The 216,012-nt window shown below is 67.1% G+C and carries 194 protein-coding genes, 3 tRNA genes, 1 pseudogene and 1 riboswitch (1 of these 199 cut by a window edge); of the genes and pseudogenes, 82 read left to right on the plus strand and 116 right to left on the minus strand.

Features of this window, described 5'->3' with window-relative positions; genetic code table 11:
- The 4 genes in view from AC3WLE_RS05345 to AC3WLE_RS05360 are tightly spaced (at most 19 nt apart) and all read left to right on the plus strand, a layout consistent with a single transcriptional unit that may run on beyond the window.
- Window positions 1–538: the 3' portion of a glycosyltransferase family 4 protein gene (locus tag AC3WLE_RS05345; RefSeq protein WP_492356380.1), read on the plus strand. Its footprint begins 446 nt before the window's first position; 538 of the gene's 984 nt are visible here — the last part of the coding sequence; the start codon falls outside the window, past its left edge; the stop codon is at window positions 536–538.
- 1 nt (window position 539) lies between these two features.
- Complete coding sequence (locus AC3WLE_RS05350) at window positions 540–1,592, plus strand: glycosyltransferase family protein (RefSeq protein WP_492356381.1); 1,053 nt, start codon at window positions 540–542, stop codon at window positions 1,590–1,592.
- A 19-nt stretch (window positions 1,593–1,611) separates the two neighbouring features.
- Window positions 1,612–2,202, plus strand: a complete 591-nt coding sequence (locus AC3WLE_RS05355; RefSeq protein ID WP_492356382.1) for a histidine phosphatase family protein — start codon at window positions 1,612–1,614, stop codon at window positions 2,200–2,202.
- Complete coding sequence (locus AC3WLE_RS05360) at window positions 2,199–3,098, plus strand: hypothetical protein (RefSeq protein WP_492356383.1); 900 nt, start codon at window positions 2,199–2,201, stop codon at window positions 3,096–3,098. The genes AC3WLE_RS05355 and AC3WLE_RS05360 overlap by 4 nt, the downstream gene beginning before the upstream one ends.
- A gap of 807 nt (window positions 3,099–3,905) precedes the next feature.
- Here the strand turns inward: AC3WLE_RS05360 and AC3WLE_RS05365 are convergent.
- The 7 genes from AC3WLE_RS05365 to AC3WLE_RS05395 are packed head-to-tail and all read right to left on the minus strand — an operon-like array spanning window position 3,906 to window position 11,842.
- A complete protein-coding gene (locus tag AC3WLE_RS05365) occupies window positions 3,906–6,836 on the minus strand; it encodes a hypothetical protein (RefSeq protein ID WP_492356384.1) in 2,931 nt (976 codons plus the stop codon).
- Between the two features lie 9 nt (window positions 6,837–6,845).
- A complete protein-coding gene (locus tag AC3WLE_RS05370) occupies window positions 6,846–7,664 on the minus strand; it encodes a glycosyltransferase family 2 protein (protein WP_454751205.1) in 819 nt (272 codons plus the stop codon).
- 21 nt (window positions 7,665–7,685) lie between these two features.
- Entirely contained in the window at window positions 7,686–8,042 is a 357-nt protein-coding gene (locus tag AC3WLE_RS05375) for an EamA family transporter (protein ID WP_454751204.1), read from the minus strand.
- Window positions 8,039–8,875, minus strand: a complete 837-nt coding sequence (locus AC3WLE_RS05380; protein ID WP_492356385.1) for a sugar phosphate isomerase/epimerase family protein — start codon at window positions 8,873–8,875, stop codon at window positions 8,039–8,041. The genes AC3WLE_RS05375 and AC3WLE_RS05380 overlap by 4 nt, the downstream gene beginning before the upstream one ends.
- Window positions 8,872–9,660 (minus strand): NAD-dependent epimerase/dehydratase family protein, encoded by a 789-nt coding sequence (locus AC3WLE_RS05385; RefSeq protein ID WP_492356386.1) that lies wholly within the window; start codon window positions 9,658–9,660, stop codon window positions 8,872–8,874. Before AC3WLE_RS05385 ends, AC3WLE_RS05380 begins: the two co-directional genes overlap by 4 nt.
- Window positions 9,657–10,817: an FAD-dependent oxidoreductase gene (locus tag AC3WLE_RS05390; RefSeq protein WP_492351422.1), complete on the minus strand. Its 1,161-nt coding sequence runs from the start codon at window positions 10,815–10,817 to the stop codon at window positions 9,657–9,659. Before AC3WLE_RS05390 ends, AC3WLE_RS05385 begins: the two co-directional genes overlap by 4 nt.
- Complete coding sequence (locus AC3WLE_RS05395; RefSeq protein ID WP_492356387.1) at window positions 10,817–11,842, minus strand: glycosyltransferase; 1,026 nt, start codon at window positions 11,840–11,842, stop codon at window positions 10,817–10,819. Before AC3WLE_RS05395 ends, AC3WLE_RS05390 begins: the two co-directional genes overlap by 1 nt.
- Window positions 11,843–12,380: 538 nt before the next feature.
- Here AC3WLE_RS05395 and AC3WLE_RS05400 point away from each other — a divergent pair.
- Entirely contained in the window at window positions 12,381–13,466 is a 1,086-nt protein-coding gene (locus AC3WLE_RS05400) for an MraY family glycosyltransferase (protein WP_492351420.1), read from the plus strand.
- Window positions 13,467–13,696: 230 nt separating this feature from the next.
- Here AC3WLE_RS05400 and AC3WLE_RS05405 read toward each other — a convergent pair whose 3' ends face one another.
- Genes AC3WLE_RS05405 through AC3WLE_RS05420 form a run of 4 tightly spaced genes read right to left on the minus strand, consistent with a single transcriptional unit; the run spans window position 13,697 to window position 18,541 of the window.
- The gene (locus AC3WLE_RS05405; protein ID WP_492356388.1) at window positions 13,697–14,947 is read right to left on the minus strand and encodes an oligosaccharide flippase family protein; all 1,251 of its coding nucleotides are present in this window, start codon (window positions 14,945–14,947) and stop codon (window positions 13,697–13,699) included.
- A complete protein-coding gene (locus tag AC3WLE_RS05410) occupies window positions 14,947–16,080 on the minus strand; it encodes a glycosyltransferase (protein WP_492356389.1) in 1,134 nt (377 codons plus the stop codon). Before AC3WLE_RS05410 ends, AC3WLE_RS05405 begins: the two co-directional genes overlap by 1 nt.
- Complete coding sequence (locus AC3WLE_RS05415) at window positions 16,080–17,405, minus strand: sugar transferase (protein WP_492351417.1); 1,326 nt, start codon at window positions 17,403–17,405, stop codon at window positions 16,080–16,082. Before AC3WLE_RS05415 ends, AC3WLE_RS05410 begins: the two co-directional genes overlap by 1 nt.
- Window positions 17,402–18,541, minus strand: a complete 1,140-nt coding sequence (locus AC3WLE_RS05420; RefSeq protein WP_492351416.1) for a glycosyltransferase family 4 protein — start codon at window positions 18,539–18,541, stop codon at window positions 17,402–17,404. Before AC3WLE_RS05420 ends, AC3WLE_RS05415 begins: the two co-directional genes overlap by 4 nt.
- Before the next feature lie 309 nt (window positions 18,542–18,850).
- Between AC3WLE_RS05420 and AC3WLE_RS05425 the strand changes: the two genes are divergently transcribed.
- The 3 genes from AC3WLE_RS05425 to waaA are packed head-to-tail and all read left to right on the plus strand — an operon-like array spanning window position 18,851 to window position 22,612.
- Window positions 18,851–20,236, plus strand: a complete 1,386-nt coding sequence (locus AC3WLE_RS05425; protein WP_492356413.1) for a phosphomannomutase/phosphoglucomutase — start codon at window positions 18,851–18,853, stop codon at window positions 20,234–20,236.
- On the plus strand, window positions 20,217–21,323 hold the full coding sequence (waaC, locus tag AC3WLE_RS05430) for a lipopolysaccharide heptosyltransferase I (protein WP_492356390.1): 1,107 nt from the start codon (window positions 20,217–20,219) through the stop codon (window positions 21,321–21,323). The genes AC3WLE_RS05425 and waaC overlap by 20 nt, the downstream gene beginning before the upstream one ends.
- The gene (waaA, locus tag AC3WLE_RS05435; RefSeq protein ID WP_492356391.1) at window positions 21,323–22,612 is read left to right on the plus strand and encodes a lipid IV(A) 3-deoxy-D-manno-octulosonic acid transferase; all 1,290 of its coding nucleotides are present in this window, start codon (window positions 21,323–21,325) and stop codon (window positions 22,610–22,612) included. The genes waaC and waaA overlap by 1 nt, the downstream gene beginning before the upstream one ends.
- A gap of 8 nt (window positions 22,613–22,620) precedes the next feature.
- On the opposite strand, the gene AC3WLE_RS05440 is transcribed toward waaA, so the two are convergent.
- Entirely contained in the window at window positions 22,621–23,712 is a 1,092-nt protein-coding gene (locus AC3WLE_RS05440) for a glycosyltransferase family 4 protein (RefSeq protein ID WP_492356392.1), read from the minus strand.
- Entirely contained in the window at window positions 23,709–24,998 is a 1,290-nt protein-coding gene (locus AC3WLE_RS05445; protein WP_492351412.1) for an O-antigen ligase family protein, read from the minus strand. The genes AC3WLE_RS05440 and AC3WLE_RS05445 overlap by 4 nt, the downstream gene beginning before the upstream one ends.
- Before the next feature lie 356 nt (window positions 24,999–25,354).
- Here AC3WLE_RS05445 and AC3WLE_RS05450 point away from each other — a divergent pair, with 356 nt between their 5' ends.
- Window positions 25,355–26,179 (plus strand): DUF4377 domain-containing protein, encoded by an 825-nt coding sequence (locus tag AC3WLE_RS05450; protein WP_492356393.1) that lies wholly within the window; start codon window positions 25,355–25,357, stop codon window positions 26,177–26,179.
- A 69-nt stretch (window positions 26,180–26,248) separates the two neighbouring features.
- On the opposite strand, the gene AC3WLE_RS05455 is transcribed toward AC3WLE_RS05450, so the two are convergent.
- From AC3WLE_RS05455 to AC3WLE_RS05480, 6 genes are all read right to left on the minus strand, one after another.
- Window positions 26,249–27,766 carry a TolC family outer membrane protein gene (locus AC3WLE_RS05455; protein ID WP_492356394.1) on the minus strand — a complete coding sequence of 506 codons (1,518 nt, stop codon included), beginning with the start codon at window positions 27,764–27,766 and terminating at the stop codon, window positions 26,249–26,251.
- A gap of 75 nt (window positions 27,767–27,841) precedes the next feature.
- Window positions 27,842–28,165 (minus strand): rhodanese-like domain-containing protein, encoded by a 324-nt coding sequence (locus tag AC3WLE_RS05460; RefSeq protein ID WP_011615877.1) that lies wholly within the window; start codon window positions 28,163–28,165, stop codon window positions 27,842–27,844.
- A 13-nt stretch (window positions 28,166–28,178) separates the two neighbouring features.
- On the minus strand, window positions 28,179–28,832 hold the full coding sequence (locus AC3WLE_RS05465; protein WP_010813784.1) for a protein-L-isoaspartate O-methyltransferase family protein: 654 nt from the start codon (window positions 28,830–28,832) through the stop codon (window positions 28,179–28,181).
- 113 nt (window positions 28,833–28,945) lie between these two features.
- Window positions 28,946–32,182, minus strand: coding sequence for an efflux RND transporter permease subunit (locus tag AC3WLE_RS05470; protein WP_492318832.1), 3,237 nt, complete (start codon window positions 32,180–32,182; stop codon window positions 28,946–28,948).
- Window positions 32,183–32,193: 11 nt separating this feature from the next.
- A complete protein-coding gene (locus tag AC3WLE_RS05475) occupies window positions 32,194–33,306 on the minus strand; it encodes an efflux RND transporter periplasmic adaptor subunit (protein WP_492356395.1) in 1,113 nt (370 codons plus the stop codon).
- Between the two features lie 2 nt (window positions 33,307–33,308).
- The gene (locus tag AC3WLE_RS05480) at window positions 33,309–34,124 is read right to left on the minus strand and encodes a TetR/AcrR family transcriptional regulator (RefSeq protein ID WP_492356396.1); all 816 of its coding nucleotides are present in this window, start codon (window positions 34,122–34,124) and stop codon (window positions 33,309–33,311) included.
- A gap of 277 nt (window positions 34,125–34,401) precedes the next feature.
- Here AC3WLE_RS05480 and AC3WLE_RS05485 point away from each other — a divergent pair, with 277 nt between their 5' ends.
- The 3 genes from AC3WLE_RS05485 (at window position 34,402) to AC3WLE_RS05495 (ending at window position 36,269) form a co-directional block, all read left to right on the plus strand.
- Window positions 34,402–34,707, plus strand: coding sequence for a YkgJ family cysteine cluster protein (locus AC3WLE_RS05485; RefSeq protein WP_492318829.1), 306 nt, complete (start codon window positions 34,402–34,404; stop codon window positions 34,705–34,707).
- Between the two features lie 41 nt (window positions 34,708–34,748).
- A complete protein-coding gene (locus AC3WLE_RS05490) occupies window positions 34,749–35,309 on the plus strand; it encodes a DUF1439 domain-containing protein (protein WP_492318828.1) in 561 nt (186 codons plus the stop codon).
- 78 nt (window positions 35,310–35,387) lie between these two features.
- The gene (locus AC3WLE_RS05495) at window positions 35,388–36,269 is read left to right on the plus strand and encodes an undecaprenyl-diphosphate phosphatase (RefSeq protein WP_010813778.1); all 882 of its coding nucleotides are present in this window, start codon (window positions 35,388–35,390) and stop codon (window positions 36,267–36,269) included.
- A 69-nt stretch (window positions 36,270–36,338) separates the two neighbouring features.
- Here AC3WLE_RS05495 and trmB read toward each other — a convergent pair whose 3' ends face one another.
- The 4 genes from trmB to AC3WLE_RS05515 form a co-directional block, all read right to left on the minus strand.
- On the minus strand, window positions 36,339–37,127 hold the full coding sequence (trmB, locus tag AC3WLE_RS05500) for a tRNA (guanosine(46)-N7)-methyltransferase TrmB (RefSeq protein ID WP_492356397.1): 789 nt from the start codon (window positions 37,125–37,127) through the stop codon (window positions 36,339–36,341).
- A 66-nt stretch (window positions 37,128–37,193) separates the two neighbouring features.
- Window positions 37,194–37,268, minus strand: a tRNA-Gly gene (locus AC3WLE_RS05505).
- A gap of 98 nt (window positions 37,269–37,366) precedes the next feature.
- Entirely contained in the window at window positions 37,367–38,227 is an 861-nt protein-coding gene (locus AC3WLE_RS05510) for a transglutaminase-like domain-containing protein (protein ID WP_492356398.1), read from the minus strand.
- A gap of 107 nt (window positions 38,228–38,334) precedes the next feature.
- Window positions 38,335–39,333 (minus strand): LysR family transcriptional regulator, encoded by a 999-nt coding sequence (locus tag AC3WLE_RS05515; RefSeq protein WP_492356399.1) that lies wholly within the window; start codon window positions 39,331–39,333, stop codon window positions 38,335–38,337.
- Window positions 39,334–39,423: 90 nt separating this feature from the next.
- Here AC3WLE_RS05515 and AC3WLE_RS05520 point away from each other — a divergent pair, with 90 nt between their 5' ends.
- From AC3WLE_RS05520 to AC3WLE_RS05530, 3 genes are all read left to right on the plus strand, one after another.
- Window positions 39,424–40,413, plus strand: coding sequence for a tripartite tricarboxylate transporter substrate binding protein (locus AC3WLE_RS05520; RefSeq protein WP_492356400.1), 990 nt, complete (start codon window positions 39,424–39,426; stop codon window positions 40,411–40,413).
- Between the two features lie 8 nt (window positions 40,414–40,421).
- A complete protein-coding gene (locus AC3WLE_RS05525; protein ID WP_492356401.1) occupies window positions 40,422–41,534 on the plus strand; it encodes a CoA transferase in 1,113 nt (370 codons plus the stop codon).
- Window positions 41,535–41,620: 86 nt separating this feature from the next.
- Window positions 41,621–41,998 (plus strand): DUF5594 family protein, encoded by a 378-nt coding sequence (locus AC3WLE_RS05530; RefSeq protein WP_492318816.1) that lies wholly within the window; start codon window positions 41,621–41,623, stop codon window positions 41,996–41,998.
- 15 nt (window positions 41,999–42,013) lie between these two features.
- Here AC3WLE_RS05530 and AC3WLE_RS05535 read toward each other — a convergent pair whose 3' ends face one another.
- Complete coding sequence (locus AC3WLE_RS05535; RefSeq protein ID WP_492356402.1) at window positions 42,014–42,916, minus strand: aldose epimerase family protein; 903 nt, start codon at window positions 42,914–42,916, stop codon at window positions 42,014–42,016.
- 84 nt (window positions 42,917–43,000) lie between these two features.
- The gene (locus AC3WLE_RS05540; protein ID WP_492318814.1) at window positions 43,001–44,215 is read right to left on the minus strand and encodes a polyhydroxyalkanoate depolymerase; all 1,215 of its coding nucleotides are present in this window, start codon (window positions 44,213–44,215) and stop codon (window positions 43,001–43,003) included.
- A 250-nt stretch (window positions 44,216–44,465) separates the two neighbouring features.
- Between AC3WLE_RS05540 and AC3WLE_RS05545 the strand changes: the two genes are divergently transcribed.
- Complete coding sequence (locus AC3WLE_RS05545; RefSeq protein ID WP_018311213.1) at window positions 44,466–45,119, plus strand: glutathione S-transferase family protein; 654 nt, start codon at window positions 44,466–44,468, stop codon at window positions 45,117–45,119.
- Window positions 45,120–45,152: 33 nt separating this feature from the next.
- Here the strand turns inward: AC3WLE_RS05545 and AC3WLE_RS05550 are convergent, their stop codons facing one another.
- Together AC3WLE_RS05550 and ubiD are read right to left on the minus strand one after the other, a co-directional pair.
- A complete protein-coding gene (locus AC3WLE_RS05550) occupies window positions 45,153–47,177 on the minus strand; it encodes an acetoacetate--CoA ligase (RefSeq protein WP_492356403.1) in 2,025 nt (674 codons plus the stop codon).
- A 131-nt stretch (window positions 47,178–47,308) separates the two neighbouring features.
- Window positions 47,309–48,838, minus strand: a complete 1,530-nt coding sequence (gene ubiD / locus AC3WLE_RS05555; RefSeq protein ID WP_456804338.1) for a 4-hydroxy-3-polyprenylbenzoate decarboxylase — start codon at window positions 48,836–48,838, stop codon at window positions 47,309–47,311.
- A gap of 648 nt (window positions 48,839–49,486) precedes the next feature.
- Here ubiD and AC3WLE_RS05560 point away from each other — a divergent pair.
- On the plus strand, window positions 49,487–50,545 hold the full coding sequence (locus AC3WLE_RS05560) for a lytic transglycosylase domain-containing protein (RefSeq protein ID WP_492318812.1): 1,059 nt from the start codon (window positions 49,487–49,489) through the stop codon (window positions 50,543–50,545).
- An 80-nt stretch (window positions 50,546–50,625) separates the two neighbouring features.
- Here the strand turns inward: AC3WLE_RS05560 and AC3WLE_RS05565 are convergent, their stop codons facing one another.
- The 7 genes from AC3WLE_RS05565 to AC3WLE_RS05595 all read right to left on the minus strand — a co-directional run bounded on the left by AC3WLE_RS05565 (window position 50,626) and on the right by AC3WLE_RS05595 (window position 55,588).
- Window positions 50,626–51,807 (minus strand): pyridoxal phosphate-dependent aminotransferase, encoded by a 1,182-nt coding sequence (locus AC3WLE_RS05565; RefSeq protein WP_492318811.1) that lies wholly within the window; start codon window positions 51,805–51,807, stop codon window positions 50,626–50,628.
- Between the two features lie 146 nt (window positions 51,808–51,953).
- Entirely contained in the window at window positions 51,954–52,472 is a 519-nt protein-coding gene (gene nusB, locus AC3WLE_RS05570) for a transcription antitermination factor NusB (protein ID WP_492318810.1), read from the minus strand.
- Window positions 52,465–52,965, minus strand: coding sequence for a 6,7-dimethyl-8-ribityllumazine synthase (gene ribH / locus AC3WLE_RS05575; RefSeq protein ID WP_010813763.1), 501 nt, complete (start codon window positions 52,963–52,965; stop codon window positions 52,465–52,467). The genes nusB and ribH overlap by 8 nt, the downstream gene beginning before the upstream one ends.
- A 73-nt stretch (window positions 52,966–53,038) precedes the next feature.
- The gene (gene ribBA / locus AC3WLE_RS05580) at window positions 53,039–54,148 is read right to left on the minus strand and encodes a bifunctional 3,4-dihydroxy-2-butanone-4-phosphate synthase/GTP cyclohydrolase II (RefSeq protein ID WP_010813762.1); all 1,110 of its coding nucleotides are present in this window, start codon (window positions 54,146–54,148) and stop codon (window positions 53,039–53,041) included.
- Between the two features lie 294 nt (window positions 54,149–54,442).
- Window positions 54,443–54,688, minus strand: a complete 246-nt coding sequence (locus AC3WLE_RS05585; protein WP_010813761.1) for a hypothetical protein — start codon at window positions 54,686–54,688, stop codon at window positions 54,443–54,445.
- The gene (locus AC3WLE_RS05590) at window positions 54,685–55,278 is read right to left on the minus strand and encodes a hypothetical protein (protein WP_492356404.1); all 594 of its coding nucleotides are present in this window, start codon (window positions 55,276–55,278) and stop codon (window positions 54,685–54,687) included. Before AC3WLE_RS05590 ends, AC3WLE_RS05585 begins: the two co-directional genes overlap by 4 nt.
- Before the next feature lie 13 nt (window positions 55,279–55,291).
- Complete coding sequence (locus tag AC3WLE_RS05595) at window positions 55,292–55,588, minus strand: hypothetical protein (RefSeq protein ID WP_010813759.1); 297 nt, start codon at window positions 55,586–55,588, stop codon at window positions 55,292–55,294.
- Window positions 55,589–56,058: 470 nt separating this feature from the next.
- Here AC3WLE_RS05595 and AC3WLE_RS05600 point away from each other — a divergent pair, with 470 nt between their 5' ends.
- Window positions 56,059–56,301, plus strand: a complete 243-nt coding sequence (locus tag AC3WLE_RS05600) for a hypothetical protein (protein WP_492318807.1) — start codon at window positions 56,059–56,061, stop codon at window positions 56,299–56,301.
- Window positions 56,302–56,310: 9 nt separating this feature from the next.
- Here the strand turns inward: AC3WLE_RS05600 and AC3WLE_RS05605 are convergent, their stop codons facing one another.
- The 16 genes from AC3WLE_RS05605 to glyA all read right to left on the minus strand — a co-directional run bounded on the left by AC3WLE_RS05605 (window position 56,311) and on the right by glyA (window position 72,190).
- A complete protein-coding gene (locus AC3WLE_RS05605; protein ID WP_010813757.1) occupies window positions 56,311–56,931 on the minus strand; it encodes a riboflavin synthase in 621 nt (206 codons plus the stop codon).
- A gap of 60 nt (window positions 56,932–56,991) precedes the next feature.
- On the minus strand, window positions 56,992–58,107 hold the full coding sequence (gene ribD / locus AC3WLE_RS05610; RefSeq protein ID WP_492356405.1) for a bifunctional diaminohydroxyphosphoribosylaminopyrimidine deaminase/5-amino-6-(5-phosphoribosylamino)uracil reductase RibD: 1,116 nt from the start codon (window positions 58,105–58,107) through the stop codon (window positions 56,992–56,994).
- A gap of 52 nt (window positions 58,108–58,159) precedes the next feature.
- The gene (locus AC3WLE_RS05615; RefSeq protein ID WP_492318805.1) at window positions 58,160–58,708 is read right to left on the minus strand and encodes a GspH/FimT family pseudopilin; all 549 of its coding nucleotides are present in this window, start codon (window positions 58,706–58,708) and stop codon (window positions 58,160–58,162) included.
- Window positions 58,709–58,715: 7 nt separating this feature from the next.
- On the minus strand, window positions 58,716–59,174 hold the full coding sequence (locus AC3WLE_RS05620; RefSeq protein ID WP_492318804.1) for a type IV pilin protein: 459 nt from the start codon (window positions 59,172–59,174) through the stop codon (window positions 58,716–58,718).
- On the minus strand, window positions 59,171–60,694 hold the full coding sequence (locus AC3WLE_RS05625; protein ID WP_492356406.1) for a pilus assembly protein: 1,524 nt from the start codon (window positions 60,692–60,694) through the stop codon (window positions 59,171–59,173). The genes AC3WLE_RS05620 and AC3WLE_RS05625 overlap by 4 nt, the downstream gene beginning before the upstream one ends.
- Window positions 60,695–61,017: 323 nt before the next feature.
- A complete protein-coding gene (locus AC3WLE_RS05630; protein ID WP_492318802.1) occupies window positions 61,018–61,623 on the minus strand; it encodes a pilus assembly protein in 606 nt (201 codons plus the stop codon).
- The gene (locus tag AC3WLE_RS05635; RefSeq protein WP_492318801.1) at window positions 61,617–62,534 is read right to left on the minus strand and encodes a PilW family protein; all 918 of its coding nucleotides are present in this window, start codon (window positions 62,532–62,534) and stop codon (window positions 61,617–61,619) included. Before AC3WLE_RS05635 ends, AC3WLE_RS05630 begins: the two co-directional genes overlap by 7 nt.
- Entirely contained in the window at window positions 62,531–62,923 is a 393-nt protein-coding gene (locus AC3WLE_RS05640) for a type IV pilus modification PilV family protein (RefSeq protein ID WP_492318800.1), read from the minus strand. The genes AC3WLE_RS05635 and AC3WLE_RS05640 overlap by 4 nt, the downstream gene beginning before the upstream one ends.
- Before the next feature lie 128 nt (window positions 62,924–63,051).
- Window positions 63,052–63,585, minus strand: coding sequence for a GspH/FimT family pseudopilin (locus tag AC3WLE_RS05645; RefSeq protein ID WP_492318799.1), 534 nt, complete (start codon window positions 63,583–63,585; stop codon window positions 63,052–63,054).
- Window positions 63,585–64,040, minus strand: coding sequence for a type IV pilin protein (locus AC3WLE_RS05650; RefSeq protein WP_492356407.1), 456 nt, complete (start codon window positions 64,038–64,040; stop codon window positions 63,585–63,587). Before AC3WLE_RS05650 ends, AC3WLE_RS05645 begins: the two co-directional genes overlap by 1 nt.
- Window positions 64,037–67,879: a pilus assembly protein gene (locus AC3WLE_RS05655; RefSeq protein ID WP_492356408.1), complete on the minus strand. Its 3,843-nt coding sequence runs from the start codon at window positions 67,877–67,879 to the stop codon at window positions 64,037–64,039. Before AC3WLE_RS05655 ends, AC3WLE_RS05650 begins: the two co-directional genes overlap by 4 nt.
- A gap of 35 nt (window positions 67,880–67,914) precedes the next feature.
- Window positions 67,915–68,523 carry a pilus assembly PilX family protein gene (locus tag AC3WLE_RS05660; protein WP_492356409.1) on the minus strand — a complete coding sequence of 203 codons (609 nt, stop codon included), beginning with the start codon at window positions 68,521–68,523 and terminating at the stop codon, window positions 67,915–67,917.
- Window positions 68,520–69,554: a PilW family protein gene (locus AC3WLE_RS05665; protein ID WP_492356410.1), complete on the minus strand. Its 1,035-nt coding sequence runs from the start codon at window positions 69,552–69,554 to the stop codon at window positions 68,520–68,522. The genes AC3WLE_RS05660 and AC3WLE_RS05665 overlap by 4 nt, the downstream gene beginning before the upstream one ends.
- Before the next feature lies 1 nt (window position 69,555).
- Window positions 69,556–70,185 (minus strand): type IV pilus modification protein PilV, encoded by a 630-nt coding sequence (gene pilV, locus AC3WLE_RS05670; protein WP_492318794.1) that lies wholly within the window; start codon window positions 70,183–70,185, stop codon window positions 69,556–69,558.
- Between the two features lie 133 nt (window positions 70,186–70,318).
- Window positions 70,319–70,786 carry a transcriptional regulator NrdR gene (gene nrdR / locus AC3WLE_RS05675; protein ID WP_010813743.1) on the minus strand — a complete coding sequence of 156 codons (468 nt, stop codon included), beginning with the start codon at window positions 70,784–70,786 and terminating at the stop codon, window positions 70,319–70,321.
- A 156-nt stretch (window positions 70,787–70,942) separates the two neighbouring features.
- Window positions 70,943–72,190: a serine hydroxymethyltransferase gene (glyA, locus tag AC3WLE_RS05680; protein ID WP_010813742.1), complete on the minus strand. Its 1,248-nt coding sequence runs from the start codon at window positions 72,188–72,190 to the stop codon at window positions 70,943–70,945.
- A gap of 127 nt (window positions 72,191–72,317) precedes the next feature.
- Window positions 72,318–72,463: riboswitch (ZMP/ZTP riboswitch) on the minus strand.
- 155 nt (window positions 72,464–72,618) lie between these two features.
- Between glyA and ybgC the strand changes: the two genes are divergently transcribed.
- The 11 genes from ybgC (at window position 72,619) to AC3WLE_RS05735 (ending at window position 83,260) form a co-directional block, all read left to right on the plus strand.
- Window positions 72,619–73,023, plus strand: coding sequence for a tol-pal system-associated acyl-CoA thioesterase (ybgC, locus tag AC3WLE_RS05685; RefSeq protein WP_010813741.1), 405 nt, complete (start codon window positions 72,619–72,621; stop codon window positions 73,021–73,023).
- The gene (gene tolQ, locus AC3WLE_RS05690) at window positions 73,020–73,703 is read left to right on the plus strand and encodes a protein TolQ (protein ID WP_011615851.1); all 684 of its coding nucleotides are present in this window, start codon (window positions 73,020–73,022) and stop codon (window positions 73,701–73,703) included. The genes ybgC and tolQ overlap by 4 nt, the downstream gene beginning before the upstream one ends.
- A gap of 71 nt (window positions 73,704–73,774) precedes the next feature.
- Complete coding sequence (tolR, locus tag AC3WLE_RS05695) at window positions 73,775–74,218, plus strand: protein TolR (RefSeq protein ID WP_010813739.1); 444 nt, start codon at window positions 73,775–73,777, stop codon at window positions 74,216–74,218.
- A gap of 36 nt (window positions 74,219–74,254) precedes the next feature.
- Window positions 74,255–75,277, plus strand: a complete 1,023-nt coding sequence (gene tolA, locus AC3WLE_RS05700; RefSeq protein ID WP_492356411.1) for a cell envelope integrity protein TolA — start codon at window positions 74,255–74,257, stop codon at window positions 75,275–75,277.
- A gap of 207 nt (window positions 75,278–75,484) precedes the next feature.
- Window positions 75,485–76,858 carry a Tol-Pal system beta propeller repeat protein TolB gene (gene tolB, locus AC3WLE_RS05705; RefSeq protein ID WP_492318792.1) on the plus strand — a complete coding sequence of 458 codons (1,374 nt, stop codon included), beginning with the start codon at window positions 75,485–75,487 and terminating at the stop codon, window positions 76,856–76,858.
- Between the two features lie 15 nt (window positions 76,859–76,873).
- Window positions 76,874–77,380: a peptidoglycan-associated lipoprotein Pal gene (gene pal, locus AC3WLE_RS05710; protein WP_340521164.1), complete on the plus strand. Its 507-nt coding sequence runs from the start codon at window positions 76,874–76,876 to the stop codon at window positions 77,378–77,380.
- Between the two features lie 17 nt (window positions 77,381–77,397).
- Window positions 77,398–78,156: a tol-pal system protein YbgF gene (gene ybgF / locus AC3WLE_RS05715; RefSeq protein WP_010813735.1), complete on the plus strand. Its 759-nt coding sequence runs from the start codon at window positions 77,398–77,400 to the stop codon at window positions 78,154–78,156.
- A gap of 127 nt (window positions 78,157–78,283) precedes the next feature.
- Window positions 78,284–78,967: a 7-cyano-7-deazaguanine synthase QueC gene (queC, locus tag AC3WLE_RS05720; protein WP_492318791.1), complete on the plus strand. Its 684-nt coding sequence runs from the start codon at window positions 78,284–78,286 to the stop codon at window positions 78,965–78,967.
- A 26-nt stretch (window positions 78,968–78,993) separates the two neighbouring features.
- Complete coding sequence (locus AC3WLE_RS05725; RefSeq protein ID WP_492318790.1) at window positions 78,994–80,109, plus strand: YeeE/YedE family protein; 1,116 nt, start codon at window positions 78,994–78,996, stop codon at window positions 80,107–80,109.
- 56 nt (window positions 80,110–80,165) lie between these two features.
- Window positions 80,166–80,241 (plus strand) — tRNA-Lys (locus AC3WLE_RS05730).
- 118 nt (window positions 80,242–80,359) lie between these two features.
- Window positions 80,360–83,260, plus strand: coding sequence for an EAL domain-containing protein (locus AC3WLE_RS05735; RefSeq protein WP_492318789.1), 2,901 nt, complete (start codon window positions 80,360–80,362; stop codon window positions 83,258–83,260).
- 21 nt (window positions 83,261–83,281) lie between these two features.
- Here the strand turns inward: AC3WLE_RS05735 and AC3WLE_RS05740 are convergent, their stop codons facing one another.
- From AC3WLE_RS05740 to AC3WLE_RS05750, 3 genes are all read right to left on the minus strand, one after another.
- Window positions 83,282–83,788, minus strand: a complete 507-nt coding sequence (locus tag AC3WLE_RS05740; protein ID WP_492318788.1) for a DUF3318 domain-containing protein — start codon at window positions 83,786–83,788, stop codon at window positions 83,282–83,284.
- The gene (locus AC3WLE_RS05745; protein ID WP_492353328.1) at window positions 83,785–84,165 is read right to left on the minus strand and encodes a phage holin family protein; all 381 of its coding nucleotides are present in this window, start codon (window positions 84,163–84,165) and stop codon (window positions 83,785–83,787) included. Before AC3WLE_RS05745 ends, AC3WLE_RS05740 begins: the two co-directional genes overlap by 4 nt.
- Window positions 84,166–84,334: 169 nt before the next feature.
- The gene (locus AC3WLE_RS05750; RefSeq protein ID WP_010813729.1) at window positions 84,335–84,661 is read right to left on the minus strand and encodes an ElaB/YgaM/YqjD family protein; all 327 of its coding nucleotides are present in this window, start codon (window positions 84,659–84,661) and stop codon (window positions 84,335–84,337) included.
- 256 nt (window positions 84,662–84,917) lie between these two features.
- Here AC3WLE_RS05750 and AC3WLE_RS05755 point away from each other — a divergent pair, with 256 nt between their 5' ends.
- A complete protein-coding gene (locus AC3WLE_RS05755) occupies window positions 84,918–85,556 on the plus strand; it encodes a peroxiredoxin (RefSeq protein WP_492318786.1) in 639 nt (212 codons plus the stop codon).
- A 149-nt stretch (window positions 85,557–85,705) separates the two neighbouring features.
- On the opposite strand, the gene AC3WLE_RS05760 is transcribed toward AC3WLE_RS05755, so the two are convergent.
- Window positions 85,706–86,899, minus strand: a complete 1,194-nt coding sequence (locus AC3WLE_RS05760; RefSeq protein ID WP_010813727.1) for an acyl-CoA dehydrogenase — start codon at window positions 86,897–86,899, stop codon at window positions 85,706–85,708.
- 249 nt (window positions 86,900–87,148) lie between these two features.
- Between AC3WLE_RS05760 and AC3WLE_RS05765 the strand changes: the two genes are divergently transcribed.
- Window positions 87,149–87,958, plus strand: a complete 810-nt coding sequence (locus AC3WLE_RS05765; RefSeq protein WP_340526275.1) for an IclR family transcriptional regulator — start codon at window positions 87,149–87,151, stop codon at window positions 87,956–87,958.
- A 24-nt stretch (window positions 87,959–87,982) separates the two neighbouring features.
- Here the strand turns inward: AC3WLE_RS05765 and kynA are convergent, their stop codons facing one another.
- From kynA to kynB, 3 genes are read right to left on the minus strand one after another with little or no spacing between them, the layout of a single operon-like run.
- Window positions 87,983–88,867: a tryptophan 2,3-dioxygenase gene (kynA, locus tag AC3WLE_RS05770; RefSeq protein WP_492318785.1), complete on the minus strand. Its 885-nt coding sequence runs from the start codon at window positions 88,865–88,867 to the stop codon at window positions 87,983–87,985.
- A gap of 13 nt (window positions 88,868–88,880) precedes the next feature.
- Window positions 88,881–90,137, minus strand: a complete 1,257-nt coding sequence (gene kynU / locus AC3WLE_RS05775; protein WP_492318784.1) for a kynureninase — start codon at window positions 90,135–90,137, stop codon at window positions 88,881–88,883.
- Window positions 90,138–90,172: 35 nt separating this feature from the next.
- On the minus strand, window positions 90,173–90,823 hold the full coding sequence (gene kynB / locus AC3WLE_RS05780) for an arylformamidase (RefSeq protein ID WP_340525972.1): 651 nt from the start codon (window positions 90,821–90,823) through the stop codon (window positions 90,173–90,175).
- A 158-nt stretch (window positions 90,824–90,981) separates the two neighbouring features.
- Between kynB and AC3WLE_RS05785 the strand changes: the two genes are divergently transcribed.
- Complete coding sequence (locus AC3WLE_RS05785; RefSeq protein ID WP_010813722.1) at window positions 90,982–91,464, plus strand: Lrp/AsnC family transcriptional regulator; 483 nt, start codon at window positions 90,982–90,984, stop codon at window positions 91,462–91,464.
- On the opposite strand, the gene AC3WLE_RS05790 is transcribed toward AC3WLE_RS05785, so the two are convergent.
- Window positions 91,461–91,916, minus strand: a complete 456-nt coding sequence (locus tag AC3WLE_RS05790; protein ID WP_492318783.1) for a MarR family winged helix-turn-helix transcriptional regulator — start codon at window positions 91,914–91,916, stop codon at window positions 91,461–91,463. The two genes, AC3WLE_RS05785 and AC3WLE_RS05790, sit on opposite strands and share 4 nt — an antisense overlap.
- A gap of 16 nt (window positions 91,917–91,932) precedes the next feature.
- Entirely contained in the window at window positions 91,933–92,490 is a 558-nt protein-coding gene (locus AC3WLE_RS05795; protein WP_492318886.1) for a flavin reductase family protein, read from the minus strand.
- Between the two features lie 156 nt (window positions 92,491–92,646).
- On the opposite strand from AC3WLE_RS05795, the gene AC3WLE_RS05800 reads away from it, so the two are divergent.
- The 5 genes from AC3WLE_RS05800 to msrA all read left to right on the plus strand — a co-directional run bounded on the left by AC3WLE_RS05800 (window position 92,647) and on the right by msrA (window position 98,030).
- Window positions 92,647–93,717 (plus strand): 2,5-dihydroxypyridine 5,6-dioxygenase NicX family protein, encoded by a 1,071-nt coding sequence (locus tag AC3WLE_RS05800; protein ID WP_492318782.1) that lies wholly within the window; start codon window positions 92,647–92,649, stop codon window positions 93,715–93,717.
- A complete protein-coding gene (locus AC3WLE_RS05805; protein WP_492318781.1) occupies window positions 93,714–94,535 on the plus strand; it encodes an alpha/beta fold hydrolase in 822 nt (273 codons plus the stop codon). Before AC3WLE_RS05800 ends, AC3WLE_RS05805 begins: the two co-directional genes overlap by 4 nt.
- A gap of 88 nt (window positions 94,536–94,623) precedes the next feature.
- Window positions 94,624–95,877, plus strand: coding sequence for an acyl-CoA dehydrogenase family protein (locus AC3WLE_RS05810; RefSeq protein ID WP_492353242.1), 1,254 nt, complete (start codon window positions 94,624–94,626; stop codon window positions 95,875–95,877).
- Entirely contained in the window at window positions 95,874–97,409 is a 1,536-nt protein-coding gene (locus tag AC3WLE_RS05815; protein ID WP_492318779.1) for a class I adenylate-forming enzyme family protein, read from the plus strand. The genes AC3WLE_RS05810 and AC3WLE_RS05815 overlap by 4 nt, the downstream gene beginning before the upstream one ends.
- Before the next feature lie 78 nt (window positions 97,410–97,487).
- Window positions 97,488–98,030 (plus strand): peptide-methionine (S)-S-oxide reductase MsrA, encoded by a 543-nt coding sequence (msrA, locus tag AC3WLE_RS05820; protein WP_492318778.1) that lies wholly within the window; start codon window positions 97,488–97,490, stop codon window positions 98,028–98,030.
- Window positions 98,031–98,065: 35 nt separating this feature from the next.
- Here the strand turns inward: msrA and AC3WLE_RS05825 are convergent, their stop codons facing one another.
- On the minus strand, window positions 98,066–98,812 hold the full coding sequence (locus tag AC3WLE_RS05825) for an IclR family transcriptional regulator (RefSeq protein WP_492318777.1): 747 nt from the start codon (window positions 98,810–98,812) through the stop codon (window positions 98,066–98,068).
- Window positions 98,813–98,971: 159 nt separating this feature from the next.
- Here AC3WLE_RS05825 and AC3WLE_RS05830 point away from each other — a divergent pair, with 159 nt between their 5' ends.
- From AC3WLE_RS05830 to AC3WLE_RS05855, 6 genes are read left to right on the plus strand one after another with little or no spacing between them, the layout of a single operon-like run.
- The gene (locus AC3WLE_RS05830) at window positions 98,972–100,591 is read left to right on the plus strand and encodes an acyl-CoA carboxylase subunit beta (protein WP_492318776.1); all 1,620 of its coding nucleotides are present in this window, start codon (window positions 98,972–98,974) and stop codon (window positions 100,589–100,591) included.
- Between the two features lie 53 nt (window positions 100,592–100,644).
- Window positions 100,645–101,805 (plus strand): acyl-CoA dehydrogenase family protein, encoded by a 1,161-nt coding sequence (locus AC3WLE_RS05835; protein WP_492318775.1) that lies wholly within the window; start codon window positions 100,645–100,647, stop codon window positions 101,803–101,805.
- Between the two features lie 34 nt (window positions 101,806–101,839).
- Window positions 101,840–102,685, plus strand: coding sequence for an enoyl-CoA hydratase/isomerase family protein (locus tag AC3WLE_RS05840; RefSeq protein ID WP_492318774.1), 846 nt, complete (start codon window positions 101,840–101,842; stop codon window positions 102,683–102,685).
- A 41-nt stretch (window positions 102,686–102,726) separates the two neighbouring features.
- On the plus strand, window positions 102,727–104,730 hold the full coding sequence (locus tag AC3WLE_RS05845) for an acetyl/propionyl/methylcrotonyl-CoA carboxylase subunit alpha (RefSeq protein ID WP_492318773.1): 2,004 nt from the start codon (window positions 102,727–102,729) through the stop codon (window positions 104,728–104,730).
- Window positions 104,727–106,535, plus strand: a complete 1,809-nt coding sequence (locus AC3WLE_RS05850; protein ID WP_492318772.1) for an acyclic terpene utilization AtuA family protein — start codon at window positions 104,727–104,729, stop codon at window positions 106,533–106,535. The genes AC3WLE_RS05845 and AC3WLE_RS05850 overlap by 4 nt, the downstream gene beginning before the upstream one ends.
- Window positions 106,536–106,588: 53 nt before the next feature.
- Window positions 106,589–107,599 carry a tripartite tricarboxylate transporter substrate binding protein gene (locus AC3WLE_RS05855; protein WP_492318771.1) on the plus strand — a complete coding sequence of 337 codons (1,011 nt, stop codon included), beginning with the start codon at window positions 106,589–106,591 and terminating at the stop codon, window positions 107,597–107,599.
- 47 nt (window positions 107,600–107,646) lie between these two features.
- On the opposite strand, the pseudogene AC3WLE_RS05860 reads toward AC3WLE_RS05855, so the two are convergent.
- The 7 genes and pseudogenes from AC3WLE_RS05860 to AC3WLE_RS05890 all read right to left on the minus strand — a co-directional run.
- A pseudogene (locus AC3WLE_RS05860) lies at window positions 107,647–108,636 on the minus strand (acyl-CoA dehydrogenase family protein); the annotation flags it as partial.
- A 59-nt stretch (window positions 108,637–108,695) separates the two neighbouring features.
- Window positions 108,696–110,831, minus strand: a complete 2,136-nt coding sequence (locus AC3WLE_RS05865) for an acetate--CoA ligase family protein (protein ID WP_492357503.1) — start codon at window positions 110,829–110,831, stop codon at window positions 108,696–108,698.
- Window positions 110,832–111,001: 170 nt separating this feature from the next.
- Window positions 111,002–112,081, minus strand: a complete 1,080-nt coding sequence (locus AC3WLE_RS05870) for a DUF72 domain-containing protein (protein ID WP_492318769.1) — start codon at window positions 112,079–112,081, stop codon at window positions 111,002–111,004.
- Between the two features lie 15 nt (window positions 112,082–112,096).
- On the minus strand, window positions 112,097–113,338 hold the full coding sequence (locus tag AC3WLE_RS05875; protein ID WP_492351533.1) for a class I SAM-dependent methyltransferase: 1,242 nt from the start codon (window positions 113,336–113,338) through the stop codon (window positions 112,097–112,099).
- Window positions 113,339–113,570: 232 nt separating this feature from the next.
- Complete coding sequence (gene pdxH / locus AC3WLE_RS05880; protein ID WP_492318767.1) at window positions 113,571–114,209, minus strand: pyridoxamine 5'-phosphate oxidase; 639 nt, start codon at window positions 114,207–114,209, stop codon at window positions 113,571–113,573.
- Between the two features lie 143 nt (window positions 114,210–114,352).
- Window positions 114,353–115,546, minus strand: coding sequence for an MFS transporter (locus AC3WLE_RS05885; protein ID WP_492318766.1), 1,194 nt, complete (start codon window positions 115,544–115,546; stop codon window positions 114,353–114,355).
- Between the two features lie 312 nt (window positions 115,547–115,858).
- Entirely contained in the window at window positions 115,859–118,210 is a 2,352-nt protein-coding gene (locus AC3WLE_RS05890; RefSeq protein ID WP_492357485.1) for an AsmA family protein, read from the minus strand.
- A gap of 212 nt (window positions 118,211–118,422) precedes the next feature.
- On the opposite strand from AC3WLE_RS05890, the gene tcdA reads away from it, so the two are divergent.
- Both tcdA and AC3WLE_RS05900 read left to right on the plus strand, forming a co-directional pair.
- Complete coding sequence (tcdA, locus tag AC3WLE_RS05895; RefSeq protein WP_492357486.1) at window positions 118,423–119,292, plus strand: tRNA cyclic N6-threonylcarbamoyladenosine(37) synthase TcdA; 870 nt, start codon at window positions 118,423–118,425, stop codon at window positions 119,290–119,292.
- Window positions 119,293–119,511: 219 nt separating this feature from the next.
- A complete protein-coding gene (locus AC3WLE_RS05900) occupies window positions 119,512–120,471 on the plus strand; it encodes an IS110 family RNA-guided transposase (protein WP_492357491.1) in 960 nt (319 codons plus the stop codon).
- A gap of 16 nt (window positions 120,472–120,487) precedes the next feature.
- On the opposite strand, the gene AC3WLE_RS05905 is transcribed toward AC3WLE_RS05900, so the two are convergent.
- The gene (locus AC3WLE_RS05905; RefSeq protein WP_492318763.1) at window positions 120,488–121,066 is read right to left on the minus strand and encodes a P-loop nucleotide/nucleoside kinase family protein; all 579 of its coding nucleotides are present in this window, start codon (window positions 121,064–121,066) and stop codon (window positions 120,488–120,490) included.
- A gap of 123 nt (window positions 121,067–121,189) precedes the next feature.
- Here AC3WLE_RS05905 and AC3WLE_RS05910 point away from each other — a divergent pair, with 123 nt between their 5' ends.
- On the plus strand, window positions 121,190–121,630 hold the full coding sequence (locus tag AC3WLE_RS05910) for a bacteriohemerythrin (RefSeq protein ID WP_114131860.1): 441 nt from the start codon (window positions 121,190–121,192) through the stop codon (window positions 121,628–121,630).
- 6 nt (window positions 121,631–121,636) lie between these two features.
- Here AC3WLE_RS05910 and AC3WLE_RS05915 read toward each other — a convergent pair whose 3' ends face one another.
- Complete coding sequence (locus AC3WLE_RS05915) at window positions 121,637–122,014, minus strand: cupin domain-containing protein (RefSeq protein WP_492318762.1); 378 nt, start codon at window positions 122,012–122,014, stop codon at window positions 121,637–121,639.
- A gap of 69 nt (window positions 122,015–122,083) precedes the next feature.
- Complete coding sequence (gene trxA / locus AC3WLE_RS05920) at window positions 122,084–122,929, minus strand: thioredoxin (protein ID WP_492357487.1); 846 nt, start codon at window positions 122,927–122,929, stop codon at window positions 122,084–122,086.
- A 234-nt stretch (window positions 122,930–123,163) separates the two neighbouring features.
- On the opposite strand from trxA, the gene AC3WLE_RS05925 reads away from it, so the two are divergent.
- Window positions 123,164–124,879: a long-chain fatty acid--CoA ligase gene (locus AC3WLE_RS05925; RefSeq protein ID WP_492318760.1), complete on the plus strand. Its 1,716-nt coding sequence runs from the start codon at window positions 123,164–123,166 to the stop codon at window positions 124,877–124,879.
- A gap of 69 nt (window positions 124,880–124,948) precedes the next feature.
- On the opposite strand, the gene AC3WLE_RS05930 is transcribed toward AC3WLE_RS05925, so the two are convergent.
- Together AC3WLE_RS05930 and AC3WLE_RS05935 are read right to left on the minus strand one after the other, a co-directional pair.
- On the minus strand, window positions 124,949–125,749 hold the full coding sequence (locus tag AC3WLE_RS05930; protein WP_081050144.1) for an ankyrin repeat domain-containing protein: 801 nt from the start codon (window positions 125,747–125,749) through the stop codon (window positions 124,949–124,951).
- A 17-nt stretch (window positions 125,750–125,766) separates the two neighbouring features.
- Window positions 125,767–126,522, minus strand: coding sequence for a gamma-glutamylcyclotransferase (locus AC3WLE_RS05935; protein WP_492357488.1), 756 nt, complete (start codon window positions 126,520–126,522; stop codon window positions 125,767–125,769).
- 255 nt (window positions 126,523–126,777) lie between these two features.
- Here AC3WLE_RS05935 and AC3WLE_RS05940 point away from each other — a divergent pair, with 255 nt between their 5' ends.
- Window positions 126,778–127,098: a hypothetical protein gene (locus tag AC3WLE_RS05940; protein ID WP_013957577.1), complete on the plus strand. Its 321-nt coding sequence runs from the start codon at window positions 126,778–126,780 to the stop codon at window positions 127,096–127,098.
- An 80-nt stretch (window positions 127,099–127,178) separates the two neighbouring features.
- Here the strand turns inward: AC3WLE_RS05940 and AC3WLE_RS05945 are convergent, their stop codons facing one another.
- The 7 genes from AC3WLE_RS05945 to AC3WLE_RS05975 form a co-directional block, all read right to left on the minus strand.
- Window positions 127,179–127,526 (minus strand): FKBP-type peptidyl-prolyl cis-trans isomerase, encoded by a 348-nt coding sequence (locus AC3WLE_RS05945; protein WP_010813699.1) that lies wholly within the window; start codon window positions 127,524–127,526, stop codon window positions 127,179–127,181.
- Between the two features lie 59 nt (window positions 127,527–127,585).
- Window positions 127,586–128,134 (minus strand): YaeQ family protein, encoded by a 549-nt coding sequence (locus AC3WLE_RS05950; RefSeq protein ID WP_010813698.1) that lies wholly within the window; start codon window positions 128,132–128,134, stop codon window positions 127,586–127,588.
- A gap of 111 nt (window positions 128,135–128,245) precedes the next feature.
- On the minus strand, window positions 128,246–128,554 hold the full coding sequence (locus tag AC3WLE_RS05955; RefSeq protein WP_492318758.1) for a hypothetical protein: 309 nt from the start codon (window positions 128,552–128,554) through the stop codon (window positions 128,246–128,248).
- A gap of 108 nt (window positions 128,555–128,662) precedes the next feature.
- Entirely contained in the window at window positions 128,663–129,250 is a 588-nt protein-coding gene (locus AC3WLE_RS05960; RefSeq protein ID WP_492357489.1) for a YceI family protein, read from the minus strand.
- Between the two features lie 14 nt (window positions 129,251–129,264).
- A complete protein-coding gene (locus AC3WLE_RS05965) occupies window positions 129,265–129,648 on the minus strand; it encodes an MAPEG family protein (protein WP_492318756.1) in 384 nt (127 codons plus the stop codon).
- 66 nt (window positions 129,649–129,714) lie between these two features.
- Window positions 129,715–129,957, minus strand: a complete 243-nt coding sequence (locus tag AC3WLE_RS05970; protein ID WP_010813694.1) for an RNA-binding S4 domain-containing protein — start codon at window positions 129,955–129,957, stop codon at window positions 129,715–129,717.
- Window positions 129,957–131,714, minus strand: coding sequence for a glutamine--tRNA ligase/YqeY domain fusion protein (locus tag AC3WLE_RS05975; RefSeq protein WP_492318755.1), 1,758 nt, complete (start codon window positions 131,712–131,714; stop codon window positions 129,957–129,959). Before AC3WLE_RS05975 ends, AC3WLE_RS05970 begins: the two co-directional genes overlap by 1 nt.
- A gap of 255 nt (window positions 131,715–131,969) precedes the next feature.
- Between AC3WLE_RS05975 and AC3WLE_RS05980 the strand changes: the two genes are divergently transcribed.
- Window positions 131,970–133,409, plus strand: a complete 1,440-nt coding sequence (locus AC3WLE_RS05980; RefSeq protein WP_492357490.1) for a CoA transferase — start codon at window positions 131,970–131,972, stop codon at window positions 133,407–133,409.
- A gap of 1 nt (window position 133,410) precedes the next feature.
- On the opposite strand, the gene AC3WLE_RS05985 is transcribed toward AC3WLE_RS05980, so the two are convergent.
- From AC3WLE_RS05985 to AC3WLE_RS06000, 4 genes are all read right to left on the minus strand, one after another.
- Window positions 133,411–134,028: a pyridoxamine 5'-phosphate oxidase family protein gene (locus AC3WLE_RS05985; RefSeq protein WP_492351535.1), complete on the minus strand. Its 618-nt coding sequence runs from the start codon at window positions 134,026–134,028 to the stop codon at window positions 133,411–133,413.
- A 71-nt stretch (window positions 134,029–134,099) separates the two neighbouring features.
- On the minus strand, window positions 134,100–134,960 hold the full coding sequence (locus tag AC3WLE_RS05990) for a PhzF family phenazine biosynthesis protein (protein ID WP_492318752.1): 861 nt from the start codon (window positions 134,958–134,960) through the stop codon (window positions 134,100–134,102).
- A gap of 223 nt (window positions 134,961–135,183) precedes the next feature.
- Window positions 135,184–136,809 (minus strand): gamma-glutamyltransferase, encoded by a 1,626-nt coding sequence (ggt, locus tag AC3WLE_RS05995; protein WP_492318751.1) that lies wholly within the window; start codon window positions 136,807–136,809, stop codon window positions 135,184–135,186.
- Between the two features lie 52 nt (window positions 136,810–136,861).
- On the minus strand, window positions 136,862–137,839 hold the full coding sequence (locus tag AC3WLE_RS06000) for a Bug family tripartite tricarboxylate transporter substrate binding protein (RefSeq protein ID WP_492356983.1): 978 nt from the start codon (window positions 137,837–137,839) through the stop codon (window positions 136,862–136,864).
- A 163-nt stretch (window positions 137,840–138,002) separates the two neighbouring features.
- On the opposite strand from AC3WLE_RS06000, the gene AC3WLE_RS06005 reads away from it, so the two are divergent.
- Both AC3WLE_RS06005 and katG read left to right on the plus strand, forming a co-directional pair.
- Entirely contained in the window at window positions 138,003–138,887 is an 885-nt protein-coding gene (locus AC3WLE_RS06005) for a LysR substrate-binding domain-containing protein (RefSeq protein ID WP_492318749.1), read from the plus strand.
- Between the two features lie 308 nt (window positions 138,888–139,195).
- The gene (katG, locus tag AC3WLE_RS06010) at window positions 139,196–141,460 is read left to right on the plus strand and encodes a catalase/peroxidase HPI (RefSeq protein ID WP_492318748.1); all 2,265 of its coding nucleotides are present in this window, start codon (window positions 139,196–139,198) and stop codon (window positions 141,458–141,460) included.
- Between the two features lie 200 nt (window positions 141,461–141,660).
- On the opposite strand, the gene AC3WLE_RS06015 is transcribed toward katG, so the two are convergent.
- The 3 genes from AC3WLE_RS06015 to AC3WLE_RS06025 all read right to left on the minus strand — a co-directional run bounded on the left by AC3WLE_RS06015 (window position 141,661) and on the right by AC3WLE_RS06025 (window position 144,294).
- Window positions 141,661–142,134 carry an aminoacyl-tRNA deacylase gene (locus AC3WLE_RS06015; RefSeq protein WP_492351539.1) on the minus strand — a complete coding sequence of 158 codons (474 nt, stop codon included), beginning with the start codon at window positions 142,132–142,134 and terminating at the stop codon, window positions 141,661–141,663.
- A gap of 182 nt (window positions 142,135–142,316) precedes the next feature.
- Window positions 142,317–143,819, minus strand: coding sequence for a tripartite tricarboxylate transporter permease (locus AC3WLE_RS06020; RefSeq protein WP_492318746.1), 1,503 nt, complete (start codon window positions 143,817–143,819; stop codon window positions 142,317–142,319).
- A 13-nt stretch (window positions 143,820–143,832) separates the two neighbouring features.
- Window positions 143,833–144,294, minus strand: a complete 462-nt coding sequence (locus tag AC3WLE_RS06025) for a tripartite tricarboxylate transporter TctB family protein (RefSeq protein ID WP_010813683.1) — start codon at window positions 144,292–144,294, stop codon at window positions 143,833–143,835.
- Window positions 144,295–144,646: 352 nt separating this feature from the next.
- On the opposite strand from AC3WLE_RS06025, the gene AC3WLE_RS06030 reads away from it, so the two are divergent.
- Window positions 144,647–146,443, plus strand: coding sequence for a potassium/proton antiporter (locus AC3WLE_RS06030; RefSeq protein WP_492356984.1), 1,797 nt, complete (start codon window positions 144,647–144,649; stop codon window positions 146,441–146,443).
- Between the two features lie 32 nt (window positions 146,444–146,475).
- On the opposite strand, the gene AC3WLE_RS06035 is transcribed toward AC3WLE_RS06030, so the two are convergent.
- The 3 genes from AC3WLE_RS06035 to AC3WLE_RS06045 all read right to left on the minus strand — a co-directional run bounded on the left by AC3WLE_RS06035 (window position 146,476) and on the right by AC3WLE_RS06045 (window position 149,268).
- The gene (locus AC3WLE_RS06035) at window positions 146,476–147,471 is read right to left on the minus strand and encodes a Bug family tripartite tricarboxylate transporter substrate binding protein (protein ID WP_010813681.1); all 996 of its coding nucleotides are present in this window, start codon (window positions 147,469–147,471) and stop codon (window positions 146,476–146,478) included.
- A gap of 27 nt (window positions 147,472–147,498) precedes the next feature.
- Entirely contained in the window at window positions 147,499–147,954 is a 456-nt protein-coding gene (locus AC3WLE_RS06040; RefSeq protein ID WP_011615824.1) for a DUF2214 family protein, read from the minus strand.
- A 93-nt stretch (window positions 147,955–148,047) separates the two neighbouring features.
- A complete protein-coding gene (locus tag AC3WLE_RS06045; RefSeq protein ID WP_492318744.1) occupies window positions 148,048–149,268 on the minus strand; it encodes a CaiB/BaiF CoA transferase family protein in 1,221 nt (406 codons plus the stop codon).
- Between the two features lie 301 nt (window positions 149,269–149,569).
- Here AC3WLE_RS06045 and alaS point away from each other — a divergent pair, with 301 nt between their 5' ends.
- Window positions 149,570–152,194, plus strand: coding sequence for an alanine--tRNA ligase (gene alaS, locus AC3WLE_RS06050; RefSeq protein WP_492356985.1), 2,625 nt, complete (start codon window positions 149,570–149,572; stop codon window positions 152,192–152,194).
- 62 nt (window positions 152,195–152,256) lie between these two features.
- Here the strand turns inward: alaS and AC3WLE_RS06055 are convergent, their stop codons facing one another.
- The 3 genes from AC3WLE_RS06055 to AC3WLE_RS06065 form a co-directional block, all read right to left on the minus strand.
- Entirely contained in the window at window positions 152,257–153,024 is a 768-nt protein-coding gene (locus AC3WLE_RS06055; protein ID WP_492356986.1) for a slipin family protein, read from the minus strand.
- A 2-nt stretch (window positions 153,025–153,026) separates the two neighbouring features.
- Window positions 153,027–154,526 carry an NfeD family protein gene (locus AC3WLE_RS06060; protein WP_492356987.1) on the minus strand — a complete coding sequence of 500 codons (1,500 nt, stop codon included), beginning with the start codon at window positions 154,524–154,526 and terminating at the stop codon, window positions 153,027–153,029.
- Window positions 154,527–154,628: 102 nt separating this feature from the next.
- Window positions 154,629–155,522 (minus strand): LysR family transcriptional regulator, encoded by an 894-nt coding sequence (locus AC3WLE_RS06065; protein WP_492351543.1) that lies wholly within the window; start codon window positions 155,520–155,522, stop codon window positions 154,629–154,631.
- Window positions 155,523–155,650: 128 nt separating this feature from the next.
- On the opposite strand from AC3WLE_RS06065, the gene AC3WLE_RS06070 reads away from it, so the two are divergent.
- The 7 genes from AC3WLE_RS06070 (at window position 155,651) to AC3WLE_RS06100 (ending at window position 160,832) form a co-directional block, all read left to right on the plus strand.
- Entirely contained in the window at window positions 155,651–156,904 is a 1,254-nt protein-coding gene (locus AC3WLE_RS06070) for a YbfB/YjiJ family MFS transporter (protein ID WP_492356988.1), read from the plus strand.
- A gap of 143 nt (window positions 156,905–157,047) precedes the next feature.
- Window positions 157,048–157,824: a class II aldolase/adducin family protein gene (locus tag AC3WLE_RS06075; RefSeq protein ID WP_492318739.1), complete on the plus strand. Its 777-nt coding sequence runs from the start codon at window positions 157,048–157,050 to the stop codon at window positions 157,822–157,824.
- A gap of 52 nt (window positions 157,825–157,876) precedes the next feature.
- On the plus strand, window positions 157,877–158,065 hold the full coding sequence (locus AC3WLE_RS06080) for a 4-oxalocrotonate tautomerase (protein ID WP_010813672.1): 189 nt from the start codon (window positions 157,877–157,879) through the stop codon (window positions 158,063–158,065).
- A 28-nt stretch (window positions 158,066–158,093) separates the two neighbouring features.
- Window positions 158,094–159,125: a threonine aldolase family protein gene (locus tag AC3WLE_RS06085; protein WP_058696664.1), complete on the plus strand. Its 1,032-nt coding sequence runs from the start codon at window positions 158,094–158,096 to the stop codon at window positions 159,123–159,125.
- A gap of 45 nt (window positions 159,126–159,170) precedes the next feature.
- The gene (locus AC3WLE_RS06090) at window positions 159,171–159,755 is read left to right on the plus strand and encodes an NUDIX domain-containing protein (protein ID WP_010813670.1); all 585 of its coding nucleotides are present in this window, start codon (window positions 159,171–159,173) and stop codon (window positions 159,753–159,755) included.
- Between the two features lie 50 nt (window positions 159,756–159,805).
- Window positions 159,806–160,033, plus strand: a complete 228-nt coding sequence (locus AC3WLE_RS06095) for a sulfurtransferase TusA family protein (protein WP_010813669.1) — start codon at window positions 159,806–159,808, stop codon at window positions 160,031–160,033.
- Between the two features lie 355 nt (window positions 160,034–160,388).
- Window positions 160,389–160,832: a GNAT family N-acetyltransferase gene (locus AC3WLE_RS06100; protein ID WP_492318737.1), complete on the plus strand. Its 444-nt coding sequence runs from the start codon at window positions 160,389–160,391 to the stop codon at window positions 160,830–160,832.
- 66 nt (window positions 160,833–160,898) lie between these two features.
- On the opposite strand, the gene AC3WLE_RS06105 is transcribed toward AC3WLE_RS06100, so the two are convergent.
- The 5 genes from AC3WLE_RS06105 to AC3WLE_RS06125 form a co-directional block, all read right to left on the minus strand.
- Window positions 160,899–162,467, minus strand: coding sequence for a UxaA family hydrolase (locus AC3WLE_RS06105; protein WP_492318736.1), 1,569 nt, complete (start codon window positions 162,465–162,467; stop codon window positions 160,899–160,901).
- A 20-nt stretch (window positions 162,468–162,487) separates the two neighbouring features.
- Window positions 162,488–163,285 carry a transporter substrate-binding domain-containing protein gene (locus AC3WLE_RS06110; protein ID WP_492318735.1) on the minus strand — a complete coding sequence of 266 codons (798 nt, stop codon included), beginning with the start codon at window positions 163,283–163,285 and terminating at the stop codon, window positions 162,488–162,490.
- Between the two features lie 61 nt (window positions 163,286–163,346).
- Window positions 163,347–164,075: an amino acid ABC transporter ATP-binding protein gene (locus AC3WLE_RS06115; RefSeq protein ID WP_269446640.1), complete on the minus strand. Its 729-nt coding sequence runs from the start codon at window positions 164,073–164,075 to the stop codon at window positions 163,347–163,349.
- A 50-nt stretch (window positions 164,076–164,125) separates the two neighbouring features.
- Complete coding sequence (locus tag AC3WLE_RS06120; RefSeq protein ID WP_492356989.1) at window positions 164,126–164,776, minus strand: amino acid ABC transporter permease; 651 nt, start codon at window positions 164,774–164,776, stop codon at window positions 164,126–164,128.
- Window positions 164,777–164,791: 15 nt separating this feature from the next.
- Window positions 164,792–165,475 carry an amino acid ABC transporter permease gene (locus tag AC3WLE_RS06125; RefSeq protein ID WP_492356990.1) on the minus strand — a complete coding sequence of 228 codons (684 nt, stop codon included), beginning with the start codon at window positions 165,473–165,475 and terminating at the stop codon, window positions 164,792–164,794.
- A 248-nt stretch (window positions 165,476–165,723) separates the two neighbouring features.
- Here AC3WLE_RS06125 and AC3WLE_RS06130 point away from each other — a divergent pair, with 248 nt between their 5' ends.
- Window positions 165,724–166,755 carry a GntR family transcriptional regulator gene (locus tag AC3WLE_RS06130; RefSeq protein WP_492318731.1) on the plus strand — a complete coding sequence of 344 codons (1,032 nt, stop codon included), beginning with the start codon at window positions 165,724–165,726 and terminating at the stop codon, window positions 166,753–166,755.
- A 106-nt stretch (window positions 166,756–166,861) separates the two neighbouring features.
- Here the strand turns inward: AC3WLE_RS06130 and galU are convergent, their stop codons facing one another.
- Window positions 166,862–167,752, minus strand: coding sequence for a UTP--glucose-1-phosphate uridylyltransferase GalU (gene galU / locus AC3WLE_RS06135; RefSeq protein ID WP_011615814.1), 891 nt, complete (start codon window positions 167,750–167,752; stop codon window positions 166,862–166,864).
- Between the two features lie 129 nt (window positions 167,753–167,881).
- Window positions 167,882–170,749 (minus strand): valine--tRNA ligase, encoded by a 2,868-nt coding sequence (locus tag AC3WLE_RS06140; protein WP_058696660.1) that lies wholly within the window; start codon window positions 170,747–170,749, stop codon window positions 167,882–167,884.
- A gap of 220 nt (window positions 170,750–170,969) precedes the next feature.
- Here AC3WLE_RS06140 and AC3WLE_RS06145 point away from each other — a divergent pair, with 220 nt between their 5' ends.
- Window positions 170,970–173,318 carry a UvrD-helicase domain-containing protein gene (locus tag AC3WLE_RS06145; protein WP_492318729.1) on the plus strand — a complete coding sequence of 783 codons (2,349 nt, stop codon included), beginning with the start codon at window positions 170,970–170,972 and terminating at the stop codon, window positions 173,316–173,318.
- 44 nt (window positions 173,319–173,362) lie between these two features.
- On the opposite strand, the gene AC3WLE_RS06150 is transcribed toward AC3WLE_RS06145, so the two are convergent.
- The 3 genes from AC3WLE_RS06150 to sauS all read right to left on the minus strand — a co-directional run bounded on the left by AC3WLE_RS06150 (window position 173,363) and on the right by sauS (window position 177,876).
- Complete coding sequence (locus tag AC3WLE_RS06150) at window positions 173,363–174,655, minus strand: MFS transporter (protein ID WP_492318728.1); 1,293 nt, start codon at window positions 174,653–174,655, stop codon at window positions 173,363–173,365.
- A 213-nt stretch (window positions 174,656–174,868) separates the two neighbouring features.
- Window positions 174,869–176,398 carry an acyl--CoA ligase gene (locus AC3WLE_RS06155; RefSeq protein ID WP_492356991.1) on the minus strand — a complete coding sequence of 510 codons (1,530 nt, stop codon included), beginning with the start codon at window positions 176,396–176,398 and terminating at the stop codon, window positions 174,869–174,871.
- Window positions 176,395–177,876, minus strand: coding sequence for an acylating sulfoacetaldehyde dehydrogenase (sauS, locus tag AC3WLE_RS06160; protein ID WP_492356992.1), 1,482 nt, complete (start codon window positions 177,874–177,876; stop codon window positions 176,395–176,397). The genes AC3WLE_RS06155 and sauS overlap by 4 nt, the downstream gene beginning before the upstream one ends.
- Window positions 177,877–178,082: 206 nt before the next feature.
- Here sauS and AC3WLE_RS06165 point away from each other — a divergent pair, with 206 nt between their 5' ends.
- Window positions 178,083–178,841, plus strand: coding sequence for an IclR family transcriptional regulator (locus AC3WLE_RS06165; protein ID WP_492356993.1), 759 nt, complete (start codon window positions 178,083–178,085; stop codon window positions 178,839–178,841).
- A 74-nt stretch (window positions 178,842–178,915) separates the two neighbouring features.
- On the opposite strand, the gene AC3WLE_RS06170 is transcribed toward AC3WLE_RS06165, so the two are convergent.
- The 4 genes from AC3WLE_RS06170 to AC3WLE_RS06185 form a co-directional block, all read right to left on the minus strand.
- On the minus strand, window positions 178,916–179,722 hold the full coding sequence (locus tag AC3WLE_RS06170) for a BPSS1780 family membrane protein (RefSeq protein WP_492318725.1): 807 nt from the start codon (window positions 179,720–179,722) through the stop codon (window positions 178,916–178,918).
- Window positions 179,723–179,727: 5 nt separating this feature from the next.
- Window positions 179,728–180,723 carry a homoserine kinase gene (locus tag AC3WLE_RS06175; RefSeq protein WP_492318724.1) on the minus strand — a complete coding sequence of 332 codons (996 nt, stop codon included), beginning with the start codon at window positions 180,721–180,723 and terminating at the stop codon, window positions 179,728–179,730.
- A gap of 131 nt (window positions 180,724–180,854) precedes the next feature.
- Complete coding sequence (locus AC3WLE_RS06180; RefSeq protein WP_492356994.1) at window positions 180,855–181,289, minus strand: hypothetical protein; 435 nt, start codon at window positions 181,287–181,289, stop codon at window positions 180,855–180,857.
- Window positions 181,290–181,509: 220 nt separating this feature from the next.
- Window positions 181,510–182,457, minus strand: a complete 948-nt coding sequence (locus AC3WLE_RS06185) for an LOG family protein (RefSeq protein ID WP_011615808.1) — start codon at window positions 182,455–182,457, stop codon at window positions 181,510–181,512.
- Between the two features lie 4 nt (window positions 182,458–182,461).
- On the opposite strand from AC3WLE_RS06185, the gene polA reads away from it, so the two are divergent.
- From polA to AC3WLE_RS06205, 4 genes are all read left to right on the plus strand, one after another.
- The gene (gene polA / locus AC3WLE_RS06190) at window positions 182,462–185,278 is read left to right on the plus strand and encodes a DNA polymerase I (protein WP_492356995.1); all 2,817 of its coding nucleotides are present in this window, start codon (window positions 182,462–182,464) and stop codon (window positions 185,276–185,278) included.
- Between the two features lie 158 nt (window positions 185,279–185,436).
- The gene (locus AC3WLE_RS06195) at window positions 185,437–186,762 is read left to right on the plus strand and encodes an NAD(P)/FAD-dependent oxidoreductase (protein ID WP_492318721.1); all 1,326 of its coding nucleotides are present in this window, start codon (window positions 185,437–185,439) and stop codon (window positions 186,760–186,762) included.
- 158 nt (window positions 186,763–186,920) lie between these two features.
- Complete coding sequence (locus AC3WLE_RS06200) at window positions 186,921–187,799, plus strand: dienelactone hydrolase family protein (RefSeq protein WP_010813648.1); 879 nt, start codon at window positions 186,921–186,923, stop codon at window positions 187,797–187,799.
- A 121-nt stretch (window positions 187,800–187,920) separates the two neighbouring features.
- Window positions 187,921–188,811, plus strand: coding sequence for a ZIP family metal transporter (locus AC3WLE_RS06205; RefSeq protein ID WP_011615804.1), 891 nt, complete (start codon window positions 187,921–187,923; stop codon window positions 188,809–188,811).
- Window positions 188,812–188,813: 2 nt separating this feature from the next.
- On the opposite strand, the gene AC3WLE_RS06210 is transcribed toward AC3WLE_RS06205, so the two are convergent.
- The 3 genes from AC3WLE_RS06210 to AC3WLE_RS06220 form a co-directional block, all read right to left on the minus strand.
- Complete coding sequence (locus AC3WLE_RS06210; protein WP_492318720.1) at window positions 188,814–189,671, minus strand: sulfurtransferase; 858 nt, start codon at window positions 189,669–189,671, stop codon at window positions 188,814–188,816.
- Window positions 189,672–189,720: 49 nt separating this feature from the next.
- Window positions 189,721–190,644, minus strand: a complete 924-nt coding sequence (locus AC3WLE_RS06215) for a DMT family transporter (RefSeq protein ID WP_010813645.1) — start codon at window positions 190,642–190,644, stop codon at window positions 189,721–189,723.
- A 210-nt stretch (window positions 190,645–190,854) separates the two neighbouring features.
- Window positions 190,855–191,958 carry an aromatic ring-hydroxylating oxygenase subunit alpha gene (locus tag AC3WLE_RS06220; RefSeq protein WP_492356996.1) on the minus strand — a complete coding sequence of 368 codons (1,104 nt, stop codon included), beginning with the start codon at window positions 191,956–191,958 and terminating at the stop codon, window positions 190,855–190,857.
- A gap of 380 nt (window positions 191,959–192,338) precedes the next feature.
- Between AC3WLE_RS06220 and AC3WLE_RS06225 the strand changes: the two genes are divergently transcribed.
- The 4 genes from AC3WLE_RS06225 (at window position 192,339) to folE2 (ending at window position 196,491) form a co-directional block, all read left to right on the plus strand.
- On the plus strand, window positions 192,339–192,647 hold the full coding sequence (locus tag AC3WLE_RS06225; protein WP_492318718.1) for an exodeoxyribonuclease VII small subunit: 309 nt from the start codon (window positions 192,339–192,341) through the stop codon (window positions 192,645–192,647).
- Window positions 192,644–193,528, plus strand: a complete 885-nt coding sequence (locus AC3WLE_RS06230; protein ID WP_492318717.1) for a polyprenyl synthetase family protein — start codon at window positions 192,644–192,646, stop codon at window positions 193,526–193,528. Before AC3WLE_RS06225 ends, AC3WLE_RS06230 begins: the two co-directional genes overlap by 4 nt.
- 25 nt (window positions 193,529–193,553) lie before the next feature.
- Window positions 193,554–195,470 (plus strand): 1-deoxy-D-xylulose-5-phosphate synthase, encoded by a 1,917-nt coding sequence (dxs, locus tag AC3WLE_RS06235; RefSeq protein WP_492318716.1) that lies wholly within the window; start codon window positions 193,554–193,556, stop codon window positions 195,468–195,470.
- Between the two features lie 217 nt (window positions 195,471–195,687).
- A complete protein-coding gene (gene folE2 / locus AC3WLE_RS06240; protein ID WP_492318715.1) occupies window positions 195,688–196,491 on the plus strand; it encodes a GTP cyclohydrolase FolE2 in 804 nt (267 codons plus the stop codon).
- A gap of 60 nt (window positions 196,492–196,551) precedes the next feature.
- On the opposite strand, the gene tsaD is transcribed toward folE2, so the two are convergent.
- On the minus strand, window positions 196,552–197,586 hold the full coding sequence (gene tsaD / locus AC3WLE_RS06245; protein WP_010813639.1) for a tRNA (adenosine(37)-N6)-threonylcarbamoyltransferase complex transferase subunit TsaD: 1,035 nt from the start codon (window positions 197,584–197,586) through the stop codon (window positions 196,552–196,554).
- Between the two features lie 157 nt (window positions 197,587–197,743).
- Here tsaD and AC3WLE_RS06250 point away from each other — a divergent pair, with 157 nt between their 5' ends.
- From AC3WLE_RS06250 to dnaG, 4 genes are all read left to right on the plus strand, one after another.
- Window positions 197,744–199,009 (plus strand): BaiN/RdsA family NAD(P)/FAD-dependent oxidoreductase, encoded by a 1,266-nt coding sequence (locus AC3WLE_RS06250; protein ID WP_492318714.1) that lies wholly within the window; start codon window positions 197,744–197,746, stop codon window positions 199,007–199,009.
- A 137-nt stretch (window positions 199,010–199,146) separates the two neighbouring features.
- On the plus strand, window positions 199,147–199,359 hold the full coding sequence (rpsU, locus tag AC3WLE_RS06255; RefSeq protein WP_492318713.1) for a 30S ribosomal protein S21: 213 nt from the start codon (window positions 199,147–199,149) through the stop codon (window positions 199,357–199,359).
- A 128-nt stretch (window positions 199,360–199,487) separates the two neighbouring features.
- Window positions 199,488–199,937: a GatB/YqeY domain-containing protein gene (locus tag AC3WLE_RS06260; protein WP_492318712.1), complete on the plus strand. Its 450-nt coding sequence runs from the start codon at window positions 199,488–199,490 to the stop codon at window positions 199,935–199,937.
- Window positions 199,938–200,138: 201 nt separating this feature from the next.
- Window positions 200,139–201,950 carry a DNA primase gene (gene dnaG, locus AC3WLE_RS06265; RefSeq protein ID WP_492318711.1) on the plus strand — a complete coding sequence of 604 codons (1,812 nt, stop codon included), beginning with the start codon at window positions 200,139–200,141 and terminating at the stop codon, window positions 201,948–201,950.
- A gap of 95 nt (window positions 201,951–202,045) precedes the next feature.
- Here dnaG and AC3WLE_RS06270 read toward each other — a convergent pair whose 3' ends face one another.
- Entirely contained in the window at window positions 202,046–202,411 is a 366-nt protein-coding gene (locus AC3WLE_RS06270) for a hypothetical protein (protein ID WP_010813634.1), read from the minus strand.
- Window positions 202,412–202,430: 19 nt separating this feature from the next.
- Between AC3WLE_RS06270 and rpoD the strand changes: the two genes are divergently transcribed.
- Window positions 202,431–204,707: an RNA polymerase sigma factor RpoD gene (gene rpoD / locus AC3WLE_RS06275; RefSeq protein ID WP_492318710.1), complete on the plus strand. Its 2,277-nt coding sequence runs from the start codon at window positions 202,431–202,433 to the stop codon at window positions 204,705–204,707.
- Between the two features lie 10 nt (window positions 204,708–204,717).
- A tRNA-Ile gene (locus tag AC3WLE_RS06280) sits at window positions 204,718–204,796 on the plus strand.
- 61 nt (window positions 204,797–204,857) lie between these two features.
- Here AC3WLE_RS06280 and AC3WLE_RS06285 read toward each other — a convergent pair.
- From AC3WLE_RS06285 to AC3WLE_RS06295, 3 genes are all read right to left on the minus strand, one after another.
- The gene (locus tag AC3WLE_RS06285) at window positions 204,858–207,104 is read right to left on the minus strand and encodes a phosphocholine-specific phospholipase C (RefSeq protein WP_492351558.1); all 2,247 of its coding nucleotides are present in this window, start codon (window positions 207,102–207,104) and stop codon (window positions 204,858–204,860) included.
- Between the two features lie 32 nt (window positions 207,105–207,136).
- Window positions 207,137–207,328, minus strand: coding sequence for a hypothetical protein (locus AC3WLE_RS06290; protein ID WP_454751400.1), 192 nt, complete (start codon window positions 207,326–207,328; stop codon window positions 207,137–207,139).
- Between the two features lie 138 nt (window positions 207,329–207,466).
- Entirely contained in the window at window positions 207,467–207,976 is a 510-nt protein-coding gene (locus tag AC3WLE_RS06295; protein WP_492318708.1) for a nucleoside deaminase, read from the minus strand.
- A gap of 241 nt (window positions 207,977–208,217) precedes the next feature.
- Here AC3WLE_RS06295 and AC3WLE_RS06300 point away from each other — a divergent pair, with 241 nt between their 5' ends.
- Together AC3WLE_RS06300 and AC3WLE_RS06305 are read left to right on the plus strand one after the other, a co-directional pair.
- Window positions 208,218–209,135, plus strand: coding sequence for a LysR family transcriptional regulator (locus tag AC3WLE_RS06300; protein ID WP_492351560.1), 918 nt, complete (start codon window positions 208,218–208,220; stop codon window positions 209,133–209,135).
- Between the two features lie 85 nt (window positions 209,136–209,220).
- Window positions 209,221–209,574, plus strand: coding sequence for a DUF1428 domain-containing protein (locus tag AC3WLE_RS06305; RefSeq protein WP_010813628.1), 354 nt, complete (start codon window positions 209,221–209,223; stop codon window positions 209,572–209,574).
- Window positions 209,575–210,103: 529 nt separating this feature from the next.
- On the opposite strand, the gene AC3WLE_RS06310 is transcribed toward AC3WLE_RS06305, so the two are convergent.
- Complete coding sequence (locus AC3WLE_RS06310) at window positions 210,104–210,883, minus strand: IclR family transcriptional regulator domain-containing protein (protein ID WP_492356997.1); 780 nt, start codon at window positions 210,881–210,883, stop codon at window positions 210,104–210,106.
- Between the two features lie 180 nt (window positions 210,884–211,063).
- Here AC3WLE_RS06310 and AC3WLE_RS06315 point away from each other — a divergent pair, with 180 nt between their 5' ends.
- On the plus strand, window positions 211,064–212,692 hold the full coding sequence (locus AC3WLE_RS06315; protein WP_492356998.1) for an acyl CoA:acetate/3-ketoacid CoA transferase: 1,629 nt from the start codon (window positions 211,064–211,066) through the stop codon (window positions 212,690–212,692).
- Between the two features lie 193 nt (window positions 212,693–212,885).
- On the plus strand, window positions 212,886–213,896 hold the full coding sequence (locus AC3WLE_RS06320) for a Bug family tripartite tricarboxylate transporter substrate binding protein (RefSeq protein ID WP_492356999.1): 1,011 nt from the start codon (window positions 212,886–212,888) through the stop codon (window positions 213,894–213,896).
- Between the two features lie 36 nt (window positions 213,897–213,932).
- On the opposite strand, the gene AC3WLE_RS06325 is transcribed toward AC3WLE_RS06320, so the two are convergent.
- Window positions 213,933–214,079: a hypothetical protein gene (locus AC3WLE_RS06325; RefSeq protein ID WP_189374251.1), complete on the minus strand. Its 147-nt coding sequence runs from the start codon at window positions 214,077–214,079 to the stop codon at window positions 213,933–213,935.
- A gap of 318 nt (window positions 214,080–214,397) precedes the next feature.
- Between AC3WLE_RS06325 and AC3WLE_RS06330 the strand changes: the two genes are divergently transcribed.
- The gene (locus tag AC3WLE_RS06330) at window positions 214,398–215,900 is read left to right on the plus strand and encodes a DEAD/DEAH box helicase (protein WP_176844223.1); all 1,503 of its coding nucleotides are present in this window, start codon (window positions 214,398–214,400) and stop codon (window positions 215,898–215,900) included.
- Window positions 215,901–216,012 lie beyond the last annotated feature (112 nt).

Here is a 216,012-nt window from a genome sequence, read left to right on the forward strand (position 1 = left end):
GGCCTCTGCGGTCTGCGGTGCGAGCGACTACGCACTTTGTCTTGGTCTGATTGAACCAATCAAGAACCAGCTGCAACTTATTCGCGCCCTGAACATGCTGGGCATGGATGGCGTATTTGTCGGCGGTGCTCGCGATGACGAGTACTATCGGCAATGCGTGGAGGAAGCGCATGGTCGCATCGTATTCCTGCCATTTGTGCAGCCGTGCAGTGCGTTGCTTCGGTCGATAATCGACAACTGCAGCGTGATGGTGGAGGTCAGCAGCGACCCGCCCGGGCGGTCCAGCCTGGAGGCCGCGATCATGAAGAAGCCGATGATCATGGCAGATGGGCCCTGGCAGCGGGAACACTTTGGTGGCAATGTCTGGTATGCGCCGCCGGACTCCGCGGAGGCGCTGGCGACTACGATCAGGAAGAGCCTCGCGGATGCCGATTGGGAGCGCAAGATCCAGGCGACGTACGAACGCACAATGAGCCGGCACTCCGCAGAAGTGATCGGGCGCCAGCTTGCCGAGTTGCTGGAAAATGGGGATACCTGACATGGACAGGATTCCTCGCCTACTGGTTGTCCAGCGTATCTCCCTCTCTCACGACAAGCTGATGTCGCGATCGATAGCGGCACGTTTTGGTCCGTTGCTGACCTATATGGCCAACGCAGGACTGATCGAGTGGGAAGAGATAGTTGAAGGCGATGTGACGATCAGCCAGTTGCGGCGCTTCGATGCCGTGCTCTTCAACAAGCACACCTCGACGCGAGCAGTCGACATAATGAAGATGGCCAACGACCTCGGGTTGAAGACCATCTACGATATGGACGACTGGATCATCGACTTGCCGATGTACAGCGTCACCGACCTGAGCGATGACCTGCTCGCTAATATTATGTGGATGGTGCGGCATGCTTCTGTGGCGACCGTATCCAATCGAGTTCTCCAGGAGCGCCTCAGGCGCATTCGGCCGTCAGTGGTGATTATTCCTAACGGGTTCGATCATCAGTCGACCGCATGTGCCGATGGCGAATGGCTGGAGGCTAGCCCGCCGCGGATCCTTTTTTCGAATACAGACGGTATCAAGCTGGTCCATTTCAAGAAGGGCTTTCTTCAGGTCATCGCGGATTTCATGGAGCGCCATCCGGAAGCGGAGCTTGATTTCTGGGGAGACCGCTTTCCGGAAATGTCTCGCATTCCGCGTTTGCGCGCACGCGGTTTCCTCGACAATACCGGGTATAAGCATGCGATCCGCGATGCCGGCTATCTTTTCGCAATCGTTCCTCTGGGCGGACGTGAGGATCCGGATGCGTTGTTCTTCAATAGCTGCAAATCCTGTATCAAATACATCGACTATGGCAGTCTTGGCATCCCGGGAATCTACTCTCGCACGCCGGTCTACGAGGATGCGATCACGCACCGCCAGACTGCGATGCTGGTGGAGAACAACGTGGGCGAGTGGTCCGAGGCGATGGAGGAGTTGTATCGAGATGAAACTCTGCGCAACGCACTGCGACAGAATGCGCATGCGGATACGCGCGCCCGATTTGGACTTGAGCGTCCCGCGCGGACGTTCATGGAACTGCTGAAGTACGGTGCGCAATAACGGTGTAACTGAGGACTGCATGGACCTGTTGATCATTCGTCATGGCCAATCGAACGCAAATGCCAATGGCCTGCTGATTTCCAATGACCAGGACGAGTTGTCCGAGCTGGGGCGAAGCCAGTCGGAATGCTTGCGCAAAACGCTGGGGCAGTACGACTATGCGCCCTCGCGTGTTGTTAGTAGTCCCTGGCGCCGGGCGAGACAGACTGCCGAGACGGTGTTCGATACTGCGGAGATTGCATTCGACTCGCGCCTGGCCGAAACACATCCCGGCATTTTTGGAACGTGGCTCGAGCGCGACTTCAATTCCGCCTATCCCGATTTCCATCGCGATATCCGCAATACCTATGAGGGCGGCGAGTCGCATTGGGACATGACGGTGCGTGTTCGCGCGTGGACGGACGAGACCGTAATGGCCGGAATCGCAAACACCGGCCTGCTGGCCGTGGTCGCTCATGGCGGGCCGATCAGCGTCATCCTGCAGCACTTGCTAGGTGTGCCAATCGAGTCACATTATCCGACTTTCACCGTGCCCAATGCCTCTTTCACTTATTTGAGGTGGCGTGCGGACCTGAATCGCTTCTGCGTTGAGAGGCTTGGGCACGTATGAGCGCCGATATCGCGATCTTTGAACCGGTTTTCGCGGAAGGAGTGCAACTCATCGAACCCGCCTTTCTGCCACTCCGGTTCGAGAACGCACGACCCGAGTGGCGTGAATTCCAGCTCCTAATCGATCTCTACCGGAACGGCGCGCATCGGCACCACCGGTATATGGGGCTCTTCTCGCCCAAGTTCGGCTTGAAGGCTGGGATTTCCGGGGAGCGTTTCTTACGCTTCGTGCAAGAGAACGATTCGGTTGATGTCGTGTTCATCAATCCATTCCCGCAGATCGCCTACTGGTCCTACAACGTCTGGATGCAGGGCGAATACGCACATCCTGGGCTTGCCGATGCCGCGCAGGCCTTGCTGGATGCGAGCGGCGTGGCCATGGATGTGCATCATGCTCCTCGCAACAACTTCCGTACCCTAGCCTACTGCAATTTCTGGGTCGGTAGCCAAGCCTTCTGGGATCAATACGTGGGAGGCGTGCTGGAGCCGATCGCTCGCTTTCTAGAAGGTCAGCCCAACCATACCGCGGCACTTGGCGTAATGCAGGAAACGGCCCATACCGATAGGGCGTCGTATCTGCCTTTCGTAATTGAGCGGCTGCTTAGCACCTATTTGGCGATTCATCCTGAGCTCAGAACGCGTGCTTATGAGTTCAATCAGGAGCAGGTCGAGTCATATTGCGTCAATTCATTCGAGCGCTTGCTTCTTCATCGCATGCGCGACGACATAGATGCTTCCGACAGGAACGGCTCCTTCACGCCGGAGTTGAAGAGGCGTATGGATCTTGCCTGCTGCCTTTGGCAGCAACATTTCTTTGACTATTTTGCGACACGGCCGCATCCGCATACAGGGCGCGTGGTGGAGAGCTTCGGCACCATCGCGGACGGGCCGAGATAGCGGCACGACCAGCGGCAGGGCGCGCTAGGGAAATGCTTATGTGGACTCCTCCCGGTGTAAGCCGAGTTGGTCGACAGGTGAAGGCAGCACGCCTATTTCCGGCCTGTATGTGCAGGCCGCTCAGGTCTGCTGGCCCATATGGAATTCGTTGGCGAGGTCCCCATTTGATTGGCGAGCTTAGTGGCTCATGTTCCTATCGGGTTTTCCTCGCCCCGGTTCAACCTGTTAGTCATCATATGATCATTGCTTGCGCTGCCTTACGATTTTTTGACACTTTTGATTGTCTCGAAAGGCAATCTTGAGCCGTCGCTCCAGCGCAGCGATTTCTTTGTCGGTTGCCTGCATTCATGCCCGTTGCTCTCGTAGACTGTCGATCAACATGCCCGGCAAGCGATCCGCGGTAAGTGCCCGGTGAACCCGTGACGGCATCGGCATCTGGTTGGCGGCACGACGGCTCGATGATCCGGCAGTGCCCATCGACAACAACCATATCGAAGGACAAATCCGGCCTGTCGCTCTCGGGAGCGCTGATTTGTTATCAGCGGAACAGGACACTAGATCAGCGCGGTCAGAGTCACCAATGCCGCCACGATTCAGGCTGCAAGGACGATCAGGCCGGCGGTGTTGCACAGCGAAGGCCCATCGGAAGCTCGAAGATTCATTGTTCCCGTCTGTCATGATTGCCGTGTCGGCCTGGCATTCGGCGATGCATTTCAACCGGAGCGTTGGCGGGCGTCCGTGCTTCAGAACGCATGGCTGTAATCCGCACATGCGGCCTCGTGCTACCTCCGGGCTGACCGGCGGGCGTCAGGATTGTGGCAGGCGTGCCACGTCGTTGCGCTGATACAGTCCGGCTCCGTCGATCGAGACATCCTTGCAGGCTTCCGGGTTCTCCAGGTTGATTCGGATTTCCGTTATGTCCCGCGCGGTCAGCCAGCGGGGAGATACATCAAGCGGGACGATCAATATGCCGTCCTCTGCGGTGAACACGAGTCCGTTGGCAGCAGCGTCGGCCGCAAGTGTATCCGTCGACCAGCGCACGCGCATGCGTGGCGGTGCGCTGGTCCCAATGCACGCAAAGCGCATACGCAGAAGGCCCGCCGCCTTACCGTCCAGCGCGGGGGAGAGCGGTAACGCAAAGGTGTCCGATCCGTGGGCAACGGTTGGCGCGCCGCCTTGCGGCGGGTTGCCGGCGACCGTCGGGGCGAGTTTCCGGACCAATGTCATCTTGCGCTGCAAGCTGTGCTCGGATCGTCCCCAGGCGACGGGAATCTTCACCAGATCGGACGGGGCAAACGCCTTTTCCAGTAGTGCCACCTCGGCCGGCGTCGGCTCCGTGTTGTCGGTTGCCGCGCTGTCATTTCCCTTCCAAGTGCCGAAGATGAAGCGACCATCCTGGACTGGTGCGTAATGCGCGACGATGAAGCGATAGAGCAGAGGGTCGCGCAGCGCGAGTCCACCGCCGTCGTGGACGACGTTGTCTCCCTCGAACAGCGCCAGGCTGGGCGGATTGCTCATGATCATCCGGGCAGCGCGTAATTGCTGCGGGCCAGGCACCATATTGTAGGCCGCAGTGACGGGCAGGGGCGGCAGACGATTCAGGTAGAAGTACTGTGCATTGCGCGAGGTCAGGTCGAGATAGCGCTCGCCGGGCGCAATCCGCGCGTCGATACGCTCCCGCAGTTCGGTCAAGCGCTGCCATTGGTCGTCCTGGACAATCCCGGTACCGAGATTAGGCAGCCCCACCGATGCCCCGTCCCGAGGCGACCCTACCCAGATCCGCGACGGCGAGGCCGCGAACAGTGGCGTCACTGTGAGCGGGCCGAAGCCAAGGGCACTGCCAATGGCGGCTGCCAGCACAAGGACACCGCCCTGCAGACCGGGGCGACCTACGCGCCAGAGCAGGATCGGGAGCAGCACGGCGCAACTGAAAATGGCGACGCGGCCAGGCCGCGACAGATCGTTGGCGTCGATGCGTCCCATCGAGTAGGGAATAAGCAGCAGCACGAAGATCACCAGCACGATCGCGGGCGGGAGGATCTGCCAGCGCCGGGTGGCGTCGCTCCGGGCACTGAGCATTAGCCAGAGCCCGAACAAGGGTGTCAGCACCCAGGAGCCGCGCAGAAGCTCATACAATAGGCCAGAGCGCGGACCGCCGTTCCAGCTCGCCTGCCAGGGAATCCCATAGGCGACCTGGTTGATCGGGCCGTTCTCAAGGACATACCGGGCGGCGCCGAGCAGCATCGCCACCAGTGGCGTGGCGAGTGTCACGAGTCCGAGCAGGAGAAGTGCCGGTACCAGGTATTTCCATTCACGCTGCTCCGGAAGTTTCCAGCAGCGCCACATCGCAAATACCGCCAGTGGCGCCGATCCGGCAACTAGCAGACTGGCTTGCGGAGGGAGTCCAAGAATCGCAACCGGCACCGTCAGCAGCCAGCATGCCAGCCAGCGCGCCGGGCGGGCGAACAGCGTCGGGCTGCACCACAGGCAGATGAATGGCGTCAGAAACAACCATGGAAGGCGGTCGCCAATGATCAGCGTTGCAACAAACGCCAGCGGCAGGCTGCGCGAGAAACGCAGCATACACAGATAGGCGACGAGAGACAGCAAGGCGCAGGCCAGACGGCTGGCGTCGCCGATGGCTGCGGCGGTACCGTCGTAGAACAGCACCGCGACGATGCCGCGCAGATCGTCTTCCGCGATGCCGTGCGCCGGAATGTAATCGATATAGGGAACCGCGCCGCGAAGGTAGGACCACCATCCGAGCAGATACTCGCCGAAGTGATAGTCGTCGGCCGGCACAAACGGCGCTTGTGTCATGCCACTCTTGATCGCCACGAGCAATCCGAACAGAGCGACAGGTGACCAAAGCGCGCCGGGGTTTGCATCGAGGGACGTTCGCCACCGGACGGCGCGCACAACAGCATCCACCGCGCCCCATGCGACGAGCACGGCGACCAGGATATCGAGCCGGTGGTGCGTGTGGTAACCGCTCCCGGTTCCGTTTTCCGTGATCCAGCCTGCGGGAATCATCAGCACCATCAGCGTCGCCGTTCCCATCTGCGCGGCAAGCGCGGCAAACGGGAGGCACCGCTCCGCCCAACTGCGCCTGAGGCATGCGAGCGCGGCAGCTGCGACCAGACCTGCCCACATCAGCGCCTGGGAGAATTTCGTAAGCGAGGCAAGCCGGGCAGCGCTGGTTTCCGGTGTGAAGAATCGTCCATGGACGATCGCGCCGGCGAGCGGTAACGTAGCCAGCAGCATGGCCGCCAACAGCAGCGCACCGACAGTAGCCGGTGCAATTTGCGAAGTGCGTCCAGATCCGCAGCCGTATATTGTCGCAAGCGCGACCACGCCGCCGGCTGATATCCGTATCAGGTTGGGGTCTGCGGGAAAGCCGACGGCAAGGAGACCGACGGCAATGGCGAACGGAAGCGTCCACAGCAGGAACTGACCAGCGAGTGCTTCCGCGTGCGCCTGCCCGTGCCTGGATCCCTGGATGCGCAGCAGCGCGCCGGTGCTCCACAGCGTGGCGATGAATGCAAGGATCGCGATCGGGGGTGCCAACAGGTCCTGCAGCTTGGTGTTCGCGTGCCACGCGGTGTTGCCGACGATGAAGTCGGAGTAGACGGGCGCGTTCGTGAAGGTCAGGGCTGTTGACAGCGCCATGGCGGCGACGGCACAAGCCGACAGGATCGCCGCGGCCTTTTGTGGAAACGATGGCAGTGGGATCGACACGCTTGTCACTTACGAAACGGCCTTAGGGTTGTAGTGGCCCGTGCACGCACGGAACAGGACTTCGAGAAGCTTCAGATTGCCCCGCATGCCGCCGATCTTGGTCGGAACCTCCCCCTTGGGATAACGGCGCACCGTCGCGAGCTCCTGGCACCGATAGCCCAGTTTCGGTACGCGGTAAGAGAGGTAGGCGAGGAGCTCGTAGCCCGAAAAGACATCGCGAAACGGGGCCACGAGGGGATCGAGAAGCATACGGCTGCTGTAGGCCCGGAAGCCTTGCGTCGTGTCTGTCCAGTGAAAGCCTGAGCTCAGGCTGAGCGCGGGCGCGTGAATGAAGCGGATCGCCAGGTCTCGCGATTTCGGCGTGTTCTCGGCGAGGCCACCGACGAGGAAGCGCGACGCTTGCACGAAGTCGACACCGTTCTTCAACGCTTCCACGAAACGCGGAATTGCCTCGGGATCATCCTTGTCGTTGCCATCGATCGTCACAATGCCGTCATAGCCCTGATCGAGCGCGAACGCGTATGCGCAGCGCAGCTGGGCACTCAGCCTGCCGGCGCCGGTCTTGACGATAAGTCCCGCCACGTCCTGGCTGCGCAGGAATTCGTGCTGAAGCGAGCCATCTGTGCTTCCGCCGTCGACGATGACGATGTCCGCGATGTCCGCGATCCGCAGGGTCGACATCCGCGCGAGCAGGGTGCGGATGCGCTCGCCTTCGTTGATCACCGGAATGATCACGCACCAGGGGTGGTGTCGCCCCTCCCACATCGCGACGTTGTACGTCGGCACTTGCCAAGTTGCTCGCGTGTCGGAAGGGATTTCAGATTTCATCGTACGGGTCATGGTTAACAGTCAGGCCACCTTGGCGGTGATCAGGACGACGCCCGCGATGACAAGCAGGATGCCCGCGCCGGTAGTCCAGTGAAAAGGCTCGCGGAAGATGAGCACCGAAAGCGTGGCTACAGTCGCCACGGCTCCCGATGTCAGGACGGGGTGGGCGACGTTGAGCGGCAGCCGGGCAAGCGCCGCGGCATAGAGCAGAAAGGCTGCGCCATACAGGCCGAGGCCGACCCAGAATGGCCAGTTGGCGAAGGCGGCTAGCGGTTCACTTAGCGAGGGAAATCTGCGGGGCGGAATCATCGCCATCTTGACCAGTACGCTGGCCGATGCGTTGCTGGCGATGCCTAGAATCAGAATCAGCCATTTCATGCGAATTGGACTCCTGGTGCTTGCCGATACCACCGTTGGGCCGTCGCCAGCGCGCGCTGGATGGCTGGAAGGTGCGGCTCGTTCGCCGTCGCTACCATTTCAATGGAGACGACGTGTCCGGGCAGGTGCGTGGCCAGTTGTGCAGCCATGGCGGCGTGGTCGGTCCGGCCATCACCCAGCGGAACCAGCTCGGGCTCGCTGGCGTGGACATGACCGATCAGATCGGCGTTGTGCTCCAGCACGTCGGCGGGGTCTTCCCCATTGATGGCCAGCGATCCCGTGTCGAACTGCATGCGGATAGCCGGATGGGCGACCAGCCGCACCATGTTCGCGGTCTCTGCGCTGGTCGTCATAAAATTCGCGCCGTAGCACACCGGGTTGGGCTCGAGGCAGAATGTCACGCCGTTGCCATCTGCAATGTCGCCCAGCTCGCGAAAAAACGGCACGGCAATCTCTGCGACCTCACGATCGTCAAGGGCACCGCGATCCCGATTCTTTGGGGAGCCGAATACCAGTCGGGTCGCGCCCAGTTTGCCGCCGATCCGTGCTACAGCGGCGAGGCGATTCAGCATCGCCGAGCGCGCTGCCGACGAACCGAACATATTGAGTCCGGATGTGCCGAACAGCAGCGATTGCATGCCGGTCAGTTCAATCCCGTGTGCCTTCCACTGATCGCGCACCCGCGCGATGTCGGCATCGTGCGCATGTTCAGGATCCGGGAAGTATTTGCCAGGGGCTACGTCGATCGCGTCGACGCCAAACTTGTGCAGCAGCGCCGCCACAGACTCGTCTTCGGAGACATCCCAGGCGATGTTCGAGATAGCGATTCTCACGCTCCGCTCCCGGCCTTCAAGGTGCGCGGCTCGGACTGGGCGTATGCACGGACCGCCTGCAGCGTCGCACGCTGGTCATACTGGTATGCGCCCGAGGCGCCGAACACTGCCGCGTGGCGCGTGCGCAAGTCATAGCGGGCGGCATTGTCACCCACCACCTGCTCGAACGGCTTGCCGAAGCCCTGGGCCGACACGTCTGCGACACTGATTGGTGCGGCGGTCAGGTGAACTAGTTTCAGGCCCGCGCGCAACGCGACTTCAATGTCGTACCAGAGATTGACCATCGGGTAGAACTGGAAGATGCCGCGGCTGTCGATCGCGTGCAGGTTGTTGTCGTTCAAGAAGTCGAAGACAACGTTCTTGCGCAGGCTCGGACCGACCAGCCCAGGCAGGCGGACGATCAGATGGTTCGCGAAATGGCTGGCGACAAATTCCTCGAGCATTAGGCGGTTCAGGCCATAGGCATGCAATCCGCTTTTGTCCACCGGCGAGCTTTCGTCGACGCCGACCGGCGTCTTGAACACATCGACAGTGCTGATCAGGACAAACGTCTTGGATGAGACCGTGCGAAGGTGGGCGATGAGCGCTTCGATTTTCTCACGGTCTGCTGCCGGCTCGCGATTTGCGATCCATTTTTGAGCGGGCGCGCCGGCACAGACCACCGTGTCAAAGTCCTTGCCATCGATCTCGCCAATATTGGTCGAACGGTACAAGGCCTCGAAAGGGGCTTGCCTAAGAAGCGTCGTGCCAACGAAGCCCGTGAAGCCGATCAGTGCATTGTTCATATGTTGCTTTTGCTCAGTGAGGCGGGGGCCGGAGTGAGTGTTTCATCATCCAGTCTTTCAAGGACGTCGTAGATGTTGTCGATCTTGCCGCCGAGGATCGAATAACAGCCAGGCAGTTCCGCGTGCTTCTCGAAGAGGATGGGCCTGCCATCGTCCCCCTCGTTTTTACGCAGGACGGTTTTGATCTCGAACAGCGAATCGATATGACGCGCTTCGGCGACCAAAGGAACATAGCGCGAAACGTCGCGAATCATGCGGTCCACGCGTGAGGCCTTGTCATATGCCGCGAGTCGGTCGTAGGGACTGACACCACCACAGTCGTCCCAATGCAGATGCGGGGTATAGCGCACGTGCGAAAGTGTATGCAAGCCGCGCGCAGGAAAGGGCATCATCGAGAAGAATGGGCCGTCCATGACAGTGATGCCGATATCCTTCAGGCCGGCCGGCGCATCCACCAGCGCCATCTCCGTGATTTCCTGCTTCAGCTCCGTCCGGGTGCCCGGGAAGTCTCCGCCAAACTGGTTCAGTCCGCTGTACGTGCAATTGAAGACGTTGGCGCTCTTGACCACGCGTTCATTCCCCGCGCGGTCATGCATTTCAACGGCGCAGAGTCCGGGGTCGCTGCGCGAAATGGCGCTGACCACGGTCTCACAGCAGACTTCAACGTCGTGCTCCTCTAGTTCACGACGTGCCCATTCCGCGAGCCGTCTAGTGTCGAACGCGTACTCTTCGACAAGGAATACATCTTCGATCAGCCGCGGTGCGAACAGGTTGCGCAGCGTCGGACCGGCAGGCTCGATCCGGGCGCCGATTTCTTGGCAGAACCGCTGAAACTGGCGTGAGCTGACCTTGGAGTTGCGCCGGGCAATCGCATACAGTTTGGTGAAATCCTGCTTGACCGCCTGCGGCCAGTCACGGACGAAGCGTGGAAGGTTGATCCGGCTCCGGTAGGCCGTCGTGAAGCTGCGCGGATAGTGGTACCCGTTGTGGACGCGCGCCTGGTTGCTATAGGAGGCGCGAGATAGCAATGCCGGTTCGCGCTCGACGAGCAGGATCTGCTTCAGCCCGCGCTGCTGCGCGAGATAGACGGCAATGGCTGCGCCGTAAAACCCTCCGCCGATGATGACCGCATCGTAAATGGTGCGCACACTGGCCATCAGGTGATCTGCTGCGGCTTCGCAGTCCGGTTCTCGGACGGTACAGACGCTACCACCTCGATATTTAGCTTCTCGTTGCGCGTCATGCGCGCGCTCGTGAATTCCTGTCCCACGTGGTAGAGAGGTCCCTCGTTGGAGGCAGTCGCCATATCAAGGATGTACTCGCCAAGCACTAGCAGGACCAGCGAAATCAGGAAGAACATGCCTGACTGTTGCAGCGAAAGGCTGATCCATCCTGGCGCGACGTCGGGCTTGAAGAGCCAGATCACGACAACGTAGGCCGAATACAGAAGGTTGGCGACCGCGCCGAACAGCGACAAGACCGTCACCAGCCGCATCGGCGCGCGCGTCGTGGAGACCAGCAGTCGCATGCCCCGATCGATGCTGTTGCCCAGGCGCTTGCGAGGCGCTTGCCGGGGCGCGGCGCTGTACGCGAGGTTGGCGCGCGCAAAGCCTCCAGTGGCAGGCAGATGGCGATAGGTTAGCGCCGGCTGTCGGTGCTGAAGTATGAAGTTGATGACGCGCTTGCTAAGAAGTCGATATTGTGGTGCCTCACGAGCGAGGTCCACCCCGCTGAACCATCTGAACAGGCCGTTAAACACACCGAACGCCCCGCGGTACAGCAGGCCTTGCGCCGGTTTCTGCTTGTTCGTCGCGAAGACGACATCCGCGCCGCTTGCTGCTTTGTCGAGCATTTCGGGGAGGAAGGCAATGTCGTCCACAAACGGATCGACAACGGCGACGAAGTCCCCGAGGGCATTTTCCAGGCCCACCCATGCGGCCGTGTCTGTGTCGACCTCCTTGGTCAACGCGTAGATCTGCAGATTGGGAAGACCGCCTTCTCCCGAAAGGTTTTTCAGGGTCTGGACACTGTCATCGGTCGATGCGTTGTCGACGACGATCAGCTCATAGTCGCTCACAAGTGGCGCAATCGCCGCAGATGCTTCGGAGAGGATCTTTTCGTACTGCGCAGCTTCGTTGCGCACCACGAAGAGAACGGAAATAAATACGGGGAAATAGGGCAAAGTCCTGTTCTCTTGATCGCAGCGAGTCACGTGTCGACAGCCAAGGCCTGAAGAATCGCGATATTTTAATCGGTGTGCGGGGATATGGCTATCACCTCGGCGCCCCCAGGCCGCCGACTCCGCTACCAGTCTTGGAGTGGCTGCTGCTTGCAACAGCCTGTTAAGTGTATGTCGAACTGTAACCGGGCCCGTTGCCTTCACCTTTGGCCTGTGGGCACTTAATGGCCATGCAAAGCAGATATTGTGGGCGTTAATGCCATGGTTATGGGGAAGGCTCCGTGGCGGTTGTAGGCGATAGGAGGCCTAAGGCACGGCCGTGGAACACAGGATGCGGTGCGCATAGTATATAGTCCTGCACAATCGCGCCCAACTTCCGGCTAAGCTCGTGCCCTGCGACAATTCTTCACCTATCGCGGCAGCGAGCGAGGGTTGCAGTGAGCAGGGTAAGCTACAGGAAGAGCCTGCTGGAGGTATGCTCCGGGCGTGCTCTGCACGTGCCGGACAAACAGGCTGTGCAGGATCTATTCGGGTTTTCTAAATGTTTGATTTTTTTTGGGTTCCGCTATTCTCGCTGTTGGCCACGGTCATCGCTGTAGTCGCGTTGCGACCGGTGGCAATTGTAGGCGGGTTGGTCGATCGGCCCGACTCGCGCAAGCGTCACCATGGCGAAATACCCTTAGTGGGCGGAATTGCCATCACCATCGCTGTGTGGGCGGGTGCGATGCTGTTCATGCGCTCTCACGGGTACTATGTCGCCCTCTTGGGGGGCTTGACCCTCTTGGCAATTGTCGGGGTCATCGACGATATGAAGGGAATGTCGCCGGTGGCGAAGCTTGGAGCTCAGTTGCTGGCGGCCATTCTGATGACATCATGGGGTGGAATTTATCTTGGCACGCTTGGAGATATTTTTGGTCGCAGAGAAATTGAACTGGGTAATTGGGGAATTCCTCTGACACTCTTTGCAGCCGTCGCCGTAATTAATGCCATGAATATGTGTGACGGTCTGGACGGCTTGGCGGGAGGGCTAGCCGCCATTACATTTGCGTGGTTCGCATATTTGGCAGGGCAGATCGATAATGGTGCCGCTCAACGCATGTGCGTAATATTCTGCGGTGCCATTCTTGGTTTTCTCTTGTTCAATATGAAGAATCCGTTTCGGGGAGGAAAAAAGGTCTTCCTAGGGGATGCCGGTAGTTTGATGTTGGGGTTCAGTATAGTGTGGTTCGCGGTTCTTCTCTCGCAGCGTAGCTATAACGCGGATCGACAAATACCTCCTGTGGTGATGTTATGGGTACTTGGATTTGTCCTGATTGACCTCTTCACTGTGGTAGTGCGGCGGGTACTGAAGGGCAAGAACCCGCTGGCGGCGGATCGGACTCATCTTCATCACGTGCTGCTGAGACTAGGGTTAGGGCCTGACGCAATTGTCTGGGTCATCTTGGTCAGCAACGCTATATTTGGGTTTTGCGGCGTATATGGCTGGAAAGCAGGATATTCCGAACAAACACTATTTATTCTCTTTCTTGGGCTAGTCCTTGTTCACTTGATGATCATGCGCAATGCGTGGCGCTTAATACGGGTAGGCCGTCGTATTGTGGTTAGATTGACGCGCAAATCCTATTGATCCGACATTCCGCCGCCTATCCCTCCGTTCATTGCTGAATGGTGCTAGAGCGAGGCGGATGAGTTGTAGGGACCCCGCGCAAGTACGTGTTAGTTGCCGCTCCTTCAAGGAACCCAAGCAAATAGCGGGGGCGGCACAGGCCGGGCGGAGAATGAGATGACTCTAAGAGTCACTGGAGGCGACGCCAGGGGGCGCGCCACTTGCCAGCCAAGAAGCACTTCCGGACTGGCTTATGCCGATGCGATAGCAGTGGCAGGGCGCGTGCGAAGCACCAACGCTAACCCAAAAATCAATGCAACAGCATTAGCCATGGCATAACCCAGCACGGCCCCGCGTGCACCCAGACGCGGTACAGCAATCAGGTCGACAACTACCGTTGTTGCGAGCACCAGCGCCCACTTCACTGCCACCCACCGCGGCTTGCGCAGATACACCGGCAATAAACCCAATCCAACATCCGCAAAGATCAGCGTCGACGCCAGCGCCGCCAGCCGCAGCAGCACGACCGTCTCGCCGAACGCCTGCCCGTACAGCAACTGAACCACCCATTCAGCACAAAGTGCCAGGATGATTGCCCCGCAAAGCCCGATTGCGATCATGCCGCCAGTTACGCGCAGCACATTCCGTCGAGCCGCTCCCACCGATTGCTGACCGAACACATACATCGGCGCAACCCCGGCCGCCAGAATCGTAGCGATAGTCGAAAAATTATCCAGCACTTGCATCGTCGCTGCATATGCCCCCAGCTCAGCAAGTGGCACGAACGGCTTGAGAATCAGTTGGTCCGCGCGGCGAGCGCACACCATCAGCATGAAACTCACCCAGAACAGCGTCCCATCGCGTACCAGGTCTCGCGTCAGCGACGCGTCGCGGGTTGGTACGGTACGCGGCGCGCGTGACAGGTAGTACCAGGCTAGCAGCGCAGCGGCAATCAGCGGTTCGATGGCAAATGCTGTCGCATACGCCGGCACCAGACTGACGCCGGTAAAGAACAGTGCGCCGATCAGCCCCGCCTTCGCAGCCAGCGCAATGAGGTTGAAGACTACGTTCGGCCGATTATGCGTACGCGCCTGCATCCACGCGATGACTACGCCGAAGGGTTCGCGCAGCATGATGGCCGTGCCGAGGATGGCTGCGGGAATCCACGTGTCTGCCGGCTGTTGTGTGAATGCCAGGTAGGCGCACATCAGGGCATAGCCGGCAAGGCCTGCCGTCAGGCGGATCGCAAAGGCGTGGGCGAGCAGCGCGTGGCTGGCTTCCGGGGCCGGTCGGGCGACGAGCCGTGGTACCACGACTTCGGCAGAGCAGATCAATGGAATGGAAGCCGCGATAAACACCAGCGACTGCGCATACTGGAAATTCGCGAAGCCCTCAGTACCAAGCGCGCGCGCCAGCATGCCGACCACGGCGATCCCGACCGCGACCTGAAGCCCGCGGTCAGCGAGCATCCAAAGCAAGTTGCCGGCAACTTTGCGACGCATCAGCGGGCTTCCTTCAGTTGGTGGTATTGCGCCAGCCATTGCCGTGCGACGGCGGCCATGTCGAAGCTGTTGATCACCCGCTGTCGGCGTCGATGCTGTTGAGCTTGGGTGCCGGGCAGTTCCTCGATGGCGGCCGCGAGGCCCCTGGCCAGCGCGGCAGCGTCGCCAACCGGTGTGATCGTGGCGACATCGCCTGCCAGTTCGGCCACACCGGCCGCTGCGGTCGAGACTACCGGCAAACCGCTGGCCAAGGCTTCGCCAACGGCCAGCGGCATGCCCTCGATGCGCGATGACAGGACAAAGACATCGGCTGCGCGCAATAGCTCAGGGATGTCGTTCCTTGCGCCAGCCAGCAGCACGGCTTGATTCAACCCATAATCTGCGACCTGGCTTGCGAGTTTGGCGCGCAGCGGTCCGTCGCCGGCAATCATCAGCCTGGCCTTCGGAAGCCTGCGATACACCTCGCGGAATGCCTCGATCAACATGGCCTGGTCCTTCTCTGGCACCAGCCGGCCAACATTCAGCACCAGCACTTCTTCAGCATTGAGGCCAAGATCCTGGCGCATGCGCTCACGCGAGGCATCGTCCCGCCGGAAGCGATTGGTATCGATGCCGTTGGGCATCACGATCACGCGGCCGCTTGGCACAGCGCCACTCGCAATCATGGCCTGCCTGCCCGCTTCGCTGACATGGGTGGTGAGGTCGCACCAACGGTCCGTCGCGCGATAGGCGAGGGCGCTCAGCCTGCCGCCTTCGCGCGCGCTATGGGCGGAACAAATGACTGGCGGCATCGCGCATGTCCGTGCGAGCATCCGAGCAAACAGGTTGCCGTGGATCATGTGGGCGTGGATCACGTCCGGTTGCCACTGGCGAATAATGTGTCGTGCCTTGCGCAGCGCGGCGAGCATCGACGCCGGCATTTTGCGCATGCCAAGTTCGGTCACGGGGATGCCTGGCGGCAGGTCCACTTCCGTGCCGGCGGTCAGGTTCAGGATGGCAACGTCGTTTCCAAGGGCTATGAAGCTTCCGGCAAGCGCGGCGATTTGCTGCTCGGCCCCACCTAGCTTGAGCCCAGTGGTGATCACCAGGATGCGCAATGGCCGTTGTGAATCATGACTGCCTGCCTTCGCCATCAGCGGGCCCCGTAGCCTGTCAACAGCGTACGCATTGTCTTCACCGCGATCAGCATATCCAGTGCCAGCGAGCAGTGCTTGACGTAGTACAGGTCGTAGCTCAGCTTGGTCACGGTTTCTTCATGACTACCGGCGTATCCCTGTTGTACCTGCGCCCAGCCGGATAGCCCGGGACGAACCAGGTGACGGTAGGGGTAGTAAGCAATCGTTTCCGAGAACTGCTCGACCATCGGCACCTGCTCCGGCCGGGGTCCAATGAAACTCATTTGGCCGATCAGGACGTTCCAAAGTTGTGGAATCTCGTCGAGCCGGTATTTGCGGATGATGCGGCCCACACGCGTGACACGCGGATCGCGCCGCGCGGCGAACTGTGCCGGGGCGCTTTTGTCGACGCCCATGCTGCGGAACTTGAGCATGACAAACGGCTTGCCGAACAGACCCACGCGTGACTGGCGGAAGATGGCGCTGCCTGGCGTTTCCAGCCGGATCGCCAATGCCACGGCCAGGCCGACGGGCAGGGCGAATGGTGCCAGGCAAAGCACGCCAAGGATGTCGACGGCTCGCTTGAGATAACCGTAGAGGTAATGGGCCGCGTAGTCATCGAGGAAGTTCTCATCGATGTGGGACAGCCCAACTCTTCCGGTCAGCATTTCGCCAACGCGCTCCACCGAATACATCCGCACGTCGCTCATCTTGTACCGGGCGAGCTGCCGGGTGCGCTCCGGGTCTGCCGTGGCGCTTCGGTCGAGCATCAGCCCGTCACAATGCTCGGCGTCCTCCAGTGAGCGAATGAGTTCGAATCGCATGTGCGCAGCTCGTGCTGCACCGGGTATGGTCAGTATGGTGTCCAGTTGCTCTAGCGCATGGGGGTCCGTATAGCCGAACAGCGGAACGTAGTTCTGCACGAAACGGCGGTAGCCCAGCCACGTCCAACCCAGCGTGATGATGTAGGCGAGCAGCATCGCGCCGCGGGAGTATTCGATATGGAATGCAGCGAAGATGAATAGAAGCGCCACGAATGGCAGTGTGGCGGCCAGCCCGACAAGGCTGTTCCCTTCCATCGCCGGCAGGTGCAGTGAGCGATGCAGGAGCATGAAACCGGCCAGATACGGCACGATCGACCACAGCAGCGTGCGCGTGAACACGTGGGTCACGAACCCGGCCCGATGGGCCAGCTCCGCCAGCGCCGCGTTGACTGCAAACAAGGCCAGTCCCAGCGCCGCCCATGCCAGCATCCGGCTGATGCGGCGAATGGTTTCCGAGCCGGCGATGCGCCGGCGGACCGTATGGCGGGGCAGGGCGTCGGTCTTGGTCGAATGCATCATGTCGGCACTCGCGTCGCGCGCGGCAGGGTCGGGAGCGCGGCCTGGTAAATGGTCCATGTAGCGTCGGCCATCCTTTTCAGGCCGAAAAGTTGTTCCCAGCGTTGGCGGGCGGCGCGGCCAAGGCTGGCGCGGAGGGCGGGGTCGCCGGCAAGGCGCTCGAAGACTGCGGACAATGCGGATTCGTCATGGTGGTCGACCAGCAGGCCATGCTTGCCATCTTCCAGCTGTTCCCGGATTCCGGGCAGGTCAGAGGCGATGATCGGCAGCCCGGCTCGCATGGCTTCCAGCACGGAGAGGGGGAAGCCTTCATGGTCGGAGGCCAGCGTGAATGCCTGGGCCGTGGCCAATAGTCCGGCGATATCTGTAACGCTGCCTGGGAATGAGACCCGGCCGGGCGCGATGGCCTCGGCCAACTGCTGCATTGCCTCACGCTCCGGACCATCCCCTGCCAGAACGAGTTCGCAATCGGGCAGGCTGGATCTCGCAAACGCCCGGATCACCGCATCGGGCCGTTTCGGCGCCGCAAAGCGTGCCACCATTACGATCCGGCACATCGGATTCTCAAGCGTGGCCCGCTGAATGGTATCCGCTATCCCATTTGGAACGACAGCGATTCGATCAGCCGGCAAGGGCAGTGCCTGTGCCAGCCGCCGCTCCGCTTCCGCCACGCAGATTACGCGCGCCGTCAGCGGCGCCAACATCCACTCCGCCACGCGCGCAGCGATGCGCTGGCGCGCCGGAGCCTCGGGCTTGAACGCGAAGCCATGGACTGTGTAGATGACAGGTATGCCGAGCAGGAATCCGGCGATGCGGCCCAGCGCGCCGGCCTTGGCGCTATGCGCGTGGATCAGGTCGGGCGCGACCTGTTTCAGCGCCTTGACCATCTCGCGCAGGGCAGCGATCGCCCGCCACGGGGACAGCGCGTTGTCTAGCCGCTCCAGCCGGATGGACCGGGCGCCCGCCTGTTTTGCGATATCGAACAGGGGGCCGTCGCCGCCCGCCAGCAGGACGGTATCTGCCTTGCCCGCCATCGACTGCAACAGGTCGGCGACATGCGACTGCGCGCCGCCGATCTCCGAATTGGTGATCAGATAGGCGATGCGAGGGCGTGGCGAAGGCTGGGCAGTTGGTCTCAAGGTTCTGTAGTCTGTAGCCGGGTCGCGGCCGCCATATGTCACAGGGCAATGCAAGCTGTGAGGGAGGTTGCCGGGTGCCCGGGCAGATTGCTGCCGGCAACCATGGCGCCCCAAACGGGGAGCGGCCCAGGAGCGGCGGACAGGGCACCGCTCAATGTAGGACAGACTCCGAAAATTGTGTCCATCCGTGATAATGCGGCGATTATACCGCCCGGGGATGCCGCAATCCGGCAAAATAGCACCCTTTGGTGCGTCGCATTTTCTGTTTTTGGAAGTGCGGTGCGGCTGGAAAGCGATACAGGAAGCCACATGCAAATCGATCCCACCATTTTTAAAGCCTACGACATCCGCGGAATCGTGGGTAAGACTCTCACGCGCGACGTTGCGCGCCAGATCGGGCTGTCGTTCGGTTCGGCGGCTACGGAGATGGGCGAAAAAACCATCGCCGTAGGCCGCGACGGCCGCCTCTCTGGCCCCGACCTCATCTCCGGCCTGATCGAAGGCCTGCGCGCCGCCGGCCTGGACGTGATCGACATCGGCATGGTCGCCACCCCGATGGTCTACTTCGCCACCAACATCGAGATCGACGGCGTCCGCCCGACCTCCGGCATCATGGTCACCGGCAGCCACAACCCGCCGGACTACAACGGTTTCAAGATGGTGCTGGCCGGCAAGGCGATCTATGGCGAGCAGATCCAGGCGCTGCGCCAGAGGATCGAAGCCGGTCAGTTCAGCAGCGGTGCCGGCACCTACAAGCAAGTCGATGTGCGTCAAAAGTACCTCGACCGCATCATCAGCGACGTCAAGCTGGCCCGGCCGATGAAGATTGCCCTGGATGCCGGCAACGGCGTGGCCGGCGCTTTCGTGGGTGACTTATTCCGTGGCCTGGGCTGCGAAGTGACGGAGCTGTTCTGCGACGTGGACGGCAACTTCCCGAACCATCACCCTGATCCCGCACATATCGAGAATCTGCAGGATCTGATGAAGGCCCTGCGCGAGACGGACTGCGAGCTTGGCCTGGCTTTCGATGGCGATGGCGACCGCCTTGGCGTGGTGACCAAGGACGGTCAGGTGATTTTCCCGGACAGGCAGCTGATGCTGTTCGCTGAAGAGATCCTGTCGCGTAATCCGGGCGCCCAGGTTATTTACGACGTGAAATGCACCGGCAAGCTGGCCCCCTGGATTCGCGAGCATGGCGGTGAGCCACTGATGTGGAAGACCGGCCATTCGCTGGTGAAGGCGAAGCTGAAGGAAACGGGCGCGCCGATCGCGGGCGAGATGAGCGGCCACGTGTTCTTCAAGGACCGCTGGTATGGTTTTGACGATGGCCTGTACACGGGTGCGCGCCTGTTGGAGATCCTGTCGCGCCACGCGGATCCGAGCGCGGTGCTGAATGCGCTGCCGAATGCCAACAACACGCCGGAACTGCAGCTCAAGTGTGCCGAGGGTGAGCCGTTCACGCTGCTGGACCAGATCAAGGCGAACGCGAAGTTCGAAGGGGCGCGTGAGGTGATCACCATCGATGGCGTGCGCGTGGAGTATGCCGATGGCTTCGGCCTGGCGCGCCCGTCCAACACCACCCCGGTGGTGGTGATGCGTTTCGAGGCTGACAACGACGCCGCGCTGGCGCGCATCCAGGCGGAGTTCAAGCGCGTGATCCTGGCAGAGAAGCCGGATGCTCAGCTCCCGTTCTGAGCGCGCGACGGTGCCGGCGACATCGTCGGACGCGGCCGGTGTGGCGCAGCCCACGCCGGCCGCGGTGCCTTTCACACTGCCGGATCGGCCGCGCATCCTGCTGGTCAAGGTGTCGTCGCTCGGTGACGTGGTGCACAACATGCCGCTGGTGCATGATCTGCGCGCGCGCTGGCCGGGTGTCGAGATCGACTGGGTGGTGGAAGAGGGCTATGTCGAGCTTGTCCGGTTGTTGCCGGAGGTGCGCCGGGTGATCCCGTTTGCGCTGCGGCGCTGGCGCAAGCGCGTCCTGCAGGGCGGCACCTGGCGCGAGGTGGGCGAGGTGCGTGACGCGCTGCGGCAGGAGCGCTATGACGCGGTTATCGAGAGCCAGGGTTTGCTCAAGACCGCAGTGGTTGCGCGCGTGGCCGCGCGGGCGCCCGGTGCGCCGATTATCGGGCTGGGCAATGCCACGCAGGGCTCCGGCTATGAGCCGGCGGCGCGGCTGTTGTACACCGAGCCGGTGCGTGTGCCGCGCCAGACGCATTCGGTGCGGCGCTCACGCTTGCTCGGTGCTGCGCTGACCGGGCTTGCGCCGGCGGAGCCGCCGCAGTTTTTCGGGCCTGCCGCGCAGTCGCTGCATGTTGACGATCCGCTGTGGGGCGACCTGCCTGCGCGCTATGCCGTGTGCTTCCATGCGACCGCCGGCGCGCGCAAGAAATGGGCGGTGCAGAACTGGCATGTGCTGGGCAGGCGGCTGGCGGATGAGGGGCTGGTGATGTTGCTGCCGTGGGGCAATGACAAGGAACGCCAGGCTGCCGAAGAGATTGCTGCCGGTGTGCCGCAGGCGAGAGTGTTGCCGCGTTTCTCGGTGATGCAGGGCTTCGGGCTGATCAACCGGGCCGAGGTGGTGATCGGGGTCGATACGGGCCTGGTCCATATCGCCGCGGCATTGTGCCGGCCGACGGTAGAGATCTATACGGCCACGTGGCGCTGGAAGACTGAGGGCTACTGGTCCGGGCGCATCGCCAATGTCGGTGACGACGGCGTGGTGCCATCGGTCGATGAGGTCTACGACGCGGCTTGCCGCGTGCGCGGAGTGGCTGCCTGATGCTGCGTTTGCTCTATAGCATGTTGTGGGTGGTGGTGCTGCCGCTGGCGCTGCTGCGCCTGGCCTGGCGTGCGCGCAAGGAGCCGGGCTACTTGCAGCATGTTGGCGAACGCCTGGGTATATACGGCAGCCTGCCCCGGAAAGGTCCGTGGCTATGGGTCCACGCCGTGTCGGTGGGCGAGACCCGCGCCGCGCAGCCGCTGATCGAGGCGCTGCTCGGCGCCTATCCGCGCCACCGCCTGCTGCTGACGCACATGACGCCGACCGGCCGCCAGACCGGTGCGCAGCTGTTCGGCAAGGAGCCGCGCATCCTGCAGTGCTACCTGCCGTATGACCTGCCATGGCTGGTGGGGTGTTTCATGCGGTATTTCCGGCCGCAGGCGGGCATGCTGATGGAGACGGAGGTATGGCCCAACCTGGTGCGCGGCGCGCGCAAGGCCGGAGTGCCGCTGTTCCTGGTCAACGCGCGCCTGTCGCCGCGCAGCTTCCGGCGCACAGCGCGGTTTGGGCGTGCGGCGGCGGTCATGTATGGGGATTTTGCGGGCGTGCTGGCGCAGACGGCGGGTGATGCCGAGCGCTTTCAGGCGTTGGGCGTGCCGGCGGTGCAGATCACCGGCAACCTGAAGTTCGATATGCAGCCGGCGCCGGCAGGCGTTGCGCTGGGCGAGCAGTTGCGCAAGGTCTTTGGCACGCGTGCGGTGCTGGCCGCAGCCAGCACGCGTGAGGGAGAAGAGCCGATGTTGCTCGATGCCTTCTCCCGTTGGCAATCACTGGCGGGCAATGTCCCGCGTCCCGCTCTGCTGCTGATTCCCCGTCACCCGCAGCGCTTCGATGAAGTCGCCGCGATGGCGGCGCGTGCGGGGTTCTCGGTAGAGCGCCGGAGTGCACTGGATCTTGACGGCATCCAGTCGCCGCTGACTGCCGATATCGTGCTGGGCGATTCGATGGGCGAGATGGCAATGTACTTTGCTGCGTCGGATCTTGCCTTTATCGGTGGCAGCCTGTTGCCGTTGGGCGGGCAGAACCTGATCGAGGCCTGCGCGGTTGGCACGCCGGTACTGGTTGGCCCGCATACCTTCAACTTTGCGCAGGCGACGGAAGACGCGATTGCCGCGGGCGCTTGCCTGCGCGTCGACAATGCCGATGCGCTGATGCGCACCGCGGCAAGCGTGCTGGCCGATCCGGCCCGGCTGGCGGATATGCGCGCGCATGCGCAGACCTTTGCGGGCCTGCATCGGGGCGCCACCGTGCGTACCCTCGCTGCGCTGGCCCCGGCGCTGGAAGGCTGATCCGGCGCTTACCCTGGTGCCTTGACCAGGGCATCCCACTGCAGGGCAAGCCGCTCCAGCGTGAAATGGCTTGCCTTGTGGCGGCCACCGGCGCCAAGGCGGTTTGCCAGTTCCGGTTGGCGGATCACCGTCAGCAGCGCCTTGGCCAGCGCATCGGCATCGTCCGCGGCAACCACCAGCGCATCCTGCCCCGGGGTGAGCAGTTCGCGGGGTCCGGTCTCGCAATCGGTCGATACGATCGGCAGGCCAAAAGCCATCGCTTCGATCAGCACCAGCCCGAATCCCTCATAGCGCGAGCTCAGGCAGAAGACCGATGCACGCCCGTAGGCGTGCGCCGGATCCTGGCAGATACCCGGCAGGCTGGCCCGGCCTTGCAGTTGCAGCTGGCTGACCAGTGCAGTGAGGGCAGGGCGCGCTTCGCCTTCGCCGTGGATGACCAGATGCCATTCCGGTTCCGCTTGCGCCACCTTCTGCCAGGCGCGCAGCAAGACATCGAAACCTTTCGCCGGGACCAGCCGCCCCATGGCCAGCACGGTCTTCTGCATGCGTGGCGCGGGTTCGGCCGGCGTCGGAAATGGCAACGGATTCGGCAGGCAGACAACCTCGCTGCGCGGCCGCAGTGCCTCAAGCCAGCGGCGGCGGTCCCGTTCTGTCAGCACGACCACCTGCCGGCAGAACCGCGCGGCCAGTCGACGTGCCACCTTGCGTGCCGGCTTGCCGAGATCCTCGTCGAAGTGGCAATGCTCCCACGCGATATGGTGCAGGCCCAGGCCGAGGGTGGCAGGCAGCACGAAGAGTTCGAGCATGGTGTCGACCTGTACCAGCACATCGATGCGATGCGCGATGCAGTGCCTGCGGATGCCGGCGACCGTGGCGAAATAGGCGCGTTTGAAGGAGGGCCGTTGCGCGAACAGCGCTTCATGGCGCACGCGTGGATGCAACGGAAACTGGCTGGCAGCGTCCCAGAGGCTCAGGATCGTGACACGATGGCCAAGATCGGCCAGCGCATTGGCGATCGTTGCGGTCATCCGCTCCGCGCCGGCCATCGCATTCAAGGTACCGGTCAGGAAGCAGATATTGCGTCGTGAGTCCTGGCTCAACTGGCCGCCCGCGCGGGCAAGGCGTCCTTGCGCGCAACCACATAGGCAAAGCACACGGCCATGGTCAGGCTGTAGAAGGCATTGACCAGGGTCGTGGCGAACATGACCTCGGTCAGGCCGAACACCATGAAGCCGCAGCACAGGGCCAGGCCCATGGCGCTGGCGACCTGCGTGCCCCGGTCTGCATTGCCAAGATGGCGCAGGAAGAAGGCGGCCGGTACCAGATACAGGGCAAGGATTGCCAGTAGGCCCGGGATGCCGAGCGTGGCCGTAGCATGCAGGAGTTCATTGTGTGAATGCGGCATGGTGGCAGCCATTGGGGTGATTACATGCCGCGCCGCAAGCGTTTGCAGGGTCCACTCAAACTTCTCTGGCCCTACGCCGGTCCAGGGGTGAGCCTGTATCATTTCCAGTGAGGCCCGCCAGAGCTGTAGCCGTATCCCGGTTGGGGTGTCCAGGGTTACATGTTGAGCGAATTGAGACACTTCGGAAACAACGTCTGCCGTGCGCTGCTGCACGCGGGCGCTGCCGAGCCACGCGAGGCTCATGAGGCCAGCCAGCCCAAGCATGGCCGCCGCTTTGTGCATCCGCGTCAGCCTGTGTGATGCAGCTAGCGCAATGAGTGCCAGCACGGGGATGGCGATCCAGCCGCCGCGCGTGCCGCTCATGTATGAAGCGTACAGGCCGGCAAAGCCTGCCAGCAGCTTCAGGCCCGATTGCAGGTAGTCCCTGGGACGATCCCATCCAATTGAAATCAGGGCGAGTATTCCCATCAGCATGGAAAGATTGCTAAGGGGGATGATATTGGAGGACCCTACGTGAGCTGGGCGACCGGCAGCTGTCGCCTCGTGGATCCAGGCCGCGGAAAGGAGCGCACAGACCACGAAACCCCACTGCACATTCCGCATCCCACCCCTGCCAAGCCGTACCATCCCAAAAACCAACGGAATGAACAAAGCAAAGCGCAGGTAAAGGTAAGAAACATGCGGCTCCTCCGCCCCCGACAGCAGTTGCTGCAACAGCACTGCCAGCGGCAACGCCGCCATGGCCAGCATGAAGAACCAGTACCTGCGCAACAGCCCCCCACATTCCGCCCGGCCCTCGCGCCCGCCGGCAACGAGAGTGATGGCGCTCCAGCCGAGCAGGAGTCCGTAGCAGAGGTTGCTAACCGTCGGCTTGACAAACATCAGCGCAGGGAACGCTGCCAGAACGGCACAGGCGGCCAGGTACAGAGCTTTGTCGACCCCATACGATTGGGATCTCTGCAATCTCGTCATCAAGAGCATGGAGAGAGGTTTCCGGAGGAAGGGTTGTGCACTCGGGATGCGGGCCGATCCATCCTTCTTATTATTTTGTCGCCGCCTGTTGAGCAGCGGAGCCTGTCGGTCACATTGCTGCGCCGGGCGAGGCAATTATATCGGATGGTCAGGGTGGGATATCTTGATGTTCCGCATCCTAGCCCGCCGAACCCGTTGGGACGTTACAGAATGTATGTGATTTAATCGATGCTGGACCGGCGCTTTGGCGCAACCGCCTTGCTAAACTGATGTATCAGTGGGGTGCACTTTTCGGCATGCCCTTGGTCAGATCTGTCGATTGCACCATGCGGCCGTCTTGAGCGGCCCTGTTACAGGAGTCCTTCATGCACAGCCGTACCAGCCTGTTCCCCTTCTCCCTGGCTGCCCGCAGCGCGGCCGCCTTGCTGGTGGCAACCGCGCTAGGTGCCTGCACGACCGCGGCGGCGCCTGACCTCCCCTCCGCCGGTACCAACCTCAACCAGACCCAACCCTCCGGCCCCAGCCGCTGGGAACTGGTGCGCTGGCAGCAGCCCGACGGCGCGCTGCGCGATATCCCGCACGGCGACAACGGCCAGCCCATCATTTTTGAGTTCAATGAGGGCATCGATGCCGCGCAGGGCACGGTCAGCGGCACCAGTGGCTGCAACCGCTTTACCGGCAGCTATGGCAAGACCGACACCGGCATCCGCTTTGACCGCATCGCCGGCACGCGCATGGCTTGCCCGCCGCCGCGCATGGAACTGGAGTCGGCTTTGCTCAAGGCGATGCAGACGCCGTTTGCCACGGTCGGCACGCAGCCGTCGGCGGGCAGCACGGGCCGGCAGATCATCTGGAAGACTGCCGGCGGCGACTTGCTGCAGTTTGTAGAGCGCGAAGGCCTGGGCAAGCGCGGTGCGAGCGTGGAAGCCGGCGGCGTGGAGAAGGTGGTCTATATCGATTCGCAGCGCGTGGAGTGCTCGGGGGTGGGCAAGATGACGTGCTACCGCTGGCGCGAATCGCCGGAGGCGCCGTGGCAGCTCTGGTATGGCCCGATCGAGGGGCTGGATTTTGAGCCGGGCGTGGCCTACACGCTGCGCGTGCGCGAGTACCAGGTGCCGAATCCGCCGGCGGATGCGTCGTCGATCCGCTGGCAGCTGCTGAAGGTGGAGTCGCGTACGCGGGCGAAGTAAGGCGCGACGCCGTTCACGCAAACGGGCCGCAATTGCGGCCCGTTTTGCTTTGCGGCGTGCTGCGGAGGATCAGGTGCGCGGTGCGCCGGCGGGCGTGGCTTCGCGCCGCGTCCCGCGGCGTTCGACCGCGGCGCGCGGGTTTGCCGGCGCCTTGGCGCCGGCCTGTGCTGGCGCGGGCAGCTTGTACAGCGCGCCCGGCGACGTGGTCAGCAGGGTGTTGATCTGCACCACGTCGGCTTCCTGCAGCACGCCAGTGGAGGCCTTCAGCCGCAGGCCGTTCATGATGGTGTCGTAGCGGGCCTTGGCCAGGTCGCGCCGGGTGGAGAACAGTTGCGCTTCGGCGTTGAGCACGTCGATATTGATGCGCACGCCCACTTCATAGCCGAGCTGGTTGGATTCCACCGCGCTGGTGGCCGAGCGTTCGGCGGCTTCCAGGGCCTTGACCTGGGCCAGGCCGTTGGACACGCCGGAGTAGGTCTGCCGGGCCGTCTGCGCGGCGGTGCGGCGCGCGAATTCCAGGTCGCTGGCGGCCTTGTCGGCCAGGGCCAGGGTCTCGCGCACGCGCGACTGGATCTGGCCGCCGGCGAAGATCGGCATGGTCAGCTGCACGCCGATCTGCGAGGCGTTGTAATGGGTGGAGATGGCCTGCGTGGCGCTGCCGGTCTGGTTGGTGAAGCCGTACGAGGCCACCAGGTCGACCGAGGGCAGGTGGCCGGCCTTGGCCTTGTTGGTTTCGCGCTGGGCGGTTTCCAGGTTGTAGCTGGCCAGGTTCACCTGCAGGTTGCTGGTCTCTGCCTGCGCGGCCCAGGCGTTGACGTCGGGCGGCTGCGGGCCGGGGATGGGTGCTTCGGGGCGCAGGCCCAGCACTTCGTCGACCGGCTTGCCGGTGATCTGCTGCAGCGTGGCGCGCTTGATCTCAAGGTCGCTCTGCGCGGCGATTTCGGTCGAGGTGGCCAGGTCATAGCGGGCCTGGGCGTCGTTGGTGTCGGTGATGGTGGCGGTGCCGACTTCGAAATTGCGCTTGGCCTGCTCCAGCTGCTCGGAGATGGCCTTCTTCTGCGCGCGTGCCAGGTAGAGGTTGTCCTGTGCCGCCAGCACGTCGAAGTAGGCCTGCGCGCTGCGCGTGATCAGGTCGAGCTCGGCCTGGTGGAAGCTGACTTCACCAGCCAGCGACGCCAGTTCGCCCTGCTTGTAGGTTTCCCAGCGGTCCCAGCGGAACAGTGGCTGGCTCAGTTGCAGCTGCCAGTTGTTGTTGTTGAAGAAGCGCGTGCCGGAGGCACTGGCCCCGGCGCCGACCGGCAGCGAAGCGGTCTGGTCGAGCTTGGTGCGGTTGGCGCCCGCGGTGCCGACCACCTGCGGCAGTAGCCCGGCACGGCCCTGGGGCAGCCGCTCGCGCGTGGCCAGCAGCTGCGAGCGCGCGCTGGCAAACTGCGCGTCATTGGCTTGCGCATCGCGATAGACCTGCAGCAGGTCGGCCGCGCTTGCCGGTGCCGCCGGCATCATGGCCAGCAGCGGGGCAAGCAGGGAAACCGCGATCGCCAGGCGTGTCCGGATCACTCCGGCCAGGGCGTTGGGCGCAAACGTCATGAAAGCTCCAGGTTGCCGGGCGCGGGCCGCGGCTACAGTCGATTCTTCTTGGTGTTGCTGTGCTGGACTGCCGCTTCAGTACTTCGGCATGGCCGGGTCGACATCGCTGGCCCAGGCGTCGACGCCGCCGGTCAGGTTGTAGACCTTGCCATAGCCCTGGCGCTCCAGGTAGGCCGCCACCTGCATGCTGCGTGCGCCGTGGTGGCAGATGCAGACGATGTCGGCGTCTTCGTCGAGTTCGGCCGCGCGCGCGGGGATGTCCCGCATCGGGATGTGGGTGATGCCGGGCATGGCGCAGGTCTGCACCTCCCAGCCTTCACGCACGTCGAGCAGGACCGGTTTGGCGCGGCTGGCATCGGCCAGCCACTGGGCCAGTTCGGTCGCTTTGATGACCTGCATGGTGGATCCGTCCTCAGAACTGGAATTGCGACGGCCGGGCCGCGCCCTGCAGGGGCTTGACCGCGGTTTCGAACAGGTTGACGACCTGGTATTCGGTCTCGGACACGCGCGTGACCAGGCGCGCTTCCATCACCGGCAGCTCGCCGATGAAGGCGGCGATGCGGCCGCCCACCTTGACCTGCGACAGGATCGACTGCGGAATCGCCGGCAGCGAGCCCGAGATGCAGATCACGTCGTAGGGCGCGGCGGCGCTCCAGCCGTCGGCGGCGTTGCCTTCGGCCACGTCGACGTTGGTGACGCCGGCGTTGGCCAGGTTGGTGCGGGCCAGCTCGACCAGCTCGGGCACGATGTCCACGGTCAGCACGTGGCGCGCGCGGTTGGCCAGCAGGGCGGCCATGTAGCCGGAGCCGGCGCCGATTTCCAGCACGTTCTCATGCTTGCGCACGGCCAGGTCCTGCAGGATGCGGGCTTCCACGCGCGGCGCCAGCATGTTCTGCCCGGCGGGCAGCGGAATCTCCATGTCGACGAACGCCAGCGAGGCGTACGCGGCCGGGACGAACTGCTCCCGCTTGACCACCGCCAGCAGGTCCAGGATTTCCTGGTCCAGCACGTCCCACGGGCGGATTTGCTGTTCGATCATGTTGAATCGGGCTTTTTCGAGATCCATCTTGCCATTCCTTACCAATGCCAACCGCTGTCGGTCTGTGCGCCGGCCGCGCGGTGCCACGGCCGGACAGTCTTATCAAACCCTTTATTTTAACCTTGCAGACGCCGCCAGGCTCATTCCGCGCTGGCCTCCGCCGGTGCCGGCCGATCCGGTGCCGCTTGCCGGCCGGGCGCGGGCTGCGCGTGCGCTGCGGGCTCGCTGGCGGGCTTGCCTTGCCACAGCCGGCGCAGCCAGGCGCCGAAATCATCAAGATACGTATAGATCACCGGCACCACCACCAGCGTCAGGATCGACGAGGTAATGATTCCGCCGATCACGGTCTGGCCCATCGGCGCGCGCTGCTCGGCGCCTTCGCCCAGGCTGAAGGCCAGCGGCACCATGCCGAAGATCATCGCCAGCGTGGTCATCAGGATGGGGCGCAGCCGCACGCGCGCGGCCTCCACCAGCGCCGCCTCGCGTGACAGCGGCTGGCGGCCGTCGGCGCCGTCCACATGGCCCTGGCGTGCCTGGTTGGCGAAGTCCACCAGCAGGATCGCGTTCTTGGTCACCAGCCCCATCAGCATGATGAAGCCGATGATCGAGAACATGTTCAGCGTCGAGCGGAACAGCAGCAGCGCCGCGAACACGCCGACCAGCGTCAGCGGCAGCGAGGTCATGATGGCGATCGGCTGGAAGAAGCTGGCGAACTGCGAGGCCAGGATCATGTAGATGAAGATCACCGCCAGCGCCAGCGCTGACACGGCGTAGCCGAAGGACTCGTTCATCGACTTGGTCGAGCCGCCAAAGCGGTACTTGTAGCCGGCAGGCCAGCTCATGCCGTCCAGCGCGGCCTTGACATCGCGTGCGACTTCACCAGCCGAGCGCCCGGCCACGTTGGCGGTCAGCTCGACCTCGCGGTTCAAATCGCGCCGGCTGATCTGGTTGGCGCCGGTGGTCGGCACCAGCTCGGCGATTTGGCGCAGTGGCACCATTTTGGGCGAGCCGTCGGCGTTGGTCTGGCTGCTGGCAATCATCAGCGCGCTCAGGTCGGCCATGCCGGTGCGCGCGTCCCTGGGCAGGCGCACGCGCACGTCGTAGTTCTCGTCATCGGGCGCGCGCCATGAGCTGATGGCGTCGCCGGCCAGCAGCGGGCGCAGGGCATTGCCGATCTGCGCCACGCCCACGCCCAGGTCCGAGGCCAGCTCGCGCCGGATGCGCACCTCGATGGTGGGGCGGTCGTCCTTCATGCTCGAATCCAGGTCGGCCAGGCCGCGGATCGCCTTCATGCGCGTGCCGGCTTCCCTGGACAGGCGCCGCAGTTCGTCCAGGTCATCGCCCTGGATCGATACCTGGATCGCCTTCTGGCCGCCGGCGCCGTCGGGCATGCCCACCATGGTCAGCGTGATGCCGGCAATGCCCGCCAGGCGCTGCCGGATCAGCGGGTTGAGCTGCGCGGTGGACAGCTGGCGCGAGCGCCGCTCGGTCAGGCGCACCGACACCAGCGCATTGTTGCGGCCCGAGGCATTGCCCGAGTTGATGGTGGCGTAGGTGTAGGCCACTTCGGGGAACGATTTGAGCGCGGCTTCCACCTGCCTCACCTTGGCTTCGGTGACTTCGATCGAGGTGCCGACCGGCGTGGTGAAGCCGACCTGGGTCTCGCCCAGGTCGGCATTGGGCACGAATTCGGTGCCGATCAGCGGCACCAGCGCAAAGCTGCCGAAGAAGGTCACCGCGGCGATGATGGCGGTGGCCAGCCGGTGCTTCAGCGCCCAGCCCAGCATGCCGGCGTAGCCGTTGCCAAGCTTGTCCATCTTTGCCGAGAACCAGTCCAGCAACCGCCCCACCGTGCGCCCGTACCAGCTCTTCTTGTTGCCGGTGCCGTGCAGGTCCGGGTCGTGCCAGACCGACGACAGCATCGGGTCCAGCGTGAACGAGACGAACATCGAGATCAGCACCGCCGCGACCACGGTGATGCCGAACTGGTGGAAGAAGCGCCCGATGATGCCGCCCATGAAGCCCACCGGCAGGAACACCGCCACGATCGAGAAGGTGGTGGCCAGCACCGCCAGCCCGATCTCGTTGGTGCCGTCAAGCGCCGCACTGCGGTGGTCCTTGCCCATCAGGTTGTGGCGCACGATGTTCTCGCGCACCACGATGGCATCGTCGATCAGCAGGCCCACGCACAGCGACAGCGCCATCAGCGTGATCACGTTGAGCGTGAAGCCGCACATATACATCACGCCGAAGGTGCCGATCAGCGCGATCGGCAGCGTCAGGCCGGTGATCACCGTGCTGCGCCAGGAGCCCAGGAACAGGAATACGATTGCCACCGTCAGGAAGGCGCCTTCGAGCAGCGTCGATCGCACCTCCTTGACGCTGCTGCGGATGCCGCGCGCGGTGTCGTTGACCACGTTCAGCTGCACCCCGGCCGGCACCAGCTTGCGTGTTTCTTCGGTCATGCGCACCAGGCCGTCGACGGTATCGACGGTGTTCTGGCCCTGTGCCTTCACCACCGACAGGAACAGTGCGCGCTTGCCGTCCAGCAGCGCCAGGCTTTCCTGCTCTTCCTGGCCGTCGCGCACATCGGCAATCTCGCCCAGCGTGACCGGCTGGCCGGCGCGGCGCGCCACGATGATCTGGCGGAACGCGTCCGGGGTGGGCACGCGGCCCTTGATCTGCACCACCGTTTCCGTGGCCGAGGAACGCAGCTCGCCCGCGGGCAGTTCCTGGTTCTCGTTGCGGATGGCGCTCATCACCTGGTCCACGCCGATCCCCAGCGCCTCGAGCTGCGCCGGCCGGATGCGGATCTCGACCTCGCGCTTGGTGCCGCCCACGATATTGATGGCGCCCACACCGCGCACCGTCTCCAGCCGCTTGCGCACGATCTGGTCGGCGATGGTGGTCAGCTCGCGCTGGCTGCGGGTGGCGCCCGGTGCGTTGGAGACCGAGAGATAGAAGATCGGCGCGTCGGACGGGTCATAGCGCAGCACGCGCGGCTCTTTCACCTCGTCGCGGAACTGCGGGCGGATCAGCGCGATCTTGTCGCGCACGTCCTGCGCGGCCTGGCCGACGTCGACGCTCAGGTCGAACTTGATGACGACGACCGAAGTGCCCTGGTAGGAGTGCGAGAAGATCTCGTCGATGCCGGAGATGGTGTTGACGATCTCCTCGACCTTGCGCGTGACGTCGGACTCCACCGACTCCGGCGCGGCGCCGGGATATTCCGTCTGCACCACCACCACCGGGAAGGTGATGTCGGGGAACTGGTCGACCGGCAGCCGCTGGTAAGAGAACAGCCCCACCACGATGAAGGCCATCATCATCATGGTGGCCAGCACCGGGTTGCGGATCGACAGGCGGGTGAACCACATGGCGCGGGCCCTTACGCCTTGACGCGCTTGACCTGGCTGCCGCTGCGCAGCGTGCCGAGGTTGTTGCGGACGATCTCGGTGCCGGCGTCCAGCCCCGAGACGATTTCCACCATGCCGCTGGCCTCGTCGCGGATGCCAAGCTGCACCGGGCGCTCGGCCAGCGTGTCCTTGTCGATGGCATAGACGAAGGCGCGCTCGCCTTCGGTGCGCACCGCCGAGGCCGGCACCGCCACCACGCCGGCACGCTCGCCCAGCACCAGCGCGCCGCGCGCGAACATGCCGGCGCGCAGCGTCTGATCTGCATTCTCGACGCGGATATAGACCATGATGCTGCGCGTGCCCTGGCTGACTGCCGGGTTGATGCGCACCAGCTTGCCGGTGAAGCGGCCGGCGCCTTCCACGTCCAGTGCCACCGGCTGGCCGACCGCGGCGCGCGCCACGTCCGCCATCGGGATCGGCGCTTCCAGTTCCAGCACGCGCAGGTCGACCACGTCGACCAGGCGCGTATCCGGCGAGACCTTTTCGCCCGGCTGCACCGCGCGCGCGGCCACCATGCCATCGAGCGGTGCCTTGACCACGGTGTCGGCCAGCGCCTTCTGCGCCACGGCCAGGCCGCCCTGGGCCGCGTCTAGGTTGGCGCGGGCGACGTCCAGGTCGGCCTGGTACTTGTCGAACGCGGTCCTGGAGATAAAGCCCTTGCCGACCAGCTCGCGGTTGCGCTCCCAGGTCTGGCGCGAGTTCTCGAACTGCCCGCGCGTGGCCAGCATCTGGCCGCGCGCCTGCGCCACCTTGGCCTCGTACTCGGTGGCATCGATGCGAACGATCACCTGGCCGGCGCGCACCGGCTCGCCCTCACGTACCAGCACCGCCTTGACCTCGCCGGAGACCTTGGCCTTGACCGAGGCCTGGTTCAGCGCACGCAGGCTGCCCGACAGCGGCAGCGACACCCGCAGGTCCTGGCGCGCCACGCTGACCAGGTCGGTCTGCAGGAATTCCACCACGTTGACGGCGGCCTGGGCCGGCGCCTGCGGCTGGCGCGCACTAACGGCCTTGCGCACGGCGACCGTGGCGGTCAGCGCGATGGCGATGCAGGCGGCGGTGATCAGCAGGGTCTTGCGCTTCATGTTCAGGGGCCGGGTCGCGGCGCAGGGGGATCGGGCTCGGCGTCGGCGTCCATGGCGGCGGCGCGTTGCGCCAGCATGTCGTCGCGGATGCGTTCCCAGATATAGGGGCCGGTCTGCGGCGGCAGCGGGCGATTGCGGGCATCGCCGCTGGTGAGCCCGAACAGCAGCGTGTCCAGCAGGCCGTCCAGGAAGGCCTCGGGGTCGATGTCCTTCTCGGCGGTGGCGCGCAGCGCGCGCTGCCACAGCATCAGGAACACCAGCGGCGCACAGACCAGCGTCGTGGTGGGGTTGGCCGGCATCGCGCGGAATTCGCCGCGCGCCACGCCACGGGCCAGCACCTTGGCGAACAACTCGTCGCCCGGCATCATCACTTCCTGGTTATAGAAACGGGCGATGTCCGGGAAGTTGGCCGACTCGGCCATGATCAGCTTGGTCAGCCCCGCCACCGGCGTGGCGCCGATCAGGCCCCACCAGCCGCGCAGCAGCTCGCGCAACAGCTCGGGCGTGCTGCCGTCGTAGGCGTCGACCAGGTCCGAGCCGCGCGCCAGTGCCGGCACCAGGTTCTCGCGCACCACCGACTTGAACAGCTCTTCCTTGTTGGCGAAGTAAAGATAGACCGTGCCCTTGGACACGCCGGCCGCCGCGGCCACGTCTTCCAGCCGGGTGGCCGCATACCCGCGCTCAACGAAGAGGTCGAGCGCCGCGGCCACCAGCTCTTGCGGGCGGGCGGCCTTGCGCCGGCTCCAGCGCGGGGTGTCGGCGTCCTTGTGCGGATCGGCGGGCGTTTTCACGGATGTCTTGCGGGTACTGCGGGGCACGTGGGGGCGGGTCAGGAAGTTAATAACTTGTGGGTCAGTAATGTAGATGAGCGCCATGAGGGGGTCAAGCGCAGGCCGGGCGACCCTCGGGTACACACCGAGGCGGCACTGAGGCTGATTTGCTAAGTGTGGCTTGTTGTGCGCTTTTTCCGGCGACGCTCGGCCGCGGCTTACGGCGTTTTCCTTTTCTTACAGGACGACAGCGGCCCTTCGGGCACAATGTCCGTTTTGTGCCGGCCGCCTTGCGGCTGTCCATTGCCCATCCTGAACCATCGTCATGAGTTGCCGGTCAGACCTTTCCTGCCGCGCGGGCTGCGGCGCCTGCTGCATCGCCCCGTCGATCGCCTCGCCGCTGCCCGGCATGCCTGCCGGCAAGCCGGCGGGCGAGCCGTGCGCGCAGCTGCTGCCGGATATGCGCTGCGCGGTGTTCGGCAGGCCGGACCGGCCCGCGTTCTGCGGCGGCCTGAAGCCGTCGGCCGAGATGTGCGGCGATTCGCGCGAAGCCGCGCTGCACTGGCTGACCCGGCTGGAAATCCTGACCGCGCCGCAGGCCGGGCCCGGGCGGCCCGGTCCGCTCGCATGACGCCTGGTACGCGACCTGACTATCCCGCAATCGGAGGCAATATGATCCGGACTTCCCGACGGCGCTGGCTCGCCGCGGCTGCCGCGGCCACGCTGGCCGTGGGCCTGGCCGCCTGCGGCGCCTTCCGCAACGAATACACCTTCTCGCAAAGCCAGCTGCAGGCGGCGCTGGAGCGCAAGTTTCCGTTCAACAAGCGCTATATGGAGTTGTTCGACATCCAGCTGGCCAACCCGCAGCTGACGCTGGACCCGGCGCGCAACCGCGTCAACGTGCAGTTTGACGCCGTGGTCGACAACAAGCTGTTCTTCAGCCGGGCCCTGTCAGGGCGTTTTGCGCTGGACAGCGGCCTGCGCTATGACGAGCCCACGCGCTCGGTGGTGCTGCAGGACCCCGAGGTGCAGCGCTTCGACGTGCAGGGCATGCCCGCGCAGTTTTCGCGCCAGCTCAACGCGCTGGGTGGCATCCTGGCCGAGCAGCTGCTGCAGGACTATCCGCTCTATACCTTCCGCGAAGACCAGTTGCGCGTTGCCGGCATGAATGTGGCACCCGGTACAATCACCGTTTTGCCTGACGGCATCAACGTCAAGATCAACCGCCCCTGACCGGGGCGCTCATATAACAATCCAGGCGGTCCGGCGCGCATGCCGGGCAACGCCCATGACCACGTTTCTCCGTTCCGCATGGAAATCGCACTTGCCCTGAAAGCCGTGATACTCGGCATCGTCGAAGGACTGACCGAGTTTCTCCCCATCTCCAGCACCGGCCACCTGATCCTGGCCGGCCAGCTGCTCGACTTCAACGATGAGAAGGGCAAGATCTTCGAAATCGTGATCCAGTTCGGCGCGATCCTGGCAGTCTGCTGGGAATTCCGCGCGCGCATCGGCAACGTGGTGCGCGGCCTGCGCGCCGAGCCGCTGGCGCAACGCTTTGCCGCCAACGTGGTGATCGCCTCGGTGCCGGCCATCGTGCTGGCCTTTATTTTCGGCAAATGGATCAAGGCCCACCTGTTCAACCCGATCTCGGTGGCGCTGGCCTTTATCGTTGGCGGCGTGGTCATCCTGCTGGCCGAATGGCGCGACGCGCGCCGCGGCACGGTCTCGCATCCGCAGGGCAATGCGCTGCTGGAGGCCGCCAAGGCCGGCGCGCCGCGGATTGAATCGGTCGATGACCTGAACTGGCGCGATGCCCTCAAGGTCGGCCTGGCGCAATGCTTCGCGCTGGTGCCGGGCACCTCGCGCTCCGGTGCCACCATCATCGGCGGCATGCTGTTCGGGCTGTCGCGGCAGGTGGCCACCGAGTTCTCGTTCTTCCTGGCGATCCCGGTGATCTTCGGCGCCACCGTGTACGAGCTGTACAAGGCGCGCGCGCTGCTGAACGGGGACGACCTCGGCATCTTCGCGGTGGGCTTCGTCTTTGCCTTCCTGTCCGCCTTCCTGTGCGTGCGCTGGCTGCTGCGTTTCGTCGCCACGCATGATTTCAAGCCGTTTGCCTGGTACCGCATCGCCTTCGGCATCGTGGTGCTGTTGACCGCGTACTCCGGCCTGGTGTCCTGGCACGCCTGAGCGGGATTGCAGCAGGCAACAAAAAAGCGTGGCAGTTGCCACGCTTTTTTGTTTCTCCGTCGCCAGCGCTCAGGCGCGCTTGCGAAAGACCACGTCCCACACGCCATGCCCGAGGCGCACGCCGCGCCGCTCGAACTTGGTCACGGGCCGGTAATCGGGCCGCTCGGCAAATCCGTCCGCAGCGGTCGAGGTGTTCTCCAGCAACGGCTCGCCCGACAGCACTTCCACCATCTGGTGCGCATACTCTTCCCAGTCGGTCGCGCAGTGGATATAGCCGCCCGGCTTCAGCCGCGCGGCCAGCACCTTCACCAGCGGCGGCTGCACCAGCCGGCGCTTGTTGTGGCGCTTCTTGTGCCAGGGGTCCGGGAAGTAGATATGCACGCCGTCCAGGCAGTCATCGGTCAGCATATGCGCGATCACTTCCACCGCATCGTGCTGGAGGATCCGCACATTGGCCAGGCCGCGCTCGTCGATCAGCTTGAGCAGCGCGCCCACGCCGGGCTCATGCACCTCGCAGCCCAGGAAGTTGTCTTGCGGCCGCAGGCCGGCGATATGCGCGGTGGTCTCGCCCATGCCGAAGCCGATCTCAAGGATCGACGGCGCCTTGCGGCCAAATGTTGCCTCCCAGTCCAGTGGCTGCTGTGCGTACGGCACCATCATGCGCGGCCCGACTTCGTCGATGGCACGCTGCTGCCCGGTCGAGGTCCGCCCCGCGCGGCGCACGAACGAACGGATCCGGCGCGGATGCGCAACGCCTTCAGGATCGGCAGGAGAGGGAGCGGACGCTTGTCCGGCGCTGTCTACCGGCGCGGCGTCGTCAGCCGGCGTCGGTTCGGTGCTGGGGTCTTGGGGAAGCATGGCAACAAAAAAGCCGCCGGGCAGATCACCGTAATGGTGGCAAAGGCGGCTTGTCTCGACTGGAAGTGGAGCGGGCGATGGGAATCGAACCCACGTCTTTAGCTTGGGAAGCTAAGGTAATAGCCATTATACGACGCCCGCGAACCCGCGATTCTATGCGGATTTCTGGCGCGGACGCAAGCCGCCAGCTGCGGTGCGGGCAAAATAAGTGCCTGTGCCAGCACTAACGTCCTTATCCGCTACCACGTCGAAATCGCCTGCGGCGTAAACTCCGGCATCCCGATACCAGCCGCCGCATCCGTCAACGGCTCGATTTCCACCGCGGGCCGCTCCGACCTTACCTGGCCGAAGATGGCCGCAAACGGTATGTCCGCGGCATCCCGGCCGGTGCCGATGCGAAGCAGGCCGGTGGGGATCGAGATGCCCGAAGGGTCCAGCAGGTACCAGCGGTGCGACAGGTAGACCTCCACCACCGCGTGGAAATCCGGCGCGCCCGTGCCTGGGTCCGCGCCATAGTCGAGGCTGCTGGACATGCGTGCCGGGATGCTCAGCGCGCGGCACAGGGCGATCATCAGGTGGGCGAAATCCCTGCAGACGCCGGTGCGCTCCACGACGGTGTCGGCAGCCGAGGTGCGTTCGTTGGTGGAGCGCGACAGGAAGCGCACGTGATTGCGCACCCACTCGCGGATGGCGTAGACGCGCACATAGCCCCGCAGCATGCCGCCGAACTCGCGGCTGGCGAATTCCATCAGGCGGTCGGATTCGCAGTAGCGGCTTGGTGCCAGGTAGGGCAGGACATCGAAGGGCAGTTCGGCAACGGGCACTTCTGCCAGCCTGTCGCCGTCTTCCAGGTAGTGATCGATGTCGATGATCGCCTCATAGCGGATGCCGAGGCGGCCCCGGGGCGCGCGCAGCCTGAGCAGCCGGTTGGCCAGCACGGGATCGGTGTAGCGGGTGGTCTCGAGGCCGGGCGGCAGCGTCAGCTGCTCCGAGACGACGAACTGCCGGGGCGTGCGGGCGGCTTCGATATTGAGCAGGAAGTCCGCCATGGGATCCATGACCTCATAGGACAGGCTTACTGCGTACCTGAGGCGGTTCATCGGGTGATCAGCACTGGCTGGGGCCGGGGAAAGGCGGCCGGTTCCCTTGGGCCGGAAATGGCGGTGCATCCATTTCCAGTGTAGTGCGGCAGCCAGCCCGTGACCCGTCAGCGGCGCCGCGCGCGTGCCGGCGGTGCGCCGGTGTCCTGCCTTGTCACCGTTTCGAGGGCTTCGCGCAACCGGATCACGGCGGGCGGCGCCTCGATCTCCGCCGGGGTGATGAAGACCAGCCGGCCCGAGGCAAACGGTGTGCGCAGCCGCACTTCCCGCACCATCGACATGGCCTGGTAGTGGGCGAGCGCCGTGGCCGGCGCCACCGTCAGGAAGCCGCCGGCGGCGGTCATGGCCAGGTTGCTGTGGAACGAGGCCGATTCGATATGCGGAACGGGCGGCAGCTGGCCGGCGTCGAGGAAGGGCTGCTCGAACACGTCGCGCGTGTGGGTGCCGCGCGGCGGCAGGATCCAGGGGCCTTCATGCAGGTCCGCCAGCGCAACCTCGCGGCGCCGCGCCAACGCGTGGCCGGGGGCGCAGACCACGGCCAGGTATTCATCGCGCAGCGGGGTGATGTGGACTTTGGCCTTGAGCTGGTCGGTATCGTCTTTCTGCAGCCGGCCCACGATGCAGTCGAGTTCGCCTTCGCAAAGCATTGCGGTCAGGCCGCCGACGGTATGTTCGCGCACTGCCAGCCGCGGCAGCGCTTCCTGGGCCAGCAGCAGCGCGACCGCCTGCGGCAGCACGTCCACGCCCACCAGCGGCAGCATGCCCAGCCGGACCAGCGGTACCTCCGGGCGCGCCTGCAGCGCCTCGCCGGCGGCATCGATCGCGCCCAGCACCACGCGCAGCCGCTCCAGCGCGCGTTCGCCCGCGGGGCTCAGCCGCCCGCCGCGCGTGGAGCGTTCGATCAGCTTGCAGCCGAAGGCGTGCTCCAGCTCCTGCAGCATCTTGGTGACGGCGGGCTGGCTGATATGCAGCGCTTCGCCGGCCGCGGTCAGCGAGCCGCTGCGCGCCACCAGGTCGAGCAGGCGCAGGTGCCGGATGCGCAGCCGGTCGATCCGGTTGGGAGAAGGGGTGGCGGCGCTCGGGCGCGTAGGGGAGGCGGGACTCATAACAAAGCGTGATGGCTCCATCAAAACTGGATAATTGTTTCGAATGGCCCGGCGCCGGACAATCGGGGCAAACCATGGAGGAGACATGCGATGCATGCCAACGTCGGGCGCCGCTTGCTGCTGAAGTCCCTGCTGGCGCTGCCGGCCGCTGCCGCGCTGGGCAGGGCCGGTGCGGCCAGTCCCTATCCCAACCGGCCGATCCGGCTGGTGGTGCCCTACGCCGCCGGCGGCGGTCCGGATATCCAGACCCGCAAGCTGGCTGAGTTGCTTGCGCGCGCGCTCGGCCAGCCGGTGGTGGTCGAGAACAAGGTCGGTGCAGGCGGCATCCTGGCCGCGGAGTTTGTCGCGCAGCAGCCGGCGGATGGCTACACGCTGATGCTGGGTGCCTCGACCCATGTCACGCAGAAGCTGCTGCAGCCCGGCGCAAAGTTCGACCCGATGGCGTTCACCCACGTCATCCGCGTTGGCGTCAGCCCGGCGGTGCTGGTGGTCAGCGCCAGCTCGCCGTACCGGAACGTGGCCGACCTGGTCGCCGCGGCGCGCCGCGCGCCCGGCACGCTGAACTACGCCTCGGGCGGGATCGGCTCGGCCGCGCATGTGTCGGGTGCGGCGTTTGCGTCGGCCACCTGCATCGACGTGGTGCATGTGCCGTACAAGGGCTCGGTCGAGATCGTGCCAGCGCTGATCAAGGGCGACACGCAGTTCGGTTTCCCGGTGGCGGCGACGGCGATTCCGCAGATCGCCAGCGGCAAGGCGCGGGCCCTGGCGGTGACCTCGGCCAGCCGCGCCGCGGTGCTGCCGCAGGTGCCTACGCTGAATGAGGCGCTGGGCCGCAAGGATCTCGATCTCGATGCATGGAGCGGCATCTGGGCGCCGCCGCATCTGCCCGCGCCGATCGTGGCGCGGCTGCATGCCGCGGTGATGCAGGCGCTGGCTGATCCCGGCCTGCGCCGGCTCTATGCCGAGATGGGCGCGGTGCTTGCGCCGACGCCCACGCCTGAAGCCTTCTCGCGGCTGGTGGCCGACGAGACCACCCGCATCCGCCAGGTTATCGACAAGAACCGCATCACCATCGAATAGGCCATCCCATGACCCTCGCTCCACAACCGGACTTTGCCCCGCTGGCCGGCATCAGCGTGCTGGATTTCTCGCACGTGATCGCCGGGCCGTTTGCCACCTTCCTGCTGTCCCAGTTGGGCGCACAGGTCACCAAGGTCGAGAGCGCCGGCGGTGGCGACGTGATGCGCCGCGCGGGCAAGGGGCATGCCGCTTTTGTCGCTCTCAATGCGGGCAAGTCGTCGCTGGCGCTCGACCTGTCGGATGAGGCCGGGCGCGAACACGCGCTGGAACTGGCCGGCCGCTGCGACGTCTTCGTCGACAACCTGCGGCCGGGCGTGCTCGAGCGCTTCGGGCTGGGCTATGAAGCCGTGCGCGCGCGCAATCCGCGCGTGGTCTATTGCAGCATCTCGGGCTTTGGCCGCGGTGCGGCGCAGTGGCATGGCCGGCCTGCCTACGACCACGTGGTGCAGGCCGCCACCGGCATGGCCTGGATGGCCGGCACCGAGGGCGATCCGCCGATGAAGACCGGCTTCCCGGTGATCGACTCGGCCACCGGCATGCTGGCCGCCTTTGCCATCCTGGCCGGCGTGCGCGAGAGCGAACGCATGGGGCGGGGCATGCTGCTCGACGTATCGATGGCCACCGCCGGCCTGCAACTGATGTATCCGATGACATGCGATGCCATGACCACCGGCGGCGTGCCGGCGCGGCAGGGCAACCAGGGCTATTCGGGCAGCCCGTCGGCCGATTTCTTCCGCACGCAGGATGGCTGGCTGGCAATCGGCGCGAATACGCCGAAGCAGTTGCTGGCGCTGCTTGACGCACTCGGGCTGGGCGGGCTTGCGCAGGATCCAGCCTTGTTCGAGACGCCGCTGGATGCCGGCGCCTTGCCTGCCTTCGTGCGCTCGCTCGATCCGGCGGCGCTCAAGCGGGCGATTGCGGGCGCGGTGGCGGTGGGCACCGCGGAGCAGCTGGAATTGCGCCTCAGCGCGCTGGGGATCCCGGCGGCCCGCCTGCGCAATATTGCTGAGTTTGCGGGGGAGTCGATGGCCAATGGCAGCCTGCGGCCGGTGGCGCTGCAGGAAGGGGAGACCGCGGTGCTGTCGCCGGGGCTGGGCTTCCAGGTCTACCGCCCGGTATGACACCCGGCGGCGTATAGTTGCTGGCACGATGGCGCACGGTTGTGTGCCGCCATCGCTTCAACTCGCAACGTCAGGACGCCGCCACCTTGACCACCGATTTCTTCGCCCGCTTTGAAGCGGAATGCCTGCCGCGCATCGCCGCCGCGATTGGCCAGCATGACCGGCGCGTGCAACTCCAGTCCCTGCCCGCCGAAGCCCCCGGCCGGCCGCCGCGCCTGCGCGTGACCGGGGATGGCCCGCCGGACCTGCGGCGCCACCCTTATGCGCTGGATATCACGCTGGCGTGGGACGGGCTGGAGGTGCAACGGCTGTTTGCCGCAGGGGGCGAGACGCGCTTTGCCGGTTACCTGGCGGCGTTGCCGGCCAAGCTGCGCGCCTGGCAGGAGCCGCGCGGGATCGACTTCCGCTCGCTGTCGCAGGCTGACCCGGCGATCCTGATCGGCGGGCTGGATTTCGAGCACTGAGCCTGATGCACTGACTCAGCCAGCCACCCGCAGCCGGCATATCGCGCTTTCCGTTTGCCCCGGCTCGATCCAGCGCAGCCCCTGGCCGTGGTGGATCGCATCGGGCAGGCCTACCCACGGTTCCACGCAATAGAAGTCAGAGGTTTCGTTTTCGGCCCAGGTCGTCACGGCATGCCATGGCGCGCTGCCGGCGAGGTCGAGTTCGAACGTGACGCGGCGGTCCGGCATCGCCAGCGCGGCGGACGGGCTGTCGCGCAAGACGTGGAACGTGTCCTGCAGGCGTGCGTCGTCCAGCCGATAAGTCGTCTCGCCCGGCTCTGCGGGCCCGGGGCTGCCATCGGGTAGCTGGCGCATGCGTTCCGTGCCCGGCAATGCCAGCGACGCCGCGGCACGTTGCGCGTGCGGCAGCGCGAAATAGAAATGGTGGCCGGGATAGCAGGGCAGGCGTTGCGCGCCGGTATTGGTGGTGCGCAGCGTGACTTCGAGGCCGTCGGGCAGCAAGCGGTAGATGGCGTCGAAGACAAAGGCAAAGGGGTAGCCGGCGCGCGTTGCATCGCTGTCGCGCAGCGTCATCGTGATCGCGCCTTGCGTGTCGATGGCGCTGACGTCGAAGGGCAGGTCGCGCGCAAAGCCGTGCTGCGCCAGCGTGTGCACCGTCCCTTGTCCGTCACGCCACTGACCCGGATTGCCATCGGCAAAATGCCGGCCGATGAACGGAAACAGCAGCGGGTTGCCGCCGCGGACCTTGGCCGGGCGGGACCAGTCGGCAGCGTCCGGCCAGTAGAGGATGTCCTGGCCGCGGTGCACCCAGCGGACCAGCCGCCCGCCGTGTTGCGGGGCGAGCAGCAGGAACGTGTCGGCAGCGCCGACCCGGACCAGTGGCTGGCCCTGGAAGTCTTGTGTCGGAAGCAATGGCATGTTGATTGTTGGTGCCGCGCCGTTCGCGTGCCGCCTGGCGCAGCTGCCATGATAAGCCAGGCCAGCGCGCTGGCTGCGGCCGTCCTAACTGCTGGTGTAGATGGTGTTGCGCACCAGCGGGTACACCTGCGTTTCCCACCGCCTGCCATTGAACACCCCATAGTGCCCGACCCCGGTCTGCACATGATGCATGCGCATGTAGGGGCGCAGGCTGGCGCACAGGTCCTGCGCCGCCACGGTCTGGCCGATGGCGCAGATATCGTCGCGTTCGCCCTCCACGGTGAGCAGGGCGGTGCGGTGGATGGCGTGCGTGCGGACACGGCGTCCGCTCACGTCAAGCAGGCCCTGGGCCAGCAGGAAGCGCTGGAATACCAGGCTGACGGTTTCCAGGTAGAACTCCGCGGTCAGGTCCATGGTGGCGAAGTACTCGATGTAGAAGTCGCGGATGGCATCGGCCTTGTCGTGCTCGCCGCGCTCGCGCAGGGCGTAGAGCTCGCGCAGCGCCTGTTCGTGCCGCTCCGGGTTCATGCTCATGAAGGCCAGCAGCTGCACATGGCCCGGGTAGACGCGCCGCATCGCGCCGGCAAAGCGCAGCGGCACCATGCCGATCAGGGTGCGCTCGAACCATTCGAGGGATTGGCTCATGGCCAGCGCGTTGACCTTGGTCGGGTTGACGCGCGCGTCGATGGGGCCGGCCATCAGCGTCAGGCTGGGCGGCTGGGCGGGGTCCCCGTCCTCGGCCATGAGTGCCGCTGCCGCCAGCGCCGCCACGGTAGGCTGGCAAATCGCCACCAGATGCGTGCCGCCGCCCAGCGTCTGCAGGAAGCCGATCAGGTGCTGCACGAATTCGTCGAAACCGAAGCGCCCGGCCAGCAGCGGAATGTCGCGGGGGTTGTGCCAGTCGGTGAGATAGACGTCGTGGTCGGCCAGCATGGTCTGGACCGTGCCGCGCAGCAGCGTGGCGAAGTGGCCGGACATCGGCGCCACCAGCAGCACGCGCGGCTGGCCGACGATGCCGTGGCGGCGGAAGTGCAGCAGCGAGCAGAACGGCGTGCGCGCGACGACTTCCTCGGTGACCGGCACCGGCTGGCCGCCGACGGTAGCGTGGTCGATGCCGAAGGCCGGACGGTGGTGCGTGAGCCGCACCAGCGCGATGAGCTCGCAGGCGGCACGCAGGCGGGGCACCGCGTCGAAACCACCGGACCTGGGATTTGCCGCCAGCGTCGCGGCAGCCAGCTCCGCCAGCGTGCAGGCCGGCAGTATCATGTCCGCGTAGATCTGGTAGGCGTGGTACAGCATGGCTCGGTCCCCGCTATTCTGGCTCTTGCAAGCCGCAATATGCATGCCATCAGTTTATGCCTGGCACGCGCCTTGCGCTTTGTGCTGTGAGCGGGCGGACCATGCCGCGCAAGTAGCGAGGCATGCGCCTGGCGCATGGGCGTGGCGCCGCTTCGCGGGGCATTGCGCGCAGCGGCTTCAGACTGGTGCCTGCCGGATGCACTGCATAGGTGCGCGGCCACGGGCGGCAACAAGCAGTAAAGGAGGCGCGATGTCCAAGACCACACTCACCATCAGCAGCAAGACCTATTCCTCATGGTCGCTGCGCGGCTGGCTGCTGGCGCGCTTTGCCGGCCTGGAATTCGAAGAAGTGCTGGTGCCGCCGGACGACGCCGCGGCGCGAGCGGAAATCCTGCTGCTGTCCCCGTCGATCCTGGTGCCGTGCCTGCGCCACCACGGCGTGACGGTGTGGGACACGCTGGCGATCGCCGAATACCTGAATGAAATCCACCCCAAGGCCGGCCTGCTGCCGGAAGACCGCGCCGCGCGTGCCCACTGCCGCGCCATCTGCGGCGAGATGCATTCCGGGTTTGCCGCGATGCGTTCGGCGCTGCCGATGAACCTGAAGGGGCATTTCCCCGGGATGAAGGTATGGTCGCGTGCGCAGGCGGACATCGATCGCATCACGGCGATCTGGACCGAATGCCTGACGCGCTATGGCGGGCCGTACCTGTTCGGCACGCGCACCATGGCCGACGCCATGTACGCGCCGGTGGTGACGCGCTTTGTCACCTATGGCGTGATGCTCGATCCCGTGCCGGTTGCCTACTGCAAGCAGATCCTGTCGATGCCGGAACTGCAGGAGTGGATCGCGGCGGCGCGCGAGGAACCCGACGAAATCAGCGAGCTGGATGTGGAGTTCTGATGTCCTCGCTGGCAACCGCCGCGTCCGCCGGCGCTACGCCGTGGCGGAGTCGGCCTGCCGTGCTTTCAGGAAGCGTGCGGCGTAGTCGAAGTACCAGTCGAGCGTGTCCGGGTTGGCCATCGCATCGCGGTTGGCGATGCCCTGCGGCGCATGGCCGAGCAGCAGCTTCTTGATCGGCACTTCCATCTTCTTGCCCGACAGCGTGCGCGGCACGCCGGGCACCTGCACGATTTCGTTGGGCACGTGGCGCGAGGACAGCGCGTCGCGGATGCGCGCGCGCAGGGTGTCGCGCAGCGCATCATCCAGCACCAGGCCTTCGCGCAGCACCACGAACAGCGGCATATAGGATTCGCGGCCCAGGTATTCCAGGTCGACCACCATGCTGTCGAGCACCTCCGGCAGGTCTTCCACCACGCGGTACAGCTCGCTGGTGCCCATGCGGATGCCGTGGCGGTTGATGGTGGCGTCCGAGCGCCCGTAGATCACAGCGCCGCCGCGCTTTGTGATCTTGATCCAGTCGCCATGCCGCCAGACGCCGGGATAGGTGTCGAAATAGCTGTCGCGATAGCGCTTGCCGTCGGTGTCGCCCCACAGGTAGAGCGGCATCGACGGCATCGGCTCGGTGCACACCAGTTCGCCCACCGCGTCGAGCAGCGGCTGGCCGTGGTCGTCGAAGGCCTCCACCCTGGCGCCCAGGCAGCGGCACTGCATCTCGCCGGAATAGACCGGCAGCAGCGGGCAGCCGGCGACGAACGAGCCGGCAAAGTCGGTGCCGCCCGACATCGGCACCAGCCAGATGTCTTCGCGCACATGGCGGTAGATCCAGTCGTAGGCCTCGACCGGCAGCGGCGAGCCGGTCGAGCCGAGCCCGCGCAGGCGCGACACGTCGGCGATGCGCGCCGGCTCGATGCCGGCCTTCATGCAGTTGGTGAAGAAGGCCGCGCCGGCGCCGAACATGGTCACGCCGGCATCGTCGACGAAGCGCCACAGCACGCCGGCATCCGGAAAAGCCGGGTTGCCGTCATACAGCGCGATGGTGGTGCCCAGCAGCAGCCCGGCCACCTGCGCGTTCCACATGATCCAGCCGCTGCTGCTGTACCAGTGGAAGACATCGTCCGGGCCCAGGTTGTTATGGAAGGCCATCAGCTTGAGCTGCTCGATGACGATGCCGCCATGACCATGCACGATCGGCTTGGGCATGCCGGTGGTGCCGGACGAATAGACGATCCAGAGCGGGTGGTCGAACGGCACCGGCTCGATCGCCAGCGGCACGTCGTGCGCCAGCACCTCCTGCCAGGCATGGGTGCGCACGCCAGCGGGCGGCGCCGCATTGCTGCCGACCTGTGGCACGAGCACGAGATCGGTCAGCGAGGGCAGGGTGGCGACCAGGTCTGCCACCACCGGGGCCCGGTCGTAGACCTTGCCGCCATAGCGGTAGCCATCGACGGCTATCAGCACCTTGGGCTCGATCTGGCGGAAGCGGTCGATCACTGCCACCTGGCCCATGTCGGGCGCGCAGCCCGACCACACCGCGCCGAGGCTGGCGGTGGCGAGGAAGGCGACGATGGTGGCGGGGATATTGGGCAGGTAGCCGGCGACACGGTCACCGCGCTGCACACCCATCTGGCGCAGCGCATGCGCCAGCGACGCGACCTGGGCTTCGAGGGTGGCCCAGCTCACTTCGGCCAGCGGCTGCGCTTCGCCGGCATAACGGATCGCGGCGCGCTGGCGGGCGCTGCCGGTGCCGGCATGGCGGAATACCTGCTGCACGTAGTTCAGCGTCGCGCCTTCGAACCAGCGCGCGCCCGGCATAGTGTGGCGGTCCAGCACCTGCGTGGCGGGCGTGTCGAAATGCACGTCGAAATACGCGCGCACGGCATCCCAGAAGGCTTCCAGCTCGGTGACCGACCACTGCCACAGGCTGTCGTAGTCGTCAAAGGCCAGGCTGCGCTCGGCGCGCAGCCAGCCCATGAAGGCGGCGATCTGGCTGCTGTCGCGGAACGCCTCGGACGGCGTCCACATCAGGTTGCCTTCGGTGAGCGGGGCGGCGGTCGTCATGTCTCCTCCTTGCGCCCGTCTGTCGCGGGCATGGGATGGTCCGATGGTCGTTCCGGGGGCGCTTGGGGCGACACCCGGCATCAGCCTGACATGATAACGGGGGACGGGCGCGGTTGCCCGTCAGCGGTTCATCAGCGGTTGGCGGGGCGCTCGAACAGCGTTTCCCACATGGTGTCGACCTTTGCCTTGACGGCCGCATCCATTGAGATCGGCGTGCCCCATTCCCGCGTGGTCTCGCCCGGCCACTTGTCGGTCGCGTCGATGCCCATCTTGGAGCCCAGGCCCGACACCGGCGAGGCGAAGTCCAGGTAATCGATCGGCGTGTTGTCGACCAGCACCGTGTCGCGGCTGGGGTCGACCCGGGTGGTGATGGCCCAGATCACTTCCTTCCAGTCGCGCACGTCGACATCGTCATCGACCACCACGATGAACTTCGTATACATGAACTGCCGCAGGAAGCTCCACACGCCGAACATCACGCGCTTGGCATGGCCGGCGTACTGCTTCTTCATGCGCACCAGCGCCATGCGGTAGCTGCAGCCCTCGGGCGGCAGGTAGAAGTCGGTGATCTCCGGGAACTGCTTCTGCAGCAGCGGCACGAACACCTCGTTCAGCGCCACGCCCAGCACGGCGGGCTCGTCGGGCGGCTTGCCGGTGTAGGTGGAGTGGTAGATCGGGTCGCGCCGCATGGTGATGCGGTCGATGGTGAACACCGGGAACCAGTCCTGCTCGTTGTAATAGCCGGTGTGGTCGCCGAACGGGCCTTCCAGCGCATGCTGGTAGCCGGACGGGTGGTTCGGGTCGGGCTGGATATGGCCTTCGAGCACGATCTCGGCAGAAGCCGGCACGCTCAGCTCGGACAGCGTCGGCGTGAGGCAGCCGGCCAGCGCGGTGCGGCTGCCGCGCAGCAGGCCGGCGAACTGGTACTCGGACAGCGTATCGGGCACCGGCGTCACCGCGCCCAGGATGGTGGCGGGGTCGGCGCCCAGCGCCACCGCGATCGGGAAGGGCTTGCCGGGATTGGCCAGCGCATGCTCGCGGAAATCCAGCGCGCCGCCGCGGTGCGCGAGCCAGCGCATGATGACCTGGTTGCGGCCGATCACCTGCTGGCGGTAGATGCCCAGGTTCTGGCGCTTCTTGTGCGGGCCCTTGGTCACCACCAGGCCCCAGGTGATCAGCGGCGCGGCGTCGCCCGGCCAGCAGGTCTGGATCGGCAGGCGCGCCAGGTCGACGTCGTTGCCTTCCCACACCACCTCCTGGCAGGCCGGGCTGCTGACGCGCTTTGGTGCCATGTCCCACACAGATTTGGCCAGCGTGAACAGCTTGCCGGCCTCGCGCAGGCCGCGCGGCGGTTCCGGTTCCTTCAGTGCCGACAAGACCCGGCCGATGTCGCGCAGGTCCTCCATCGATTCGGCGCCCATGCCAAGTGCGACTCTGTGTGTCGTGCCGAACAGATTGGCCAGCACGGGGACGCTATAGATACCTCCATCGGTGCTGGCTCCGGAAGGTTTCTCAAAAAGGACCGCGGGGCCTCCGGCGCGCAGCAGCCGGTCGCAGACTTCGGTCATTTCCAGGTTGGGCGCGACCGGCCGGGCGATGCGCCGCAGCTCGCCCATGCCTTCGAGTTGGCCGATGAAGTCGCGCAAGTCTTTGTATTGCATAGTGAATTCTGTTGTGGTGCGGGGCTGGGGGAAAGCCTCTGCAAGGCGGCGTCGAAGTCGGTGACGATACACATTCACCGGCGCCGCGGCAAAAAAATCATCAAAATCAAGCCACGCAAATTGTAAGTTTTTTGTCGCTGACAGCGTACTTTTCCGGGCGACCAGCCAAGGCCACGCCTGCGTTTGCGGGCAATCGGGTGATCCGATGGCGACATGGCAACCATTGTTACAAATAACTGTAAGTAGTAGAAATCGAAATTATTATTCTTGACGGGATATAACACCGTTCCTACAATCCGGTCTTGCTCCATGGAGTGTTGCGTCGCAACATGGATTTTCCCCCTGTGTCAAGGGGTGCACATAAAGAAAATGTGCCAGAAAGTCCCTCCAGCAAGGACCGATGTATGGACCCGAAGCAAAGCGGGCCGACCGGTCGCCTCCGGCGACTTGCCGGAGCGTAGTGAGTTTAGTCGTGGCAGGGTGCGCTCCCCCAGAGCGTAGCCTGTTTCCAGTTGGGCGCACGGGGAGCGCCTGCCAACAGATGCTTGGTCGTCACTGCTGGACGGCGCGGCATCCTTACTTGAGTACGTTGAGATCGGGCGCGTGCCGCAGTCGGGCGCGCGAAGCGGGCAACGGATGGAGGTAAGCATGAGCGGTTGGAAAACCCTTCATCTTCCCGGCATCGGGCGGGCCTTGCAGGTCCGTCTCCGACAGCCGGTACCCGGAGTGAGTCGGGCATTGCAGGTCCGTCTTGCGCATCCGGTCGCGGGCCGCGCGTTGCGCGGTGGCCGCACAACGCTGAAGTACGCCCTGAACAGCCTGGGCGTGGTCGCGGTCGTTTCGGCCGTGTCGCTGTCGCTGAGCCAGGAATGGCGCACCACGCTGGCCGCGCTGCTGGCGGGTGACGAAGCGCCCGCGGTGCTGGTTGGCGCCGCCATGCCGGCCGCGCCTGCCGTGGCCAGCACTGCCGTGCCGCCGCATTCGGCGGACGTCGCCGCGGCCAAGCTTGCCTTTGGCAAGGCCGGCCTGCCGACGGTGTCGGGCGTGGACGAATGGAGCCTGGCGGCATCCGCCAAGGTGCCGTCGGTCGCGCACCTCGCCGCGCGGATCCCGGTCACGCGCGTGGCGCAAGACGCCCGCAGCACCGCCACGCTGGGCAGCGCGCGCGAGCAGGCGGCCGTGGCCGACTATATCGCCCGCAAGTACCGCGTGGCGGCGCAGGCCACCGCGCAGCTGGTGAAGGCGGCCTACCTGACCGGCCGCGAGGTCGGCATCGACCCGCTGCTGATCCTGGGCGTGATCGCGATCGAGTCCAGCTTCAACCCGTACGCTGAAAGCGGCGTGGGAGCGCAGGGCCTGATGCAGGTCATGACCAAGGTCCACCAGGACAAGTACGAGGCCGTAGGCGGCGTTGCCGCGGCACTGAACCCGTACGCCAATATCAAGATCGGCGCGCTGGTGCTCAAGGACTGCATCGCCCGCGCCGGCTCGATCGAAGGCGGCCTGAAGTATTACGTCGGTGCCACCACGGCTACCGATGGCGGCTACGGCGCCAAGGTGCTGGCCGAGCGTGCCCGCCTGCGCCAGCTGCTGGGCGTGCGCAACGCGCCCGCCAACGCCGACAAGCCGGTCGAGGTCAAGGCCCCGGCCGAGCAGCTGGCCCCGACCGAGAAGCTGGAAGCGAACAACGGTCCGCACAACGCCTGAGCTCGGAACGGTACCGCCAATCAGAAAAGCACCCCGCGGGGTGCTTTTCTTTTGCCTGCTTCAGCCGCGGCAGAGGCCGGTCAGCGGAACAGCTTGCCGAGGCGCGCCATCGCCTCCTCGATATTCTCGCGCGAGGTCGCGTACGAGATCCGGATGTAGTCCTTCGCCGTATGCGGGCCGAAATCCTGCCCCGGCACCATGACCACGCCCGCATCGTGCAGCATTGCCTGCGTCAGCCGGTCGGCATCGCCGGCGGCGGGGTGGTTGACGCCGCGGCAGTCCGCGTAGACATAGAAGGCGCCGTCCGGGCGCACCGGCACGCGCAGGCCAAGGGCCTCCAGCGCTGGCACGATCAGGTCGCGGCGGCGGCGGAACTCGGCCTTGCGTTCGTCGTAGATCGCCAGGGCCTCGGGGGTAAAGCAGGCCAGCGCAGCGTACTGCGCCACGGCCGACGCGCAGATGAACAGGTTCTGCGCGACCTTCTCGAAGGCTTCCACCAGCGCCTCCGGCACCACCAGCCAGCCCAGGCGCCAGCCCGTCATGTTGAAGTACTTGGAGAAGCTGTTCACCGTGACCACGTTCTCGTCCAGGCTCAGTGCCGAGACCGGCGGCGCGTCATAGGACAGGCCCTGGTAGATCTCGTCGAGGATGGCAAAGCCGTTGCGCGCGCGCACGGCCTGCAGGATGCGGGCGAGCTCGTCGGGCAGGATCGAGGTGCCGGTGGGGTTGGAGGGCGATGCCAGCAGCACGCCGCGGGTCTGCTCGCCCCAGTTGGCCTCGACCTGCGCGGCGGTCAGCTGGAAGCGCTCGGCCGGGCCGCTCGGGATCATGCGCGCGGCGCCGTCGAAGGCGGCGACGAAGTGCCGGTTACAGGGGTAGCTGGGGTCGGGCATCAGCACCTCGGCGCCGATCTCGACCAGCACCGCGCACGCCAGCAGCAGTGCGCCCGAGGCGCCGGCCGTGACGATCACGCGCCGGGCCGGGATATCCAGCCCGTAGGCCGTCTTGTAATAGCCCGCGATGGCCTCGCGCAGCGGATGGATGCCGAGCGCACCGGTGTACTGCGTCACGCCGCGGCGCATGGCGGCTTCGGCTGCGCGCACCACCGGCTCGGCGGCGGTGAAATCCGGCTCGCCGATGCCCATGTGCACAATGTGGCGTCCGGCGCGCTCCAGCGCGGCGGCCTGCTTGGCCAGCTCCATCACGTGGAAGGCGTCGATATTGGCGAGGCGGGAGGCGGTGGCCAGGCGCTGCATGTCCATGGTGGTCCGGGAAGGGCCTGGGGCCCGTTCAGCAAGAGGGTAGGTAGGAATGAAAACACCCGCCGGGGCGGGTGCCGTCCTCATCACTGCCGGCGCAAGCCAGCCGTGATGGCGTGGGCCGGCCCGCGGGCGGCTCAGTTGGCAACTCAGCGGCGCGCCGCGACCTCGGCCGCGCGCACCTGGGCGGCAAGCTTGTCCAGCACGCCGTTGACGTACTTGTAGCCTTCGACGCCGCCAAAGGTCTTGGTCAGCTCGACGGCTTCGTTGATCACGACCTTGTACGGGATGTCGAGGCAGTGCACCAGCTCATAGCTGCCGACCAGCAGGGCGGCACGCTCCACCGGCGACAGTTCTTCGACCTTGCGGTCCAGGAACGGCTCGAAGGCGGCGGTCAGGCGGGCTTCCTCGCGTACGGCGCCGTTGAGGAGCGCGTCGAAGTGCTCGCGGTCGGCCTTGTTGAAGCCTTGCGCATCATGCAGGTGAGCCTGGATCGCCCCGATGTCATTGCGGTTCAGCAGCCACTGGTACAGCCCTTGCAGCGCCAGTTCGCGCGAGCGGCGGCGCGCGCTCTTGGGCGGTGCCTTGGCCTCGGTGCGGGCTGCGGCGGGCTTGCCGCCGGCTGCCTTGACGCCGTCGTTGTCGGGGGTGTTCGACGTATCACTCATCGTCGTCCTCGTCTTCATCTTCCTGGCCGCGCAGCGAATCGAGCGCGGCGACCAGGTTGGCCATCTCCACCGCGGCGCGGGCGCAGTCGCGGCCCTTCTCGCGGGTGCGGGCGTGGGCCTGCTCGTCGGTATCCACGGTCAGGATGCCATTGGCGATCGGCACATTGAAGTCCAGGCCGACGCGGGTGATGCCGGCGCCCGACTCGTTCGAGACCAGCTCGAAGTGGTAGGTCTCGCCGCGCACCACGGCGCCCAGGGCGACCAGGGCGTCGAACTGGCCGCTCTCGCACATCTTCTGCAGCGCCAGCGGGATTTCCAGCGCGCCGGGGACGGTCACCACCAGGGTGTCTTCGCCCTCGACGCCGAGCTTTTCCAGCTCGGCCACGCAGGCTTCGAGCAGTTCGGCGCAGACCGGCTCGTTGAAGCGGGCCTGCACGATGCCGATACGCAGGCCTTCACCGTCGAGGTTGCTGGGGTAGAAGCCGTGATCCATTGTTCAGTTCTCCAGTTTTCGGGGGCGGCAACGGCGCTGGTGCGCGCTGCCGGGGTGTCCGGGTGGCGCAGGCTCAGTCGGCCTGGCCGTTCATGGGTTGGTAGCCGGTGACTTCAAGGTCGAACCCGGTCATGCTGGGCATGCGCTGCGGCGACGCCAGCACGCGCATCCTGCCCACGCCCACGTCCTTCAGGATCTGCGCGCCCATGCCGTAGGTGCGCAGGTCCGGCTTGCGGCGCGGGCGCGACTGCGGCGCGTCCAGCGCGCTGAACTGCGTGAACAGCTGGTCGGCCGAGTCGCCACAGTTAAGCAGCACGATCACGCCGCTGTCGGCCTCGGCGATGGCTTTCATTGCCGCCGGAATGCTCCAGGAATGCGTGGTGCACTTCACTTCCAGCAGGTCCAGCACCGAGAAGGGCTCATGCACGCGCACCAGCGTTTCCTGGTCCGGCGCGGGCGAACCCTTGACCAGCGCCAGGTGCGCCTGGCCGGTGGGCTTGTCGCGGTAGGCGATGCTGTGGAAGGTGCCGTAGGGGGTCTGCATGGCGCGCTCGCCCACACGCTCGATAATGCTCTCGGTGCGGCTGCGGTAGTGGATCAGGTCGGCAATGGTGCCGATCTTCAGGTCATGTTCCTGCGCGAACTCGATCAGGTCCGGCAGGCGCGCCATGGTGCCGTCGTCCTTCATGATCTCGCAGATCACAGCCGCCGGCGTCAGGCCTGCCAGCGCGCCCAGGTCGCAGCCGGCCTCGGTATGGCCGGCGCGGATCAGCACGCCGCCGGGCTGGGCCGTCAACGGGAAGATATGGCCGGGCTGGACCAGGTCGGCCGGCCTGGCGTCGCGGGCGACGGCTGCCTGCACGGTGCGTGCGCGGTCGGCGGCGGAAATGCCGGTGGTCACGCCCTCGGCAGCCTCGATCGACACGGTGAAGTTGGTGCCGTGCTGGGTGCCGTTGCGGCTGACCATCGGGTGCAGGTCCAGCTGGCGGCAGCGCTCGGCGGTCAGGGTCAGGCAGATCAGCCCGCGGCCGTGCTTGGCCATGAAGTTGATCGCTTCCGGTGTGACGAAATCGGCAGCCAGCACCAGGTCGCCTTCATTTTCGCGGTCTTCCTCATCGACGAGGATGACCATGCGGCCGGCGCGGATGTCGGCAATGATGTCTTCGGTACGGGCGATTTTCATGGCGTGCTGAACGGCAAATTGGGGCGAATCGAGCGAAAAACCGGCGAATAGCTGGGGCAGGAAACATGGCCGCGGTTGAAAGCGGCCGGACTGAGGCGGGGCGTCGGGCCGGGCCGGCCAGGCCATATACGCCCGGCAGGTTGCCCAGTCAAGCCGGGTATTGTACGCCAAGGCAGGCAAGGCGTGAGGCGACGGCGCCGGAAAGTACGGCGCCTGCCTGAAGCGGGTGGGGAGCGCGGTGCTGCATGGGCCGCCCCGTTGCCGGCAGGGTGCCGGCGCCTGGCCCGGCCGGGGCTATGCGGCGGCGGCCAGCGCGGTGCGGTCGTGGCCTGCGGCACGCAGCCGCGAGGTCCTGGCGATGCGCGCCCTGGCCGCGCGGGTCGCGTCAGCCAGCGCGAGCTCGCGCGTGAGGAAGCCGGCGTTGGGTTTGGTGAACCTGGCATGCGCATCCAGCGCATAGGTCCATTCCCACTTGCCGAAAGTGACCTCGGCCAGTGTCACGACAACGTGGCAATGCTGATAGAAAAAACTCTCGCTCATGCTTGTTTCCTGTGTGGGACAGCGCGCTGGCCATGGCCTGCAAGCCATGCGGGCCAGTGGCGGTCTGTCAGCCAGCCGCGCAGGGGCAGCCGGCCATCCTGTGGGTCGATGGCGGCGGCGCCGGCATCCTGGGCGATCTCGCAGAGCCGCCCCTTTGCGTGCGGGTCGCATGCGCAGATCATCATCAGCTGGCCTGCGGTCATTTGTCGCTTCTGCCGCCTCAGGCCGGCGCGCATGATGCCGGCGCCGATCACGCTGCCCAGCCACCGGCCGACCACGGCGCCCAGCGCCATGCCGCCGAGGTAGGCCATGAAGCCCGTGGCCGCGTTGACCGGCGTGCCGTAGCGGAACACGATCCAGGCCACCAGCAGCGCGCCGGCGGCCATGCCGGCCGCCGCGACTTCATTGCGATAGGTGATCTGCGCCGCGTCGGGCGCGGGCAGGCCTTCGGCCGGCTGGTTGTCGCGCTGGAAGAACCATGGCCCGTCGATGCGTGCGGGAGTCGCGGCCAGCTCGCCAAGCTGCGCGTGCGCGTGCCTTGCCGCGGCAATGTCGTTCAGCCGGAAATACAACAGGGTGAGCATGGTCATGCCTCGCTTGGTGTCAGGTCCATTTGCCGCTGGACCACGGAAAGCCTGCGAAGCGCCGGGCGCCTGGGCGCCGGAATGTCTTCGCCAGGGGGGAGGACGGCGGCTGCAGCCGCGGCCATCCGTTGCCCACGGCCTGGTCCCAGTCGATCAGCAGCGTGGCGGCACGGTGCAGGTGGGTCGCGGCCAGGCGCACAAAGCCCAGGCGCGCGCGCATCGGCGCAGTGGGATGCCGGTCACGCAGCAGGCGCGTGGCCGGAAGTCGCTGATACAGGATTCTGGCGGTGGGATCGGGCACAGTGAGTTCCTTCATGGGTGCCGGGCAGCAATCCGGCCGGCAGTTGAAAGCAACGGCGGGAGCGCCAGCTCGCGGACGAGCGCGCGGCGCGGCGGGCAGGGGAGCATGAAGGTCCAGGTGGTCCCCGTGAGTGACTTCAGCAGTCACCGGTGCTAGACGTTGTCGAGGGGGGAGGCCCGGGAACGAGTGGCGAGCGCCTGTGGGCATACATGGACTGCAAGCGCTGCTCAACCATTCTAGGCTTCGGGCGCTGCAGGCACCAGCTGACTTACAACAAAGCTGCCAGGCCCCGCGCGGCGCACCTCCCAGGGGGCCGGCGGTGCAAGCAAATTGCCACAGGAGGGGTTTGTCAGCGTATGCTCGCGACCAAAGGGGGGCACGCCCCGCCCTGAATGCCGCCGCGCTGGCAAGCGGCGGCCCGGACTTCAAATCAGGGCGCCGGCCCGATCGCGCCCGCGGACTTTGCACTACAAAGGGAGACAACCATGTCGAGGCAGATCAAGCACAAGGCCGAACTGCGTGCCCTGGTACGCGCCGAGCAATCGAAGTTCGCCGCTTGCGAGGGCGCCTGCTTTGGCGACGTGGTCTGGCACGCGCCGGACGCCGGCGGCTGCAACTGGAGCCTGTCCACGATGGAAGGCGGCAACAGCAGCGCCTGCGTGGAAGCGCTGCGCCCCTTCACCGACAAGCTGCGCGAGGCCTATAACGTGCCCGACGAGGGCAGGTAGCCCGCGCTATTACGCGGGGGCCTGCGCGGTCGACAGCATCCGCTCCACATAGCGGGCGATCAGGTCGATCTCCAGGTTCACGCGCGCGCCCGGCTTCAGTTCCTGCAGCGTGGTGACTTCCACGGTGTGGGGGATCAGGTTGATGGAGAACACGCAGCCGTCGGCTTCGTCATTGACGCGGTTGACGGTCAGCGACACGCCGTTGACCACGACCGAGCCCTTGTAGGCCAGGTAGCGCGCCAGCTCGCGCGGGGCGCGGATGCGCAGTTCATGCGATTCGCCCACCGGCGCGAAGTGCACGACTTCGCCCAGGCCGTCGACGTGCCCGGACACCAGGTGGCCGCCCAGGCGGTCGGCCAGGCGCAGTGCCTTTTCCAGGTTGACGCGGCCGGTGCTCTCCAGCCCCACGGTCTTGTCCAGCGACTCGCGCGAGACCTCGACGTCGAAACTGTCGGGCGCCATGGCGATCACGGTCATGCAGGCGCCCTGGATGGCAATGCTGTCGCCGATGATGACGTCCGACAGGTCCAGCCCGCCCGCGGCGATATGCAGGCGCACGCCGGCATCGGCGGCGCCCAGCGGGGTTACGGAATCAATGCGGCCGACTGCCGCGACAATGCCTGTAAACATGGTGGTGTCTTCTGCTTTGGGTATTTGGAATCTGGATACGCGGTGCCGGTGGGTGGCGCGCTACGCGTCGTTGCGCCGGGCAATCAGGCGCAGGTCGTCGCCGATCTGCCGGATCTCATGCCAGCGGAACTGCGCGGCGTCCTGCAGCCGCGCCAGCGGCGGCAGGTTGAACATGCCCTGGGCATCGCCCAGCAGCTTGGGTGCGAGGTAGATCAGCAGCTCGTCGGCGCAATGCTCGCGCACCAGCGAACCGTTGAGCTTGAAGCCGGCTTCCACGTGCAGCTCATTGATGCCGCGCCGGCCGAGTTCTTCCAGCATGCGGCGCAACTCGACCTTGCCGTGCGGGTTGGGCAGGACCACGACTTCGGCGCCGCGGCCTTCCAGTGCGCGCTGGCGTTCCCGGTCCTCCACCGCGCAGAACACCAGCACCGGCTTGGCGAACTCGCCGGTGTCCGGCGTCAGGATCTGCGCGTCCAGCGGGACCTCCAGCCGCGAATCGACCAGCACCCGCTGGGGCTGGCGCGGCGTGGCGATGGCCCGCACCGTCAGCGCGGGGTTGTCGTCGCGCACGGTGCCGATCCCGGTCAGGATCGCGCACGCACGTGCGCGCCAGGCATGGCCGTCGTCGCGCGCGGCCTGGCCGGTGATCCACTGGCTGGTGCCGTCATGCAGCGCGGTGCCGCCATCCATCGATGCCGCCACCTTGACGCGCACCCACGGCAGCCCGCGCGTCATGCGCGAGACGAAGCCGATATTCAGGTCGCGCGCTTCCTTCTCCAGCAGGCCGCAGCGCACGTCGACGCCGGCCTCGCGCAACCGCTGCAGGCCGCGCCCGGATACCGACGGGTTGGGATCTTCCATGGCCGCCACCACGCGCGCCACGCCCGCGCGCACCAGCGCTTCGGCGCACGGCGGCGTGCGTCCGAAATGGCTGCACGGCTCCAGCGTGACATAGGCGGTGGAGCCGGCCGGGTCCAGCCCGCGCGCCAGCGCGTCCTTCATCGCCTGGATCTCGGCATGGTCCTGCCCGGCCGGCTGGGTGAACCCCTGGCCGATGACCTGGCCATCCTTGACGAGCACGCAGCCGACGCGCGGGTTGGGCGTGGTGATGAACATGCCCCGCGCGGCGAGCGCGAGGGCCTGTTCCATGGCGGCGTGGTCGGTATCGGAAAACATTCGGCGGTTGCGTTTGCCTTGGCGCAGCGATCTGGAATACAGGGCTGCCGGGTTATGGTGGTCCGGAGGACTCCGTCGCATCGCAGTCAGCGTCGCGGCCGGGGGTGCAGAGTCGGATACGTCCCTGCGCGCCCAGCCTGACTTGCCGCTGCTCGCCACGGCAGCCGAGCGTGAAAGTGGCGGCCTGGAAACCGCCCTGCTCAGAACGAGAGTATCCCACAGGCAGGAATTTCAGCACATTCGTGCCGCGGGCGGTCTGGCGCAGCGTCACCCACAGGCAGGGCATGGCCGGTTCGACCACGGCCAGCACCGCGCGGCGCTCCGGGTCGCCGTCTGCCGCGACCAGTTGCCAGCCAGGGCCCAGCGTGGCCTCGCCCGGCAGCGGCTGCAGCGTCACCTCGAGGCGGCGCGCCAGTGCGGTGGCCCGCGCCAGCGCCAGCGATGCCGCCAGCCGGTCGGCCGCCAGTGTGACCTGCTGCCGGGCGAGCAGGCCGCTGAACACCGGATAGGATGCCGCCGCCAGCAGTGCCAGGATGGCCAGGCCGGCGAGCAGTTCGGCCAGGGTCAGGCCATGGTTGCGGCGGGGTGCGTGGCTGTTCATCGCGCCTTCAGCAATGGGACGGAAGCGGCCGTGGCACGGCTTCACCTTCGGGCAGCGTCAGCCACTGTCCGGTGCTGCGCAGGATCAGCACGCCGCACTCCGGATCGGGCCGCTGCGGCACGGCACGCAATTCAACACAGGTATCCAGGCCGGCCTGGGGGCATGCCGCAGCTGTCACGACATGACGCACGGTTCCGGTGTCCGGTACGGGAAGTGGCCATTCCCCGGCGGCCACTCCGGCACCGGGTTCGGCGGCAAACGTCATGGCGCCGACGGCATGGCGTTCCAGTTGCAGCATTCCCTCGGTCAGCGCGGTACGCGCCTGCGCCCGCCATCCCCGCATCAGGTGGCCGTGCCAAGCGGGCACGGCGACGGCCGCGAGGATGGCGAGGACGGCCAGCGCAACCGCAAGCTCGACCAGGCTGAACCCGGCCCGGGGCCGGGAGGCAGGCGCCGCGGCAGTCATGGCAAATCCTCCCGTGCCGGTCCGACGAGCTCGCGCCAGCGCAGGCGCCCGGTGCGCCGGCTGGCCATGGTTTGCGACACCCGCGTGACCGAGTTGCCATCGACAGCCCACAGCGACAGCTCATAAGCCTGGTGCGCGGTGCGGCCCGGCTGCACCGGTGCGGCGGGCAATTCGGCAGCGGTCACGAACACGCTGGCGCCTGGAGGCAGCAACTGGCCGGTGGCCACGTGCAGGCGTTCGCCGGTTCCGCTCTGGCTGACCGATTCCCCGGTTGCCGCCAGCACCAGGTAGCTGCGTTGCGCGCCATCGGGCGTGCGCGTCACGAACAGCAGATGGCCGGGGAAGACCGGCTGGACCTCCACCACCTGTTCGCCGGCATGGGGCAGGGTCAGATGCCAGCCGGCATCACCGGCGCCGGCAGGCTGCGCGCGCAGGATGTGCCCGCCATCTGCGGCCTGCGCCGCGACTTCCACCAACGGGCCCGCCGTGGCGGCGCGCGTGGACGACAGGTCGGGCACCGCTGCAAGTTCGTTGCCCGCGCCATAGACCACGACCGGCGCAGTCGGCGATCCGAGCAGCACGGGCGCTTCGGGCATGAGCGGTTGCGCCGACGCCTGCATCCGGTGGAGGCATGACACCGCGGGCGCACCGCCCGGCTGGGGCGCCTCCGTGAGGGGGAAGCGCCATAGCTGGCCGGCATCGTCCGTCGCATAGGCAGCGCGTGCCGTGCCTGTCATGTCAGACAGCACGCTGGCCGCCACCAGGTTGCCGGTTGCCGGCCGGCCCAGGCAGTCGTGCTCCGGCAATGGCAAGGTGCGGACGGCGTACTGCCCGGCCCATGCCGCGCCGGCAGGCTTGTCCAATGGCAGCAGCGCAAGGCCGGAGCGGGCTGCCTCCGACTTGTCATGGGTCGCGGCAGCCAGCGTCACGACTGCGTACCAGCGCAATCCGTCCTGGCCGGGAATGCCGGCGGCACGCACCGGGCCGCGCGCTGATAGTGGCAATGTGTCCGCGGCGGCGATCTCCCACAGCAATGCAAAGGGCATCGGACCGTCGGGATCCGAGATGTCTAGCGCGAATGCCGCAGCGGGGTTGCCGGTCCTGGCGCTGCCAGGGATGCCGCACAGCAAGACCGTGCGCCACTCGCCATGGATCGTCACATCCTGCGCTTCGGGGCGAGGGCAGGGCGCGGGCGCCAGCGGCGCGTCGTTCGCCGGCGTGGCGGCGGCATGGGGCAACAGCACGCCGGGCAGATAGGCGGCGCGCTCCTCGCCGGTCACGGCGTCGAACCCGTGCAGCAGGCCGTCGTTGGTGCCCAGCCAGACGACATGCGGGCGCAGGCTGTAGCGCGTGCGAAAGCCGGCGTGCCCGGGTTTGCCAGGCGCCCAGGCCGGAGGCGCCACCACCCGCACGCGCGCGCCTGCGGCATTGCCGAGTCGCGTGTCGCGCTGGCGCAGGGCCGCCTCGGTGCGGTCGCCGCGCAGCCATTCGAGGTGAGCGCGGTCAAGGCGGCCAAGCATGTCGGCGCTATCCGTATTCCGGAAGGCGGCATCGATGGCATCCCATTGCAGCGCGATGACGCGCTGCGGCGGCGCTGACGACGTGAATATGCGACGCGATCCGACAGGCCGATGGTCGAGGCTTGCGCCGGCCTCCCATAGATAAGGCGACAGCACTGGCGCCGGTCCTTGCCAGCCGACAGCGAGCAAGCGCCCGGTCCATGGATATGCGCCGGCCGCGGTCCGGTAAGCCAGGGGCAGCCGGCCTGTTTCGGATCCGGTGGCGGCGGACGCTGGTGCAATGGCGATGGCCAGGCAGGCGAGGGCAAAGGCAACGAGGCGATTCACGGCTGGATCACGCTCTGTACCACGGCACGTGTCGCACGGCTGCGGCCGAAGCCGATGGCCGTGATCCGGATCCGTGGTGCCGGTGTGGTAGCGGAAGGGACATCCGGAGCGCTGTAGCCGGACGGTGGCTCTTCCAGGATCTCGGCGACATACCGCGGCAGTTCGCGCGTACCGGCGGCACCCGCGGGCAGCACCGGCAGCGTCGCACCGGTGAAGCGGCCGAATGGCACGCCGACGGTGTCCGCGCTGGTGTCGGCCAGCAGCCAGGGCTGCCACACGGGCGGGCCGGTCACCGCTGGCCGGCACACGCCAGCCTGTTGGCCGCTGCCGCAGTGTCCCGGTGCCGGCCAGATGCCAAGCCGGCCCATCATGTCTTGCGATATGGCGGCCGCAAGCAGGTCCGACTCGGCATCAAGCAACGCGACCTCGGCGGCCCGGAATGCGATTTCGCGTTCGAGCTGCATGACGGCAAGTTGCCGCGCGGACAGCAGCATGTGCAGCGTGCCGGCAGCGGTCAGCACTATCAGCAGCAGCATCGTGGCGCAGAGCAGCAGCGTGACGGCGCCTGCATTGTGGCGACGTGGAAGGCGGCGGGCTAGCACAGCGTCTCCTGGCAGCGTGGCGCATTGCGCAGCCGCACCGTGGTGGCGAAGACGCGGCGGGCGGTGCTGGCCTGCGACGGCGGCACCGGCGCCAGATCGCCGGCGGCGGTGCCGGGTGCTGGCAACGGGTCGTCGCCTTTGCCCGGGCTTGCCGCCGCCGCCGAACCCGGGCGTTCGCCGCGCACGGCAATGGCAATCTGCACGGCCACCACGCGATGCCAGGCGGATTCATCCAGCGAGTGGATCGCGGATGCCGTCTCGAAGCGGTCGGCCCGGCCGTCGCGGTCCGTATCCAGGCCGTAGCGCACTTGCAGTGATTCAACGCCGCGGACCAGCGCGCCGGAGGTCCAGCCAGTGCCGTCGATCACGCCACCGCGGCGTGCCGGGTAGCGGCACAGCAGTTGCGGCACGCCATCGCTGCCCGCCGCGACATAGATCAGGTTGGCTGCGACGTAGCCACTGCGCGCGTCAGCACTGGCCACGCGCGCGGCGACGGCGTAGCCGCTGCAGTCGGTCATGGTTTCATCGGGCTGCGACGGCGCCGCCGGCAGGCCGCTGCCGCTGAAGCGGACCAGCAGCGCATCGCTGCGGCCGACGCCGGCCCTGCCGCAGGACGGCACCGCACCGATGGCAGGCTGGCCGCAGTCGTCGGCGCCGCTGACGGCCGATGGCGCAGGGTAGGAGGTGGCGGAAAGGGGCTCGCCCGGCCAGCCGGACTGGCGCAGCAGCGCGGCGATGATCGTCAGGGCGCGCTGGCCGCGTTCTTCGAGCAGGATGCGGTCGGTGGCGGTGAGGTAGGCGGTACGAGTGGCATGGAATGCCGCAACGGCTGCCGCGGTGACGATCAGGCCGAGTATCAGTCCGACCAGCAGCTCGACCAGCGAGAATGCCCTGGATGCGTCCCGCCTCATGGCTGCCTCCACAAGGCGATCGCGGGTATGCCGGCCTGCCCGCCAAGCCATCCTGCCATGATCAGTGGCGAATCTTCCGGGCACGGAAACGCCGGGTTGTTCCCGCACCGGCTCGACCAGAGGTCTGGTCGCCCGCTTTGCAGTGCCGGCTGCGCTGTATCCAGCTCAGCTATCTCCACGGCAAGGCGGGCGGACCGGGCCAGCGCGTCGAGTTCGCGCAGCTGGGCCAGCGCCTTCGGCGCCAGCCCCATCATTGGCATCAGCCCGGCACCAAGGACGATCAGCGCGCACAGCGTTTCATACAGCGCGAATCCCGCGGGGCGGCCGGCGCAGCGCGGTCTGCGGCGCGGGCGGGCAGGTTGATGTGCTGGCTTGCGAAGATCCGGCATGGGCGGTCACCGAGACTGGCAGGGACCGTCAGACTAGCTGTCGCGAGCAGGCGAATACGTGCCTAAGCGTGGAGGATTTGCAGAATGTTGTTTCGGTCTTCCTGGGAACAGCTACCAGGCAGCCTCGCTTACTGGCACACCGTGGCTTGTGTCGGCACGGGCGCGCATACGCGGACCCTGCCCAACTGGCTGATATCGATGAGTTTCTGGTTGCCGGTGCCCAGTCCCATCAGCACCTGGGCAGACTGCATCGCATCTGCCAGCGTGCGTGTATAGCCTACGGGCGAGTAGGAGAGGACCCCCGACTGCGGCGTGCTGGAGAATGCTACGGTCAATCCCTGGGCGGAGGGTACATGCTGAACCAGCACGGTTTGGCCCGTGCAGTCCGCGCTTCGATTTGGGTTCAGGCAGACAGTCCAGCCGTTGCGCCAGTCATTACTGACCGGCGCCACGGTAACCCAGCTATTGCGCGATAGCGCATTGGCCCGTGCCAGGGAAAGCGACGAAGCCAGCGCGTCTGCTTCAGTGGCAAGCGTGTTGCGCTGAATGAAGGAGGTGTAGGCGGGTGCCGCCATGCCGGCGAGGATGACCAGCACGACCAGCGTGACCAGCAGTTCGATCAGCGTGAACCCGGTCTGGGGTCGGGGGGCTTGGGCGCGCATCACCAGCACTCCTGGGGCAGGTTCGCGAAGGCGGCGACATTGTTGATCAGCACGCCGCGCTCGCCGGTGCTGCGCAGCAGCAGCGTGCCGCACCGGTTGTCGGCGATGGCGGGCGTGGCGCTGACCTGCACGCATTCGTTGAATGCCAGGCCTGCGCACGCGCCGGATGCGATCGTGTAGTTGCCGCTTTCCGAGGCTTGCGGGAAGCCGCGCCAGGCGCGCGTGCTGTCGGCGGGGTCGACATAGGAGTTGGCCTGTGCATAACGACGCTCCAGTGCCTGCATGGCCGTCATCAATGCGGCCTTGGCTTCGGCGCGGCGCCCGCGGGCAACATGTTCGGCGTAGCTGGGATAGGCAATGCCGGCGAGGATGCCAAGGATGGCGATGGCAATCAGCACCTCCATCAGCGTGAAGCCGCTGGCGTGGCGACGCCGGTCACGGTGGCAGAGCGTCATTTTGCGGCTCCGAAATTACGAATCTCGCGCCAGCCAAGGCGCCCGGTGGCGGGGTGCCCCCCGTCGGTGGCTGTGTTGCCGGACACAAGCGGCCTGCTGGACAACGACGCGCCTCCGCTGCGGCCGCCACCCGATGCACCGAACGAAAACACGTCGATGAACTTCAGCGTGGTGATCTGGCCGACTGCATTGCGCTGTGGATCCACCGTGGTCTTGGTCTGGATCAGCACCGGCGCTCCCAGGATGCCGAAGGTGGAGAGATCGCCGGTCGATGTCCCCGTGGCGGGCATGCCGGTCAGCGCATTGATCTGGTAGCGGCCGCTGTTGCTGGAGGCACCGCAAAGGTCATCGCCGGTCATCAGCGAGTTGAACCAGATCTTTCCGTAGGCTGGCACGAGCGCGGTGACCTGGCGTTCTCCGTTGCCCGGGAAATCAAAGTACCACCCCGCTTTCTGCCCAGTCTTTGAGCCGAGGCTATAGCTGCGTGACGAATATTCGTAAGCGCCCTTGCTGTTGCGGGTCAGGGTGACCGGGTTCAGCATGCTGCGGTCTGCGATCGACTGGGAGCCCCCCGCATCGTAGATGCCGTACATGGCGTTCCGGGTCAGCGTGCCGGTGGTGATGGTGTCGGCAGGCTCCAGGTACTTCCCGGTGCCGAACACCACCATGTAGCCGCCGGGCGCGTAGACCCACTTGGGCTGGACCGTGATCGGCTGCGGTTTTCCGCTGGCATCGCGAGCCTGGAACAGCGGCCGGCCGTAGTTGCCGCCGCCGTAGTAGGGCAGGGCCCCGGCAGCGTTCCAGGTGGATGGGCCGCCATTGAGGATGAACTTCCAGAGGCGGCCCTGGAGGTCGCCGGCGTAGGCGGCGACGGTCTGTCCGTCGGTAAGCCGCACCAGCGCCGGCGAGCTCAGCCCGTTGGCAATGCCTGCGGTGGCGTCCGCCGCCATCGAGATCTTCCAGTAATTGACGCCCAGTTGCCACGGCGTCCCGGCCGGCTTGTCCAGTGCCACGATGAACAGCACCGAAGGCGCGGCCGGATTGCTCGCGCCATCCGCATCGTTGGCATTCAGGCCGTTGCCCGTCATGGCAAACCACTTGTACACAGGCTTGTTGTCGGAGTCCTTGCCGGCAAACAGCTTGACGATCTGGGGCGGCGACATGACGTTGCCCATGTCGGCATCATCCTTGTCCGTGAACTCCCACAAGACATTGCCGCTTCCGACGCTGGCGGGATCGCTGACATTCAGCGCAAAGAGGCCTTGCGCGCCGCCACCCATGCCAGAAACCAGCACGGTCTGCCAGGCGTTGCCGACCCGGGCTTCCGCCACGGCAGGCGTGGCGTCCACGTACGGACGATGGATATAGCTCGGCGAGGTCAGCTGGGCCAGGCTGGCGAACACCGCGTTTGGCACGTAGGCAAACAGTTCAGAGCCATTGGCGGCATTGAATGCGTGGAGCATTCCATCGTTGGCGCCGATATAAACGGCGGCGGTACGCTGGCTGTGGGCCTTGTAGAAGGCGGTGTAGTCGCGTTCGGCGATGGTGCTGGACGGGGCCGCCATGTAGACGGGGCCCGAGTTGACGATGTCGCCCAGCAGTGAGTCGCGCAAGCGCATGGTCCCCGTGCTGCCGGTGGATTGCTCCTGGCTGCGTTCGCCGCGCAAATAGCTGAGCCGGCCCTGGGCCACGGTGTCAGTCTCTGTCGGCGCGAGCTTCAGTGCGGCCTTCTGCGCGGCGTTGAGGGATTTCCACTCGAAGGTGGCGCCCGCACCCGCGCCGGTTCCCGCATTGTCGGCCGTGCCCGACGGGACCCAGGTCAGCAGATTGCGGGCAGCGGTGCGGGCAGTCAGCACCTTGCCGGCCTCCCAGGTTTCGGTATTGGAGATCTGAACGCCGGTATTGGGATCATTGATCACCGCCAGTGCCGACAGGCGCCCGTTCCATCGCTGGTCGAATCCGGGAGTGAACAAGAGGGTGTCGCTCGCCACCTGGGAAGAGGTCAGTGCCACGCCAGACAATGTGCCGGCCGCGTTGACGATTTGCGCGAAGACCCTCTTGATGGAAGCGATCATGGCGGCCGGCTGCCCGGCCAGGAACCAGTTGGCGGGGACGTTGGATCCGCCCGACGATTCCCATTCGGCATTGCTGGTGACGGTGGCGCCGCTGGCCCCCTTGGTGCGGAACGGATTGCCATCACCGTTCTGGTCGTCAAAGCCGCCGTACTTTGCCGCCAGGTACATCTGGCTGCGGCGCTGTTCGTCGCCGACGCTGCCGTTCCCGTTCTCATTGACGTCGATGCTGAACGTGGTGACGCGCAATTCCGGCATATCCGGGCGGAAGCCGTAGGTATGCGCCCAATACGCGACGCCGGCCATATAGTAGGTGCCGTGGCCGCCGGAGCCGGTGTCGGCGCCAGCCAGGTTGGCGAGCGAGCTGTCGGGGCGGCTGTTGCCGGATGTTCCCGAACTCTCGAGATCGGCCACCGCCTGCGTCCAGGTCCTGACATCGAAGCTGTACTTGCTGTATTTCGATATCGCGTCCGCCGGCCGGGCCGAATCGTTGGCAGAGACCGGCTTGCCACCGGAGAGGTAGGTCGTCCTGATGTTGCCTGGGATGTATCGGTCCCAGTGCGTATTGATATCGGCAATGGCAAGGACGTAGTTCTTCTGGCAGCTGGCAAGGATGGGGTCTGTCCATTGCGTGTAGACCGGGAATCCATCCTTGTAGGCGCTGGCATTGTCGATGGCTTCGGGCGTTGGTTGCCGGCCTTGCAGGTAGCGGATGCTCTCGTAGTAGAGTTCGCCGACCGGATCCAATGACTTGTAGGCGCCGGAACGCCCGAACTGATTCAGGTAATTGATGACGCCGCTGATATTCTCTGACGCGCTCTCGGGGTTCTGGATGAATACGCCGTCGTCATCCCATTCCCGGCGCAGGTTGCTGGCTTGGTTGAAATTGCTGTCGACGGTGTTCGGCCCCACATACTTCAGGGGCGCCCGCAAGACACCGCCATAACGGGTATTGGCGCTGTCGTTCAGGTAGCCAAACGCGCCAAAGCGGACCTTGTCGGCATTGCGCTGCATTTCGCCAACCGGCTTGTACCCGGTGCGATACAGCTTGCAGAGATCGGTGCGGGACCTGGCTTCGCTTGCATCGCAGACTTGCACCCGTACCAGGTAGGTGCCCTGGTTCCTGTACTTGCCGGGGCTCGAGCAGCTGGCGCCGGATTCGGTGCTGTCCCCAAAGAACAGCTTGTTGCCACATGAGGTGATGTACAAGGTCCTGCTGCTGAAAGGCGTGACCGAGGACGCCTTGTCGTAGGTCTTGCGGGGGAAGTAGGAGTTGCTGTTGAAAAAACTCTCCTGCAGCACAGCACGTTGCAGGATGGTCTGCGTGGCGGTGTCAACGACGCGGTCGCCCCCGGTCAGCGCGTAGCGCAGCATATCGATGGCCGAGGCCGTGGCCCAGTTCATGAAGTTGCCGCTGAACTGGCCCGCGCATGTGTGATCGGCCGTGTTGGCGTCGCCGGCAATGACAAAATAGCCATTGCTGGCGCTTCCGCTGTAGTTGTAGCACTTGAGCGGATTGAAGTAGCCAATGTATTCGGTGGTCGGCGAATACGAGCCGGAGCGATAGGCTGCCCCAACCGTGGGGAACTCCACCGAGAGCGTCAGCAGCAGGTTGGGATGGATATTCTGGTTGCGGCCGTACAGCGGCGCCTGCGCGATCTTGACGGTCGCGAGGCTGCTCTGTTCCGTTGCGGCAAGCAGCGGGCCCGCGGGCAGGCTGAGAAGCGCAGCCATTGCCGCGAAAATGAATTTCCGGATGCGGCTCATTTGCCGTGCTCCGCGACAGGCATGGACGTTGCCATTCATTCCCCCTTCCGGTAGTACGACTGCAACATGACCCGGGTCGCCGGGTTAGCGCCAAAGCCGACGGCCGTGACGCGGAAGATGTATGCGCCCTCGCTCGCGCCTGGCGACATGTCGCTGATCGGCTCGATGATGTAGCGCGGCAAGGCCGCAGGCAGCAGCCCGCCTGTCGCGGTCGGGAACCTGCGGCCGGTGAAGGTGCCATAGGCGGTGGTGCGTGCGTTGGCGCCCGTCTGGCTGAAGTCAACGGCAAGCCAGTTCGGCGTGCCGTCGAGCACCGGGTCGCACAATCCCTGGAAGGGTGAGGCGCCGGTCACGCCCGTATTGCAGCCCGCCATGAACGGCAGCACATTCATCGTGGTGCCGGAGAAGATGGCCGACCGGCTGGTTGGGGCGGAAACACCCTGGATGTCGATTTCTGCGTCCAGCAAGGCTGCCTCGGCCGCTTGCTGAGCCAGGTCCCGGTCGCGCTGGTTCGATGCCATGCGCTTGCTGCCAATGGCCAGCCGGGCACCGGCGATGGCGATGACGCTGATGATCAGCAGCATCACCAGGGCGGTGATCAGCGCGATGCCACGTGGGCTGGGGTGCGCGGTGCGGACGTTCATGTCGGCGAGCAGGTGGTGCAGGTGGCCATGTTCCGGAGCTGTACGGTGACGGTGTACAGGCGCCGCATCCGCTGCAGTTGCGTGGCCGGCGTGAAGGACGTGTCGTTGCCCGGTGAGCCCGGGAACAAGCGCCCGAACAGGCGAAAGGTTGGTGGATCCCGAGGCGATGCGCTGGCGGTATCGCCCATCAGCACCATGGCCATCTTTATGGCGACGACGTTCTGCCAGGTGGTGGGCAGGGCCAGCACCTCGGTGGCCGACAGGAAGCGGTCCGGGGTCTGGTCGAAATTCGTATCCACGCCGTAGAGCACCTGGAAGACTTCGACGCCTGAGATCAGCGAAACAGCCTGATATGCCGTGCCGGCCGTGAGGATTTCCTTGTTGGCGGCGTCCCGTGGACGATAGCCACACATCAGCTGAGGCATGCCGCTGGCATCGTTGCTGACATAGAAGACCGCCATGCCGCGCGCGAGGTCTGCGTCTTCCCAGGCCTGCGGCTCGGCGACGCCATTGCCGGAGCAGTCGATCATGCTGTTGTCCGGAACGGTGCGGTCCTGCTGTGTGCCGGAGCCGAAGAAGCGGACCTGCAGCACGTCGCTCTTGTTCACGGCGCCCGCCTGGGCTGGACACGCGAGGTTTTGCGCCGGATTGCCGAGGTCTTGCGTGGGGGCGCCGCAGCTGTCGAGCCCACTGATGGTCGGCGACAGGCTCGTGGTGGTGAGCATGACGCCTCCAGGGCTGGGCGCCGGTGGCCCGCTGGCGCCGGGCGAGGCCGCGGCGTTGTTGCCCGCATAGTTGCTCCAGGCGGCCTGGCGCACGATCCGCACCACGGTATCCACCGCAAAGCGGCCTTTCTCATCCAGCGCAGTGGTGTCGTCGATGCTGTTGTAGTTGGCTCGCCCGGTCAGGTAGAGCGCCGCGGCAGCCATGATCAGGAGCAGGCTCAGCGTCATCGCCACCATCAGCTCCACCAGCGACAGCCCCAGTTGACGATGCCGACCGGCGTTGGGATACGTCCTGGCGTTGCGCATGTCAGTTCACCGTACCCTGCGTGGCCACGATGACCACCTGGGGGCGCGTGCCCATATCGGACATGTCGACCCGTGCCGCGACCGTTTTGGCTGCAAGCCGGGAGATCCAGCCGATCTTGATGACTATCGGGGCGTCGTCCGCGCGGCCAGTGGCCGAGGGCGTGCATCCCCATGAGAAGCCGGTGGCCTGGTCGTAGGCGACCATGTCCCGGCAAATCACGGCGCGTCCGCCAGGCAGGCCTGTGCTGACACGTTCCCAGAACTCGGCGACATCGAAATCCGCCAGTTGCTGCGCGCACCCGGCCGCCGTGCCCGGGCAGGCGACAGCGTACGGGCTGTTTGCCGCCGTGAGCGCAGGCGGCTGCCCGCTGGCCGTGTCGATGAAGTAGCGGTTCGGGGTGATGGCTTCCGCCGCCGCGCCGGTTTGCGAGACGGCCGGATTGGCACGCATGCGCTCGGCCATCTCGGTGGCCAGCTGCATGGCAGTGGTGTCGTAGGAAGCTTGTTGCGTGAAGCGGGATGAATTCAGCAGCAGGCTGGCGACGCCGAGCACGCCAACCGCCAGAACGACAATTGCCACCAATGCTTCGAGCATGGCAAAGCCGGCTGCCCCGCGGCAGCGTTGACCCATTCTGACCCCCGTCAAAAGACGTCCGACTTCGTTAACTTCTTTTTTTTGGTCTGCAATCCCGGGCCCTTTTAATATGCGACAGCGGGCCTTGCGGAAATGCAACGGGGATTAAACAACGATTTTGTTACTTTTGCTACCCCTTCCGAGGGGTGGACGCCGCAAACTCATCCAGCACGTCGCGGAATTCCGACACGTCCTCAAAGCTCCGGTACACCGAAGCAAAGCGGATATACGCGATCTTGTCGAGCTTGCGCAATTCGCGCATCACCAGTTCGCCGACCTGGCTGCTTGGGATTTCTTTCTCTCCCAGTGCCAGCAGCTTTTCTTCGATGCGGGTGATGGCTTCGTCGATGGCTTCGGCCGAGACCGGGCGCTTGCGCAGCGCCAGGCGCATGGAGTCCTTCAGCTTGGCGCGGGTGTAGTCCACGCGCGAGCCGTTTTTCTTGACGATGGCGGGGAAGAACAGCTCGATCCGCTCATAGGTGGTGAAGCGGCGGTCGCAGGCTTCGCAGCGGCGGCGCCGGCGCACGGCATCGCCGTCTTCCGACATGCGCGTGTCGAGTACCTGGGTATTGGAATGACCGCAAAAGGGGCATTTCATGCCGGACCACCTTCAGTTGAACCCCGTCGCCTTGTCCGTGTTGTCGTTCTGCGGAGGCGGGGCGGGTTGGCGAGGCCCGCAGGCCGGTGCCCGAGGACGCCGGCTTGCGGAGCTGCCGGCCGCTCATGCGAAATCCGCATGGGCGGCCTCGATGCATCAGCCGTAGACCGGGAAACGCTTGGTCAGGGCTGCCGCCTGCTCGCGCACGCTGGCGATATTGGCGGCGTCGTGCGGGTTGTCCAGCACGTCGGCGATCAGGTTGCCGACGATGCGGGCTTCTTCTTCCTTGAAGCCGCGCGTGGTCATGGCCGGCGAGCCCAGGCGGATGCCCGAGGTCACGAACGGCTTTTCCGGATCGTTGGGGATGGCGTTCTTGTTGACGGTGATATGCGCCTCGCCCAGGATGCGCTCGGCTTCCTTGCCGGTGATGTTCTTGGCGCGCAGGTCGACCAGCATCACGTGGCTTTCGGTGCGGCCCGAGACGATGCGCAGGCCGCGCGCGATCAGGGTCTCGGCCAGCACGGCGGCGTTCTTCACCACTTGCTGCTGGTATTCCTTGAACTCGGGCGTCAGCGCTTCCTTGAAGGCGACGGCTTTGCCGGCGATCACGTGCATCAGCGGGCCGCCCTGGATGCCGGGGAAGATGGCCGAGTTGATGGCCTTCTCGTGCTCGGCCTTCATCAGGATCACGCCGCCGCGCGGGCCGCGCAGGCTCTTGTGCGTGGTGGTGGTGACGAAGTCGGCGTGCGGCACCGGGTTCGGGTAGACGCCCGCGGCGATCAGGCCGGCGTAGTGGGCCATGTCGACCATGAAGTAAGCGCCGATCGACTTGGCAACCTTGCTGATGCGCTCGAAGTCGATGCGCAGCGCGAAGGCCGAGGCGCCGGCGATGATCAGCTTGGGCTTCTTCTCCTGGGCCAGCTTTTCCAGCGCGTCGTAGTCGATGTCTTCCTGGGCGTTCAGGCCGTAGCTGACCACGTTGAACCACTTGCCGCTCATGTTCAGGGCCATGCCGTGGGTCAGGTGGCCGCCTTCGGCCAGGCTCATGCCCATGATGGTGTCGCCCGGCTTGAGCACGGCGAAGTACACGCCCTGGTTGGCCTGCGAGCCCGAGTTGGGCTGCACGTTGGCGGCTTCGGCGCCGAACAGCTGCTTGACGCGGTCAATGGCCAGCTGCTCGACGACGTCGACGTACTCGCAACCGCCGTAGTAGCGCTTGCCGGGGTAGCCCTCGGCGTACTTGTTGGTCAGCTGCGAACCCTGGGCGGCCATCACGGCCGGCGAGGTGTAGTTCTCGGAGGCGATCAGCTCGATGTGGTCTTCCTGGCGCTGGTTCTCCTGCTGGATGGCGGCAAAGACCTCGGGGTCGATCTGGTCGATCGTAAAACGGCTGCGTTCGAACATGGCGAAACTCGTCTGAAAAATAGGGAATCCGATTCACGCATCGGGGATAGGGCGCGCGGGGAAGGCTAGCGGCGACCAGCACCGGCGGCTCGTTGTAACCGTCGGTGCAGGGCGCACCCTGCTTCCCATTCGCTGCCCAGGCGAGCGGCAGGCGCAAGCAACTTCACGCCTAGGCGTGCTGAACGTTACGCGAACGCGCAATGAACGTCACGCCAGAGAACTTGCGCTTCCTCGTGGTAGTGCCCACTGACTTCGCCAGTCGCGCAAGATGGAATGGTTGCGCGCAGTGTAGCGCGAGGCGGGCGCCCGCCGCAAGCCGTCGGCCCCGCCAGGCAAGCACTGGCAAGGGCTGGCCAGCAACTTGCTGTTGCAAAGTCGTCATGCGGGTTTACACGAAACCGCTATCGCTCTCCGTTACAATCGCGGCCATGACAAACTTTGTCTGGACCCTGCGGGTGTACTGGGAAGACACCGACGCGGGCGGCGTAGTGTTCTACGCCAACTACCTGAAGTTCTTCGAGCGCGCCCGCACCGAGTGGCTGCGTGCGCTCGGCATCGAGCAGCAATCGCTCGCCGACGAGGCGGGCGTGGTCTTTATCGTCCGCAGCACGGCGGTGGACTACAATGCGCCCGCCCGGCTGGATGACCAGCTCGAAATCCGCACGCGCATCGACCGGGTCGGCCCGGCGTCGGTCCAGTTCACCCAGGAAGCCTGGCGTGGCGAGCTGATGCTGGCCTCTGGCGCGATCCGTGTTGGGTGTGTCGATCGAAGCACTTTCCGTCCCGCCCCGATTCCCGACCCCGTTCTAGCTACCATCAAGTCCGCACGATGAATCCCGTGACCGTCACGCAAGACATGTCGATCGTAACGCTGGTGCTCCACGCCAGCCTGCTGGCACAGGCCGTCATGGCGCTGTTGCTCGTCATGTCGCTGTTTTCGTGGACCTATATCTTCCGCAAGCACCTGGCGCTGCGCTCGGCGCGCACCCAGACCGAGGGGTTCGAACGCGACTTCTGGGCCGGCGGCGACCTGCAGGCGCTATATAACAGTGCCGTCAACAACCGCCACAACACCGGCGCGCTGGAGCGGATCTTTGAATCCGGCATGGGCGAGTTCCTGAAGGCGCGCGAGCGCGGCAACGAAGCCGGCGCGCTGCTCGATGCGGCCCGGCGCGCGATGCGCGCGGCCTACCAGCGCGAGATGGATGTGCTGGAATCGCACCTGCCGTTCCTGGCGTCGGTGGGTTCGGTGAGCCCATATATCGGCCTGTTCGGCACGGTCTGGGGGATCATGAACGCTTTCCGCGGCCTGTCGAATGTGCAGCAGGCGACGCTCGCATCGGTGGCCCCCGGGATTGCCGAGGCGCTGGTGGCGACTGCGATCGGCCTGTTCGCTGCCATTCCTGCCGTGATCGCCTACAACCGCTATGCCACGGAGATCGACCGCCTGGCGATCCGGTTCGAGAGCTTCATGGAGGAGTTCCTGAACATCCTGCAACGGCAGGCGCGTTAACCGCACACGTATCGAATCTAATCCAGACGGTCCGGGCGCAAGCCCGGGCCGGCGTTTCCAGGAGTCCTGCAATGGCAGCCATTCAGCGCCGTGGCGGCTCGCGCCGCCGGGCCAGCGCCGACATCAATGTCGTGCCGTACATCGACGTCATGCTCGTGCTGCTGGTCATCTTCATGGTGGCGGCGCCGATCGTGAGCCCCGCCACCGTCGACCTGCCCACCGTGGCCAACGCCACGCCGCAGCAGAAGGCGCCGCCGATCGTGGTCACCGTGCACGAGAGCGGCCAGCTGACCGCGCGCGGCAAGGACAGCGCCGGCAATGCCTTCGAGCGCAAGCTCGACAAGCAGGGCCTGCTCGACTTCGTGCACCAGCGCCAGAACGAGAATCCCGACCAGCCGGTGGTGATTGCCGCCGACCGCGCGGTCAAGTACGAGGCGGTGCTGGACGTGATGTCGATCCTGAAAGCCGATGGCGTCAAGCGCGTCGGCCTGATGGTCAAGTCCAAGACCTCCTGACGCATTGAAGCGCCTATCTGATTGCCGTTGCGCCTGATGAAGACCGTCGCCGCCTATCCCTACCAGCCGGTCAAGGAGCGGGGAACCCTGCGTTCCTTCCTGTTCGCGCTCTTCATGCACATGCTGCTGGCTGTCGTGCTGTACTACGGCGTGCGCTTGCAGAGCAGCACCCCCGTCGGCGCCGAGGCCGAGCTGTGGGAAGAGATTCCGGCCGCCACCGCGCCCCCGCCGCCGCCGCCGGAGCCGGTGGTGCAGCCGCGCCCGGCCCCGCCGCTGCCCGAGGTGAAGAGCAAGGTCGAGGACGACGCCGACATCGCGCTGGAGCGCCAGAAGCGCCGCGCCGAGGCGGCGGCGCGCGAAGAGGCCGAGCGCAAGCAGGCGGCTGCCCGCAAGGAAGCCGAGCGTAAAGAAGCGGAACGCAAGGAAGCTGCGCGCAAGGAAGCGAAGCAGCGCGAGGCCGAGCGCAAGGAAGCCCAGCGCAAGGACGACGCGAAGAAGAAGGCAGCGCAGCAGGAACAGCAGCGCAAGGAACAGGTCGAGCGCAAGGAAGCAGAACGCAAGGAAGCGGACGCCAGGGCCAAGGCCCAGGCGGACGCCAAGGCCAAGGCTGACGCCGAGAACAAGGCCAAGGCCAAGGCGGATGCCGACGCCAAGGCCAAGCGCGAGGCTGCGGCCAATGCCCAGCGCAAGAGCGAGCTGGCGCGCCTGCAGGCGCTGGCCGGCGGCTCCGGCGCGGGCGGCGGCGGCGTGGGCAGTACGGCCGGCGCGGGTGCCGGCGGCGGTGGCAAGGCGTCGCCGGGCTATGCCGACCGCGTGCGCCGCCGCGTCAAGCCGAATATCGTCTTTGGCGAGGACGTGCCGGGCAACCCGACCGCGGTGGTGTCGGTGCAGCTGGCGCCGGATGGTTCGCTGCTGTCGGCGCGGCTGTCCAAGTCCAGCGGCAACTCGGGCTGGGATAATGCCGTGCTGCGCGCGGTGGAACGTTCCGACCCGCTGCCGCGTGATGAGAACGGCAAGGCGCCGGCCAGCTTCACCATTACCTTCCGGCCGAAGGACTGAGTGGCCTGGGCGGCATGATTTGCAACATAATGCAACCTTCATCGCCGGGTCTTGGTCCCAGCGCTAGCATGACAGGTTGCCTGACGCGGCCGGCAGTGTGCGATACGCACGCAGACGGGGCATGCGCCACGCGCTGCAATGCCCATTTGCCCGTGTTGCCGATTGCCTGCCGTGCCCGACGAAACTTGAAATCGACTGAGGAGCAGCATGCGAAAGCTTTGGGCCCCCAACTGGCTGTCCGCGAGGCGGCACAACGCAACCCAACCCGAATCCCAACGCGCCATCGGCCGGCATCCGCTGGCCGGCCGCCGCGCGCTGATGGCCTGGCTGGCCGCGGCGATGACGATGGCAGCCGGCGCCGCGCACGCGCAACTCAACGTTGAGATCTCCGGGGTCGGGTCCAGCCAGATCCCGGTTGCGACCGCCAACTTCCAGGGCGAGGCCCAGTCCCCGCAGAACCTGACCGCGATCATCCGCGCCGACCTGGCGCGCAGCGGGCGCTTGCGCAATGTCGATCCGGGCGGCGCCACGGTGGCGGAATCCGCCAATGTCGACCTGGGCAGCTGGAAGTCGCGCGGCGCCGATGCCTTCGTCGCCGGCAGCGTGACTCCGGCCGCCGGCGGCAAGTATGAGGTCCGCTTCCGCCTGTACGACACCGTCAAGGGCCAGAGCCTGGGCGGGCTGGCCTTTACCGTCAACCAGTCCCAGCTGCGCGTGACCGCGCACAAGATCGCCGACTACATCTATGAAAAGCTGCTCGGCGAGCGCGGCGTGTTTGCCACGCGCCTGTCCTACGTGTCGAAGGTCGGCGGCCGCTACCAGCTGCTGATTTCCGATTCCGATGGCCAGAACGCGCAGGTGGCCCTGACCAGCAACGAGCCGATCATTTCGCCGTCGTGGTCGCCGGACGGCGCGCGCGTGGCCTATGTCTCGTTCGAGGCCAAGAAGCCGGTGGTGTACGTGCACGACCTCGCCAGCGGCAAGCGCACCCTGGTATCGAACCAGAAGGGCAACAACAGCGCGCCGTCGTGGTCGCCTGATGGCCGGCACCTGGCGCTGGCGCTGTCGCGAGACGGCAATACCCAGGTCTACCAGGTCAATGCCGACGGCTCCGGCATCCGCCGCCTGTCGCGCAGCAGCGCCATCGACACCGAGCCGCAGTATTCTCCGGACGGCAAGAGCATCTACTTCACCAGCGACCGCGGCGGTGCGCCGCAGGTCTACCGCATGCCCGCTTCCGGCGAGGAAGGTGGCGGTGCGCAGCGTGTCACCTTCAAGGGCAGCTACAACGTCAGCCCGCGGGTTTCGCCAGACGGCAAGTACCTGGCGTACATCTCGCGCGCGGGCGGCTTCAAGCTGCAGCTGCAGGACCTGAGCAACGGCGACGTGACGTCGCTGACCGATACGGCCAACGACGAAGCGCCCAGCTTTGCCGCCAACGGCAAGTACATCCTCTATGCCACCCGCGTGGGCGGTCGCGCGGTGCTGGCGGCGGTTTCCACTGACGGGCGTACCCGGCAGGTTCTGTCCCTCCAGTCCGGCGATGTTCGCGAGCCGTCCTGGGGTCCTTTCATGCAATAACAGGAGTCATTCACCATGCCCCAACTGATGAGCAAAACCCTTGCCGTTGCCGCACTGCTGGCCCTTGGCGCCTGCAGCTCCGGCGTCAAGCTGGACGACACCGCCAAAGCCGGTGCCGGCGCGGGCACCGGTGCCGATCCGCGCGCAGTGACCCCGGTCACGGCCGCCGATCCGCTCAACGATCCGAACAGCCCGCTGGCCAAGCGCAGCGTGTACTTCGACTTCGACAGCTACTCGGTCAAGTCCGACTACCAGGGCATGCTGGGCGAGCACGCCAAGTACCTGGGCTCGAACAAGGGTCGCAAGATCCTGATCCAGGGCAACACCGACGAACGCGGCACCAGCGAGTACAACCTGGCGCTGGGCCAGAAGCGCGCCGAAGCCGTGCGCCGCTCGCTGGCTTCGATGGGCGTGCCCGACGGCCAGATGGAAGCCGTCAGCCTGGGCAAGGAAAAGCCCAAGGCCACCGGCCATGATGAAGCCTCGTGGGCCGAAAACCGCCGCGCGGACATCAACTACTGATCTCTGGACTGCCTTTCATGAAAGCACGCGTTTCCACCCTGTTGTGGCTCGCCGCCGTCGCCGGCGGCGGCATGCTGCCGCTGTCGCAGGCGCATGCCGGAGTGTTCGATGATGACGAGGCGCGCAAGGCGGTCATCAGCCTGCGCGACCAGTTCAACGGTTTCCAGGCAACCGCGACGCAGCGCATCGAGCAGAACAGCCGTACCACGCTCGACATGCAGAACCAGCTCGAGGGCCTGCGCCAGGAAGTGGCGCGGCTGCGCGGCCAGAACGAAGTGCTGCAGAACACGGTGGACACGCTGCAGAAGCAGCAGAAGGACTACTACGCCGACCTGGATGCGCGCCTGAAGAAATTCGAGCCGCAGCAGGTCACCGTCGAAGGCCGCGAAGGCCTGTCGCAGCCGGGCGAAAAGCCCGAATACGATGCCGCGCTCAAGCAGTTCCAGGCGGGCGACTTCAAGAGCGCCGGGAGTTCGTTCTCGGCGTTCGTCAAGAAGTACCCCCAGAGCCCGTACGTGCCGCTGGCGCAGTACTGGCTCGGCAACTCGCTGTATGCGCAGCGCGACTACAAGGGCTCCACCTCGGTGCTGCAGACCATGATCAATAACAACCCGACGCATCCCAAGGTGCCGGATGCGATGATCGCGGTCGCCAACAACCAGCTCGAGTCCGGCCAGAAGGCGGCCGCGCGCAAGACACTGGAGCAGGTGGTGGCCAAGTATCCGGGCACCGAAGGCGCGCAGGCGGCCAGCAACCGGCTGAAGACGTTGAAATAACACCGGAAGCGGCCGGTACGCCCGGTCCTGTCTGCAAGGCCCGCTTCGGCGGGCCTTTTTCTTGGGTCGCGCTAAAATACGCGATTCGCCTGAATCTTTTGCGCGCCGAGGCGGCGCGCTTCCCATCATGACCAAACGCGCCATCGTCCTGCTGTCCGGCGGACTAGACTCTGCCACCGTACTCGCCATGGCCCGCGCCCAGGGCTTCGAGACCTATGCGCTGTCGATGCGCTATGGCCAGCGCCACTCCTCTGAGCTGGAAGCTGCCAAGCGCGTGGCGGCCGCGCTGGGCGCCACCCGCCACGAGATCATCGACCTGGACCTGCGCCGCTTCGGCGGCTCGGCGCTGACCGACGACGCGCTGGCGGTGCCGACCGACGGCGCTTCCGACGGCATCCCGGTCACCTACGTGCCGGCGCGCAACACCATCATGCTGTCGCTGGCGCTCGGCTGGGCCGAGGCCGTCGGCGGGCGCGACCTGTTCTTCGGCGCCAATGCGGTCGACTACTCCGGTTACCCGGACTGCCGCCCGGAATACGTCGCGGCCTATGAAACGCTGGCCAACCTCGCCACCAAGGCCGGGGTCGAGGGCGACCGCTTCCGCGTGCATGCGCCCATCATCGACATGACCAAGGGCGAGATCATCCGCGCCGGCATCGCGCTGGGGGTGGACTACAGCCTGACGGTGTCGTGCTACCAGGCCGACGACGACGGCCGCGCCTGCGGCGTGTGCGATTCGTGCCGCATCCGCCGGGCCGGCTTTGAAGCCGCCGGTGTGCCCGATCCGACCCGCTACCAGGCCGCTGCCTGATCACAAGCCGACGTCCACGCCCCTACATGCCTGAAATCGACCTCGCCGCGCTCTCGCGCACCGTGCTGCTGAGCACGTTCGTCCTGACCTTCCTGTTTGGCGCCGTGCTGCAGCGCACGCACTTCTGCACCATGGGCGCGGTCTCCGACATCGTCAACATGGGCGACTGGAGCCGCATGCGCATGTGGGTGCTGGCGATCGGCGTGGCCATGATCGGCACCGGCGTGCTGGCCTGGACCGGCGCGATCGACCCTACCAAGACCATCTACACCGCCAGCAAGCTGGGCTGGCTGTCGGCGCTGGCCGGCGGGCTGATGTTCGGCTTCGGCATGGTGCTGGCGTCGGGCTGCGGCAGCAAGACGCTGGTGCGCATCGGCGCGGGCAACCTGAAGTCGCTGGTGGTCTTTGTCTTCCTGGGCCTGTCGGCCTACATGACGCTGCGCGGGCTGTTCGGCGTGGTGCGAGTGAATACCGTCGATGCGGTGGCGCTGACGCTGCCCACCACGCAAGACCTGCCGTCCATGCTGGCGCAGGGCACGGGGCTCGCGCGCGGCGCGCTGCAGCTGGGCCTGGGCCTGGCGCTGGGCGGCGTGCTGGTGGTGTGGGCGCTGGCGGGCCGCGGCTTCCGCTCGTTCGACAACCTGCTTGGCGGCATCGGCGTCGGGCTGATCATCGTGGCAATGTGGTATGTCTCGGGCCACCTCGGCTATGTAGCCGAAGACCCCAATACGCTTGAGGAACTGTTCGTCTCGACCAACAGCGGCCGCATGGAAAGCCTGAGCTTTGTCGCCCCCTATGCCTACACGCTCGACTGGCTGATGATGTTCAGCGACAAGAGCAAGGTGGTGACGGTCGGCATCGTCAGCGTGTTCGGCGTGATCGCCGGCGCGGCGGCCTATGCCCTGGCCACGCGCACATTCCGCTGGGAAGGCTTCGGCAATGCCGAGGACGTCGCCAACCATATGGTCGGCGGCATCCTGATGGGTGCGGGCGGCGTGACCGCGCTGGGCTGCACGGTCGGGCAGGGGCTGTCGGGCGTGTCGACCCTGGCGCTTGGCTCGTTTATCGCGCTGGCGGGTATCCTGGCCGGTGCAGTGCTGGCATTCCGCTACCAGATATGGCGTCTGGAGCGCATGGCCTGAGGAGCGTGCTTGACACATCGAGAACCGCATCCCTATAATCGCGGTTCTGTTTTTTCGGGTCGTTAGCTCAGTCGGTAGAGCAGCGGACTTTTAATCCGTTGGTCGCGTGTTCGAGTCACGCACGACCCACCAGTATTACGAAGGGCCTGTGGCGCAAGCCACAGGCCCTTTTTGCGTCTGGCATGCCCCGCTAACGGGGGGGTGCTTTAACTAGTTCGAGGTAGAGACTTAGGACTGCCTGCGCAGCACAATGGATCAGCCGCGGCGTGTTGACCGCGGTCCATCAGGATGGCCGCGAGACACGGCCCACCAACAAGACCCTATGCGGCAAGCAGGCGTTTCCTTGCCGGCCAGCGGGCACGTGCTGCGCATTATCTGGCCGTTCGTACCGGTGGTCGTTGCGCTGGCGTTGTTCTGCATCGCCAGCCTGGACCTGTTGTCGGCCGCGCGCGCCTTTGTCGCGGGCGAGAGCCAGTGGTCCAAAGGCCAGAAGAACGCCGTGCTGCACCTGCTGCGCTACGGCGAGGATCGTGATCCGGCGGATTTCGAGGCATACCTGGAGTCGATCGCGATCCCGCTGGGCGACCACCGCGCGCGCCTGGAGCTCGACCGCGACGAGCCTGACCTGGAGCGCATCCATGAAGGGCTGCTTGCCGGCGGCAACCATCCCGAAGACATTCCGCGGATGGTGCGGCTCTACCGGAATTTCCGCCATATCCAGGAGGTCGATGCCGCGATTCGCGTGTGGGCCGCGGGCGACATCGAGATCTTTGCGCTGCACGAACAGGCGCTGACCCTGCGCCGGCTGACCAGCCAGCCCGGCTGCGGCGATGAGTGCGTGGCGCCGGTGCTGCGCAACATTGCGCGGATCGACGCCAGGCTGACGCCGCTGGAGCGGGCCTTTTCGGGCCATCTGGGCCAGGCCTCGCGCCGCGTGACGCGGCTGCTGACCAACGGCAGCGCGGTGATGGCGGCCGCGCTGCTGATGTCGGCGATCCTGCTGTCGGTGGGGCCGCTGCGGCGCGAGCGCCGGCTGCGCGAGGCGCTGGCGCAGCGCGAAGAGCAGCTGCAGCTGGCGGTGGAGGGCAGCAACGACGGCCTGTGGGACTGGCATCTCGGCCGCGGCGAGCTGTACTTCTCGCCGCGCTGCGCGCAGATGCTGGGCTACCAGGACACCGAGCTGCCGCATGCGCGCGAAACCGTGCTGGGCCTGCTGCATCCTTCCGAGCTGGCTGCCTTCGAGGCCAAGCTGGCGCACCATCTGCGCAGCGGCGAGCCCTACGATGCCGAATTCCGCCTGCGCAACCGTGCCGGCGATTACCTGTGGGTGCGCGCCCGCGGCCGGCTGGTGCGCGGGGCGGGGCGTCGGCGCGCGCGCATGGCGGGGTCGCTCACGGATATTTCCGACCACAAGCGCTACGAGACCCAGCTCTTTGCCGAGAAGGAGCGCGCCCAGGTCACGCTGCAGGCCATCGGCGACGCGGTGGTGACGGCCGATGTGTGGGGGCGCGTGGAATCGCTCAACCCCGCGGCCGAGGCCCTGACCGGCTGGCGCGAAGCCGACGCCCGCGGCCTGCCGCTGAGCAGCGTGTGCGTGCTGCGCGACGAGGAAAGCCTGGCGCCGCTGCCCGATATTGTCACGCTGGCGTTGCGGCAGCGCTGGCGCAGCCGGTCGGCGCAGCTGGTGCAGCGCGATGTGTCCGGGCTGCCCGGACAGGCGCTGGCGGTCAAGCCATCGGTAGCGCTGATCCGCGACCGTGCCGCGCAGGCCATCGGCGTGGTGGTGGTGCTGCACGATATCAGCCAGGAACGCGCCCATGCGGCGCGGCTGGCGTACGAGGCCAGCCACGATGCGCTGACCGGCCTGGTCAACCGCGCCGAGTTCGAGCGCCGGCTGGACGCGGCGATCACGCGGGCACGGGTGCAGGGCACCACCCATACGCTGATGTACCTGGACCTGGATCAGTTCAAGGTGGTCAACGACACCTGCGGCCATGCCGCCGGCGACGAGCTGATCCGGCAGATGGCTGAGGTCATGCGCAGCCAGCTGCGCCGCAGCGACACGCTGGCCCGGTTGGGCGGCGACGAGTTCGGCGTGCTGCTGGAGCAATGCGGCCACGCCGACGGCGAACGCGTGGCCGAGGCCTTGCGCCACGCCATTGCCTGTTTCCGCTTTGCGCATCGCCAGCGCACCTTCACGCTGGGTGTCAGCATTGGCCTGGTGACGCTGGACCGCCAGACCGTCAACGTCGCCGAGGCGCTGAGCGCGGCCGACGCGGCCTGCTACGTGGCCAAGGAGGGCGGGCGCAACCGCGTGCAGGTCTACCATCCGCTGGACAGCGTGGTGCAGGCGCGCCACGGCGAGATGGAGTGGGTCAGCCGCGTGCATGCGGCGCTGGCGGCTGGCCGCTTCTGCCTGTACTCGCAGGAGATCGTGCCGGCGCACGATGGCGCGCTGCCGCAGACGGGCCGCCATGTGGAACTGCTGCTGCGCATGGTCGATGAACGTGGCCGGCTGGTGCCGCCGATGGCCTTCTTGCCGGCCTGCGAGCGCTACAACCTGATGCCGATGATCGACCGCTGGGTGGTCGAGACCGCGTTTCGCACCCTGGCGGGACGGCAGGCGGAGATTGCCACCTGCGCGATCAACCTGTCAGGCTCGTCGCTGGCGGACCTCCAGTTTCCCGACTTCGTGCGCGAGCAGGCGCAGCGCTTCGGCATTGCGCTGGACGGCATTTGCTTCGAGATCACGGAAACCGCAGCGATCTCCAACCTGGCGCAGGCCGGCGCGTTCATCCTGCAGCTGCAGCAGCTGGGCTGCAAGTTTGCGCTGGATGACTTCGGCGCGGGCATGTCTTCGTTCACCTACCTGAAGCACCTGCCGGCGGCCTACCTGAAGATCGACGGCAGCTTCGTGCGCGACATGCTGGCCGACCCGGTCAACCTGGTGATGGTGGAGGTGATCCAGCGCATCGGCCACGCCATGGGCAAGCAGACCATTGCGGAATTCGTTGAGAGCGAGGCCATGCTCGAACGGCTGCGCGAGCTGGGCGTAGACCTGGTGCAGGGCTACCACATTGCGCAGCCGGTGCCGTTTGCCCCGGCGGATCCCAACGCCGGCGACCGGGCGGCGCTGGCGCTGGCGGGCTGAGCCGCCAGGCCCGGCGGCGGGTCAGGGAACGAGCGGGTCGCGGAAGCCGGTATCGGCGCCGGGCGGGGTGCCGGCCGGCGCGGGCGTCGGCGCGGTTGCGGGCGGCACGGCCTGGTGCCTGGCTTCGCGCCAGGTGTTGTACACCCAGTAGGCGGCGCCGGCTGCCAGGCCGACCTTGGACAGCTTCCAGGTCCAGCGCAGCACCGGCGTGCGCTTGACCAGCGGCAGCGCCAGCGTCATTACGGTGCTCAGCAGCGGGTAGTCCTTGGTCATGCCGACCACTTTCATCCACGACCCCGGACGGGCGATGCGCGGCAGCCAGTGGCCGATAGTGCCCAGGCGGTGCGCGCCAGCCCGCACCTCATGCAGGGCCTGCAGGCAGTCGTAGCGTTCCAGCGCGGCGCGGGTCAGCAGCAGTTCCTTGCGCACCGCCAGCGGCAGGCGCACCTCTTGCGTGAACCGGGCCCGCCGCGGGTGTTCGCGGCGGTCGTGTCCGGCAGCGCTGTCGTCGGGTTCCAGGGGGCTCATCGGCGCAGGATCTCCCGGTCTTTGTCGATTTCGGCGAGCGTGGCCTCCAGCATCGGCGGGGCGTTGCGCACCAGGTTGCGTGCGTACGCCAGGCAAATCGCGCACAGCACCAGGTAAAGGACCGTCAGTGCGCCCAGTGCCTGCCAGCGGTAGGTGTCCCAGAACAGGATGGCGATCAGCCCGGTCAGCGTGACCAGCCCGATGCCAAAGAACACCAGGCCGAAGCAGGCCAGCAGCGCGACCTTCATCAGGCGCGTGCGTTCCTCGGCAAGCTCCACGCTGGCGAGTTCGAGGCGGGTCTGGACCATGGCCACCAGCGAGCCGGCCAGGTTGCGCACGGATTCGAGGAGCTTGGGGGAAGGGGGGGATTCGCTCATGCGGCTCCGGCGTGAAAGAGCGGCGCGACGGCGTGGGCCGTACGCGCCTTTCCAGCAGGCGGGCCGGGTGTGGCGGCTGTTGTGTCGCCAGCCCCGGCCACTGGCAACCCGATGACCGGGTTGCCGCTCAGGCGCGGCACACCAGCACGCCGCGCCGGGTTGGAATCGCTTACTTGCGGTTCAGCAGCAGACCGATCAGCAGGCCTACGCCGGCCGCCACGCCCACGGCGCGCCACGGGTGGTCATGCACGTAGTCGTCGGTGGCGCGTGCCGCGGCCTTGCTCTTGGTCACGACGGCGTCTTGCAGGTCCTGGGCCTTTTCCTTGGCTTGCTTGAGCAGGCCCATGCCACGCTCGCGCAGTTCGGCGGCCTTTTCCCCGGTGGTCGAGGCGGCTTGCTTCAGCAGTTCCTCGGCGTCGGACAGAACGGTCTTGACATCGCTCATCAGTTTCTCCTGTTTGCGGGCGGTTGGTTCGGTTTGTGCGGATTCTGACATTTTCTACGCTCCGAGGCTAACGGCAATTGTCGGTCTGATACTTAGCATATGTGGCGGGCGGCCGTGGTTTCAAGGCTGCAAGCCAGTGCGCGTGCCGCTTCGCTGCCTAGTATCGTCAGCATGCCGGAAAGCAAGCGTGATGAATGTCAGAAAATGTCTATATGACTTCGAGTGATTTTGTAGTGACTTTATATTCGTTTGGGTTGGATATCAATCCGGATACTCTGGTTCCACCCCGAAATCAGGAGAACAGAACATGGCTTTACGTCTTGGCGATATCGCCCCGGACTTCGAGCAGGATTCGAGCGAAGGCCGCATTGGCTTCCATGCGTGGCTTGGCGACAGTTGGGGCGTGCTGTTCTCGCACCCGGCCGACTACACCCCCGTGTGCACCACCGAGCTGGGCCTGACCGCGAAGCTGAAGGATGAATTCGCACGCCGCGGCGTCAGGGCGATCGCGTTGTCGGTGGACAACGTGGACTCGCACCGCGGCTGGATCCAGGATATCAACGAGACCCAGTCGACCACGGTCAACTTCCCGATCCTGGCCGATGGCGACCGCAAGGTGTCGCAACTCTACGACATGATCCACCCGAACGCGAACGAGACCCTGACGGTGCGCTCGCTGTTCATCATCGACCCGAAGAAGAAGGTGCGCCTGATCATCACCTATCCGGCCAGCACCGGGCGCAATTTCAACGAGATCCTGCGCGTGATCGACTCGCTGCAGCTGACCGACAACCACAGCGTGGCCACGCCGGGCAACTGGCAGGACGGCGACGACGTGGTGATCGTGCCCTCGCTGAAGGACGAGGCGGTGATCCGCGAGAAATTCCCCAAGGGCTACCAGGCGGTGCGGCCGTACCTGCGCCTGACGCCCCAACCCAACAAATGAACGCGGCCCCGCGTGAAGGCGGGGCCGGCGTGCAGGACAGGCGTTTTATCGACGGGGGCAGCCTCGTCGTCTCCTTGGTAGTGTGCTTGGCCCGGCTTTGCAGCCGGGCTTTTTTATTGCGGAGAGCTGTCCGTTGGTCGCGGATGCGATCAGAAGAAGGCCTGGAGGCCGGTCTGGGCACGGCCCAGGATCAGCGCGTGGATGTCGTGGGTGCCTTCATAGGTGTTGACCACCTCCAGGTTCACCACGTGGCGGATCACGCCGAACTCATCCGAGATGCCGTTGCCGCCCAGCATGTCGCGCGCCACGCGGGCGATGTCGAGCGACTTGCCGCACGAGTTGCGCTTCATGATCGAGGTGATTTCCACTGCGGCGGTGCCTTCGTCCTTCATGCGGCCCAGGCGCAGGCAGCCTTGCAGGCCGAGCGTGATCTCGGTCTGCATGTCGGCCAGCTTCTTCTGCACCAGCTGCGTGGCGGCCAGCGGGCGGCCGAACTGCTTGCGGTCCAGGGTGTACTGGCGCGCGGTGTGCCAGCAGAATTCGGCGGCGCCCAGCGCGCCCCAGGCGATGCCGTAGCGGGCCGAGTTCAGGCACGTGAACGGGCCCTTCAGGCCGCTCACGCCCGGCATGATGTTCTCTTCCGGCACGAACACCTGGTCCAGCACGATTTCGCCGGTGATCGAGGTGCGCAGGCCGACCTTGCCGTGGATGGCAGGTGCCGACAGGCCCTTCCAGCCTTTTTCGAGGATAAAGCCGCGGATCGCTTCCTTGCCGTCGTCGCCTTGCAGCTTGGCCCAGACCACGAACACGTCGGCGATCGGCGAGTTGGTGATCCACATCTTGGCGCCGGTCAGCTCATAGCCGCCGTCGACCTTCTTGGCGCGGGTGACCATCGAGCCCGGGTCGGAGCCGTGGTTCGGCTCGGTCAGGCCGAAGCAGCCGATCCATTCGCCGGTGGCCAGCTTGGGCAGGTACTTCTGCTTCTGCGCTTCGGTGCCGAATTCAAAGATCGGCACCATCACCAGCGACGACTGCACGCTCATCATCGAGCGGTAGCCCGAATCGACGCGCTCGACTTCACGGGCGATCAGGCCGTAGCTGACGTAGTTCAGGCCCGGGCCGCCGTATTGCTCCGGGATGGTGGGGCCGAGCAGGCCCAGTTCGCCCATCTCGCGGAAGATCTCCACGTCGGTCTTCTCGTTGCGGAACGACTGCAGCACGCGCGGCATCAGCTTGTCCTGGCAGTACGCCGCGGCGGCGTCGCGCACCATGCGTTCGTCGGCGGTCAGTTGCTGGTCCAGCAGCAGGGGGTCGGCCCAGTGGAATTCGGCGTTGGCAGCCATGCAGGTCTCCTTCGGTAGCGCGGGGGGAAGCGTCGGGGGCGGGGCGAATGGTCGCTTGCCGCACCGGCGCTTCCGGGAATCATGACGGGTTCGGTGATCTTCGCGGAGGGTTATTTGTTGTTCCGCATTGCGGAACTGTGTTCCGTTGAATTAGTATATCGCAATGGCTTTGCCGTGCAACAGGCAAAACCCCCGACACCCATGCCTTTGTGCGATGAGCGGACAACCGCCGACCTGAGAGGAGCCGCCTTGACCAGTCCGTCACTTTCTCCCGATGCCACGCCGCCCGCGCCGGTGCGCGACAGCGATCCCAACTTCGTTACCGCGCTGGCGCGCGGGCTGGAGCTGATGCGCTGCTTCCGCACCGGCGAGGCAATGCTCGGCAACCAGGACTTCGTGCGCCGCACTGGCTTCCCCAAGGCCACGGTGAGCCGGCTGGCCGGCACGCTGGTGCAGCTCGGTTACCTGCGCTATGACGAAAGCCTGGGCAAGTACGCGCTGGATGCCGGCGTGCTGGCGCTGGGCTATGCCTACCTGTCGGCGTCGGACGTGGTGTCGCTGGCGCGGCCGCATATGCTGGCGTTCGCGCAGTCGTACGGGGTCTCGGTCTCGCTGGGCAAGCGCGAGCGCATGGAAGTGATCTACCTGGAATCGATCCGCAACGATGCGGGCGTGATGCTGGGGCTGGGCGTGGGCTCGCGGCTGTCGCTGGTGTCCAGTTCGATGGGGCGGGCATACCTGGCCGCGCTGCCGGCGGCGCGGCGCGAGCGGGTCATGGCTGAGTTCAGCCAGGCGTTCCCGGAACAGTGGAAGCAGCAGGAGACGGCCACGCGCGCCGCCCTGGCCGAGGCGCAGCAGCGCGGCTATGCGGCGTCGTTCCGCGACTGGCATCCGGCCATCCATGCCTGTGCGGTGGCGTTCCGGCCGGTGGGGGAGAAGGAGCTGCACATGCTGAGTTGCAGTGCTTCCTATGGGGCGGTGGATGAATCGGTGTTCCACCAGACGCTGGCGCCGGCGTTGCGGGCGCTCGCGGCAAGGTTGTCGGACCCGGCGGGGTGACGGCCAGGTCCGACGCGCAAGGCGTTACAGGTCGGTGCGCAGCTTCCACAGTTCCGGGAACAGCACCACATCCAGCATCTTGCGCAGGTAGCTGACGCCCTCGGTGCCGCCGGTGCCGCGCTTGAAGCCGATCACGCGTTCGACCGTGGTCACATGGCGGAAGCGCCACTGGCGGAACGAATCCTCCAGGTCCACGAACTTCTCGCCCAGCTCGTACAGCTCCCAGTGCGCCGACGGATTGCGATAGACCTCCAGCCACGCCGCCTCGACCGAGGCGTTGTACGCAGTCGGCTGGGTCCAGTCCCGCTCCACGCAATCCGCATCGACCGCAAAACCACGTCGTGCCATCAGCCGGATCGCCTCGTCATAAAGCGACGGCGTCTTCAGCGCGGTCTCCACCAAGGCCAGGTGCTCCGGCCGGTGCGCATGCGGTTTCAGCATGGCCGCGTTCTTGTTGCCGAGAATGAACTCGATCTCGCGATACTGGAACGACTGGAAGCCCGACGACATCCCCAGGTAAGGCCGCATCGCGGAATACTCCGGCGGCGTCATCGTCGCCAGCACGTTCCACGCCTGCACCAGCTGGTCCATGATGCGCGACACCCGCGTCAGCATCTTGAACGCAGGCGGCAGGCTGTCGGCCTTGACCGACTCGCGCGCGGCGCGCAGCTCGTGCAGCATCAGCTTCATCCACAGCTCGGTGGTCTGGTGCTGCACGATAAACAGCATCTCGTTGTGGTCCGGCGACAGCGGGTGCTGCGCATTCAGGATCTGGTCCAGGCCGAGATAGTCGCCATAGCTCATGTCCTTGGCGAAATCCATCTGCGCGCCGTGCCAGCCGTCGCCCTGTGCTTTCGTGCCTGCCTCGCTGGCCGCGGCGGAGAAGGGGCATCCCTTGAATTCACTCATGATGCGCTCCCGATCAGGTCACCTGGCCGCGCGTCTGGAAGCGCGCGTCGCGATAGGCGCCGCTGTCCAGCACGTCGCGCAGGATTTCCACAGCATCCCACACCTCGGCGAAGCTGGTGTACAGCGGCGTGAAGCCGAAGCGGGCGATGCGCGGCTCGCGGTAGTCGCCGATCACGCCCCGCTCGATCAGGGCCTGCACCAGCGCATAGCCGTCCGGGTGCTCCAGGCTGACCTGGCTGCCGCGGCGCGCGTGCTCGCGCGGCGTGACCAGCGTCAGCGGGTGGTGGCCGCAACGCGCCTCCACCAGTTCGATGAACAGGTCGGTCAGCAGCAGTGACTTGGCGCGCAGCACCTGCATATTGGTCTGGGCGAAGATGTCCAGGCCGCATTCGACCATCGCCAGCGAGGTCACAGGCTGCGTGCCGCACAGGAAGCGGCGCACGCCTTCCACCGGGCGATACTGCGGATCCATCGCGAACGGCGCGGCATGGCCCCACCAGCCCGACAGCGGCTGCCAGAAGGCATCGCGCAGCGCCGGCGCGACCCACACGAAGGCGGGCGAACCCGGGCCGCCGTTCAGGTACTTGTAGGTGCAGCCGATGGCGTAGTCGGCCCCGGCCGCCTTCAGGTTGACCGGCACCGCGCCGGCGGAGTGGCACAGGTCCCACACCGTGAGCGCGCCGCGGGCGTGGGCGAGTTCGGTCAGCGAGGCCATGTCGAGCATCTCGCCGGTCTTGTAGTTGACGTGCGTGAGCATCAGCACGGCGGTGTCGGCGCCCACGGCGGCGTCGATCTCGGCCGGCGAATTGACCAGGCGCAGCGAATAGCCCTGCTGCAGCAGATCGGCCAGGCCTTGCGCGATGTACAGGTCAGTGGGGAAGTTGCTGGCCTCCGACACGATCACCTTGCGCGCCGGGTCACGCGACTGCTGCACGCGCAGCGCCGCGGCCAGCACCTTGAACAGGTTGATCGAAGTGGTGTCGGTCACCACCACCTCATCCTGGCCGGCGCCGACCAGCGGGGCCAGCTTGTTGCCCAGCCGCTGCGGCAGCTCGAACCAGCCGGCGGTGTTCCAGCTGCGGATCAGGCCCTCGCCCCATTCCTCGGCCACCACCTGGGCGGCGCGCGCGGCGGCGGCGCGCGGGCGCGCGCCCAGCGAGTTGCCGTCGAGGTAGATCACGCCCTCGGGCAGCGCGAACTGGTCGCGCAGCGGGCGCAGCGGGTCTTGCTGGTCGAGCCGGATACAGTGCTCGCGGTCAAATGTCGTCATGTCGTGGGATTGGCCAGGGGTTGTTCGGGAATGGTTCAGTCGAGGCTGCGCAGCACCGCGCGCACCGGGCTGGCATCGAGCCCGGCAAAGCGCAGCGGCAGCGCGATCAGTTCGTAGTCGCCGGCATCGACCTCATCCAGCACGATGCCTTCCAGGATGGCCAGCCCGTGCCGGCGCACGGCGTTGTGCGCATCCATGGTCTTGGATTCCTGCGGGTCCAGCGACGGTGTGTCGATGCCCACCAGTTGCACGCCGTGCGCGGCCAGCAGCGCGATGGTCTCGGCCGCGACCGCGCAGAAATGCGGGTCCCACTGCGCCAGCGGCGCCTGCCGGTAGGTGCGCAGCAGCACGCGCGGCGGCAGGCCGGCCAGCGCGTGTTCAATATGGCGCGGCTCGACCACGGGCGAGGCGCCGATGCAATGGATCACGCGGCAGGTGCCGAGGTAGGGCGTGAGCGGCACGGCGCCGATCGGCGCGCCGTCGGCAGCGTAGTGCAGCGGGGCGTCGGCGTGCGCGCCGGTATGCGGGGATAGCGTGATGCGGCCGACATTCACCGGGCAGTGCTCGTCTATCTGCCAGGCCGGCTGCTGCTGGAACGGCGTGTCGCCGGGCCAGACCGGGGTGGCGGGGGAGAGCGGCGGGCTGATGTCCCAGAGCCGGCGCGGGTCTTGATTGGGGGCGGTCATAAGGGTGCGCGGCGCCTTTGCAAGGCGCCGTCGTTGTCTGCCTCGATGACGGAAATCATAGTCAAAATTGCCGGCAAGAGGCTTGCTAAATGAACCGCCGATGCCATCATCTTTCGCATAAAATGCGAAGAATTGATGATTAGTCGAAGGAAATTCGAATGAACCTCGATCCCACCGACCTGCGCATCCTGACCTGCCTGCAGGAGAACGGCCGCATCAGCAACCAGGACCTGGCCGACCGCGTGGCGCTGTCGCCTTCGGCATGCCTGCGGCGGGTGCGGCTGCTGGAAGAATCAGGAGTGATCGGCGGCTACCGCGCCTGGTTCGACGCCGAGCAGCTCGGGCTGGAACTTGAGGCGATCGTGCAGGTGTCGATGCGCCATGACGTGGAAGGCTGGCACGACACCTTTATCGCCGCGGTTCAGTCATGGCCGGAAGTGCTGTCGGCGTACATCATCACTGGCGACAGCAACTACATCCTGCGGGTGCAGGCGCGCAACCTGAAGCACTACTCGGACTTCATCGTGAACCGGCTGTACCGCACCAAGGGCGTGATGGATATCCGCTCGAACATCGTGTTGCAGCGGATCAAGGTGGACAGTTCGCCGCTGGCGATCCTGAAGGCGGCGGAGGGCGCCTAGCGCTGCGTATGCAGCGCGATCAGCTGCCGCAGGGTTTCTTTCAGCAGCGCGCCCTGGCGCGGGCCAAAGTCGTCCAGCACTGCGCGCTCGTGCTGGGCGGCGCGCGCCAGCAGCGGCTGGGCCAGCGCGAGGCCGCGCGGGGTGATCGAGATCAGCGCCTGGCGGCGGTCGGCCTGGCCGGCGCGGCGCGTCACCAGCCCGTCGGCGGCCATGCGGTCGACCAGCTTGGTCAGCGTCGGCTGCTTGGTCAGCGTGATTTCGGCGAGCGTGCCGATGGTGCAGTCGGGGCGGTCGGCCAGCGTGGCCAGCACGCGCCATTCCTGCACGGACAGGCCGCTGGCCTCCACTTCGCGGTGGAATTCGCCCGAGATCAGGTGGCTCGCGCGGGCCAGCAGGTAGGCCAGGTAGCCATCGACAAAGGGCAGGGGGGAGTGCGCGGGCAGGTCCGCCATGATGGGCCCGGTGCGGTCAGGGGACGAGGGGGGCGGTGGTGGTGAACTGGCCGCCCTGGAATACCAGCGGGCCGTCGCTGCCATCGAGCACGCCGCAGCGCTCGACCTCGCCCACGAAGATGATGTGGTCGCCCTCGTCGTAGCGGCTGCGGTTGTGGCATTCGAACCAGGCCAGGGCATTGGACAGGATCGGCAGGCCGGTGGCCGAGAGCCGGTAGTCGACGCCGGCGAAGCGGTCGCCCTTGAGGGTGGCGAAGCGCTGGCACAGCTCCAGCTGCGAGGCCGACAGCACGTTGATGATGTAGTGGGTGCCGTCGCGGAACATCGGCAGGCTGTTGGCGCGCGTGGCCATGCTCCACAGCACCAGCGGCGGATCCAGCGACACCGAATTGAACGAACTGGCGGTGATGCCGATGAACGGCGCCGCGCCGGCGGCGACCGACGCGGCGCTGGCGCGCGTAGTGATCACCGTCACCCCGGTTGCGAACTGCGACAGGGTGCGGCGGAAGTGCTGCGCATCGAAATCTGGTGCGGCGGCGCTGGTGATCTGTGGCTGGGCCTCAGGCATGCCCATGGGGGCTCCGCTGGAGTTCATGAAATTTCATATATATTATTCGCGCCATGGGCATCGAGTACAAGCCCGGCGACCACCAATCCGCGATGCGGGCGTTGGCTGGCGCACAAAACCAGGCGAGCCCTGCCGCCAGACAAGAACAACCGGAGACAAGTCATGCTCATCGAGCAGATCGAACACCGCTGGCTGGCGGCGTTCCGGCGCACGCTGGAACTCTGTGCCCTGCAGGGTGCGGAAGTCGTTGGAATTGTAACGGAGTCGCAATCCCGCCCTGTCAACGTGGCCTTGGCCGAACTGGCCGTGCAGTCGCTGGGCGCCACCCCGGTGCGGATCCAGGTGTCGACACCGGCACTTAGCGCGCCCGCGCCGGTGCGCTCCACCGGCGCCAGCGATGCCTTGCAGGGTCTCGCGCCGGTGGTGGCGGCCTTGTCACGCTGTCACCTGGTGCTGGACTGCACGGTGGAGGGCCTGCTGCACGCGCCGGAACTGCCGCTGATCCTGCGCGGTGCCGACGGCATCGTGCCGCGCATGCTGATGGTCAGCAACGAACATCCCGAGATCCTGGAACGCTGCCAGCCCGACCCGGCGCTGGAAGGCACCGTGCGCGCCGCCATGAAGCGCCTGCGCGGCGCGCGCGAGATGCGCGTGCATTCGCCGGCCGGCACCGAGCTGCGCATCGGCCTGGCCGACGCCCGCGTCGGCGGGGTCTGGGGCTTCTGCAACAAGCCCGGCCAGGTCTCGCACTGGCCCGGCGGGCTGTGCCTGGCGTTCCCGGCCAGCCGCCAGGTCAACGGCACGCTGGTGCTGGCGCCGGGCGACGTCAACCTGACCTTCAAGACCTACCTGCGCGATACCGTGGTCTGCCATATCGAGGACGACTACATCGTCGGCGTCGAGGGGCAGGGCGTCGACGCCGACATGATGCGCGGCTACTACCAGGCCTGGGCCGACCGCGAGGGCACGCGCGATGCGTATGCCGTCTCGCACGTGGGCTGGGGTCTGAACCGGCTGGCACGCTGGGACGCGATGACTTTCTACGACAAGCGCGACTGCAACGGCACCGAGCTGCGCGCGTTTGCCGGCAACTTCCTGTTCTCGACCGGCGCCAACGAGGTCGCCGGACGGCATACGCTGGGCCATTTCGACCTGCCGCTGCGCAACTGCACGGTGTCGCTGGATGGCCGCAACGAGTTGGAAGCGGGCACGCTGGTGGAGGTGGCGGCATGAGCGCGAGCGCGACGATGCAACGCCACGCCAACGGCATCGCCACGCTGGCCTGGGGCGATGGCCCGGTGGCGGTGGTGATGCTGCACGGCATCGGCGGCGGCAAGGCCGCCTGGCCCGCGCAGGGCGAGGCGCTGGCGCAGGCCGGCTACCGCGCCGTGGCCTGGGACATGCCCGGCTACGGCGACAGCGCCCTGATCGATCCCTATGACTTCGACGGGCTGGCGCAAGCGCTGGCGCCGCTGCTGCAGGCCGAGCGCGACGCCGGCCGGCGCGTGGTGCTGCTGGGCCACAGCATGGGCGGGATGGTGGCGCAGCAGGCCTGCGCGGCCGCGCCCGCGCTGATCGACGGCATGGTGCTGTCCGGCACCTCGCCCGCCTTTGGCAAGGGCGACGGGCCCTGGCAGCGCGACTTCATCGCCGCGCGCACCGCGCCGCTGGACGCCGGCAGGACCATGGCCGAGATGGCCGCCGGGCTGGTGCGCACCATGGTCGCGCCCGATGCCGAGCCACAAGCCGTGGCCTTTGCCACGGCGGTGATGGCGGCAGTGCCGGCGCCCACCTACCGCGCGGCGCTGGGTGCGCTGGTGCGCTTCAACCAGCGCGACGCGCTGCCGCGCATCGCGGTGCCGGTGCTGGCGCTGGCCGGGCAGCACGACACCAATGCCGCGCCCGAGGTGATGGAGCGCATGGCGCAGCGCACTCCCGGCGCCGAGTACCGCTGCCTGCCGGATGTCGGCCACCTGGCCTGCATGGAGCGGCCGGCGCTGTTCAACGAGGCAGTGCTGGATTTCCTGCACCGGCACTTCCCCGTGCACTGAACCACGCCGCTTCCCGGCAACGCAACACAAGAACCGCCGCCGCGCCGCCACTGCATCCGGCGCGAGCAGGAAAACAGGAGACCGCGACATGCCATCCGGCCAGCTCGACTTCATTCCCGCCATCGGTACGGCGGACTTCACCCCGCAACAAGCGCGCCTGCTGGCGCTGGCCAACCGCCTCGGCCGCGAGCGCTTCGCGGCGCGCGCAGCCACCTGGGACCGCGAGGCCAGCTTCCCCTTCGCCAACTATGCCGACCTGCGCGAGGCCGGCCTGCTGGCCCTGTGCGTGCCGCAGGCGTTCGGCGGCGAGGGCGCGGACTTTGCCACCTACTGCATGGTTGGCGCCGAGATCGGCCGCTTCTGCGGAGCCACGGCGCTGACGTACAACATGCATATCTGCTCGACCATGTGGACCGGCGTGCTGTCCGACGGCATCGACATGACGCCTGAGCAGCGCGCCGAGCACGAAGCCCGGCGCGAGCTGCATTTCTCGCGCGTGGTGCGCGACGGCGCGGTCTATGCGCAGCCGTTCTCCGAAGGCTCCGCTGCTGCCGCGGGCAAGGCGCCGTTCGGCACCACCGCGCGCAAGGTCGAGGGCGGCTGGGTGCTGAACGGGCGCAAGATCTTCGCCTCGCTGTCGGGCGCGGCCGACTACTACGGCATCCTATGCACCGAGGCCCGCGGCGACCAGCATCCCGACATGCGCGACACGCTCTATATCGCCGTGCCCGGCAATGCGGAAGGGCTGACCGTGACCGGCGAGTGGGACCCGATGGGCATGCGCGGGACGGTATCGCGCACGCTGCTGCTCAAGGACGTGTTCGTGCCCGACCATGAGCAACTGATGCCGCGCGGCGTCTACTATCGTGCTGCGCAGACCTGGCCGGCAATGTTCTTCACGCTGTCGCCGACCTACCTGGGCGTAGCCCAGGCCGCCTACGACTTCACCGTGCAGTACCTGCGCGGCGAGGTGCCGGGCCAGCCGCCGGTCAGGCGCCGCATGTACCCGACCAAGCAGATCGCGGTGGCGCAGATGCGCATCCAGCTGGAAACCATGCGCTCGCTCTTCTGGCGCGTGATCCATGAGGCCAGGCCCAATCCAACCAAGGACGAGCGCCTGCGCCTGTACGCCGCGCACTACACCGTGATGGAAGGCGCCAACGACATCGCCCGGCTGGCGATCCGCACCTGCGGCGGGCAGTCGATGCTCAAGGACCTGCCGCTGGAGCGGCTCTACCGCGACTCGCGCTGCGGCGCGCTGATGCTGCCCTGGACCGCCGAGCTGATCCTGGACCGCATGGGGCGCGAGACCCTGTACGAATCCGGCGAGCGCGACGAATGAGCGCCGCCAGCCGCGCCATGCGCGCGGGCGCCGCCGGGCTGGGCGCGCTGCCGGCCATGCTGCATGGCCATGCCGCCGCGGCGCCGGGGCGGCCGGCGTTGCACTACCTGGGCCGCACCTTCACCTACGGCAAGCTGTGGCGGCGCGTCGAGCGTGCCAGCGCCCACCTGGCAGCGACGTGGGGCATCCGCGCGGGCGACCGCGTCGGCACGCTGTGCCTGAACCACGAGCTGCAGCTGGTGCTGCTGTTCGCCTGCGCGCGTATCGGGGCGATGTTCGTGCCGCTGAACTACCGGCTGGCGCCGGCGGAGCTGCGTACCATCGCCGCCCACGCGCAACTGGCCGCGCTGTTCCACGACGAGCGCCATGCAGGGCTGGCGCGGGAGGCTGGCGGCGGCTGCCAGGCCGCGCATCTCGACCGGCTGATCGACCATCCCGCGCCGTTCGGCTTGGCCCATGCGCCGGTGCCGGACGATGCGCCGCTGCTGCTCGCCTACACCTCCGGCACCACCGGCAAGCCCAAGGGCGCGGTGCATACGCAGGCCGGGCTGCTGGCCAATGCGCGCGCCAGCTGGTGGGCGCACGGCATGACCGCGGACGACCACGTGCTGTCGGTGCTGCCGATGTTCCATGTCGGCGGGCTGTGCATCCAGACGCTGCCGGCGCTGCTGGCCGGGGCGCAGGTCACGCTGCACGACCGCTTTGCGCCGGATGCCTGGCTCGGCGCGGTTGCGCAGGCGCGGCCGAGCCTGTCGCTGATGGTGCCGGCCACGCTGCGCGCGGTGCTTGAGCATCCCGGCTGGCCCGGGGCCGACCTGTCGGCGCTGCGCGGCGTGATGGCAGGTTCGTCGACCATCCCGCTGTCGTATATCGAGGCCTTCCATGCGCGCGGCGTGCCGCTGGGGCAGGTCTATGGCGCGACCGAGACCGGTCCGGTGTCGGTGGTGCTGAAGCTGCAGGATGCGGTGGCCCGGCCTGGCTATGCCGGCTGGCCGCAGCCGGAAGCGCAAGTCCGGCTGGCCGGCCCGGACGGTGCCGAGGTGGCGCAGGGCGCAGTCGGTGAACTGTGGGTGCGCGGCGCCAACGTGATGGCTGGCTACTGGAACCAGCCTGATAACGGCCTGGCCGACGGCTGGTTCCATTCCGGCGACCTCGCGCACCGCGATGCCGGCGGCTGCATCGAAGTCGTCGGCCGCAGCAAGGACATGATCATCTCGGGTGGCGAGAACATCTATCCCGCCGAGATCGAGAACGTGCTGGTCGGCCTGCCCGGGGTGCAGGAGTGCGCGGTGGTCGGCGTGGCCGATGCGCGCTGGGGCGAGGTGCCGGTGGCGGTGATCGTGCCCGCGCCGGGCGCGCCGCGCGACGCGCTGGGGGCGGAGCCGCTGCGCGAACTGCTGGCCACGCGCATTGCCCGCTTCAAGCTGCCGCGCGAGGTGGTGCTGCTGGACGACCTGCCGCGCAGCGCGCTGGGCAAGGTGCTCAAGCCGCAACTGCGCGCGATGCTGGAGGCGCGGCGCCAGCCTGGCTGAATCTGCTGCAAGGGCGCCAATCTGCGCTTATGCTTGAGGCCGTGACACCACAGACGACAACGCAAGGGGGCGGCGCAAATGGAACATGGACTTGAAACGGCCACGCTGGGGGGCGGGTGCTTCTGGTGCCTGGAAGCGGTCTACCAGCAGGTCGATGGCGTGGTGGCGGTGGAGTCCGGTTATACCGGCGGGCACGTGGATCACCCGACTTACCAGCAGGTTTGCGAGGGGGATACCGGGCACGTCGAGGTGGTCCGTGTCACCTTCGATCCGTCGGTGATCAACTTTCGCCAGATCCTGGAGATCTTCTTCGCCATCCATGACCCGACCACGCCGGACCGGCAGGGCAACGACGTGGGGCCGCAGTACCGGTCGGCGATCTTTACGCATTCGGAGGCGCAGCGGGCCACGGCGGAATACGTGATGCGGGAGTTGGCTGCCGCCAAGGTCTTTGATGCGCCGATTGTGACGCAGGTCGAGCCGGAGCAGCCGTACTGGCGCGCCGAGGCAAGTCACCAGAACTACTATCAGGACCATCCGAGCCAGGGGTACTGTGCCTTTGTGATCTCGCCGAAACTGGCCAAGTTTCGAAAGCAGTTTGGAGGGAAGTTGAGGAAGTAGGGACCGGGCGCCCGGGTCGGCGCCAAAAGCCGACCCTAGTTTCCCTGCGCAAACATCGCGCCGACAATCGCCCCCATCTCATGCCGCCGCGCCGCCGGCATCCGCGAGGCGGTCGACATGATGCTGATGGCGGCCTCGGCGCCCATTTCCAGGGGCAGTGCATAGCCCACGCCTGCCACCCCCTCCGCGCCGGCAAGCGCATAGCCCAGCTTGCGGGCGCGCTCTACGCCGCGCAACAGCCTGAGCAGGCTCAGGCCACCGGCCGCGTACTCGGCGCGGTGCCGCTCGTAATGCGCGCGCACCGCCTCGTTGTCCATCGTCGCCAGCAAGGCCATGCTGCCGGTGCCCTGGCCCAGCAGGCGGGAGGTGCCGGTCAGCAAGTGGAAGGTCTTGATGCGGTGGCTGCCTTCCTCGGTATGCAGGCAGTGCCCGTGGTCGCCGATGCGCACGGTCAGGAACACCGCATCGCCCGTGAGCCGGGCCAGCGCCTTCATCTTGCTCACCAGCACGCTGTTGGGCGGCGGCCGGTTCATCGCACGCAGGCCCAGCGCCATGGCGGCAGTGCCCAGGTGATAACGCTTGCCCGCCGACTCGCGCTCGATATACCCCGCGGATTCCAGGAAGCGCGCCATCCGGTGCGCGGTGGTACGGTCAATCTCCGCTATCGCGGCGAGTTCCGGCAGGGTCAGTCCCGCCTCGTGATGCTCGGCAAGCAGCCGGAGCAGGGCGAAGGCACGGGACAGGCTCTGCACGCCGCCGGGCGAGGGGGTCTTGGTTGGCATGGAAAGGTGCGTCGGGGAACGCTTTGGGGGTGGCGGATGCCGCGCCCCGCGTCCTGGGTTTCTGGCTTGTGCACATTATGCACAGACTGAGCGATTGCGGTTGTCCCGGGCGGCGTGGTGGTTTGCAATCCATGCATCACGGAACCTCACGCAAGCGCCATGATTCCCATCGACTCACGCATCGACTCATCTTCCGACGCCTTCGCCAGCCAGCGCGCCGGCATGCAGGCCCTGATCGACCGCCTCCATGGCCTCGAACAGCGTGCCGTGGCCGCCTCGGAGCGCGCCCGGCCCACCTTTGCCAAACGCGGGGCACTGCTGCCGCGCGAGCGCATCGGCCGCCTGCTGGACGCAGGCGCGCCGTTCCTGCCGATTGCCACGCTGGCCGGCTTCGGCATGGACGACCCCGACCCCGAGACCTCCATCCCCGGCGGTTCGCTGGTGGCCGGCATCGGTTTCGTCTGCGGCGTGCGCTGCATGGTGCTGGCCACGGATTCCGGCATCGACGCCGGTGCCATGACCGAGGCCGGCAACATGAAGCTGATGCGCTGCCAGGAAATCGCGCTGGAAAACCGGCTGCCATTCATCCACCTGGTGGAATCGGCCGGCGCCAACCTGCGCAAGTACCGCGTTGACAAGTTCGTGCGCGGCGGCGCGCTGTTCTACAACCTGGCTCGCCTGTCCGCGGCCGGGCTGCCGGTGATCACGGTCGTGCATGGCTCGTCCACGGCGGGCGGCGCCTACATGCCGGGGCTGTCCGACTACGTGGTGATGGTGCGCAATCGCGCGCGCGCCTTCCTGGCGGGGCCGCCGCTGCTGAAGGCCGCCACCGGCGAGATCGCCACGGACGAGGAACTGGGCGGCGCCGACCTGCACGCCACGCTCAGCGGCCTGGCCGAATACCTGGCCGAGGACGACGAGCACGCGCTTGCCACCGCGCGCGATATTGTCGCCAGCCTGGACTGGCCGACCGTCGCGGCAGGGCCCGCGCAGCCCGCGCGCCCGCCGCGGCTCGACCCGTCGGAGCTGGATGGCGTGATGACGCTCGACATGAAGCGCCCGGTGGACATGCGCGAGGTGATCGCGCGCATCGTCGACGACTCCGCCTGGCTGCCGTTCAAGCCCGACTATGGCCCCGGCACGGTGTGCGGCCACGCCCGCATCGAAGGCAATACGGTCGGCTTCATCACCAACAACGGTCCCATCGACCCGGCCGGCGCCACCAAGGCCGCGCAGTTCATCCAGCTATGCAACCAGTCGGACACGCCGATCGTGTTCCTGCAGAACACCACCGGCTTTATCGTCGGCCGCGCCTCGGAAGAGGCCGGCATGATCAAGCATGGCGCCAAGATGATCCAGGCGCTGTCGAACTCGACGGTGCCGCAGGTCACGCTGTACTGCGGGGCCTCGTTCGGGGCGGGCAACTTCGGCATGTGCGGGCGGGGCTTCCGGCCGCGCTTCTGCTTCTCGTGGCCGAACGCGCGCACCGCCGTGATGGGCGGCGAGCAGGCCGCCATGACGCTTGAGATCGTGGCGCGCCAGCAGGCCGCGCGCAAGGGCGTGCCGGTCGATGAGGCGCAGCTGGCCAGCCAGACCGCCGATATCGTTGCCAACTTCGAGCGCCAGGCCAGCGCCTTCATCACCAGCGGGCTGCTGCTGGACGACGGCGTGATCGACCCGCGCGACACGCGCGCCGTGCTGGCCTTCGTGCTGGCCACCGCGCGCGAGGCCAGCCTGCGCAAGCCGCATGCGATCCAGTTTGGCGTCGGGCGCTTCTGAGCGCCGGCGCCATCCAGACACGTCCCAAACGAACAAGACACCAGGAGACCACCATGCTTTACACGGAAGACCACCGCAACATCATGGACAGCATCCGCCGCTTCGTCTCGGCGGAGATCGATCCCTTCGTCGACGAGTGGGAAGCCGCCGAGATTTTCCCGGCGCATGCGCTGTTCAAGAAGATGGGCGACCTCGGCTTCCTCGGCATCACCAAGCCGATCGAATACGGCGGCATGGGACTCGACTTCTCCTACGCCGTTGCCGCCGCCGAGGCGCTGGGCTATGCCCGCGCACAGGGCGTGGGCATGGGCGTGGGGGTGCAGACCGACATGGCGACGCCGGCGCTGACCGCGTTCGGCTCGGACGAGCTCAAGCGCAACTACCTGGCCCCTGCCATCGCCGGCGACATGGTGTGCTCCATCGGCGTGTCCGAAGCCGGCGCCGGTTCCGACGTGGCCTCGCTCAAGACCCGTGCGGTGCGTGATGGCGACGACTATGTCATCTCCGGCTCCAAGATGTGGATCACCAACGGCACCCAGGCCGACTGGATCTGCCTGCTGTGCAATACTTCCGACGGTCCGGTCCACAAGAACAAGTCGCTGATCGTGGTGCCTCTCAGGGAAGACGGCAAGCGCGTGCGCGGCGTGGAAGTGCAGAAGATCAGGAAGTTCGGCATGTGGTCGTCCGACACTGCGCAGATCTTCTTTGACGAAGTGCGCGTGCCGGTGCGCAACCGCATCGGCGACGAGGGCATGGGCTTTATCTACCAGATGAAGCAGTTCCAGGAAGAGCGGCTGAACGGCGCGGCGCGCCGGCTGGCCTGCAACGCGCTGATCGAGGAGACCGCCGACTACCTGCGCCAGCGCGTCGCCTTCGGCAAGCCGCTGCTCGACAACCAGTTCATCCAGTTCAAGCTGGCCGAGCTCAAGACCGAGATGGAGGCGCTGCGCGCGCTGGTCTACATGGCCACGCAGACCTATATCGATGGGGGCGATGTGATTGAACTGGCGTCGATGGCCAAGCTCAAGGCCGGGCGGCTGTCGCGCGAGGTGGCCGACTGGTGCATGCAGTTCCAGGGCGGCATGGGCTACACCTGGGACAACCACGCGTCGCGCGCCTATCGCGATTTCCGGCTGGGCTCGATCGGCGGCGGGGCGGACGAGGTCATGCTCCAGGTCATTGCCAAGCAGATGGGCCTGATGTCGCGCGGCTGACGCGATCCTGAACCAACTACCAGCCAGGATCGCCATGCCTGACAGCTCATGCAACGATGCCGTGATCGTGCGCCGCGCCGGCGGCGTACTGTTCGCCACCCTCAACATTCCTGCCACCCGCAATGCGCTGGCGCCCGAAGTGGTGGCCGCGCTGGCCGCCGTCGTGGCGCAGGCCGAAGCCGACCCGGAAGTCCGCGCGCTGGTGCTGCGCGGCGCCGGCGGCAGCTTCAGCGCAGGCGGCAACGTGGGCAGCTTCCAGTCCCGGCTCGATGCCGACACCAGCCAGGAAGACCCGGTCGCCACGCGCAACCGCCAGTTCGGCTACTTCATGGAGCGGCTGAGCGTGCTGCCGGTGCCGGTGATCGCCGCGGTTGAGGGCGCGGCCATGGGCGGCGGCATGGGCCTGGCCTGCGCGGCCGACATCGTGCTGGCTACGCGCGATGCGCGCTTTGCGTTGTCGGAGACCACGCTGGGCATCGTCGCCGCGCAGATCGCCCCCTTTGTGGTGCAAAGGCTGGGCGCTGCCGCCACGCGCCGCCTGGGCCTGACCGGCGAGCGCGTCAGTGGCGAGGCAGCGGCAGCCATCGGCCTGGTCGACCAGCTCGCGGCCGACAGCGCGGAGCTGGACGCCCTGATTGCCGAGTGGCTGACGCGCATCGGCCGTTGCGCCCCCAACGCCAATCGCGTGTTCAAGGCACTGGTCGGCCGCTGCGGCCACGAGCCGCTGGGCCCGCTGCTGGATCAGGCCTCGCGCCAGTTTGCGCAATGCATGCGGCGCGAGGGCGCCGAAGGCGTGGCGGCATTCCGCGACAAGCGCGATGCCGCCTGGACCGTTCGCTTCGATGCCGACACGGTGCGCGCCGCGCAGTCGACCGGCTGACCGCGCCGGCCGCATCTTCCAAGAGATTCACAGGATTTCCCATGTCTGCTACCCGCCGATCCTTCCATACGCTGCTCGTCGCCAATCGCGGCGAGATCGCGGTGCGCATCATGCGCACCGCCCGCCGCCTCGGGCTGGCCACCGTGGCCGTATATTCCGAAGCCGACCGCCACAGCCCGCACCTTGCCTGCGCCGACCGTGCCGTGTGCATCGGCGCGGCCGCGCCGCGCGAGTCGTACCTGAACCTTGCCGCCATCATCGAAGCTGCCCGCGCCAGCGGTGCGGATGCGGTCCACCCCGGCTATGGCTTCCTGGCCGAGAACGCCGCCTTTGCCGAGGCGGTCAGCGCCGCCGGCCTGGTCTTCGTCGGCCCGCCCGCCGCGGCGATCCGCGCCATGGGCAACAAGGCCGAAGCCAAGCGGCTGATGCTGGCTGCCGACATGCCGTGCGTGCCCGGCTACCAGGGGGCCGCGCAGGATGACGCCACGCTGCTGGCCGAGGCCGGGTCCATCGGCTTCCCCCTGATGGTCAAGGCCGCGGCGGGCGGCGGCGGGCGCGGCATGCGGCTGGTGCGCGACGCGGCGGCGCTGCCCGCGGCGCTGTCGAGCGCACGCTCCGAGGCGGCGGCTGCCTTCGGCTGCGACGAGCTGATCCTCGAGCGCGCCGTGATCGCGCCGCGCCACGTCGAGATCCAGGTCTTTGCCGATACTCACGGCAATGTCATCCATCTCGGCGAGCGCGACTGCTCCGTGCAGCGCCGCCACCAGAAGGTCATCGAGGAAGCACCGTCGCCCGCGGTCGGCCCGGTGCTGCGCGCGCGCATGGGCGAGGCCGCCGTGCGCGCGGCCAAGGCCATCGGCTACGTCGGCGCCGGCACCATGGAGTTCCTGCTCGATGCCGAGGGCAGCTTCTACTTCATGGAGATGAACACCCGGCTGCAGGTCGAACACGCCGTGACCGAGGCCATCACCGGCTTCGACCTGGTCGAATGGCAACTGCGCGTGGCGGCAGGCGAGCCGCTGCCGGTCACGCAGGACCAGGTCCGGCTCAACGGCCATGCCATCGAAGTGCGACTCACCGCCGAGGACGTGCCGGCCGGCTTCCTGCCGCAGGGTGGGCCGCTGCTGCGCTGGCGCCCGCCTGCCGCCGGCCGCGACGTGCGTGTGGACCATGCGCTGGAAGAGGGCGGTGCCATCCCCACCCACTATGACTCGATGGTTGCCAAGCTGGTCGCGCATGGCGCCGACCGCGAAGAGGCGCGCCGCAAGCTGCTGCGCGCGGTGCAGGACTGCACGCTGCTGGGCGTGCCGACCAACCAGGGGTTCCTGGCCGCGTGCCTGGCGCACCCGGCATTCGCCGGCAATGACGTGCATACGGGCTTTGTCGACACCCATATGCAGGCGGCGCTGCAGGCCCCGGTGCCTCCGGTGCATGTGACGGCAAGCGCCGCGCTGGCCGCGTCGGGGCTGCTGGGCGGCAACGGCAAGCCGGCCACGCTTGCGCGTGCGGCCTCCAGCGTGGTGCTGAATGCGGCCGGCAAGGACTGGGAAGCGTTCCTGCGCGTGTGCGCCGACGGCTGGCGCGTGAGCCTGTGCCAGCGCGGTGAAGACCACCCGCCGGTGGAATGCAGGCTGCGCGTGCTGCGCGCCGATGCCGCCAGCGGCACGGCCCTGGTCGAATGCGACGGCGTGGCCTATCCGCTGGTGTTCGCCGCCGAAAAGCACGCCCTGCACCTGTTCCAGTCCGGCCGCGCCTGGCACTTCCCGCTGCACGATCCGCGCCGCCGCCGCGATGCCGGCGACGCCGACGGCGTGCTGCAGGCGCCGCTGACGGCCCGCATCGTCGCGGTCAATGTGGCCGAGGGCGACCACGTGCAAGCGGGCCAGGCGCTGGTGGTGCTGGAGGCCATGAAGATGGAGCACGCCATCGTGGCGCCGTTTGCCGGCGTGGTGGCGGAACTGCCGGCGCGCGCCGGCGGGCAGGCCAGTGCCGGGTCGTTGCTGGCACGGGTGGAGGCCGATGTGGCCGCAAAGGAGGAAGCATGAGCGAATCCGTGCAAGGCGAAGCGCGCGCCGGCAAGACTGTGCGCATCGGTGGCGCTTCCGGCTTCTGGGGCGATTCCGCCATCGCCACGCCGCAACTGCTGGCAGTGCCCGGCCTGCAATACCTGGTCTATGACTACCTGGCCGAGACCACCATGTCGATCCTGGCACGCGCCCGCGCCAAGGATCCGGCGCAGGGATACGCCACCGACTTCGTGCACGCGGCGATGGGGCCGAACCTCGGTGAAATCCTGCGGCGGGGCATCCGTGTCGTTGCCAATGCCGGCGGCCTCAATCCGCACGGCTGCCGCGACGCACTGCTCAAGGTGGCGGCGCAGCAGGGACTGTCGCCGCGCATCGCGGTGGTCAGCGGCGACGACGTGCAGCCGCGCTTCGCGCAGTGGTGCGCCGAGGGTCTGACTGACCTTGCCGGCAATCCGGTGCCAACCACCGAGCCCTGGTCGGCCAACGCCTACACCGGCGCGCAAGGCATTGCCCGCGCGCTGGCGCTGGGCGCGGATATCGTCATTGCCGGGCGCTGCGTCGATAGCGCCGTCGTGGTGGGCGCGCTGGCCCACGAGTTCGGCTGGAACTGGACCGACTGGGACCGCCTCGCCGCCGGCACGCTGGCGGGCCACGTGATCGAGTGCGGCGCCCAGGCCACGGGCGGGCTGTTTACCGACTGGCAGCGCGTGCCCGGGTGGGAGCGCATGGGGTATCCCGTGATCGACTGCGCGCACGACGGCAGCTTCGTGCTGAGCAAGCCAGAGGGCACTGGGGGACTGGTCGACCCGGCCGCGGTCGCGGAACAGGTGCTGTACGAGGTCGGCGATCCCGCCAACTACCTGATGCCGGACGTGACCTGCGACTTCCGCATGGTGCGCACCGAACTGGTCGAGGCCGGGCGCGTACGCGTGCATGGCGCGCGTGGCCGGGCACCTGGCACGCACTACAAGGGCAATGCCACCTGGCAGGACGGCTACCAGATCAGCCTGATGATGGCGATCCGCGGCATCGATGCCCCCGCCAAGGCGCGCCGCACTGCGGAGGCGCTGCTGGCGCGCACCCGTGCCATGCTGGCAGAACGCCAGATGCCGGACTACACCGAGACCGTGGTCGAGCTGCTCGGCTGCGAATCGCAATATGGCCCGCATGCGCGCGCATTGCCGACGCGGGAAGTGGTGCTGCGCATCGGCGCGCGCCATCCGCTCGCCAGGGGGCTGAGCTTCCTGCAGCGCGAATGCTCTTCTGCGGGGACGTCCATGGCGGCGGGCACGCGCTCTTCCTTCGCGGGTCGGGTCGACATCCAGCCCGTGGTGAAGGTGTTCTCCTTCCTGGTGCCCAAGCCGGAGGTGCCGATGCGCGTGGAGTTCGAGGCTGGCGAGATCCTGCTGCCCAACGCGGCAGTGAGCGCGCCGCAGGCGATGCCGCCGCTCGCGCTCGAGGCGCCGGCATCGCCTGCGCTTCCCCGCGAGCCGCGCGTCGAGCGGCCACTGGTCACGCTCGCCTATGCGCGCAGCGGCGACAAGGGCGATGACGAGAACATCGGCGTGATCGCCCGCAAGCCTGAGTACCTGGCACTGCTGCGCGAGCAGCTCACCCCGCAAGCCGTGCGCGCGTACTTTGCCCACCTGGTGCAGGGCGAGGTCGAGCGCTTCGACGTGCCTGGCCTGCACGCGCTGAACTTCCTGATGCACGGCGCGTTGGGCGGTGGCGGCGTGGCGAGCCTGCGCTCGGACCCGCTGGGCAAGAGCTACGCGCAGATGCTGCTGGACTTTCCGCTATCCGTACCCCGCAGCTGGGCATAGACCCGGCCAGAGACCTTGCGCGCCGGCACTGGCGCGCGCAACCAGGAGGAGACATGACCCGACCCAAGCCCGACACGCGCATCCGGCGCCAGCTATGCCTGGGCCTGTTCGCAGGACTGGCGGCAGGCAGCCTCGCCGGCCCCATGCCCGCCATGGCGCAGGGCGACGCCTATCCCAACCGCCCGATCCGCGTGGTCGTGCCGTACACGCCCGGTGGTGTGTCGGACGCCGTGACGCGGCTGGTGATGCAGAAGCTGGCGGAACGCATCGGCCAGCCGGTGGTGGTGGAGAACCGCCCCGGCGCCAACGGCATGATCGGCTCGGAGAACGTCGCCAGGTCCGCGCCGGACGGCTACTCGCTGCTGGTGGTGGTGGCCGGGCACGCCATCAACCCGAGCCTGTATCCGAAGATGAGCTATGACCCGCTCAAGGACCTCACCGGCGTCAGCATGATCGGGCGGATTCCGCTGCTGCTGGTCTCCAGCGCGCAGCTGCCGCCGACCACGGTGAAAGAGCTGGTGGGCTGGGGCAAGGCCAATCCCGCGAAGATGACCTTTGCCTCCAGCGGCAATGGCTCCGGCGCGCACCTGGCGGGCGAGCTGTTCGCGCAGTCGGTCGGCATGAAGATGACGCACGTGCCTTACAAGGGCATTGCGCCGGCGCTGCCTGATTTGTTCTCGGGGCAGGTCGCCATCATCTTCGATTCGGTGCAGACCATGATGCCGCAGGTGAAGGCGGGCAAGGTGCGCGCGCTGGCGATCTCCAGCCCGACGCGCTGGCCGGCCGCGCCGGAGGTGCCGACCATGGCCGAAGCCGGTTATCCGGGCGTCACGGCAGGCAGCTGGATCGGCCTGATCGCACCGGCGATGACGCCGCCGGCGGTGCAGGCAAGGCTGGCCCGGGAAATGGAAGCGGTGCTGCAGCAGCCTGACGTACGGTCAAGGCTGATCGACTATGGGATTGATCCGGTCGGCGGCAAGCCGGAGCAGTTCCAGGCGTTCATCAAGGCCGAAGCGGTGCGATGGGGTGAAGTGGTGAAGAAAAGCGGAGTGCGGCTGGAGTAAGAGGAAGGCGGCTGCGGACGGCACCTGGCGACGCCGTCCGCAGCCTGCTACAGGCTCAGTTGCTTCGCTGCCAGGTCCTTCATGATTTCCTCGGCGCCGCCGCCGATCATCATCACCTTGACCTCGCGATACAGGCGCTCCACCCGGCTGCCGCGCATATAGCCCATCCCGCCCAGCAACTGCACCGCGCGGTCCGCGCAGAACTGGAAAGTGCGCGTGGCCATGTTCTTGGCCATCGCGATCTGCGCCACCGGCGCGGCGCCGTCGTCCAGGCGCGCGGCCAGGTCGTCCAGCAGGGCGCGCGTGGATTCGATGCGCGTGGCCATGTCCACCAGCTGGTGGCGCACCACCTGGTGGTCGGCCAGCCGCTTGCCGAAGGTGCGCCGTCCGCGCGCCCACGCCAGCGCGTCATGGAAGCAGACCTGCGCATAGCCGCAAGCGGCTGCGGCCAGCGCCAGCCGCTCGTGGTTGAAATTCTTCGTGATGGCGGCAAAGCCCTTGCCTTCCTCGCCGATCAGGTTCTCCACCGGAACGCGGCACCCGTCGAAGAACAGCTGCGCGGTGTCGGATGCCCACCAGCCCATCTTCTTCAGCGGCGTGCGCGCCAGGCCCGGCGTATCGCCCTCGATCAGCAGCAGCGACACGCCGCCGGAACCCGGGCCGCCGGTGCGCACTGCCACGGTGAAGTAGTCGGCGCGCATGCCTGAGGTGCTGTAGAGCTTGGTGCCGTTGACCACGTAGTGGCCGCCCTCGCGCCGCGCGCTGGCGGAAAGCTGCGCCACGTCGGAGCCGGCGTCGGGCTCGGTGATGGCGAGCGCGGAGATCTTCTCGCCGGCAAGGATCTGCGGCAGCACGCGCGCCTTCAGCGCTTCGCTGCCCACCGCGGCGATCGGCGGCGCGCCGATGGTGTGCGAGAACAGCCCCGAGGCGATTCCGCCCGAGCCGCCCCAGGCGCGCTCTTCGAACAGGATCATGCGATAGAAGGCATCGCATGGGGCGCCACCGTATGCTTCCGGAAAGCCCGGCTGCAGCAGGCCGGAGACTTCGGCTTCGGTGCCGAGGCGCTGCAGCGCCACCTTGCGTGCCAGTTGGCGGATCATGGATTGGCCGTCAGGCCGAGGACCAGGGCATCGAGGGCGACGGCGCCGCGTCCGGCAGCGCGCACCAGCAGGGGATTCACTTCCATTTCGGCGAGGCTGTCGCCCAGCGACATGGTGGCGTCGGAGAGCGCGGCGATCGCGTCGGCCGCCGCGTCGATGTCGGCCGCGGGCTTGCCGCGGAAGCCGGTCATCAGCCGGTAGCCGCGCAGGCTGGCCAGCATGTCGCGCGCCATGGCGCGGTCCACCGGCAGCAGCCGGTGCGCGACGTCGTGGAAGATCTCGGTGAAGATCCCGCCCATGCCTACCGTCATGGCCGGGCCGAAGACCGGATCGCGCGTTACGCCGACGATCAGCTCGCACACGCCGCTCGCCATTTGCTGCACCAGCACGCCGCGCTGTCGTGCCTGCGGCAGGGCTTGCGCGGCGGCGGCAGCGACCTCGGCCGCCGCCTCGCGCACCTGTTGCGCGTTGGCCAGTCCCAGCCGGACGCCGCCGACCTCGGTCTTGTGCACGATGTCCGGGCTCAGCACTTTCACTGCGACCGGGAAGCCGATGGCTTCGGCGGCGCGCGCGGCGTCGTCGGGCGTGGCCGCGGCCGCCTCCGCGCCGACCGGCACGCCGAAGCCCGCCAGCCACTGCTTGGCCTGGTGCTCGTCCATGGCGGCGGAAGGCGCACGGGCGGCCGCGTCGGCGCCGGCCCGCGCGCGCAGCGTCATCCAGTGCGCGGTCGGCGCCGCCGTGCCGAGCCAGCCCACGTATGTGCCCAGGGCCCGCGCCGCGCGTGCGCAATCCGGGAACAGCGCCACACCGGCTTCGGCCAGCCGTGCGCGGCTGGCCGGCTCGCCCGTGGTGGCGACCACGATCAGGCGATCGGTCTTGCCCGCCACCTCGATCAGCTCGTCGGCCACGCGATCGAGCAGGTAGGCGGTGGCGTAGAGGAAGATGACGTCGATGCCGTCAGTGGCGGCAAGCTTGTCGAGCACGGCGTAGGCCAGGCCGCTGCGGTTGAACAGCTGGCCGGTCAGATCGACGGGGTTCGCCACTGCGCCGAGCTCCGGCACGCCCGCCAGCAGGCGCTGCTGGACCGCCTCGGGCAGGCGCGGCACGTCGAGTCCGGCCGCGCTGAGCAGGTCAGCCGACAGCGCACCCATCGCGCCCGACACGGAAGCCACCACCACCCGGCGCCCCGCGCTGCGCTGGCGGAAGCCGGCCAGGTATGCCAGGTCGGTCAGGTGGGTCGGATCACTCGCCTGCATCGCGCCGACCTGGGCGAAGGCGGCGCGGTAGATGGCCTGGTTGCCGGCCAGTACAGCGGTATGGGATTGCGTAGCCGCCGATCCCGCCTCGCTCTCGCCGGCCTTCAGCAGGATCAGCGGCTTGTCTGCCGCGCGCAGGCGCGCCGCGGCTTCGATGAAGCCACTGCCGTTGCGCAGGCCCTCAACGTAACCGACCACAGCCGCGGTTTGCGCATCGTCCGCGAGGTAGTCGAGGTAATCCGCATAGTCCAGGCAGGCTTCGTTGCCGGTATTGATGAACTGGTGGAAGCCCACGTCCATCTGCCTTCCGGTGGCGTAGACGATGGCGCAGACGTTGCCGCTCTGGGTCAGCAGGCTCACGGCACCCGGGCCGTCCTGCGGCGGGAACGCGCGGAAGGTGGTGGCAAATGCGGTGATGGCGCGCGTGGTCAGGTTGGCCAGCCCCATGCAGTTGGGTCCGGCGATCGCCATGCCGCTGTCGCGGGCGAAGGCCGCAAGTGCGGCCTGGCGCCCGGCACCCGCTGCGCCGGCCTCGGCAAAGCCCGAGGCGTAGACGATGGCGGCACGGATGCCGCGGGCATGGCAGCGCTGCAGCTGCGGCAGCACCTCGTCCGCGCCGAGCGCCAGCACCGCCACGTCAGGCACCTGCGGCACGGATTCGATATCGGGATAGCACGCCAGGCCGGCGATCTCGCCATAGCGAGGATTGACCGGATACACCTGGCCCTGGTATCCAAGGCGCTGCAGGTGGTCCAACGCCACGCCGCCGATGCGGCTGGTATCGCGCGAGGCGCCGATCACGGCTATCGAGGCAGGATCAAGCAGCTGCGGCAGGGCGGCGCGGCCCGGTGTGCGCGCCGTAGTGGGAAGGGGCATCGTCGTCTCCATCCTTCCTCGGTCGGAAGGTGCCCCGATTCAAGCCGATCGCGTGGGTGGCGACAAGCGCATGGCCTCCAGCTGTGCACATTATGCACAAGTCTTCAGGCAGTGATGGCCGTTGCCCGCGGGAGCGTCCTATCGGCCACTGTGCACCGGTCGCCAGCCATTCACCGCGCCAGCCTCGCAATGATCGCCTCGGCCAGGCGCACGCAACTCAGCGGCGCGCAGCCCTCAGCGTTGTTGCTGACAATGACGATGGCAGGCTGCCCCGCGCGCAGCGTGCGCGCCACTACATCGGCGATGGCATGGCGGGTGTCGGGGTCGTCGTCGACGATGCGGTCGAAGGGTGCGTAGAGCTTTTCCGCGTAGGCGTAGGGCCGGCCCCCATGCAGCATCCAGCGCAGCACCAGCGGGCCTGGCGCTTCCTCGTCCATCAGCGCCTGCGCCGCGGCCTGGCGCGGCACCGGCGGCAGGCGGTCGCGTGCCGACAGGCAGAAGCGCACCCCGTGGCGGCGCAGCAGCCGGATATAGCGTGGCGTCAGCAATGCCGGGTCGCGCAGCTCTACCGTGTAGCACGCATGCGGGGTGATCGACGGATCGAGTGCCGGCAGCGCGCCCAGGAAGGCATCGAGCCGTTCCAGGAACACGGCGCTGTCGGCCAGCGGACCCATCGGCGACAGCTGGAACAGCAGCGGCCCGCATTTGCTGCCCAGCCCGCTGGTGGCGGGCACGATGAAGTCGCGCACCGCGATCTCGGCATCGAGGAAGGCGGCGTTGGCCAGCCGGCCGGCGCCGTCGGAGCCGCGCAGCCAGGCATCGCAGACGCTGGCGGGCGCCTTGACCAGGAAGCGGAAGCCGTCGGGGACCTGCGCGGCATAGGACAGGTAGTCCGCCAGCGGGATCGGCCCGTAGAAGCCGCGGTCGATGCCGGCGGCGCGCAGCAGCGGATGGCGCGAATACGCGGAAAGGCCCTTGCGCGACAGCAGGCTGTCGCCGTACTCGCCGTCATAGACCAGCCCGTTCCAGCCGGGGTAGGCCCAGGAGGACGTGCCGAAGTACAGGTTCGATGGCAGCTGCGCAGCGAGCGCGCGCAGGGTTTCGTCCGCCTGTGCGGGTTGCACGCTCTTGCCACGCGCAGGTTTGCCGGAGGGGGCGGGCGGGACGGCCGCGCCCGGGTGGGAAGCGGGCCGTTCCGGAGGGGCAGTTGGGGCGGGCAGGGGCAGCCCGCCAAAGAGGTCTTCAGTCAAACGTCAGCGTTGCCTTCAGTCGTTGCGGCCAATTGGTTGGTCGTAGATATAGCGGCGGGACCACGGCAGCGTATCGGCCGGCAGCCCGGCCTTGTGGCAGAGCACCTGGTAGATCGACATCTTCTCGGTCTCGAAGGCATGTGCGCAGCCGGCCAGGTAGACCCGCCAGATGCGGTATTTCTTCTCGCCGACCAGGCTGCGGATGGTGTCGCCGCGGGCCTCGAAGTTGTCGGCCCAGTAGTGCAGCGTCTGCGCGTAGTGGCGGCGCAGCAGTTCGACGTCGAAGGCTTCCAGCCCGCCTTGCTGCAGCGTGCGCAGCACCAGCCCGATATGCGGCAGCTCGCCCTGCGGGAACACATAGCGGTCCATGAACTCGGCGCCGTCCATCGGCGTCGCGCCGTTGTCGGGGTCGGGCGAGGTGATGCCGTGGTTCATCACATAGCCGTCGTCGGCCAGCAGTTCGCGGATGCGGCTGAAGTAGCCGGGCAGGTTGTCCTTGCCCACATGCTCGAACATGCCGACGCTGGTGATGCGGTCGAAGGTGCCGGCGGTGTCGCGGTAGTCCTGCAGCCGGATCTCGATGCGGTCGGACAGGCCCGCGGCCCTGACGCGCTCGGTGGCCAGGTCGAACTGGTTCTGCGACAGCGTGATGCCCACGCAGCGCGCACCGAACTTCTGCGCGGCGCGCAGCACCAGTGCGCCCCAGCCGCAGCCGATGTCGAGCAGCGTCTGGTCCGGCTGCAGCCGGATCTTGGTCAGGATGTGGTCGATCTTCTTGATTTGCGCCGTGGCCAGGTCTTCGTCGCCGTGCTCGAAGTAGGCGCAGGAGTAGACCATGTTGGGGTCGAGCCAGAGCTGGTAGAAGTCGTTGGAGACGTCGTAGTGGTACTGGATCGAGTTCTTGTCTTCCTGCTTGGTATGCGTGAAGTGCTGCGCCACCTTGAACAGCGCGCCGCCGGCGCGGTGCGTGGCCGCGGCCGAGAAGCCGTAGGCGACCTTGATGATGTCCGTCAGCCTGCCCTCGAAGTCGATTTTCTCCTGCACATACGCTTCGCCCAGGTTGTCCAGGCTCGGCGTCAGCAGCAGCGGCAGGGCCGCGGCTTCGCGTACGGTCAGCGTGACAGCCGGCTTGTCGAAGTGCCCGAGCGGGTATTCGGTGCCATTCCACAGCCGCAAGCTGACCGGCAGATTGGCATTCTCTCGCAGGTCGGCGATCCAGTTGTCGAGTTGCTTTTCCAGGGCTTGCTTGAAGAACATGCGCTTTACCTCCCGATGGTTGCGGCACACACTGCGGCCGACGCATCAGACAAGGTTGGTACTGAGCTGGAACCTTGCCCAATCCGTCTCGAGCGCTGCAAGAAAAGAGTAACCAAGCGACGCCGGTCTCACTTTAGTCCAATTCCGCAGCTTGTGCAGCGCACCGTCCGGAAGACCCCACTACCGACCCGTTCGGCGCAGTTGGCGCATGTTCAGGCGCGTGCCAACCGTTTCAGGGCGACAGCCGCACGATCTGCCAGTCGCCGCCGGGTTGCAGGCGGAAGGCAATGCGGTCGTGCAGCCGCGACGGGCGGCCCTGCCAGAACTCGAGCGCGGTCGGCACCAGGCGGTAGCCGCCCCAGTGCGGCGGGCGCGGCGGGTTTTCGCCGAACTTGCTGCGGTATTCCTGCTCGCGCTGCTCCAGCACGTCGCGGCCGGGCACCTCGCGGCTTTGCGCAGAGGCCCAGGCGCCCACGCGCGAGCCCAGCGGGCGCGTGGCGAAATAGGCGTCGCTCTCGTCGTCCGAGACTTTTTCGACGTGCCCTTCGACGCGTACCTGGCGCTCCAGCTGCACCCAGTGGAACAGCAGCGCCGCGCGCGGGTTTGCCGCCAGGTCCAGGCCCTTGCGGCTTTCATAATTGGTGAAGAAGGTGAAGCCGCGGTCGTCGATGCCCTTGAGCAGCACGATGCGCGCGGATGGCTGGCCGTCGGCGTCGACCGTGGCCAGGGTCATGGCATTGGGTTCGGGCAGCTTGGCCGTGACCGCCTCGTCGAACCAGCGTTTGAACTGGCTCAACGGGTCGGGCGCCACGTCGGTTTCGGACAGAGAGCCCAGCACATAGGTACGGCGAAGGTCGGCAAGTTGAGTCATGTCGCAATCATCAGGATATCGGTCGGGATGCGCGGTGCGCCCGGGGGCGGGGCCGCAGGTCCGGCTGATTCGAGTATAGCGAATGCATCGGGGATCGCATTTGCGTGGCGACAAGCGTATCGGCAGCGCCACCTGCCGCGGGGCTAAACCGGCGGTGGCAGCACCTTGCGCCCCTGGCGCCGCGAGTAGTAACCGGCCGCGCCCATCGCGCCCGCCATCGACAGGAAGATCGGCAGCATGCCCAGCGCCGTGCCGACCACGCCAAACGTGAGCGGCCACACCACCTGGCTGGTATTGAGCACCGCCGAGCGCAGCCCCAGTGCCTCGCCGGCGCGCCCGTGCGGCGACGCCGTGTGCAGGATGTTCATGACATTGGGCTGGGCGCTGCCCAGCGCAAGGCCCAGCACGAAGGCCAGCCCGCACATCAGCCAGAACTGCGTGACGAAGGGGTAGGCCAGGTAGGCCAGCGCACCCACCAGCAGCGCGCTGCGGATGATCTTCCATTCCGAGAGCCGGCGCGACAGCGCCGGCATCGCCACGCGGATGGCAAAGGTGGCAATGGCGAAAGCGCCCAGCACCCAGCCGATCGACGACGGCGACAGGCCGATGCGCGAGCCCTGGATCGGGATCAGGAAGGCGTGCAGGTCCCATGCGGCGGACAGCACCGCGCTGGCGATGAAGACCGCGCGCAGCTCGGGTTGCTGCAGCAGGTCCAGCGTGGAGCGGCGGCTGCCGTCCTCGATGGCGATGCGCCCGGCATTGCCGCCGTGCGCCGGCAGGCGCGGACGCAGCCATTGCAGGCCGGCCTGGCCGACCAGTGCCACCGCCACCAGCACCATGAAGGCGGGGCGGAAGCCCGCATGCTCGATCACGTAGCCCATCGTCACCGGCCCGAGCGTGCCGGACACCGACAGCCCCAGCGCATGCCAGGTGTAGTTGCGCAGCCGGGTCTCATTGGTGGAGACCTGGCCGATCAGCAGCTGCATCGCCACCTGCACCAGCATGAAGCCCACGCCGATCAGCGCGCATGACAGGTACAGCGCGCCGAGGTCGTGCCAGAGCGCCGGCAGCAGCGTGCCCGCCACCACCATCAGCGAGCCCGCGGTCATCGGCTTGCGCGGCCCGATCTCGTCGATGCGCTTGCCGGCGCGGATTGCCAGCAGCATCGGCAGCAGCGCATACAGCGACATCAGCACGCCGAGCGTGACGGTGGAGGCTTTGAGGGAGATCGCGAACAGCGACACCACCACGCGGCTGGCGTTGAAGGCCACGTGGTTGCACACCGTCAGCGCGATCAGCCAGGTGATCGGCGGGACGGCGGCGTGCGGCAGCGACATGGGAACGGGGGCTCGCGGTGGCCGCGCTCATGGCGGCCGGCGGCCGTGCCGAGGCGGGAAACAAAGAGGAAACAAAGGGCGGCCGCAGCCGCGCCTTCAGAAGGATGCAGCGGGCGAACCCGCACCGCACCCGATGCTTGCCATGCTTAAACTTCTTGTAAATGGCCGTTTAATTATGCGCCCGGCGTGGGCGCGGCACAACGGCTGCGTGCGGCAGGATGTCGCAGCGTGGCAAAGTGTTGCGATTTTGCTTCAGACAATGGCGGACATGTGGCCGCCAGGCGACGCGCCAGTGCACTGGTTGCGCGCACCTCAACCGCCCTTGTGCAGGGCGTCGCTGTCCGGGCGCGCCGGCGCTGGCGCCGGCTTGCGCACCTCGCGCTCGCTGGGGCGTGCCGGCTCGCGGGTCTGGGCGTCAGCCTGCGCGGCGGTGCCCGGCGTTTCCTTCGGGATCGGCTTGCCGGCGGTCATGCCGGCAGTCTTGCCGGTGCTGGGATCCTTGTAGGTCTTGCCCGGCGGCGGCGCGACCGGGCGCTTGCGCAGGTCGGCCAGCAGCGTTGCGCACAGGTTGTCTTCGCCGCCCGGCGACAGGTCCACCAGCGGCAGCACCGCCGTCGCCACCGGTGCCAGCAGCGCCAGCGACAGCGCGCCGCCGGCGCGCAGCGCCAGCACCCCGATATCGGGGCTGACGGACGGCTTCTTCATGGTGCCGCCCACGTACAGCGGCGAGCGCAGCGAGAACACGCGCAGGCCCTTGGAGTCCGGGTGGATGGTCAGCGCCAGCCTTTCATTGCGCAGGTCGATGCCGCCGGTGGTCTCGATTACCGCATCTTCCGTATCGAGCACGAAGGTGCGCGCGCGCGCGATGCCGTCGGTGAAGGCAAAGTCGCTGACGCCGCAGTTGATCCGCACCGGCCTGTCGCCGAACAGCTTGCGGATCACCACGCTGCCCACGTTCAGCCCCATCGCTTCAAGCAGGAACTTGCTGACCGTGCCGTTCTCGACCAGCAGCTTGGCTTCGCCGTTGGAAGAGGCCATCAGCGCCGCCACTGAATTGCCTGTGGCCGAGAGCTTGGCGCTGCCGTTGAGTTCGCCGATGCTGGTGCGCATCAGGTCAAAGGTGGGGAACAGCTGCTTGAGCTTCATGTGCCGCGCGGTCATGTCGACCGTGGCCCCCATCGGCTCGCGCTTGCCGTCCAGGCGCATGGTCGACACCAGGTTGCCGCCAGCCACGCCGAAATTCAGCGGGTCCAGCAGCAGCACGCCGTCCTGCAGCTTCAGGTGCGTGACCAGGTCGGTGATCGGCAGGTCGGCATCGCGGATGATGCGCTTGCCGGTAAAGCGCACGTCGGCGTCGATCTCGTCCCAGCGCTCGGTGCGGAATGGCGCCACCGGCAGGGCCTTGTCGGTCGGCTGAGCCACCGGGCTGTCCTTGGCGGGGCGGCCGGGCTTGGCATCGGCGCCGATCAGCGGGGCCAGGTCGACGAAGCGCAGCTGGTTGGACACCAGGGTGCCGGCCAGCAGCGGACGCGGCTCGCGCTTGGTGAAGGTCAGCGTGCCAGACAGGTCGCTGCCACCGACACGGCCGGTGAACTTCTGGTATTCGTAGATCGAGCCTTGCTTGCGCAGCGTCGCCATCAGCCGGCCGCGGGTCTGGTAGGGGGGCGTGGACGGCAGCACCACCCCGGTCAGCGCATAGAGCTTGGCCATGCTGTCGCCGGTCAGGGTCAGGTGCACGTCCAGCGCGGCCAGGTGGGCCGGGTTGGTCACGGTGCCTTCGATCACGGCGCGGGTGGTGCCCACGCGCACATCGGCCAGGAGCGGGAACGGCACGTCGGTGTTGCGCAGGCTCAGCACCGTGCCGGCCTTGCCGCTGGCGTTGATGGTGGCCTCGTTGTAGCGGCCGGTGGCTTTCCAGCGCACGCCGTAGCGGTCGTCGGGACCCTTGGCCGTGGCCGGCGAGGCGGAAGCGCCCGGCGCCGAAGCCGCTGGCGCGGAGGCTGCCCTGGCCGCGCCGGGTGCACTGGCCGGGGGCCCTGGCGGCACCGCAGAGGCCTCGGGCGCCACCAGCGCGCCGTCGCGGGCCTTGTCATAGAGCGGGCTGCCGCCGATGGTGTCGAGCTCCGCCTGCAGCTCGATCTTCTTGAACTGGTCGGCCAGCGCCAGGTTGCCGCGCGCCAGCACCACCTCGCCGATATCCAGCTCCCATTCGGACGGGCCCTTCTTGGGGCCGAACTCGAGGGTCCAGTTGTTGCGGGCGTCCGGCAGGCGCTCCAGCCACACCGCCGGGCTGTCGACGACGATGGTCGGCACCGCGATCTGGTGCGCCAGCAGCGGTATCGGACGCAGCACGAAGATCAGTTCGCGCACGGTCGCCAGATGAGGCTGTTTGGCCCAGTCGGTATTGCCGATGGTGATGTCGCGCGCCGACAGGCGCGGCCATGGCACCAGCGTATGCCAGCCTTTCTCGCCCTCGCCGCGGCGCCAGGTCACGGTCAGGTCGCCGTTGATGGCAAAGGGGCGGCCGATGGCCTCGGTGACGCGGTCGTTGAGCCAGGGCTTGAGGCGGTTCCAGTCGAAGGTCAGGATCACGACCACCAGCAGCGCGATCAGCGCAACCGGTGTCAGCACACTCCACAGAACAACCTTGCGGCGCACGGGCATGAGGCGGGCTCTCCTGTCTGGCGGGGGGCAGGGCCGGGGCCGCCCACGCCAGCGCGGGGCGGCGAACGGACCACTGCATGTCTATTGTATAGTTGCGCGCTTCCTGTCTTTGTCGGGGATTGGCTGACATCGCCGCCGGAAAATGCCGGATTCTTGCCCCGGCGCAGCCAGGCGCCGACCCAGCCGCTCTCCATTGACCCGATTCCTCCAGCATGAACGATGCCGCACACGACCTGGCCGGCCTGCCCGAGCCGCTGACCCACGAAAGCCCGGCCGAGGATGACTACCACCGCCGCTTCGGCGGCGTGGCAAGGCTCTACGGCGCCGCCGGCCTGGCCCGCCTGGAGGCGGCCAGCGTGTGCGTGGTCGGCATTGGCGGCGTCGGCAGCTGGGCGGCCGAGGCGCTGGCGCGCAATGCGGTCGGGCGCATCACGCTGATCGACCTGGACCATATCGCGCTGTCCAACACCAACCGCCAGATCCATGCGCTGGGCGATGCCTACGGGCGCGCCAAGGTCGAGGCCATGGCCGAGCGCATCGTGGCCATCAACCCGCGCTGCCAGGTGACGCAGGTCGATGATTTCGTCACGCCGGACAACGTGCCCGGGCTGCTCGGCGCCGGCTATGACTACGTCATCGACGCCATCGATGCGGTGCGCGTCAAGACCGGGATGCTCGGCTGGGCCCGGCGCCAGGGCGTGCCGGTGATCACCTGCGGCGGCGCGGGCGGCCAGCTCGACCCCACGCGAGTGCGCATCGACGACCTGGCGCGTACGATCCAGGACCCGCTGCTGTCCAAGGTGCGCGCCGGCCTGCGCAAGCAATGGGGCTTTACGCGCGACCCGAAGAAGAAGTTCGGCATCGCCGCGGTCTATTCGGACGAGCCGCTGCAATACCCCGAGCCCGAGCAGCAGGCCTGCGAGATCGACGAGGCGCCGCCGCTGGACCGGCAGCCGGGCCAGCCAGCCATGCGCGGCCCGCAGGGGCTGGCGTGCGCGGGCTTTGGCTCGTCGGTGGCGGTGACGGCGGTATTCGGCTTTGTCGCGGCGTCGGCGGTGATCGGCGAGATCGCGCGCGGCTGAAGCCGCCCGGGCCGCTTGTATGTTCAAACCAGACCAGTGCGGTAAAGTCTGAGCGTCGTTTAGACGGCCAGACCGGCCCGTGTAGTTTGACAGCCGCTAGGGTGATCGAGCCCGCGCCTGAGTACAGAACGCACGGTCGCCGTGCTGGTCTTCCTGAAGCCCGAACGGTTACGCGCGCCGTTGGTGAGCGCGCATGCACAAGCAAGGGATCTGAAGACCATGTCTGTTATCTCAGTTGTTGGTATTGACGTTGCCAAGGCACACGTCGATGTCTGTGTACTGGGCGCCAGTCGCGATACCCAGCAGTTTGCCAACGATGCCGAGGGCCATTCGGCACTGGCCGCGACCTTGCAGCCGTTGGGGGTTGGCCTGGTGGTGATGGAGGCCACCGGCGGCTACGAGGCGGCCCTGGTCTGTGCGCTGCAGGCGGCAGGCCAACCTGTGGCGGTGATCAACCCGCGCCAGGCCCGCGATTTCGCTAAGTCCATGGGGCGCCTCGCAAAGACTGACACCATCGATGCGCGCATGCTCGCCGAACTGGCGTCGGTACTGGTGCAACGCGATGACCTGGCGCGCTTCCTGCGCCCGCTGGCCGACGCCCAGCAGCAGTGGCTGGCGGCCCTGGTTACGCGCCGGCGCCAGCTGCTGACCATGTTGCACGCCGAACGCCAGCGCCTGCAGATCACGCCGGCCGGGCTGCACCCGAGCATCGAGGCCATCGTGGCGGCCATCAAGGCCCAACTGGACGACGTGGAGGCGCAGATGGTGGGTCATATGCGTGAGCACTTTGGGGAACTGGATCGGCTGTTGCAGTCGGCCAGCGGCATCGGCCCGGTGGCCAGCGCCACGCTGGTTGCCGAGTTGCCTGAGCTCGGGCGGCTCAACCGGCGCGAGATCGCGGCCCTGGTAGGGGTGGCGCCCATGGCCAATGACTCGGGTAGCAGCAGGGGGCGGCGCCGGATTCTGGGAGGGCGCTTCGAGATCCGGCGAGTGCTGTACATGGCCACGCTCACCGCAACCCGGCACAACCCCGCCATCAAAGCCTTCTACCAGCGCCTGACAGCCGCCGGCAAGCTGCCCAAGGTAGCGTTAGTGGCCTGCATGCGCAAGTTGCTGACCGTGCTCAACGCCATGGTCAGAACCAGCACTCCTTGGGACAAATCGCTTCACCGAACTTGACTTTGAAGACGGTTACTCAGGCGCTCAGCGCGCGCAGCAGCCCGTCTACCTCGGCGTCGCCCGGTGCCTGGTTGTCGAAGAAGATCAGTTCCGGATAGTCCGCGGGCGCCGGCATGAAGCGCCGGGTGCGGTAGGCCTCCCAGTGGCTCAGCTTGTAGGCGTCGTTGGGATTGCCGCGCCGGATGATGCGCGCATGGGCCTCGTCTTCCGGCAGATGGACCCAGACCGTGCGCACCGTGGTGCCGGCGGGCACGTGCAGCCAGCCGGGGTCATGCAGCAGGTGGGCCTTGACCTCGCGCGACAGCGGGCCGATCACGATCACGCTGATGCCCAGGGCCAGGTTCTCTCGCGCGGTGTCGAGCAGGCCCTGGTATTCCGGGTCGCGCAGGTTGTCCAGGTAGGCCGGGCTGTCGCGGTCATTGGGGTCGCCGGTGATCGCGGCCATGGCCGCGGCGCTGTAGCGGCCGTACAGGGTGTCCTTGTCGAGCAGGCAGAAGGGCTCGCCGGTGGCCTGCATCAGCGGGCCGATCAGGCGGTGGGCGAGGGTGGTCTTGCCGGTGCCGGCATGGCCGCAGAAGAAGATCAGTCTTGGCATGAGGGATAGGTGTAGCGGACAGGGCGCATCGCCCACAGCATACCCCTGGCTTGCGCCAGATCAGGCCCGGGCCGCGCCGATTCGGTATCCTTGCCGTTTTCTCCCACGATTGCCGTCGATCCCATGGACGCCAAAGACCAGCTTTCCTCCGCCGGCCTGCCGGACCACCTCCATCTGGGCGAACCGGTCACCGACGCCACCCATGCCGAGTTCGTGCAGCTGCTGGCCGCGGTGGCCGGCGCCGACGATGCCGGCTTCCTGGCCGCGATGGACGCATGGATCGACCATACCCGCCATCATTTCGCCCAGGAAGAGCAGTGGATGGAGGCGATGGGCTTCGGCCCGCGCCATTGCCACGCGGGCGAGCACCAGCAGGTGCTGGCCGTGGCCGTCGCGGTGCGCGACAAGGTGCACACCGATGCCGAGTTCCAGCTTGGCCGCCGCCTGGTGGCCGAGCTCTCGGGCTGGTTCGACCATCACGTCAAGTCGATGGACGCGATGATGGTGGAGCATATGCGCGAGCACGGCTTCACGCTGGTCGAAGGCCCGGTCACGGCGGCCTGAGCGCAGTCAGGCCGGGTGGGCGGCGTCGCGGTCGATCACCACGAAATACTTGCGCACCGGTGCCAGCACCTCGAACAGCCCGGTAAAGCCGGCCGGGATCACGCAGGCGTCGCCGGGGCCGAAGTCGCTGGCCTGGCCGGCATCGTCGCTGATGCGGATGCGGCCGCTGATGATATGGAAGAACTCTTCCTTGCCGGCCGGAAAGGCGATGCGCCAGGCCCCGGGCTCGCATGCCCAGATGCCGCAGTCGAAATCGCCGTGCTGCGCGCTGTAGTGCGTCCAGGTGGTGCGGTCGGGGTTGCCTGACACCAGCCGGTCCGGGCGCGGGCGGTCGTGGCTGGGGGCGGGCTCGGTCTTGAAGTCGATCAGGCGGGGCGCTGGCATGGCGGATGGCAGGAAAAATGGCGGAACTGAGTCCGCCAGTTTACCGCGCCGGGGCCGCGGCCCGGCCGTTCAGTTCAGCGCGGTGCTCAGCTGGCGGCGCCAGTGCGACACCACTTCGGGCCGGTCGGCCAGCATCTCGAACACCGACAGCATGGTCTTGCGGCCGATATCGTCCTCGAAGGTGCGGTCGGCGCGCACGATTTCCAGCAACTGCTCCAGTGCCGGCTCGTACTGCTGGCGCGCGATCAGCAGCCTGGCCAGGTCCCGACGCGCCGCCAGGTCGCGCGGGTCGGCGGCAATGCGCGCGCTCAGGGTGGGCTCGTCCGGCAGGCCGGACAGGCCCTCCATCGCGTCCATGCGCGTGCGCAGCGCGGCATGGGCGTCCTGCTGCGCGGCCTGCGGCGACAGGGCCTCGAACTGCGACCTGGCCTCGGCGATGGCATTGCCGTCCAGCAGGAAACCGATATAGGCCAGCCGGGCGGCGTCGGTCTCGAGGTCGAGCGCAATGGCTTCGTCGAACTTCGCCTCGGCGCCGGCCCGGTCGCCCTCGGCGGCCAGTTGCAGCGCGTCATGCAGGGCCGTCTGCGCGGGCTTGGGCATCAGTCGCCCGAGGAATTCACGCAGGCCGGACTCGGGCAGCACGCCGATGAACTGGTCCACCGCCTGGCCGTCGGCAATCGCCACCACATGCGGGATGCTGCGCACGCCGAAGTGCGCGGCCAGGTCCTGGTTCTCGTCGACATTGACCTTGACCAGCTTCCACTGGCCGCCGGCCTCGGATTCCAGCCGTTCCAGCATCGGACCCAGCGTGCGGCAGGGGCCGCACCACGGCGCCCAGAAGTCGACCAGCACGGGCGCCTGGCGCGAGGCCTCGATCACTTCGGTTTCGAAATTCTGCAGGGTCACGTCGCTCATGGGAAATCCTGGATCGGGGAGAGGCGGGAGCGGCCAGCCCGGGCGGGCCGCCCGAAGGGGCAAGGCAATCTATACCCCTATTGTGAGGGCGAAGGCGCCGAATGCAACGCCCTGTGCCAATACCGTGCCCGCAGGGTTCGGGAAAGTCTGCGGTTGAAAATAGAACGATCGTTCGGTTATAGTCCTTGATCATACCAAAAGACCCGGTCCGCGAGACCGCACAGGAGACCTTGCATGCAGACCCCAGCTCGCCCGCATTTCCAGTTCTGGCCGAAGCGCCTGCCGACCGCCATCGTGCTGCCGGAGACCTCGCTCTGGGCCAACCTGGAAGTCTCGGCGCTCCGCTATGCCGACAAGGCCGCGATCCGCTACTTCGGCAATGCCATCACCTTCCGTGAGCTGGAGGCGCAGGCCACCGCGCTGGCCGGCTGGCTGCAGCAGAAGGCGGGCGTGAAGAAGGGCGACCGGGTGCTGCTGTACATGCAGAACTGCCCGCAGTTCATCGTCAGCTACTACGCCATCCTGCGCGCCGACGCGGTGGTGGTGCCGGTCAACCCGATGAACCGCGCCGAGGAATTCAAGCATTACGTGACCGACGCGCAGGCGCGCGTGGCGATCTTCACCGCCGACCTGGCCGCCGGGGTCGAGCAGGCGCAGGCGGAGCTGGCGCCGGCCGAGCGCCTGCAGCATATGCTGGTGACCCAGTATGCCGACGCGCTGCCGCCCGCGCACGAACATCCGGAAGACGCGCCGCCGGCCTGGCTGACCACGCCGCATCCGCTGCCCGCGGGCGCCACCGCGTGGCCCGAGGCATTGGGCGCCGGCCTGCAGCCCGGCCCGCACACCGCCGGCCCGGACGACATGGCGGTGATGCCCTACACCTCGGGCACCACCGGCTTCCCCAAGGGCTGCATCCATACGCACCGCTCGGTGATGCACAACATCGTCGGCGGCTCGACCTGGTCGGGCTCGGGCGCCGAATCGGTGATCCTGTCGGTGCTGCCGCTGTTCCACGTCACCGGCATGCAGTACGGCATGAACGGCCCGATCTACAGCGGTGCCACCGTGGTGATGCTGCCGCGCTGGGACCGCGAGGTGGCCGGCCGCCTGATCTCGCGCTACCAGGTCACGCACTGGACCAATATCCCGACCATGGTGATCGACTTCCTGGCCAGCCCCAACCTGGCCCAGTTCGACCTGGCCAGCCTGCGCTATATCGGCGGCGGCGGCGCGGCCATGCCGCAGGCCGTGGCCGAGCGCCTGCGCGAGCAGTTCGGGCTGAACTACCTGGAAGGCTACGGCCTGTCCGAGACCATGGCGCCGACGCACAGCAACCCGTCGGACCGGCCCAAGCTGCAGTGCCTGGGCGTGCCGACCTTCAACACCGACGCGCGCGTGGTCGACCCGGTCACGCTCAAGGAACTGCCGCCCAACGAGATCGGCGAGATCATCGTCAGCGGCCCGCAGGTGTTCAAGGGCTACTGGGGCAAGGAGGACGCCACCCGCGACGCCTTTATCGAGTTCGAGGGCAAGGCCTTCTTCCGCACCGGCGACCTGGGCCGCATGGACGAAGAGGGCTACTTCTTCATCACCGACCGCCTCAAGCGCATGATCAATGCGTCGGGCTTCAAGGTGTGGCCGGCCGAGGTGGAGAACCTGCTGTACAAGCATCCGGACGTGCAGGAGGCCTGCATCATCGGCACGCGCGACCCGTACCGCGGCGAGACCGTCAAGGCGGTGGTGGTGCTGCGCGCCCATGCCAGGGGCAAGACCACGCCGGAGCAGATCATCGAATGGGCCAAGGAGAACATGGCCGCCTACAAGTACCCGCGCGTGGTGGAGTTCGTTGAGGCGCTGCCGAAGTCGGGCACCGGCAAGGTGATGTGGCGCCATCTGCAGGAAAGCGAGAATGCGCGCAACACCGGCGCGGAGGAGAGGCCCGCGGCCTGAGGCAGCCGGGTAGCCAATGAAAAAGGCTGGTCGGCCGGCCAGCCTTTTTTATTTACGCGGTGCCGGCCCTCAATGCCCCCGCACCCGCATCAGCATCTTCACCATCGTCTTGTAGCCCCGCTCGCGCGCATGGCGCGTGGGGCTCACGCCTTCACGGTCGGCGAGGTTGGCGTCAGCGCCGGCATCCAGCAGCAGCTGCACCGTTTCCTCGTAGCGGGTGCTGCCATCGCCCAGGATCACCGCTTCCAGCAGCGCGGTCCAGCCGAGGTCGTTGACATGGTCCACGGCAACGCCGGCCTTCAGCAGCAGCTTCACCACCTCGACATGGCCATGCTGGCTGGCGGCGATCAGCGCGGTGCCGTCATAGCGGTCGGTGCTGGCCAGGTCGGCGCCGTGCGCCAGCGCCAGGCGCACCATGTCGGCCTGGCCGGTGGCGGCTGCCAGCAGGAAGGGGCTGTTGGCCTCGGTGTCCTTCAGGTTCACATCGGCGCCGGCCAGCAGCAGCGTGCGCGCGACTTCGGTGTGCCGGTTCTGCACCGCCGCCAGCAGGGCGCTGCGCCCGCGCTCGTCGGCCGCGCGCGCCGAGGCGCCGGCGGCCAGCAGGCGCGCCACCAGGTCCTGGTCGCCGGCGCTGGCGGCGGTGATCAGGTTGCGGTCGAGCGTGCCGATGGCGTCGCGGCGTGGCGGCGGCTGCATGGCCGCGCTGCGCGGCGCTCGGGCGGCTGGCTGGCTGGCCGCGCCGCCGGCGGGCCGTGCCGCCAGGGTCTGCCCGCCCTGGGCCGCCAGCAGGCCGCCCCCCATCAGCAATCCCATCAGGCCCAGCAGCTCGTTGAGTGCCTGTCTGCGGGTGCGTGCGGCGGGGCGCGTCATGGCGGCAGCTCCTTGGCTCAGACGGTTTCGTGGGGGCTGGCCGGCAGGGGCGCTGCGTCATCGCGGGCGGCGTGCGCAGCGCGCTCGGCGTCGGCGGCATCGTCGGCCTGCAGCTGGCGCCAGAGCCGGCCCAGGTAGGGATCGTCGACGCCGTTGGTGGCCAGGCCCAGCAAGGTCTGCTGCAGGTATTCGCGCGCGGGGCCGTACAGTCCGGCAGCGTGGCGCAGGCGCTCGACCACGCTGGGATCCGGCAGCCGGCCGGCGTAGGCCTCGTGCGAGCGGTTCATGACGAAGGCGAGGGCGCGCTGCTCAGGCGCGCCGGCATCCCCGGTGCGGATGCGCAGCCAGCGCGGATGGTAGGCCCCGGTCAGCATCTCGCGGCGCCACAGCACGCGGAATTCCTGCTCGACCACATGGCTGGGGATGCGGAACACCATGCCGTGGCAGCAGCCGCCCCGGTCCAGGCCCAGCACCAGGCCCGGGTTGTCCCAGGTGCCCCGGTTGATGCGGGAATAGAGGTAGAAGCCACGGTGGTAGCCGTGTACGGTGGCACGCTGGCGCTCGGTGTGCACCACCATCGGGTTCCAGATCAGCGAACCATAGCCGAACAGCCAGACATCGCCGCCAAGCGCGGGATCTTCCGGGCGGCGCGCCAGCGTGTCGGAAAGGGACTGCTCGAGCACGGCTTCCGGCAGCAGCGAGGACGCGACCGGAGTACTGCACAGCGAGGTGCGCAGACGGTCGGATTCGAGGTCCTGTCGCGTGATGGCCATGGTGGAAGCATAAATCAAAGCGGCGCCACGGGAAGGTGGGGGAAATGACATAAGTGCCAGTTTTTCTCAGAATTGCCTGAGCAACCGGCACGGGTGTGGGCGCCTGACAACGTTTGGCGCGGCGTGCCGCCGCTGTCACTCGCCGCGGACGCGTGCTGCCGCACCATTGTCCGCGATCAGGCGCACGTGAATTGCTGGCCGGCGCGGCTGCCATGTCCTTACAATGGTGGCCTCAATTCACAGGGGGAACCCGCGATGGCACGCACGCTTACGGTGGTGTTCGGCAGTGGCAAGGAATATGACTTCACGATCGGCACGGACGAGCTGGCCGCGGTCACCGAGGACGCCGCGTGGCGCTGGTTCGACCGGGAATATACCGAGCTGGACTGCCAGGCGTCGAGCCCGGTCGGCAAGGTGCTGGTGATCGACAAGATCCTGAATGTCGCCAAGTTTTCCGGAGAGGCGCGCTTCTCCGGCGATCCTGCCTGGGCGCAGGACTATGCCCGCCATGCGGCGCGGCTGCTGGACCGGGACAAGGTCCGCGTCGATGTCGGCAACGCCGCGATCGGGTTCTGAGGCGCGGGAGCGCCAGCAAGACGGGTAGTTGCCGCGGTTGTCGCCCCTGCCTGTGCAGGCGCGACAACCTTGCTGCCGGGTTAGACCGCCAGCAGTTCCACTTCAAACAGCAGGGTAGCGTTCGGCGGGATCACGCCGCCGGCGCCGCGGGCACCGTAGCCGAGGTCGGCCGGGATCACCAGGCGGCGCACGCCGCCCACCTTCATGCCCTGCACGCCTTCGTCCCAGCCGCGGATCACATGGCCGGCACCCAGCGGGAACACGAACGGGTCGTTGCGGTCCTTGCTCGAATCAAACTTGCGGCCAGCCTGGCCGTTCTCGTACAGCCAGCCGGTGTAGTGCACGGTGACGTGCTTGCCGGCGGTGGCTTCGGCGCCGGCGCCGACGGTGGTGTCTTCGTATTGCAGGCCAGAGGGCGTGGTTTGCATGGCGTATTTCCTTCCGATGGGAACAGACGTGGTGAGAGGAGAACGCAGCGCGGCTGCGTTCAGGCTTGGGCGCGCTGGAGCACATCCAGCGTCAGTTGCACATTGCGGTCGTCGTCGGCCACCCAGATGTCGCCGTCCTGGATCGTCACCGACAGGCGCATGGCGCGCTGCGCCAGCGCGGCCAGGGCTTCGACCGCTTCCGCCGGGACATTGTAGACGGTGACGTTGCGCAGCTTGCCGGCCTTGCCCGCCATGCCCTTCCACCATTCGCGCGCGCTGGCCGCATTGTAGGTATAGACGGTCACGCGCTCGGCCCGCGCGGCGGCGCGCTTCAGGCGCGCTTCGTCGGGCTGGCCCAGTTCGACCCAGTGGGCGATGTCGCCGGTCAGGCGCTTGTCCCACAGGTCGGGTTCGTCGGGTTCGTCCAGGCCGCGCGTGAAGGCCAGCGTTTCGGTGGCTTCGCAGGCAAAGGCCAGCAGGCGCACCATCATGCGCGCGTCATTCTCGGACGGGTGCTGGGCGATGGTCAGGCTGTGGCTGCCGTAGTAGGGCCGGTCCATGTCGGAGACCGACAGGTCAGCTTTGAAGATGGTGGATTTGAGCGCCATGAGGTGAAGTGAGCGGCAGGCGCCCCGGCTGGGGTGCGGGAGACGCAAAAGGCCGCATCATACGCCATTTGCCGGACACCGCCTGCGGGCACGGCATACTGGCGCAGTGGCTCAGCGCTTGCGGTATTCCTTGAGGTAGAAGCGCAGCAGCGCCGACAGCAGCAGCGTGCCCAGGAAGCCGGCGGCAACGATCAGCGCCTGCCCGGCGGTGGTGTCGATCTGGCCGGCCACCCCGAGCCGGAACAGCCAGGTGCCGACCATCATCGCCAGGAACGGCATCAGCAGCGCGCCGCGGCCGTAGGTTTGCACTGCCCACAGCGGGAAGCGGCGCAGGAAGTCGCCCGGAATGCTGCAGGCCAGGCAAGCACCGGCAGCTGCCAGTGCGGCGGCCACGATGTCGCCGGAATGGATATCGAACATGGTCTCGGTCTCGCGCGCCCCCATCAGGCACATGCAGGCGAGCGTGCCGGGAATTGGGCAAAGCGCTGATTCTACAAGAGAAATTTGCGCCGGAGGTGACGAATAGGGTTAGCGCGGGGTGCTGCCCGCGGGCGATGCCTCGACCGCTACTTGCAGCGTCACGGTGTCGCCTACCTCGGGCAGGAAGCGGGTCATGCCAAAGGCACTGCGCGGCACCTCGGCACGGAAGTCCCCGCCGCAGACCTGCCGGCTCACGCCGAACAGGGTGACCTCGCCGCAGCGGAAGCGCTCGGCCTGCAGGCGCAGCGGCTGCGTGACGCCGTGCAGCGTCAGCTCGCCTTCGACCGCCGCCAGCCGGCCGCCTTCCATCAGGAAGCGGTCCGCACGCAGCCGCGCCACCGGGTGCTGGGCGGCATCGAAGAATTGTGCCGAGCGCAGCACGCCGTCCAGGGTGCGGTTGCCGGTATCGACCGAGGCCAGGTCCACGATCATGTCGAGTGCGCCGGCGCCGCTGTCCGCGTCATAGACCAGGCGCCCGTCGATCTTGCCAAAGCGCCCGCGCACCGAACTGCGCTCGAAATGGCTGGCGGAGAAATAGACGGTGGTGTGCGCCGGATCGATGGTGTATTCAAGCGGCGCCGCCTGCGCGGCGGCGATGCCCAGGGCGGCAGCAAGTGCCAGCGCGCGTGCGGCCATGGCTCAGTCGGCGTTCAGTGGACGAACACGGGCAGCAGGAACATCCCCACCACCGACAGGTAGCCGACGGTCCAGCACAGCGTGCGCAGCGTGGCGCGGTCGGTCACGTAGCACACGGTGTAGAGCACGCGGGCCACGATGAAGACCACGGCCAGCTCGTCGATGCGGGCCTGCGGCGCCTGCAGGTGGCTGGCGGCCAGCACGGCGGCGGCAAAGAAGGGGAAGGCCTCGAAGTGGTTGCGGTGCGCCATGTCGGCGCGGCGCGCGCGGCCGGACTGCTGCTCCAGCCAGCCGCGCGGGTCATGGTTGTCATAGCCAGGCGCGCTGGCCTTGGCGATGGCCACCGTCACCAGCGGCAGGATGCCGGCCAGCAGCACGCACCAGAAAGCGATCGGCATAGTCCAGTCCTTTCGGTTGCAATGCCGGCGCCGCCGTCACTGGCGCCGCCGGCCTGGCCCGCGCGGTCAGGCGGCGACCACGCGGATCTCGATGCCCGCCAGGCCCACCACCTGCCCGGCGCGGATCTTGGCAGTCTTGCGCGATTCGGGCGCGCCGTCCACCGAGACTTCGCCGGCGGCGACCAGCGCCTTGCCGGCGCCGCCGCTGTCGCACACGCCCGCCAGCTTGAGCAGGTCATTGAGCGCGATGAACTCGCCCTCGAGCGGGAAGGTGATGGTTTGCACGGCTGCCTTGCCAGGTTTGGCCATCACTTGCCCCAGCTGTCTTTCAGACCGACGATGCGGTTGAAGACCGGCTTGCCCGGCTGCGAATCGGTGCGGTCGGCGACGAAGTAGCCATGGCGCTCGAACTGGAAGCGGTCTTCGGGCTGGGCCTCGCGCAGGCCCGGCTCCAGGTAGGCGGTGATCACCTGCTTGGAATCCGGGTTGAGCGCATCCAGGAAGTTCTTGCCGCCGGCATCCGGGTTGGGGTCGTTGAACAGGCGGTCGTACAGGCGCACTTCGGCCTCGTACGCGTGCGCCGCGCTGACCCAGTGGATCACGCCCTTGACCTTGACGCTGTCGGCGCCCGGCGTGCCGCTCTTGGTTTCGGGCAGGTAGCTGGCGTGCACGGCGATCACGTTGCCGTCGGCATCCTTGTCCACGCCGGTGCACTCGATCACGTAGCCGTACTTCAGCCGCACCTTGTTGCCCGGGAACAGGCGGAAGTAGCCCTTGGGCGGGGTCTCGTTGAAGTCCTCGCGCTCGATCCACAGCTCGCGCGACAGCGGGAACACGCGGCGGCCCAGTTCGGGCTTTTTCGGGTGCACCGGTGCCGAGCATTCTTCGCTCTGGCCTTCGGGGTAGTTGTCGATCACCAGGCGCAGCGGGTCCAGCACGGCCACGCCGCGCGCGGCACGGCCGTCCAGGTCGTCGCGCACCGCGCCTTCGAGGGTGCTCATGTCGATCCAGCTGTCGGCCTTGGCCACGCCCACGCGGTCGCAGAACAGCTGGATCGATTCCGGGGTGTAACCGCGCCGGCGCACGCCCACCAGCGTGGGCATGCGCGGATCGTCCCAGCCGTCCACGCGCTTTTCATCGACCAGCTGCTTGAGCTTGCGCTTGCTGGTGATGGCGTAGGTCAGGTTCAGGCGCGCGAACTCATACTGGTGCGGCAGCGGGTCGCGGAACACGCCGCTGTCGCGCAGGTGCTCAAGCACCCAGTCGTACAGCGGGCGGTTGTTCTCGAACTCCAGCGTGCACAGCGAATGCGTGATGTTCTCGAGCGCGTCCGAGATGCAATGCGTGAAGTCGTACATCGGGTAGATGCACCACTTGTCGCCCGTGCGGTGGTGATGGGCATGGCGGATGCGGTAGAGCACCGGGTCGCGCATCACGATATTGGGCGCGCTCATGTCGATCTTCGCGCGCAGCACGTGCTCGCCGTCGCCGTACTTGCCGGCGCGCATGTCGCGGAACAGCTGCAGGTTCTCTTCGACGCTGCGCTCGCGGTAGGGCGAGGGCTTGCCCGGCTCGGAGAAATTGCCGCGGCTGGCGGCGATCTGCTCGGCGGTCTGGCTGTCGATATAGGCGGCGCCGCGCTCGATCAGGGTCTCGGCAAAGGCGTAGAGCTGGTCGAAGTAGTCGCTGGCGTAGTACAGGTGCGGCTGTCTGGTGCCGTCCTTGCCCTCGCTGTCCCAGGAAAAGCCGAGCCAGTGCACCGCGTCGATGATCGAATCGACGTATTCGGTGTCTTCCTTGACCGGGTTGGTGTCGTCAAAGCGCAGGTGGCAGCGGCCGCCATAGTCGCGCGCCAGCCCGAAGTTCAGGCAGATGCTCTTGGCGTGGCCGATATGCAGGTAGCCGTTGGGCTCCGGCGGGAAGCGGGTGATGACGGTCGGCAGCGGTTCGCCGGCCTTGTCCTGGCGGCCGGCATAGGTGCTGGCGGCGAGATCCTGGTCGATGATGCTGCGCAGGAAGTTGGAGGCGGCGGGGGTGCTGTCGGTAGGCTTGTTGTCGTGGCTCATGATGGCGCCGGTTGGCCGGCCTGATGCGTCTGGGTGCTTGGGGCCGGGTCGTCAGATTGCGTGGCGGAATGCCAATAACGGGATTTTACCGTGCCGGAGCCGCCGCACGCCGCGAGCCGCCGCGGATTTCCGCCCTTGTCCCGGATTTGCGTCCGCGCGGATGCGCCTGGCTGCGACGAAAGTGATGTGTCGGAGTAGCATGGGAGCGTGCCGGCCCGTGGTGGCCGGCTTTGGTCCATCGCTGCAGGAATGCCCATGAACGCCCAACCCGATGCGGCGCCAGTGCCGCTTGAGCCCTCTGAAGTCGTTGCCGCGCTGTGGCGCGATGCCGGCCTGCCCGCCGAGGCGCTGGCGCACCTGAAGCTGGACGGCGCCGAGCCGGTGCTGCCGTCGAGCTTTGCTGTGGGCACCGCCGCCCAGGCCAGCCTTGGCGCGGCGGCGCTGGCAGCCGCCGCGCTGTGGCACAGCCGCACCGGCCGCTGGCAGGACGTCAGCGTCGACATGCGCCACGCCATCACCGAATTCCGCAGCGAACGCTACCTGCGCGTCGATGGTGGCCCCGCGCCCGAGCTGTGGGACAGGCTGGCCGGCATCTACCGCTGCGGCGACGGCCGCTGGGTGCGCCTGCATACCAATTTCCCGCACCACCGCGACGGCGTGGTGCGCTTGCTGGGCTGCGCCAATGACAAGGCGGCCGTGCAGGCCGCACTGGAAAAGCGGGACGCCGAAGCCTTCGAGACCGCGGCGTCCGACGCGGGCCTGGTGGTTGCGGCATTGCGCAGCTTCGAGGAATGGGACCGCCATCCGCAGGCGGCCGCCTTGTGCGGCCTGCCGCCGGTGACGCTGGAGCGCATCGGCGACGCCCCGCCGCAACCGTTGCCGGCGCCCGCATCCGCGGACGCGCAGCCGCTGTCGGGCGTGCGCGTGCTCGATTTCACCCGCATCATCGCCGGCCCGGTGGCGGGCCGCACGCTGGCCGCGCATGGCGCCGACGTGCTGCTGGTCACCGCCTCGCACCTGCCGTCGATCCCGCCGCTGGTGATCGACACCGGCCGCGGCAAGCGCAGCTGCCAGCTGGACCTGCGCGATCCCGATGACAAGCGCACGCTGCACAAGCTGCTGCACGGTGCCGACGTGATGGTGCAGGGCTACCGCCCCGGCGGCCTGGCCGAGCTGGGCGTGGGGCCGGAGGCCGCGGCGCGCGCGCGTCCGGGCATCGTCTATGTGTCGCTGAGCGCCTATGGCCATGTGGGGCCGTGGTCGCACAAGCGCGGCTTCGATTCGCTGGTGCAGAGCGCCACCGGCTTCAACGATGCCGAAGCGCAGGCGGCCGGCAGCGACACGCCGCGCCCGTTGCCGGCGCAGGTGCTGGACCACGCCGCGGGCTACCTGCTGGCCTTCGGCGCGATGGCCGCGCTGCACCGGCGCGCGCTGGAGGGCGGCAGCTGGCATGTGCGGGTGTCGCTGGCGCAGGTGGGGCAGTGGCTGCGCGGCCTGGGGCGCGTGCCGGGCGGGCTCAAGGCGCCCGAGCAGAAGATCGACGACGTGGCCGACCTGCTCGAGGCGGTGCCGTCGGGCTTCGGCATGCTGACGGTGGTGCGCCATGCGGCGCATCTGTCGGAAACGCCGGCGCGCTGGACCTTGCCGTCCGAGCCGCTCGGCACGCACGCGCCGCAGTGGCTGCCGCGCGGTTAGGCTAATAGAGCGTGGTGCGCTGCCGCTCGGGCAGTTCGCGGTCGTAGGCGGCGCCGTCGATGGCGTTGTCGGTCAGCGTGGCCAGGATCTCGCCGTTGCTCGGCAGCGACTGGCGCGCCACCTGCGCATCCGCTGCCCACAGCCGCGAGCGGATCAGCGCGCGGGCGCACTGGAAGAACACTGACTGCACCGTGACTACCAGCACCGTGGTCGGGGCCTTGCCGTCGACCACGCAGCGCGCGACCAGCGCCGGGTCGACGCTGATCTGCGCGCTGCCGTTGACGCGGATGGTCTCGTTGATGCCGGGGATCACGAACAGCAGCCCCACGCGCGGATCGGCAACGATATTGCGCAGGCTGTCGATGCGGTTGTTGCCGCGCCGGTCGGGCAGCAGCAGCGTGCGTTCGTCCAGCACCTGCACAAAGCCCGGCGCATCGCCGCGCGGCGAGCATTCGGCCCAGTCCTCGCCCACCGTCGACAGCAGGCAGAAGGGCGCTGCCTCGATAAAGGCGCGGTAGTGCGGGTGCAGGTAGTCGACTTCCTTGGACAGCGACGGGGCCGCCGGTTGCGCGTAGAGCGCTTCCAGTTCGGCCAGCGTGGTGATGGCGTGCGAGGTCATGGCAGGCGGGGCGTGGGTCGGCGGGGCGTGGGTCGGCGGGGGGCGAAACCGTCAATGTAGCGCAGATGCCGTTACACGGTCACGGTACCCCGGCCGATCTCCAGCACGCGGCCGCCCACGCGGATGGCGCCTTCGGCATCGGCCTTCAGGCGCAGCCGGCAGGGGCGGCCAACGGCCTCGCCCTGGTCGATCGCATACTCGGCCGGCAGCGCGTGGCCGGTGGCCAGCAGCCAGCCGCCCAGGTTGGCGCAGGCCGAGCCCGTGCCCGGGTCCTCGGCCACGCCGCCGCCCTGCTTGGTGAAGAAGTAGCGCGACCGCACGCGGCCGGGCTGCTCCGGGTCGAAGGCAAAGACGTAGGCGGTCTTGCGGCCCAGGCTGCTCTGCGGCCAGATCTGCAGTCGCGCGCTGTCGGGGTTGGCGCGGCGCACGGCATCGGTGCTGCGCACTGCCACCAGCAGCTGGTCGGCGCCGGTGTCGACCCACATCGGCGACACCAGCAGGTCGTGTTCCCGCAGGCCGAGCAGGCTGGCGATGTCGGCATCGGACAGGCCCACCGGCGCAGTCTTCGGCTTGCCGCTGTGGGGGGCGGTGAAGGTCCAGACATCGCCCTGCGCGGTCACCGGCACCACGCCCGCCGCGAACTCCAGCGTCAGCGCGTCGCCGGTTCCGGCCAGGTTGCGCACAACGTGCGCGGTGCCCAGCGTCGGATGGCCGGCGAAGCGCATCTCATAGCCCGGCGTGAAGATGCGCACCCGCGCGCTGGCACGTTCCGACGGCAGGATAAAGGTGGTTTCCGACAGGTTGAACTGCAGCGCCAGCGCCTGCATGGTGGCCTCGTCCATGCCGCGCGCATCGTCGAACACGCATAGCGGATTGCCACCGAAGGTGGCTTCGGCAAAGACGTTGAGCAGGCGGAAGGCGTAGGTGGTCATGGCGCGGGGGCTCCGGGTATCTTCCGTCAAAGTGTACGTAGACCGGGCCAGCGGGCCATGGACAGTTGGCGGGTTTGTGGGCGGGCCAGTTCGGAAGGCGGAGTTGTTCGCGGCGCCGCTTGCAGGAGGCTCCCCTCGCCCGCTTGCGGGAGAGGGCGAACACCTTGCTTAGGCTAGTTCCGGCGGCTTTGGTGCACCCAAAACCGCGCTCCCTTCTTGCGCTTCAGAACCCCACCGCCTGCCCATCGCGCCGGCTGTCGCTGGCGGCGACATAGCCGTGCTCGGCATCTTCCGACAGGCGCCAGATGAACTGGCCCGAGCCGAAGTCCATGTACGGATCGTCCACTGACTTGAGCTGGTGGCCGCGCGCCTTCAGGCCCTCGACCGTGGCCGGGTCCATGGTGCTTTCCACGTCCAGCGTGAAGTCGCGGTTGACCTTCCAGCGCGGCGCGCAGCACGCGGCCTGCGGCTGCTGGTTGTAGTCCAGCATGCGCACCACGGTCTGCAGGTGGCCCTGCGGCTGCATGTCGCCGCCCATCACGCCGAAGCTCATCACCGGCTGGCCGTCCTTGGTCAGGAAGGCCGGGATGATGGTGTGGAACGGACGCTTGCCGCCCGCGACCACGTTGGCCGACTTCGGGTCCATCGAGAAGCCCACGCCGCGGTTCTGCAGGCTGATGCCGGTGCCCGGCACCACCACGCCCGAGCCGAAGCCCATGTAGTTGGACTGGATGAACGAGATCATCATGCCGTTCTCGTCGGCGGCGGTCAGGTAGATGGTGCCGCCCACCTTCGGCATGCCGAAGTCGAAATGCGTGGCGCGCTGCATGTCGATCAGCTTCGCGCGCGACTTCAGGTACGCGTCATCGAGCATTGCCTCCGGCGTGACTTCCATGCTGCGCGGGTCGGCTACGTAGCGGTAGAGGTCGGCAAAGGCCAGCTTCATTGCCTCGATCTGCAGGTGCTGAGAATCGACCGAGTCCACCGGGATCGAAGCCATGTCGAACTGGTCCAGGATGCCCAGCGCGATCAGCGCGGCGATGCCCTGGCCGTTGGGCGGGATCTCGTGCAGCTCGTAGCCGCGGTAGGACTTGCTGATCGGCTTGACCCAGTCGGGGCGGTAGTTGCGCAGGTCATCGAGCGTCATGGCGCCGCCGCACTGCTGGCTGAAGGCGGCAATCTGCTCGGCGATCTCGCCTTCATAGTAGGCGCGGCCACGGGTCGCGCCGATCTTGCGCAGGGTTTCGGCGGCAGCCTTCATGGTGAACTTCTCGCCCACCGCGGGGGCGCGGCCATTGGGCATGAAGGTCTCGGCATAGCCGGGCTGGTCCTTCAGTTCAGGCACCGCGGCGGCCCACTTGTGCGCCACCACCGGCGGCACGGCATAGCCGCGCTCGGCGATCTCGATTGCCGGCTCCATCAGGTCGGCGAACGGCAGCTTGCCGAAGCGCTCATGCAGCGCGGCCCAGCCGGCGACCACGCCGGGCACGGTGACCGAGTCCCAGCCGCGGATCGGGCGGTTGGCCAGGCCGTTGGCATCGGTGCCGTACTTGTTCTTGAAGTATTCCGGGCTCCAGGCCGCCGGGGCCACGCCCGACGAGTTCAGGCCGTGCAGTTCCTTGCCGTCCCACAGGATGGCAAAGGCATCGCTGCCCAGGCCGCACGACACCGGCTCGACGATGGTGATGGCGGCGGCCGCGGCGATGGCGGCATCGACCGCATTGCCCCCCTTGAGCAGCATGCGCAGGCCGGCCTGCGCAGCCAGCGGGTGCGAGGTGGAAACCACGTTGCGCGCAAACAGCGGGATGCGCACGGAGGGGTAGGGGTTGGTCCAGTTGAAGTTCTGCATGCTTGTCTGTGTCCTTGTGCTCGGTGCGCCTGTAGCGCAAATTCTGCGGCCCTTATTCTGCCGTGATCTTGCGATCCCTGATCAGCTTGCCCCAGCGCGCGCTGTCCTTCTTCACCATCGCGGCGAACTGCGCCGGCGTGCCGCCGACCGGCTCGGCGCCCAGCTTGCCCAGGCGTTCCTTGACCTCGGGCGACTGGATGGCCTTGTTGAACTCGGCATTCAGGCGGTTGACGATATCGGCCGGCAGGCCCTTGGGGCCATAGATGCCGAACCAGGTATCGGACTCGAAGCCGGGCAGGCCCGACTCACTCGCGGTGGGGATTTCCGGTGCCAGCGGCGAGCGCTTGGCGCTGGTCACTGCCAGTGCCTTGAGCTTGCCGTCCTTCACATGCGGCAGGCCCGACACGATGCTGTCGAACAGCACCTGCACCTTGCCCGAGATCAGGTCCGGCACGGCCAGCGCGGTGCCGCGGTAGGGGATGTGGGTGATGAACACGCCCGCCTGCGCCTTGAAGGCCTCGGCGGTCAGGTGCACCACGGTGCCGTTGCCGCTGGAGGCGTAGTTCAGCTCGCCGGGATGCTTCTTAGCGTAGTCGATCAGCTCGCGCACGTTCTTCGCCGGCAGGCCGTTCGGCACCACCAGCAGGTTGGTGGCGATCGCCACCTGGCTGACCGGGGTGAAGTCGGTCTCGGTGTTGTATGGCAGGCGGGTGTTGATATACGGCCCGATCGAATGCGTGCTGGTGGTGGCGATCAGCAGCGTATAGCCGTCGGGCGCTGCCTTGGCGGCCATGTCCGAGCCGATCGCGCCGCCGGCGCCGGGGCGGTTGTCGACCACGATCTGCTGGCCCAGGTTGGCGCCCACCTTCTGCGCGATGGCGCGTGCCAGCAGGTCGGTTGCGCCGCTGGCCGGGAAGGGCACGATCAGGCGGATCGGCTTGCTGGGATAGGTATCGGCCAGTGCGGGCGTGGCGGCCAGGCAAAGCCCGCAGCCAAGGCCGATGCCGAAGCGGCGCAGCCAGGATTTCATTCTTGTCTCCGGTGTCAGGCGATTGGCCCCGATTCATGAGCCTGCCTTCATTATTCCGTGCTGTCGGTCACAAAGAAAGCTAATATTTCTTTCCAATGTCACAAGGAAATCTTAAGGATCGCGCCTTGCCGGCATATGCCTGACTCTTCCCTTGCGTGCACCGATGAGCACTGTCCGCTTCCTCCGTACCTTCGTTGCCGTGGCCGAGCACGGCTCCTTTGCCGCCGCTGCCGGCCAGGTGGCGCTGACCCAGGCCGCCGTCAGCCTGCAGATGCGCGCGCTTGAGACCGAGTTGCGCCGCGAGCTGTTCGACCGCAACGGCCGCGTGGCCGTGCTCAATGCCGACGGCCGCGCGCTGCTGCCGCTGGCGCGACGCATGCTGGCGCTGTATGAAGAGATGCGCCTGCCGCTGGCCTCGGACGAAGCCATGGCGGGTGCGGTGGCAGTGGGTGCGGTAGTGTCGGTGATGGGCGGGCTGTCACATGCGGTGGCGCATATGAAGCGCACTTATCCTGCGCTCGACGTGCGCCTGGTCGGCGCCAAGTCGATCGAACTGGCGGCACAGGTCGAGGCCGGCGAGCTGGATGCCGCCATCCTGGTGGAGGGCGCCGCGCGCGTGCCCGGCACGCTGCGCTGGACGCCGCTGTACCAGGAGCCGCTGGTGGCGATCGCGGCACGCGGCAGCCCGGGCCGCGACGCGCGCGAGGCGCTCGCCACCAATCCCTACCTGCGCTTCGACCGCAGCCAGCGCACCGGCGTGCTGGTCGAGCGCGCGCTGCGCCGCGCGCACCTGAAGGTCAACGAGTTCCTGGAGCTGAACGCGATCGAGGCGCTGGTGGAACTGGTGCGGCAGGAGGTCGGCGTGACCGTGGTGCCGCTGCTGCGCCGCGCGCGCTGGCGCGACGACGAGGCGCTGCGCATCCTGCCGCTGCTGGTCAACGGCGAGCCGGTGATGCGTCACATCGGCATGCTGGAACGGCGCGACCACGGGCGCGGGCAGGTGACCGCGGCGGTGCGGGCGGCCTGCAGCGAGCTGTTTGGCGCCTAGCGCGGGTTGCGTCCACGCCATAACCAGGGTCTATCGGGAGGATAGTCAGAAACGCATTCTCCTGGCGCTCAGCTGTGCATATATTGGGGTTGCGGACTGCCGCTGACGCGGCCGCATTGCCATGGGGCGGCGCCCGACCTACCGCGTCGGAGCATGCCCAGCGCACCGGCAGAAGTCAGCCGGCATGCTTTTGAAGGAGATTCCCGGCGTGGATTCGCAAGCTCCGCCGGAACGGGATCGCTGATGCAACAGCGACCCCCAAGCCATCGCTGCAGGCGTGTTCAGTACGTCCCACAAGGAGAGAACGCATGTCTAACGAAGCAAAGTGTCCCGTCACTCATGCCGCCGGCGGCGGTACCACGAATCGCGACTGGTGGCCAAAGCAATTGCGCCTGGACCTGCTCAGCCAGCATTCCAGCAAGTCCAACCCGCTCGGCGCGGACTTCAACTACGCGGAAGCCTTCAAGAGCCTCGACCTGGCGGCGGTGAAGAAGGACCTGGCGGCGCTGATGACGCAATCGCAGGACTGGTGGCCGGCGGACTTCGGCCACTATGGTCCGCTGCTCATCCGCATGGCCTGGCACAGTGCCGGCACGTACCGCATTGGCGATGGCCGCGGGGGCGGTGGGCGCGGCCAGCAGCGTTTCGCGCCGATCAACAGCTGGCCGGACAACGTCAGCCTGGACAAGGCGCGCCGCCTGCTATGGCCGATCAAGCAAAAGTACGGCCAGAAGATCTCCTGGGCCGACCTGATGATCCTGAGCGGCAACGTCGCGCTCGAGACCATGGGCTTCAAGACCTTCGGCTTCGGCGGTGGCCGCGAAGATACCTGGGAGCCGGACCTGGATGTGTACTGGGGCAATGAAAAGACCTGGCTGGGCGGTGACTTTCGCTACGGCAAGGGTGCCGCCGGCAAGTACGACGACGAGGGCGTGATCATCGCCGACGAGGAATTGCATGGCGCCGAGGCCAGCCGCACCGACCAGGAACGCAACCTGGAGAACCCGCTGGCCGCCGTGCAGATGGGCCTGATCTATGTGAACCCGGAAGGCCCGGAAGGCAACCCGGACCCGCTCGCGGCGGCACACGACATCCGTGAAACGTTCGCGCGCATGGCCATGGACGACGAGGAGACCGTCGCGCTGATTGCCGGCGGGCATGCCTTCGGCAAGACGCACGGTGCCGGTCCCGCCGGGGACAACATCGGGGCCGAGCCCGAGGGCGCCGACCTTGAACTCCAGGGCCTGGGATGGTCAAGCGCCTTTGGCACCGGCAAGGGCGCCGACACCATCACCAGCGGGCTGGAGGTGACCTGGAGCAATACGCCGACGAAGTGGGGCAACAGCTATCTGGAGAACCTGTTCGGCCACGAATGGGAACCGACCAAGAGTCCCGCTGGTGCCAACCAGTGGGTGGCCAAGGATGGCGGGGAAACCATCCCGCACGCTTACGATCCCTCGAAGAAGCTGCGGCCAATGATGCTGACCACGGACCTGTCGCTGCGTTTCGATCCGGTCTACGAGAAGATCTCGCGGCGCTTCCTGGAGAATCCTGACCAGCTCGCCGATGCCTTTGCCCGCGCCTGGTTCAAGCTGACCCACCGCGACATGGGCCCGCGCGCGCGCTACCTCGGCCCGGAAGTGCCGGCCGAAGAGCTGATCTGGCAGGATCCCATTCCGGCGGTCGACCATCCGCTGGTCAACGAGCAGGACGTCGCCGCGCTCAAGCAGAAGATCCTGGCGTCGGGGCTGCCGGTCTCGCAACTGGTGCAGACCGCCTGGGCCTCGGCCTCCACCTTCCGCGGTTCGGACAAGCGTGGTGGCGCCAATGGGGCGCGCATCCGACTGGCGCCGCAGAAGGACTGGGCAGCCAACGAACCCGAGCGGCTGGCCAAGGTGCTGAAGGTGCTCGAAGGAATCCAGGCTGAGTTCAACGGCGCGCAGTCCGGCGGCAAGAAGATTTCGCTCGCCGACCTGATCGTGCTGGCCGGTAGTGCCGGGATCGAGCAGGCCGCGCAGAAGGCCGGACATCAAGTGACCGTGCCGTTCACGCCGGGCCGCATGGATGCCTCGCAGGAACAGACCGACGTGCAGTCGGTCGGCGCGCTCGAGCCGAAGGCGGACGGCTTCCGCAACTTCCTCAAGCAGAAGTACAGCATCCCGGCGGAGGCGCTGCTGATCGACAAGGCGCAATTGCTGACCCTGACCGCGCCCGAGATGACGGTGCTGATCGGCGGGCTGCGCGTGCTGAACGTCCATACCGGGCAGGATGCGCACGGCGTCTTCACCGACCGGCCGGAAACGCTGACCAATGACTTCTTCCGCAACCTGCTCGACATGAGCACGGAATGGAAGCCGCTGTCGGAAGCCCGGGAAGTGTTCGAGGGGCTTGACCGCAAGACCGGTGCGAAGAAGTGGACCGGTACCCGGGTCGACCTGGTGTTCGGTTCGCATGCCCAGTTGCGGGCGCTTTGCGAGGTCTATGCAAGCGAGGACGCGCAGGAGAAATTCGTCCGGGACTTCGTCGCCGCCTGGGTCAAGGTGATGAACCTCGACCGGTTCGACGTCGCCTGAGCGGTCGCCGGGTCCCGTCAGGGCTGTCATTCCCCTGACGGGGCCGGGTCCGTGAGGTGAAAGAAGATCCTTCGCCGGTCACCGTGGCCGGCGACGGCAGCTTTTTGCCATGCGCGCGCGAGCGGCCTGGTGAAGCGATCGCCAACGCGAAAGAAAAGCGGCCGGCAAGCGCCGGCCGCGTGGCCTGCCAGGGCAGGACCCTACATCATCCTGTGCGCAAAATGCCCGCGCCGCGCATCGGCCATCAGGTCGAGGAACTGCCCGGTGCTCATGTGCACCAGTTCCTGGTGGTCGCCCGCCTCGAAGTAGACGTCGGGGTGCGTCAGCAGGCTGTCGTCGAGCCAGGTCTGCGTGCCGTAGGCCATGCCGACCGGCGGGAGCGCGCCGTGGTCGCAGTCGCGGAACACTTCGCGCACGCCATCCTCATGCGCCAGCGACAGCTTGCGGCCGGTCTGCTCGCAGAGCTCCGACAGTTTCAGGTGGTGAGTCGAAGGAATCACGGCAGTGACGTAGCCGCTGCCGTCTTCCAGCAGGACGGTCTTGGCCAGGCGGTCTCCGGGAATGTGTGCGGCCTGCGCAGTGGCCATGCTGCCGAGGCTGTAGGGGTGCCGGACGGTGTCGAACTGGCTCTGCTTCTTGCTCAGGCATCTCGCCAGCGTGGTAGACATGGTCATGATTTCAACCTCCGACGCGCGCAGCGCGACCGTTGTCCGAGTCCTACCAATATAGGTCGTCGGGGGTCGGGTGGCGGTGGGGCCGAGCCAAAACGTAGCCGGCAAGCGCAAAAAAAAAAGGGCACCTTGCGGTGCCCTTAGTGTGTTGTGCCGCCGGCCCCGGGGCCGGCGATATTCCCTGCTTATTCTTCCTGGAACGCTTCCTCGCGCTTGGCCTTGATCGACGGCATCGCCACGATCAGCACCAGCACGGCAGCGGCGATCAGCAGGCCCAGCGACAGCGGGCGCGTCACGAACACGCTGAAGTCACCACGCGACAGCAGCAGCGAGCGGCGGAAGTTCTCTTCCATCATCGGCCCCAGCACGAAGCCGAGCAGCAGCGGCGCGGGTTCGCACTTGAGCTTGATGAACAGGTAGCCCACCACGCCGAAGGCCGCGGTCTGGAACACGTCGAAGGTGGTGTTCTGGACCGAGTACACGCCGATGCAGCAGAACGTCAGGATGGCCGGGTACAGGTAGCGGTAAGGCACCTTCAGCAGCTTCACCCAGATACCGATCAGCGGCAGGTTCAGCACGATCAGCATCAGGTTGCCGATCCACATCGAGGCGATCAGGCCCCAGAACAGCGCCGGGTTGCTGGTCATCACCTGCGGGCCGGGCTGGATGTTGTGGATGGTCATCGCACCCACCATCAGCGCCATCACCGCGTTGGGCGGAATGCCCAGCGTCAGCAGCGGGATGAAGGAGGTCTGCGAAGCCGCGTTGTTGGCCGATTCCGGTCCCGCCACGCCTTCGATCGCACCCTTGCCGAATTCCTGCGGATACTTGGAGGTCTTCTTCTCCAGCGAGTAGGCAGCAAACGAAGCCAGCGATGCACCGCCGCCCGGCAGGATGCCCAGTGCCGAGCCCAGCAGGGTGCCACGCAGCACCGCCGGGATCATGCGCTTGAAGTCTTCCTTGGTCGGGAACAGGTTGGTGATGTGGTCGGTGAAGGTCTCGCGGTGTTCCTTCTGCTCCAGGTTGGCGATGATTTCAGCAAAGCCGAAGATACCCATTGCCACCGAGACGAAGTTCAGGCCGTCGGTCAGTTCCGGCACGTCGAACGAGAAGCGCGCCGCGCCCGAGTTCACGTCGGTGCCGACCAGGCCCAGCAGCAGGCCCAGCACGATCATGGCGATGGCCTTGACCAGCGAACCCGAAGCCAGCACCACGGCGCCGATCAGGCCCAGCACCATCAGCGAGAAGTATTCGGCGGGGCCGAACTTGAACGCCAGTTCCGACAGCGGCGCGGCAAAGGCGGCCAGGATCATGGTGGCGACGCAGCCGGCGAAGAACGAGCCCAGCCCGGCTGTGGCCAGCGCCACCCCCGCTCGTCCTCGCCTTGCCATCTGGTAGCCGTCGATGGTTGTTACCACCGAGGACGATTCACCAGGCAGGTTCACCAGGATGGCGGTGGTCGAGCCGCCGTACTGGGCGCCGTAGTAGATACCGGCCAGCATGATCAGCGCGGCCACCGGGGGCAGCGTGTAGGTCACCGGCAGCAGCATGGCGATGGTGGCCAGCGGCCCCAGGCCCGGCAGCACGCCGATCAGGGTGCCCAGCACGCAGCCCAGGAAGGCGTACGCGAGGTTCTGGAAGGTCAGGGCGGTGGAGAAGCCCAGACCCAGGTTGGTTAGAAGTTCCATGTTGGCGGCCTCCTTAGCTTGCCAGGAAAGCCGGCCACACCGGCATCTGCAGGTTGATGCCGTAGACGAACGCGCCCAGGCTGATCAGCACCAGGATGATGGCGTTGAGGATGGCACCCTTCCAGCTGAATTCATGGCTGGCCATCGACGACACCAGCACCAGCACCAGCACCGACAGCACCATGCCCAGCGGCTTGAGCAGCAGGCCGAACAGCACCACCGAACCGAGGATCCACAAGAGCGTCTTGATGTCCCAGCGGGCCAAGTTGTCTTCTTCCGACTTGGAAGACAACGAGCCCCACAGCACCAGCACGCCCAGCAGGGCGAGCACGATGCCGAGCCAGAACGGGAAGTATCCCGGTCCCATTTTTGCGGCGGTTCCCATGGAATAACCGCGCGCGACCCAGGAAAAGCCGAATCCGACCAGGATGAACATCAGGCCGGAGGCGAAGTCCTTTTGGCTACGTATGCGCAAAGTGAATCTCCTCGATAAGACTGCTTGAAATCTCAGGAGGGTTCCCTTCCGCTGCCTTTGTTGCATTGCATCAATGCGGCAGTTTGCGGGCGCCCTCCTACGGGCAGGGTGGAAGTTAAGGGGGCGACCTTTCAGCTACCTTTCAGATGTCTGCAAACAGGGTCATGCTGAGGGTATCCCCTAGTGAAAGAGCGCTTAAAAGTGCCGCCAAGCCAAGCTGGGAGCGGCCTGGCGGGCAGAAGCCCCAGTCGCTGCGCTATTATCCGGGGCGGTCTTGCGCCGCGCGGCGCTACCCGCCGCTGAAAGGTTTGAAAGGTTCCGCAAGGAACCACTACGCAACGCGAGGAGCGGTTTGGAGAGCATTGACCACATCATTCTGATCGGCGCCGTCGTGATGTCGCTGGGCATCGTGCTGGGGGCTTTCTCGGCACGCCTGGGCGTGCCGTTCCTGCTGGTCTTCCTGGCCGTGGGCATGCTGGCCGGCGTGGACGGGCCGGGCGGCATCCGTTTCTCCGATACCTGGCTCAGCTTCCTGGTCGGCAACCTGGCGCTGGCGGTGATCCTGCTCGATGGCGGGCTGCGCACGCGCTTTGCCACCTTCCGGGTGGCGCTGAAACCTTCGCTGTCGCTGGCGACCGTGGGGGTGCTGGTGACGGCAGCGCTGGTCGGCGTGTTCGCCGCGTGGCTGCTGGGCATCGACTGGCGGCTCGGGCTGCTGCTTGGCGCCATCGTCGGCTCGACCGACGCCGCCGCGGTGTTCTCGATGCTCAATAGCAGCGGCATCCGGCTGAAGGAGCGGGTGGCGAGCGTGCTCGAGATCGAGTCCGGCATCAACGACCCGATGGCGATCTTCCTGACCCTGACGCTGATCGAATGGCTGACCGCGCCTGACGGCCTGACGCCGCTGGGCCTGGTCACGCGGCTGCTGGTGCAGTTCGGCGTGGGCGGCGTGCTCGGCCTGGCGCTCGGCTATTGCCTGGCCCGCGTGCTGGAGCGCATCCGCGTGGCCGAAGGGCTGCAGGCGATCCTGCTGTGCTCGGGCGGCGCCATGGTGTTCGCGCTGGTGCAGAGCGCCGGCGGCAGCGGTTTCCTGGCGGTGTACCTGACCGGCATGCTGATCGGTAACCGCGAGCGCGCGGTGACGTCGGACACCATGCGCGCCATGGACGGCATGGCCTGGCTGGCGCAGTCGGCCATGTTCCTGCTGCTGGGCCTGCTGGTGTCGCCGCACCGGATCTGGGAGGTGGCCGGCCCGGCGGTGGCGGTGGCGGCCTTCCTGATGCTGGTGGCGCGGCCGGTGGCGGTGTGGCTGGCGCTGCTGCCGTTCCGCTTCAATGCGCGCGAGACTGGCTTTATCGCCTGGATGGGCCTGCGCGGTGCGGTGCCGATCGTGCTGGCGCTGTTTCCGCTGCTGCGCGAGGTGCCGCAAGCGGGGCTGCTGTTCCGCATCGCCTTTGCCGTGGTGCTGGCCAGCCTGCTGTTCCAGGGCACCACGGTGTCGGTGGCCGCGCGCCTGGCGCGTGTGCGGCGCCCCGGCTACCCCGAGCCGCTGGCGCGGTCGCGCCTGCGCGGCACGCGCGCGCCGATCCTGGAGGTGATGCAGTTCGAAGTAGGACCCAACGCGCCAGTGGAGAACGTGCGCGCCGACCAGCTGGAGCTGCCGCCGCGCTGCCGGCTGCTGACGGTGGCGCGCGACGATGCGCTGGCGGCGCTGGAACAGACCGTGCTGCGCGCCGGCGACAGCGTCTCGGTGCTGGCGCCGGTGACGACCCTGCCGATGCTGTCCGCGCTGTTCCAGGCGCTGGGCCGCGCGCCCACCTGGGAGCAGGCCTCGCATGATTTCCTGTTGTCGGGCGATGCGCTGCTGCGCGACGTCGCGGCGCTGTACGGCACGCGCGCGCTGACCCCGGAAGAGGAGCCGCTGACGCTGGAAACTGCGATGCAGCGTGCCTTCACCTCGCCGCCGGTGGAGGGCGACAGCGTCGCGATCGCTGGCCTGCCGCTGACGGTGACGCGCATGGAAGGCGCGCAGATCCTGCAGGTGGGGTTGCTGCTGCCGCGGCTGGACGGGGATTCGGGCGGGCGGCTATGGCCGCGCCGGCGCAAGGACGGGGCAGAGCGGAGCGGGGAGGGTGCCGAGGCGGAGTAATGACAAAAAAGGCGGCCATGGCCGCCTTGTCTTCAATCCACCTTCGCCCCGGATACCTTCACGATCTGCGCGTATTTCTTCAGCTCGCGCTGGATCAGCGCCGCGAACTGCTCGGGCGTGGTCGGTGCCGGCTGTGCGCCGATGCGGGCCAGGCGTGCCTTCATCTCGTCGGTCTTCAGGATTGCCACGATCTCATGGTTAAGCCGCTCGACGATCTCGCGCGGGGTGTTGGCCGGCGCGAACACGCCGAACCACGTCGAGATGTCGAAGCCTTCCAGGCCCAGCCCCTTGCCGGCTTCCGCAATGGTCGGCAGTTCCGGGAAGGCCGCGGCGCGGCTGGCGGTGGTGACCGCAAAGGCCTTCAGCTTGCCCGCCTTGATATTGGCCGAGGCCGAAGCCAGGTTGTCGAAGATCAGGTCGGTCTGGCCCGACAGCACCGACAGCTGCGCCGGTGCGGCGCCGTTGTAGGGGATATGGACCATGCTGACCTTCGCCATGCTCTTGAACAGCTCGCCCGACAGGTGGCCGGCGCTGCCGTTGCCGCCCGAGGCGTAGTCCAGCTTGCCCGGATTCTTGCGCGCGTACGCGACCAGGTCGCGCACGTTGTTGATGTGCAGGTCGGCGGCCTTGCCCGGGTGCATCACCAGCACGTTGGGGACGTCGGCCACCAGCGTGATCGGCGCGAAGTCTTTCACCGGGTCGTACGGCATCTTGCTGAACAGCGTCGGGTTGATGGCGTGCGTGGCCACCGCGCCCATGACGATGGTGTAGCCGTCGGCCGGCTGCTTGGCGACGTAGTCCGCGCCCAGGTTGCCGCCGGCGCCGGGCTTGTTCTCGACCACCACCGGCTGGCCCAGGCTGTCGCGCAGCTTCTCGCCGATGGCGCGCGCGACGGTGTCGAGCGGGCCGCCGGCGGGGTAGGGCACCACGAAGCGGACCGGCTTGGTCGGGTAGGCATTGGTGGCCGCCACGGCGGCGGCGGGCAGCAGGGCCGCGGTCAGCGCGGCGGCAAGCAGTTTCTTCAGCATGTCTCGGACTTCAGGGGATTGGGATTCTTATCTGGCGCCGATGCCCCGCGCCATCATGACCGCGCACAGCGGCAGCAGGATCACCAGGTGGGCTTCGATCATCACCCAGCGGCGGGCGGCTTTCAACTCGGACGGCGGCGGCACGTAATCCGGCAGCCGGCGCGCCTGCTTGCGCCAGCGCGCAATGGCGAAGGTCGGCGGCAGCGAGCACAGCGCGATCAGCACGAACACGCCCACCTTGGCATGGAACCACGGGTTGTGCAGGTAGAAGTCGGCGCCCTTGGCACCGTAGAACAGGCGCAGCAGGCCGGTGCCCAGCACCACCATCGCCGACAGGAAATAGAACAGGTCGTACAGCGACAGGCGCCGCACCGCGGCCGGCGTGATTTCCGGGCGCAGCACCACGGCCTCGGCGGCCATCAGGGTGATCAGGACGAAGATCGCAAGGAAATGCAGGAAGGACAGTATGGCGTCGGTCAGCATGGATTCTCCTTTGCCTTTGCTTCAGTGGGACTGAATTGCTTCGGGAAGGCACCGGCGGGGGCACCAGGGCCGCCCGCCGGCAGGAGGAGAATCTTACAGCACACCCTTTGCACGCAGTGCTTCGATCTGCTCAGGGCTGTAGCCCAGCGTGTCAGCCAGCACCGTGTCGGTGTGCTCGCCCAGCAGCGGCGGGTGGCGCAGCGCCTGCGGCGGCGTGGCGCTCATCTTGATCGGGCTGCCCACCAGCTTGACCTCGCCGGCGCTGGGGTGGGGCAGGTCCACGCGCAGGCCGCGCGCCTTGACCTGGTCGTCCTCGAACACGTCGTCGAGGGTGTTGATCGGGCCGCACGGCACGCCGGCGGCCTCCAGGTCGCGGATCCACTGGGCGCGGGTGCGCGGGCGCACCATCTCGGCCAGGATCGGCACCAGCACGTCGCGGTTGGCCACGCGCTGCGGGTTGGTGGCAAAGCGCGGGTCGTCGGCCAACTCGGGCTTGCCGCCGTCGGTGACGAACTTGCGGAACTGCCCGTCGTTGCCCACCGCCACGATGATCCAGCCATCGGCGGCCTGGAAGGTCTGGTAGGGGACGATATTGGGGTGCGCATTGCCCCAGCGGCGCGGCGCCTGGCCGCTGGCCAGGTAGTTGGTGTTCATGTTGGCCAGCATCGCCACCTGCACGTCCAGCAGTGCCATGTCGATGTACTGGCCCTCGCCGGTGCGGTCGCGGTGCGCCAGCGCCGCCAGCACGGCGATGGTGGCGTACTGGCCGGTCATCAGGTCGGAAATGGCCACGCCGGCCTTCTGCGGGCCGCCGCCGGGCAGGTCGTCGCGCTCGCCGGTCAGGCTCATGAAGCCGCCCATGCCCTGGATGATGAAGTCATAGCCCGGGCGCGCGGCGTACGGGCCGGTCTGGCCGAAGCCGGTGACCGAGCAGTAGATCAGGTCGGGCTTGACCTGCCTGAGCGACTCATAGTCCAGGCCGTACTTCCTGAGCTGGCCGACCTTGTAGTTCTCCAGCACCACGTCGCTCTGCGCCGCCAGCTCGCGCACGATCTGCTGGCCTTGCGGCGTGCTGATGTCGCACGTCACCGAGCGCTTGTTGCGGTTGGCGGCCAGGTAGTAGGCGGCCTCGGCGGTGTCGCGGCCGTCCTCGTCCTTGAGCCAGGGCGGGCCCCAGGTGCGGGTATCGTCGCCGGCGCCGGGGCGCTCGATCTTGATCACGTCGGCGCCGAAATCGGCAAGGTTCTGGGCGCACCATGGCCCGGCAAGGACGCGGGTCAGGTCGAGGACGCGGAGATGGCTTAAAGCTCCCATGGCGGTAGTCAATGCAGTGGGTAAGGCGGGGGATCGGTCGCAACGGCGAGGGGGGGCGGGCGCGCCCCTGGAAACAGGGGCCGGCACGGGTTGCCTGCAATGTACCACCGGCAAATCGCCGGTGTGGCTTCGAGTGCCTTATAAGGCGCTTGTGGCGATGGGATTTGGGCGATAGCCGGCCGGCTCCCCGGCGCCATGCCTGACGTGCCCGGCAAGCTGCCTTGCCCGTATAATCAACGGTTTGCAAATCCAATACTGATTCGTCGCGCCCGGCCACGCCAGGGTAAGCGTCCGCCATCCCATGAAAGTCTCAGACATTCGCAGCAAGTTCCTGCAGTTCTTCGAATCGAAGGGCCATACCGTGGTCCGCTCGTCCAGCCTGGTGCCGGCGAACGACCCGACGCTGCTGTTCACCAACTCCGGCATGGTGCAGTTCAAGGACGTGTTCCTGGGCACCGACAAGCGCCCGTACACCCGCGCCACCTCGGCGCAGCGCTCGGTGCGCGCCGGCGGCAAGCACAATGACCTCGAGAACGTGGGCTACACCGCGCGCCACCATACGTTCTTCGAGATGCTGGGCAACTTCTCGTTTGGCGACTACTTCAAGCGCGATGCCATCCTGTACGCGTGGGAACTGCTGACCAAGACCTACCAGCTGCCGGCCGAGAAGCTGTGGGTGACGGTCTACGCGGAAGATGACGAGGCCTACGACATCTGGGCCAAGGAAGTGGGCGTGCCGGCCGAGCGCATCGTGCGCATCGGCGACAACAAGGGCGCGCGCTATGCGTCGGACAACTTCTGGCAGATGGCCGACACCGGCCCGTGCGGCCCGTGCTCGGAGATCTTCTACGACCACGGCCCGGACGTTTGGGGCGGCCCCCCGGGATCGCCCGAGGAAGACGGCGACCGCTACATCGAGGTGTGGAACCTGGTGTTCATGCAGTTCAACCGCGACGAGCAGGGCAATATGACGCCGCTGCCCAAGCCGTGCGTGGACACCGGCATGGGCCTGGAGCGCATTGCCGCGGTGCTGCAGCACGTGCACAGCAACTATGAGATCGACCTGTTCCAGGCGCTGATCAAGGCCGCCGCGCGTGAAACCCATATCGACAACCTGAACCAGAACTCGCTGAAGGTCATCGCCGACCATATCCGCGCGTGCTCGTTTCTGATCGTCGACGGCGTGATCCCCGGCAACGAAGGCCGCGGCTACGTGCTGCGCCGGATCATCCGCCGCGCCATCCGCCACGGCTACAAGCTGGGCCAGAAGACCCCGTTCTTCCACAAGATGGTGGCCGATCTGGTCGAGCAGATGGGCCAGGCTTATCCCGAACTGGCCGAAGCCCAGTCGCGCGTGACCGAAGTGCTGAAGGCCGAGGAAGAGCGCTTCTTCGAGACCATCGAGAACGGCATGTCGATCCTTGACGCCGCGCTGGCCGACCTGAAGCTCAAGGGCGGCAAGACGCTGGACGGCGAACTGGCGTTCAAGCTGCACGACACTTTCGGCTTCCCGCTGGACCTGACGCAGGACGTGTGCCGCGAGCAGGAAATCGGCGTGGACGAGGCCGCCTTCGACGCGGCCATGAACCGCCAGCGCGAGCAGGCCCGCGCCGCGGGCAAGTTCAAGATGGCCGCCGGCCTGGAGTACACCGGCGACAAGACCGTGTTCCACGGCTACGACAAGCTGGAACTGCCGCAGGCCAAGGTTACCGCCTTGTACGTGGACGGTGCCGCGGTCGACACCATGCAGCCGGGCCAGACTGGCGTGGTGGTGCTCGACAACACCCCGTTCTACGCCGAATCCGGCGGCCAGGCCGGCGACCAGGGCGTGCTGAAGGCAGGCAATGCCGTCTTCGCCGTGGCTGACACCACCAAGATCCAGGCCGACGTGTTCGGCCACCAGGGCACGCTGGAAGGCGGCGCGCTGAAGGTGGGCGATGCCGTGTCGGCCCAGGTCGACGCGCAGCGCCGTGCGCGCACCGTGCGCAACCACTCGGCCACCCACCTGATGCACAAGGCCCTGCGTGAAGTGCTGGGCAGCCACGTGCAGCAGAAGGGCTCGCTGGTGGATGCGGACAAGACCCGCTTCGACTTCTCGCACAACGCGGCGCTGACCGACGAGCAGATCCGCCGCGTGGAAGAGATCGTCAACGCCGAGATCCTGCGCAACGACGACACGCATGCCGAAATCATGCCGTTCGACGACGCCGTCAAGAGCGGCGCGATGGCACTGTTCGGCGAGAAGTACGCCGACGACGTGCGCGTGCTGTCGATCGGTACCTCGAAGGAACTGTGCGGCGGCACCCACGTGCACCGCACCGGCGACATCGGCCTGTTCAAGATCGTGGTGGAAGGCGGCGTTGCCGCCGGCATCCGCCGCGTGGAAGCCATTACCGGCGACAACGCGCTGCACTACCTCCAGGGCCTGGACGCCAGGCTGAACGAAGCCGCTGCCGTGCTGAAGGCCCAGCCGTCGGAGCTGGTGCCGCGCATCGGCCAGGTGCAGGACCAGGTGCGCGCGCTGGAGAAGGAGCTGGAACGCCTGAAGAGCAAGCTGGCCGCCTCGCAGGGCGACGAGCTGGCCGCGCAGGCGGTCGACATCAAGGGCCTGAAGGTGCTGGCCGCGCAACTGGACGGCGCCGACGTCAAGACCCTGCGCGAGACCATGGACAAGCTCAAGGACAAGCTGAAGAGCGCGGCCATCGTGCTGGGTGCGGTGTCCGACGGCAAGGTCAGCCTGATCGCCGGTGTCACCGCCGATGCCACGGGCAAGGTCAAGGCCGGCGAGCTGGTCAACTTTGTCGCGCAGCAGGTGGGCGGCAAGGGTGGTGGCCGTCCCGACATGGCCCAGGCTGGCGGCACCGAGCCGGCCAAGCTGCCGCAGGCGCTGGCTGGTGTCAGCGAGTGGGTGGCGGGCAAGGTGTGAGCGGCTGAGGGGGGCAACCCCCTCAGGCCCGGCAACTGCTAATGGCGCTTCCGCGCCATTTTCTATGGGCGCTCGTCGCCGGGCGGCTTGCCGGCGAGCCGGTTGAGAATGTCGATCGGCAGCGGGAAGACGATGGTGGAACTCTTGTCCCCTGCAATCTGTGTCAGCGTCTGCAGGTAGCGCAGTTGCATGGCCTGCGGCTCGCGCGCCAGCATCTGGGCCGCTTCCAGCAGCTTCACCGAAGCCTGCAGTTCGCCCTCGGCATGGATCACCTTGGCGCGCCGCTCGCGTTCGGCCTCGGCCTGCCGCGCAATCGCGCGGATCATGGTTTCGTTCAGGTCGACATGCTTGATCTCGACGTTCGACACCTTGATGCCCCAGCCGTCGGTCTGGGCGTCCAGCGCCTGCTGGATGTCGAGGTTGAGCTTCTCGCGCTCGGCCAGCATCTCGTCCAGCTCGTGCTTGCCCAGCACCGAGCGCAGCGTGGTCTGCGCCAGCTGGCTGGTGGCTTCCAGGAAGTTCGCCACCTGGATGATGGCGCGTTCCGGATCGACCACGCGGAAGTACACCACCGCATTGACCTTCACCGAGACGTTGTCGCGCGAAATCACGTCCTGCGGCGGCACGTCCATCACCACCGTGCGCAGGTCTACCCTGACCATCTGCTGCACGGCGGGGATCAGCAGCACCAGGCCCGGGCCCTTGACCCGCCAGAAGCGTCCGAGCATGAACACCACGCCGCGTTCGTATTCGCGCAGCACGCGGAACGAGGTGATCACCAGCAGTGCCAGCAGGAAGATCAAACCGCCGAAGCTGAATCCGTAGGCCATGGTCAGGCTCCCTTGTCTGGCGTCGGTTGGGGTGGAGTGGTCGGGACAAGCGGGGCGTTGCCGGCGGCGATCACCTCAAGCACCAGGCCCTTGCGCGCGGTGACGACCACCGGCGTGCCGCGCGGCAAGGAGCTGGCGCTGTGCACGCGCCAGGTCTCGCCGCGCACCGTGGCCCAGCCTTCCTCGCGCAGGTCGTCCAGCATTTCGCCGCGGGCGCCGACCAGGGTGTCGGCACCGCTGACCACCGGGCGCTTGCGCGAGCGCACCAGCATCGCCGACATGCCGAACACGAAAATCGCTGACAGCGCCGACATCGCCGCCACCATCGGCAGCGGCACGCCGAAGCCCGGCACGTCGGTGTCGATCAGCATCACCGCGCCAAAGGCGAAGGCGATGATGCCGCCCACGCCCAGCGCGCCGAAGGTCGGCAGGAACAGCTCCGCCACCATGCAGCCGATGCCCAGCGCCACCAGCGCCAGCCCGGCGTAGTTCACGGGCAGCATGTGCAGCGCGAACAGCGCCACCAGCAGGCAGATCGCGCCGGCAATGCCGGGCACCACCATGCCCGGCGTGGAGAATTCGAAGATCAGGCCGTAGATGCCGATCATCAGCAGCAGCAGCGCCACGCTGGGCTCGGTGATCACGGCCAGGAAGCGGTTGCGCCAGTCGGGTTCCAGCGTCACCACCGGCGCATTGGCGGTGTGCAGCACGCCGGCCTTGCCGCCGGCAGCGGTGATCGTGCGGCCTTCAACCTGGCGCAACAGCGCGGGCAGGTCGGGGGCGACCAGGTCGACCACGCGCTGGGCCAGCGCCTCGTCGGCCGACAGGCTGACCGACTCGCGCACCGCGCGTTCGGCCCACTCGGCATTGCGTCCGCGCAGTTGGGCCAGGCCGCGGATATAGGCCGAGGCATCGTGCATTTGCTTGCGTTCCATCGCGTCGGCCCGCGCTGGCTCGCTGGCGGGGGCGGAGGCGGGCTTGGCGCCGGGCAGGGCCTCTGGCTTCTGCGGCCCGCCGATGCCGACCTGCACCGGGGTGGCCGCGCCCAGGTTGGTGCCCGGCGCCATCGCCGCGATATGGCTGGCGTAGAGGATGTAGGTGCCGGCACTGGCCGCGCGCGCGCCGCCAGGATAGACGTAGCTGGCCACCGGTATCGGCGAGGCCAGGATGGCCTGGATGATCTCGCGCATCGACGCGTCCAGCCCGCCCGGGGTGTCCATTTCCAGCACCACCAGCTGGGCGCCGCCCTCGCGCGCGCGTTCCATGCTGCGCAGGATAAAGCTGGCGCTGGCGGGGCTGACCGCACCCTTGAGCGGAATCACGTAGACCGGCGCGGTTGCCGTGGTCGTGACGGTGGCGGCGGGCGCCGAGGCGCCGGAGGGCGGCGCCGCACGGGCAGCTGGGCCGGCGAGGGCAACGGCGCCGCACGCCAGCGCCAGGCCGGCCAGCAGCCGGCCGGACATCGGCCGAAGGGCCCGCAGCAGCGCGGTGGCAGGTTTCATGAGAGGGGCGGGGCACGCAAGGTGCCGTGATGGCGCCACTTCAAGTGTAGGCCACCGGGCACATCTTGCACGCGGGCTGCCTCGGGCCCGCGCGCCGGGCGCTCAGGCCGCCGCCAGGTCAGGCCTGGCCGAGGGGCCGGGTGAGTGGGCGGTGAGGGTGTCGATCAGCGCATGCAAGGCCGCGCTGGCCATGGACGGATGCCAGGCCAGCAGCGTGCGCACGCGGCCGGCCGCGCCCAGGCTGTGCTGGCGGATGGCGGGCAGGTCGCGGTACAGCCCCAGCACCGAGCGCGGCACGATCGCCGCACCGATGCCGGCCGCGACGCAGGCGACGATGGCATGGTACGAGCTCAGTTGCAGCACGCGCGGCGTCGGCGCATCGCCGATCACATACCAGTTCTCGAGCCGGGCGCGGTAGTTGCAGCCGGGCTCGAATGCCAGCAGCGTCGGCACCTCCAGGTCGGCCGCGGTGCGCACCGGGCGATGGCGCGCGCGCGTGATCACCACCAGCTCTTCCTCGAACACCGGGACGGCGCTCAGTGCCGGGTCGGTCAGCGGCTCGGCGACAAAGGCGCATTCGACTTCGAAGCGCGCCAGCGCATCCAGCGCCTGGCGCGTGGCCAGCGTCACCAGCTCCAGCTGCACAGAGGGCCAGGCCTGGTGGTACGCGGCCAGCACATTGGGCAGGCGGCTGGCGGCGGTGCTCTCCATCGAGGCAATGCGCAGCCGGCCGTGCGGCCGCGCCGGCAGCACCGCCTGGCGTGCCTCTTCGGTCATGCTGAGGATGCGGCAGGCATAGTCGAACAGGGTCTGACCGGATGGTGTCAGCACCATGCGCCGGCCGTCGCGCACGAACAGGTCGACCCCGAGCGACTGCTCCAGCTGGCGGATGCGCGTGGTGACATTGGACTGCACCCGGTGCAGCCGCTCGGCCGCACGGGTGATGCCGCCGGCTTCGACGACGGCGCGGAAGATCTCGAGGGCGGCAAGGTCCATGCGGAACTCCTGAGGCTATCCATCTCTTATCAAGATGCATGGCATCTTGATAATTCATTTTTGGGGATGCTGAAGCCAGCGTAGCATACAGGCATCGCAATGCAACCGCTGCTCCGCCAGCCCCAGCCATGCCGAACCCCCACAGCCTCGACCCTGAACACCCCGCCGCTGCGCGCGTGGCCACCCGGGCGTCGGCACGGCGCGAAACCGGCGCGGTGGCGGTGGCCATGGCCGGCCTGGTGTCGCTGGCGGTGGTGATGGGCATCGGCCGCTTTGCCTTTACGCCGCTGCTGCCGATGATGCTGCATGACGGCACCGTCACGCTGGATCAGGGCGGCTGGCTGGCCACGGTCAACTACATCGGCTACTTCGCCGGCGCCGCAGTGTGCATGTTCATCCGGCCCGACGCGGTGCGCATGGTGCGCTGGGGCCTGACCGCAACCGTGCTGCTGACGCTGGGCATGGCCCTGCCGGGCGGCATGCCGGCATGGTCGCTGTGGCGCGCCGCCGCGGGCGTGGCCAGCGCGGTGGTGATGGTCTACACCGCGGGCTGGTGCCTGCAGCGGCTGGCGGAACTGGGCAAGCCGGAACTCGCCGGGCTGATCTTCTGCGGGCCGGGGCTGGGCATCGTGGTCACCGGGCTGGGTGCATCCGGCATGGTCGGCGCGGGCTGGCATGCGGACTATGGCTGGCTCGCGTTCACGGCGCTGGCGGTGGCGCTGGTGGCGGCGGTCTGGCGGATCTTCGTCGCGCAGCCTGCCGTGCCGATGACGGCGACAGCATCCCCGGCGGCAGCCGACACCGGCGCCGCGCGGCTCGATGCCCAGACCTGGGCGCTGACCTTTGCCTACGGCCTGGCCGGCTTCGGCTACATCATCACCGCGACCTTCCTGCCGGTGATTGCGCGCGAGGCGCTGCCCGGCACGGTCTGGGCCGACCTGTTCTGGCCGATCTTCGGCGCGGGCGTGACGGTGGGCGCGTTCCTGGTCACGCGGGTCGGCATGGCGCACGACAACCGCAAGCTGCTGACGCTGCTGTACGGCATGCAGGCGCTGGGCGTGGCGATCGCGGTGGTGTTCCCGACCGTGGCCGGCTTTGCCCTCAGCAGCCTGCTGGCGGGGCTGCCGTTCACCGCGCTGGTAGCGTTTGCGATGCGCGAGGCGCGGCGTCTGTGGGGACCGCAAGCGGCGCGGCTGATGGGCCTGATGACGGCATCCTACGGCCTGGGCCAGATCGCCGGGCCGCCGCTGGCGACCGCGCTGGTCGCGCGCACCGGCGGCTTTGCCGGCTCGCTTGCGTGCGCGGCGGCGGCGCTGCTGCTCGGCGCGCTGGTGTTCGCCTGGATGTGCCGCGCCTGGCCGCTCGCGGCTGCCCGGAGCTGATCGGCAAGGTGCGCTAAAGTATTGCCTTTGCCGCCTGGCGCGCCACGCGAGCGGCTGCCGCGCCTTCTGTGCAGCCCGTGGCGCGGCACAGAAGGCCGGGGCTGTACCCGGCACGCGAGACCGGGCGGCGCAGGAGCGACCCCATGTCTTTTGCCTTGCAGCCCGCGCGCGCCGCGGGTGCCCCCATCCAGCCCGTTTCCGCCGAAGAACAGCGCGTGCGCGTCGACCTGGCCGCCGCCTACCGCCTGGCCGCGCGCGAGGGCTGGGACGACCTGATCTACACCCATATCTCCGCCACGGTGCCGGGCGAGCCCGATCACTTCCTGATCAACCCCTTCGGCTTTGCCTTCGACGAGATCCGCGCCAGCGACCTGGTCAAGATCAACGGCCGCGGCGAGGTCGTCGGCGCGACCGTGCATCCGGTCAATGTGACCGGCTTTGCGCTGCACGCCGCGGTGCATGCGGCGCGCGCCGACGCGATGTGCGTGATGCACCTGCATAACACCGCCGGCATTGCCGTATCGGCGCAGGCCGAGGGGCTGCTGCCGCTGTCGCAGCATGCGATGCGCTTCCACGGCCGCATGGCCTACCACGACTACGAAGGCCTGGCCTTCACCCCGGCCGAGGGCGCGCGGCTGACCGCATCGCTGGGTGCGCATCCGGCCATGCTGTTGCGCAACCACGGCACGCTGACGGTGGGCCGCACCGTGGCCGAGGCCTATGTGCTGATGGCGACGCTGATCAAGGCCTGCGAGATCCAGATTGCCGCGCAGGCGGGCGGTGCGCTGGTGCAGCCCGGCGCGGCCGTGGCGGACAAGACCTCGGAGCAGCTCTACGACAATGGCGCCGTCGAAGGCGTGATGGAGTGGCCCGCGCTGCTGCGCAAACTGGATAGAATCGATCCTTCATACCGGGACTGAGCGGGATCGATTTCCCGCCGCGACTCAACCACATACATCAAAGGAGCATTGCATGCCGACTTTCCACGTCGAAATGTTTGAAGGCCGTACCATCGAGCAGAAGCGCAAGTTTGTCGAAGAAGTGACCCGCGTCAGCTGCGAGACCCTGGGCTGCTCGGCCTCGGCCGTCGACATCATCATCACCGACATCAAGCGCGAGAACTGGGCCACCGGCGGCGAGCTGTGGGCCGACAAGAAGTAAGGCTCCATTCAGCCCCACACTGACCACCATGCAGCACTTCGCCTCTGACAACTACGCCGGCTTCTGCCCGGAATCGCTCAAGTATTTCCTGGAAGCCAACGCCAGCGGCCATGAGCAGGCCTACGGCGACGATACCTGGACGCAGAAGGTCTGCGACCGTATCCGCGACCTGTTCCAGACCGACTGCGAAGTGTTCTTCGTGTTCAACGGCACGGCGGCCAACTCGCTGGCGCTGTCGGCGCTGTGCCAGTCGTACCACTCGGTGATCTGCCACGAGCTGGCGCATATCGAGACCGACGAATGCGGCGGCCCGGAGTTCTTCTCCAACGGCTCCAAGCTGCTGACCGCGCCCGGCGCCGACGGCAAGCTCACGCCCGACGCGGTCGAGGCGCTGGTGACGCGCCGCTCCGATATCCATTACCCCAAGCCCAAGGTGGTGTCGCTGACGCAGTCGACCGAAGTCGGCACCGTCTACAGCGTGGAAGAGGTGCGCGCGATCGCTGCCATCGCCAAGCGCCGCCAGCTGCGCGTGCACATGGACGGCGCGCGCTTTGCCAACGCGGTGGCGTCGCTGGGCGTGCATCCGTCCGAGATCACCTGGCGCGCCGGCGTCGACGTGCTGTGCTTCGGCGGCACCAAGAACGGCCTGCCGGTGGGCGAGGCGGTGGTGTTCTTCGACCGCCGCCTGGCCGAGGACTTTGCCTACCGCGTCAAGCAGGCCGGGCAGCTGGCGTCGAAGATGCGCTTTATCTCCGCGCCGTGGCTGGGTTTGCTCGAGAACGACGTATGGCTCGCCAACGCGCGCCATGCCAATGCGATGGCGCAACTGCTGCAGCAGCGCATCAGCGATATTCCGGGCGTTCGCATCATGTTCCCGACGCAGTCCAACGCCGTGTTCGCCGAGCTGCCGCTGCCCGCGATCGAGGCGCTGCGCGCCAGGGGCTGGCGCTTCTATACCTTTATCGGCGCCGGCGGCTGCCGTTTCATGTGTTCATGGGACCTGCAGCCGCAGACGGTCGAGGCGCTGGCCGCCGACATGCGGGCGGCTTGCGGCGCCTGACCGGCACCCATACCTATAACGACGAGACCCTTCAGGAGCCCCCAAATGCAATACCGATTCTGCCCGCAGTGCGGCGCGCCGCTTGAGGTGCTGCCGCTGTCCGGGCGCGAACGCCACGCCTGCGTGCAGCAGGAATGCGGCTTCGTGCACTGGAACAACCCGCTGCCGGTGCTGGCGGCGGTGGTGGAGTACCAGGACAAGCTGCTGCTGGCGCGCAATGCCGCCTGGCCGGAGACCATGTTCGCGCTGGTGACGGGCTTCCTGGAGCGCGACGAGCCGCCCGAGCTGGGCGTGGCGCGCGAACTGAAGGAAGAGACCAACCTCGATACCGAGTCGGTGTCGCTGATCGGCGTCTACGAGTTCATGCGCAAGAACGAGCTGATCATCGCCTACCACGTCAAGGCGACCGGCACCGTGGCGCTGTCCGAGGAGCTGGCCGACTACAAGCTGGTGGCGCCGGAGGATGTGCGTGTCTGGTCGGCCGGCACCGGCTTCGCGGTGGCCGACTGGCTGGCCGCGCGCGGCTATCCGGTGCGCTTCTTCGACCGCCAGACCGGCGCCGACATTCCGGACCCGCGCCGCCCGCACGACTTCAGCCTGGTCGGGGGTTCGCTACAATACCGTTGGTGAGGCTGGCCTCCGGCCAGCCGCCCAGCCCCCAGAATCGAAGGAAGAGACGAATGGAGTTCCAGAAAGAAGTGGATGCGCGCGGCCTGAACTGCCCGCTGCCGATCCTGCGCACCAAGAAGGCCCTGGCCGACATGGCCAGCGGCGATGTGCTCAAGGTGCTGGCCACCGATCCCGGCGCCACGCGCGATTTCCAGGCCTTTGCCAAGCAGACCGGCAATGAGCTGCTGTCGCACTCGGAAGTGGACAAGGTGTTTGTGTTCTACATGCGCCGCCGCTGAAGCGCTCCCGCTCCCAAAGAAAAAAGCCGCGTAATTCTGATTACGCGGCTTTTTTCTTTGGGGATTCTGCATCGATGAATATCGCCACGATTTTCCAGGCGCGCGGCAATGCGAGATTGGCGCAAATCGCAAGTTGTGCATTATTCCTGGCGGGACCTCTCGCGAGGATTATCCCATTGCGTTTTCTGCCGGTTTGGGGCTGCATTATCGTCCCCATAATGCCGGCGCCGCGGCACGTGTGTTTACCCGGATTGGGCTGTCTTTTATGTATGCGCTAAATTACTACTGCGCCCTTGCCTGGTGCCGTGATGGTCACTGTGGGGGCGGAAGCTGATCAAGTGATTCAGGAGAGGCGATGCCAAGGGACGTCCGTATCCGAGCCGCTGGAATTGCCGATATTCAAGCTATTTCGGAAGTGCTGCAGCAATGTGGGTTGCCAGTTGAAAATGTGAAGCCGGCCGCATGTCTGTGCCATGTCGCTGAATTCGGGGAAATCGTAGCTGGTTGTGCCTGCGGGGAAATATTCGACCAGACCTTTGTCGTCAGGACCGTTGGCGTGCTTCCCGATTTTCGGGACCGAAGAATTGCCACCCATCTGGTTGCCGCCCTGTTGATGCGCGCCCGCGCTAATGGTTGCACCAAGGCCGTCCTGCTGACGACGGAGCATCCGGCCTTTTTTGCGCGCTATGGCTTCTCGCTGACATCCGTGGACGAGTTGCCGACCGAGCTGGAATTGTCCAGGGAATTTCAACGCCGCTTCGGCGCCTGGACGCACTGCATGTGCCGCCGCCTGGACTGAGGCGGGGCAAGACGGAGCGCGGCGGCCCGATGGGCCGCCGCGTCGCCGGCTGCGCGCCGGCGGGCTTCAGGTGATCGCGCTCAGCTGCCAGGGTACGAACTCGTTCTGCCCGTAGCCGTGCAGCTCGCTGCGTGAACGCTTGCCGGAGGCCGTGTCCAGCATCAGCCGGAACAGTTCCTCACCGAGCCCGCCAATGGTGGCGCTGCCGTCCAGCACGGCGCCGCAGTTCAGGTCCATGTCATCGGACTGGCGTTGCCACAGCGCGGTATTGGTCGCCAGCTTGACCGAGGGCGAGGGCGCACAGCCGTAGGCCGAGCCGCGCCCCGTGGTGAAGCAGATCAGGTTGGCACCCCCCGCGACCTGGCCAGTCGCGGAGATCGGGTCGTAGCCCGGCGTGTCCATGAACACCAGGCCGCGCGCGCGCACCGGCTGCGCGTACTCATAGACCTCGGCCAGGTTGGCCGAGCCGCCCTTGGCGATGCCGCCCAGGGATTTTTCCAGCACGGTGGTCAGCCCGCCCGCCTTGTTGCCTGCCGACGGGTTGTTGTCCATGCTGGCACCGTGGCGCGCGCAATAGTCCTCCCACCAGCGGATGCGCGCCACCAGCTTGCGGCCGATTTCCGGTGTCTGTGCGCGGCGCGTGAGCAGGTGCTCGGCGCCGTAGATTTCGGGCGTTTCGGAGAGGATGGCGGTGCCGCCGTGGCGCACGAGCAGGTCTACCGCCGCGCCCAGCACCGGGTTCGCCGAGATGCCCGAGTAGCCGTCGGAGCCGCCGCACTGCAGGCCCACCACCAGGTGGCTGGCAGGCACCGGCTGGCGCTGCACGGCATTCGCGGCGGGCAGCATCTCCTGGATCATGGCGATGCCGCGTGCGATGGTCCTGGTGGTGCCGCCGCTGTCCTGGATGGTGAAGGTCTGCAGGCGGTCGTCGTGGGCCAGCCCCTGGGTGGCAAGCAGCGCCGAAATCTGGTTGGTCTCGCAGCCCAGCCCGATCACCAGCACGCTGGCGAAGTTGGGATGGCAGGCATAGCCGCCCAGCGTGCGCTGCAGCAGCGCCAGCCCTTCCCCCTGCGGGTCCACCGCGCAACCGACGCCGTGCGTGAGCGCCACCACGCCGTCGACGTTGGGATAGGCGGCCAGCGCCTCGGGATGGATGTCGCGGCGGAAGTGGTCGGCAATGGCGCGCGCCACCGTGGCCGAGCAGTTCACCGAGGTCAGGATGCCGATGTAGTTGCGCGTGGCCACGCGGCCATCGGCCCGCACGATGCCCGCGAAGGTGGCCGGCGCTGCCACCGGCTCCGGCGCGCGCGCATCGGCGCCATAGGCATAGTCGCGCGTGAAGTCGCCCATGGCCAGGTTGTGGGTGTGCACGTGCTGGCCGGGACGGATGTCCTGGCTGGCGAAGCCGATGATCTGCCCGTAGCGGCGCACCGCCTCGCCGGCGCCGATGGCGCGCGTTGCCACCTTGTGGCCGGGCGGGACCAGGCCGAGCACAGTCACGTCTTCTGCGTCGAGCGTGGTGCCTGCCACGAGCTGGTCGCGGGCAATGACGACGTCGTCTTCCGGGTGCAGCCGGATCACGCGCAAGGCGGCGTGCGGCTGTGCTGCCTTGCCGGGGTTGGCAGGTGCGTTCATGCGATGGGCTCCCTCGTTCCTTATTTCAGCATCTCGGCCGGCAGCGACAGGCCGAAATGGCGCTTGTAGATGTCATTGATCCTGCCGTTCTTCAGGTTGGTCCTGACCCAGCCGTCCAGCCAGTCCTTGAGGGCGGTATCGCCCTTGCGCAGGCCGATCGCATAGGGAAAGGTCTGCATCACGAACTTGATCTCCAGGTCGCGCGACGGATTGCTGCGCCTGACCTCCGGGATCACGCTGATGGCCGCGGCCAGGTAGTCCTGCTGGCCGGTGGAGACCGCGGTATTGGTGGTCGCGTCATCCTCGTAGCGCACGATATTCACCGCGGCCACGGCCTCCTTGGCGCCCCGGCTCAGTTCCTGGTCGCTGGTGGTGCCGCGCGTGACCGCGACGGTCTTGCCCGACAGGTCGGCGAAGGACTTGACCTGGGCCTTGGTCGGGCCGCCCACCACCACGGGGATCACGCCATACGGCTCGGAGAAATCGATGACCTTCTTGCGCGCGTCCGTCACGGAAAAGGAGGCCAGCACCACGTCCGCCTTGCGGGTGAGGAGGAAGGGCACGCGGTTGGGGCCCGTGACCGGAACGATCTCAAGTTCGACGCCCAGGTCCTTGGCGAGCAGGCGCGCGGTCTCGATGTCGGAGCCGCTCTGCCTGGCTTGCGCATCCAGCATGCCGTAGGGCGGCGCGCTGATATCGACCGCCACCAGGATCTTCTTGCGCTGCTTGATGGTGTCGAGCGTGTCGGCCGAGGCGGCGGAGGTGCCGGCCAGCAGCAGGGCGGCGAGTGGGGCAAAGAGATAGCGGCGATAGTTCATGAGGTTGCCTCCGTATTGTTGGATATCGAATCGGGTTCTTGCTGCGCGGGCGCCGCCGCGCTTACAGGCCGTTGCTGACGAACTGGCGCAGTTCCGGCGTGGCAGGTTCGTCAAGCAGCCTGCCGCTGCCGCATTCCCAGACGATGCCCTGGTGCATGAACATGATCTGGTCTGCCACCGAGCGCGCGAACGACATCTCGTGCGTGACCAGCACCATGGTCATGCCGTCTTCGGCCAGTTTTTCAATGACCCGCAGCACCTCGCCGGTAAGCTCGGGATCGAGCGCGGAAGTGACTTCGTCGAACAGCATCAGGCGCGGCTGCATGGCCAGCGAGCGCGCGATGGCGACGCGCTGCTGCTGGCCGCCGGAGAGCTGTTCCGGGTAGTAGTCGGCGCGCTCTTCCATGCCGACTTGCCGCAGCACGTGGCGGGCCAGTTCGCCCGCTTCCTTGCGCCCCATGCCCTTGACCTTGCGCGGTGCCAGCATGACGTTCTCGGCCACGGTCAGGTGCGGGAACAGGTTGTAGCTCTGGAACACGATGCCGACTTCCTTGCGCAGCGCGCCCAGGTCAACAGCGTCCTCGTGCATGGCATGGCCGCACACATGCAGGGCCCCGCCGCTCACGCGCTCCAGTCCGTTGATGCAGCGCAGGGCCGTGCTCTTGCCCGAGCCGCTGCGGCCGATCAGGGCCACCACCTCGCCGCGGCGCACCGAGAAGCTCACGCCCTTGAGGATTTCCACTTGTCCGAAGGACTTGCTTACCTTGTCGAAGCGGACCACTTCGTCCACGCTTGTCTCCATGACGTTCCTTTGTTGTCGGGTTTTGGACGCTGTCAGGCTCAGGCGCGTGCCTTGTTGAAGCGGCGCTCCAGGCGGTACGAGAGCGTTGAGAGCGGATAGCAGATGGCGAAATACAGCGCCGCGGCGATGGTGAACACCAGGAAGGGCTTGAAGGTGGAGTTGTTGACCACGCGCGCCGAATAGGTCAGGTCGAAGAAGCCGATCACCACCGCGTACGACGAGTTCTTCACGATCTGCACCAGGAAGCTCACCGTGGGCGCAATGGCAATGCGGGCGGCCTGCGGCAGGATCACGTACACCGCCCGCTGCAGCGGCGTGAGCGCCAGGCATTCGGCGGCCTCCCACTGCGTGCGCGGCACGGCCTGGATGCAGCCCTTCCAGATCTCGCCGAGGTAGGCGCTGGAATACGCCGTCATCGCGATCCCCGCGGCGACCAGCGCCGGCAGCTCGAAGCCGCCCACGCTGATGCCGAAATACACCACGAACATGATCACCGGCAGCGGCACGCCCTGTACCAGCTGGACGTAGGCGCCCGTGAGCATGCGCAGCGCGCGCCCGCCGCGGCTGCGCGCCAGCGCCAGCGGTACGCCCACCAGCGCGCCGCCGGCAAAGCCCATGCCTGCCAGCAGCAAGGTCCAGCCGGCGCCGCGCAGGATGAACAACACTTGATCGAAAGAGATTCCGTGCATGAGGCGCGCTCCGGTTCAGAGAGGGGTTTGCAGGCGCCGGCGGCGCGTAAAGGCCAGGGCGCCGATGCCTGCCATCGACAGGCGCAGCAGCCAGGACAGCAGCAGGTAGACGAGCGCGATCACCAAGTAGATCTCGAAGCCGCGGAAGGTCTCCGACTGGATGCGGTAGCCCACCGCGGTGAGTTCCTCGGCCGAGATCTGCGACATGATCGAAGTGGCCAGCATCATCAGCACGAACTGGCTGATCAGCGCCGGATACATGCGCTCCACCGCTTGCGGCAACACCACCAGGCGCAGCATCTGCCAGCGCGACAGCCCCAGGCAGGAAGCGGCCTCGAGCTGGCCGCGCGGCACCGACTCGATGCCGGCGCGCACGATTTCGGTGGTATAGGCCGACACGTTCACGACCAGCGCCACCACCGCCGCCGCCATGGCCGGCACCCGCACCTGCACCGCCGCCAGCCCGAAGAAGAGCCAGAAGGCCTGGATCACCAGCGGCGTATTGCGGATCACGTCCACATACACCGTGACGCAGCGGCGCGCCCACGCGGGGCCTTGCGTGTGCACCACGGCCAGCGCCGTGCCCAGCACGAAGCCGAACACGATGGTGGCGACCGACATGCGCAAGGTCAGCCACACGCCGTCGAGCAAGTCCCGCCACCCCGTGGACAGGAAACTGAAATCAAACTGGTAGTCCATCGGCGCGGGTTTCTCCTTCTCGTGGCGCCGCCGCGGCCGGCGCGCGCCCTGTCTCTTGTTGTGGCTTCGTTGTCGTGCTTGCGGCGTGCGACACGCGCCGTGGTGGGACGAAATATATGACCATTGCCGGCAATGGTCAATATCAGTGGATACCCGTGTATGATGGAATGCGATGAGATGCCCTGGCGTGCCGCCATGGCTACACTGACCGACCGCCACGTTCTGGAGACAAAGTGCCGAGCCCATCGATGACGACACGAGACCAAAATCGCGTCGCCCCCCTTGCTGCCAGCCTGGAAGCGGAGGAAGCCAGCCGCCATGCGCCGATCTACGCGTTGATCCACCAGGTGCTGCGCAAGGCGATGCTGGACGGGACGCTGGAGCAGGGCACCGTGCTGCTGGAAGGGCCGGTCGCGGAGATCCTGCGCGCCACCCGCTCGCCGGTGCGGCAGGCCTTGCGCGAGCTGGAGGCCGAAGGCCTGGTCAGCCGCTTCGACGGGCGCGGCTATGTCGCCGGCCCGGCCGGCACCGAGCCCAGGCGCGTGCCGCTGGACGCGGCCATGCTGGGCGTGGACAGCGCGCCGGACGTGGCACGCAAGACGCTGGGCTGGGAGGTCATCTACGACGAGGTGGAGCGCAACCTGGTCCACCTGTCGGTGTTCGGGCGCTACCGTGTCAACGAAGTCGAACTGGCGCGCTATTTCAACGTGGGGCGCACCGTGGTGCGCGATGTGCTGCTGCGCCTGGAAAGCCTGGGCATCCTGGAGAAGGACGAGCGCCAGCGCTGGGTCATCATCCCGCTGGATGCGCAGCGCATCCACGATCTCTACGAGCTGCGCTCACTGGTGGAGCCGGCCGCGCTGCGCGGCGCCATCGTCAATGCGGACGCGGCCGAGCTGGCTGCCATGATGGAAGACCTGCACAAGGTGCAGCGTGTCTACCCGAAGGTGTCGCGCACCGCCATGGACAAGCTGGAGCATGACCTGCACGTGCGCCTGCTGTCGCTGTGCCCGAACAAGGAGCTGCTGGGCAGCCTGCAGCGCACGCGCTGCATCCTGACCCTGAGCAAGCATGTACTGGGAGCGTCGGCGCCGATGCCGCAGGAAGATCCCTTCCTCTCCGAGCACATGGCCGTGCTGCAGGCCGCCGCCGCAGGCGCGCCGCGCAAGGCCGCTGAGCTGTTGCGGGAACACCTGGAGCTGTCGTGCGCGAAGGTCACGCAGCGGGCGGTGCAGGTGCGCGAAACGTTCGCGCTGCCGACGGTGTCCTACATCGCCTGAGCGCAAATAAGGAGAGGCCGCAGGCCTCCCGGCATTTGCCGGAATGGTTGCGGCCTCTCACGGCTGCAGACGTCCAGGAACTTCCTTTCCGCAGGGCAGGGCGCGATCAGCTGCCGATGCCGGTCAGGTGCTCGCGCGATTCCAGGTAGGCGCTGAATTCAGTCCCGACTTCCGGGTGCTTCAAGGCAAATTCAACGGTTGCCTTCAGGTAGCCCAGCTTGCTGCCGCAGTCATAGCGGCGGCCCTGGTAGCGGTAGGCCAGCACCTGCTCCTGGCCCAGCAGCGACTGGATCGCGTCGGTCAGCTGCAGCTCGCCGCCGGCGCCCGGCTTCAGGTCGCGCAGGTGTTCGAAGATGCGCGGGGTCAGGATATAGCGGCCGACCACGCCCAGGTTGGACGGCGCGTCTTCCGGCGCCGGCTTCTCGATGATGCCCGAGACCTTGATCACGTCCGCATCCCATTCGCGGCCGTCGATCACGCCATAGGAGCGGCTTTGCTCCGGCGTGATCTCCTCGACCCCCAGCACCGAGCAATTGTAGTGGTTGAAGGTATCCACCATCTGCTTCATCACCGGCGGGTTGCCGTCGATCAGGTCATCGGCCAGCATCACCGCGAACGGCGTGTCGCCGACCAGCTTGGCCGCGCACAGCACCGCATGGCCCAAGCCCAGCGCTTCGGGCTGGCGCACGTAGAAGCACTCCACGTTGGCGGGCTTGATCGAGCGCACCACGTCCAGCAGCGCCTGCTTGTTCTTGGCCTCAAGCTCCACTTCCAGCTCGAAGGCCTTGTCGAAATGGTCCTCGATGGCGCGCTTGGAGCGGCCGGTGACAAAGATCATCTCGGTAATGCCGGCGGCCATGGCTTCTTCCACGGCGTACTGGATCAGCGGCTTGTCCACCACCGGAAGCATTTCCTTGGGGCTGGCCTTGGTGGCCGGCAGGAAGCGAGTGCCCAGGCCCGCAACCGGGAACACAGCCTTGGTGACGCGATTTTCCATATCAGGTGTACCTCTCAGATTCCAGTCCATAACCCTGCCAGCCATTGCGGGCGCCGTCTGTCCGATTCTGTCCGACGAAGCCGGACAGAACCCCCGGCAGGCAGGGGCGTGAATGCGGCCGCCGTGCCGTCAGGCCGGCAGCCGCTGCAGCTGGCCCTGCAGCTTGGCCAGCGTCTGCTCGAAATCGGCCAGGCGCTGCGTCTCTTGCGCCACCACGGCTGGCGGTGCCTTGGCGACAAAGCTCTCGTTGGAGAGCTTGGCGCGGCACTTGCCGATTTCGCCACCGATGCGCTCGACTTCCTTCGACAGGCGCGCGCGCTCGGCGCCGACATCGATCTCGATCTTCAGCAGCAGGTGGTTGCCCCCGGCAATGGCGACCGGCGCGCCGGCGCCTTCAGCCTGCAGGGCAGCTTCATCTTCGAAGACGCGTACCTCGGAAAGTTTCGCAAGTGCCTGGATATGTGCGCTCGCCGCCTTCAGGAAGGTGCTGTCACCCTCAGCATAGAGCGGGATGCGCTGGGCCGGCGAGATGTTCATCTCGCCGCGCAGGTTGCGGCAGGCATCGATCACTTCCTTCAGGCGCGCAACCCATTGCTCGGCTTGCTCGTCGATCTTGGCGACCGCCGGCAGCGGGTAGGGCTGCAGCGCGATGGTCTCGGAGCCGTCACCCTTGGCGCGGCCGGCCAGCGGGGCCACCTTCTGCCACAGCTCTTCGGTGATGAAGGGGATGATCGGATGCGCCAGGCGCAGCACGGTCTCGAGCACGCGCAGCAGCGTGCGCCGCGTGGCGCGCTGCTGGGCCTCGGTGCCGTTCTGGATCTGCACCTTGGCCAGTTCCAGGTACCAGTCGCAGTATTCGTCCCAGACGAACTTGTAGATGGCGTTGGCGATATTGTCGAAGCGGTATTCGGCAAAGCCCTTCTCGACCTCGGCTTCCACGCGCTGCAGCAGCGACACGATCCAGCGGTCGGCCTGCGAGAAATCCAGGTAGCCGTCCGGGCCGCAGTCGTTGTTGCACGGGCCCATGCCGCAGTCATGGCCTTCGGTGTTCATCAGCACGAAGCGGGTCGCGTTCCACAGCTTGTTGCAGAAGTTGCGGTAGCCCTCGCAGCGGCCGGTATCGAAGTTGACGTTGCGGCCCAGCGTGGCCAGCGACGCGAAGGTGAAGCGCAGCGCGTCGGCGCCGAAGGCGGGAATGCCCTCGGGGAATTCCTTTTTCGTCTTCTTTTCGATCTTGGGCGCGTCCTTGGGGCGGCGCAGGCCGGTGGTGCGCTTCTGCAGCAGCGTGTCGAGGTCGATGCCGTCGATCAGGTCCACCGGGTCCAGCGTGTTGCCCTCGGACTTGCTCATCTTCTTGCCTTCCGAATCGCGCACCAGGCCGTGCACGTAGACGGTATGGAAGGGCACCTTGCCGATGAAGTGCTTGGTCATCATGACCATGCGCGCCACCCAGAAGAAGATGATGTCGTAGCCGGTCACCAGCACCGACGACGGCAGGAAGTGATGCATCTCGGGCGTTTCTCCCGGCCAGCCCAGCGAGGAGAAGGGCACCAGCGCCGACGAGAACCAGGTGTCGAGCACGTCTTCCTCGCGGCGCAGGCTGCCGGTGCTGCCGGCGGCCTTTGCCTTGGCCAGCGCTTCTTCTTCGGTGCGGCCGACAAAGCAGTTGCCGGCATCGTCGTACCACGCCGGGATCTGGTGGCCCCACCACAGCTGGCGCGAGATGCACCAGTCCTGGATATTGCCCAGCCACTGGTTGTAGGTGCTGATCCAGTTTTCCGGCACCAGCTTGATCTCGCCGCTCTGCACGGCTTCCAGCGCCACCTCGGCGATCGAGCGGCCCGGGTAGAAGGTGCCTTCCGGCGCCGGCTTGCTCATGGCGACGAACCACTGGTCGGTCAGCATCGGCTCGATCGCGCTGCCGGTGCGCTCGCTGCGCGGGGTCATCAGCTTGTGCTTCTTGACCTCGGCCAGCAGGCCGCGCTTGTCCAGGTCCTCGACGATGGCGCGGCGCGCGTCGAAGCGGTCGAGGCCGGCGTAGGCGGCGGGGGCGTCGGCAACGATCTTCGCGTCCAGCGTCAGGATCGACAGCTGCGGCAGGTTGTGGCGCTGGCCCACCGCATAGTCGTTGAAGTCATGGCCCGGGGTCACCTTGACCACGCCGGTGCCGAACTCGCGGTCGACGTACTCGTCGGCAATCACCGGGATCTGGCGCTCGGTCAGCGGCAGCTGCACGAACTTGCCGATCAGGTGCGCATAGCGCTCGTCTTCCGGGTGGACCATCACGGCCACGTCGCCCAGCATGGTTTCGGGGCGGGTGGTGGCCACGGTCAGGTGGGTCAGGCCGCCCTTGGCGTCAGCCTCGACCAGCGGATAGTGGATATGCCACAGCGAGCCTTCTTCCTCGACGCTGTCGACTTCCAGGTCCGACACCGCGGTGCCCAGCACCGGGTCCCAGTTGACCAGGCGCTTGCCGCGATAGATCAGGCCCTGTTCGTGCAGGCGCACGAAAGCTTCGGTGACCGCCTTCGACATCTCGGGCGACATCGTGAAGTACTCGCGGCTCCAGTCGATCGAAGCGCCCATGCGCCGCACCTGGCGGGTGATGGTCGAGCCCGACTCTTCCTTCCAGGCCCACACCTTCTCGGTGAACTTCTCGCGGCCCAGGTCATGGCGCGACACGCCCTGCGACTCGAGCTGGCGCTCCACCACGATCTGGGTGGCGATGCCGGCGTGGTCGGTGCCCGGCACCCACAGCGTATTGGCGCCGCTCATGCGCGCATGGCGCGCCAAGCCGTCCATGATGGTCTGGTTGAACGCGTGGCCCATATGCAGCGTGCCGGTCACATTGGGCGGCGGCAGCTGGATCGCAAAGTCCGGGCGGGCAGGGTCGAAGGTCGGCTTGGCGATGCCGCGCTTCTCCCACTCTGGGCCCCATTTCGCCTCGATGGCGGTGGGTTCGAAGCTTTTGGCGAGGGACTGGTCTTGGGCGGTCATGCTGGGATGTCGATATTGGCGTCGGGGGTCGTCGCAGGGTGCTTCGGCCTGCGCCTGGCGAGGCGGCGGCCGTCGGCGGCCGGCATTGCGCCAGTAAAACGTTAAATTATACGGGGGGTGGCAGGCTGGTGCCTATTTCCCGGCCATCCGGCCCCGCCGGATGTGACTTGCAGGACAGGGCCCGCCGGTATAATCGCCGTCAATCCACAAGGCTCATCCGATGTCCGACCTGCTTGCCAACCTGAACGCCGAACAACTAGCCGCCGTCACCCTGCCTGACGAACCGGCGCTGATCCTGGCGGGCGCGGGCAGCGGCAAGACCCGCGTGCTGACCACGCGCATCGCCTGGCTGATCCAGAACGGCCGGGTCTCGCCGGCGGGCATCCTGGCGGTGACCTTTACCAACAAGGCCGCCAAGGAAATGCAGACGCGGCTGTCGTCGATGCTGCCGATCAACACCCGCGGCATGTGGATCGGCACCTTCCACGGCCTGTGCAACCGCATGCTGCGCGCGCATTTCCGCGACGCCGGGCTGCCCCAGACCTTTGCCATCCTGGACAGCCAGGACCAGCTCTCGGCGCTCAAGCGGCTGCTCAAGTCGCTCAACGTCGACGATGAGAAGTACCCGGCCAAGAACCTGCAGTACTTCATCAACAACGCCAAGGAGCAGGGCCTGCGCCCGGCCGACGTCGAGGCCAACGACGACTTCAACAAGCGCTTTGTCGACCTCTACGCCGCCTACGACCTGCAGTGCCAGCGCGAAGGCGTGGTCGACTTTGCCGAGCTGCTGCTGCGCTGCTACGAGCTGCTGCGCTACAACGACGCCATCCGCCAGCACTACCAGCACCGCTTCCGCCACGTGCTGGTCGACGAGTTCCAGGACACCAACGTGCTGCAGTACCAGTGGCTCAAGCTGCTGGCCGGCTACGGCACGCAGAACCCGGCCGCGGTCTTTGCCGTAGGCGACGACGACCAGAGCATCTATGCGTTCCGCGGCGCCAACGTCGGCAATATGCGCGACTTCGAGCACGAGTTCCGTGTGCGCCGGCTGATCAAGCTGGAGCAGAACTACCGCTCGCACGGGCATATCCTGGATTCGGCCAACCACCTGATCTCGCACAACGCGCGCCGCCTGGGCAAGAACCTGCGCACCGACGCCGGCCACGGCGAGCCGGTGCGGGTGTTCCAGGGCGGCTCGGACGGCCAGGAAGCCGCCTGGATCATCGAGGAGATCCGCGACCAGATCGCGCAGGGCGCCAGCCGCGCCGAGATTGCCATCCTGTACCGCAGCAACGCGCAGTCGCGCGTGATCGAGCATGCGCTGTTCTCGGCCGGCATCGCGTACCGCGTCTATGGCGGCCTGCGCTTCTTCGAGCGCGCCGAAATCAAGCACGCGCTGGCCTATATGCAGCTGCTGGAGAACCCGCGCAACGATGCCGCCTTTGGCCGCGTGGTCAACTTCCCGGCGCGCGGCATCGGCGCGCGCTCGCTGGAAGTGCTGCAGGACATGGCGCGCCAGTATGACTGCGCGCTGGCCGAGGCGGTGGCCTACGTGCCCGGCGCGGCCGGCAGCAAGCTGGCAGCGTTTGCGCGCCTGGTAGAGAAGATGCGCGAGGACACGCGCCGCATGACGCTGGCCGAGACCGTCGAGTACGTGATCAACCACAGCGGCCTGATCACCCACTACCAGGGCGAGAAGGAAGGCCAGGACCGCATCGAGAACTTGCAGGAACTGGTGACCGCAGCGCAGGCCTTCGTGGTCGAGGAAGGCTACGGCCTGGAGGCGCTGGCCGCGGTGATCCCGGTTGACCGCAGCCCCGCCGCCCCGGCACTGGCCGACGGCGACCAGGCCCAGCAGGTGCTGGATCCGGAAGCGCTGCCGGTGGTGATGACGCCGCTGGTCGCGTTCCTGACCCATGCTTCGCTGGAAGCCGGCGACAACCAGGCCCAGGCCGGCCAGGACGCGGTGCAGATGATGACCGTGCATGCGGCCAAGGGGCTGGAGTTCGACGTGGTCTTCATCACCGGGATGGAAGAGGGCCTGTTCCCGCACGAGAACAGCATGATGGACCCGGACGGCGTGGAGGAAGAGCGCCGCCTGATGTACGTGGCGATCACGCGCGCGCGCAAGCGGCTCTACATGTCGTTCGCGCAAAGCCGCATGCTGCACGGCCAGACCCGCTACCACGTGCGCTCACGCTTCTTCGAGGAACTGCCCGAGGCCTCGCTCAAGTGGCTGACGCCGCCGGCGCAGGGCTACGGCGGCGTGCGCCGCCAGGAGCGCGACAGCGCCTGGGGCCGCGACTGGTTCCGCAAGCCCGAGGACGTGCCTTATACCGGCACGCGCCCCACCGGCGGCATGGACAACGGCAACGGCTATGCCGATGCCAAGCGCGAGGCCGGCACCGGCTTCCGGGTGGGGCAGTCGGTGTTCCACAACAAGTTTGGCGAAGGCGTGATCACCGCGCTGGAAGGCGAGGGCACCGACGCACGCGCCAATATCAACTTCAAGCGCAACGGCGCCAAGTGGCTGGCGCTGTCGGTGGCGAAGCTGGACGCGATCGACTGAACGGGTCCGGCTTCGCTGCGCGCCATGCCGCGCCCCCGGGAGGCTCAGGGCAGGGCGTGGCGGACCTCGCCAGCCTTTTCGTCGGGGCTGTCCACCGTCAGCAGCGGATTGATGAACAGCGACGCCAGCGCGCCAACCCCGAGCAGCGCCCCCGAGATCATGAACGGCAGGTCATAGCTGCCGGTGCGCTCGATCAGGTAGCCGAACACCACCGGCGACACCATGCCGGCCACGCCGAAGCCGGTGTTCATCATGCCGCCCGCGGTGCCGGCGTACTTGCCGGCGATGTCCAGCGGCAGGCTCCACAGCACCGCGTTGGTCAGCTCCAGGAAGAAGAACGACAGCGACAGCAGGATCACCGCGTTGACGGCATCGGCCGTGAAGGTCATCGGCGCGATGAACATCAGCGAGCCGGCCAGCCCCACGAACAGGACCGCGCCGCGCGCCAGGCGCAGGTTGCCGGTGCGCTTGTAGATCCGGTCCGACAGCACGCCGCCGAGCGTATCGCCGACCACGCCGGCCATCAGCGGCAGCGCGGTGAACAGCGCCAGCTGCTTCAGGTCGAAGCCGCGTGCCTCCTTCAGGTACGAAGGCAGCCACGTCAGGTAGACCCACAGCGACCAGCCGTAGCAGAAGTCGACGAAGGTCACCAGCCACATGCGCCGGAACAGGCGCCGCCACGGCGTGGCCGCCTTGGCGGCCTGCCGGCTGTCGCCCTGCCGGTAGCCGATCTCCTGCAGTTCCTGCGCGGTCACGCGGCTGTGCTTGTCGGGCGAATCCTTGAAAAAGAAGGCGTACAGCAAGGTCCAGCCGAGGCTGACAGCGCCCAGCACGATAAAGGCTTCGCGCCAGCCGGCGGCGGCCACGATGACCAGCACGACCGGCGGCGTGATCGCGCCGCCCAGCCGCGCGAAGCTGTGGGTGATGCCCTGCGCGAAGCCGCGCTCCGCCACCGGCATCCAGTAGGTGAAGGCGCGCGTCGCGGTCGGGAACGCGCCGCCTTCGCCGATGCCCAGCACGAAGCGCAGCACCACCAGCATCAGCACGCTGCCCGCGAAGCCGGTCAGCACGGTGGCCACACCCCAGATCAGCGACAGCACGATCAGCACCTTCTTGGGCCCGAACTTGTCGGCCATCCAGCCGCCGAGGATCTGCATGGCGGCATAGGGGTAGGCAAAGGCCGAGAACACCAGCCCCAGCTGCGATGTGGTCAGCCCCATTTCCTCGCGGATCAGGGGGGCGGCGACCGAGATGTTGACGCGGTCGATATAGGCGATGAAATACATCAGGCACATGACGCCCAGGATCATGTGCCGGGTCTTGATACGTTGCTTCATAACCACCTCCTATGCGCGGCGCGCGCGTGGTGTTGACGGGGCGGCGGCCGGCGCACGGTCCGTAGCCATGCGCTTGCGGCGCGCCGGGGGCGCGGCGCCGGCCGCGCTGCCCCGTCCTTGAGCAATCTGTCTGCAGTCTTGAGTCGTGTCTCCTGGTCTGGTGGATTCCGGTCGGGCAGGCTCCTTGGCGAGGGTTGTGGAAGGGGGGAAGGTTCAGGCGTGGTCGAGCAGCTTCAGCCGCTGCACCTTGCCGGACGGGCCGCGCGGCAGCTCGGCGATAAAGCGGAACTCCTTCGGCGTCTTGTAGCGGCCCAGCTCGCGCAGGCAATGCGCGCGCAGCGCCGCGTCATCACAGCGCGCGGCCTCGCGCATGACCACGTAGGCAACGATCTCCTGCCCGTAGGCCGGGTCCGGCACGCCGACCGCCGCGGCTTCGAGCACGGCCGGATGGCGCAGCAGGGCCTCGTCGATCTCGCGCGGGGCGATGTTCTCGCCGCCCTTGATGATCAGTTCCTTGGCGCGCCCGCTGATGTAGAAGTAGCCGTCGGCGTCGCGGTAGCCGAGGTCGCCCGTGCGCAGCCAGCCATCGTGCGTAAAGGCCTCGCGCGTGATATCCGGCGCCTTGTAGTAGCCCGCCATCACGCTCTCGCCCTGCAGCACGATCTCGCCGACCTGTCCGTCAGGCACCGGCTTGCCGTCGCGCCCGAGTACGCGTGCGCGCGTGCCAGATGGCCTGCCGATGCTGCCGATGCGCCGCTGGCCCGGGTCGAGCGGATTGCTGAACGCCGGTGCGGCAGTCTCGGTCATGCCCATGGTCTCGATCACGCCGATGCCGAAGCGCGCCTCGAAGGCGCGGTGATGCTCGGGCGGCAGCGCGGCCGAGGCCGAGCGGCAGAAGCGCACGTCGGCCGGAGCCTGGCCGTGCGGATCGTTCAGCAGGTAGGCGATGATGGTCGGCACCACGTTCAGCCAGGTGCAGCCGTGGCGCGCGCTGTCCTGCCAGAACGCGCTGGCGGAAAAGCGCATCGGCATCACCACCGAGCCGCCGTGCACCAGCGGCGCGATCGCGGTCACGACCAGGCCGTTGATGTGATACAGCGGCAGCGTCGCCAGCACCCGGTCGGCCGGCCCGAGGCAGTGCTCGCGGCTGACGCTGGCGCCGTTGGCCATGAGGTTGCGCTGCGTCAGCAGCACGCCTTTGGGCGTGCCGGTGGTGCCGGACGTGTACATGAGCAGCGCGGGCGCGTCCGGCCGCGGCGGGGGCAGTGGCGACGCGGTTTTCTGCATGGCGGGCAGTGCCGGCAGGCTGCTGGCATCGGGCGCGGTGACGATCACCGGCAGGTCCAGCCCGGCCTCGCGCAGTGCCTCGCGGATGGCGCCTTCTCCGTCCGCCCAGGTGAAGACCAGCCGCGTATCCGAATGCGCGAGGATGTAGCGCAGCTGCGCCGGCTGGCACAGCAGGTTGATCGGGTTGACGACCAGCCCGCAGGCCATGGTGCCGAGCAGGAGCCGCGCGGTCTGCTCGCCGTTGGGCAGGTACACCGACACCGTCTGGCCGCTGCCCAGGCCGGCTGCCGCATAGCGGCGGCCGAGCGTGCCGGCGTCCGTCGCCAGCGCGCCGAACGTCAGCGCATGGCCGCTGTCCGGGGACACCAGGTAGGGCTTGTCGGGCCACTGCGCGGCGCGCACGGCTATCAGCGCTGCAAGCGTGTCGAACACCTCGGGTTCCGTGCGCGCGTTCATTTGCCGACCCTCGCGAAGTAATCGCCCAGCAGGTCCGCTTCATCGGGCACGTGCTCGGCGATGGGCACGGCGATGCGGGTGATGTTCAGGTATTGGCGCCAGCCGAGGTTGTCCGAGAAGTTGTTGCCGCCCCAGGTGCCGCAGCCCATCGACAACGAGAACGGCAGGCCGTTGTCGAAATTCCCGCCGGTGGCGAAGCAGTGCGCCTGGTTCACGATCACGCGCGCCACCGGCAGTTCCTGTCCGAGCTGCAGCGCATGGCGTGGGTTGGACGAATGCAGGCTGACCGAATGCCCGGCGCCCATATAGGCGTACAGGCTCGCCACGCGCTCGACCGCCGCCGCGAAGTCGGCCGCGCGGTAGAGCGTCAGCACGGGCGAGAGCTTCTCGCCGGAGAAGGGGTAGTCGCTGCCGACACCGGCTTCCTCCACCAGCAGCATCGCGGGCTGCAGCGCGCGCACGCGTTCCAGCCCGGCGAGCTCGGCAATGCGGGTCGCGCTCTGTCCCGTGAAGGTGCCGGCGAGCTTGCCGTCGCGCCACATCAGCGCCTGCAGCCGCGCTTTCTCCGAAGCCGTGAGCAGCACGCCGCCGACCGCCGCCAGGGCGTCGAGCATGGGTGTGTAGACCGCGTCGAGCACGACCAGGCTGTTCTCCGAAGAGCAACTGGTGGCATTGTCGAAGGTCTTGGAGCGCACCACCTTGGCCGCCGCGTCATCCAGCGTGGCGCTGGCGTCGATGATCGATGCCACATTGCCGGCGCCCACGCCGAAGGCCGGTGTGCCGCAGGTGTAGGCCATGCGCACGTTGGCCTGCGAGCCGGTCGCGACCACCAGGTCGGCCTGCCGCATGAGCTCCGCCGTCGCGGCCTTCGAGACCGGCGCGGGCAGCATCTGGACCAGGTCGGCGGGCAGGCCGGCGCGCGCAAACTCGGCGTGGATGAACGACAGCAGCAGCGCGCAGGTGTCCTGCCCCTTCGGCGACGGCGCCACGATCACGCTGTTGCCGCACTTGAGCGCGTTGATGATCTTGTTGGCCGGCGTGGCCGCGGGATTGGTCGAAGGCGTAATGGCCGCCACCACGCCCACGGGCCGCGCGATCTCTGTGATGCCGGCTGCCGCATCCTGCGCGATCACGCCCACCGTCCTGCGGCCATGCAGGTCGCGCAGCAGGCCCAGCGTCTTGCGGTGGTTCTTGCGGATCTTGTCGTCGACATTGCCCAGCCCGGTGTCGGCGACGGCACGCTCGGCCAGCTGGCGGTTGCGCGCGGGCTCCATGATGGCCCACGCGGCTGCGGCGACTGCCGTGTCGATGGTGGCCTGGTCGGCACGCGCGAACTCGCGCTGCGCCTGCCTGGCCCGGGCCACGACCGCAGCGACGGCTTCAGCCGCGGCTTGCGCTGGCTGCACGGGCAGCGATGCCGTCGCTAGGGGCAAATCGGAATTGTTGGACTGCCGGCAATGCAGTATTTGCACACTCATGGATTCGACTCCGCGGTTTGGACGGTTAGGCCGCCGCGCTTTGTCGTGCACTTCGCGGCACCGTCGGCGGCCCTGGATCGAATCTAGTGAAGCGGGGCAGACAGGCCGTCCCAATTTGTGCGCTTTCGCGAGCGGGCAGCCGGGGTGCGATCGAGAATTCAGTTTTCGGGACGGCCATGCGTCCCGGAATCCTTTAAATTTGATCCATGAGCAATCATTCGAATGCCGCCGCCGTGCGCGCCTTCCGCATTCTCGAGATCCTGTCCGCGGCCGACGGACCGCTGTCGCTGGCGGCCATCGTGCAGGCGATCGAGCTGCCGAAGCAGACCGTCCACCGCATCCTCAAGCAGCTGGAAAGCACGTGGCTGGTGTCGCGCACGGCCGGCAACCGCCACTACGAGTGCTCATCGCGCGTGCGGCAGCTGGCCGTCAATGTGCTGATGCAGGCAGGTCCGGCGGCGGCGCGCCATGCGATCCTGCAGCAGCTGGTCGACAAGATCGGTGAGACCTGCAACCTGACCATGCTGTCCGGCGACGACGTGGTCTACCTGGACCGCGTGGAAACGCAATGGCCGCTGCGCATGCACCTGCAGCCGGGCTCGCGGGTGCCGCTGCACTGCACCGCCAGCGGCAAGCTGTTGCTGGCGTTCCTGCCGAGCGCGCAGCGCCAGCGCCTGGTTGCCAGCCTGCCGCTGCGCGCGCACTCGGCGCACACCATTACCAATGCCGAGGCCTTGCACGCGGAACTGGCCGAGACACGGCAGCGTCGCCTGGGGGTCAACAATCAGGAAAACCTGGAAGGCATGATCGCGGTCGCGGTGCCGGTGATGCGCAACCGGAGCCGCGCCTGCGCGGCGATTGCCGTGCAGGTGCCGATGGCACGCATGACGATGGACCAGCTGATGGGATTCGTGCCGGACCTGCGCCTGGCAGCGGACGAGATGGTGAAGACGTTCTGCGATTAGCCCGTGAGGGCGGTGTGCTCCCTCTCCCGCAAGCGGGAGAGGGAGCACACAATCGCGTAGCGAGCGCCCGTTGTTCAGGCCCCGGGAGTTGCCGGCGCGGCCGGATCCACCCCCGGCGGCGTCACGTTGAAGCAGCCGCGGTACGTGGCATAGAACGAGCAGTACAGGATCGCCAGCATCAGCAGCGAATACGGCGTGACCAGGAACGACAGCACCGTTTCCGCGCCGAAGGCGCTGAACACCGCCTCCAGGAAGAACGGGATCGCCACCAGCAGCATCGCGAACAGCACCGCGTAGGTGAGGAATGCGCCGCGGTTGCGCCAGCACGCGGTCCAGCTGAAGAACAGTGCCTTGACCGGCGGCACGCCGTGCCAGGCTGCCAGCAGCGGCGCGAACCAGAACATCATCGCGATCGGCGTGTACAGCAGCGCGCCGATCAGCATGGCGTAGTACAGCTGGCGCACCGCTTCGGCGGTCGGCGCTTCTTCCTTCAGCACGATCGGCACCAGCGCGCTCATGTCGACCACCGAGCCGGCGATCAGCCCCAGCATGAACACCAGCCCGGCGTAGATGCCGCCCAGCACCAGCAGGTTGCGCGTGGCTTCCTTGCCGTTGGCGCGGAAGCCCGCCAGCAGCACGGTGGGCATCACCCGCTTGTTCTGGATCACGTCGCGGCATGCGGTCATCACGCCGACCGACAGGCCGGGGGTGACCACCAGCAGCGCGATAATGCCGATCAGCGGCACCACGATGGCCAGCTGCGCGGCGATCAGGTAGACGAACAGCAGCATCAGGAAGGTCAGCGGGTTCTTGCGGAACAGCCAGATGCCCTGGCGGAACCAGGTGTAGCCTTCCTTGGCAGGGACTTCCAGTAGTTGCATACGGATCAGATCCAGGGGAGCGGGGCGCTTGCAGGGTCCGCGCCGATGCGCCGGCGCAGGATGCGTTCGAAATGGGTCGGGTCGTGCGGTTGCAGCATGTCGGCCTCGCGCGGCAGGTAGAAGTCCCACAGTCGCGATACCCAGAAGCGCAGCGCACCCGCGCGCAGCATGTCCTGCCAGTGCGCGGCCTCGGTGGCGGTCAGCGGCCTCACGGCATGATAAGCCCGCAGCAAGGCCTGCGTGCGCGCGGGGTCGAGTTCGCCGCTGGCCAGGTCGATGCACCAGTCGTTGACGGTGACCGCCACATCGAACAGCCACTTGTCGTTGCCGGCGAAGTAGAAGTCGAAGAATCCGCCCAGGCGGTGGCGTCCGCTGCCGTCTTCCTCGAACAGCGCGTTGTCGCGGAACAGGTCGCAGTGGCACGGGCCCGAGCCCAGGCCGGCGTAGTCCGCGCTGGCGAAGAAGGCGGCCTGGTGGGCGATCTCCTGCTGCAGCAGCGCGCGCTGGCCGGCATCCAGGAAGGGCAGGATCTCAGGCTCGGTCTGCCGCCACCAGGGCAGGCTGCGCAGGTTGGGCTGCTGGCGCGGATAGTCCTGGCCGGCCAGGTGCATGCGTGCCAGCATGTCGCCCACTTCAGCGCAGTGCTGCGCGTCGGGCGCCAGTTGCGATGCTCCGGGCAGGCGCGTGACGATGGTGGCGGGCTTGCCCTTGAGCGGGCGCAGGATCTCGCCGTCGCGCGCCGGGATCGGCGCGGGCACGCGGATGCCGCGCTCGGCCAGGTGCGCCATCAGGTGCAGGTAGTACGGCAGCTGCGCGAACGTGAGCCGCTCGAAAATGGTCAGCACATACTGGCGCGTCTGGCCATCGTGCTCCGTGGTAAGGAAGAAATTGCTGTTCTCGATGCCCGAGGCGATGCCGCGCAGCTCGCGCACTTCGCCAAGGTTGAAATCCAGCAGCCAGCGGGCGATCTCGTCCTGCGAGACCGTGGTGAATACGGCCATACTCGTTGTGTGAAGCGAATCGGAAAGCGGCGGGCACCGGTTCCGGACAAAGTCCGGACCGCCGCCGCGGCATGACACTGCCGGAGGGCCGGCGCGGCCTGGGGCTTACGCCAGGCCGTGGGCAAGCGAACTCAGAACTTCAGGTTGACCGAAGGCACGCGGTTGACATCGTGCTCGCGGATCTTGGGCGAGCTGTCTTCCGGCTTGCTCATCTCGTATTTAGTGCCGAAACCCGACCTGACCTGGATATCGGTGGCCCGTCCCTTGTCGCGGTACTCGCGCACCTGGGTGCCATCGCGTTCATTGAGCTGGAAGCTCGGCTGGCGCGGCTGGTTCAGTTGCGACTTGGCCGCCGGGGCGATCGGCTGGTTGTTGATCTGGTTCAGCTCCTGCTGCGTCAGCGCATTGCTTTCCTGCGCGACGGCCCAGCCGGAAGCCAGCGCCAGCGCGGCGGCGGCCACGGCGGCGAGGCTGGACACGGACCGCCTGGCAGGCGATTCAGGCTCGCCGGCCACGGCGGAAGACCGCGTGGGCCGGACCGAGCGGGCGGTGGAGGGGGAGGTCATCAGGTGCTCCTGTGCGGGGCTGCGGCGCAGCTTGCGCGCAACCCCGCGGCATGCGGCGGTTGGACTGCAACCCGGCGGCGCCGGGCTTGGCAGACGGACAGGTTCCATTCTAGCAATTCCTGCCGTGCGCAGGCCGCTGCCGTGCCCCGGGGGGCACCTGCGCAACGGGCGCCGGGTGGCGGGTACGTGGCTTGGCGCCGCGCGCCCCGGCGTCCATGCCTTACAGGTAGAACATCTCTTCCTTGGGCGGAATCGGCTTGTCGCCGCCGCGCTGCTCGTAGTAGTCGTAGACCGCTTCCAGCACTTCGTGCGGTTCGTCGACGATCTTCATCAGGTCCAGGTCGTGCTCGGCGATCAGGCCCATCGGCAGCAGCGTGAAGCGGAACCAGTCCAGCAGGCCCTTCCAGAAACGGCTGCCGAACATGATCACCGGCACCGAGCGCGACTTGCCGGTCTGCACCAGCGTCAGCACCTCGGCCAGCTCGTCGAGCGTGCCGAAGCCGCCCGGCATCACGATGAAGGCGTCCGAATTCTTGACGAAGGTGACCTTGCGCGTGAAGAAGTGGCGAAAGCGCATGGCAATGTCCTGGTACGGATTGCCCTGCTGCTCGTGCGGCAGTTCGATGTTCAGGCCGACGCTGGCGGACTTGCCGGCATGCGCGCCCTTGTTGGCCGCTTCCATGATGCCGGGGCCGCCGCCGGAGATCACGGCAAAGCCGGCGTCCGAAAACAGCCGGGCGATCTCGATGGTGCGCTGGTAGTACGGCGAGTCCTCGCGCAGGCGCGCGCTGCCGTAGATCGACACGGCCGGGCGGATCTCGGAGAGGTACTCGGTGGCCTCGATGAACTCTGCCATAATCGTGAACATTTGCCACGAGGCGCGCGCCTTCTTTGCGGTAGCGCGGTCTTCGTCGGCCAGCGCACGCAGGCTGGGGATCATCTTGCGCGGATTGGCGCGCGCGGCCGCAGCAGCGGCCTTTTCAGCAGCAACTTCGGGCGGATTGCCCGCGGCAGCAGCATCGGCCGCCGCGGCGATGGCCGCGGCGTGCTCGGAAGCAGCCTCCGGCGGGGGTTGCACGGTATCGCCGGAAATGTCGGAAACATCCGGGTCAGCAAGGGGGGCGGTCGAGGCACCGCCTGCAGCGGCACCAGTCAATTTTGAGTCCATGGGAATGTCGGATAGTCCAAAAACACTCTTGCTCGTCGATGGATCGAGCTATCTGTATCGCGCTTATCACGCTCTGCCGGACCTGAGGAATGGGGAGGGTCTGCCCACAGGGGCAATCTACGGCATGATCAACATGCTGCGCAAGTTGCGCAACGACTACCCGGCAGAGTATAGCGCCTGCGTGTTCGACGCCAAGGGCAAGACCTTCCGCGACGACATGTATCCGGCCTACAAGGAACATCGCCCGTCGATGCCGGAAGACCTGGCGCGCCAGATCGAGCCGATCCATGAGGCCGTGCGCGCCATGGGCTGGCCGATCGTGGTGGTTGACGGCGTGGAGGCCGACGACGTGATCGGCACGCTGTCGCGCCAGGCCACGGAGCAGGGCGTGCGCACGGTGGTGTCCACCGGCGACAAGGACCTGGCGCAGCTGGTCAACGACCAGGTCACGCTGGTCAACACCATGAGCGGCGAGGTGCTCGATCCCCCTGGCGTGGTGGCCAAGTTCGGCGTGCCGCCCGAGCGCATCATCGACTACCTGTCGCTGATCGGTGATGCGGTCGACAACGTGCCGGGCGTGCCCAAGGTCGGCCCCAAGACCGCGGTCAAATGGCTGGCCGAGCATGGCTCGCTCGACGGCGTGATCGCCGCCGCCCCCGGCATCAAGGGCGTGGTGGGCGAGAACCTGCGCAATACGCTGGACTGGCTGCCGATGGCGCGCCAGCTGGTCACGGTCAAGACCGACTGCGACCTCTCCGCCGCGGTGGCGGACTTCCACGCGCTGCGCGAAATCGGCGAGGACAAGGACAAGCTGGTGGCGTTTTTCTCGCGCTACGGCTTCAAGACCTGGCTGCGCGAAGCGACCGGCGAAAGCCTGCCCGATGCCCGCGCCCAGGCCCGCGCCCGCGCGGCCCCCGCGCCGGCGCAAGGCGGCCTGTTCGATGTGCCGGCCGCGGCCGGCGCAGCCGAGGCACCGGCAGCGGACCAGGCCGCGCCGACCGAGATCAGCTACCAGACGGTCAGCACGGAAGCCCAGCTGGATGACTGGATGCGGCGCATCGAGGCCGCACCGCTGGTGGCGATCGACACCGAGACTACTTCGCTGGACCCGATGCAGGCGCAGCTGGTCGGCATCTCGCTGTCGGTCGAGCCGGGCGTGGCCTGCTATATCCCGGTGGCGCACCGTGGCCCGGACGTGGCCGGGCTGCCCGACCACGGCCAGCTGTCGCGCGAGTTCGTGCTGGGGCGCATGCGTGCATGGCTGGAAGATGCCGGCCGCCCGAAGCTGGGCCAGAACCTCAAGTACGACGTCCATGTCTTTGCCAACCATGGTGTGAAGCTGCGCGGCGTGGCGCACGACACCATGCTGCAGAGCTACGTGCTGGCCTCGCACCGCAACCATGGCATGGACAGCCTGGCCGAGCGCCTGCTGAGCCTGAAGACCATCACCTATGAAGAGGTGTGCGGCAAGGGCGCCAGCCAGATCGGCTTCGACCAGATCGACCTGGCGCGCGCCACCGAATACGCTGCCGAAGACGCCGACGTGACCCTGCGCCTGCACCGCAAGATGTTCCCGCAGGTGGAAGCCGCGGCGGGCCTGCGCCGCGTGTATGAAGAGATCGAGATGCCGGTCTCGGTGGTGCTGCAGAAGGTCGAGCGCAACGGCGTGCTGATCGATGCCAAACGCCTGGCCGCGCAGAGCGCCGAGCTGGGCCAGCGCATGCTGGCGCTGGAGCAGGCCGCCTACGAGGCCGCCGGCCAGCCCTTCAACCTGGGCTCGCCCAAGCAGATCGGCGAGATCCTGTTCAACCAGATGAAGCTGCCGGTGGTGAAGAAAACCGCCAGCGGCGCGCCCTCGACCGACGAAGAGGTGCTGCAGAAGCTGGCCGAGGACTACCCGCTGCCCAAGCTGCTGCTGGACTACCGCGGCCTGGCCAAGCTCAAGTCCACCTATACCGACAAGCTGCCCAAGATGGTCAACCCGCGGACCGGCCGCGTGCACACCAGCTACGGCCAGGCCACCGCGGTGACCGGCCGGCTGGCGTCGACCGAGCCCAACCTGCAGAACATCCCGGTGCGCACCGAGGAGGGCCGCCGCATCCGCGAAGCCTTTATCGCCGAGCCCGGCAGCGTGATCGTGTCGGCCGACTACTCGCAGATCGAGCTGCGCATCATGGCCCATATCTCGGGCGACGAGAACCTGCTGCGCGCCTTTGCCAACGGCGAGGACATCCACCGCGCCACCGCCGGCGAGATCTTCGGCGTGGAGCGCGAGGCCGTCAGCAGCGAGCAGCGCCGCTACGCCAAGGTGATCAACTTCGGCCTGATCTACGGCATGAGCGCGTTCGGCCTGGCCGGCAACCTGGGTATCGAGCGCGAGGCCGCCAAGCACTACATCGACCGTTATTTCATGCGCTACCCGGGCGTGGCCCACTACATGGAAGAGACCCGGCAGACCGCGCGCGAGCAAGGCTATGTCGAGACCGTGTTCGGCCGCCGGCTGTGGCTGCCCGACATCAACGGCGGCAGCGGCCCGCGCCGGCAGGCCGCCGAGCGCGCCGCCATCAACGCGCCGATGCAGGGCACCGCCGCCGACCTGATCAAGCTGTCGATGATCGCGGTGCAGGGCTGGCTGGAGCGCGACGGGCTGCAGACGCGCCAGATCATGCAGGTGCACGATGAACTGGTGCTGGAGGTGCCGGAGCATGAGCTGGAGCTGGTCAAGGTGCGGCTGCCGGAGCTGATGTGCTCGGTGGCGCAGCTGCGCGTGCCGCTGGTGGCCGAAGTGGGCAGCGGCGCCAACTGGGAAGAAGCGCACTGACGAGGCCGCCTGTCAGCCAGCCTGCGCCGCCCATGCGTTGTGGTATCGAATGAAGCGACTGCTGAGTCAGGCCCACCGGCTTGCCAGCCATGCTGCAATGCAGCAGACTGTGGCAAACGCCTCAGGCAAGAATTTACAAAAAACGCATCAGGTAGACCATGACAGAAACAAGGACGCCCCGCATCGTTGTCGTCGGTGGGGGAGCAGGGGGGCTGGAACTGGTAACGAAGCTGGGCGACAAGCTCGGCCGCAAGGGGCAGGCGCAGGTGGTGCTGGTGGACCGCCTGCCCACCCACATCTGGAAGCCGCTGCTGCATGAAGTGGCAGCCGGCAGCATGGACCCCAACACGCACCAGCTGGAATACGCGGCGCAGGCGCGCTGGCATCACTTCGAGTTCCAGCTGGGCGAGCTGACCGGCATCGACCGCACCCGCAAGACCATCTCGGTATCGGCCAGCTTCGACGAGGACGGCGCCGAACTGCTGCCGGCGCGCGAGCTGCCCTATGACACGCTGGTGCTGGCGATCGGCTGCGTCACGCATTTCTTCGGCGTGCCCGGCGCGGCCGAGAATGCCATCGCACTGGACGTCGTGGCGCAGGCCGAGCGCTTCCGCAAGCGGCTGATCGCGGCCTGCGTGCGGGCCCAGAACGGGCGCGGGCGCGTGGGCGAGGACGGCCGGCCGCGCGTTGACGTGGCCATCATCGGCGCGGGCGCCACCGGCGTTGAGCTGTCGGCCGAACTGCGTAACACCGCGCACGTGCTCAGCGCCTACGGCCTGCACCAGCTTGACCCGCGCCGCGACGTGCATATCCACGTGATCGAGGCCGGCCCGCGCATCCTGCCGGCGCTGTCCGAACGGGTCTCGGTCGAGACCGCCAAGCTGCTCAAGAAGCTCGACGTCGGTGTCCTGACCAGCGAGCGCGTGACCGAGGTCACGCCGCAGGCGGTGCTGACCGCCAGCGGCAAGCATATCGATGCCGACCTGACGGTATGGGCGGCGGGCATCACCGCGCCGCCGGTGCTGGCCACGCTGGGGCTGCCGGTCAGCCGCCAGGGCCAGATCGTGGTCGGCCCGACGCTGCAGAGCGAGGGCGACCCGGACATCTTCGCCTTCGGCGACTGCGCCAGCTGCCCGTGGGCCGAGAAGCAGACCACGGTGCCGCCGCGCGCACAGGCCGCGCACCAGCAGGCCACCTTCCTCTACAACGCCCTGCGCGCCCGGCTGGACGGGCGTCCGCTGCCGTCGTTCGCCTTCAAGGACCTCGGCTCGCTGGTGTCGCTGGGGCATTTCAGCGCGGTGGGCAGCCTGATGGGCGGGCTGATCGGCGGCTCGATGTTCATCGAAGGGCTGATGGCGCGCGTCATGTACACGTCGCTGTACCGGATGCATGTAATGGCGCTGCACGGCGCCGTGGGCATGGCGCTGGACACGGTCTCGCACTGGCTGCGCCGCAAGACCAGCCCGCGCGTCAAGCTGCACTGACGCGCGCCGGGCCGGGGCTTCCCGCGCTGCACCATGCCGCGCGGGCGGCTGGCGTGCGGGGGTGGCTGCAAAGCCGCCCCATGTTTTCTCCATGTCTGCTTAAAATCTGCCGCTGGCGCCGCATCCCGGCCCAGCCACCAACGATCCTGGAGACACGCATGCTCAAACCGGAAGTGGATAGCCTCGTCCCCGGCCAGACGTTCGACCGCCGCGGCTTTGTCAAGACGGCGCTGGGTTCCGCCTTTGCGGCGGCCGCGCTGCCGGTGATGGCCCAGCAGGCCATCAAGACCGACTTTGCCGGCCTGAGCGCCGGCGAGGTCACCATCCCCTCGGGCGGCTTCAGCATGCCGGCCTACCGCGCCCAGCCCGAAGGCAAGAAGAACCTGCCGGTGGTGCTGGTGGTCAGCGAGATCTTCGGCGTGCACGAGCATATCGCCGACGTGTGCCGGCGCTTTGCCAAGCTGGGCTACCTGGCGATCGGGCCGGAACTGTTCGCGCGCCAGGGCGATCCGCAGAGCTTCGGCACCATCCAGGAGCTGCAGCGCGAGGTGATTGCCAAGGTGCCTGACGCGCAGGTGATGGGCGACCTGGACGCCGCGGTGGCCTGGGCCGGTGCCAACGGCGGCGACGTGTCGCGCCTGGCCATCACCGGCTTCTGCTGGGGCGGGCGCATGACCTGGCTCTATGCAGCGCACAGCAAGCGCCTGAAGGCCGGCGTGGCCTGGTATGGCCAGCTGGCGCCCGAGCCGACTCCGCTCAAGCCGAAGAATCCCATCGACCTGGTCGGCCAGCTCCATGCCCCGGTACTCGGCCTGTATGGCGGCAAGGACACCGGCATCCCGCAGGAGCAGGTGGAGAGGATGAAGTCCGCGCTGGCGGCGTCGTCCGACCCGGACGCCAAGGCCTCGCGCTTTATCGTCTATCCCGAGTCCGGCCATGCCTTCCATGCCGATTACCGGCCCAGCTACCGTGAAGCCGATGCCAGGGATGGCTGGCAGAAGTGCCTGGACTGGTTCAGGCAGCACGGCGTGGCCTGATCCGGCCGTCCCGGCGCCGCGAGGCGCCTCTCGCCCGACAGCAGGATTGCAAAGTCCCGGCGGATACGTACAATGCGGCCTTTGAGTTATTGCAACATTGTTGCGTTAGCCGCCCGGCGCGATGCGGGCGGAACGGCGGGGCCGCCCGGTACCGCCACCCCGGGAGCCCATCATCCATTCGACGCTTTTGTATATCCTGCTCGCCGCCACGATCTCGGGGGTGGGCAGCATCTTCGGGGCGGCGCTGCTGTCGCTGACGGTGGCGTCCCGCGTGGTCGAGCGCATGGTGAGCTTTTCGGTGGGCGTGCTGCTGGCCACCGCGCTGCTGCATTCGCTGCCCGAGGCGTTCGAGTCCGGCGCCGACCCGCGCGCGCTGTTCGGCACGCTGCTGGCGGGGCTGCTCGGTTTCTTCCTGCTGGAAAAGATCTCGCTACTGCGCCACTCGCACCACCACGAGGGCGACGGGCACCACCATCACCACGGCCATGACCGCGAGGAAGCGGGGCGCAGCGGCCTGACCATCCTGGTCGGCGACACCTTCCACAATTTTGCCGACGGCATTGTGATCGCGGCGGCCTTCCTGGCCGATCCGCATATCGGCGTGGTCACCGCGCTGGCGATCGCGGCGCACGAGATCCCGCAGGAAGTCGGCGACTTCATCGTGCTGCTCAATGCCGGCTTCTCCAAGGCCCGTGCCTTTGCCTTCAACTTGCTGTCGAGCCTGGCGGCCATCGCCGGCGGCGTGGTCGGGTATTTCCTGCTCGACCAGCTGAGCGGCTGGATTCCGTACGTGCTGGTGATTGCCGCCAGCAGCTTCCTCTATATCGCGGTCAGCGACCTGATGCCCCAGATGCAGCGCAAGCCGCGCTGGCGCGAGTCGGCGATCCAGGTGGTGCTGGTGGCCGCGGGCATCTCGGCGATCGTCTTCATCACCAACGGCGTGCACGAGAGCCACAGCCACGGCGGGCACGGCCATATTGCGCCCGCCGCGCCCATTGCCTCGTCACGCTGACCTCAGGCGGCCCCGGTCGCGACCGGGCGCGCCGGATCGGCGCACCATTCGCTCCATGATCCCGGGTACAGCGCCGCGCCGCCCAGGCCGGCCGCTTCCAGCGCCAGCAGGTTGTGGCAAGCCGTGACACCGGAGCCGCACTGCATCACTGCCTGCGCCGGGGCGCGCGCACCCAGCACTGCGCCGAATTCCGCGCGCAGGGTCTCGGCCGGCTTGAAGCGGCCGTCCGCGCCCAGGTTGTCCTTGAAGAAGCGGTTGACCGCGCCGGGGATATGGCCGCCAACCGGGTCCAGCGTCTCGTTCTCGCCGCGGAAGCGGTCGGGCGCGCGCGCATCCACCACCAGCAGCGAGGCGCGCTCGAGGTTGTCCACCAGCGCGGCGGCGTCGACGGTCGGCGCCAGCGACTTGCGGCGTTGGAACTTGCCGGGGAATTCCGGCTCTTCTGTGGCATCGTGTTCCAGCGGCAGGCCGGCCTTGACCCAGGCGTCCTTGCCGCCGTCGAGCACGGCCACGGCATCGTGGCCGAGCCAGCGCAACAGCCACCACAGCCGCGCGGCGAACATGCCGCCCTGCGCATCGTAGGCCACTACCGGGGTGTCGTCGTCCACGCCCAGCGCCTGCAGGCGCGCCACCAGGTCGTCGGCGTCGGGCAGGGGGTGGCGGCCGTTGCTGCCGGTCTTGGGGCCGGACAGCTCGTTGTCCAGGTGCAGGTAGAAGGCGCCGGGCAGGTGGCCGGTGCGGTAGGCCTCGCGGCCGGCGGCCGGGTCGGCCAGGTCGAAGCTGCAGTCGATCACGACGCAGCCGCCGGGGGTGGCCAGCAGCGATTGCAGCGCGGTGACGGAAATCAGCGGTTTCTGCATGGGAATCCTGTTGCGATCGATGGAAATGGGTCTAGTTCACCAGGGGATGCTACACCTCGGGGTGGACTTCCGCCTCCGGCGACTTGACCGGCGTGGCCGGCGTGGGCTTGGCATCGGTGCCCTGGCGCGCGCGCATCAGCGTGGTGGCGATGCCGCTGGCGATGATCAGCCCCATGCCCAGCCACGACAGCCAGTTCAGCCGGTCGGACCAGATCAGCATGCCCCACACGCTGGAAAAGACGATGCCGGCGTATTGCAGGTTGGCGGTCAGCAGCGTGTTGCCGCGCTTGTAGGCGCGCGTCATCGCGGTCTGTCCCAGCGTGGCCAGGATGCCGATGGCCAGCAGCAGGCCGGCGCCGTACCAGGTATGCGCGCTGACGCCGCCCAGCAGCATCCACACCAGCCCGGCGATCATGCCGACCAGCGAGAAATAGAACACGATGCGGCCCTCGGGCTCGCCCAGCTGGCCGAGCTGGCGCACCTCGACATAGGCCAGCGCCGTGAACATGCCCGAGATCAGTCCGACCAGGCCGCCGGTCAGCTGGTCCTTGCCGACCGAAGGCTGCAGCAGGCAGATCACGCCGGCAAAGGACAGCAGGATCGCCAGCACCAGGCGCCGGTCGGCATTGCCGCCGGTGCCGGCCAGCGCCGCGCCGGCGCCCAGGATCAGCGCGATCCACACCGGCGACATGTAGTTCAGCGTCATCGCGGTGGCCAGCGGCAGCAGCGAGATCGAGGTGAACCACAGCATCAGCGCGGTCACGCCGAACACGCTGCGCTTGATGTGCGACAGCATGTAGGGCGTGCGCACCGGGATCCCGCGCGAGGACAGCAGCACCCACATGATGACCACGCTGATCAGGCCGCGGTAGAAGACGATCTCGCCGGTGGTGTAGAGATCGGATGCCAGCTTGACGCCAACCCCCATCAACGAGAAGGCGAAGGCGGCGAACAGCATCCAGAGCGATTGCATGGCGAGGGCGCGGTGAAGCGAAACGAAGCGGGAAGGAGAGGCGTCCGGCGCGCGGGCGGGCTTCGTGTCTGGCCTCGCGTCGCGCAAGCGGTGTGGCTGCCGGCACCGGACAATGATTCTAGCAGCGCACTTCGCGTCCCAAAGGAAAACGGACCGCCGGGGCGGTCCGTTCTTGCGTGCGTTGTGCGGTTATCGCACTAGTCCGCCGGACTAGCCCGCGTAAGCCATGGCGCGGCGATACCACTCATGGAAATGCTGCATGCCGTCTTCCATCGGCGACTGGTACGGCCCGACTTCGCTGGTGCCGCGCTTGAGCAGCGCCAGCCGGCCGGCATCCATGCGCTCGGCGATCTCGTCGTCCTCGATGCAGGTTTCCATGTAGGCGGCGCGCTCGGCCTCTACGAACTCGCGCTCGAACAGCGCGATTTCCTCGGGGTAGTAGAACTCCACCACATTGCGCGTCTTGCGCGGGCCGAGCGGGTGCAGCGTCGAGATCACCAGCACGTTGGGGTACCACTCCACCATGATGTTGGGGTAGTAGGTCAGCCAGATCGCACCGTGCTTGGGCAGCACGCCGTCGTTGAAGCGCAGCACCGCGTCGTGCCACTTCTGGTACGTCGGGCTGCCGGGGCGCTTCAGGCCGGCATGCAGGCCCACGGTCTGCACGCTGTGCCACTCGCCGAACTCCCACTTGAGGTCGTCGCACGAGACGAAGCTGCCCAGCCCCGGGTGGAACGGCACGACGTGGTAGTCCTCCAGGTAGACCTCGATAAAGGTCTTCCAGTTGTAGTCGCACTCGTGCACCTCGACGTGGTCCAGCATGTAGCCGTCGAAGTTCAGGTCCTGCGCCACACCCAGCCTGGCCAGGTCGGCGCGCACGTCGCGCTTGCCGTCGAACAGCAGGCCGTTCCAGTTCTGCAGCGGCGAGCGCTTCAGGTGCAGGCAGGGTTGCTTGTCGAAATGCGGCGCGCCGAGCAGCTCGCCCTTCAGGTCGTAGGTCCAGCGGTGCAGGGGGCAGACGATGTTCTGCGCATTGCCACGGCCGTTGAGCATGATGGCCTGGCGGTGGCGGCAGACGTTGGACATCAGTTCGATGCCGGCGGCGTTGCGTACCAGCATGCGGCCTTCGTCCTCGGCCCTGAGCGTGTGGTAGTCGCCGACTTCCGGAACCATCAGCTCGTGGCCGATATAGCCCGGGCCATTCCTGAACAGCAGTTCGAGTTCTTGTTGATGCAGCGCTTCGTCGAAATAGGCGCCGACGGGCAGTTGCGAATCAGCCGGCGCCAGGTTGAGCGCGGTGCTGAGATTGGACATTATCCCCACTCCCAGATGAACAGGTGAAAGCAGTGAACAACCCAACCATCGAAAATTGAATCGATTTGGGAAAGACTTCCGCCAGGTCGGCAAGGTCCGGTAGCCCCCTGGCGGCGAGGGGGAGATTGTACCCGACCCAAAAAGTTAAGGGACTGATTTTTTTGCCTTTTTAGCGAAAAAGTCGACCCGGGTCGTCATCGGGGTGCCGTACCGGGCGCATTCGGAAAGACGACCCGAGCGCACAAGTCACTTCTGTGGTTTGTGCACCCCGATAGGTCCACGCCGACCGTGCGCAAGGATGGGGCAAGCTCCCGCTTTGGCGTAAAATCCGGGCTTCCCCATCCGGGTTTCCCCCGGGGTCCTTGATTCCAGGTCCTGATATGCCAAAAACGACGACCGCTCCGGTCCAGACCGACAACACCGCCGACACCAGCGCATCGGCGCCGCCCGCTTCCTACGAAGCGGCGATGGCCGAGCTGGAAACGCTGGTGGCCAGCATGGAAAGCGGCGAACTGCCGCTGGAGGCATCGCTGGCGGCCTACCGCCGCGGCGCCGAGCTGGTGCGCTACTGCCAGCAGAAGCTGGAACGGGTCGAGCAGCAGGTCCGCGTGCTGGATGGCGATGTGCTCAAGCCGCTGGCCGGCGAGGGCAATGGCGCCAACGGTGCACTGGGGGCGGACGAGGCATGAGTGATTTTGCCCAATGGATGCAGGCCCAGGGCGCCCGCACCGAGGCCGCCCTGCAGGCGGCGCTGCCCGCTGCCGGGACCGTCCCGCATACGCTGCACGAAGCCATGCGCTATGCTGCACTGAGCGGCGGCAAGCGCGTGCGGCCGCTGCTGGTGCATGCCGCCGGCGAGGTCAGCGGGGCGGCTCCGGCCGCCTGCGACGCGGCGGCCTGCGCGGTGGAGATGATCCACGCCTATTCGCTGGTGCACGACGACATGCCCTGCATGGACGACGACGACCTGCGCCGCGGCCGGCCCACAGTGCACAAGGCCTATGACGAGGCCACCGCATTGCTGGTTGGCGACGCGCTGCAGACCCAGGCCTTTATCGTGCTGGCCGGTGCCGGGGCGATCGCGCCCGCGGCGCGGCTGCAGCTGGTGGCCGAGCTGGCGCTGGCGTCGGGCTCGACCGGCATGGCCGGCGGCCAGGCGATCGACCTGCAGAACGTGGGCCGCGCCATGACGCGCGAGGCGCTCGAGGCCATGCATCGCATGAAGACCGGCGCGCTGTTGCGCGCCAGTGTACGCATGGGTGCGCTATGTGGTGAAATCGACGCCGAGGGCCTGGCCGCGCTGGACCGCTATGCGGCGGCAGTGGGATTGGCGTTCCAGGTGGTTGACGATATTCTGGACGTCACTGCCGATACCGCCACGCTGGGCAAGACCGCCGGCAAGGACGCCGCCCATGACAAGCCGACCTATGTGTCGCTGATGGGGCTTGACCCGGCACGCGCACTGGCCGGGACGCTGCGCGCCGACGCTCACGAGGCGCTGGCCGGCTTTGGCGAGCGCGCGGACCGCCTGCGGGACCTGGCGGACCTGATCGTGCTGCGCACACACTAAACAGAGAGCCGGCCGAACGGACATCATGACCTACGCACTCCTCAACAAGATTGACGCCCCCGCAGACCTGCGCAAGCTCGACCGGCGCGAGCTCCAGACCCTGGCGGACGAACTGCGCGCCTATGTGCTGGAGTCGGTCTCGCAGACCGGCGGCCACCTGTCGTCCAACCTGGGCACGGTCGAGCTGACCATCGCGCTGCACTACGTCTTCAACACCCCCGATGACCGGCTGGTGTGGGACGTGGGCCACCAGAGCTATCCGCACAAGATCCTGACCGGGCGCCGCGAGCGCATGGGCACGCTGCGCCAGTGGGGCGGCATCTCGGGCTTCCCGCGTCGCAGCGAGAGCGAATACGACACCTTCGGCACGGCGCATTCGTCGACCTCGATCTCGGCCGCGCTGGGCATGGCGCTGGGTGCGCGCACGCTGGGCGAGAAGCGCGTCTCGGTGGCGGTGATCGGCGACGGCGCCATGACCGCGGGCATGGCCTTCGAGGCCCTGAACAACGCCGGCGTCTACAAGGACCTGCCGCTGGTGGTGGTGCTCAACGACAACGACATGTCGATCTCGCCGCCGGTGGGCGCGCTCAACCGCCACCTGGCGCGGCTCTTGAGCGGCCAGTTCTACGCGGCCACCAAGAAGGGCATCGAGAAAGTCCTGTCGGTGGCGCCGCCGGTGCTGGAGTTCGCCAAGCGCTTCGAGGAACATGCCAAGGGCATGATGGTGCCGGCCACGCTGTTCGAGGAATTCGGCTTCAACTACATCGGCCCGATCGACGGCCACGACCTGAACTCGCTGGTGCCGACGCTGCTGAATATCCGCGAGCGCGCGCTCGAGGGCGCGGGCCCGCAGTTCCTGCACGTGGTGACCAAGAAGGGCCAGGGCTACAAGCTGGCCGAGGCCGACCCGATCCTCTACCACGGCCCGGGCAAGTTCAACCCGGCCGAGGGCATCCGCCCGGCGGCCAAGCCGGCGCGCAAGACCTACACGCAGGTGTTCGGCGACTGGCTGTGCGACATGGCCGCGGCCGACAAGCGCCTGGTCGGCATTACCCCGGCGATGCGCGAGGGCTCGGGCATGGTCGAGTTCGAGCGGCGCTTCCCGGACCGCTACTACGACGTGGGCATCGCCGAGCAGCACGCCGTGACCTTCGCCGGCGGCCTGGCCTGCGAGGGTCTCAAGCCGGTGGTGGCGATCTACTCGACCTTCCTGCAGCGCGGCTACGACCAGCTGATCCACGACGTGGCGCTGCAGAACCTGCCGGTGGTGTTCGCGCTGGACCGTGCCGGCCTGGTCGGCGCCGACGGTGCCACGCACGCGGGTGCCTACGATATCGCCTACCTGCGCTGCATCCCCAACATGATGGTGATGACGCCGTCCGACGAGAACGAGTGCCGTCAGCTGCTGACCACTGCGTTCCACCAGGCGTGCCCGAGCGCCGTGCGCTATCCGCGCGGCTCCGGCCCGGGCGCGGCCATTGCCGCAGAGCTCGCCACCGTGCCAGTCGGCAAGGGCGTGATGCGCCGCGAGGGCGGTGCGCGCGCGGGGCATCGCGTGGGCTTCCTGGCGTTCGGCTCGATGGTGCACCCGGCCCTGGGTGCCGCCGAGGCGCTGGACGCCGCGGTCGCCGACATGCGCTTCGTCAAGCCGCTCGACGTGGAGCTGGTCAAGCGCCTGGCCGCGGAGAACGACTACCTGGTGACGGTGGAAGAGGGCAGCGTGATGGGCGGCGCCGGCAGCGCCGTGCTGGAGGCACTGGCCGAGGCCGGCATCGACAAGCCGGTGCTGACGCTGGGCCTGCCCGACCGCTTCGTCGACCACGGCGACCCGGCCTATCTGCTGCAGCAATGCGGCCTGGATGCGGCCGGCATCGAGCGCTCGGTGCGCGAGCGCTTCGGGCTGGACCAGCCCAAGGTCACGGTCGCCTCGCGCGTGGCCTGATCACCTGCTGTCCCGAAGGGGATTCGGCCCTCGCACCACGAGTGCGTCCGAATTCCCTTAAACTCCCCTTTTTTGTGTTCGCAGCTGCGGGCCGGCGTGCCACTTGCCGGATCCCGTGGTTTCACACTCGTTGCGCGGCATGGATGGACTGCGAAATTGCCGCGACCGTAAGGGCTCGTGCTGTCCCACCTGGGCGCGACCCTGGAGGAAACCGTAGATGAATGACATCAATCCCGCCTTCGTCATGCCCGACGTCCAGTCGAGCCCCGACACCCGCCAGATCCCCATCCAGCGTGTCGGTGTCAAGGGCGTGCGTTACCCCGTGACCCTTAAGACCCCGACCGGCATCGTGCCGAGCGTGGGCACCTTCAATCTCGACGTGCACCTGCCGGCGGACCAGAAGGGCACGCATATGTCGCGCTTCGTCGCGCTGCTGGAAGAAGAGCGCGCGCCGCTGGAGCTGTCCAGCTTCCGGCTGATGCTGGACAAGATGCTGGAAAAGCTGGAAGCCGAGGCCGGCCGCATCGAGGTCACCTTCCCGTACTTCATCAGCAAGACCGCGCCGGTGTCGGGCGTGGAGTCGCTGCTGGACTACGAGGTCACGCTGACCGGCGAAGTGCGCAACGGCGCCACGCGCGTGTTCCTGAAGGCGCTGGTACCGGTGACCAGCCTGTGCCCGTGCTCGAAGAAGATCTCGCAATACGGCGCGCACAACCAGCGTTCGCATATCACCATGGACGTGGAACTGGCCGGCGAGCTGCCGGTGGAAGCGCTGGTGCGCATGGCCGAGGAAGAGGCCTCGTGCGAGCTGTGGGGCCTGCTCAAGCGCCCGGACGAGAAGTTCGTCACCGAGCGCGCCTATGAGAACCCCAAGTTCGTCGAGGACCTGGTGCGCGATATCGCCATGCGGCTGAATGCGGATGACCGCATCGTGGCCTATGTGCTGGAGGCGGAGAACTTTGAGTCGATCCACAACCACAGCGCGTATGCGGTGATCGAGCGGGACAAGCGCGTCGACTGACCGCGTTGTCGCTGCAATGGAAAGAGCCACCGCATGCGGTGGCTCTTTTTTCGGTCCGGTTCAGGCCGCCGAAGGCAGGCGGATATCCGCCAGGTCCCAGCGCGGCGTCACGCCGTAGCCATACTCGTGCCGCGCCAGTTCGGGCGCGGCCTGCAGGCGCATGGCGCCGGCAAACGCGATCATCGCGCCGTTGTCGGTGCAGAACGCCAAATCCGGGTAATACACGTCGATCTTGCGCTGCTTGCCCATCTGGTCCAGCCGCTCGCGCAACTGGCGGTTGGCACCCACGCCTCCCGCCACCACCAGCCGCTTGTGGCCGGTCTGCTTGAGCGCCGCCATCGACTTGGCGGCCAGCACGTCGACAATGGCATCGACAAAGGCGCGCGCCAGGTTGGCGCGGTCCTGCTCGCAGGTGTTGGCGAGCTTGCGGGTTTGCGTCAGCACCGCGGTCTTCAGTCCGGCGAACGAGAAATCCAGGTTGCCCGAATGCAGCATCGGTCGCGGCAGCGCAAAGGCGCCGGGGATGCCGAATTCGGCCAGCCGCGACACTTCGGGGCCGCCCGGATAGCCCAGGCCCAGCAGCTTGGCGGTCTTGTCGAAGGCTTCGCCGGCGGCGTCGTCCAGGGTTTCGCCCAGCAGCGTGTAGTCGCCGATGCCGCGCACTTCCATCAACTGCGTATGCCCGCCCGACACCAGCAGCGCCACGAACGGGAAGGGCGGCGGCTCGCGCGTCAGCAGCGGCGACAGCAGGTGGCCTTCCAGGTGGTGCACGCCCACCATCGGCACGTTCAGCGCAAAGCCCAGTGCATTGGCCACCGAGGCGCCCACCAGCAGTGCGCCGGCCAGCCCGGGGCCCTGGGTGAAGGCGATGGCGTCGATGTCCTGGCGGGTACGGCCGGCATCGGCCAGCACCTGCTCCAGCAGCGGCAGCACGCGGCGGATATGGTCGCGCGACGCCAGTTCCGGCACCACGCCGCCGTAGTCGCGGTGCATGGCGATCTGCGAGTGCAGCGCGTGCGCGAGCAGGCCGGCGCCGGTGTCATAGAGGGCGAGGCCGGTTTCGTCGCAGGAGGATTCGATGCCGAGGACAAGCATGGGAAGCGCATAGGGCCGTCTCCGGTCAGGGAAACGGCTGTCGAAACAACAGGTTGCAGGAAGCGCGCAGGGTAGCACAGCGGCGCGCGGCGTGCTTTTCGCTACAATCTGCCCTTTCTCTGGCGGTGGCAATACACATGGATGCGCGAGGCGTGCAATGAGCGGGGCAACATCGGCCCGGACGGGCCGGTATGACGTGGCCGTGCTGGGTGCGGGCGCGGCCGGCATGATGTGTGCCGCCGTGGCCGGCCAGAACGGCGCGCGCGTGGTGCTGATCGACCATGCCACCAAGCTTGCCGAGAAGATCCGCATCTCGGGCGGCGGGCGCTGCAATTTCACCAACCTGCAGGCCGGGCCCGCCAACTACCTGTCGTCCAATCCGCACTTCTGCCGCTCGGCGCTGGCGCGCTACACGCCGCAGGATTTCCTTGGCCTGATGCGCCGCTACGGCATCGACTGGCACGAGAAGCATCGCGGCCAGCTGTTCTGCAACGACAGCGCCGAAGACGTGATCGCCATGCTGCGCGCCGAATGCGACACCGGCCATGTGCGCTGGCAGACCGGCTGCAGCGTGGCCGAGGTCCGGCGCGAGGGCGACGACTTCCTGCTGCTCACCGCCACCGGCACGGTGCGGGCCGGGGCGCTGGTGGTGGCCACCGGCGGCCTGTCGATCCCCAAGATCGGCGCCACCGACTTTGGCTATCGCATCGCCCGGCAGTTCGGGCTGGGCATCGTCGAAACCCGGCCGGCGCTGGTGCCGCTGACCTTCGATGGCAAGGACTGGGTGCCGTTCGCGCCGCTGGCCGGCGTGTCGCTGGAAGTGGATATCGCCACCGGCAATGGCAAGACGGCCGGAGCCTTCCGCGAAGACCTGCTGTGGACCCATCGCGGCCTGTCCGGTCCCGCCGTGCTGCAGATCTCCAGCTACTGGCGTCCCGGCACGCCGATCGCCATCGACCTGTTTGATGGCGAGGATGCCGCCGCGTGGCTGCTGGAGCAGAAGGCCGGCAGCCGCAAGCACCTGGGCAACCTGCTGGCGCAACGGTTGCCGGCGCGGCTGGCCGATGCCTGGTGCGCGGCCTCGGGCGTGGATGCCGCCATGCCGCTGCATGATGTGACCGACAAGGCCCTGCGCAAGCTTGGCGCCACGCTCAACGGCTGGCGCATCGTGCCGTCGGGCACGGAGGGCTACCGCAAGGCCGAGGTCACGCTGGGCGGGGTCGACACGCGGGCGCTGTCGTCAACCACCATGATGGCGCGCGAGGTGCCGGGCCTGTATTTCATCGGCGAGGTGGTGGACGTGACCGGCTGGCTGGGCGGCTACAACTTCCAGTGGGCGTGGGCGTCCGCGGTGGCGGCGGGGCAGGCCGCGGCTGAGGCATCGCGCACCGCTTCGGCAGGGCAATCGGTAGCCCAAGGGTAGTCTGGCGAAGGCTGGAAGGGCAGTGGGCGGCACTTGGCAAGTGTCCGTTGCACGCCACTTCCGCGCTCGATTGTTGGTGCTACAATCCAGCTCTTCGTAGAGCCGCTTATCCCGAAAATTCTTCATTTTCTGGCCAAATGACCACGATCCATCTCAAGGAAAACGAGCCTTTTGAAGTTGCCATGCGCCGTTTCAAGCGCACCATCGAGAAGAACGGGCTGCTCCCGGAACTGCGGGCGCGCGAGTTTTACGAAAAGCCCACCGCCGCGCGCAAACGCAGGAAGGCAGCCGCCGAAAAGCGCCATTACAAGCGCATCCGCAGCCAGATGCTGCCGAAGAAACTGTACTGACCCCGGCGCTCCCGCTTGTATCCGACCCGCTGTGGCCTACGCTTCGGCGGGTTTTTGCATTCTGGGCCTTGCAGCGGGCGGTCACCGCCGCCACCTGTGAGTGTCCACCCACTTTCTGGAAGATCACGATGTCCCTCAAAGCCCGTATCAGCGAAGACATGAAGACCGCCATGCGCGCGCGCGAAACGGAGCGCCTCGGCACCATCCGCCTGCTGCTGGCCGCCATCAAGCAGCGCGAGGTCGATGAGCGCGTGGAACTGGACGATACCGCCGTTCTGGCCGTGGTCGAGAAGCTGATCAAGCAGCGCAAGGATTCGATCTCCCAGTTCCAGCAGGCAGGTCGCAATGACCTGGCAGACAAGGAGTCGGCGGAAGTCGAGGTGCTGAAGGCCTACATGCCCGCTGCGCTGTCGGACGAGGACGTCGCCGCCGAAGTCCAGCAGGCCGTTGCCGCCACTGGCGCCGCCGGTCCGCAGGACATGGGCAAGGTCATGGGCGTGCTCAAGAGCAAGCTGGCCGGCCGTGCCGACATGACCGCCGTATCGGCCCTGGTCAAGGCGGCACTTGCAGCAAAGTAAATACTGATTTAATCGGTTGCTGGCAAGATAAGCACCGGATCTGCGTCGTTCGGTGCAGTTGCACGGAGATGTCAGACAGTCCCGGCGGCCCTATCACGCTGCACTACAATATTCCGATAGCAGCCGGGCGCCGCACCGGTCACGCATTCCTAAAAGAAGCCGCCCGCCGCGGGACGGCTATGCCTCAGGACGGTCAGTCGGGTGATTCCGCAATCCTTTATTCAGGACCTGCTCAACCGTGTCGACATTGTCGATGTGGTGGGCAAGTATGTGCAGCTGAAGAAGGGCGGCGCCAATTTCATGGGGCTGTGCCCCTTCCATAACGAGAAATCGCCGTCATTCACGGTGTCGCCGACCAAGCAGTTCTACCACTGCTTCGGATGTGGCGCCCACGGCTCGGCCATCGGCTTCCTGATGGAGTTTTCCGGCCAGTCCTACCCGGAAGCGGTGCGCGAACTGGCCCAGTCGGTCGGCATGAGCGTGCCGGAAGAGCGCGACCGGCTGCCGCCCGGGCAGCGCGCGGAGCAGCAGGCCCGTTCGGTGGCGCTGTCCGACGCCATGACCCGCGCCACCGATTTCTACCGCCGCCAGCTGCGCGGCGCGCCGCAGGCGATCCAGTACCTGAAGGGCCGCGGCCTGACCGGCGAGATCGCCGCGAACTTTGGCCTGGGCTACGCGCCGGATGACTGGCAGGGCCTGGAGGCCGTGTTCGGCAGCTATCGTGATGACAACGTGTCGGCGCCGCTGGTCGAGTGCGGCCTGCTGATCGAAAGCGACAAGCGCGATGCGGACGGCAAGCCGCGCCGCTATGACCGCTTCCGCGACCGCATCATGTTCCCTATCCGCAACACCAAGGGGGCCGTGATCGGCTTCGGCGGGCGCGTGATGGGGCAGGGCGAGCCCAAGTACCTGAACTCTCCCGAAACCCCGCTGTTCAGCAAGGGCACGGAGCTGTACGGGCTGTTCGAGGCCCGTCACGCGATCCGGGAAACCGGCTACGTGCTGGTGGTCGAAGGGTATATGGACGTCGTGGCGCTGGCCCAGCTCGGTTTTGCCAATGCCGTTGCCACCCTGGGCACGGCGTGCACCCCTGTGCACGTGCAGAAGCTGCTGCGCCAGACCGACGCCGTGGTGTTCTCGTTCGACGGCGACTCTGCCGGGCGCCGCGCGGCCCGGCGCGCGCTGGAAGCCTGCCTGCCGCATGTGGCGGACAACAAGACCATCCGCTTCCTGTTCCTGCCGGCGGAGCACGATCCGGACAGCTATGTGCGCGAAGAGGGCACTGAGGCCTTTGCCACCCAGGTGCGCAACGCCATGCCGCTGTCGCGCTTCCTGCTGCAGTCCGTCACCGAAGACCTGGACCTGCGCCAGCCCGAAGGCCGCGCCCGCGCCCAGTACGAGGCCAAGCCGCTACTGCAGGCCATGCCCGCCGGCGGCCTGAGGCTACAGATTGTGCGCGAACTTGCCGATGCCACGGCAACGACACCCGCGGAGATCGAGGCCATCTGCGGCCTGCGCAGCGACCCGGCCCGCGTCGGCCGCTTCGCCCAGCCGCGCCCGCGCACGCGCCGTCAGGCCCCGACTGGGCTGGAGCAGCGGGTGATCCAGCTGCTGATGTGCTATCCGGCGCTGTCGGCGAGGCTGGACGAGGATGCACGCGCGCTGCTGCTGGGCGGCGAGAGCAGTGACAGTGAAGTGCTGGCGCACCTGGTGGAGGCGTGCGACAGCGTGCAGGGCGAGGTCAATTTTGCGGCCTTCAGCGAACACCTGGCCCAGTCGCCGTATGCCGAGGTGTATGCCGTGGCGCGTGCCGCGGTGCTGCGAGAAGAGATCGAGGAAGCACCTGCAATACAGGATTTCGATGCGGCCATTACCAAGCTGCTGGCCGAGCCGCTGCGGCGCGAACTCGACGGACTGCAGGCGGAGGTAGTGGCCGGCACGGCCGATGAAGCGGCCAAGCAGCGCATGCGCTGGCTGGTGGGCGAAATCCACCGGCGGCGCCAACTTGGCTGAGGCGCCTGCGGGTGCCCTGGTCATCAACCAGGAGGCAGCGGTAAGCGTTGGATAAGGGACTGGGCCCGGCCCCGCCGAGCTTAAGCCTTGATTTTTCAGGTGAAAACCTCACCTGACAGGGAGCCGGCTATGCGTGGCGTGCTACAATAGCCGGTTTGGATTGCGAAATCTTTCTCTCCAGTTCTGGTGAAAGTGAGCGTGCCAATGGCAAAGGCCAAAGCAACCGAAAGGGTTACCTCTAAAGCTCCCCAATCAGGGAGCGGCAAGGCGTCTGTGAAAACAACGGCGGCGAAGACATCGACCGCGTCAGTCAAGACACCAGCCCGGTCTGCGCCATCAAAGTCCGTGCGTAGCGCGCAAGCGCCCGCCGTGACGACTCCCGCCAGGACTCGCACATCCGAAAAGACAAAGGCCTCGACTTCGGCACGCGAGAGCGGCAAGAGCGCCAGTACGAGCGGCAAGGTCGCCGCATCTGCACCAGTGAAAGGTAAGAGTATCACCGTGGCGAAACAGCAGAATACCGAAGTCGAGAGCAAGCGAGCGGCAGCCGCCGGCGCCAAGAGTGGGGAGGCCAAGGCCGGCACCACCACTACGGCAACCAAGGCGCGTGCCGCGACACCTGCATCCGTTGCATCCGAGCGTCCCGCTGCGCCGGCAATCAAGCCGGAGCCGAAAAAGCGTGGCCGCAAGCCCAAGGCCGAGATGCAGCACGACGACAGCACAACAGACGACGTGACTGAAGAGTTTTACGAGAACGATGCGCGCCCGGCGGCAACCCCGGCCGCGGCGCCGAAGACCGAAAAGCAGAAAGCCAAGGACCGCAAGGCCAAGGAAAAGGCCCTGCTCAAGGAGTTCGCCTCGACCCAGCAGGGCACCGAGGAAGAGCTTGAGCTGCGTCGCCAGAAACTCAAGGCGCTGATCAAGCTGGGCAAGTCGCGCGGCTACCTGACCTACGCGGAAATCAACGATCACCTGCCGGACGACATGGTCGATTCGGAAACGATCGACACGCTGGTCGCCACGCTGAACGACATCGGCATCGCTGTCTATGAACAGGCGCCGGATGCCGAGACGCTGCTGCTCAACGACAACGCACCGTCCGCCACCAGCGAGGAAGAAGCCGAGGAAGAGGCCGAAGCGGCCCTGTCCACGGTTGACTCCGAGTTCGGCCGCACCACCGACCCGGTGCGCATGTACATGCGTGAGATGGGCACGGTCGAGCTGCTGACGCGCGAAGGCGAAATCGAGATCGCCAAGCGCATCGAGGCCGGCCTGAAGGACATGGTGATGGCGATCTCGGCTTGCCCGGTCACCATCTCCGAGATCCTGGCCCATGCCGAGCGCGTGGCCAACGACGAGATCAAGATCGACGAATTCGTCGACGGCCTGATCGACCCGAACGCCGAGGAAGTGGCCGAGTCCCCGGCCGCCGCCGCTGCGCCTGCCGCTGAAGAGGACCTCGAGTCCGACGACGAGGAAGACGCCGACGAGGACGAGGACGATGAAGGCGGCGCCGGTGCCGGCGCCTCCGCGCGCCAGCTTGAAGAACTGAAGCAGAACGCGCTGGAGAAATTCCGCGTGATCGCCGAGCAGTTCGACAAGATGCGCCGCGCGTTCGAAAAGGAAGGCTACAACTCCAAGCCCTACGTCAAGGCGCAGGAAGCCATCCAGGCCGAGCTGATGGGCATCCGCTTCACCGCCCGCAATGTCGAGCGCCTGTGCGACACGCTGCGCGGCCAGGTGGACGAAGTGCGCAAGCTCGAGCGTGCCATCCTGAACACCATTGTGGACAAGTGCGGCATGCCGCGCGCGGAGTTCGTCGCCCGCTTCCCGGGCAACGAGACCAACCTCGAGTGGGTCCACACCATCGTCGCCGACGGCAAGCCCTACAGCACCATTGTCGAGCGCAATGTGCCGGCCGTGCACGAGCTGCAGCAGAAGCTGATCGACCTGCAGTCGCGCGTGGTGCTGCCGCTGAAGGAACTGAAGGGCGTCAACCGCAAGATGGCCGAGGGCGAGCGTCGTGCCCGCGAAGCCAAGCGCGAGATGACCGAGGCCAACCTGCGCCTGGTGATCTCGATCGCCAAGAAGTACACCAACCGCGGCCTGCAGTTCCTCGACCTGATCCAGGAAGGCAACATCGGCCTGATGAAGGCGGTGGACAAGTTCGAATACCGTCGCGGCTACAAGTTCTCGACCTACGCCACGTGGTGGATCCGCCAGGCCATCACGCGCTCGATCGCCGACCAGGCGCGCACCATCCGCATTCCGGTGCACATGATCGAGACCATCAACAAGATGAACCGCATCTCGCGCCAGATCCTGCAGGAAACCGGCAACGAGCCGGATCCGGCAACGCTGGCCGAGAAGATGGAGATGCCGGAAGACAAGATCCGCAAGATCATGAAGATCGCCAAAGAGCCGATCTCCATGGAAACGCCGATCGGTGACGACGACGACTCCCATCTGGGCGACTTCATCGAGGACACCAACACGCTGGCCCCGGCCGAAGCGGCACTGCACGGCTCCATGCGCGACGTCGTCAAGGACGTGCTGGACTCGCTCACGCCGCGCGAAGCCAAGGTGCTGCGCATGCGCTTCGGCATCGAAATGAGCACCGACCACACGCTGGAAGAGGTCGGCAAGCAGTTCGACGTCACGCGTGAACGGATTCGCCAGATCGAGGCCAAGGCACTGCGCAAGCTGCGCCACCCGAGCCGCTCGGACAAGCTGAAGAGCTTCCTGGAAGGCAACTAATCGCTTCCAAGGGCCTCTAGCTCATGCCTGGTTAGAGCAGCGGACTCATAATCCGTTGGTGCCGTGTTCGACTCACGGGAGGCCCACCAATGTGAAAAGGGACTGCAGGTTGATACCTGCAGTCCCTTTTTTCTTGCCTCGAACTACCGCTCAATCCTGCGCTGTCACCACCCCCATCGCCGGATCGCTCACCGTATGCCTGCCGGTCTCCACCCGCCCCGCGAAGCGTCGATAGAAGGCCGGGTCGCTGTCGCACGTCACCGCGAAGTCATACCACTGCCCGCTTTCCTCCAGCGACCAGTGCACGGATTTGTCGCCGTTGGCGCCGACGGTGACCGGCCACGGGCCATCGGTCCGGTACGCGAGCGCCTGGATGCTGAAGTGGCAGGCTTTGCGGGCGGCGTTGATCAGGTCGACATAGACATCGCCGTTGGCAATGTCGTAGCAGACGCGGATCTCCGGTGCGATGCCGGTGTCGCCGATGCGGTTGGTATCGCCGCGGAAATGTCGGTGGAAGCCGTTGGGGCCCAGCACCCACAGGTCGTATTGCCCGGCGTTGTCCTGGAACACGTTCCAGGTGTCGCTCAGGGACTTGCCGGCTTCCACGACATAGCGGCGCGGAATGCGGCCCAGCTGGTAGCGGTCGTAGACGTGGAACACCGCGGCTTGCGTGCCGGTGTTGGCGAACACCAGTTCGACCTGCCCCACGGCGCTGCAGCGCGCGCTGGTGTGCAGCTCATACGGCAGCGCGCGTGACGGGCGGGTGCCGGTGGCTTGCAGCGGCAATTGCATGTCGACTGGCAGCGGCACCGCGGGCAGGGCCTGCTGGGCCTGGCGCAGCTGGTCGGCACCGCTGCGCGTGGTGCGCCCGCCCAGCGTGGGCAGGGTTTCCGAGTTGGGCGTCTTGAAGTTGAACGCGCTGGTCAGGTCGCCGCAGACGGCGCGGCGGAAGGGGCTGATGTTGGGTTCTGCCACGCCGAACCGCGCTTCCAGGAAGCGCAGCACGGAGGTGTGGTCGAACACCTGGGAATTGACCCAGCCGCCACGGCTCCATGGCGAGATCGCGTAAAGCGGCACGCGCGGCCCGGGCCCGTACACGCGGCCGTCGGCAGCAGGCTGGGTCCTGCTGCCCGGTGGCGCCGGATGGTTGAAGTATTCGGCCTGCATCTCGGCATTGCTCAGCGTCGCCTTGCCGGCCAGCGTCTTGTCGGGGTTCACCGACGGCGCCGAGGGGGAGGGGACGTGGTCGAAGTAGCCGTCGTTCTCGTCGAAGTTGACCAGCAGCACGGTCTTGCTCCAGACCTCGGGCACGGCGGTCAGCGAGTCCAGCACTTCCTGCAGGAACCACGCGCCCTGGACCGGGCTGGACGGGCCGGGATGCTCGCAGTAGATCGACGGCGCGTTGATCCACGATACCTGCGGCAGCCTGCCTTCCTTGATGTCGCGGCGGAAGGCGTCGAGGTATTCCTCGGGTCTGGTGCCGGGCAGAGTGTTGGCCACGCCCTTGTATAGCGGATTGGCGGCATTGTCGGTGGCCGCATCGTAGGCGTGGTAAGGCAGCGGCTGGCCGGTGTTGGCGTAGGGCGCGCCCGGCGCGCCGCCGCTGGATACCGGAAAGCCCGACGCCAGGTTGGCCTTGCGGAACTGCTGGAACGCGCCCAGCATGTTGTCGCCCCATTCGTCCGGCATGTTCTGGTAGCAGATCCAGCTGATGCCGGCTGCTTCCAGCCGCTCGGCGTAGGTCTTCCAGGTGTAGCCGGTGTTGGCCGACGCGGGCAGGCCGTCGATCGCATCCCACTCATTGTTGACGAAGGCCACGTTGGCAGCCGTCGGGCCGTTGGTGCCGGTCAGGTGGAATGAACGGTTCGCGTCAGTGCCCGTATGCATCGAGCAGTGGTACGCGTCGCACAGCGTAAATGCATTGGCCAGTGCGAACTGGAACGGGATCTCCTTCTCCTTGAAGTAGCCCATCGAGGTATTGGTCTTGTACGTCGGCCAGTTCGCCATGCGGCCGTGGTCCCAGGCTTGCTGGCTGTCCACCCAGGCATGCGGCGTGCCGGCCGCGCGCTGCGCGTTGTTGTTGGTGCCATCCAGGTGATACGGGGTCAGCACGGCGCCGTTGGCGCGCTGTTGCTGCCATACCTTGCGCGCATTGGGCAGCGGGATGGTGAAGCGGTCGCCGAACCCGCGCACACCCTTGAGCGTGCCGAAGTAGTGGTCGAAGGAACGGTTCTCCTGCATCAGGATCACCACATGCTCGACATCCTTGATGGTGCCGGTGGCATTGTTGGCCGGGATGGCCAGGGCCTTGCGGATGCTGGGCGGGAACGCGGCCAGCGCGGCGGCGGCGAAGCCGGTGCCGGCTGCGGCTTGCAGGAAGTTGCGGCGAGAGACCATGGTCTTGTCGGATGGCGTCGGGACTTGCGTTGTCAGGGGGCGCAGCGGATCACGGGGTCGGGCCGCTGGTCCGGCTTCTTGCCGGGCTGTTCCGGTTGTGCGTTCGGCGTGACAGTCGCACTCGGCGACAGGTTGCCGCCGCCGTCATCGCCACCGCATGCGGTGAGCAATGCCGCCGCGATCAGGGTCGCGGCCAGGGTTCTTGGGAGTTTGCAGGGGAGCATCGGGTTCGCCTGGCTGGGTGGGTGTGGCGGCTGCTGGGAGCCGGAGCCAGGCGAGTGTAGGAAGGCGGGGTGACGTGCCGATGACAGAATGTCCAACGCCGATCCTGCCGTCCGCCGGGCGGACGGCAGGCACGATGGCTACTTCCAGAAGCCCGCGTGCGGTGCCGCGGCTTCGTCCTCGAGCACTGGCCCGACCACGTCCACCCGGCGCTGCCCGCGCGCGAACACTTCGCGGCAAGGCAGCGAGAAGGTCGGGTTCTCCGGATGGTCGCCGGTCAGGCCCAGCAGCTTGTGCTCTGACAGCGCATAGACCACGCGCCCGATGCCGGTCCAGTAGATCGCGCCGGCGCACATGCAGCACGGCTCCGCGCTGGTGTAGAGGGTGCAGTCGGCCAGTTGCTCCGGCGGCAGCGCACGCGCGGCCTGCGCGGCGGCGACCAGTTCGGCGTGCTGGGTCGGGTCGCCCTCCGGAGGCATCGAGTTGTTGCCGGCGCTGGCGATGATATTGCCGGCCTGGTCGGCCACCAGCGCGGCGAACGGATGGCGGCCGCGGGCCCTGGATGCATCGGACAGTGCGATCGACTGGTGCAGCAGTTCCAGGTCGAGCGGCGAGAGTTCGGCGCCGGACGGGTCTGTGATTCGGGTCATGTTTGGGGGTCTCCGGTTTGGGGGAAAGGGATCAGGATTGGGTGGGTTCTTCGGCTTGCGCCGGCAGCAGCGGCGCTTCCGTGCCGGCCTGTGCGGCGCTGCCGTTGAGCGGATTGGGCAACGCCGGCCGGGTTTGCCGGGATTTGTGATCCCTCGGTTGTTGCAGCATCATCTCCGCAACTTCTTCGGTACAACAAATCAATACCTATCGATCCAGTCGATGGGTCGCGGGAGGATGGCCATGCGTTTTTCGCTGGACCAGTTGCAGGTATTCGCCCTGGTGGTTGAGACAGGCTCCTTTTCCGCCGCCGCGCGGCGCCTGGGCAAGACCCAGTCCACGGTCAGTGCGGCGGTGTCCAACCTGGAGATCGACCTCGGCGTGCCGCTGTTCGACCGCAGCAGCCGCAATCCGGCGCTGACCGGGGCCGGCCGCAAGCTGCTGACCGAGGCCGAAGCCGTGCTGGAGCGCTGCCTCTCGCTGCAGGCCCATGCCGCCAGCCTGGCCGATGCCAACCCGCCCGGGCTGACGCTGGCGATCGAAATCCCGTACCACGCGGTGATGCCGGTGCTGGCCGAATTCGAGCGGGAGTTTCCGTATGTCGACCTGACCATCCGCAATCCGGTCTACGGCGATGTCAGCGAACTGGTGCTGCAGGGCGAGGCCGAGCTCGGCATCGCCTTCGCGCAGCCGCACTACGCGCCGGAACTGGCCTTCGTGCAGTTGGGCAAGCTGATCATGGTGCATGTGGTGCACCCGGGACACCCGCTGGCCGGGCGCGAGCAGGTCTCGTTTGCCGACCTGCACGCCTATCGGCGCCTGGCCTTCAGCGCGCATGCCGACAAGCTGCCCACCAGCGAATACCTGCGCGCAGCGCGGGTGTGGCGCGCCGAAAGCTACCTGGCGCTGGTCGAAATGGTGAAAAGCGGGCTGGGCTGGGCCACGCTGCCGCGGCAACTGGTGCGCGCGGCGCTGGAGCGCGGCGAACTGGTGGAACTGGACCTGGCGGCCTATCCGTACACGGACTGGCTGGTCAGCGTCGACCTGATCTGGGCGAAGTCGGGCCGGCCGCAGGGCCGGACCGAGCAGTGGCTGCGGCAGCGCTTCCGGGAAAACATGGTGTTCGAGGTCGACCGGCGCGGGCAGCGGACCACCCGCTGAGGGCGTGGCGATGGACTATGGTAGTCAGACGCAATCGCGCGTTTGATCCGATTCGCCCGATTCAATCTGACCAGGAGTGAAGTCCATGTCCTATATCGACGGATTTGTACTGGCCGTTCCCCAGGCCACTCGCGAGACCTACCGCCAGGTGGCGCAGAAGGCAGCCGCGGTGTTCAAGGAGCACGGCGCGCTGAAGGTGGTGGAATGCTGGGGTGACGATGTACCGGAAGGCAAGGTCACGTCCTTTACGATGGCGGTGCAGCGCAAGGAGGATGAAGCGGTGGTGTTCTCGTGGATCCTGTGGCCATCGCGCGAGAAGCGCGACACCGGCATGAAGGCGGCGATGGCAGACCCGCGCCTGAAGGAAGGCATGGATCCGATGCCGTTCGACGGCCAGCGGATGATCTTTGGCGGCTTCGAGGTGATTGTCGACGAATGAGCGCGCCGGGCGCCGGCGTGGCAGCGCCGGCGCGCAGGCAAGCGGGTTCAGATCAGGTGGAAGACCATGCCCAGGGCAATCGCGCCGCCCAGGGTTTCCACTGCTGCGAGGGCGAGAAGGTTCTTCAGTACGAAAGCGTCTTCTTTCTTCGTCACCATGGTCTGTCTCCCGGTCATTGGACTTGTTCTGAGGCACCATCGGCTGCGGCGATCCGGCGTTTGCGGTGCCAGGCCGTCGATGTGAGTCCAGTAGACCGCATCCGGCCGCTGGCCGGAAGCTGGCGAAAACCCGCTCGGCGAAAACCCGGATTCCTTCAGGAATGTGACAGGGCCATGATTGACAGGCTTCGCAGGGCGCGTTTGCGGCCTGCCGGCAACGCGGCATGGCAATGGCCCACATTTGGGGGATGCCCGCAGTAGCGCGATGCGCCAAGATCAAGGCGTGGGTGGTCGAGCAGATTGCCCCGCTACCATTTGAGCCCCGCTGCCTCCCCGGCACGCGGGGCTTTTCTACATGGGCCGCAGGCGCCTCAGCGCGCCTGCAGGATGGTTTCGATGCGGGCGGCGGCCTCGCGCAGCGGCTCCAGGAAGCGCGTCTCCAGCTGGGCCTGGTCACGGCTGCCCAGCACCATGCTGAAGCCCAGCCCGGCCACCGCCTTGCCGGCCTGGTCGCGCAACGGCACCGAGATCCCGGCATAGCCGTCCACCAGCTCGCTCACCAGCACACAGTAGCCGTCGGTGCGCACCTGCCGCAGCGTGCGCGCCAGCGCCGTGCGCGAGCTGACCGTGAACGGCGTCAGCTTGCGCAGCGTGGCGCCTGCCAGGTAGGCCTCGAGCGCGTCATCGTCCAGGCCGGCAAGCAGCACGCGGCCAAGCGAATGCGCATAGGCCGGCATGCGCCGCCCCAGCGCCATGTCCACGCGCAGCAGCTGGCGCGGCTCCTCGCGCGCCACCAGCACCACGGATTCCGCATCGAGCACGCCCACCGAGCAGCTTTCGCCCAGGGACTCGCACAGCCCCTGCAGGTAGGGCCGTGCCATCTGCGGCAGGCTCATCGAGGCAAAGTAGGCATAGCCGAGCTCCATCACCCGCGGCGTCAGCGCAAAGTGGCGGCCGTCCTGCGCCACGTAGCCGTTGTGCTCCAGGGTCAGCAGCAGCCGGCGCGCGGCGGCGCGGGTCACGTCGAGCTGCTCGGCGACGTCCTGCATGGTCAGGCGTTCCGCGCCGGCGGCGAACAGGCGCAGCAGCGCCAGGCCCTTGCTCAGCGATTCCAGCAGTTCGTCTTTCTTGGCGGCTTCTGCTTGCGGCATTTCGGCTCAATACGGGGAAATGGAGGGGGAATCACATGATTCTCCATGCCGATCCGGACTTGCGCCAGCGGCCGGCATGTCCGTATGATAGCGTTTTCCGAACAAATGTTCGCAAAACAAGATTCACGGAAAAACGTGCCGTCACTGATGCGGGACGGCACAACGAAACCGGAGACAGCGATGAAGGTGATCACCGCACGCGAAGCGGCGGCACTGGTGCAGGATGGCTGGACCGTGGCCAGCGCTGGCTTTGTCGGCGCCGGCCATGCCGAGGCCGTGACCGAGGCGCTGGAGCAGCGCTTCCTGCAGAGCGGGCTGCCGCGCGACCTGACGCTGGTGTACTCGGCCGGGCAGGGCGACCGCGGCGCGCGCGGCGTGAACCACTTCGGCAATGCCGGCATGACCGCCAGCATCGTCGGCGGCCACTGGCGCTCGGCCACGCGGCTGGCCACGCTGGCCATGGCCGAGCAGTGCGAGGGCTACAACCTGCCGCAGGGCGTGCTGACGCACCTGTACCGCGCCATCGCCGGCGGCAAGCCCGGCGTGATGACCAAGATCGGCCTGCACACCTTCGTCGACCCGCGCACCGCGCAGGATGCGCGCTACCACGGCGGCGCCGTCAACCAGCGCGCGCGCCAGGCCATTGCCGAGGGCAAGACATGCTGGGTCGATGCGGTCGACTTCCGCGGCGAAGAATACCTGTTCTACCCGAGCTTCCCGATCCACTGCGCGCTGATCCGCTGCACCGCGGCCGACACCCGCGGCAACCTCAGCACGCATCGCGAAGCCTTCCACCATGAGCTGCTGGCGATGGCGCAGGCGGCCCACAACTCGGGCGGCATCGTGATCGCGCAGGTGGAAAGCCTGGTCGACCACCACGAGATCCTGCAGGCCATCCACGTGCCCGGCATCCTGGTCGATTACGTGGTGGTCTGCGACAACCCCGCCAACCACCAGATGACGTTTGCCGAGTCCTACAACCCGGCCTACGTGACGCCGTGGCAGGGCGAGGCAGCGGTGGCCGAAGCGGAAGCGGCGCCGGTGGCTGCCGCCCCGCTCGACGCGCGCACCATCGTGCAGCGCCGTGCGGTGATGGAGCTGGCGCGCCGAGCGCCGCGCGTGGTCAACCTGGGCGTGGGCATGCCGGCAGCGGTCGGCATGCTGGCGCACCAGGCCGGGCTGGACGGTTTCACGCTGACCGTCGAGGCCGGCCCCATCGGCGGCACGCCCGCGGATGGCCTCAGCTTCGGTGCCTCGGCCTACCCGGAGGCGGTGGTGGACCAGCCCGCGCAGTTCGATTTCTACGAGGGCGGCGGCATCGACCTGGCCATCCTGGGCCTGGCCGAGCTCGATGGCCACGGCAACGTCAACGTCAGCAAGTTCGGCGCAGGCGAGGGCGCATCGATTGCCGGTGTCGGCGGCTTTATCAACATCACGCAGAGCGCGCGCGCGGTGGTGTTCATGGGCACGCTGACGGCGGGCGGGCTGGAAGTCCGCGCCGGCGACGGCGGCCTGCAGATCGTGCGCGAAGGCCGCGTGAAGAAGATCGTGCCGGAGGTGTCGCACCTGAGCTTCAACGGGCCCTATGTGGCGTCGCTTGGCATCCCGGTGCTGTACATCACCGAGCGCGCGGTGTTCGAGATGCGCGCTGGCGCAGATGGCGATGCCCGCCTCACGCTGGTCGAGATCGCCCCGGGCGTTGACCTGCAGCGCGATGTGCTGGACCAGTGCGCAACGCCCGTGGCCGTGGCGCCGGACCTGCGCCAGATGGATGCGCGGCTGTTCCAGGCCGGGCCCCTGCACCTGTAATCATTCGTGGCCGGCGGCGCAAGCACCGCCGCCATTGGCATCAAGCAGACGGGCCGGCCAAGACCGGTTCGCGAGGAGGCACGCCAGGATCTGTCATGACGTTACTGAACCGCTGTCGCTTCATCCCGGCGCGGCCCTGAGCCGCGCATCGGTTTTCGATCTATCGCGATCTACCGCAGGACTTAGCCATACCATGCAGAGCACTAGCCGCCGTACCTTCCACCGTCACTTCGCGCGCCGCCTGGGCACCGCCTTCCTGACCACCGCGCTGCCGCTCGCCGCCGCGCCGGCCTTTGCCGAGGCCTATCCCGGCAAGGCGATCCGCCTGGTGGTGCCGTTCCCGCCGGGCGGCCCGACCGACACCGCCGCGCGCATCATCGGCCAGAAGATGAGCGAATCCCTCAAGCAGCCGGTGGTGGTGGACAACCGTCCCGGCGCCTCCGGCACCATCGGCGCCGAGAACGTCGCCAAGAGTCCCGCCGACGGCTACACGCTGCTGGTGCTGGCCACGCCCACGCTGCTGGCGCCGCACCTGATCAACCGCAAGGGCTACGACCTCTTCAAGGACTTCACGCCGATCGGCGCGGCCTATGACCTGCCCATCGTGATGGTGGTCAACCCGCAGGCGATGCCGGACGTGACCAGCCTGCAGCAGTACATCGCCAAGGCCAAGGCCAAGCCCGGCGCGCTGAACTACACCAGCGCCGGCAATGGCAGCTTCGGCCACCTGTCGACCGAGCTGCTGAAGAACCTGGGCCACTTCGACGTGCAGCACGTGCCGTACAAGGGCAGCGCGCCCGCCATCTCCGACCTGCTGGCGGGCCAGGTGCCGATGATGTTCTCGGACATGATCGCCGCGCTGCCGCACATCAAGGCCGGCAAGCTGCGCCCGATCGCGGTGGGCTCCGCCAAGCGCGTGAGCTTCACGCCCGACGTCAAGACGGTGGCCGAGCAGGGCTTCCCGGGCTTCGACGCCACTGCCTGGGGCGGGCTGCTGGCGCCGGCCGGCACGCCCAAGGAGGTGGTGGCCACGCTGTCGGCCGAGCTGAAGAAGGCGCTGGCCGATCCGGCCGTGCAGCAGAAGATGCTGGGCGCCGGCACGGTGGCCGCCTATATGCCGCCCGAGCAGCTGGCCGCGCGCATGAAGGCCGACTACAGCAAATGGGGCAAGGTGATCCAGGACAATGGCATCCGTGGCGACTGAGTGATTCGGATGCCGCTCCGGTGGCCCGGCTGAAGCTCAGGCGGGCTGCTGCCCTTGCGGCTGGCTGGCCGGCAGCGCCGGCAAGGGCAGCGCCGGCTGGCAGGCGGCCGCGGCCAGGCCAAGGAACTGGCTGGAGGTGCGCAGGAACTGCTGGCAGGTCTGGCGGAAAAGCTCGAAGTCCATGTAGGTCTCGGTGAGGTGGGGTGGCGCGGTCCGGCCGTGGCCGCCGCGCCGCCGGCATCTTGCGTGGCGGATATGACAGTTTCTTGAAATCCCGCCAGCCTGCGCCGCCATCTGTCGCACCAGTCGCACGGCGCTGCCAGAATGCCCACTGTGCTGGCAGAGGTGCTAAAATCTAAGTCTTTGATTCTCTTGGCCAAATGCTGCAGCCAGCTTGGCCGTGCCGGAACCCTCCCGGCGCCAGGCGAGAGTCAGGGCGAGATGAGTTCCAGACGCGTATCCGTTTGTGCCGGGTTCGCCTCCCGCCAGACACCGATACCCATGACCACTACGAACGCACCAGAAGCCACTACCGCGGGGCAGACCGCCGTGCAGACATTCGACAGCTTCGGCCTGGACGCGCGCATCCTGCGCGCCTTGTCCGAACAGGGCTACACCACGCCCACCCCGATCCAGGCACAGGCCATCCCGGTCGTGCTGATAGGCAAGGACATGATGGGCGCCGCGCAGACCGGCACCGGCAAGACCGCGGGCTTCGCGCTGCCGATCATCCAGCGCCTGCTGCCGCTGGCCAATGCCAGCGCCTCGCCGGCGCGCCACCCGGTGCGCGCGCTGATGCTGACCCCCACGCGCGAACTGGCCGACCAGGTCTATGACAACGTCGCGCGCTACGCCAAGCACACCGACCTGCGCAGCACCGTGGTGTTCGGCGGCGTCGACATGAACCCGCAGACCGATGCCCTGCGCCGCGGCGTGGAGATCCTGGTGGCAACGCCCGGCCGCCTGCTGGACCACGTGCAGCAGAAGTCGGTCAACCTGTCGCAGGTGCAGATGCTGGTGCTGGACGAAGCCGACCGCATGCTCGACATGGGCTTCCTGCCGGACCTGCAGCGCATCATCAACCTGCTGCCGGCACATCGCCAGACGCTGCTGTTCTCGGCTACGTTCTCGCCGGAAATCAAGCGGCTGGCCTCCAGCTACCTGAAGCACCCGGTCACCATCGAAGTGGCGCGCAGCAACTCGACCAACGAGAACGTGCGCCAGATGGTGTACCTGGTCGAAGACGGCCACAAGCAGGCGGCGGTCGTGCACCTGCTCAAGCAGCGCGCCGAGCAGGGGCTGTCGCGCCAGTGCATCGTCTTCGTCAACAGCAAGATCGGCTGCTCGCGCCTGGCGCGCCATTTGGAGCGCGAGGGCATCAACGCCGCCGCCATCCACGGCGACAAGACCCAGACCGAGCGCATGCAGACGCTGGAAGGGTTCAAGAGCGGCACCATCGACGCGCTGGTCGCCACCGACGTGGCCGCGCGCGGGCTGGATATTCCCGACATGCCGTGCGTGGTCAACTTCGACGTGCCATACAGCGCCGAAGACTATGTGCACCGCATCGGCCGTACCGGCCGTGCCGGCGCCAGCGGCGATGCGCTGTCGATCTACGTGCCGGGCAATGACGAGCGCCTGCTGTCCGATATCGAGAAGCTGATCAAGCGCAGCATCCCGCGCGGCAAGCTGGAAGGCTTCGACCCGACCGGCGAGCGCGCCCGCCAGGGCGACACCGAGCGCCGCCGCGAGCGTAGCGACGTGCGTCGCGCGCGCGGCAACGGCGAGGGCGAAGAGCGTCCGCGCCGCCACGAGCACAGCGCCAACCGCCAGGTGTTCCGTGCCTCGGATGATCCGTTCTTCTCGCGCCCGTACGAGCCCAGCGCAGCCAGCGTCGCCCAGGCCAAGGCGGCCGATGAAGTGGCCGCCGCGCTGAGCCGCGGCCGCCAGGCGCCCAAGCGGCCGGTAGCTGCCCTGCTGGGCGGCGTGCCGCGCAAGTCCTGATCTGATCCTGCCGTAGCTGAAAATGGCCCGCCTGCTGAACTGACCCCGTAAAGTTGGACGGGTAAGTTAGGCCGCCAAGGGCTGAGTCCTGTATTGCACGGGGCTCAGCCCT

Source organism: Cupriavidus sp. FW306-1B-F12B, assembly GCF_058781795.1.

Bases quoted from the DNA above. Each gene is read 5' to 3' on its own strand.
- AC3WLE_RS05350 (WP_492356381.1), top strand. From the start codon at position 540: ATGGACAGGATTCCTCGCCTACTGGTTGTCCAGCGTATCTCCCTCTCT.
- AC3WLE_RS05355 (WP_492356382.1), top strand. From the start codon at position 1,612: ATGGACCTGTTGATCATTCGTCATGGCCAATCGAACGCAAATGCCAAT.
- AC3WLE_RS05360 (WP_492356383.1), top strand. From the start codon at position 2,199: ATGAGCGCCGATATCGCGATCTTTGAACCGGTTTTCGCGGAAGGAGTG.
- AC3WLE_RS05370 (WP_454751205.1), bottom strand. From the start codon at position 7,664: ATGAAATCTGAAATCCCTTCCGACACGCGAGCAACTTGGCAAGTGCCG.
- AC3WLE_RS05375 (WP_454751204.1), bottom strand. From the start codon at position 8,042: ATGAAATGGCTGATTCTGATTCTAGGCATCGCCAGCAACGCATCGGCC.
- AC3WLE_RS05385 (WP_492356386.1), bottom strand. From the start codon at position 9,660: ATGAACAATGCACTGATCGGCTTCACGGGCTTCGTTGGCACGACGCTT.
- AC3WLE_RS05390 (WP_492351422.1), bottom strand. From the start codon at position 10,817: ATGGCCAGTGTGCGCACCATTTACGATGCGGTCATCATCGGCGGAGGG.
- AC3WLE_RS05400 (WP_492351420.1), top strand. From the start codon at position 12,381: ATGTTTGATTTTTTTTGGGTTCCGCTATTCTCGCTGTTGGCCACGGTC.
- AC3WLE_RS05405 (WP_492356388.1), bottom strand. From the start codon at position 14,947: ATGCGTCGCAAAGTTGCCGGCAACTTGCTTTGGATGCTCGCTGACCGC.
- AC3WLE_RS05410 (WP_492356389.1), bottom strand. From the start codon at position 16,080: ATGGCGAAGGCAGGCAGTCATGATTCACAACGGCCATTGCGCATCCTG.
- AC3WLE_RS05415 (WP_492351417.1), bottom strand. From the start codon at position 17,405: ATGATGCATTCGACCAAGACCGACGCCCTGCCCCGCCATACGGTCCGC.
- AC3WLE_RS05425 (WP_492356413.1), top strand. From the start codon at position 18,851: ATGCAAATCGATCCCACCATTTTTAAAGCCTACGACATCCGCGGAATC.
- waaC (WP_492356390.1), top strand. From the start codon at position 20,217: ATGCTCAGCTCCCGTTCTGAGCGCGCGACGGTGCCGGCGACATCGTCG.
- waaA (WP_492356391.1), top strand. From the start codon at position 21,323: ATGCTGCGTTTGCTCTATAGCATGTTGTGGGTGGTGGTGCTGCCGCTG.
- AC3WLE_RS05445 (WP_492351412.1), bottom strand. From the start codon at position 24,998: ATGCTCTTGATGACGAGATTGCAGAGATCCCAATCGTATGGGGTCGAC.
- AC3WLE_RS05450 (WP_492356393.1), top strand. From the start codon at position 25,355: ATGCACAGCCGTACCAGCCTGTTCCCCTTCTCCCTGGCTGCCCGCAGC.
- AC3WLE_RS05455 (WP_492356394.1), bottom strand. From the start codon at position 27,766: ATGACGTTTGCGCCCAACGCCCTGGCCGGAGTGATCCGGACACGCCTG.
- AC3WLE_RS05460 (WP_011615877.1), bottom strand. From the start codon at position 28,165: ATGCAGGTCATCAAAGCGACCGAACTGGCCCAGTGGCTGGCCGATGCC.
- AC3WLE_RS05465 (WP_010813784.1), bottom strand. From the start codon at position 28,832: ATGGATCTCGAAAAAGCCCGATTCAACATGATCGAACAGCAAATCCGC.
- AC3WLE_RS05470 (WP_492318832.1), bottom strand. From the start codon at position 32,182: ATGTGGTTCACCCGCCTGTCGATCCGCAACCCGGTGCTGGCCACCATG.
- AC3WLE_RS05475 (WP_492356395.1), bottom strand. From the start codon at position 33,306: ATGAAGCGCAAGACCCTGCTGATCACCGCCGCCTGCATCGCCATCGCG.
- AC3WLE_RS05485 (WP_492318829.1), top strand. From the start codon at position 34,402: ATGAGTTGCCGGTCAGACCTTTCCTGCCGCGCGGGCTGCGGCGCCTGC.
- AC3WLE_RS05490 (WP_492318828.1), top strand. From the start codon at position 34,749: ATGATCCGGACTTCCCGACGGCGCTGGCTCGCCGCGGCTGCCGCGGCC.
- AC3WLE_RS05495 (WP_010813778.1), top strand. From the start codon at position 35,388: ATGGAAATCGCACTTGCCCTGAAAGCCGTGATACTCGGCATCGTCGAA.
- trmB (WP_492356397.1), bottom strand. From the start codon at position 37,127: ATGCTTCCCCAAGACCCCAGCACCGAACCGACGCCGGCTGACGACGCC.
- AC3WLE_RS05510 (WP_492356398.1), bottom strand. From the start codon at position 38,227: ATGAACCGCCTCAGGTACGCAGTAAGCCTGTCCTATGAGGTCATGGAT.
- AC3WLE_RS05515 (WP_492356399.1), bottom strand. From the start codon at position 39,333: ATGAGTCCCGCCTCCCCTACGCGCCCGAGCGCCGCCACCCCTTCTCCC.
- AC3WLE_RS05520 (WP_492356400.1), top strand. From the start codon at position 39,424: ATGCATGCCAACGTCGGGCGCCGCTTGCTGCTGAAGTCCCTGCTGGCG.
- AC3WLE_RS05525 (WP_492356401.1), top strand. From the start codon at position 40,422: ATGACCCTCGCTCCACAACCGGACTTTGCCCCGCTGGCCGGCATCAGC.
- AC3WLE_RS05535 (WP_492356402.1), bottom strand. From the start codon at position 42,916: ATGCCATTGCTTCCGACACAAGACTTCCAGGGCCAGCCACTGGTCCGG.
- AC3WLE_RS05540 (WP_492318814.1), bottom strand. From the start codon at position 44,215: ATGCTGTACCACGCCTACCAGATCTACGCGGACATGATACTGCCGGCC.
- AC3WLE_RS05545 (WP_018311213.1), top strand. From the start codon at position 44,466: ATGTCCAAGACCACACTCACCATCAGCAGCAAGACCTATTCCTCATGG.
- AC3WLE_RS05550 (WP_492356403.1), bottom strand. From the start codon at position 47,177: ATGACGACCGCCGCCCCGCTCACCGAAGGCAACCTGATGTGGACGCCG.
- ubiD (WP_456804338.1), bottom strand. From the start codon at position 48,838: ATGCAATACAAAGACTTGCGCGACTTCATCGGCCAACTCGAAGGCATG.
- AC3WLE_RS05560 (WP_492318812.1), top strand. From the start codon at position 49,487: ATGAGCGGTTGGAAAACCCTTCATCTTCCCGGCATCGGGCGGGCCTTG.
- AC3WLE_RS05565 (WP_492318811.1), bottom strand. From the start codon at position 51,807: ATGGACATGCAGCGCCTGGCCACCGCCTCCCGCCTCGCCAATATCGAC.
- nusB (WP_492318810.1), bottom strand. From the start codon at position 52,472: ATGAGTGATACGTCGAACACCCCCGACAACGACGGCGTCAAGGCAGCC.
- ribH (WP_010813763.1), bottom strand. From the start codon at position 52,965: ATGGATCACGGCTTCTACCCCAGCAACCTCGACGGTGAAGGCCTGCGT.
- ribBA (WP_010813762.1), bottom strand. From the start codon at position 54,148: ATGAAAATCGCCCGTACCGAAGACATCATTGCCGACATCCGCGCCGGC.
- AC3WLE_RS05585 (WP_010813761.1), bottom strand. From the start codon at position 54,688: ATGAGCGAGAGTTTTTTCTATCAGCATTGCCACGTTGTCGTGACACTG.
- AC3WLE_RS05590 (WP_492356404.1), bottom strand. From the start codon at position 55,278: ATGACCATGCTCACCCTGTTGTATTTCCGGCTGAACGACATTGCCGCG.
- AC3WLE_RS05595 (WP_010813759.1), bottom strand. From the start codon at position 55,588: ATGAAGGAACTCACTGTGCCCGATCCCACCGCCAGAATCCTGTATCAG.
- AC3WLE_RS05600 (WP_492318807.1), top strand. From the start codon at position 56,059: ATGTCGAGGCAGATCAAGCACAAGGCCGAACTGCGTGCCCTGGTACGC.
- AC3WLE_RS05605 (WP_010813757.1), bottom strand. From the start codon at position 56,931: ATGTTTACAGGCATTGTCGCGGCAGTCGGCCGCATTGATTCCGTAACC.
- ribD (WP_492356405.1), bottom strand. From the start codon at position 58,107: ATGTTTTCCGATACCGACCACGCCGCCATGGAACAGGCCCTCGCGCTC.
- AC3WLE_RS05615 (WP_492318805.1), bottom strand. From the start codon at position 58,708: ATGAACAGCCACGCACCCCGCCGCAACCATGGCCTGACCCTGGCCGAA.
- AC3WLE_RS05620 (WP_492318804.1), bottom strand. From the start codon at position 59,174: ATGACTGCCGCGGCGCCTGCCTCCCGGCCCCGGGCCGGGTTCAGCCTG.
- AC3WLE_RS05625 (WP_492356406.1), bottom strand. From the start codon at position 60,694: ATGCTTGGCCGCCTTGACCGCGCTCACCTCGAATGGCTGCGCGGCGAC.
- AC3WLE_RS05635 (WP_492318801.1), bottom strand. From the start codon at position 62,534: ATGAGGCGGGACGCATCCAGGGCATTCTCGCTGGTCGAGCTGCTGGTC.
- AC3WLE_RS05640 (WP_492318800.1), bottom strand. From the start codon at position 62,923: ATGCCGGATCTTCGCAAGCCAGCACATCAACCTGCCCGCCCGCGCCGC.
- AC3WLE_RS05645 (WP_492318799.1), bottom strand. From the start codon at position 63,585: ATGCGCGCCCAAGCCCCCCGACCCCAGACCGGGTTCACGCTGATCGAA.
- AC3WLE_RS05650 (WP_492356407.1), bottom strand. From the start codon at position 64,040: ATGACGCTCTGCCACCGTGACCGGCGTCGCCACGCCAGCGGCTTCACG.
- AC3WLE_RS05655 (WP_492356408.1), bottom strand. From the start codon at position 67,879: ATGAGCCGCATCCGGAAATTCATTTTCGCGGCAATGGCTGCGCTTCTC.
- AC3WLE_RS05660 (WP_492356409.1), bottom strand. From the start codon at position 68,523: ATGAACGTCCGCACCGCGCACCCCAGCCCACGTGGCATCGCGCTGATC.
- AC3WLE_RS05665 (WP_492356410.1), bottom strand. From the start codon at position 69,554: ATGCGCAACGCCAGGACGTATCCCAACGCCGGTCGGCATCGTCAACTG.
- pilV (WP_492318794.1), bottom strand. From the start codon at position 70,185: ATGGGTCAACGCTGCCGCGGGGCAGCCGGCTTTGCCATGCTCGAAGCA.
- nrdR (WP_010813743.1), bottom strand. From the start codon at position 70,786: ATGAAATGCCCCTTTTGCGGTCATTCCAATACCCAGGTACTCGACACG.
- glyA (WP_010813742.1), bottom strand. From the start codon at position 72,190: ATGTTCGAACGCAGCCGTTTTACGATCGACCAGATCGACCCCGAGGTC.
- ybgC (WP_010813741.1), top strand. From the start codon at position 72,619: ATGACAAACTTTGTCTGGACCCTGCGGGTGTACTGGGAAGACACCGAC.
- tolQ (WP_011615851.1), top strand. From the start codon at position 73,020: ATGAATCCCGTGACCGTCACGCAAGACATGTCGATCGTAACGCTGGTG.
- tolR (WP_010813739.1), top strand. From the start codon at position 73,775: ATGGCAGCCATTCAGCGCCGTGGCGGCTCGCGCCGCCGGGCCAGCGCC.
- tolA (WP_492356411.1), top strand. From the start codon at position 74,255: ATGAAGACCGTCGCCGCCTATCCCTACCAGCCGGTCAAGGAGCGGGGA.
- tolB (WP_492318792.1), top strand. From the start codon at position 75,485: ATGCGAAAGCTTTGGGCCCCCAACTGGCTGTCCGCGAGGCGGCACAAC.
- pal (WP_340521164.1), top strand. From the start codon at position 76,874: ATGCCCCAACTGATGAGCAAAACCCTTGCCGTTGCCGCACTGCTGGCC.
- ybgF (WP_010813735.1), top strand. From the start codon at position 77,398: ATGAAAGCACGCGTTTCCACCCTGTTGTGGCTCGCCGCCGTCGCCGGC.
- queC (WP_492318791.1), top strand. From the start codon at position 78,284: ATGACCAAACGCGCCATCGTCCTGCTGTCCGGCGGACTAGACTCTGCC.
- AC3WLE_RS05725 (WP_492318790.1), top strand. From the start codon at position 78,994: ATGCCTGAAATCGACCTCGCCGCGCTCTCGCGCACCGTGCTGCTGAGC.
- AC3WLE_RS05735 (WP_492318789.1), top strand. From the start codon at position 80,360: ATGGATCAGCCGCGGCGTGTTGACCGCGGTCCATCAGGATGGCCGCGA.
- AC3WLE_RS05740 (WP_492318788.1), bottom strand. From the start codon at position 83,788: ATGAGCCCCCTGGAACCCGACGACAGCGCTGCCGGACACGACCGCCGC.
- AC3WLE_RS05745 (WP_492353328.1), bottom strand. From the start codon at position 84,165: ATGAGCGAATCCCCCCCTTCCCCCAAGCTCCTCGAATCCGTGCGCAAC.
- AC3WLE_RS05750 (WP_010813729.1), bottom strand. From the start codon at position 84,661: ATGTCAGAATCCGCACAAACCGAACCAACCGCCCGCAAACAGGAGAAA.
- AC3WLE_RS05755 (WP_492318786.1), top strand. From the start codon at position 84,918: ATGGCTTTACGTCTTGGCGATATCGCCCCGGACTTCGAGCAGGATTCG.
- AC3WLE_RS05760 (WP_010813727.1), bottom strand. From the start codon at position 86,899: ATGGCTGCCAACGCCGAATTCCACTGGGCCGACCCCCTGCTGCTGGAC.
- kynA (WP_492318785.1), bottom strand. From the start codon at position 88,867: ATGAGTGAATTCAAGGGATGCCCCTTCTCCGCCGCGGCCAGCGAGGCA.
- kynU (WP_492318784.1), bottom strand. From the start codon at position 90,137: ATGACGACATTTGACCGCGAGCACTGTATCCGGCTCGACCAGCAAGAC.
- kynB (WP_340525972.1), bottom strand. From the start codon at position 90,823: ATGACCGCCCCCAATCAAGACCCGCGCCGGCTCTGGGACATCAGCCCG.
- AC3WLE_RS05785 (WP_010813722.1), top strand. From the start codon at position 90,982: ATGAACCTCGATCCCACCGACCTGCGCATCCTGACCTGCCTGCAGGAG.
- AC3WLE_RS05790 (WP_492318783.1), bottom strand. From the start codon at position 91,916: ATGGCGGACCTGCCCGCGCACTCCCCCCTGCCCTTTGTCGATGGCTAC.
- AC3WLE_RS05795 (WP_492318886.1), bottom strand. From the start codon at position 92,490: ATGGGCATGCCTGAGGCCCAGCCACAGATCACCAGCGCCGCCGCACCA.
- AC3WLE_RS05800 (WP_492318782.1), top strand. From the start codon at position 92,647: ATGCTCATCGAGCAGATCGAACACCGCTGGCTGGCGGCGTTCCGGCGC.
- AC3WLE_RS05805 (WP_492318781.1), top strand. From the start codon at position 93,714: ATGAGCGCGAGCGCGACGATGCAACGCCACGCCAACGGCATCGCCACG.
- AC3WLE_RS05810 (WP_492353242.1), top strand. From the start codon at position 94,624: ATGCCATCCGGCCAGCTCGACTTCATTCCCGCCATCGGTACGGCGGAC.
- AC3WLE_RS05815 (WP_492318779.1), top strand. From the start codon at position 95,874: ATGAGCGCCGCCAGCCGCGCCATGCGCGCGGGCGCCGCCGGGCTGGGC.
- msrA (WP_492318778.1), top strand. From the start codon at position 97,488: ATGGAACATGGACTTGAAACGGCCACGCTGGGGGGCGGGTGCTTCTGG.
- AC3WLE_RS05825 (WP_492318777.1), bottom strand. From the start codon at position 98,812: ATGCCAACCAAGACCCCCTCGCCCGGCGGCGTGCAGAGCCTGTCCCGT.
- AC3WLE_RS05830 (WP_492318776.1), top strand. From the start codon at position 98,972: ATGATTCCCATCGACTCACGCATCGACTCATCTTCCGACGCCTTCGCC.
- AC3WLE_RS05835 (WP_492318775.1), top strand. From the start codon at position 100,645: ATGCTTTACACGGAAGACCACCGCAACATCATGGACAGCATCCGCCGC.
- AC3WLE_RS05840 (WP_492318774.1), top strand. From the start codon at position 101,840: ATGCCTGACAGCTCATGCAACGATGCCGTGATCGTGCGCCGCGCCGGC.
- AC3WLE_RS05845 (WP_492318773.1), top strand. From the start codon at position 102,727: ATGTCTGCTACCCGCCGATCCTTCCATACGCTGCTCGTCGCCAATCGC.
- AC3WLE_RS05850 (WP_492318772.1), top strand. From the start codon at position 104,727: ATGAGCGAATCCGTGCAAGGCGAAGCGCGCGCCGGCAAGACTGTGCGC.
- AC3WLE_RS05855 (WP_492318771.1), top strand. From the start codon at position 106,589: ATGACCCGACCCAAGCCCGACACGCGCATCCGGCGCCAGCTATGCCTG.
- AC3WLE_RS05865 (WP_492357503.1), bottom strand. From the start codon at position 110,831: ATGCCCCTTCCCACTACGGCGCGCACACCGGGCCGCGCCGCCCTGCCG.
- AC3WLE_RS05875 (WP_492351533.1), bottom strand. From the start codon at position 113,338: ATGTTCTTCAAGCAAGCCCTGGAAAAGCAACTCGACAACTGGATCGCC.
- pdxH (WP_492318767.1), bottom strand. From the start codon at position 114,209: ATGACTCAACTTGCCGACCTTCGCCGTACCTATGTGCTGGGCTCTCTG.
- AC3WLE_RS05885 (WP_492318766.1), bottom strand. From the start codon at position 115,546: ATGTCGCTGCCGCACGCCGCCGTCCCGCCGATCACCTGGCTGATCGCG.
- AC3WLE_RS05890 (WP_492357485.1), bottom strand. From the start codon at position 118,210: ATGCCCGTGCGCCGCAAGGTTGTTCTGTGGAGTGTGCTGACACCGGTT.
- tcdA (WP_492357486.1), top strand. From the start codon at position 118,423: ATGAACGATGCCGCACACGACCTGGCCGGCCTGCCCGAGCCGCTGACC.
- AC3WLE_RS05900 (WP_492357491.1), top strand. From the start codon at position 119,512: ATGTCTGTTATCTCAGTTGTTGGTATTGACGTTGCCAAGGCACACGTC.
- AC3WLE_RS05905 (WP_492318763.1), bottom strand. From the start codon at position 121,066: ATGCCAAGACTGATCTTCTTCTGCGGCCATGCCGGCACCGGCAAGACC.
- AC3WLE_RS05910 (WP_114131860.1), top strand. From the start codon at position 121,190: ATGGACGCCAAAGACCAGCTTTCCTCCGCCGGCCTGCCGGACCACCTC.
- AC3WLE_RS05915 (WP_492318762.1), bottom strand. From the start codon at position 122,014: ATGCCAGCGCCCCGCCTGATCGACTTCAAGACCGAGCCCGCCCCCAGC.
- trxA (WP_492357487.1), bottom strand. From the start codon at position 122,929: ATGAGCGACGTGACCCTGCAGAATTTCGAAACCGAAGTGATCGAGGCC.
- AC3WLE_RS05925 (WP_492318760.1), top strand. From the start codon at position 123,164: ATGCAGACCCCAGCTCGCCCGCATTTCCAGTTCTGGCCGAAGCGCCTG.
- AC3WLE_RS05930 (WP_081050144.1), bottom strand. From the start codon at position 125,749: ATGACGCGCCCCGCCGCACGCACCCGCAGACAGGCACTCAACGAGCTG.
- AC3WLE_RS05935 (WP_492357488.1), bottom strand. From the start codon at position 126,522: ATGGCCATCACGCGACAGGACCTCGAATCCGACCGTCTGCGCACCTCG.
- AC3WLE_RS05940 (WP_013957577.1), top strand. From the start codon at position 126,778: ATGGCACGCACGCTTACGGTGGTGTTCGGCAGTGGCAAGGAATATGAC.
- AC3WLE_RS05945 (WP_010813699.1), bottom strand. From the start codon at position 127,526: ATGCAAACCACGCCCTCTGGCCTGCAATACGAAGACACCACCGTCGGC.
- AC3WLE_RS05950 (WP_010813698.1), bottom strand. From the start codon at position 128,134: ATGGCGCTCAAATCCACCATCTTCAAAGCTGACCTGTCGGTCTCCGAC.
- AC3WLE_RS05955 (WP_492318758.1), bottom strand. From the start codon at position 128,554: ATGTTCGATATCCATTCCGGCGACATCGTGGCCGCCGCACTGGCAGCT.
- AC3WLE_RS05960 (WP_492357489.1), bottom strand. From the start codon at position 129,250: ATGGCCGCACGCGCGCTGGCACTTGCTGCCGCCCTGGGCATCGCCGCC.
- AC3WLE_RS05965 (WP_492318756.1), bottom strand. From the start codon at position 129,648: ATGCCGATCGCTTTCTGGTGCGTGCTGCTGGCCGGCATCCTGCCGCTG.
- AC3WLE_RS05970 (WP_010813694.1), bottom strand. From the start codon at position 129,957: ATGGCCAAACCTGGCAAGGCAGCCGTGCAAACCATCACCTTCCCGCTC.
- AC3WLE_RS05975 (WP_492318755.1), bottom strand. From the start codon at position 131,714: ATGAGCCACGACAACAAGCCTACCGACAGCACCCCCGCCGCCTCCAAC.
- AC3WLE_RS05980 (WP_492357490.1), top strand. From the start codon at position 131,970: ATGAACGCCCAACCCGATGCGGCGCCAGTGCCGCTTGAGCCCTCTGAA.
- AC3WLE_RS05985 (WP_492351535.1), bottom strand. From the start codon at position 134,028: ATGACCTCGCACGCCATCACCACGCTGGCCGAACTGGAAGCGCTCTAC.
- AC3WLE_RS05990 (WP_492318752.1), bottom strand. From the start codon at position 134,960: ATGACCACCTACGCCTTCCGCCTGCTCAACGTCTTTGCCGAAGCCACC.
- ggt (WP_492318751.1), bottom strand. From the start codon at position 136,809: ATGCAGAACTTCAACTGGACCAACCCCTACCCCTCCGTGCGCATCCCG.
- AC3WLE_RS06000 (WP_492356983.1), bottom strand. From the start codon at position 137,839: ATGAAATCCTGGCTGCGCCGCTTCGGCATCGGCCTTGGCTGCGGGCTT.
- AC3WLE_RS06005 (WP_492318749.1), top strand. From the start codon at position 138,003: ATGAGCACTGTCCGCTTCCTCCGTACCTTCGTTGCCGTGGCCGAGCAC.
- katG (WP_492318748.1), top strand. From the start codon at position 139,196: ATGTCTAACGAAGCAAAGTGTCCCGTCACTCATGCCGCCGGCGGCGGT.
- AC3WLE_RS06015 (WP_492351539.1), bottom strand. From the start codon at position 142,134: ATGACCATGTCTACCACGCTGGCGAGATGCCTGAGCAAGAAGCAGAGC.
- AC3WLE_RS06020 (WP_492318746.1), bottom strand. From the start codon at position 143,819: ATGGAACTTCTAACCAACCTGGGTCTGGGCTTCTCCACCGCCCTGACC.
- AC3WLE_RS06035 (WP_010813681.1), bottom strand. From the start codon at position 147,471: ATGCTGAAGAAACTGCTTGCCGCCGCGCTGACCGCGGCCCTGCTGCCC.
- AC3WLE_RS06040 (WP_011615824.1), bottom strand. From the start codon at position 147,954: ATGCTGACCGACGCCATACTGTCCTTCCTGCATTTCCTTGCGATCTTC.
- AC3WLE_RS06045 (WP_492318744.1), bottom strand. From the start codon at position 149,268: ATGGGAGCTTTAAGCCATCTCCGCGTCCTCGACCTGACCCGCGTCCTT.
- alaS (WP_492356985.1), top strand. From the start codon at position 149,570: ATGAAAGTCTCAGACATTCGCAGCAAGTTCCTGCAGTTCTTCGAATCG.
- AC3WLE_RS06055 (WP_492356986.1), bottom strand. From the start codon at position 153,024: ATGGCCTACGGATTCAGCTTCGGCGGTTTGATCTTCCTGCTGGCACTG.
- AC3WLE_RS06060 (WP_492356987.1), bottom strand. From the start codon at position 154,526: ATGAAACCTGCCACCGCGCTGCTGCGGGCCCTTCGGCCGATGTCCGGC.
- AC3WLE_RS06065 (WP_492351543.1), bottom strand. From the start codon at position 155,522: ATGGACCTTGCCGCCCTCGAGATCTTCCGCGCCGTCGTCGAAGCCGGC.
- AC3WLE_RS06070 (WP_492356988.1), top strand. From the start codon at position 155,651: ATGCCGAACCCCCACAGCCTCGACCCTGAACACCCCGCCGCTGCGCGC.
- AC3WLE_RS06075 (WP_492318739.1), top strand. From the start codon at position 157,048: ATGTCTTTTGCCTTGCAGCCCGCGCGCGCCGCGGGTGCCCCCATCCAG.
- AC3WLE_RS06080 (WP_010813672.1), top strand. From the start codon at position 157,877: ATGCCGACTTTCCACGTCGAAATGTTTGAAGGCCGTACCATCGAGCAG.
- AC3WLE_RS06085 (WP_058696664.1), top strand. From the start codon at position 158,094: ATGCAGCACTTCGCCTCTGACAACTACGCCGGCTTCTGCCCGGAATCG.
- AC3WLE_RS06090 (WP_010813670.1), top strand. From the start codon at position 159,171: ATGCAATACCGATTCTGCCCGCAGTGCGGCGCGCCGCTTGAGGTGCTG.
- AC3WLE_RS06095 (WP_010813669.1), top strand. From the start codon at position 159,806: ATGGAGTTCCAGAAAGAAGTGGATGCGCGCGGCCTGAACTGCCCGCTG.
- AC3WLE_RS06100 (WP_492318737.1), top strand. From the start codon at position 160,389: ATGCCAAGGGACGTCCGTATCCGAGCCGCTGGAATTGCCGATATTCAA.
- AC3WLE_RS06105 (WP_492318736.1), bottom strand. From the start codon at position 162,467: ATGAACGCACCTGCCAACCCCGGCAAGGCAGCACAGCCGCACGCCGCC.
- AC3WLE_RS06110 (WP_492318735.1), bottom strand. From the start codon at position 163,285: ATGAACTATCGCCGCTATCTCTTTGCCCCACTCGCCGCCCTGCTGCTG.
- AC3WLE_RS06120 (WP_492356989.1), bottom strand. From the start codon at position 164,776: ATGCACGGAATCTCTTTCGATCAAGTGTTGTTCATCCTGCGCGGCGCC.
- AC3WLE_RS06125 (WP_492356990.1), bottom strand. From the start codon at position 165,475: ATGGACTACCAGTTTGATTTCAGTTTCCTGTCCACGGGGTGGCGGGAC.
- AC3WLE_RS06130 (WP_492318731.1), top strand. From the start codon at position 165,724: ATGACGACACGAGACCAAAATCGCGTCGCCCCCCTTGCTGCCAGCCTG.
- galU (WP_011615814.1), bottom strand. From the start codon at position 167,752: ATGGAAAATCGCGTCACCAAGGCTGTGTTCCCGGTTGCGGGCCTGGGC.
- AC3WLE_RS06140 (WP_058696660.1), bottom strand. From the start codon at position 170,749: ATGACCGCCCAAGACCAGTCCCTCGCCAAAAGCTTCGAACCCACCGCC.
- AC3WLE_RS06145 (WP_492318729.1), top strand. From the start codon at position 170,970: ATGTCCGACCTGCTTGCCAACCTGAACGCCGAACAACTAGCCGCCGTC.
- AC3WLE_RS06150 (WP_492318728.1), bottom strand. From the start codon at position 174,655: ATGAAGCAACGTATCAAGACCCGGCACATGATCCTGGGCGTCATGTGC.
- AC3WLE_RS06155 (WP_492356991.1), bottom strand. From the start codon at position 176,398: ATGAACGCGCGCACGGAACCCGAGGTGTTCGACACGCTTGCAGCGCTG.
- sauS (WP_492356992.1), bottom strand. From the start codon at position 177,876: ATGAGTGTGCAAATACTGCATTGCCGGCAGTCCAACAATTCCGATTTG.
- AC3WLE_RS06165 (WP_492356993.1), top strand. From the start codon at position 178,083: ATGAGCAATCATTCGAATGCCGCCGCCGTGCGCGCCTTCCGCATTCTC.
- AC3WLE_RS06170 (WP_492318725.1), bottom strand. From the start codon at position 179,722: ATGCAACTACTGGAAGTCCCTGCCAAGGAAGGCTACACCTGGTTCCGC.
- AC3WLE_RS06175 (WP_492318724.1), bottom strand. From the start codon at position 180,723: ATGGCCGTATTCACCACGGTCTCGCAGGACGAGATCGCCCGCTGGCTG.
- AC3WLE_RS06180 (WP_492356994.1), bottom strand. From the start codon at position 181,289: ATGACCTCCCCCTCCACCGCCCGCTCGGTCCGGCCCACGCGGTCTTCC.
- AC3WLE_RS06185 (WP_011615808.1), bottom strand. From the start codon at position 182,457: ATGGACTCAAAATTGACTGGTGCCGCTGCAGGCGGTGCCTCGACCGCC.
- polA (WP_492356995.1), top strand. From the start codon at position 182,462: ATGTCGGATAGTCCAAAAACACTCTTGCTCGTCGATGGATCGAGCTAT.
- AC3WLE_RS06195 (WP_492318721.1), top strand. From the start codon at position 185,437: ATGACAGAAACAAGGACGCCCCGCATCGTTGTCGTCGGTGGGGGAGCA.
- AC3WLE_RS06200 (WP_010813648.1), top strand. From the start codon at position 186,921: ATGCTCAAACCGGAAGTGGATAGCCTCGTCCCCGGCCAGACGTTCGAC.
- AC3WLE_RS06205 (WP_011615804.1), top strand. From the start codon at position 187,921: ATGCGGGCGGAACGGCGGGGCCGCCCGGTACCGCCACCCCGGGAGCCC.
- AC3WLE_RS06210 (WP_492318720.1), bottom strand. From the start codon at position 189,671: ATGCAGAAACCGCTGATTTCCGTCACCGCGCTGCAATCGCTGCTGGCC.
- AC3WLE_RS06215 (WP_010813645.1), bottom strand. From the start codon at position 190,644: ATGCAATCGCTCTGGATGCTGTTCGCCGCCTTCGCCTTCTCGTTGATG.
- AC3WLE_RS06220 (WP_492356996.1), bottom strand. From the start codon at position 191,958: ATGTCCAATCTCAGCACCGCGCTCAACCTGGCGCCGGCTGATTCGCAA.
- AC3WLE_RS06225 (WP_492318718.1), top strand. From the start codon at position 192,339: ATGCCAAAAACGACGACCGCTCCGGTCCAGACCGACAACACCGCCGAC.
- AC3WLE_RS06230 (WP_492318717.1), top strand. From the start codon at position 192,644: ATGAGTGATTTTGCCCAATGGATGCAGGCCCAGGGCGCCCGCACCGAG.
- dxs (WP_492318716.1), top strand. From the start codon at position 193,554: ATGACCTACGCACTCCTCAACAAGATTGACGCCCCCGCAGACCTGCGC.
- folE2 (WP_492318715.1), top strand. From the start codon at position 195,688: ATGAATGACATCAATCCCGCCTTCGTCATGCCCGACGTCCAGTCGAGC.
- tsaD (WP_010813639.1), bottom strand. From the start codon at position 197,586: ATGCTTGTCCTCGGCATCGAATCCTCCTGCGACGAAACCGGCCTCGCC.
- AC3WLE_RS06250 (WP_492318714.1), top strand. From the start codon at position 197,744: ATGAGCGGGGCAACATCGGCCCGGACGGGCCGGTATGACGTGGCCGTG.
- rpsU (WP_492318713.1), top strand. From the start codon at position 199,147: ATGACCACGATCCATCTCAAGGAAAACGAGCCTTTTGAAGTTGCCATG.
- AC3WLE_RS06260 (WP_492318712.1), top strand. From the start codon at position 199,488: ATGTCCCTCAAAGCCCGTATCAGCGAAGACATGAAGACCGCCATGCGC.
- AC3WLE_RS06285 (WP_492351558.1), bottom strand. From the start codon at position 207,104: ATGGTCTCTCGCCGCAACTTCCTGCAAGCCGCAGCCGGCACCGGCTTC.
- AC3WLE_RS06290 (WP_454751400.1), bottom strand. From the start codon at position 207,328: ATGCTCCCCTGCAAACTCCCAAGAACCCTGGCCGCGACCCTGATCGCG.
- AC3WLE_RS06295 (WP_492318708.1), bottom strand. From the start codon at position 207,976: ATGACCCGAATCACAGACCCGTCCGGCGCCGAACTCTCGCCGCTCGAC.
- AC3WLE_RS06300 (WP_492351560.1), top strand. From the start codon at position 208,218: ATGCGTTTTTCGCTGGACCAGTTGCAGGTATTCGCCCTGGTGGTTGAG.
- AC3WLE_RS06305 (WP_010813628.1), top strand. From the start codon at position 209,221: ATGTCCTATATCGACGGATTTGTACTGGCCGTTCCCCAGGCCACTCGC.
- AC3WLE_RS06310 (WP_492356997.1), bottom strand. From the start codon at position 210,883: ATGCCGCAAGCAGAAGCCGCCAAGAAAGACGAACTGCTGGAATCGCTG.
- AC3WLE_RS06315 (WP_492356998.1), top strand. From the start codon at position 211,064: ATGAAGGTGATCACCGCACGCGAAGCGGCGGCACTGGTGCAGGATGGC.
- AC3WLE_RS06320 (WP_492356999.1), top strand. From the start codon at position 212,886: ATGCAGAGCACTAGCCGCCGTACCTTCCACCGTCACTTCGCGCGCCGC.
- AC3WLE_RS06325 (WP_189374251.1), bottom strand. From the start codon at position 214,079: ATGGACTTCGAGCTTTTCCGCCAGACCTGCCAGCAGTTCCTGCGCACC.
- AC3WLE_RS06330 (WP_176844223.1), top strand. From the start codon at position 214,398: ATGACCACTACGAACGCACCAGAAGCCACTACCGCGGGGCAGACCGCC.